This is a genomic window from Oceanobacter sp. 3_MG-2023 (assembly GCF_030688925.1).
In the GTDB taxonomy this organism is placed as follows: Bacteria; Pseudomonadota; Gammaproteobacteria; order Pseudomonadales; family Oceanobacteraceae; genus Oceanobacter.
The window spans coordinates 1-166,298 of sequence record NZ_JAUYVX010000009.1; the positions used below are offsets into that span (position 1 = coordinate 1).

A 166,298-nucleotide genomic window follows, 5' to 3' on the forward strand; every position below is an offset into this window, starting at 1 on the left:
TCACGTAAATGAATTATCGACGAGTTCTTACTTCTTGATAATCTTGACTTCAGATCATCTCAGTAAGCACCCACACGAATTACTTAATGCTTAATTTTTTAAAGAGCTGTCAGACCGTTTCGTCTGAGCGGGCTGTGCATCTTACAGCAACAAACCCAAGAGTCAAGCGATTTTTCATTTAATGTTGAAGTCATCCAGAGGACTCATTCAATTTGATCAAACCGCTTTCACAACCCAGACCAGAGGTCTAAATCGTGTGGCGCATTCTACAGCGCCGAATCTTTTTGTCAAGCGTTTATTTTCAAAAACTTCTTTAAAAACAACTACTTACCATTGAAAGTTGATCGATCTTGCCGACCACTTCCCGAATCAAGGTGGCGAATAATACACTGATAAATCAGTAATTCAACCCTTAAATCCGTTTTTTCTGGTTGGCGGTTCAAATCCAAAGGATGCATTACCAAACCAGAACTGAAGCTGATTCATCCAATATAACGATGAATCTTGCTCCATTCCCTGCTGCATCAGCAGTAGAGAGGCGCGCAGTATAGGGATATCCATATTGCCGTCAACTATTCTTTTCACTTTGATGACAATTAGCGGTCATTTTCAATAATTCAGCATTGTAATACCCGTTACTACGCTACCCGAGTCCGGGCCAACGGCTTTTTCCACTGTTTCCGCCATAAACGCTCAGCCAATAACAACGCCACAAAGACACTGTAGAGAACGGGCTCAAGCCAGTTGGATCGGATTTGCAGTAAATAGTGAATCGCGGCAAGTACAGCAATCGCATAAACCAATGTATGCAGCTGCTTCCAGCGCTGACGAAGGCGTCGCTGCCAATAGCTGTGAGACGTCACGGCCAATGGCAATAGCAGTAACCAGGCCAGCATTCCCAATGTCAGGTAAGGGCGCTTTACCAGCTCGGTCGCTATTTCCTGCCAATGCCATTCCAGCAAGAAGGCGGAGTAAGCCAGCAGATGACAGGTGGCGTAAGTAAATGTGATCAATCCCACCATACGGCGGTGAGTGGCTGGCCACTTTACCCCCATTCTTCGTAAGGGTGAGATGGCAAGACCGATCAATAACAGATTAAAGGTCCAGCTACCGGTAAAAAAGACAATCGCCCGGCCAGGCTCCGGCCCCAATACATCCCATTCGCCCATCTGCAACCGAACCACCAGCCATAACAAGTAAACCAGTGGTAACAAACCGGCAATCAGAACCAGCCAGCCGCGCCAGACTCGTGTTGATAACGCCATACCTCTCCCCCCCCCTCTTTTGGACCTGTGCTTAATACAGCTTCTGTAAATCCATTCCCCGGTACAAATGGGCAACTTCATCGGCATAGCCGTTAAACATCTGTGTTTCGATCCGATTGGCGGATAGCAGACCAGAGGGCAGCCTGCGCTCACGGGCCTGACTCCAGCGCGGGTGATCGACTTCCGGGTTTACGTTGGCATAAAAGCCGTATTCATTAGGGGCCAATGAATTCCAGCTTGTGACTGGCTGCGTTTCAGTGAAGCGTATCGAGACGATTGACTTGATGCTTTTAAAGCCATATTTCCAGGGCACAACCAATCGCAATGGTGCGCCATTCTGGTTTGGCAATACTTCACCATACAATCCAACGGCGAGTATGGTTAATGGGTTCATGGCTTCATCCATGCGCAGGCCTTCCCGATACGGCCAGTCAATGGTTGAAAAACGGCTGCGCTGCTCAGGGAATTGTTTTGGATCTTCCAAGGTCTTGAATTCAACAAACCGGGCGCTGGACAGCGGCTTGCAACGCTTGATCAGATCGGCCAAGGAGAAGCCAATCCAGGGAATCACCATAGACCAGGCCTCAACACAGCGCAGTCGATAGATACGCTCCTCAAGCTCCATATCCTTCATTATTGTTTCCAGCGACAGGACTCCTGGATTTTCGCAGGCACCGCTGATTTCCACAGACCAGGGATCTATCGACAGTTTGCTGGCATACCGTGCCGGGTCGGCTTTGTCGTAGCCAAACTCATAGAAGTTATTGTAGTTGGTAATGGCGCTATAAGGGGCGGGGGCATCTGTCGTACTGAGTGGCGATTCTTTCGCCGCACCAATTTGCTGTTGCAGCCAGCCGGGGCCTGCTGTTTCAGGATTTTTTCGGGTGGTTAATGCCAGAGCTGGCAAACTCATGGTTGCCGCAGAAATCGCGGCAGAAGCACTCAAGGCAGTACCAATCGACGCTCCCATAAAGGCGCGTCGATTAAGATATGTATCTTTGGGGGTGATTTCTGACGGCTTTGGATCGCTACGTCGAGGTTTTAATATCATCATGCTGCGACTCCCTGATAAGAAGGTTGATCTCTTTGATATAGAGTAGTCGCAGAAGGTTGCTAGTTCTTACGATTTATTAGTCGATCCCACACTTCAAAGGCAGGTCCCGACAAGGCATAGCCAACAAAGAACAATAACAGCACCTTGGCCGGGTCGATGGAAACCACCACAAAGACCAGCACCACCGCCAACAAGGCCACAAACGGCACTTTGCCTTTCAAGTCCAGTCCCTTGAAGCTGTGATAACGGACATTACTGACCATCAGCAAGCCCGATACAGGTACCAGTACCGCCATTAACCAGGCGACGGACTCGCCACTAACGCCGGCATCCGAAAACATCCATACGGTTCCGGCAACCACTGCAGCAGCAGAGGGACTGGCCAACCCCGTAAAAAAGTTTTTGTCGGCAACGCCCAGTTGCGTATTGAAACGGGCCAGCCGTAACGCCGCCCCGGCGACATAAACAAAAGCAGCCAGCCAGCCTATTTTACCCAGATCCTGTAACGCCCAACTGAACGCAACCAGAGCCGGGGCCATACCAAATGACACCATATCGGACAGACTGTCGTACTCTGCGCCAAAATCACTTTGGGTGTTGGTCATGCGTGCAACACGGCCATCCAGCCCATCCAGAATCATGGCAATAAAGATCGCTACGGCAGCGGTTTCAAAGTGCCCGTTCATACTCGCGGTGATAGCGTAAAAACCGGAAAACAGGGCAGCTGTAGTAAACAGGTTAGGTAGCAAATAAATGCCCCGACCACCGGCCCAGCCAGAGTGGCGCTGCGAGTCGTCACTCTTGTTATTGCATTCGTTTAACGGATCTTCTTCATTGGGGTGTTGCTGAACTGGTTTCATTCAATGGCCTTATCATGCACTGGCAGTATGATGAAATATTCACTGCCGAAAGGAATCTGCCGTTTGCTGGCACGGGTCTGTTACGGAAACAGCCTGACAAACGCTATTATGCGTTATCCATCAAAGGCTGTCTTCCAGAGTGCCTGAATCAGTGGATCATTCAAGCGGTGAACGTGAGAGCACAATCCAATCAGGAAGGATTCCAGCTCCGGCTGTACAGCCAGCACCCGAACCCGGGACGACATCGGACTATGGCGCAACACCAATTCCGGCACAACGCCAACCCCGACTCCCAGAGCCACCATACTGACGATAGCCTCGCTACCCGACACCTGTGCATAGATATGCGGCTGGATTGATCTGGCAGCAAACCACTGATCCACCCGGGAACGACCCAAGCCACTGGTCGATAGCACCATCGGAACCTTTTGCCAATCCGGCTCCGGCTTGGCCAACTCAGGAATAATAGCGACATTTCTCGGTGCTATAAATAGCAGAGGGCTGGACGTCAGTGCCCGAAATGACAACTCACGATCCAGTGTTTCCGGACGCGCAGCGACTACGATATCAGCTTCCCCTGAGCGCAGCCTGGGAATTGATTCCGCCGCATCACCCGTCAGTATATTCAGATCAATACAAGGGTAGCGCTCCCGAAACCGGGATAACAGATCAGGCAACACCGTAAAACTGGCCGTCACCGAGCAAAACAGCGTCAGTCGCCCGGACAGCTTGCTGACCCCCACATTGACTTCATGCCTCAGGGTTTGCCAGGAGAACAGGGTCTGTTCCGCATGTTGGCCAAATCGTTCTCCGGCACGGGTTAACGACAGCTGCATTCTGTCACGATTCAGCAAAGGTACCCCAACTTCCTGTTCCATTCGTGCCAGCCTGCGACTGAGTGTCGATGGACTCATATGCAGCTGTTCTGCAGCCCGTCCCAAATGCAATACCGACGCCAGACAGATAAAAGACTGCAAGTCTTTGTAATCCATGGAGTTTTACCTATTCATAAAAATCACTGCCCAGACTCGGAACAAAAATACCGCAAGCATTCACGACTCTTTGCATAAAACGCAACACAGCAACGCAAATATAGCATTTTACGCAACGTAAGCATTGGCCTACCATGCCCGCATCGACATTCTGTACACCCCTGCAATGAGGAAGACTGGTATGGGCAACAACTACTTTAACACTCTGAACCTGCGCGAAAAGCTGGACCAACTGGGCCGCTGTCGCTTTATGAACCGTGATGAATTTGAGTCCGAAGCCGATTACCTGAAAGGCAAAAAAATTGTCATCATCGGTTGTGGTGCCCAGGGCTTGAACCAGGGTCTGAACATGCGCGACTCCGGTCTGGACGTGTCTTACACACTGCGTGCCGCGGCGATTGCAGAAAAACGTCAGTCGTGGAAAAACGCCACCGACAACGGTTTCACCGTCGGCACTTATGAAGAGCTGATTCCAACGGCTGACCTGGTCATGAACCTGACTCCAGACAAACAGCATACTGCTGTTGTTTCTGCTGTTATGCCACTGATGAAACAAGGGGCTACCCTGGGCTATTCCCATGGTTTCAACATTGTTGAAGAAGGCATGCAAATCCGTGAAGACCTGACCGTCATCATGGTTGCACCCAAGTGCCCGGGCTCTGAAGTACGTGAAGAATACAAACGTGGCTTTGGCGTCCCAACGCTGATCGCGGTTCACCCAGAGAACGACCCGAATGGCGACGGCCTGGAAATTGCCAAAGCCTGGGCGGCTGGTACTGGCGGTCACCGTGCCGGTTGTCTGGAATCCTCCTTTGTTGCCGAAGTAAAATCCGACCTGATGGGTGAGCAAACCATCCTGTGTGGCATGCTGCAAACCGGCGCCATTCTGGGCTTCGAAAAAATGGTTGAAGACGGCATTGATGAAGGTTACGCCGCCAAGCTGATCCAGTACGGCTGGGAAACCACCACAGAAGCACTGAAATATGGCGGCATCACCAACATGATGGATCGCCTGAGCAACCCGGCCAAAATTGAAGCCTTCGATATGGCCGAAGACCTGAAAGAACTGATGCGTCCCCTGTTCCGCAAACACCAGGACGACATCATTTCTGGCGAGTTCTCCCGCACCATGATGGAAGACTGGGCCAACAACGACAAAAACCTGCTGACCTGGCGTGAAGAAACCGCAGAAACCGGCTTTGAAAAAGCACCGGCGTCTGACGTTGAAATTGATGAGCAAGAATACTTTGACCACGGCATCATGCTGGTTGCCATGATCAAGGCTGGTGTTGAGCTGGCTTTCGAAACCATGGTTGAGTCCGGCATCGTTGAAGAGTCTGCTTACTACGAGTCTCTGCACGAAACACCACTGATCGCCAACACCATCGCCCGTCGCAAACTGTACGAAATGAACGTCGTTATTTCCGACACGGCAGAATACGGTAACTACCTGTTCTCCCACGCAGCGGTACCCCTGCTGCGCGAGAAGTTCATGCCACATATCAGCACCGATGTGATTGGTAAAGGACTGAAGCTGAAAACCAACTCGGTTGATAACGCTCGCCTGATCGAAGTAAACGACGCCATCCGTAACCACCCGGTTGAATGGGTTGGCCAGGAACTGCGTGGCTATATGACCGACATGAAACGCATCGTAGAAGCAGCGCGTTAATCATGCACGACGGCTGCGAATCTGTCTGATGCGCAGCCTTCCGTCATAAAAAAGCCGCTACCGGAACAAACCGGTAGCGGCTTTTTCTTTTTATAGCGGATCAAGCAGAATGGTGCTTACTTAACTACCCGACAGTTGCCCCACTCACAGCGTAACAGCAAGAAACTGGCATCTTCACACCGGGCCTGATAGACCTCATCTGGCCAAGCACTGCTGAGCAAGCTGACTTCCGCTCCAGGACAAGCCAGGTGCTGCGTCAGCTTTTCGACAACATAGTAGGAACGGCCATACACCTTGCCGGTCTGTTTCTCTACTGCCGCTTCTCTCAGCAATAATGCATCACCTTTCATATCCCGATGATGCTGCATCTCCAACAAGGCCTTGTAAGTTACCTCTCGATCAGCCAGATCCAGATCCCCCCGATCAAAGGCATCCAGAACCTCAAGGCATCGGCTTTCCTGATTCTCTTTATCCGCCAGAGCCGCTGCCACTTCCTGCTCTGCTGCTTCAACGATTCCCCAGGTCAGCGCCATCGCCAGTCGAGCACCGGTTGGTTGGCGTGTATCGGTTATCGTAACCAGATCATACGCCAAACCATAATCTGCACTTTTCACCAAACTGCCATTACGGTTCCACCAGTTCTGACGCGCCAGCTGTGCCGCCTTGTCTGCCCGATAGCTGACATGCGTACAGCTATCGGCCCATGTCCGCAAACGTGTATCCAAAGCCAGCGTATCGTAAATCGCTTCACCCTTGGGTGATAATGACGGCCCACCGCTCGTCGTTGCACAGCCAGACAAACCGATAGCCAAAGCCACAGCAATAACCGACGTTCGACCCCACAACACACCGGTTCCTGTGATCATATTCTTTATTCGCATAAATCAGTCTTCCTTTGCTGGAGATTGATGCACTGCCAGCCATGACAGCATATTTTCAAAATCAAATGGCCAACCAAGCTCATCAGATGAGCTATCATGCCGAATCACTGGTATGCGAATACCATAACGCTCCACCAATGTTTCATCATCAGCGATATCGATGTAGTGATACGTTATCGGCAGCACGCTGGCAGCCTGTTGCAACAGCTTGTCTGCGTCTTCGCACAAGTGGCAGCCATCAGTACCGTATATTGTAAAAGCCACGCCTTGATTAATCCTTGATGAAATCTTCACTTTGACAGTCGTTACCAACAACCGGGTTACAGTAGACCAAAAAGTCTGAATGTTTATAGACCAGACTGACTATTTTCCTGCCTATCGATCACATCCAGAAAATTCTGCTGGTAAATTCATGATTGATAATAAAAACTAACTTACTGATAATTAAGTCAATATTTGAAAAACAATCGACTCAATACTCCCAGATGCCCATCGCGGTACTCAAGCAGTAAGGCAGCAGACAAACACTATGACGACGGATCAAGGCTATCTCGCAGCATTGACAGTGATGCCATTACTGCAGATTTTGCCACACCAACACAGAGAACACCTGCCACCACCACTCGGCCATAGCACTCCAGAATTGCCTGTCATACTGGATGCCTGTACCGCCAAGGAATATATCAACCACCTGCATGCCACACACAACAGCAACGACTTTTGTGTTTTGCCACCGTTGCGGTTCGACGCCGGAGCCAGCGGCCCGTTACACCATTTGTTTTTATGCAGTAACACATTACGCGAAGCTCTGTATTACCTGGAAAAGTTTGCCTCGTTGTTATCGGAACACATGGTCGTCAATGTTACCCGAACCCGCCAGGGGCCTCTGCGTATCCGTATCGACCTGAAGGCACCCATAGACACCGGCAGCTGCCGCTGGCGGATGGAATTACTGATCAGCACACTACTCAGCTGGTTTCGCCATTTATGTGGCTCACGCCTGATCATAGAGCGGATTCTGCTGCCATGGCAGGAGCCGGATTACGCTCAGCGCTATAGCCAGCAATGGCAAACCGAACTACTCTTTGATGCCTCGCAATGTACCATTGAGCTGCAGCCGGACAGCCTTGATCTGGGGTTACACCATACCAACCCGAACATCACCCAAATGATGCGTCAGGTAGTTGAAAAACAGTTTCGCAAACTCGTCCGGGCGGGTTCACTCTGCAATCACATCCAACGTGCCCTGATCAATGGCCAGCTCAGTTTCTCGGCCACCCAGCAAACCATTGCCGAGCACTTCAATATCAGCACCCGCACTCTGAATCGCCACCTGCAACAGGAAGCGACTTCATTAAAACAACTGATCACTCAAGTACGGATAAAACAAGCCAAGCATCTGTTAACCAGCAGCAATGACAGTATCGATGCAATTGCCGTAACCCTGGGACTATCTGGCAGACGGGCGCTCGATCGTATATTTCACAAACATGAAAATATCAGTCCGGCACAGTTTCGTCAGGATGCCAGTGTATCGATTGCAGAATCCTGTTAAACACCCACAGCGATCAGCGACCAGCCAGGCCCATCAGGCTGGCACGCTGGATCACCGCAACCGTCAGCAAATCAGTGATACGCCCGTCCAGCGTCATGGCCAGTGCCTCAGCAAAAGGCAGCCGCTGAATATCCAGTTGCTCGGTATCATCAAAACAAGTCTCACCCTCCGTCAGTCCTTGCGCCAGAAAAGCAAAGGCTTCTTCATTGGTAATGCAATTACTGACATGAAAATACCCTAGCGGCTGCCACTCGTCAGCGCTCAGGCCAGTTTCTTCCTTCAATTCACGTCGAGCAGCCAGTTCCGGTGACTCATCCAATGGCCCGCCTCCCATTGGCAATTCCCAACTGTATTGATCCAAAGGAAAGCGGTACTGCCCGATCAACCAGGTATCGCCATTCTCGGCGATAGGCAATATGGCAATCGCACGATTTTTAAACGCCACTGTGCCATAAATACCCGGCTTGCCTGTCGGTGCAATCACCTGGTGATCGTCGACCCGCATCCACGGATTTTCATACACCGTCTGAGCGCTGACAATGCGCCAAGGACCCCGTTGCTGTTCGTCATTCTGAGACATGATCATTATCCCGGCAAAAAATTGGGCTAAAGACTGCCATAGCCAACAACCAGACGCCACCGGCGATCCCTCCCAGCAAATGAGCCTCGGTTGCCACTCGTCCACCAATCATCTCACCCACCGCTCCACCGCTATAATAAGGCGACTGTTCCCATACCACCTTGAGTACCACCAGTCCGGCAAACAGCATCGCCATACGGCGGCTATATCCAAGCGCAACAAATGGAGCCACCATCAACATACCATGCAACACCCCGGACAAACCCACATAGCGCTGCAGATCCCCGGCAAACAGCATCAATCCCAGTCCAACAACACCACTGCACCAGAGCAACAACCCTACGAACACCCTGTTTGGTACCGTTCCAGCGGCGATCACAGCCAGCAACACCAGCCCACCCACATTACCCAGCGCATGAGGCCAGGATAAATGCACCCAGTGGCACGTTAACAAGCGCCACCACTGACCTTGGCCAATGTCACTACGGTCAAACGCCAACCATTGTGAACTGACAGGTTCCAGCACACTGGCCAGTAACACAGCGATAATCGCCCCAAGACAAAAAGCAGATTGCTTTATCACTATATTTTCACCGGGATAACCGCCATTCAGAGTTCATATCAGAGTCCATATTCATAGTATCGAACCGGACTGACAACAGACACGGCATCACGGCCTGGCAAGCACCCACACCATAAATATGGCCGATCTATTATCACAACAGAGAACAGGCAAGACGAGCCAACACCACACAGCCAGCCATATGGCTCACTGGTTTATGGCAAACAGCAGAGGGGCAGTCTCATATCGCAGACCGCGAGGAACAGGCAGATCAGAATAACCAGCCAGCAGAGCATACAGAAAAGCAGCGAGACTCAGTAACGTCGATTCAGATACCCATGAATCGCATCCGGGCTATACAGCCATTCGCTGTTTTGCTCACCATCGATACGCAAGCAAGGAACCCGAGGTATACCACCGCCATTGACCAGCTCATTACGATAAGCATCAACACGCTCAACGTCTTTTTCCACTACCCGCAAACCAAGCCGCAGGCAATGGCGTCGCACCTGGATAGAAGCCGGACAATTACGCGAAAAGTACAAATGCATTCGACGGGATTCACGATCCAGTACTGTTTGCAGATCAGGGGCATGTACAACCGGTTTGACCGGGACGACTCGGTCGACCAGATCAAATGCCATGCCTTTCAGTTGACGAGCTACGTTCATATCATCAAGACTCAACCGCATGAAATCGACGCGCATTGTAGTCTTGTTTTGCCACACGGCAACCCCTGAACAAGGACTTTTTTAAACCACCACCTGACAATCATCTGATCGTCCTGGAAAAACAGTTTCACCGGTCATAAACCTTTCCTTTTTGCTGGCCGCCAGGTGCAATCCGCAAACAAGGATAGTCACCAGCAATCTCAGTATGGCCCCGCTTATTCACAGCTTGCGTTGCTTTCCGGCAGCCGCAGAGGCTTACTGGATCCAGCCATTACGATCAAATGATGGCAGTTCATCCCAGCCTTTCCAGTGCATCCAGACGGCCACGGCTTTACCCACAATATTTTCTTCCGGTACAAAACCCCACACCCGACCATCGCTGCTGTTACCGCGATTGTCACCCATCATGAAATAATGCCCCTCCGGCACATCCCAGACCCCTTCAGGCCCCGCCCAAACCACCAGATCACTAGCGCCTACCGGCCGTCCTACAACCCATTTTACGGTAGCCGTATGATCACCCAGCGATTCTTCCGCCAGATACTTTACCGGGCGGTAAACCGGCTCGCCTCCCAGGTTACGGGTCGGTATTTTTTCACCGTTAATGGTCAGCTGACGGTCACGATACTCGATGTGATCCCCCGGCAAGCCGATAACCCGCTTGATAAAATAACGTGGGTCCTCCGGTGGGAAAAATACCATCACATCCCCCCGCTCCGGCTCGCCAACAGGGATCAGCGTATTGCCGAATACCGGCATTCTCAGTCCATAATGAAATTTGCTGACCAGAATAAAGTCACCCTCTGTCAGACCAGGCTCCATCGATGCCGATGGAATCTGAAATGGCTCTGCAATAAATGAGCGCAGCACAAAGACAATTGCCAGTACCGGGAAAAACGACTTGCTCTGTTCAACCAGAAAAGGCTCTTGTGCCACCTTCCCAGCGGCATCCATATTCCCTGCTGCTGTTGCCGCATCAGCACGGGCAACGCGCCGGGATGCCAGAAACAACTTATCGATCAAGGCCACGATGCCGGTAAACAGCGTGGCAATCATCAAGATGAGCGGAAAATCAATATTCATAAATAGAAATAACCTAAGAGCATTGCATCATCGGGTTCGGCGTACTGGCAAACCAGCAGCTCCACGGCGAAATGACAGCAGTGACGGGGACTTCCCTTCCTTGGGTGCAGACGTGATTACCATCGGTAAGCGCGTCCCGCGACGCGGTTCTGCAAGTACTCAAGTACTTATACGTAACCTTGCAGAACCGCAGGTACTTCATCAGATATCGAAGCTGTGGCGCAGTACGATCGTTTCAAGACGATCAGGGCCAGTAGAAATAATATCAATCGGCGCATTGATGGCTTTTTCTACAAAACGGATATACGCACGGGCATTCTCTGGCAAGTCTTCCAGTGCTTTGGCACCAAAGGTGGACTCAGTCCAGCCTGGCAGCTCTTCATAGACTGGAGTGATTTTGGCAAACTTGTCAGCACTGGCCGGAACATTCATGCGCTGGCCGTTTTCATCTTCATAGCCGACACAGACCTTGATGGTTTCAAGACCATCCAGTACGTCGAGCTTGGTCAGACAAATAGTATTGATAGAGTTCACCCGGATCGCGTGTTTTACCAGCATGGCATCAAACCAGCCACAACGGCGATTACGGCCAGTGGTTGTACCGGTTTCCTTACCCACGGTCGCCAGCTGCGTACCAACCTCATCAAACAGTTCGGTTGGAAACGGGCCAGACCCGACACGGGTGGTATACGCCTTGGTAATCCCCAGAATCTGGTCCAGATACAAGGGACCAACGCCGGAACCTGTCGCCACGCCACCGGCAGTGGTGTTGGACGAAGTAACAAACGGATAAGTACCGTGGTCGATATCCAGCAAGGTGCCCTGGGCGCCTTCAAACATGATATCGCCACCGGATTCGCGCACAGAATGCACCAGGTCGACCGCATCAACCACAATGTCCTTGATCTGTGCAGCCCACTCCAGACAAGACGCCAGAGTTGCTTCGTAGTCGACTTCTTCAACGCCGTAATAGTGCTTCAAGGAGAAGTTATGGTATTCCATTACTTCTTTCAGCTTGTCGGCAAATTCCGGCTGGAACAGATCGTCAACACGCAAACCGCGACGACTGACCTTGTCTTCATAGGCAGGGCCAATACCACGACCGGTGGTGCCGATTTTGGCATTGCCTCGCTTGATCTCACGGGCCTGATCCAGAGCGGCATGATAAGGCAGAATCAGAGGGCAGGCATGGGACAAACGCAAGCGCTCCATAACCGGTACACCACGTTGCTCCAGTGCCCGGATTTCTTTCAACAAGGCATCCGGAGCCACCACCACACCGTTACCCACCACACAGATAACGCCTTCACGCAAAATGCCCGAAGGAATCAGATGCAATGCGGTTTTTTCACCATCAATCACCAGTGTGTGACCGGCATTGTGGCCACCCTGGAAACGCACAACGGCCGCTGCTTTTTCAGTCAGCAGGTCAACAATTTTCCCTTTACCTTCGTCACCCCATTGGGTGCCGAGAACTACAACACTTTTACCCATGTCTGTCTCAATATTAAGCTGGTTGCACTTGGACCAGCTGCCACTGGCCGTTGATGATTTGCAGGGAATAATCTGCCTGCGGTGTATCCTGCTCACGGCAGGAGATAACACGCATCCCCTGCTGCCTTAGTTCATTCACATACTGCCAGAGTGCAGCATCACCGGTAGCCGGTGCCAGTACCAGAGGCTTGCGTTCCGGGGCAAAGTCACCCAGTCGGGCCAGGACCCGCAAGTCTGCGCTGAATCCTCGTGCCGGACGAGCACGGCCAAAGGCCTTGCCGGTTTCATCGTAGCGGCCGCCCTGGGCAATGGCATCACCGTAACCGGGAATATAAGCACCAAACACCAGACCGGTATGATACTGATAGCCACGCAATTCGGTCAGGTCGATATACAGAGGGACACCAGGAAAACGCTCCAGAACCTGGTTGGCAACCGCCTGCAGATGCTCCAGCTCACTGGCTACACCAGGAACCAGTGCAATCAGCTTGTCAAAACCGTTGGCCAGACCACTCAGAGTACCTTGCAAACGTGCCAATAACTGTAATGCCTTACGGCTGTTATTATCGGCAATTTCCCGTTCTGCCCAGGCATCGATATCACTGGCACATTTCAGCTTGAGCAAATCAAACAGCTCGGTCTGCTGGGCATCCGTCACCCCTGCCTGTTCAGCAATGGCACGGTAGACACCGACATTACCGATATCAAGATGAATGTTCTTGACGCCACTGGCGGTCAATAGACTCAGCATCATACTGAGTACTTCCACATCCGCGGCCACTCCCGCTTCACCAAACAGCTCAGCACCGATTTGGGTTGGCGTACGGTTGGCCAGCAGGGAGCGGGCACGGGTATGGAAAATTGTCCGGCAATAACAGAAGCGACTGATCCCGTCTCGTGCCAGGCTATGCGCATCGATGCGAGCGACCTGAGGCGTGGTATCAGCACTCAAGCCCATCATGCGGCCGGAAATCTGATCGGTCACCTTGAAGGTACGCAAGTCCAGATCCTTGCCAGTACCGGTCAGGAGTGCATCCAGATATTCCAGTACCGGAGGCGTCACCAGGTCGTAGCCCCAGCTATCCATCAGGTCGAGCAAGCGTCGACGTAAGTGTTCTATCTGCTGCGCGCCAGGCGGCAGGACTTCTTCAATACCGTCCGGCAGTAGCCAGCGATCTGCTAGAGTCATTGTTCAGCCTATATCAATGGGTAACATCCAGAGGTATCGATTGCAGCATAATGCTGACCAACTCCGCCAGACGTACCGTTCGGTCACTATCGGCAGTTACCCTGTTATCTGGTAGCGCCAATATTGTGGAATCGAGGAAAGCCCCAGGCTTTCCGGGATCAATATCAGGCAAGGGCCCAAGGGTTCCCACAGGGATGTCATGGTTTGATCCTTATGACACGCCAGTGCAGCCTTTATCAGCCTGCTTGCCGGAGGACGAAGTGCCTGATGCTTTGGTTATTTCACAAAAAAACCGGGCCTTTGCCCGGTTTTGATGATTTTAGCAAAGCTGCACGGCGATGACCATGAGTCCGACACCTGCCGCCTTGCTCGCCAACCGGTCAGTTACCGGAAGGATCTTTCAGGTAACGGAAGAACGTGCTGTCAGGCTTGAGCAAAATCACATCGTTCTGATTGAAGGTCTCGGTATAGGCATTCAGGCTGCGGGTAAACGCATAGAATTCCGGGTCCTTGCTGAACGCGGCGTTGTAGATACGCGATGCTTCTGCGTCCCCTTCACCACGTGTGCGCTCGGCATCCCGATAGGCTTCTGCCTCAATCACCGTTTTCTGACGATCGGCATCGGCCTGGATACCTTCTGCCAGCTCACGACCTTGTGAACGATGTTCACGGGCTTCCCGATCACGTTCTGCAGACATCCGTTGATACACAGACTCACTCAGGTCTTCAGGCAAATCGATCGCCTTGACCCGCACGTCCAATACTTCAATCCCCAATTCGGCCTGGGTTTCTGTATTAAGCAGCGCTGTCAGTTTGGTCATCAGCTTGTCACGCTCGCCGGATACCACATCGTGCATGGTGCGGGAAGCGATTTCATCACGCAGCCCTTTGTTCATCAGGTTGGAGAGCAGTTTCGATGCTTCCATCCGATTACCGGAAGTGGCCTGGTAATAAGCCCGTACATCTTCAATGCGCCATTTCGCGAACGCATCCACAATCACGTACTTTTTACCGGCAGTCAGAAAGCGGGCTGAGCTGGAATCCAGCGTCAGTACACGCGCATCAAACAGTTTGACGGTTTCAATAAAAGGCACCTTCCAATGCAATCCGGGCTGAATATCCGCATCGACAATTTCGCGGAATTTCAACTTGATAGCACGTTCAGTTTCGTTAACCACGTACAAACCCTGACTGGCAAGCAGCAGGACAGCACCTGCAATCACGGCGCTGGCAAAGGCTTTCGGAGACATTAACGACCCTCCCGACGAGTAGTGGTAGTAGTTGAGCTTTGGCGTGAGCGTACTTCTTCCAGCACCTGATCGGTGAGGCGGGAAATATCGCTACTGGTCAATTGACCACTACCGGATGCCGCCTGAGATGCTGGCATGGCCTTCATCAACTGATCCAATGGCAGATACATCATGTTGTTACCACCATCAACATCCACCAGTACCTTGCTGGACTGGGTGTAGACATCGGAGATGGCATCGATATACAGACGTTCACGCATGACCTTCGGGGCCTTGCGATATTCCGCTAACAAATCGTTAAAACGGGCGGCCTGACCTTCGGCACGGGCAATCACCTGCTCTTTGTAGGCCGATGCTTCTTCCAGCTGACGCTGGGCACGACCACGGGCTTCTGGTACTACCGAGTTGGCATAGGCTTCGGATTCACTGATAAAGCGATCCTTGTCCTGCTTGGCTTTCTGCACATCATCAAAGGACGCCGCTACCTGGGTCGGTGGACGGGCATCCTTGATGTTGACCGTGTTCAGCACCATCCCGGTTTGATAACGGTCGAGGTAATCCTGCAAGCGAATCTGCACCTGGTCTGCCAACAGATTACGACCAATGGTCAGGATCTGATCCATTTCTGTCGAACCAACCGCATGACGCAAGGCACTTTCTGCCGCCGCCACCAAGGTACGCTCTGGTGATTCCACCCGCAGGGCATAGGCCACTGGGTCAGATACCCGATACTGTACGCTGAGCTCGATTTCGACAATGTTTTCGTCTTCTGTCAGCATCCGTTCTTTCACTTCCACTTCCCGGACACCGGTGGTGTTAACCGGTATCACGTGGTCGACCAGTGGAATTTTGAAACGCAAACCGGGGTTTTCGGTTGAGCTGTATTTACCCAGGCGCAGCACGACACCACGTTCGGTTTCATCCAGTGTGTATACCGAGTTGAACCCCAGCATCACCACCAGAATGGCACCTGCAATCACCAGCATGCCACCGATACCGCCGTTGCCATTGCTGTTATTGTTGTTACCGCCACCAGACCCCTTGCCGCCAAACAGACTGTTCAGCTTGTCGAGCAACTGCTTGAGTGCCTCGTCCAGGTCAGGTGGCTGGCCGCCACCGCCGCGGTTATTATTACCGCGGTTGTTATTACCCCAAGGATCGTTGGGATTGCCCTTACCGCCGGGCTCATTCCAGGCCATAGTTAACTCCAGTCAGGAAGCATCCAATACATAAAAACCGGGCCGTAATCGCCTTTCCCTGCGGGAGTGGCATTCGGGCCCGTTCCATAAAATTCAATCGTCAATGATAACGTTTTTGGCCAGGATTGCGACCAAAGCCGTTCCTGTTACTGCCAGGCTTCACGAACCTCTGGCAAGAACCGCGATTCTGCAATATCTGCCCGTGCCAAGGCACGTTTGAAGTCTTGCAACTGCAAACGTACCGACAACAACATATCACCGTTATCTTCGTAGTGTTCGCGCTGGATAGCACCCAGGTCATACAGTATGGCACGCAGTTTTGCGTCCGCCGGAGTCAACAGGATATCGTCGTCCAGCAGCTCTTCTCCCAGCAGCTCGCCAATTGCCTGGGTCAACAGCTCAAAGCCATTACGATCGACTGCAGATAACCAGATGGCCACCGGCTTGCCGTATTCGTCACGATCAATCCGCGCTTCAGCCCGGTCCAGCAAGTCGATCTTGTTGTAGATCCGCAGCTGCGGCACTTCCATCGCATCGATCTCGGTCAGAACCGATTCAACCTCAGCGATATTGCCATCCCGCTCTGCCGCCGCACTATCAATTACATGCAGCAATAAATCCGCTTCAGCCGCTTCTTGCAATGTCGCCTGAAAGGCTTCTACCAGTTTATGCGGCAGGTGACGGATAAAACCGACGGTATCGGCCAGGACAACTTCGCCGATGTCATCCACCGGCAAACGCCGCAAGGTCGGGTCCAGAGTGGCAAACAGCTGATCGGCGGCATACACCTCTGCACACGTCAACGCATTAAACAGCGTCGATTTGCCGGCGTTGGTATAACCCACAATGGCAACCGTTGGTACCGAGGAACGCTGTCGCGCTCGCCGCCCCTGTTGTCGTTGTGCGCGCACCTTGGCCAAACGGGCGTTGATGTTTTTTACCCGCTCTCGCAGCAAACGCCGGTCGGTTTCAAGCTGGGTTTCACCCGGCCCGCGCATACCAATCCCGCCTTTTTGTCGCTCCAGGTGGGTCCAGCCCCGAATCAACCGGGTTGCCTGATACTGCAACTGGGCCAGCTCAACCTGCAGCTTGCCCTCGTGGGTGCGGGCACGCTGGGCAAAGATATCCAGAATCAGCCCGGTACGATCAAGCACACGGCACTGCAGGGCGCGTTCCAGGTTACGCTCCTGACTGGGGGAAAGAGAGTGATTGAAGATCACCAGCTCGCAGTCGTGCAAATGCACAAGATCGTGAATTTCTTCAACTTTGCCGCTGCCAATAAAGAATTTGGCATCGGGCACATCACGTTTGCTGGTAACCAGTTCGGCCGGATCTGCTCCGGCAGAGATCACGAGTTCCCGAAATTCAGCAAGGTCTTCACGATTGACACCTTCCGGGAAATCGATATGCACCAGAACGGCTGTCTCGCCGCCGTTCTGTGGGCGCTCAAAAAACAATTAGACGCTACTCCCAGTCCTGTCAGTTATCGTCGCCAGACTCGTCACCGGTTTCCATTGGCTGCATCCGTACATTACGGGATGGCACAACGGTTGAGATGGCGTGTTTGTAAACCATTTGGCTGACGGTATTTTTCAACAAAATCACAAATTGGTCGAAAGATTCGATTTGCCCTTGCAGCTTGATGCCGTTAACCAAAAAAATAGATACAGGAATACGCTCTTTCCTGAGCTGATTTAGGTAAGGGTCTTGTAGCGAGTGCCCTTTTGACATTGTAATAGTCTCCTCAAAGAGTGGTGCCCCCAATATACGGCGGCAAAAAATAGAATAAACCCAGTCCGCTGCTTTTTCAGGGCAACTCGCTAAATATGGCGTTCACCTCGAGTATTTTCAAGGCACTTGTCAACAGATCCGCTGAATCTGTCTCAAGCCAGTGCAAATCCGGCCAGCCACGCAGCCAGGTAATCTGCCGTTTGGCCAGCTGGCGCGTGGCAATAATGCCGCGTTCCATCATGCTGTCATAGTCACACAGCCCTTCGAGATAGTCCCATACCTGGCGATACCCCACGGCCCGGACCGATGGCAACCCGGTATGCAAATCGCCGCGCTGGTACAGATGCCGCACCTCTTCCACAAAACCTTCGCGCAGCATTTGCTCAAAACGATACGCAATACGCTGGTGCAATTGCGCCCGGTCGTTGGGGCAAACCGCAAGGTTGACCACCCGATAGGGCAGCGGTTCCGTCTGTTGTTCCTGCCAGTATTGGGTCAGCGTTTTGCCGGATACCCGATACACTTCCAGCGCCCGCTGGATACGCTGCTGATCCATGGGCTGCAAACGCGCCGCGGATTCCGGGTCAACACCAGCCAGTTGGGCATGCATCCACGGCCAGCCATGTGCCTGTGCTTCAGCCAACAGCTGGCTGCGCACCACATCATCCGCACGCGGCAGGTCGGCAGCCCCATCACGCAGGAACTTGAAGTACATCATGGTCCCGCCCACCAGCAACGGAATCCGTCCCTGGGCACTGATATCCGCCATTTCACGCAGCGCATCCTCGCGAAAACGGGCAGCAGAATAAGGCTCGGCCGGATCACACAGATTGATCAGCCGGTGCGGGGCCTGGGCCAGCATCGCCGCATCCGGTTTGGCGGTGCCGATATCCATATCCCTGTACACCAGCGCCGAATCCACACTGATGATATCGCAGGGGTAACGCTTGACCAGCTCCAGCGCCAGGGCCGTCTTGCCAGACGCAGTCGGCCCCATCAGAAAAATGGCGGGTGGTAATCCCGAGTGTGTCACTAGCGTCCCCTCAGAAACAGTTTGTCGAGCTCGGCCATGCTGAGCTGGGTCCAGGTTGGACGGCCATGATTACACTGGCCACTGCGCTCCGTCGCTTCCATATCACGCAACAACGCGTTCATTTCGGCAATCGTCAGTTTACGGTTGGCCCGCACGGAACCATGACAGGCCATTGTCGAGAGTATTTCGTTGCGGTGCGCCTGAATGCGGTCAGAGGTGCCGTGTTCCAACAAATCGCCCAACATATCCGTGACCAACTGTGGCACCACGGCCTGTTGCAGTAACACGGGGATTTGTCGGATCAGCAACGATTCCGGCCCCACTCGTGCCAGCTCCACTCCCAGGCGCCGGAACTCTTCCGCGTGCTGTTCGGCCATATCCGCTTCCCGTTCACTGACCGCCAGCGTTTCGGGCACCAGCAAGGGCTGACTGGCCACTTGCTGTTGATCGACCGATATTTTCAGCCGCTCATAGGTAATGCGTTCATGCGCGGCGTGCATATCAACCAGCACCAGACCAACGCTGTTCTGCGCCAGAATATAAATGCCATGCAGCTGGGCAACAGCCAACCCCAATGGCGGCAGATCACCATCGTCGGCCGCAGGCATCGCCATGGGCTGAGCGCTTAATGGCAACGGCTTGCTCATGCTTTCATAGGCACTGAGCTGATTGGCAATCTGGTTGGTCGATGGCCGCGGATCAAGCGCGGAGGACGAGTTAGCCGACGGATACGGATTGGCAGCCGGTGCTTGCCATGGCAATCGTTCCTGGCTGGTAAATTCGCCGCTGTCCTGCCCTGGTCTCGCCGTCGGCTGGCCATGCGGACGTGTCTCAGCCTCGCCCACGGGGGCCGTACCATCTGTGGATACCACGCCAGTTGATGCCCCCAGGCCAGCACCGTTGGTTGGTGGCAACTGGTCAGAGGGTCGTACATCCGCCAGCACCCGATGCAGGGTGCGGAACAGGAAGTCATGCACCAGACGACCATCCCGAAACCGCACTTCGTGCTTGGTGGGATGCACATTCACATCCACCAGCTTCGGGTCCAGTGTCAGGTACAGCACAAACGCCGGGTGACGACCATGAAACAATACATCGCGATAGGCCTGCTTGATGGCATGCACCACCAGCTTGTCTCGTACCGCCCGGCCGTTGACGTAAAAATATTGCATATCCGCCTGCGAGCGGGAGAACGTCGGCAACGCCACCCAGCCCGACAACAACAATCCCGCCGCTTCGGTATCCACATGCAGGGCGTTATCAATAAACTGTGGCGACAGAATGGCCGCCACCCGGCGTTCCTGTTCGACACCTCGCTCAGCCGCACGCAACTGGTGAATCACCCGATTGTTATGGCGCAGGCAAAACGCCACGTCGTAACGGCTCAGGGCCAGTTTTTTCAGGTGATCTTCCAGGTGTGAGAATTCGGTCTTTTCAGTGCGTAGAAACTTGCGCCGCGCCGGCGTGTTAAAAAACAGATCCCGAACTTCCAGCGTGGTCCCTGGCGGGTGCGCCGCCGGTGCAACATGTGTCACCATATCCCGGCCTTCTGCAGTCACTTGCCAGGCCTCTGCCGCCTCCTGATAACGAGAGGTCAACGTCAGCCGCGACACCGAGCTGATCGAGGCCAGGGCTTCTCCGCGAAACCCCATGGTAATCACAGCTTCCAGGTCATCAAGCGTATTGATCTTGCTGGTCGCGTGGCGACTCAGGGCCAATGACAGATCGTCTTTTTCTATCCCGGCGCCATTGTCACGCACCCGTAACAACTTGACGCCCCCTTGCTCGGCATCCACATCGATACGGGTGGCACCGGCATCCAGGGCATTTTCAACCAGCTCTTTGACGATATTGGCGGGGCGTTCGACCACTTCCCCGGCAGCAATCTGGTTGGTGAGGCGCGGGGAAAGCAAATGGATATTGGGCATGACAGTTCAGAGACCAGGAATTTTGATGGTTTGGCCGATACGGATCTGATCGCTGTTCAGGCCATTAACGCGACGTAGCTCATTCAGGCCAACACCATGTTTAATAGCCAGGTCCGACAGGGTATCGCCGCTGCGAATCACATAAGAGTGGGCTCCGCTGCTCTGACTACGCTGCCGTTGCGCTTCCAGCAAGGTGCCACTCGGTGGATGTTCACTGAAATAGTCCTTGATGCCATTAAAAATAGCGGTCGCCATCTGGCGCTGATACTTGCGGGTGCCCAGTTTACGTTCTTCTTCCGGGTTGGAAATAAAGCCGGTTTCAACCAGCAGAGCCGGAATATCCGGTGCTTTCAGCACCACAAAAGCCGCTTCTTCTACCTGTCGTTTATGCAGATAAGAGATTTTTTTCATATAACCCAGAATATCGGCACCGATCCGCTTGCTGGAATTACGCTGATAGGTCATCGACAGATCCAGCAGCGTCATTTTCAGGTGATCGTCTTTATCTTCCAGGGAAATCCCACCGACCAGGTCAGCGTTGTTTTCCTTGTCTGCCAACCAGCGGGCTGTCTCACTGGTCGCACCACGATCCGACAAGACATATACCGAACTGCCGTTGGCGCTGGCCTGCATAAAGGCATCGGCGTGAATCGATACCAGAAAATCCGAGTTGGCCGACCGGGCTTTTTCGGTACGTTCCCGCAAGCCAATATAATAATCACCGGTACGTACCATAAAGGGGGTAAAACCGGCTTCTTTTTTCAACAGCGCCTGTAATTCCTTGGCGATCGCCAGTACCACATGTTTTTCCTGGGTACCTTTCGACCCGGAAGCCCCCGGATCTTCACCGCCGTGGCCGGCATCGATAGCCACAATAATATCCCGATGGCCAGCCGCGGAAGTCTCCGCCTGTTTGACCGGCTTCACTGGCGATAGTGACTGGGTGGTTTCTGGACGCTTCAGATCAACCACCAACCGGTGATTGGCGTACACATCGTTCGGCGGCAACGGGAAGCTGCTCGGTTTCAGCGTTTCATCAAGGTCGAGCACAATACGCAGTACTTTTTTACTGGGGTGGCCGATACGAATACTGGCCACCGCCGTTCCTTCCAGGTCAATGTCAGCAGTATCCAATAACATCTCGGCATCATTCAGATCGATCACGACGCGACTGGGGGAACTGAGAGGAAAAATCTTGTGTTCGGATGGCTCGGTCAAATCAAACACCAGCCGAGTGCTGTCCGGTGATTGCCAGACCCGGATATCCCGTACATCCGCCTGCACCAATACGCTGCCAGTCAGCGCCAACAGCCAGCAAGCACAACGACACAGGTGGCCAAGCACAGTCGCCCGGTTTGCCTTGAGGGTGATGCCCATCATCCTTCGGCATCCTCTTGCTCCAGCGCCGTTAACCAGGCTACCGCCCGCTCGGTCTGCCCCTGCAAACTCAGACGACGGGAGTCACCCAGGTCTTCAAAGTGAATATCCAGATCCGCCATTGGTAACACGCCCCGACCCTTATCGGGCCACTCCACCAAACACAACACCTGACCAGCGAGATAATCACGGATGCCCATAAATTCCAGCTCTTCCGGATCACCCAGACGATAGAGGTCAAAGTGACAGACCTGGCAACAGGCCAGATCATAGTCTTCGACCAGTGTATAGGTCGGGCTTTTGACCGCTCCAGTATGGCCCAGCGCCTGAATCAGCCCTCGACAAAACGCTGTTTTACCAGCCCCCAGCGTCCCTTGCAAAAAGATCAGCCCGCCATCCGTCAACAGTGGCGCCAGACGCGCTGCCAGCTGTCGTGTGGCGGCCTCACCATGTAATTCACAAGTGAAAGTCTTTCGGGCAGAAGGGGGACAATCGGTCACGGCGATCATTAACTCGTTCGAGAGAAGTATTTCAGATATCGGAAAGCGGGCAAGTGTAGCAGCCCACCCGCCGATTCCCAATGTAAATGGCAACGAACCATCCGGGCATCAAACACTCAACTGTCGTTATTCAATGCACGCAGGTAAGGGAACAAATCACTGGCCAACAAACCACGACTCCCTCCTTCTTCTGCCGCCAGATCAGCAGCGGCACTGTGCAGACAAACGCCCAACCGGGCCGCCTGCCAGGCATCACACCCCTGGGCGATCAGGGCTGCAACCACCCCGGTCAATACATCTCCCATGCCACCAGTGGCCATACCCGGATTCCCATCGGTGCAGACGGCTACCCGGCCATCCGGATGCGCCACCAGAGTGCCACGCCCTTTCAGGACCACAACGGCCTGATATTTCTCCGCCAATGCTCTGGCTGCCGCAAAACGATTCTGCTGCACATGCAGGGTATCCATCCCCAGTAGGCGCGCCGCTTCTCCGGGATGCGGGGTCAGCACAACATTACGCTGGGAAAATTCGTGGAACCAGGCCGGTGTCGCGAGCAAGTTCAAGCCATCCGCATCCAGCACCAGCGGTTTTTCGCTTTTCAATGCCTGTTGCAACATCAACTCAGCCCAGCTGCCTTGCCCCATCCCCGGACCAACGGCCAGTACACTGGCACTGTCGAGCAAGCTTGCCAGTTCCAGACCAGAAACAACCCCGTGCACCATGACTTCCGGGCGACGTGCCAGCACTGCAACGCCATGCTCTGGACGCGTCGCACAGCTGACCAAACCCGCACCGGAACGACCAGCCGCCTCAGAAGCCATTATCACCGCACCGGCCATGCCCAGATTACCGCCGATAACCAGCACATGCCCAAACTGGCCCTTGTGTGTATTACCGGAACGTAACGGCAATAGCTGGCTCAATTGCCGCAAGCGGTGCCAGCTGATGCGTTCACAATCAGGAACCAGACGACCGCTGCTATCGCTTTCCGTCGACAGAGCCGCAAAAGCAATCTCACCACAGAGATCCGGGCCATCGGCCACCAATAAGCCGCGTTTGACACCAATAAACGTGACCGTCATGGCGGCGTAGACCGCCACGCCCATAACGCCACCGGTATCGGCATCCAGGCCCGACGGAATATCCAGCGCCAGTACATCGGCCGGGTGCCCATTGACAGCCCAGATCACATCCGCATACAAACCGGCGACGGTAGTATTCAAACCGATACCCAACAGGGCATCCACAATCAGTTCACCGTCAAAATCCAGTTCCCCTTCAAATGCACGGGGAAGCACGCCAGCATCCAGCGCCATTTGCCGGGCTTCGGTACTGGCCTCCGACAACTGGTCGTGATCACCCAGCGTATACAAATGCACATCCATACCATGCAAGGCCGCCAGAGCCGCCAATACATAACCGTCACCGCCGTTATTACCGGCACCGGCGATGACACATACGGATTCTGTTGAGCCCCAACGTCCCAGCAAGCAGGCAAACGCTGCTTCTCCGGCACGGGCCATTAATTCAAAGGATCGAATACCTTCGGCTGCCATTACAGCCTGATCCAGTTTTCTTACCTGTTCGGCGCTATACAGCGCTCCGGGCAGGTGATCTACAATACTGTTTGGTCGTTTCATCCATGATTCCTGCAAATAGAACAACGCCATTGCTTCTGATCAGCATCAAGGCTACCTCGACAGCACACAACAATCATAAGGCGGCGATTAAACATAATGAGTGACTCCAAGATTAACACCGAGGGCTATTTGTCGCTGTGATAAAATGACCGAATTATAACCAGTCTCTTGCCACTAAGCGAAATCATGTCTGACAATCCTCACGTTATACCATCTTCTACGCTTAATGCGCTGCGCCAACAGTTGACAGACTGGGGAAATGAACTGGGGTTCCAGCAAGTAGGAGTGACAGATATTGACCTGAGTGAGCACAGTCACACACTGCAACAGTGGCTCAGTCAGGGCTATCACGGTGAAATGCACTATATGGCCGACCATGACGACATGCGCTGGCGTCCCGACAAACTGATGCCCGGCACGGTGCGGGTAATCAGTGTCCGCATGGATTATCTGGCTCCGCAGGTCGACCTGATCCCACAGTTACAAAACCCCAACAACGCCTATATTTCCCGTTATGCGCTGGGCAGGGATTACCATAAGCTGATCCGCAAACGGTTAACCCAACTGGGGAAAAAACTGGCAGCAGAAGTCGACAACCTGGGGTTTCGGGCCTTTGTTGACAGCGCCCCGATTATGGAACGAGCGTTAGCCACCAAAGCCGGACTGGGCTGGATTGGCAAAAACACCCTGTTAATCAATCGTAAAGCCGGATCGTATTTTTTTCTTGGCGAACTGTTGACCGACTTGCCCCTGCCCATCGATCCACCTTACCCGCAAGAGCATTGCGGCCGCTGTACGGCTTGTCTGGATATTTGCCCGACCCAGGCCTTTGTTGGCCCCCAGGTACTGGATGCCCGGCGCTGCATTTCCTATCTCACCATTGAACTGGACGGCCCGATTCCAGTAGAGCTGCGCCCAGGCATGGGCAATCGTATTTTTGGTTGTGACGACTGCCAGATTGGCTGCCCCTGGAATCGCTTCAGCAATAGCAGCAAGGAAACCGACTTCACCCCCCGCCACCAGCTCGACAAGGCCACCCTGCTGGAACTGTTCCAGTGGGACGAGGCAACCTTTCTGAAAAAAACCGAAGGCATGCCCATTCGTCGTACCGGCCATGAAAACTGGCTACGCAATATCGCGGTCGCTCTGGGAAACGCCCCCGCCAGCCTCGACGTGGTGGCGGCGCTGGAAAACAAACGCCCACAAGTCAGTGAGCTGGTGCAGCAACATATCGACTGGGCGCTGGCACAGCAGTCGCGATAACACAAACAAGTCATCGACCACTGGCACGGCGATTACAACAACCCTCAGACACGCAGCCCGTCACGATGCTGTCGGCGCTGCCGGTGAACGTTGAGCAAACACCACCCAGACACAAATACCGTACAAGGCTGCCACCAACGCCGCGATCAGATAGAGGAAATGACCCGAAACAAGCTCCACAAAAGAGGTCAGGAACTGGCCCAGAAATATAGCCATGGCAAAATACGATAAATTTTTACCGCGCTGGCCGGGGTCACTTCGTTCAACCGTCATATGATTCAGCAATGGAATCGAAAGCCCGAATCCCATCCCCGCCAGCAATCCACCCAAGACCAGAACCGACACGCTGGCTCCGACATAAAAAGCCAGATGCGCCAGCGCATAAAATACAAACGCCAGACTCAGTGTGCCCTTATCTTTCCAGCGCAGGTTTACCCTTGGCAAAAAGTGGGCAGTAATAACCGCAACAAACGATATAAATGCCAGCAACAGCCCAATGTGATCGGCGCTATAACCTGACCTTTCCATACTGAGAGGTAACACCACGATCACCGTAAAAAATATCATCATTGCCATACAGGCCGACAGATACACCCACAGCAATGACCTGGAGCCTGACCCGCTGGATTCAGGGCTTTCCGCTAACGATATCGGCTGGGCAGACGTATCAGGCACAAACAAAAACAGCATCCCCAGAAACAGCCAGGCAACCAGATAGATAAAGAAGGGGAATTCCCAGGACTGAACCGCCAGCAAGCCACCAATAAACAGGAAAATCACACCTCCTGCCTCCACCGCCATGCCTTGCCGGGCAATCATTTTCAAGCGCTCATGCCCAACGTAAAACTGTGAAATCAGTGTCGTACTGCCAGCCATCACCACCGTGGTCATCGCCCCCAGTGCGATCCGGTTGCTGTATACCGCTATAGGCCCAGACAACCATTGCCCGGAAACGCCCAGTGCACCGTACAAAAACAAAGCAACAAAAGTACATGGATAAGCACCAAACCGATCAATCAAACGCCCGGCAAACGGCGCGAACAACACCGCTCCCAGCGCAGGCAATGTGATCAGGAAACCGGCGTGATCTGCGACCCCCAGAGACATCGAAATACTGGCCAACCCTGGCGCAACCACCGCCCCCACCATAATGGTCAGGCAGGAAATACACAGCAAGGTATAGCTGCCCAAAGAAGAAAGTCGGCTCATTAATCAGAAGCTCCTGCATGAATAAAAATTACCCGGCGTCATGACACAGACAGATTCAACAGCCAATATCTGCCTGAAATCCGCACCGGAACACACAGAGTAAGTCCTTGGCAGTTAGAACAGAAATGATTTAATATCATCACAGTCATACGGATTGAGTATCAATAAATGGAATTGAAGCCGTTAAAAAGTTTTATTGCCGTTGCGACATTAAAAAGTTTTTCCGCTGCGGCGCGGGAGCTGCATACCGTGCAGCCAGCAATCAGTCGCCATATCGCAGCGCTGGAAAAAGAACTGGGCACCCTGTTGTTTATTCGCAACACACGCGATGTGCATATCACCGCGGCTGGCCGACAATTATTCACCGATGCAACGCGCATATTGCAACAAGCAGAAGAAGCCGTCCTGCGTACCCAAAAAGCCGCCAATGGTGAATTGGGCAGCCTGAAAGTAGGCTATTTACCTTCCGCCTGTTTGACCTTTATTCCGGATCTGGTGCAGCGTTTTCATAGCCAGTACCCGGATGTTGAAATCAGTCTGTTTGAAATGACCGCATCCGAGCAATTACTCGCCTTTGAAACCAATCACATTGATATTGGTATCTCTCGGCCACTGCCGCAGGAGCTGCAAACCACTTTTACCAGCCAATTGCTCTATACCGATCAGTTAACCCTTGTACTGCCTTCGCAGCATGCGCTGGCACAGCGGCAGTCAATACGTCTGGATGACCTCAGGCAAGAGCACATTATTTTATTTCAAAGGGAAGAAGCCGTAGGTTTATTCGACAGCATTATCAATCTTTGCCAACGCCATCATTTTTCACCCCATATTTCTGCCCAGCCCAAACACATGCAGACAGTGTTAACCATGGTGGCCGCCGGGCTGGGGGTTGCTATCGCGCCCTTGTGCGTGTCGAAGCTGTTTACACAAGGCTGTCGATTTATGCCGATTGAAGATGACCACACCCAGGTACTGACGCAAATGCATTACCGCTCATCCCGACTGGCACCCACAGCCCAGGCCTTTGTGAACATTGCATCAGAATCCGTGCCATGGATTCAAAACAGCGTTCAGGCATAGACGCCCTACAGACCTCGGATCGACGAGCAACAACCTGCAACCAACATAGTGAGATAGTGAGATAGTGAGATAGTGAGATAGTGAGATAGTGAGATAGTGAGATAGTGAGATAGTGAGATAGCGATATAGTGAGATAGCGATATAGTGAGATAGCGAGCACAGCACTCCCCCACTCTTGCTCCGTCAAGAAGTGCTGAAGCCAGGCGTCAGATCATGACGGGCGCTTGGCAAACTGATAACGGTTCAGTCGCCGCTCCAGCAAGCGGAACACCAGAATCATGACGGCAGCAATGGCCAGGTACACCATGCCTGCCGCAAAAAACATTTCCAGTGGCGTGTAGGTTCTGGCAATAATCGTCCGTGCCATGCCAGTCAAATCCAGCAAGGTAATCGTCGAGGCCAGCGCCGAACTTTTCAGCATCAACAGAACTTCGTTGCTGTAACCCGGCAACACGATACCAGCAGCACGCGGCAGGATAATACGCCGGATCATGGTCAATTTACTCATCCCCAACGCCAGCGAGACTTCGATCTCACCTTTGGGAATCGCCTGAATCGCCGCCCGAATCAACTCGGCGGTATAAGCGGCCGTATTCATCGAGAAAGCAATAATCGCGCACCAGTACGGCTCACGCAGAACAGGCCACAAAAAGGACTCTTTCACAGCATCAAACTGTGACGCGCCGTAATAGATCAGAAAGATTTGCACCAGCAATGGTGTACCGCGAAAGAAAAAGATATAGGCGTACGGAAACGCTCTCACCAGCGGATTAGCCGATGCTCGCGCCAGCGCCAACGGCACCGCCAGAGCCAATCCCAACAAGCCGGAAACAGCCACCAGCTCCAGAGTCAGCCAAGCCCCTCCCAATAACCGCGGTAGATATTCCCAAATAACCCCCCACTCCCAGCTCATGCGCGGTTTCCTCTTAACTCGGGTTTACTGCGACGTTCGAGATAACCGGTAATCAGTGTGGTGGCAACCGTGAGTAACAGATACAACAAGGCAGCAGCAAGATAAAAATCGAATGGTTGTTTGGTATTGGCAGCACCGACCGACGCTTGCCGCATCAGCTCATTCAAACCAACCACAGAGACCAGAGCCGTATCTTTCAGCAAGACCTGAAACAGATTGCCCAAACCAGGAATCGCCAGGCGCCACACTTGCGGCATGATGATACGAACAAAGGTTTTTAATGGCGTCATACCCATGGCCGCGGCGGATTCCCACTGGCCCTTGGGTAAATCCATCATCGCCATTCGGAACACTTCGGTGGAGTACGCACCAAAAGCAATCGCCAGCGCCGCCACTGCCGCCGCAAACTGGCCAACATCGATATATTCGTCGTAGCCAAACATGCTGGCAATCCACATCAATAGCTGTGAACCGCCAAAATACAGAGTCAACACCAGTAACAGCTCTGGAATACCCCGTACAACCGTGGTGTAGGTCGTCGCGATCGCACGGGCAACAGGAGAAGCAGACAGCCGGGCCGAAGCACCACACAAGCCGATGATCAGGCCAAAAAACAGACTGACCAAGGCCAGCTCAATGGTGACCCACAAGCCGCTCAACAGCAGCTGGCCGTACCCTTGTAAATCCATAACAGTTGCGACTCTCGTCCAGAAGCAGAAATAGCACCGGAGCACTCAGAGCGAGTGACTCCGGCAGGCAATATCAGTAAATATCAAACGGGAAATATTTGGCGTTGATCTCAGCGTATTTGCCATTGGCACGGATAGCCTTGATAGCAGCGCTGAATTTGTTCGCCAGCTTGTCGCCTTTACGAACAGCAATGGCAATATGGTCATCGATATCCAGGTCGTCGCCCTTGAATTCAAAGCCTTTGCCATCGTCGGTACGCAACCAGTCGTAGGCCGGGAACTTGTCCGACATGATGCCGTCCAGACGGCCATTCGCCAGATCCAGATAAGCGTTGTCCTGGGTATCGTAGAGCTTCACATCAACAATATCGCCGAAGTTATCTTCCAGATACTGACCAGCAATAGTGGCCCGCTGGGCACCAATCACCTTGCCTTTCAGACCGGCTTTGGTGACATCCAGGGTTTTGCCTTCAGGCCCAACAAAAGCCAGCATGTTGGCGTAGTATTTTTCGCTGAAATCCACGACCCGCAAACGCTCTTCAGTGATCGACATGGAAGCAATAATCGCATCGTACTTGCGAGCACGCAGCCCCGGAATAATACCGTCCCAGTCTTGCGCCACGATTTCACAATCGGCTTTCATTTCGGCACACAAGGCCTTGGCGATATCGACGTCAAAACCAATCAGGTTGCCCTGGTTATCCGTCATATTAAACGGTGCATAGGCACCTTCTGTTGCAATACGGACCTTGTCGCCCGCCAATGCCAGTGGAGCTGTCAGGCAGGATACCAACAAACAGGCTGTCGTGATTACCTTACGCATCGTTCTCTTTCCTCATGGTTGTGAATATCAGAGTTATGAATATCAATCAGGGAATTAGCCGCCGAGACCTATCGTTGGGCCCCATGGCAGCCATCGCAACACCAGCCATCGCAACACCAGAGCCATCATCCGCCCTGGTGACTGGCCATAAAATCTTTGACGCGCGGGGATTTCGGATTATCAAACACCTGTTCGGGTGTGCCGATTTCTTCCACTTGCCCTTGATGCAAAAACACCACCTGGCTGGACACCTCACGGGCAAACCGCATCTCATGGGTGACGATCAGCATGGTACGGCCTTCGTCGGCCAGCTCGCGCATCACCGCCAGCACTTCATTGACCAGTTCCGGGTCCAGTGCCGATGTCGGTTCATCAAACAACAGTACCTTGGGCTCCATCGCCAGGGTTCTGGCAATAGCCACCCGTTGCTGCTGGCCACCGGACAAATGTGCGGGATAAGCACCTTCCTTATCAGCCAGCCCCACTTTTGCTAACAATTTCCGTGCCCGTTCCATGGCTTCAGCCTTGGGAACACCCAGAACATGTATCGGAGCTTCAATCAGGTTTTGCAAAATGGTCATATGTGGCCAGAGATTAAACTGCTGGAACACAAACCCGAGACAGGAGCGCAGCCTTTCGAGTTGCTTGCTGCTGGCGGCTTCCAGCTCGCCATTTTTGCCCGGCTTCAGCATCAGTTGTTCATTACCGATAACAATTTCGCCCTGACTGGGTTTTTCCAGCAAATTAATGCACCGCAGCAAGGTGCTCTTGCCCGAGCCACTGGAACCCAGGATAGAAATCACATCGCCCTTGGCAGCCTTTAACGTGACCCCTTTTAATACGTTCAGGTCGCCGTAGGATTTGTGAATATCGATCAGTTCCAACGCCAGATTCGAAGTACTCATTCCAGACTTCATCCTCGTAAAATGGTCAGTGCCGCGACCGACACTCTTGTTATCCTTCCATTTTCAATGGCTTGCGAATGGATGACAACCACAAATGAAACGATCGTTTAAGTAAAATGCCCATGTGGCCATTGCGCCAATTTCCTACAGCTCCAGGCCGCCATCGAATAACATAATGCTCACGACTACCAACCCAAAGACACCGATTGAAGACAGGCCACCGGCACCTCACACATATCTGCCTGAAAACTCATCCATCGAATTGGTTACTGCAAACTCAACATCTTTACCCAGCGCTCTGAAGTGCGCTTTACCGCAGTCAATCTTGGCTTTTTCCGTTGGACGCAATTCATCAGCAAACAACGTACCTTTGGTTTCCACTACGAAATAAAGCTTCTCTTTACCCTCCACTTCGATCAGCACTGCCCAGTCAGGATTGTATGTTCCCAAGGGAGTATCAATTTTGAACCACCCAGGAAGCTTGGCGTAGAGCCTGATATCGTCACTACGCTCAAATGCTGAGGCAAATTCCAACTCGATATCGGAATCGTACACTACATGATCAAAAACAGACTTGTTGCTTTTGACCATATTCTTCTTCAGATAGCCAAACAGTTCATTGTCGCTAAATAGCTCCTGAGCATAAAACTGGTCTTCGCCGATTTTTTGATACTGAATGCCATCCACTACAAAAAGACGCATCTGATGCTGAATTATATTAGATACCTGCTCAATAAATTTTTGAGGATTATTTTTAAACAACTCCAGCCGTCCACTTGTATTAATAATGGTAACCAATGTACGACGGGTCAGATTGGTTTCATTCTGCAAATAGGTAATAATATCCGGCAAATCGAAAGAACGGGACTCATATACGCTAGGGGTTTCAGCCACTTTCTCCGCATGAACACCACCCCGGTCAATCTCTGTTTTTGCCTTACGGTAGATAAATCGGGCCTTACCTACCTGAAGGTTGGCTTTGATTTCATCAGCACATTGTCTAATCAGCTCATCCACATCAAAGTCGACCCGAAAAGTGGTTTTATATTTGATGCGATCCCACAACGCCTTGAATTCATCTCTCAAGAAAACAGCTTTATTCAACGACACTTTCTTTTTGTCGTCCCGATTTTTGATATTGAGATTACCGGATACTTTTTTCAATACTGCCGCCACCTGCGACGCATGAGGTGTAAATTCTTCTGGTAATTCCAAATCACCACTTTTGAGAGCAACTTTCAGGCTATCCTGCACTTTACCTTTATGGTCGATATAGCCTTGTGACTTCATGTGTTGCCAAAGCGCTTTTGAAGCATCTGCTCCAAGGTATTCATGATGGTGGTCATCCACAGGCACCACGATATTGGCAAACAAATGCTGTTCGACGACCCCGAATTTAATGCCCTCTTCGTTTTCGATTTCTTTTTGCAACTGTTCGGCAAATTGCTCATAGGACTCATTAGCCATTACAGTGAGGGTATTTACCTCAAAGCCATGTACCCGCTCACCATCCTGATTCACGCAGATACGCAGACCACGGCCAATTTCCTGGCGTTTTTTGATCACTGAGTTGGTTTCGTTCAGAGTACAAATCTGGAAGACATTAGGATTATCCCAGCCTTCCTTGAGCGCCGAGTGAGAGAAGATAAACTTCAGTTTGGAATCAAAGCTCAGCAGCTTCTCTTTGTCTTTCATAATCAGGTTATAGGCGCTTTCATCGGCGGCGGTTTTGCCGGATGAGTCTTTCACCATCTCACTGCCTGAGGCATCTTTCTTTTTATCAACAGAGAAATAACCGTTATGCACACCCGCTGCGGCAGTGTCCAGATCGGCACCGTCAAACAACTGGCTGTATTTTGGCTTGCGAATGGCTCGTTCGTATTCTTCTTCAAATATCAGGGCAAATTTACCCTTTTGCGGGTGTCCTTCGTTATCGTACCCACGATAGTTGGCGACCTTGTCAATAAAAAACAGACTCAGTACCTTAATACCCTGTGGCCGCAAGCGCATTTCTTTATCGAGATGTTCTTCAATGGTCTTACGAATTTGTAAGCGTTTGAATTCATCCTGATCTACTTCGCCAATCGCCTGGCCCAGCTTCAAAATATCAGGTTTACTGGTAAAGCTGATATATTCATTACCTTCACCACAGTAGATATCCTCAATTATATATCCATCGTAAATATCGCGGCCACTGCTGTACTTGGCATCCAACAAGTCTGCACCACTGGTAACCGTCACTGTCTTGCGTTTAATGCTGCCATTTTTCAAGCGAGCATCAATTTCGATTTTGGCACTGATCGGGCTTTTTTTGTTGTTCACACTGAGCAACTTGATATAGGCCTTGTTATGGCCGTCCTTCACTTCAATACCCGCCACTTCTATCTGCTTAACCAGTTTTTGCTCATAGGCATCCACAGAATCCAGTTTGTAGAGCATATGGTGCTTTTCAACGTGTGTTGCCGAATAACGCAGTGTACACATAGGATTAAGTGAGGCGATGGCTTCTTTACTCTTGGCCGTGGTATCGACGCTTTGTGGCTCATCGACGATTACGATCGGGTTGGTTTGCTGGATAAACTCAATCGGCCTGGCCCCCGTCATCCGGTCATGGGCTCGGTGAATAATATTGGCTTTATTTTCTTTTTCCGGGTCGTTGAAGCTTTTACGGAAGGCATCGATATTGATCACCATAATCTGAATATCAGGGCTGGTGGCAAAGTTGCGCACATCCGACAGCTTGCTGGAATCGTAGGTAAAATACTCCAAAGCAACGTTGTCGTAGAGTTCTTTAAAGTGAGTAGCCGTCATTTCCAGTGACTTTTGAACACCCTCCTTGATCGCAATGGACGGTACTACAACAATAAACTTGGTAAAGCCATAAAGCCGATTCATCTCGAGCATGGTGCGCAGGTAGACGTAGGTTTTACCCGTGCCTGTTTCCATTTCCACCGTCAGGTGAATGCCGTCTTTTGAGTCAAAGGACTCTGATGGCGCGAGACCGTTTTTTAGCTGTATCTTGCGGATATTGGCATGGATATCGTCATCCAGCAGGCGCAGGTGGTTACCAATACCCAGAGTATCTTCCTGATCTTTATAAAACAGCGTACCTTCCTCCCAGGGCTGCAGAGGCGACACGGTAAAATTGGTCTGACAGATTTCCTGACCGGCGAACACACTGGTTACTGATTCGATCGCATCACGCTGATAAGCCAGATTGGCATCAAATTGAATTTTCATGCGCCAGCCTCGCTTTTGTTACGGTGATCCACCGATCCGTAGCAACATTCATTAAGAAACAGGGGCAGCAAACGGTTGTCGAGACTAACTCTCTCGTTCACGTAGTGTTTGAGGCTCACCGAATCACCACAAAACCTCTTGTGTACAGCAGAACAAAATTTGCAATACACAAAACCACTAATAGCGAGCAGACGATACACAAAATAAGTCATAAGATTTTCCTGCCTTCAGCAATATTCAGTAGTTCCGGAAAGCACAAAACCGCCGCTCGTCGGCCGCTTCCTGGGCGCAGTTCCTGCAAGATATTCGCGCTCTTAAGCTGCCTTAACAGGCTCATGGCCGTTGGTTTATGGATACCCGTTCGGGCTACCAGGTCGGTGGTTTCAAAAATGGGCTTATCAAAAATTGCATCCAGCAAATGCACGGTAAATTGTGAGCGGGTAATGTCATGGATCTGGACTTTCATGGTGTCGTACAGCGCCATAATACGCTTAACCTTGGCATTGTTATTTTTTGCCTGCTCAGTTATTGCCTGCAGAAAAAAAGCAATCCAACTGTTCCAGTCCCCTTCGCGGGAGATATTCTGCAGGCGCACGTAATACTCATCCCTGTGAGCCTCCAGGTACGAACTCAAATAGAACATCGGCTGCGATAGTTTGCGTTTCTGGTACAGAAACAGGGGGATAAGAATACGTCCTATACGGCCATTGCCGTCTTTAAAAGGGTGTAACAACTCAAATTGCGCGTGCACCACCGCTGTCTGTAGCAGCACATCGATATCTTCAGACGCCATATAGCTCTGCCAGGCTTCCAGGTGATCCAGCAATTGCAGTGGGTTGGGCGGCACAAAGGAGGCTTGCTCCAGCGTGCAACCATAGCGGCCTATCCAGTTTTGTTCCTTGCGAAAATCGCCGGGCGTTTTATCCTGCCCTCGAACACTCGTGAGCAGAATTTTATGCAGTTCGCGAACAAAGGAGAGCGTAACCGGGCGCTCATCCAAATAGTAATGAGCCGACTGCAGGGCTTCACGGTAATTGATAATTTCCTGAATATCTTTGGCTTTTTCACCCTCTTTGAGAATACCGGCTTCCTGCTCCAGTACCTCGTCAACCGTGGCCTGGGTGCCTTCAATTTTTGAGGAGAGCACCGCCTCTTCGTTGGTCAATGGCGAAAGCATAATCGATGGGTTCACTATGCCCTGCAATAGCCCATCGTAACGGGCTAGCTCGGCATTGGCATCGCCCACTACCGCAAACAGGCGCTGATAATCCAGCCCCTGCAGGGGCAAGGTATCTGGTTGGTAAGGCTTCATATTTACAAGCTCCTTACGTCTTCAATACTCGCCTGCTTGAGAATCTGTACCGCGTTGGTTTTTACTACATCGTCGGCAAAACCGGCGTCTTTAAACACGACCCGCATGATTTCCGGGTTCAGTTCGTCTTTGAGCTTTGCAATGCCTTCTGCTACTTCCGTTGTGATGTCATCCGACAGGCAGATCATCAGCGCGCCCATACCAATATCAAAGACCTTGTGGCCCGCCACGCTGTGCTCAGTGATCGGTAAGGTCAGATCCAGACCGTACTTCAGCAGCACCTCGTAGAGCACATCGTCTTCTTTTCGATCCGGTTTGATATTGGAAACCTGATCTTCCAGGTCTTGCTCGGTCAGATCAAAGTCCAGCTCCCAGGGTTTGATATTGGTGGAGTCGAGTTTGAATACTTTAAAGCCAAGGTCGCCTTGGTAATCTGGGTTTTCTTCTTTGATTTTGCCAGATACACGCCGGATACGCTCCTTCCCTATTTCAGCTATGGTTCTATACCCAGACTTAAAAGCCTCAGATTTTTCATCAGTAATTTCGGGAAGTTGAATTAATATAAATTTTCTACTTCCACCATCTTCTATATTCAGATCAAAAATAGAATGAGCTGTACTACCAGAACCAGAAAAAAAGTCTAAAACCAAGTCATCATTCTGAGTACAAATATTAGAAATATGTTTAATAGTGACGGAAGGTTTCGGATGACTAAATACCTTTGGAGCAATAATTTTTGCTATTTCCGAAGACCCATCTTCATTCATTCCATGCGAGTCCCACCAAGATTCAGCTTTCTTACGCATCGAAGACCTTTCCTTTAGAAACTTCTTCTGTATGGGACGACCATTACCAGATTTCCCAAAGATAATTCTCCCTTCAGATATTCTCTTCTTAACCTCTTCCTCACTGAACACCCAGTATCTTCCTTGTGGAGGAAGGAAACCCTCTCCTGTTTCTGGATTAATAATTTCAAAATATGGTCCGACGTGATTTGCAGACAAGTCAGAGGTCGTCCAAGGCCCCTTTGGATCGTCATCAGAATTTGAGTACGTTTTTTCGATGAACTCATCAGACAATGGAAAACCTAGTAGACAATTATCAGAGGCTATTCTTGAATAAACTAAAAAATAGTCGTGAACAGGTGGAATATAGCCCATATTATTGCCATTTGTTTTTTTCTTCCAAACAATCGTCCCGAGTCTGTTTTCTTCACCAAAAATCTCATCACAAATATTTATTAAATTCGAAACTTCAACCTCATCAATACTTATAAATATAACCCCATCATCCTTCAGCAGATTCCTTGCCAACTTCAGGCGCGGATACATCATATTTAACCAGTCGGTATGATAGCGCCCACTGGTTTCGGGGTTACTGGATAGGTTGCGCCCTTCACCATCCACCTGACCGGTGATTTCCTTATAGTTTTTGATATTGTCTTTAAAGTTATCTTTGTAAACAAAATCCTTGCCTGTGTTATAGGGAGGATCGATATAGATCATCTTCACTTTTTTGTGATAGCTCTTCTGCAAAAGCTTAAGCACTTCCAGGTTATCGCCTTCAATAAACAGGTTCTGCGTACTGTCCCAGTCAACCGATTCTTCTTTGCAGGGGCGTAAGGTGCCTGCGCTTGGGGTTTGTGCCAGCATGCGGGCTTTGGTTTTGCCATTCCAGGTAAAGCTGTAGCGCTCTTCGTGGTCATCAATATACTCGCCCAGCACGGTTTTTAGGGCATCAAAATCCACTTTGCCTTCGGTAAAGACTTCCGGGAACAGTGCTTTGAGTTTGCTGATGTTGTCGGCGACGATGTCCATGCTCTTGCTGTCCATTTCTGGAATGACCTTTTTCACTGTGTTTCCTCGTATTCTTTTGCTTTTGGCTTCTGCTTGCTGCAATTCGGTTACAGGGTTTCGGCAATCTGCTTGAGCCGCTGTTCCTGCTGTTTAATCTGGGTATTTAAAACCACCTGCTGGCTAAACTCGGCCTGTTTGATCTGGGTGCGCAGTTTTTTTATGTCCTGCTCAATTTGGTGGTACTGCTGCAATTGTTGCCGTTGTTGTTCCGCCGCTTTGCCATTCACCACACTGAAGTGCCCGCTTATGACAGCACACTGAAGCGCCAGAACACGATCCATCAGTGCGCGATAGAATTGCCAGAAGTTGCTGTGGGGCAAGGCGGTAAAGTTCAGGCTGTTTAAAAATGCCTGCCCGTTATCTGAAGTGGCGGTTAACGGTAGCCAGGGCGTTAGCTGTAATTCTTCGATCACCCACTTTTCTTTATCGGCTTTGTTGATGCGTTTATCTGCAACGCAGACAGCCAGTTGTTCGTTGACGTGTTCGTTTACCTGCTCTTTTACCTCAGGTTCGCCATTTGATGCCGGCCCTTCGTTTTCAGAGACCACCCAAAAAATGACGGTAGGGTAAGGGATCGCCCGGTTGATCAGTTGGCCGAGTCGTTCAGCGCTTTTGGTATTGCTTAATTCCACCTGCAGAAAGGCCAATTCGTCATAGTCACGCAGATCGTCTCTGTAGGGCGCGATATTGATGGTGCTGGGCTTTAGGGTGTAGAGCCAGCGGATTTTTTCAACATCGTCTTTTAATGCCTTTTTGTCTTTGGCGTCCAGGTTGGCGTGCTCCTGAAACATCTTTTTGTACAGGGTTTTATTAAGCACACAAGCACTGGGCACATTCAGGCTACGCAGAAACATCTCGAACTGCGCTGGCTCTCTCAGACTTAACCCCTTTTCCAAGTCTGTCTCAGCCATGCTTGTCTCTCGGATCGCTATCCACCAGAACCAGATAAGACACCACCATAAAGTCTTCGATTCCTTGACTGGAGCTGGCTGTTAGTACGGTACCGCCTTTGGTAAACAGGCTTTCAATGCCTTTTTCTTCACTCTTACCGGCAATGCTGTCTACAGCGGTGGCCAGCAAATGCTGGATGTGACTCATATCTTGTCCATTATCTGTAGTGCGGTTGACCTCGGCGATAGCGGGCTGGTCGAGCGTCTTGTGTTTGAAGGCTTCTCGTTTCAGCAGGTCGAGTATTTTTTTGCTTTGCGTGAAGTTCAGGTCAACCGCGGTATTGTTGTCAGTATCACCTGCTACGTACACCAAAAAATAAGGTGCCAGCGGGTAGTTTTCATTCACTTGAACGGCTTCTTTGCCACTGCGTATATTCTTCAGGCAAAAGATCACTCCCGGCTTAATGCCATCGGCGACCAGGTCGGCATCGATACTGACGGCGGCATACAGTCCGAACGGGGCTTGCTCCAGGGCTGCCAAGTGGGCTTTGTCGTTCATCTCGTCGGACAGGTCCATGCGAAAATCATTCAAGGTGAGGTCAGTAATGGATACGCCACCGCTCATGTCTTCGAGGTCGACGACGGTATCTTTCAGTTGCTGTAGCTGGTTACGCCGGTATTCCAAATCGTTCATTTCTTTGGCGTTGTCGTCGATGACGTTTTCCTCACCGGTGGCAGAGATATCCAGCAGTACCATGCGCCCGGATACACGGGCTTCCAGGTTGATGTATTCATCCAGCTCCATATTGGGCCAGAAGTTGATCAGCTGGATTTGCGTGTTTTTACTACCAAGTCGATCGATACGACCAAAACGCTGAATGATACGTACCGGGTTCCAGTGGATGTCGTAATTGATCAGGGTATCGCAATCCTGCAGATTCTGACCCTCACTGATGCAATCGGTGGCAACCAGTAAATCCAGCTCGGTAGTGGCTGTTGGATCTATCTTGTTGCGCTCTTTGGATATGGGGGAAAAGGTGGTCAGCATCGTGTTCAGGTCGGAGCCTAAACCCGGAATCGTGGTTTTATTGGTACTGCCGCCCGTCACCAGTGCGCTGTGTATGCCCAGCTCGGTTTGTGCCCAGTGTGCTAATTGGGCATAGAGGTACTGAGCGGTGTCGGCAAAAGCCGTAAATACGATGATTTTTTTATTACCTGGGTTCAGTGGATTGGTCACTTTACTGGCAATGGTCTGTTTTAACTGTCCCAGTTTGGCATCACGAGCCGCATTGACACTTTGCGCGGTTTCCGCGATGTGTGTCAGGAATACACGGTCGGCTTCCAGTTCCTGCCGGAAGCGGATCAAATCCATATCTTGCAGCAGTACTTTGGTTTTGTTGCCCACCATGTAACTTTCCAGTTCGGTGGATTCCAGTTCAACGTCGTGGATGTCTTCGATATTCAGCTCGGTCAATTCGTCTGATTCGTGGGCATCGATTTTGGCCAAAAGGCGATCCACCTGTTGCGCCAGTTTAGTGGCTGTCAACGTGAACGAATGAATTGAGCTTTCCATGCGTTTGAGCAAATTGACGCGTAGCAGGTGGATCAGACTTTCTTCGCGGTCTACCTGTTTGAAGACCCCTTTGCCTGCACCGACGGCTTTATCGTAACGGCGGGCGTATTCGGCTTTTTTGGCTTCTCGCACAAACTTAAGCGGGGAATATCCTGCCAGGGACAAGCGCCGAATGGTTTTGTTGACTTCTTTTAACGGCGGAAACTCATCCGAGGCATCGATGTCGGCATAGATGTTTTGGGGGGGCAAGCGCGTCGGGAAACGACCAATATCTTCGGTGCCGTAGTACTTTTCTATGTGTTTGCGCGAACGGGCAATGGTCACGATATCGAGCAGTTTGAAATAATCGAAACTCATAATGTCGAGTAACGCCGCGGTGGTGCGCTTTTCGACCGGTTCATTCACCCATTGATTAAACTGTTTTTGAGCAAGCCGTAAAGTGGATTCAATATTTTTGATGCCCTGTTCTATAAAGGCATCATCCCGACCTTCGGTAATAAAGGCGACCTGATTCTTCAGGTCGGTCATGCGACTGTTGACAGGGGTGGCCGATAGCATCAGTACTTTGGTTTTCACCCCGGAGCAAATAATGTCATTCATCAAGCGTTCGTAACGACTTTTACCTTTGGCCTTACTCGGTGTATTGCGGAAGTTATGCGATTCATCAATAACGACCAGGTCATAGTTGGCCCAATTTAATGTCTCCAGGTTGATCTCGCCGGAGTAGCCATTCAGGCGACTCAGGTCGGTGTGATTCAAGACGTCGTAATTAAAACGATCTGCCTCAAGTAGGTTACGTTTGTCGTTAACCGTGTACATCGTCCAGTTGTCGCGGAGCTTTTTCGGACACAAAACCAGTACTCGATCGTTGCGCAGTTCGTAGTACTTAATGACCGCCAAGGCTTCAAAGGTTTTACCCAGGCCCACGCTGTCGGCAATAATGCAGCCGTTGTGTTTTTCGAGTTTGTCTATCGCTCCCAGTACACCATCTTTCTGGAATTTGTAGAGTTTGTTCCAGACCTGAGTGTCTTTAACGCCGGTTTTGCTGCGAATGATATTGTCTTCGTCAATGTCTTCCAGAAAGTCTTTGAATAGATGAAACAGTGTCAGGGTATAAATAAAACCGGCTGGTTGATCGGCAGCGATGGCGTTCAATCTGGCGATGATGTCATCTTTAATATCACGAAGACTCTGTGGATCAGCCCAGACGTTATCAAACCATGTCAGCAGCTGCCTGGTGCTCTCTGGGTCAGACAGCCCCATATTCATCTGTAATGCGTCGGAACGTACCTCACCCAGCCCGGTTGGGCTGAGCGTGGCACTACCGTTAATGGCAAAACTTTGCTCAGATGACCCTAGATGAATAATGTTCTGACCCGGCTGAGACCATACACTGGCTTTCACTTCGACCTTGTTCCCGAGCCATTGCGCAAACTCGCTGGCGATGCGTTTTTGTTGCAGCTGGTTCAGTAAGCGAACGTCTGATTCTGAGCCGACCAGGTTTTGCAGATTGAGTGAATCCCATTCGGTAAAAATAACCCTTGCTGACTCCAGCTGTTTCAGTTCGTGCTTCAGAGAAGCAAAACCGTACAGGGTAAACAAACTCGATAGAACAGAAAGCCTAGAGCCTGCAAAGGGGTGTTTTTTTAATTCGTTACCAACGTGGCCGCTGGTTTTGTTGTCCAGTAACACTCAATAAATTTCCTGTTATTGTCTTTTGTTTTTCTGTCTATCCTTCGATGCCTTGAGCTTGGATATTCAGAGTATAGCCACCTGAAAGAAGCAGCTATCTCTTTGCTGATGCCAGCATACGTTAAACCCTTTACTCATTGAGTTTGCGATACAATGTTCCCTTTCGATAGCCATTATTGACTCACTCGCTGGTGTTTACCGCCGTTATTTCAGGCTGTTGTATTACATATGGGCCAAAACGACAATTGATGAACGATATTATCACTAACTGTCAAGTCGCTTGAATGCAAACACTGGCTCGATGCGGAGTAAATGTAGTGCGAAAATCTTGGGGCTGACTTCCCTTTTTCTGTTAAGACGTTCTGAAAAATCCACCAGCAACCAAAGTCATCCCTAGAGGTAAAATACGGATAACCCGTCCGATATCTCTCAAAAAAACCGACTCTGGCGCCTCGCATTGTGGACAATACTGGCAATATGCCCTGTTTTAGGGCCATTCTAGGTCTTGTTTTCATTTCAGATGGCGGCACATATCCAACGCAACGACCATATTCTCAGTCAATCAGCTCCTTACCTGGGCAAGGGCAATCACCCCGATCCCTGGTGTACACGGGTACATTGCCATAACGAAGGTGGTGTCGGCCAATGGTCAATTCCCTGTGATGCAACCGCTAGATTCCCTGGTCGTTACACGGTCCAATCTGGCAGGCGACAAGTCAGCAAGACAGCCAGGTTTGTTTTCCCTGTTGTTAATCGTCAGCCATGAACGACACCCACATGAAAGGAACAACATTATTATGCTGCCGCTGATTATTCCTATTGGTTCACTGCTCCTTGGGGTATCCCTGCTGCTGTTCGGCAGTGGTCTGCTGAACACCTTGCTGGCCTTGCGGGGTGGCCTCGAGGGCTACAGTGACAGCCTGATCGGTTATATCAGTTCGGGCTATTTTGCCGGTTTTTTTGTCGGTTTTTATATTGGCCTGCCCATTCTGCGCCGCATTGGTCATATTCGGGCATTTGCGCTCTGTGCTGCCATTGCCGCTGCGGTTGTGTTGTTGCACAGCTTGCTGGTCAATCCGATCGCCTGGATTTTGCTACGAGTCGTCACCGGGGCAGTACTGGTGATTCTGTACACCATTATTGAAAGCTGGCTCAACAACCAGACACCACAACAGCAGCGTGGTCAGGTGTTTGCGATTTATATGGCCGTTAACCTGGTCTCCTTGGCGCTGGCGCAGCAACTCTTGCAGCTCGACAGCCCGGCCAACTTTACCCTCTTCGCGCTGGCGGCCATCTTGGTGTGTATCAGTCTGGTGCCGATTACCTGGACGCGTCTGGCCCAGCCATCGGTGTCGGAAGTGAAACGTTTTTCACCCAAAAGGCTGGTCAAGCTGGCACCGGTCGCTGTCGTTGGCGGCGTCTTTTCCGGTCTTGCGATGGGGGCTTTCTGGGGACTGATGCCGGTCTTTGGCCAGCGCATCGGCTTCGACAGCAGCCAGGTGGCCATGCTGATGTCGGCGACTATTATTGGTGGTGCTATCTTCCAGTACCCGCTGGGGCGCTATTCGGATCACCACGATCGCCGCCAGGTGCTGGCAATCACGGCTTCCGCCGGTGTGATAGCAGCCTTGCTGCTGTTTCTGCTACCGGCCTCCTATTGGTTGGTACTGTCGCTAATGGCTCTCTGGGGTGGTGCTGCATTCGCGGTGTATCCGGTATCCGTTGCGCATCTGGTCGACCATCTGGAACCTGGTGATATCCTGCCTGCCGGCAGTGCCTTGCTGCTGATTCATGGCATGGGTGCCGCAGCTGGCCCCGCTGTTGCAGGGACTCTGATGGAATATTACAGCCCGCTGGCACTGCTGCTGTTTTTTGTATTGGCTCATATGATGATTGCTGCTTATGCCTTTTACTCGCTGAAACGGCCACAAACCAAGGCCGATGACATTGAATCCGCCGCGCCGTTTGTACCCATGGTACGGACAACGCCTACCGCACTGGAAATGCTGCCGGAAGATGACATCGACGACAGCGAGCCGACAGCGGATACATCCGCAGTGGATAACACAGAGGAACCGGGCAGTTCCACGAAGCCAGATGAACCACCGTTAACCCAGCCTCCAACCTCGTGAGCAGGGCGGAGGCCACAGAACAACGAACCTTATCCGACAAAACGTAACAAAAGAAACATACAACAGAGATACACAAACGCATTCAGGAACACCGTCACTCGGCCAGTTATTACAGCAAGCGCAGTTTGACCGGTTGTTCCACATGGCCCGAGCCAAGGCTCAGGCATCATGGCTGCAGAAGCCAATTAACCCGATGTCCAAGACGACATCACGACCAGTCAACCAGGGCCGCCCATCGTTCAAGATGAACCCAGCCCCGGAAGGAGAATACGCACGATGTTACTTGCCACAGACCTTGATGGTACTTTTTTGTCCGGCAACCCGGACGATCGCCAACAGCTTTATCACCTGATCAATCACCACCCCGATATCCGCCTGGCTTTTGTCACCGGCCGCGGCATCGAAATGGTTCTGCCACTGCTATCTGATCCGTCCATTCCCCAACCGGATTACATTATCTGTGATGTGGGTGCCACCATAGTGGATGGAGAAACCCTGCAACCCATTACTCATATCCAGGGAGAAGTGGAACAAAACTGGCCGGGGGAGCTGGCAGTACTGAATGCACTGGAACCCTTTACCGAGCTGCAACGTCAGGATGTCCCCCAGGAACGTCGTTGCTCCTTCTATTGCGAGCAAGACACCCTGTCTGATGAATTAAAAGCCGCGGTCAGTCAGCTGGGCTGCGACCTGATGTATTCTTCCGACCAGTATCTGGATATTTTGCCTCGTGGAGTCAACAAGGGCACCACCCTCGACAGCCTGATCGAATGGCTGGAGCTGAGCCAGGATCAAGTGCTGATTGCTGGCGACAGCTTTAATGATCTGGAAATGATTGAGCTCGACTACCCGTCTGTCTGTGTCGGCGGCTCCGAAAGCCGTCTGCTGGAAGCCACCGAGCGCAGCACCATGGTCTACCACGCAGAAAAAGCCGGTTGTGGCGGCATTATTGAAGCCTTCAATCATTTTGGCTTTCTGGGTATGGCCGGTGTCGAAGCAGAATCCCGCGAAGAACAACAAACCGGCAAGTCCGACCTGGTGGTTGTTTACCACCGCCTGCCGTTTGAAGAAAAAGTAGAAGACGGTGTGATGGTCGAACGGCCGCCATCCTCCCCCAACGGTATTATCCCGACGCTGCTGAGCTTTTTTGGTGACGGCAAACCCGGCTCCTGGGTTGCCTGGTCGACGGTCGACCCCGAGACCCCTGGTTACAAAACCCGCAGCCCGGTTGACGCTGTCAAATACCCCAAACTGATGACGGCCCGTGTTGCCCTGACGCCTCATGAAGTGGATATCTTCTACAAGAAGTTCTCCAAGGAAGCCTTCTGGCCAACACTGCATACCTTCTGGGAGCGCGCCACCTTTCTTGAAGAAGACTGGCTGGTGTACCTGGAAGTCAATCGCCTGTTTGCGGAACGAGCCGCCGCCGAAGCCGCCGAAAACGCCGTTGTCTGGATCCACGACTACAACCTCTGGATGGTGCCGGCTTTCCTGCGCGAACTGCGTCCCGACGTCACCATTGCCTTTTTCCACCACACCTACTTCCCGTCTGCCGACGTCTTCAACGTAGTGCCATGGCGTCGTGAGATTATCGGCAGCCTGCTGCAGTGCGATTTTATCGGCTTCCATATTCCACGCCAGTCAGAAAACTTCGTCGATGTTGCCCGTGGGGTTACGCCGATCAAGGTGCTGGAAAAACAGAACTGTGCACCGCGCTTCATGACCTACGGCTGTGCCGTCGGTCTGGAAGAAATGACCTCCGTTATCAAGGTTCATGGCCGCATCATTCATCTGGGTGCGCATCCGGTAGGGCTGGATCTTGGCCGTATTACCCATGCGCTCGACAAGCCGGAAATCCAGACACAAATCCGCCAGCTCAAACAGGAGCTGGAAGGCACCCGGGTCTTGCTGTCTGTCGAACGCCTTGACTACACCAAGGGGATTCTGGAAAAACTGCTCGCTTTCGAACGCTTGCTGGATGAACACCCAGAGCTGATTGGCAACGTCACCCTGGTCACTATCTGTGTTCCTGCCGCTGCCGAGATGACCGTTTACGCCGAACTGCAGGTGGATATCGAACAGGCCGTCGGACGCATCAACGGCCGCTTTGCCCAAATCGGCTGGACACCCTTGCAGTTTTTCTTCCGCAAAGTGCCGTTTGAACAACTGGTTGCCTATTACGCCATGGCCGATGTGATGTGGATTACCCCTCTGCGCGATGGCCTGAATCTGGTAGCCAAGGAATACGTTGCCACCCAAGGAATGGTCGACGGAGCCGGAGTGCTGGTATTGTCAGAATTTGCCGGTGCCGCTGCCGAACTGCGTGGAGCGCTACTTACCAACCCTCACTCACCCCATGAACTGGCCGACAGCGCCTGGCAAGGGCTGGTGATGGATGAAGCCGAAGCACGCTCTCGTATACGGGATGCGTTTGACGCCGTACAACACCATGATATCGAACGCTGGGGGCACGACTTCCTCGACGCTGTAGAAGGCGCACGACTGGCCAACCTTGAACAAGTCAGCGAGGACAATCAGCCCGCCTGATCGCAATACCACCACACAGACCAACGTCACCTTCGTTTCGACCGGCAGGTCAAGTAACCTGGCCTGCCGGTTTGTAATATGCCAATCCGCTCGATACTATAGAGCGCTTATTGACCAGCCCATATGGAAAGTCCTGACCTTGCCTGGATCCCGGATCTCCCCAAAGATAAAGCCCTCTGCCGCCAATAACGGGGTTACAGGTAACAAGTTATTGCACTACGGTGCGGTGAGCTTGTGCATGACCCTGTATTTCTGTTTGCTGGTCGGTATTGCGACGTCTGGCGAGATAACTCTCTGGGCTGTCCCGGTCATTTTTCTGGCGATTTATCTTGCCGACCTGTTGTCTGGCGTCGCCCATTTTATTCTCGATTATCGGCGCACTACGCCAAACTCTGGCCTCAAGGAACTGTACTTTTATCAAGGCAGTAAAGGCTCGGAGGAATATCTCAAACAACGCACTGCGGTGATGAAAAAGATTTCACCACTGGAAACCATTGTCTTTGATTTCAAGGTTCACCACCTTAGCCCCGGCGCACTGGGCCGCCGCAGTTTCCTGCGGCTGATCATGCCCGCGATGTATTTTGTCACCCTGCCAGCCACCGTGTCGTTACTGTTGCTGCACACCCTCGACTGGATCGGCTCCCTGACGGCCTTGTTTGGCTGGACGTTGATCGGTGCCCTGATGCTGACCCAATACGCACACAGTTGTGCCCATCGGCCCAAACTTTCCCTGCTGGTGCGAGTCCTGCAAAAAACCAGACTGTTTATGACAAAAGAGCAGCATCAATCCCACCATCTCGACCTTGGCGTCGACTTCTGCATTCTGAACGGTTGGGCCAATCCGGTTGTTAATCGCATTTTCCGCTTTTGCCGCAAACACGGCTGGGTGTTCGAAGATGGGCTGGAGCCAATTTAAGCCGTTGCCTGGCCACACCACCGAGTACACCTTATGACCACTTATCTTCAGCGTTATCTGCTGCGCCCGCTACTCTGGTTATTGGCTTCAGTGCTGGTGGGTTTGATCCGGATAATGGGCCGGGCCAGAATACAGAAAATCAGCCGCTACGCCGCCACCGGCCCCATCCTTGCCCGACTGACACGCCTGCTGTTGGCCAAAAAAAACCATTACCTCGACAACAACCTGCAACGCCTGTTGCCTGATGCCAGCGTCGCCCAGCGCCAGCATATCCGTCACCGCTATTACGCCAATATGCTGCTCACCGCCACCGAATCCCTCACCATGGATGGCAACGAACGGCAACGAACACAGATAGAAGGGCTGCAACACGTACAGCGCGCCAAAGACCAGGGACAAGGAATATTATGGGTCAGCGGCCATATCAATAACTGGGAAATGAACCGCCGGATTATCGAGCAACTGGGATTTCCAGCCTGGGAGTTGTACCGCGACTTTGCCGATACCCGTTTTGATTACCTGAGTTTTAACCGGCGTTTTCGGGTCGGCCCGAGAATGATTTCGACCAACCGTACCGGTGAACTGATCCAACATCTGAAAAACGGTGACAACGCCCATATTCTGATCGACATCAAGGTCAAGAAAGGCCGTAACGGCCAACAAATCGACTTTGCCGGACAGCCCGCCTGGACCTCAACCTTTGCCGCTGAAATGGCTTTGCGTCATCACATGGCACTGATTCCGACCTACACCCTAAGAACCAACGATGGCCAGTACCGTCAGGTATTTGAGCCATCACTGACCCCGACACAGGCCGTCGCTGACGACCAGCTGCCGGCACAAGCCCGCCAAATCACCGAGCGTATCAACCAGTCCCTGGCCAACCAGCTCAAGCAGGACCCGGCCAGCTGGCTGTTATGGGATACCAACCGCTGGGGGCCATAGTCTAGTCTCTGCTCTGACTGGCTCGGACACCTGACCTTGTGATGCGCCCTTATTCCGGCAAACGGAGAAAATGCTCGCGATAATGCGCCAGCTCCGCAATGGACTCACGAATATCATCCAGCGCCTGATGACTGCCCGCCTTGTCGAACGAAGACACCACCGACGGCGACCAGCGCTTGGCCAACTCTTTCAGCGTACTGACATCCAGGTTGCGATAATGGAAAAACGCTTCCAGCTCCGGCATGTATTTGACCAGAAAACGACGGTCCTGATGGATACTGTTGCCACACAAGGGCGAGGTTCCGGCTTTGACATGCTGTTTGAGAAACGCCAGCGTCCGCTGCTCGGCCTCGCGACAACTGATCGGACTGTTGGTGACTCGCTCCACCAGCCCTGAATTACCATGGGTACGCGTATTCCACTCATCCATGGCATCCAGCAGAATCGCAGGTTGATGAATCGCCATCACCGGACCTTCGGCAATCAGATTCAGCTGACCATCGGTCACAATCGTCGCGATTTCAATAATCACATCCTGCTCTGGCTCCAGACCGGTCATTTCCAGATCCATCCACACCAAATTGTCTTGCTGACTCATGTTGTTTTTCCTGTGTTCATTCAATGACCGGAGTCTAGCAGGTTGTTGAAAAGCGGTGTTTATGGAATCAGGCCGTGCAGGTCATCAATAAAATGATCCAGGGCGCGGCGTTCAATGGTGCGAATGCCTTGTTTCTGCGGCGCCGACAAATACTCATACCGGGAAGCCGCACCAAAATCCCCAAACAGGATATTACCCTCGGCATCAATCAGGGTGTTATGGGCATACAAATCACCATGACACACTTCAGCCTGTTCCAGGTGCGACACAATACTGCGCATTTGCCTAACCATATGCTCGACTTGCCGGGAAGAAAAACGCTGCCCCTGGGTAAAGGTATCCCGGGTACAACTTTGTAAACTGGGTGGCTGGCCAAGATTCTGGTAATGGGCCGGAATCAGTTCCATCACCAATGCGCTCATATTGTTTGCGTTGATACGGGCCATCGCCGTGACAAGATTTTTATGGGCGGGCACCGACAAACAGGCATCCAGTTCATCCTCAGGATAGCCATCACTGGTCACATCGCCGTGAAAAACCTTTACCGCAACCCATTGCTCTGACTGCAATATCTCTTGTTGCTCCAGCGATTGCCAATAAGCCCGGGAAATAATTCCAGAAGCACCTCGTCCCAAGGTCTCGGTCAAGGCCAGCGCTTCAGCGTCCACCAACGGAAAATCGGCATGTGTTTGCCTTGGTGCACAAAAAGGATTACCGGCAAAAGCGAACCAGGCGAGCTTGGGTAACGTTAAGGTAACCGCCGGAAATTCTGCCAGTTGGTTGGCAGAGATACGCAACAAGCCCAACTGGGTTAACTGTTGGAAGCTGTCTGGCAAAAACCCGATTCGGTTACCCGCCAAAGCCAGCTTTTCCAGCTTGCCTAACGACCCGATCGATTCTGGCAGACGTACGATGTCATTATCCGTCAGAATCAACCACCGCAGAGTTCGTGGTAAACAGGTCTCGGAGAGGTGATGGATCTGATTGTGTTTGAAACCAACAATTTCCAGCGCGCTACAGCCACCAATACCCTCAGGAAAATGCTGAAAATTATTATTCGAGGCAAACAATATTTTCAGATGACGCAGGCGCGACAAGTCATCGGGCAAAGCGGTCAGCTGATTATCAGAAAGATCCAGCACTTCCAGACTGTCGGCCAGGGTAAAAATTTCTTCCGGAAAGGTCTCCAGCGCTTGTGTCAGCTTCAGATGACGACAGCCTTTCAACTCACCATTACGTAACTGTTCAAGGGTTTGCACACCAGCTTCCTTTAATGACTGTTGCTGCTCACTCTATCCATTTGATTTACAAGAGCAAGTTTATACGTTGTCGCTCAGGGAACCATTCGTACACAGTCACCGGGAAACAGGATTCTCAGCCCTCGATCCCTCTGGTGGTTTGCCCAAATGCCACAGGAACTCACAACCGGCTCAGATACCCCAGGCTGAGCGCGGCAGCCGAGGTGCGGTTCTCAACCCCCATTTTACGGAAGACCGTTTCAAGGTGCTTGTTGACCGTGCGCGGGCTCATGGTCAGGATGCGGCCGATTTCCTGGTTGGTTTTACCGCGCGACAACCACAGCAAGACTTCGGCCTCGCGTACCGTTAATTGAAAATGGTCACGCAGCGTCTGGCGCAGCGAGATTTCATCATCATCCACCAGCCGCAATAAATATTCGCCCGGTGCTGGTAAACCCAGAAATTTCACCAGAAACTGCCCTGCATTCTGCTCTACCCGGACTTGCTGAAAGCGTTCCGGAGCACTGGCAAACCAGCTCGCCAACGCGGCACTGGTCGCCTCCTGAAACGCCTGTTCGGACAAACCGGATTTGGCCAAGACTTCGATGGTGCGGCTGGAACACCACAACAGCTGGCCGTGCACGTTACAGGCAAAGGTTGGCTGGCCAATTTCATTCAGCGAACCGATTGCCCGGCGCGTCTTGCGGGCATTGCTGATATGAACCTGCACCCGGGCCAGCAATACATCCAGATTCACGGGTTTGGTGACATAATCCACGCCGCCGGATTCCAGCCCTCGGACCACATCCATGCTGTCGCTTAACCCGGTCATAAAGATCACGGGAATACCTTCGAGATCAGGATCTTTTTTTAACGCCTCACAGGCTTCAAAGCCGTCCATATTCGGCATCATGGCATCCATTAGAATCAGGTCGGGCATCATTCTTTCGGCCACGGCGAGGGCTTGCAAACCATCCATGGCCACCAACACCGTATACCCGGCCTGCACGAGCATTTCATTCAGCATGCCCAGTGAACCAATGGTGTCATCAGCAATCAGTACCACTCCCTGGGTACTGCTTCCCGATGCCGTGACGCTGACGCTATGTTTCATCATTGATCACCTTCTTGGTCAGTGTGATTAGCTCATCGAACCGGAAGGCCGAGAGGTAGTGTCGTACTCGTCGCAGCATGGTCGCAGCAGCGCCCCGCTGCTCCATCTGCTCAAGCACGGCTTCCATGCCCACAATGTGCCCCACTTCGGCAGCCGCCAGCATTTCCCTCGCTTCTGATAACGTCATATCGACAGGGTCGGCACCCGACGGCGCACTCAGCTCAGATGCATCGTCGTCGTATTGCCATTGCAACTGCAGCACTCTGGCAACCATGTCCAGCAACTTGCGATCGCGGATCGGCTTGATCAGATAGCCGTTATTGAGTCGCTCCGCCGGATCACTGGCATCCCCCTGAGCCAATGCCGACTGCCGATCTTCGGCATCGGCGGAGACCATCACCACCGGGCTGCTGACGCCGTCGTTCCGCAGTTGGCGCAGCAATTGCCACCCGGTCATTCCCGGCATGGATATATCCATCAACAGCAAATCCACCGGCGTTTGTTGCAATACTCGGATGCAGGCACCGGCATCTTCTGCTTCCAGCACTTCGAAACCGACCGGAGTCAGGATCTCGCTGATCAGGCCCCGATGGGTAGGATCATCATCCACCACCAGCAAGGTTTTTTCTGCGCCCTGGTAACCAACAATCTTGCGCTCTGGTGCAATCCCCGGCTCCGGCAGTGCCACACTGGCGAGCATCATCGACAAACGGAACACACTGCCCTGACCAAATTGGCTGTCGACACTGATATCGCCTCCCATGATATCGGCCAGCAAGCGGGAAATGGTCAACCCTAGCCCGGTCCCTGGCGTTTGGGGGACACCGGGCTTGCGAATCCGCTCAAATGGCAGAAAAATCCGCTGCATATCGTGATTGCTGATGCCGGGGCCGCTGTCCGTCACCATGAATTCGGCCACCTGGCTGCGATAGCTGATACTCAGCGACACCGTCCCGGCCCGTGTAAACTTAACCGCGTTGGAAAGCAGGTTGATCAGGATCTGGCGCAGGTGCTTTTCGTCCGAACGGACAATCTGTGGCAGGTATGGGCACAACTGATAGTCAAAACGGACGCCCTTGTCTTCGGCTTGCAGCCGGAACATATCGACCAGCTCATCCAGTAACCGGTGCAGGTCAAACTCATCGCGGTGAATTTCCAGACGTCCTGCTTCGATACGGGAAATATCCAGCAATCCTTCGATCAAATCCGCCAGGTGGTCACCACTGCGATGAATCAGCTTCACCTTGTCCCGTTGCCGCCCGGAAAGCGTTTCGTCCTTTTCCAGCAGCTGGGCATAACCGATGATGGAATTCAGCGGGCTGCGCAACTCATGGCTGATGCCCCCGAGATAGCGGCTCTTGGCGCGATTGGCAGCCTCGGCCAGCTCCGTCGATTCCTGCAGGGCCCGGTCGGTGGCTTCGTGGGCAATAATTTCTTGTTGCAACAGCTCGGTTTGCCGCTGGGATTCGTTCAGCGCAAACAAACGGCTTTCGTTGGCCAGCACAAACAGCCAGATCAACACGCCGATGATAATCAGTAACAGCAGATAAACCTGCGCCAGCGTCCCGGCCAGCAGTGAATGCCCTTCGGCATAGGAGGGAATCTGCGCATACACCAGCCAGAACAGGCCCCCTACGATCGATCCGATAATCGCCATCAACCCGGAAAACTGCAGCAGCCTCGGGTTCATTCGTTCCACCATCCAAACGGGCAAGACCATTTCCAACAGTTGCTGAATCTGGTCGCTCAGTCGTGCGTTGTCTTTGCAAAGGTCGTGGCAACGGGATTCCAGCGTGCAGCACAAGGAGCAGATAGCGCCCTTGTACAACGGGCAGCTGGCAATGTCTTCGGCGTCAAAACGGTTATTACACACCACACACTCACAGACCGCGGAATCCTGGACAATGACATCCCTGGCCAGGTAATAACGTCCGCGTGTCAGTATCGCAATCAGAGGAGACACCAGCAGCGCGGTCGTTAATGCAACATAGGGTGATAACGCTTGAGCGACCGGGCCCAATACCCCCATAAAACTGATCACGCCAATGATCGAGGCCAGCACCATGGCACCGAAACCCACCGGGTTGATGTCGTACAGATAGGCCCGTTTGAATTCGATATGTTTGGGGCTTAGTCCGAGTGGTTTATTGATCACCAGATCGGCGACCAGCGCCCCGACCCAGGCCACCGCAACGTTGGCATAAATACCCAGAATCCGCTCCAGCGATTCATATACCCCCAGCATCATCAGCAGCAGCGCGATCACAACGTTAAACACCAGCCACACCACCCGCCCCGGGTGGCTGTGAGTCAGGCGGGAAAAGAAATTCGACCAGGCAATCGATCCGGCATAGGCATTGGTGACGTTGATCTTGACCTGACACAGCACCACAAACAGCCCGGTCATGGCCAGAATCGCCATGGGTGAGTCCGTCAGATAACCAAAGGCAATATAATAAATGCGAGTCGGGTCAGACGCCTCGGCAATCGACATGCCTGAACTCACCGCCAGTACCGCGAGGAATGACCCGGCCAGAATTTTCAACATGCCCACCACAATCCAGCCTGGGCCGCCCCCGATCAGTGCCAGCCACCAGCGCAAACGGTTTTTGGGCTGCGGCTCCGGCAGGAAGCGCAAAAAATCAACCTGCTCACCAATTTGCGCAATCAAGGCAAATACCACCGCCGATGCAGCGCCAAAATACATCAGGTCAAAATGCCCATCAGCTCCCTCGACGCCCTGAGCCTGCGACATTTCTCCCGGGTAATTCACCCATTCCAGCGCCACCGACCACTCTTGCCAGAGAATGAACACAAACGGCAGCACCTGCAGCACAATCCACAACGGTTGCGTCCACAGCTGAAACCGGCTGATAACGGTAATCCCGTGGGTTACCAGCGGAATCACCAGCAAGGAGCTGAACAGATACCCCGCCCACAGCGGCATACCAAACAGGATATCCATCGCCGAGGCCATGATGGCGGCTTCGATGGCAAAAAAGATAAAGGTAAACGAGGCATAAATCAGCGAGGTGACGGTCGAGCCGATATAACCGAACCCGGCGCCACGGCTGAGCAAATCGATATCCACCCCATAGCGGGCGGCGTAATAGCTGATCGGAATCGAGGTCAGAAAAATAATCGCCGACACCACCATGATGGCAGCAACAGCGGAATCAAAACCGTACATCAGCGTCACGGTGGCCCCAATGGCCTCCATCGCCAGAAATGAAATGGCGCCCAGTGCGGTATTGGAAACCCGGGCCGCTGACCAGCGGCGGGCATCTTTGGCAGTAAAACGTAAGGCAAAGTCTTCCAGTGTCTGGTTTGCGACCCAGCGGTTGTAACTGCGACGACTGGCATACGGCGACGGTTGCGACATGTCTGGTTTATATCCACGGCGATCGTATCGCCTTCCCGAATGAATCAAGACCATAACGACAAGCCTGGCTTGCGGGTATGCGTCAATGTACGTACATCGATGTCACAAGACGCGAATATCCATTCCCCGGCCGATGATGGATGCTGAATAACGTTCCTTACGCCAACAGCAGACCCCATGAAGAGGCCCAATTATGATTTCAAAATCAAGGAATTACGACTCAACCAGAGGTACACGCCGTACCCTGCTACGTCGCATGCTGGCCATTCCGGCCGCCCTGGCGCTGGCACACGTCAGCCTGCCAGCACTGGCTGACAGCGCCAACTCAACCGGCCTTGCCGTGACCGATAGCACCGTCACCGTCGGTATCCTGCACTCCATTACCGGCACCATGGCCATCAGTGAAACCGGTTCGGTACAGGCTGAAAAACTGGCCATCGACCAGATCAATGCCATGGGTGGCGTATTGGGTCGCCAGATTGTATATACCCAGGAAGACGGTGCCAGCGACTGGCCAACCTTTGCCGAAAAAGCCAAGAAACTGCTGGTCCGCGACAAGGTCGCTGCCGTGTTCGGCTGCTGGACCTCGGCTTCCCGCAAAGCCGTATTGCCCGTGTTTGAGCAATACAACGGCATGCTCTACTACCCGACCTTCTACGAAGGACTGGAGCAATCACCCAACGTAATTTATACCGGTCAGGAAGCCACCCAGCAAATTCTCGAGGGTCTCGACTGGGCGGATGATGCCAAAGACGCGAAAAAATACTTTTTATTGGGGTCTGACTACATCTGGCCACGTACCTCCAACAAGATTGCCCGCAAACACATTGAAAGTGTCCTTGGCGACAAAGTGGTTGGCGAAGAGTACTACCCGCTCGGACACACCCAGTTCAACTCGGTTATCAACAAAATCAAACTGAAAAAACCGGATGTCGTCTTTATCTCGGTGGTTGGTGGCTCCAACGTGGCGTTCTACAAGCAGCTGAAAGCCGCGGGCATCGACATGACCAAAGAGAAGCCGCTGTTCCTGACCATTTCCGTGACCGAAGACGAGATCCTCGGCATTGGTGGCGAGAACATCGATGGCATCTACGCCTCCATGAAGTACTTCCAAAGCCTGCCAAACGCCAACAACGAAGCGTTTGTTAAAGCCTTCAAAGCCAAATACGGCGACGACATTGTGATCGGTGATGTCACCCAGGCCGCTTACCTTGGCCCCTGGTTGTGGAAAGCCGCTGTTGAAAAAGCCGGTTCTTTCGATATCGACAAAGTCCGCGCCGCCTCTCCTGACATCGAGCTGACCACCGCTCCAGAAGGTTATGTCCGCATCCACGACAATCATCACCTCTGGTCCAAAACCCGTATCGGCCACGCCCAGCTGGATGGTCAATACAAGGTGGTTTACGAAAGCTCCGAGCTGATCGAGCCTAACCCGTTCCCTGAAGGTTACTAAGCCAGTGTTACCAGGCAAGTGACTCAGCAAGAACCGCAACAAGCGGCCCGCCAGGGCCGCTTCCCCTTCTGCTTATCTTGCTGCTTGTAGCGCTACAACCCACTGGGAGGAAACACCATGTTTGCCGACTACACCATGACCGAGCTGACCTCGATTTTTGCCATGCAGGGATTTGCCGGTCTCACTCTGTTTTCTGTTTTTGTTCTGATGGCACTGGGGCTGGCGATTATTTTTGGCCAGATGGGCGTCATCAATATGGCCCACGGCGAATTCATGATTCTCGGCGCCTACACCACGTACCTGACGTCCAATGTCTTTTCGTCATACCTGCCGGAATCCCTGTACAGCCTGTATTTTTTTGTCGCCCTGATCCTCGCCTTTCTGGCCGCCGGCGCGCTCGGGGCCTTTATCGAATGGGCCATGATCCGGCACCTCTATAAACGCCCACTCGATACGCTGCTGGCCACCTGGGGCCTGAGCCTGATCATGCAACAACTGTATCGCACCATCTTTGGCCCGCGGGAAGTCGGCGTCACCCTGCCCGACTGGCTGATGGGTTCCATCGCCCTGACCGATATGGTGGAAATTCCCATCAACGGCCTGTTTGTGATGGCCATTACGCTGGTGGTCGCCGTTGGTGTGGGTCTGACAATGCAGAAATCCCGACTCGGCAAACAAACCCGGGCCGTGGTGCAAAACCGGCCGATGGCCTCTGCCGTCGGCATCAACACCGCCCGCGTTGACCGCCTGACCTTTGCGCTCGGCTGTGGGATCGCCGGGATCGCCGGAGCCGCCTTTACCATGATCGGTTCAACCGGCCCGACCTCCGGCCAGCTGTACATCGTCGACACCTTTCTGGTGGTGGTTTTTGGTGGCGCATCCAGTCTGGTGGGCACCATCGCATCGGCTTTCACCATCTCTCAGGCGCAATCGACCATGGAATTTTTCCTCAGTGGCTCGATGGCCAAAGTGCTCACCCTGCTCGTCGTCGTTGGCATTTTGATGCTGCGTCCACAAGGGCTGTTCTCTCTCAAAATACGTAAATAAAGAGGTCGCCCATGAACTTTATTGCCCATTTGTTCGCTCGCTACCAGCTCAGCCATATGCTGATTCTGGCGCTGTTGCTGATCGTGGTTCTACCGTTGAGTATGGATATTTTCCGCCTCAACCTGATCGGCAAATATCTGACCTATGCCTTCGTCGCCATTGGTCTGGTGCTGTGCTGGGGCTACGGCGGCATTCTCAGCCTGGGTCAGGGTGTATTTTTTGGCCTTGGCGGTTACTGCATGGCGATGTTTCTGAAGCTGGAAGCCTCCAGCCCGGAAAACACCGCCATCCAGACAACGCCGGGCATCCCGGACTTTATGGACTGGAACCAGCTCACCGAGCTGCCGTGGTTCTGGGAACCCTTCCACAGCTTCGGCTTTACCTTGCTCGCCATTATTCTGGTACCGGCATTTTTCGCCTTTGTGGTGACGGTTGCCATGTTCAAACGCCGGGTTGGCGGGGTGTATTTTGCCATCATCACCCAGGCGGTGGCCGCCATCCTGACCATCCTGATCATTGGCCAACAAGGCTACACCGGAGGGGTTAACGGCATCACCGACCTGCGCACCCTGCACGGCTGGGATATTCGTACCGACGAAGCCAAGTACATTCTTTATTTCGTCTGCGTGGCCCTGCTGTTTGTCTGTCTGTTTATTGGCAAATACGTCATCAACAGCAAACTGGGACGCCTGTTAGTCGCGATGCGGGAACGGGAAGACCGGGTGCGTTTCTCTGGCTATGACGTCTCGGCATTCAAGATTTTTATCTTCTGTCTGGCTTCGGTGTTCTCCGCCATTGGTGGTGCCATGTTCACCCTGCAGATCGGTTTTATGTCACCCACCTTTGTTGGCATCGTGCCGTCGATCGAAATGGTGATTTTCTGCGCCGTTGGTGGTCGTCTTTCACTGCTGGGGGCGGTGTATGGCGCTCTGCTGGTCAACGCCGCCAAAACCAGCTTCTCGGAATCCTTTCCGGAGCTGTGGCTGTTTGCCATGGGGGCCTTGTTTATCGGTGTGGTCATGGCCTTCCCGAATGGCCTCGCCGGTGTCTGGACAACCTATATCGAACCGCGCCTGCCGGCCCGCTTACGCTCTCCCGTACCGCCCAGCACCATTCCCGCCGTCGCGGTGACGACAACGGCCGAAACCTCGTCTACTCCTTCTGCCAACCCCACCGTGGAGCACCGTCATGCTGGAAACTAACAAGCACATTGAGCAGAAGGACTTCGTCCTCAGCGTGGAGGGCCTGACAGTCTCGTTCGATGGCTTCAAGGCCGTCAGCGACCTCTCGCTCTACGTTGAGGAGCAGGAAATCCGCGTCATTATCGGCCCCAACGGTGCCGGTAAAACCACCGTACTGGATCTGATTTGTGGCCGCACCAAGGCCACTGAAGGCTCGATCAAGTTCAAGGGCAAGGAGCTGACCCGCATGAACGAGCACCAGATCGTCCATGCCGGTATCGGCCGCAAGTTCCAGACGCCGTCGATTTACGAAGACCTGACGGTGTTTGAAAACCTCGAACTCTCCTACCCCAGAGGCCGCAACGTCTGGGGAGCACTGACCTTCCGGCGCGACCAGCAGGTAATCGACAAGGTTATCGAAATTGCCGAGATGATCTTCCTCGCCGACAAGCTCGATATGTCCGCCGACCTGCTCAGCCACGGCCAGAAACAATGGCTGGAAATCGGCATGTTGCTGATCCAGGACCCCGAGCTGCTGATGCTCGACGAACCGGTGGCGGGCATGTCGGTTTCTGAACGCCAGCAAACCGCGGCACTGCTGCAAAAAATCACCAAGGACCGTTCAGTGCTGGTGATTGAACACGACATGCAGTTTGTTGCCGACATCGCCGACCGCGTCACCGTCCTGCATCAGGGCAAGGTGCTGTCGGAAGGCTCGATGGAGCGGGTTCAGAACGATCCCAAAGTCATTGAAGTGTACCTGGGCCATTGATCGCCAAGCCGGTAAACGAGGAGATAAACAATGCTTGAGCTAACCGATTACAACGTTGCCTACGGTCAAAGTGACGTGATTCGCAATATGAACCTGAGTGTCGGAGACGAAGAAATTGTCGCCGTGCTAGGCCGTAACGGCATGGGCAAAACCACGCTGATGAAATCGCTGATCGGCATGATTCCGAGCAAGTCCGGAACGGTTGCCCTCAACGGAGTCGATCTGGTGCCACTCCAGAGTTACGAACGCGTCGGCGCTGGTGTCGGCTTTGTGCCACAGGGGCGGATGATTTTCTCCACCATGACGGTGAAAGAAAATATTGAAACCGGCCTCACCTCCACCGGCAAGAATGACATTCCCGAAGATCTCTACGTCATGTTCCCGGTACTGAAAGAAATGCAGCACCGTCGTGGCGGCAACCTGTCCGGTGGCCAGCAACAACAGCTTGCCATCGCACGGGCGTTAGCCAGCAATCCCAGCGTGCTGCTGCTGGACGAACCCACCGAAGGCATCCAGCCCAGCATCATCAAGGAAATGGCGCGCACCCTGCGCACGATCCGCGACCAGCGCAAATTGTCGATCATCGTTTCTGAGCAGGTGCTCAGTTTCGCCCTGGACGTCGCCGATCGCATCCTGGTGATCGAGAAAGGCAACATCGTCCTCGACGTGCCTGTCGAGGAGGCCGATCAGGCCACCATCACCCGCTACCTGTCCGTCTAAACCGAATCTGAGCCAAAGGAGAACAACCATGCGTCATGGTGATATTTCAAGCAGCAACGATACCGTCGGCGTCGCCGTGGTGAACTACAAGATGCCCCGCCTGCACACCAGGGCCGATGTGCTCGACAACGCGGCCAGCATTGCCGAGATGATCCAGGGCATCAAAAAAGGTCTGCCAGGGATGGATCTGATTGTATTTCCGGAATACAGCACCATGGGCATCATGTACGACCACGACGAAATGATGGCCACCGCAACCACCATTCCAGGGCCGGAAACCGATATGTTTGCCGCTGCCTGTCGTGCGGCCAACACCTGGGGGGTGTTTTCCCTCACCGGCGAGCAGCACGAAGAACACCCCAACAAGGCGCCCTACAACACCCTGGTGCTGATCAACAATCTCGGTGACATCGTCCAGAAATACCGCAAATGCCTGCCCTGGTGCCCGATCGAAGGCTGGTATCCCGGCGATCGTACCTACGTCAGTGATGGCCCCAAAGGCATGAAGCTGAGCCTGATCATTTGTGACGACGGCAACTACCCGGAAATCTGGCGCGACTGCGCCATGAAAGGCGCCGAGCTGATTGTGCGCTGCCAAGGCTATATGTACCCGGCCAAAGAGCAGCAGGTGATGATGTCCAAGTCCATGGCCTGGGCCAACAACTGCTACGTCGCCGTGGCCAACGCCGCCGGTTTCGACGGGGTTTATTCCTACTTTGGCCACTCCGCCATTATTGGTTTTGATGGCCGCACCCTTGGTGAATGTGGCGAAGAAGACATGGGCATCCAATACGCCCAGTTATCGCTGTCACAAATCCGCGATGCCCGCAAAAACGACCAGTCCCAGAATCATCTGTTCAAGCTGCTGCACCGGGGTTACACCGGTATGCACGCCTCCGGTGATGGTGACCGTGGCGTTGCCGATTGCCCGTTCGAGTTTTACCGCACCTGGGTCACCGATGCCGAGAAGGCCCGCGACGACGTCGAGGCCATGACGCGCAGCACCATCGGTACGGAAGAATGCCCGGTAGGTGGTATTCCGACACCGGAAAAAACCATGGAATCCGGTTCCTGAGGCGCGATAACCATGGTGTTTATTAACGATCGTCTGCAATCACAACAGCGCCAGTCCCACACCAGTGACGCCGCGGCATCCGAACGCCCGGCGCTTTACTCCCGCTTTGCTTTCGAACCGGCGCAGCTGCAACAGCAACTGGAGCGTCATCTGGTGGGGCAGCAGCAAATTATTCATAGCTTGTGCCGCCAGCTGGATGTGCTCAAGGCCGGGCTCAGTGACGATCGTCGCCCACTGCTGACGGCATTGTTCCTTGGCGATACCGGAGTGGGCAAAACCGAAATGGTGCGCCGCATTGCCGAAGCCCTGCATGGTGATGCCAACCACTTCTGCCGCATCGACATGAATACCTTGTCGCAGAGCCATTACAGCGCCGCCATTACCGGGGCGCCGCCGGGCTACGTCGGCAGCAAGGACAACCTGACGCTGCTCAACGAGGAACTGATCAAGGGCAGCAACAGCCGCCCCGGCATCGTGCTGTTTGATGAAATAGAAAAAGCCAGCCCGGACGTGGTCCGCAGCCTGATGAATATTCTGGATAACGGCGAGCTGACTCTGGCATCGGGTCAGAAAGCACTGAATTTCCGTAACACTCTGGTGTTCATGACCAGCAACCTGGGTTCACGGGCATGGCAGCGCCACCCGCTGCGCCCATGGCTGCCACCCGCATGGCAGGCCAGACTCAAACACCGGTTGCAGCAGCGCGCCCTCGATAATCACTTTGATGCCGAATTCCTCAACCGGATTCATTGCATCGAACGTTTTGCCAGCCTCGGCAGCGAACAACTGCCACAGGTAGTCACCACCCTGCTGAATGAGCTTAACCAGCGTCTGAAAAGACATCAGCTGACCCTGTTGCTCGACGACGCCTGCCTGTTTTGGCTCAGTCGTGGCGACTTTGACCAGCACTACGGTGCCCGGGCCATTCAGCGCTTGTTTCAACGCCAGGTTGTTGTGCCACTGGCCAGCTACCTGCTCACCCTGCCGTCTTGCGCCCATCCTCGCCAGCTGCGCGCCTTGCTACGCAACGACGCCCTGACGTTCAGCGCAGGCCCCATGCCAAGCGCCGCGGCCGACCCGGCCACACACGCTTCAGCGCCTTCACCTTCCAATACCCGCGAAGACGGCCCGGTCGCCGTCGATCCACACGTTTTTTCCAAAGCCGTACTTGCCCATCAAGGAGCTAACCATGACTGATACCATCATCAAAATTGACCTTAACCAGTCTGCTTACGAGAACGACAGCGTCCACAACCGCTGGCACCCGGATATTCCCATGGTGTCTACCGTCAAGCCCGGCGATGACTTTATTATCGAGTGCTATGACTGGACAGGCGGTCAGATCAAGAACGACGACAACGCCGAAGACATCCGTGATGTCGACCTGACCCAGGTGCATTTTCTCTCCGGCCCGGTCGCGGTGGAAGGCGCTCAGCCCGGAGACTTGCTGGAAGTGGATATTCTCGATATCGGTACCTTTGCCGAGCAACAATGGGGCTTCAACGGCTTTTTTGCCAAGACAAATGGCGGCGGTTTCCTGACCGACCACTTCCCGCAAGCGCAAAAATCCATCTGGGACTTTAACGGCATCTACACCAAATCCCGCCACGTTCCCGGCGTTGAATTTGCGGGCATTCTGCACCCCGGCTTGATTGGCTGTCTGCCTTCACGGGACATGCTGGATACCTGGAATCACCGGGAAAAAGAACTGTTTGATACCGACCCGGACCGGGAACCGGCACTCGCCTGCCTGCCGTACGCCGACACCGCCCATATGGGACGACTGGAAGGGGACGAAAAAGCCGCCGCAGCCGCCGAAGGCGCACGGACCGTACCGCCACGAGAGCACGGGGGTAACTGTGACATCAAAGACTTGACCCGTGGTGCCAAGGTGTATTTCCCGGTCTATGTGGACGGTGCCGGTTTATCGGTTGGCGATCTGCATTTCAGCCAGGGAGATGGTGAAATCACCTTCTGTGGCGCCATTGAAATGGCCGGCTGGATTCATTTGCGCGTCAACCTGATCAAGGATGGCATGGCCAAATACCAGGTCAAAAACCCGATCTTCAAACCCAGCCCTCTGGTTCCCAAATACGATGACTATCTGATTTTTGAAGGTATCTCAGTGGATGATGCCGGCAAACAGCATTACCTCGATACCAGCCTGGCGTACAAGCAAGCCTGTATGAACGCCATCAATTACCTGACCAAATTCGGTTATACCGAAGCCCAGGGTTACGCCATTATTGGCTGTGCACCGATTCAGGGACACATCAGTGGCGTCGTGGATATTCCGAACTCTTGCGCCACCTTGTGGTTACCGACCGATATCTTCGAATTTGATATCAAACCGTCTGCCGATGGCCCCATCAAGCATCTGGATGGCTCCATCGATATTCCCAAAGCAGCCGATCTCGACTGATCCACGCGCCCATTGGCAGTGGCCGGGTAACCGCGCCACTGCTGTTGTTTTCCCATGATGTGCACTGACAGACTGCCGGAGATAGCCACCATGCCCATGTATGACTACAAATGCCCGCACCACGGGGTTTTTCAGGAACTGGCCCCGATGCAAGAGCACGACCAGCCCCAGCCATGCCCTCAATGCCACACCCGTTCGGCCCGGGTCATTGTTTTGCCCCCGGCCATTGCCAAAGTGCTGAAGGAAACCCGCGCCGCCATGGAGCGTAACGAGAAATCCCGCGAAGCACCCGATGTCATGAGCGCCAGCCAGTACCAGGAAAAAGAGCACGAGAAAAAGCAGCAACACCTGTTTGATAACCGTCACAAGCATGACAAGGGCTGCGGCTGTGGCAGCAAACGCAAGAGTAACCTGATGTACACCGCCAATGGCGAAAAGATGTTCCCGGGCATGCGGCCCTGGATGATCAGCCATTGAGGCTGGTTATGGCCCGTGCAGCTCTGCCGTCTGGTGCAAGGCTGCGCGGCAACAAGCCGGCCCGGACCCGATACCATTAATCCAGCAGCGATGGGTCCTGAGCGATCATCAGCTGCTTCATTTCCTCGAAGTGCTGGCGCGAAAAGTCCGGGATACTTTCCCAGTCCCGTGCTGTTTTCTCCGCCACCTCATCCGGCAGGATATTCAGCGGCTGGCCCGTTGACCAGGCGGCCACCAGAATCTGGCAGGCGCGCTCCAGTGTCCAAATATCATCAAACGCCACGCCAATATCAGTACTGGTCACCATCACGCCATGATTACCCATCAACAAGCGGCTGTTGTTTTTCAGCAGGCCAGACAAACGCGCCCCTTCTTCCACGGTATTGGCCATGCCGCCAAACAGGGTGTCGACAGACATCCGGTTAAAATACCGGGCGGTGTTCTGATCAATCGCAGGAATGTGCGGGTTCTTCATCGTCGCGATGGCGGTGGTGTACACCGGGTGCAGATGCATCGCAACACGGACATGGGGCAAACGCTGGTGCAGCTGGCCATGGATCGACCAGGCGGTGGCATCCACTTCAGGCCGTTCGGCGTTGCGGGCATCGTCGGCATCCAGCAACAGCATGTCGCTGGCACAGACGCGGGAAAAATGTTTCCACTTGGGGTTCATCAGAAACTGTTTGCCATCGTCGGAAACGGCGGCACTGAAATGGTTAGCCACAGCCTCATGCATACCCAGGTGGGCAACAATGCGGAGGCTGGCTGCGAGATCGATCCGCAACTGCTCTTCGAGAGAAAGCGACATAGGTTACTCCGGTAAAATGCGTACTTGCGCTATACGTCAATGATGCGTCAGCGTTGATAGGGGCTGCTGTCGATAATGATGTGTTAACTGCCAGCCAATGGGGATTGTTATGGGTAGCCAGGTATCCAGAGCGATTGACGCTGGCTCTTCATACCCGTGGCTCCAACCCTGGATTCTGATACGGCAACAGCAACCAGAACCCAGTATTGAATCCTCAAAAGCAGGCTTATTTTTTCGGCAACAACGACTCAATATCGGCCGCAGTCGGTGCCTGGAAGTTGTATTTTTTCAATAACGCGGCGTATTCCGGCGTTTTACTGAATTTTTCGATCCCTGCAATCAGGGCGTTGCGAACGATGTCGTTGCCTTTTTTCACCCCGAAACCGTTCAGCACTGGATAAATCAGCGTCCTGGAAGAAATCACAACTCGACCACCCAGTTTCTCCACCACACCCCGAGCAACAGCCGCATCGGTAATCTGGGCTTCTACTGCATGCGACAGCATTGCTTGGGTAGTCTGGGGATCGGTTGGGTATTCACTGATCGCGATTGGCTTCAGTCCATTGGCTTCACAATATTCTACCGACAGCGTCTGCAACTGTTTCAGCCAGGCTGTGCCCGCCATGGAACCAATGCGATGACCACAGAAATCTTCTGGCATTTCAGGCTGATAGTCACTGCCTTTGATCGACAGAATGGATTCACCACTTTTCAGGTAAGGAATCATGTCGATCACTTTCATACGATCGGCAGTGATGTACATCGACGAGTTGGTAATGTCGAAACGGCCACCCCGCAAACCGGGAATCAGGTTAGCCCAACGAGTATCAATATTAATGGCTTCCCGGCTCATGACCTTGCCAAGCCCTTCCAGGAATTCAATATCGAACCCCTTCGGTTTGTTGTTTTCCATATATTCATAAGGAAAAAAGGTGATATCTGAACCAGCGATGATTTTACCAGGTTCCTTGAACGCCAGGGTGCTGAGGGATGTCAGCGACAGCGCTGCTCCAACAATACCTACGGCGACAGAACGCACCGTTGAACCTGCAGTACGGGCAAAAAACGTCATGATCATTTCTCTCGTGAGTCTATTGGGAATCAGGAATCAGTAGTTGAGCGGATCATTACCCGCCTGTTGCACAAAGAACGAGGCGCCCTTGGGCTTTTCTGGCAGACGCAGGGTATTGTTGGTGCTGCGTATTTCACCACTTTCTTCACCCCATACCAGTTCGCCAGAATGGATGCTCGGCAGCGGGTTGTCCCCGTATGGCAAGGCATCTTCAGCGGCGTACACATTGATAAAAATGGTGCGAGGCAATTCGGTTTCATTCGGGCTGGAAGCATGCAACACACGAGTATGCATAAAACACACGGAACCAGCAGGGCCGTAACAAGAGGTTGGTTGCTGGCAGTGCTCGGCGATCACGGCGTCATCAACCGTGCCGGTAAAGCGGTCATGCTGCCAGTGGGAGAACAGCGGGCCACGATGGCTGCCCGGCACCACTTGCAAAGGGCCGTTGGCCGGAGTGACTTCGCTGATCATCAGCAGACAGGTCACCAGATCATCATTGCTGTGGGGGGTAAACGGAAAATCCTGATGCCATTTCACTTCCGTCGCAGTGTGTGGCAGTTTGGAGTTCACCTTGCTGTGGTGCAGGCGGGCACCGCGACTGCCGACCAGCTGACCGGCAATTTGTGCAACCCGTGATTGCAGCGCAATACGCTTGAAGACGTCTGAAATCTCGGTCGGCGAGCTGACGCGTCGCAGCGACGGGTGATCCGCTGCGTGGTCACCTTCGATATCAAAACGGGCGCGCCCATCAATCGTTTCACCCCATGGGGTTTCGTGCTTGCGGCTTTCTTCTACCCAACCATCAAATTCGGATTGCAGGGCCGCAACGTCATCCGGGTTCAGTACATTGTTAACAAGCAGAAAACCTTGTCCGTGATATTGGTCTATTTGCCATTGTTCAATCATGAGTCACTCCCAAATATATTAAATCAGGCCAAAGAAACATCTTTCAAAAAGGCATCCACGCGAGGGTTCTGGCCACTGCGTAATACCTCGGGCGTGTCGTCACACACCACGCGCCCTTTTTCCATAAAGACAATGCGATCGGATACCTTGAAGGCAAAGTTCATCTCGTGGGTAACAATCACCATGGTGATGCCTTCTCGTGCCAGGTCTTCAATCACCTGCAACACCTCGTTCACCTTCTCCGGGTCCAGCGCCGACGTCGGCTCATCGAACAACATGATTTGCGGCCGCATCATCAGTGCCCGGGCAATTGCGACCCGCTGTTGCTGACCACCGGACAACTGATGAGGGTATTTCCAGGCGTGTTCGAGCATGCCCACCTTGTTCAATAGCTGGTAAGCCTGCATCTCTAGCTCATGCCGGTCGGCGATGCGGTGATAGCAGGGCGCCAGCATCAGGTTATCGAGCACACTGAGGTGTGGAAACAGGTTGAAACTCTGGAACACCATGCCAATCTTGCGGCGATGCTCTGAGTGCTCAACAAAGCGGGACTTATCTGGCCCATGGTGATGCAGCTGCAGAAACGGCTGGCCATTCAGATCGATTTCGCCATGATCCAGTTGCTCCAGACCATTCATCAGCCGAATCAGGGTGGTTTTGCCGGAGCCGGATGGCCCGATGATGGACACCACTTCTCCGGGATTGATGCTCAGATCGACCGACCCAAGGACTTCAACATTATTGAAGGCCTTGTGTAGCTGCGATACCTGCAACGCCGGGCCATCAAATTCATTGGGTGGTGTCAGAGCGGCTGCTGGCGCCTGATTGACAGCGGCGGTCAGTGCTGCTGATGGGACCTTGCTTTTCTTGTTGGTCACGTCGAGATAGCCTTCAAGACGCTTCAGCAAAAAATCAAACAAGGTAACGATAAAGACATAAAACGCTGCCACCGCTGCCATGGTTTCCAACACCAGAAAGTTCTGGGAATACAGGCGTTGACCTACCATCAGAATTTCCGTCAGCGAAATCACCGAGACCAGCGACGTCAGCTTGACGATGGAAATATACTCATTGGCAAGGGAGGGTAACGCCACTCGTAATGCCTGGGGAATCACCACCAGCCACTGGATACCAAAAAAACGCACCCCGAGAGCACGGGCCGCTTCACCCTGTCCTTTGGGGATCGACAGCAAACCACCCCGGTGGATTTCAGCAACATAGGCACTTTCGCACAGCACCAGGGCAATCAGGCCAGCCCAGAAAGGATCACTCATGATCACGCTACTGATCGGCAATACCTGCGGCATGTTATAAACAAAAATAAGCAGTACCAGTAACGGCACACTTCGGAACAGCCAGATATAAAAGCTCGCCGGTATATTTAACAGCGGTCGACTGGATTGTTTCCCCAAGGCCAGTAAAAAGCCCACGACAACACTCAACCCCCAACTGGCCAAACTGAGTTTGATAACGGTCCAGGTTGCCAACCAGAAATCGGTTAGACTGAATAGACTGAACATGTAGTCCCAATCAAATGCCATAGGGTTACCACCTGATAATAAAATTATAAAACCGTCTATGCTCTCCCAAAGAGCAAGCGGGTTTCAAATAGGTGTAATTACTATGAAGGAATATACAAATCGTAAACAATTATTATTTTTTGAGCTTCTAGCTTTAAAAAAAATAGGTAGTATCCAGATCAATTTTTCACAAACCTTTTACGCCCATTACCAAATTGCACCCGAATACATGGCATTTTATGCACCAACAGGAATCACAACGCTCCAAAACAACGCACGCATATTGATTTATTAGTCCATGTCCAAAGCCAAACCGGCATATTTCAGGGCATTCCGGTCCAAATCACTTCCGCTAGCGAACAGGCCAATTCATTCCGATCATGGCATGCCTATTGCAAATAAAAAATATATAGGAACTAATACACTGACAATATTTTATAGATGGCTCATCCATGAAAAACTTCACGCTGAAGCAGTTGCACTACTTTACCACGGTCGTTGAAACCCAAAGTATCGCCGAGGCCTCCCGTCGGCTGCACATTGCCCAGCCGTCTATATCTATCGCCATCAAGAACCTTGAAGACACCTTCGACCAGCAGCTGTTGATACGGCATCATGCCCAAGGGGTGTCGCTGACACCAGGAGGTCGCCGCTTTTATGAAAAAGCCAAAGAGCTCCTGCGCCTCTCCTATGAATTTGAGCAAAATTCACTGGCCAGCAGTGACCAGACCTCAGGCAAAATCACGGTTGGCAGCTTTGAATCCGTTGCACCGCTGTATATTCCCCGGCTGATTGCCGGATTCAAGAAAGTGTACCCGGGCATCGATGTACAACTGCATGATGGCGAGCAGCACGAACTGATGATCGGTTTGCACCGGGGCCAGTTTGACCTGGCGTTTCTGTACGACCTGGAGCTGGACAACTCCATCCGACGGGAAGCCCTGAATGCACCCCATCGCCCCTATGCCCTGCTGCCCATCGGCCATCCGCTGGCCCAGCAGCCGTCAGTGACCCTGACCGAACTGAGCCGGGAGCCTATGGTGTTGCTGGATGTTATTCCCAGCAGAAACTATTTTTTAAGCCTGTTTACCGAAAAAGGACTCCACCCGGAAGTCGCCTACGCTTCGCCTTCTATTGAAATGGTCCGTTGTATGGTGGGTCAGGGACAAGGGTTTTCAATACTGGTTACCCGGCCACTGACCAATACAACCTACGACGGCCAGGAGCTGGCTCATGTGGAGATTGAAGATGAAATGGAAAGCTCTACCCTGATTATGGCTTATCTTAAAAACAATGAACCCACTCACCCTGCCCGCTTGTTTATGGATTATTGCCGTAATTACAATCTGGGCGAATCCACCATAAAAACAGCTAATAATTATTAGCCTGAATGATCACTGCTGGTGCGAGATATTTTTTCTATCGAGATCGTATATTTATAATAATTTACTGAATTTATTGTCTGCCATAACCTAGCTTTATTCATCCCAAGGTAATAAAGCCTGGCATTTAGAAGGCATGCAGACATGACAGAAAATATGACAAACATCGATACCCTTATCGTTGGGGCTGGTCAGGCAGGCATCGCCATGAGTGAGCATCTGACGCGCCTGGAGGTACCTCATCTGGTTCTGGAAAAGAATCGTATTGCTGAAGCCTGGCGCAGCGTTCGCTGGGATTCTCTGGTCGCCAATGGCCCAGCCTGGCATGACCGTTTCCCGGGCATGACCTTTCCCGGAGCCGATGCTGACAGCTTTGTCCCCAAAGACAAGGTGGCTGATTATTTTGTCTCCTATGCAGAAAAATTCAACGCGCCGATTCGTACCGGCGTCGAAGTCCTGAGCGTCGTGCGCAACGAAGGCGCTGGCGGTTTTACCGTCACGACATCCGACGGCATTATCCAGGCCCAGCGGGTGGTATCGTCCACTGGCCCCTTCCAGATTCCGGTGATTCCTGCCGCGGCCCCGCAAGACCCGGAATTATTGCAGATTCATTCCGCCCACTACCGTAACCCGGAACGGCTGCCAGAAGGTGGGGTACTGGTAATTGGTGCCGGTTCGTCCGGCGTACAGATTGCCGACGAGCTGCAACGGTCAGGCAAAAAAGTATATCTGTCGGTCGGACCTCACGACCGTCCACCCCGCAGCTACCGCGACCGCGACTTTGTGTGGTGGCTGGGTGTGCTGGGTTTGTGGGATGCCGCTGCCAACGAACCCGGCAAGGAACACGTTACCATTGCGGTCAGTGGTGCCCACGGTGGCCAAACCATCGACTTCCGCCAGCTGGCACAACAGGGCCTGAACCTGGTTGGCCGTACTGAGTCTTTCGACAACGGTGTTGCCTGCTTCCGCAACGACCTGGCCGACAATATCAAGGCCGGTGACGCCAATTATCTATCGTTACTCGACCGCGCCGATGCCTACGTCAGCCGTCACGGACTGGATTTGCCCGAAGAACCACAGGCTCGGGAATTCCTTGCCGACCCGGAGTGCATGACCCAACCGACACTGGAGCTGGATCTCAAGCAAGCAGGTATCACCGCCATTATCTGGGCGACCGGTTATGCCACCGATTACAGCTGGCTGCAGGTCGATGCCTTTGATGACAAGGGACAACCCAAACATCATCGCGGCGTATCCAGCGAGCCTGGTGTCTACTTCCTCGGCTTGCCATGGCTCTCCCGCCGCGGCTCAACCTTTATCTGGGGCGTATGGCATGACGCCAAATACATCGCAGACCAGATCGTTATCCAACGTCAATACCAGTACTACCGTCACAGCTGAAACAGGAATCATCATGGTAACGCATACCCGTATCCGCATGTTCAACACCAAAGAAACCTACCCGAACCAGACACTGGATAACGATCTATGCCAGGCGGTACGAGCGGGTAATACCGTCTATGTTCGTGGTCAGGTCGGTACCGATTTCGAAGGTAATCTGGTTGGCCTGGGAGACCCGCAAGCCCAGGCCGAGCAGGCAATGAAAAACGTTAAACAGCTACTGGCAGAAGCCGGTAGCGACCTGAGTCATATCGTCAAAACCACGACCTATATTACCGACCCGCGTTACCGTGAGCCGGTGTACCGGGAAGTGGGTCGTTGGCTCAAAGGGGTTTACCCTATCTCTACCGGACTGGTAGTGGCCGGTCTGGCACAGCCTCAGTGGTTGATGGAAATCGACGTCATCGCCGTGATTCCAGATCAGGCAGCAGACAAGGAGCCAGCATGACCGTCTCCCTGTCCGCCTATTGCCCGGAAACCGGCCAACTGGGCGTAGCAATCAGTTCATCCAGTATTGCCGTTGGTGCCCGCTGCCCCTGGTTGCAAGCAGGCATTGGCGCGGTTTCCAGCCAGAACATCACCTTGCCCGCACTGGGGCCAGCCATTCTCGCCCGACTGGAGCAAAACCAGTCGTCCGAACAGGCCTTGAAAGCTGCTCTGGCCGACGACCGTTTCAGTGCCTATCGCCAGGTGACAGTGATCGACAACAAAGGGGTCAGCGCCTGTTTCAGTGGTACCGAAACCCTCGGCACATCCGCCATGAAACAAGGCCTGCACTGTGTTGCAGCGGGAAACATGCTCGCGAATGACGGTGTTATCAATGCCATGATCAGTGCCTTTGAAGCCTCCTCCGGTGAGCTGACCGGCCGCCTGATCCAGGCGCTGGCAGCCGGGATTGCCCAGGGTGGCGAAGCCGGGCCGGTGCATTCTGCGGCCGTCAAGGTTGTCGATGATTATATCTGGCCGCTGGTCGACTTGCGTGTCGACTGGGCAGACGAGAACCCCATTGGCGTACTCGAACAACTGTGGCAAGACTATGAACCACAAATGCAGGCTTATGTAACTCGGGCACTGGACCCCCGCGACGCCCCCAGCTATGGCGTTCCCGGCGATGAATAACCCGACCACCAGCCAAGCCAGGCCAACACTGAGCGAAGAACTCCGCCATTTGTTGGCCATGCTACTGGCCCACGACACCACCAGCCGCGAGTCCAATCTGGCGCTGATTGAATCAATCCGGGACTACCTCGATCAACTCGGTATCCCATCAGAGTTGATCTTCAACCCAGAGCGCACCAAGGCCAACCTGTATGCCCGGCTTGGCCCGGCTGGGGACGGCGGCGTCATGTTATCCGGCCATACGGATGTGGTGCCGGTGGATGGCCAGTCATGGTCTTACCCACCCTTCCAGCTGACCGAAGACGGGGGCCGCTGTTACGGCCGTGGCAGCGCCGATATGAAAGGCTTTATTGCCTGTGTACTGGAGGCGGCTCCCCGCTTTCAGCAATCCGCCCTGACCATGCCTTTGCATCTGGCTTTCTCATACGACGAGGAAGTCGGCTGCCTTGGCGTACCCGGTTTGATTGACCATATCCAGTCATCACCCGACCATCCTGCCATGTGCATTATTGGCGAGCCAACCAGCATGCAGCCGGTTTATGGTCACAAGGGCAAGGTCGGTATGCGCTGCAAGGTCAAGGGCCATGCCTGCCATTCGGCCTACGCGCCCGAGGGAGTCAATGCCATTGAGTATGCAGCCAGGCTGATCGGCAAGCTGACGGATCTGGCCGAGCCGCTGAAGCAGCAACAGGATCGCCGTTTTGATCCCCCTTACAGCACGCTGCAAACGGGCAAGATCCAGGGTGGCGTGGCGCTCAATATCGTACCGGAAGCCTGCCAGTTTGATTTTGAAATGCGCTATCTGCCCGATACCGATGTCAACGCAACACTGGACAAACTGAAGGACTTTGCCGCTTCAACCCTGCAGCCGGCAATGCAAACCGTGCACCCGGACGCAGGGATTCATTTTGAGATGTTGGCATCCTACCCGCCGTTACTCACTGATCCGCAATCCCGCTTTGCCCAATGGCTCAGCGAATGGAGCGGCAGCCATGACTTCACTACCGTCGCCTTTGGTACCGAAGGTGGGCTGTTCGATCAGGCTGGTGTGGCCACGCTGGTCTGTGGCCCTGGCAGTATGGATCAAGGACACAAGCCGGATGAGTTCGTCACGATCGGGCAGCTTGGGCGCTGTTGCGACATGCTGGAAAACTTGCGTAACTGGATGGTCAGCCACTGAGCCACCCGGATAACGAGGCACCGGCAGCCATTGTACAGCCGGTGCATTGACTCTGGCCAGAATCACCGCTGGCCAACGCTTGCGCTTCCTGCAGCCAGCACGGAGAATGACGGCCGAACCGACACTCTGAGTAATGCATGGCCAAACGAAAACTCACCAAAAAACAATCCTGGCGTATTGCCAAGATTCAGGAAGAAAAAGCCCAGCGCGCCCAGCAAAAAGAGGCGGTGATTTCCGACCAGCTCAACGCCGGTGAACTCGGCGACGAGATGCACGGCCAGGTGATCGCCCACTTTGGTGCCCAGGTAGAAGTGGAAGACAACGACCGCAATACCTACCGCTGTTTTTTGCGGGCCAACCTTGGTTCTCTGGTCACTGGCGACAAAATTGTCTTCCGCCCGGCACCGGCCAATGCCCAGGGAGTCAATCAGGGCGTCGTTGAAATGGTGCAGCCACGTGACTCTGAGCTGTCACGCCCCAACCCGTACAACGAGATCAAGCCGGTAGCCGCCAATATCGACTTTATTGTGCTGGTGATTGCCCCCGAACCACACGCGCACGCCAATCTGATTGACCGTTATCTGGTGGCCGCCGAAAACTGCCACATCGAACCCATTATTCTGCTCAACAAAACCGATCTGCTGGACGACCTCAGTCTGTTCCATCTGGAGCCACTGCTACAGCGTTATGCCGATCTGGGGTATCGCATTCTGCAGGTCTGTGCCAATGAACCGGAGAGCCTTGGGGAATTAAAAGAATTCCTTAACGATCGCGTCAGCGTCTTTGTTGGCCAATCCGGGGTCGGCAAGTCATCCCTGATTGGCACCCTGTTACCCGGTGAAGAACTCAAGGTCGGGCCGCTGTCGGAAAATACCCGCAAAGGCAAACACACCACCACCACCGCCCGGCTGTATCATTTTCCCGCCGGTGGCGACCTGATTGACTCCCCGGGAATCCGTGAGTTTGGTCTCTGGCATATGAGCGAAGACGACGTGCTGTACGGTTTCCGCGAGTTACGGGCACTGGCGGGGCATTGTCGCTTCCGTGATTGCCATCATGAATCCGAACCCGGTTGTGCCTTGCTGCAAGCCGTCGATGAAGAACTGATCAGTCAGGAACGCTTTATCAGCTACAAACGGATTGTCGAGACCCTGTCGGAGCTCTGAACGCCTGACAGCGGTCTCCGGCTTGGATACACTGCTTCTTTGCGACCTGTTTATCCGGAGTATTATTCATGAGTCCACTGCCACTGCTGCTGGAAGCTCAAACGCTTGCTGAGCAATTGCCGCTGAATAACGTGCTGATCATTGATCAGAGCAAACTCGACAGCTATCTCCAGCATCATATTCCTGGAGCCGTACACCTGGACTTCAAGCGCCTGCAGCTGGGCATTGCTCCAACACCCGGCGCCCTGCCCTCGTTACCACAACTGTCTGAAGTCTTCAGCGCCTTGGGGTTAACCCCGGACACCCACGTTATTGCTTATGACGATGAGGGTGGCGGTTGGGCTGGTCGCTTGATCTGGGTACTCGATATGATTGGCCATCGTCATTACAGCTATCTGAATGGTGGTATCAAGGCCTGGTTGCAGGACGGTCTGCCCACAGAAGCCGGTAATGTAGCCCCTGTGCCTTCCAGCTATCAGGTCGAACAGTTGTGCGATGGTTTCTCGCTGAGCAAAGACGATATCCTCGCCCGTATTGGCCAGCCAGACTTCGCCATCTGGGATGCCCGTTCCCAGGCGGAGTACTGCGGCGACAAGGTTATTTCCAGCCGAGGTGGCCATATTCCCGGTGCCGTCAACTACGAATGGACGCGGGGAATGAACCCGGAAAATGGTTTGCGTATCAACCCGTTGGAACCCTTCCGTGTACTGCTGTCAGACATGGGACTGACTGCCGACAAGGAAATTGCCACCCATTGCCAGACTCATCACCGCTCTGGCTATACCTATTTGGTGGGCAAGATTCTGGGGCTGAATATCAAAGCCTACCCTGGTTCCTGGTCTGAGTGGGGCAACGACCCCAACACCCCGGTGACCACTGGCGATCAGCCCTAAGTCGACACACGAGTAATGATCACCCATTCCGGCCAAGGACGTGCCTGGCCTAATAAAAGAGAGTCCCCCTTTGTTAAAAGATGATCTGTTTATTGCCAGCCAATACGTGCTGCCTCACCACTGGCTGTCTCGTCTGGTTGGCAAATTGGCTGCCTGTGAAAGCCGTTGGCTCAAAAACCAGCTGATCACCCGCTTTATCCGTCAGTACGACGTACGCCTGGATGAAGCCCAGCGTCAGCACCCGCAGGACTTTCGCAGTTTTAACGACTTTTTTACCCGTGAACTGCTGCCCGAAGCCCGACCCCAGGATCAAGCCGTTGACAGCCTGTTGTCACCGGTTGACGGCGCGGTTTCCCAATTGGGCCGGATTCAGCATGGGCGTATTTTCCAGGCCAAGGGTCAGGCTTTTTCCCTGACTGAATTACTGGGTGGCTCGCGTCAGCGCGCTGAAGACTTTGCCGGTGGCCAGTTTGCCACCCTGTATCTGTCGCCACGGGATTATCATCGTGTCCATATGCCGATGCCGGGCAAACTGCGAGAAATGATCTACGTCCCCGGAGCACTGTTTTCGGTCAATCAGACCACTGCTGAACGGGTTCCCGGTCTGTTTGCCCGTAACGAACGACTGGTCTGTATTTTTGATACCGAACACGGCCCCATGGCCATGGTGCTGGTGGGTGCCATGATTGTGGCGGCCATTGAAACCGTCTGGGCTGGCCAGATCACCCCGGCCTCGCGCAAGATCAAGGTAACGGATTATCGTGATCCGCAACCGGTGGAACTGGATAAGGGTGAAGAAATGGGCCGCTTCTGCCTTGGCTCCACTGTGGTGCTGTGTTTCCCGGATGGCATGGTCGACTGGAGCAAGGAGCTGGAGGCCGGTAGCCCGATTCGAATGGGTAGCCGACTGGGCTCAATCAGTGCACTGCGCCCTGATGAACCGGAAACAGCAGAGCCAGAAACAGAACAAGCTGAAGCAGAAACAGACACTCACAGCAGCCCAAGCAGCACTTCAGCAACACCGGAAACCCTGACACCGGCAACAGAGCAGCCGGTAACGGATACGGTTGAAGCCGTTGAAGCTATTGAAGCAGAAGAGCTCAAAAAAGAAGAAACACAAGCTCCCGACGGTACCGACCAACCGTCACCTGTTGATGAACACACCCCGGAGTCAGACACCGACAAACCCCGTACCTGATAACGTCAGCGTCTCTTTATCGGTTTATCGGTATCTCTTTATCAGTGCCGACTGGCCACAAGGCAACCACCGGGCATATCCGGCAAGCTGCCTTGTGGCCGGATACGCAAGACCAGCCACTGCTGACTACCATCCAGATGCATATCAGCAAAACGCCATTGCTCGCTCTGTTGCTCATGACCCGGCCAGATAACCCGGCTGAGTGACGTCATCAAATGGGCAATCTGTTCGGCGTCAGCCGACTTCAGGTGTTGCAGGGTTTGCTGATCCTCAGCCACCATACGGGTTAATGGCACCCGGACTTGCAAACCACCGCCAACGCCCACCCGGGCAATCATCAGTTCACAATCAATTCCTGCAGCTGCCACCAGCGGTGAATGCATGGCCATCACCGCGCCCGTCACAATCCCCACCATCAACAGCAACCGGCTTAACGCCTGCTTTCCAGTCATCCTATCTACCCTCACTACGTGAGGGGAAATCTGACCATAACCTTCTGTCAATCAGGTCTGGCAAGCGGTAAGTTACTGAAAATGTTTGCGCGAAAATGTCAGGCCTGCAGCCAATCGAAGCTTAATACCTCAGCAATTGTGGAGACCTGTAACCGCTGCATCAATAACCGATCCAGTCCCATGGCTACCCCGGCACATGGCGGCAAGCCGGAACCCAGTGCCGCCAGTAGCCGCTTATCGATTGGACGACCGTTAGCTTCCTGCTCAAAACGGCGCGTCTGTTCAGCAACATCCGTCAATTCATGATAACCATTGGCCAACTCTGCACCGTTCCAGAACAGCTCAAAACGCTCAGCCACATCATGACCATCGACCGTCCGGCGGGTTTTAGCCAGTGCCGCCTGGGATGCCGGAAAGTCGTAAACAAATACCAGGGTATCCCGTGGCAAGGCAGGCTCAACCGCATGACTCACGATAACGTCGAGCCAGCCATCCCGATCCAGCGACAGATCTTGCCCAGCCAGCTGCTGGCCACACTCAGCAATCGTCACATCACGGCACTGCAACGGGTCCAGACCGGCGTACTGCAACAATGCCTGCTGATAAGTCAGCATCACCCGGGGCGGTGTTGATGGCAGTCCCAGCATCAGGACGGCAATATCCGCTACTTCATCCATCAACTGATGCTCGTTCCAGTCCAACCGGTACCATTCCAGCATGGAGAATTCCGGGTTATGGCGGCGACCGGCTTCACCCCGGCGGAAAACTTTACAGATCTGGTAGATATCACCACTACCGGCACATAACAGCCGTTTCATCGCATACTCCGGCGAGGTATGCAGATAACGGCCATCGGCGGTGGCCATGGGTTCAATATTCGGATCACTCACCGGAGCCTGGGCCAACAGCGGAGTTTCTACTTCCAGCACCTGCCGCTCGGCGAAAAACTGACGGATCTGTTGATACATCAAGGCTCTGGCTTGAAGCGCGGCAAGGGAAGCCGTCGGGGTCCAGCATTTGGTCATAAGATTCTCTACGCATGTATCCAGTCATGAAATGATAAAGTCAGGTCAGACTATCGGCCAGCCGCACCAGACGCCGACAAAAAAAAAGGAGCCGTCAGGCTCCCTTTGGATCAGTCTCGGTTATCGATCAGGCACGGCTGACGTATTCACCTGAGCGGGTATCAATCCGCAAGATGTCGCCGATATTGATAAACAGTGGGACTTTCACGACCGCACCGGTCACCAGCGTCGCCGGCTTGCTGCCACCCTGTGCCGTATCCCCTTTCATGCCCGGGTCGGTTTCTGCCACTTCCAGTTCAACAAAGTTGGCTGGCGCAACGGTCAGGATGGCACCGTTAAACAGAGTGACGACATACTGGTCTTGCTCTTTCAGCCATTTGACGGTATCGCCAACCGCTTCAGCAGAGGCACCGTGTTGTTCAAAAGAACCGTCGGTGGCCATGAAGTGCCAGAATTCGCCATCGTTGTAGAGGTATTCCATGTCGACTTCCATCACGTCGGCACCTTCGAGTGATTCGCCGGACTTGAAGGTTTTTTCAATCACCCGGCCAATACGCAAGTTGCGCAGTTTGACGCGGTTAAATGCCTGACCTTTGCCGGGTTTTACATATTCGTTCTCAATAATGGAGCACGGCTCTCCATCCATCATGACTTTAAGACCGGGTTTAAATTCGTTGGTAGAATAGTTCGCCATTTCGCAATCCAATTAGAGTAGGACATTGTTATAAAGTGCACATCATAACGCGATCTGCTGCCATTGAGCAGCAAGACTGGCAACAGATTCTGGCCAGCGCCATTCGTAGCCCCGAACAATTGTTCTCGGCACTGCATCTTGCTCCGACTCATTTGAGCGACCGACAACTGGCTGCCAGTACGTTTCCGGTGCTCGTTCCTGCGCCGTATCTGCAAAAAATGGAACCTGGCAACCCCCACGATCCCTTGCTGCGCCAGGTACTGCCAGACGCTGAAGAGCTTATCGCCATGCCGGGTTATGTCAGTGATCCACTGGATGAGCAACACGCCAATATCACCCCCGGTATCGTTCACAAATATCAGGGCCGGCTCTTGTTACTGGCGGCGACGGGCTGTGCAGTTAACTGTCGCTACTGCTTTCGCCGTCATTTTGACTATGCCGACAATCGTCTCAGCCGCCGGCAATGGCAAAGTGCGCTGGATTATGTTCGTGATGACCCATCCATCAGTGAGGTGATTTTGAGTGGTGGCGACCCATTAATGCTGAAAGACGAGGCGCTGGCAGAGTTGGTTGATACCATCGGGCAGATACCTCACGTGCGACGCTTGCGTATTCATACCCGTCTGCCGGTGGTGATTCCCCAGCGCCTGACCCCGGCCCTGGCGCAGTTGCTCGGCCACAGCCGCCTGTCGATCAGTGTGGTATTACATATTAACCATGCCAATGAGATCGACGAGCTGTTTCGTCAACACCTCCAGACACTGCGCCAGGCGGGCATCACCTTGCTGAACCAGTCGGTACTGCTGCAAGGCGTCAACAACCAGGCCGCTACCCTGATCGAACTGAGCCAGTCGTTATTTGATGCCGGCATCCTGCCTTACTACCTGCATCTGCTCGACCCGGTCACAGGCACACACCAGTTTGATACTCCGACTGCCGAGGCGCTGGCTATTTACCAGCAACTGCATCAACAATTACCCGGCTACCTGCTTCCCAGGCTGGTACGGGAGGAAGCTGGCAAAGCTGGCAAGTCTCTAATTATGACTAATGACAAATTTTGACAGACATTTCCCTCTTTAATGGTCATATACCGCTACAATCATGATTGTGACAATATCTGTCTGTTATTATTGTTTATTGTCACAAAATGCGCACAAACAGCTATTTGTACTGCCTTCGCCGGTTTTTGATCAAAACCGGCTTTGATAACCCATTTGGGCAAAACTGACAGGAAGGTCGGACCCGAACAATAAGACTGAGTGACCCGAGTCATGGCGACCAACCAAGAGACACTACACCTGCTGATTCATACCCAATCCCAGAATGATGCAGAGGGTATTGTCAGCCTGCTACGAAATTCAGGCAATGCCACTCGCGCGCACCAGATCAGCTCGCTGGAAGACCTTGACGAACAGCTGGAACAAAAATCCTGGGATCTGCTGATTGCCGAGGATGGCGCCAACGGCGTTCATTACCCATCCCTGCAAGAGCGCATTCGCCGCCTTAACAAAGACTTGCCCATTATTCTGATCAGTAAAGAGATTGATCTGATTGCCATGGAAAACGCGCTCAGACACGGTGTCTGCAGTGTTGTCCCCCGGGATGAAAGCAATCTGATGGTACTGGCCATTCAGCGTGAACTGCGTCATCTGAAACATCGCCGGGAATTACGATCCATCGAAGTGCGCCTGCGTGACGCCGAAAAACGCGCCCAGGCCCTGCTGGAAAGCTCTCGCGATGCCGTTGCCTATGTCCATGACGGCATGCATATTTTTGCCAATCCGTCTTATCTGTCCATGTTTGGCTATTCATCCGTCGATGAGCTGGAAGGCATGCCCTTGATGGATATGGTCGATAGCTCTGGTCAGGGTGACTTCAAACGCTTCTTCAAAAAATACCTCAACGCCCCTCATAAAGAATCCGAGCTCAGCACGCTTGGGGTCGACGGCGATGGGCAGCTGTTTCCGATGCAAATGAATTTTTCACCTGCGAGCTATGCCGAAGAACGTTGCACCATGGTCACGATTCACTCCCACGCCAAGAATACAGCTCTCGAAGACAAGCTGCGCAAAGTCAGCAATATCGACATGATGACGGGCCTGTACAACAAGCCCTACTTTATCGCCCAGCTGGAAATTGCCGTCGATAATGCCGTACTTGGAGGCAGCAACGGCGCCATTATTTATATGAACATCGATGGTTTTGGCAAAATCAAAAGTGAGGTTGGCATCAGTCGTGCCGATACCGTACTGTCCGAACTGTCCCAATCACTCAAGAAAACCATTGGCTCCGATCACAGTCTGGCCCGCATCAGCGAAGATATTTTTGCCACCATCCTCACTGGCTACAGCTCTGACCAGGCGATGAAACTGGCAGAACAACTGCGCAGCCATGTAGAAGGCCTGCTTATCGATCTTGGCGATCGTACCATCACCGTCACCACCAGTATCGGTGTCGCCTTGATCAACGACACCTGTTCACGCCCGGAAGATGTGCTGCAAAATGCCCACACCGCCAGTGAACAAGTACATCAACAGCCAGATCATCACAATGGCAATGGTGTCATGTTATTTGTACCGGACATCCCTGAAGATGTCGTCGTCGCGGATGTCAGTATCGAAGAAGCCGTGACCGACGCTCTGCGCCAGAACAGCTTCCAGCTCTTGTTTCAGCCCAAAATCAGCCTGCGTGGTGAGGACGTTGAACATTACGAAGCGCTGATGCAACTGCCTCTGGCCGATGGTCGCTGTATCAGCTCTGATGAGCTGATGAACAACCCGGATATCAATGAGGGCCTGAAACGCAAGGTCGATCGCTGGGTCTTGCTCAATACCCTCAAGCAGCTGGGAGAACATCGACAACAGGGTCACAACTCCCGTGTTTTTGTTAATCTGGCGACCCCGTCCATCCAGGATGACAGCCTGCCCAACTGGATCAGTGTTGCAATGCGAGCAGCCCGCCTGCCAAAAGGTTCACTGGTCATACAGCTGGCCGAAGACAGTGCTACCCGCGTACTGAAGCAGGCCCAACACTTTGTTTCCGAACTGAATGCCAGCGGTATTACCACTGCGCTCAATCACTTTGGTTGCTCTCTGAACCCCTTACGTACATTGCAACATCTGGCGGTTGAGTACGTTAAGCTCGATGGCTCTTATACCAATGAGCTGGGCCAAAGCCCGGAAAATCAGCAACAGCTGCAAACCCTGTTAACCGCTTTGCACGAAGCAGAAAAGAAAACCGTTATCCCGATGGTCGACAGCGCCTCAACCTTGGCCAGTCTATGGCAAATGGGGGTTCATTTTGTGCAAGGGGATTATGTACAAGCGCCACAAAGCAGCATGAATTACAACTTCGAAGAAGAAAGCAGCTTCTGATCAGAAGCTGCCTGGCAAGCTCGCCAACCCAACGATGGGGTCAGCCACATAAGCAGTAACGGCGGTGTTTATACCTGTTCAGTCGTACCGGGTTCAGCAATATCCCGATCCCGATAACCCAGCAGATACAGAATGCCATCCAGCCCCAGCGTCGAGATCGAATTGCGGGCGTTTTTCCGCACCAGAGGTTTGGCGCGAAACGCAATGCCCAGACCAGCGATACTCAGCATCGGCAGGTCATTGGCACCATCCCCTACTGCGATTGTCTGCTCCAGGCGAATACCTTCTTTTTTGGCCAGCTCCCGTAACAGATCGGCTTTACGCTGACCATCCACCACCGGCTCGATCACACGTCCGGTAACCAGGCCATCTTCTATTTCCAGCTCATTGGCAAAGACATAATCAATGCCCAGACGCTGTTGCAGATAGCGACCAAAATAATTGAATCCACCCGACAAAATAGCGGTCTTGTAACCCAGCGCCCGCAGATTGTAGATCAACCGCTCGGCCCCTTCGGTGATAGGCAAGCGCTCAGCGATACCATCCAGTACACGGGTATCCAGGCCTTTCAGTAGCGCCATGCGTTCGGCAAAACTTTGTTTGAAGTCCAGCTCCCCTTGCATTGCCCGCTCGGTGATGGCGGCAACCTGATCACCCACACCGGCAGCACGGGCCAGCTCGTCGATAACTTCGGTTTCAATCAGGGTGGAATCCATATCAAAAGCCACTAACCGGCGCGTACGGCGATACACGTCGTCAGCCTGAAACGCCACGTCGACCCCCAGCTCATTCGCGATATCCAAAAAGCGGGCGCGTAATTCACTCTGGTCAGCCTCGCCCCGAACCGAAAATTCGACACAGGCACGGGTGTTGTCGTGGCAACTTTCTGCCTGATCCAGCGGTACCCGGCCAGACAGTCGGCTGATCTGATCGATATTCAGGCCATGCTCAGCCACAATCGCGGTCACACTGGCAATGGCATCGGCCTCAATGGTACGGGCCAACAGCGTAATGATATGACGGGATTTACCCTGACCAGCCACCCAGTGTTCGTAACTTTCGGCGGTGACCGGCGTAAAGCGGATAGAAAGCCCCAGCGCGTGTGCTTTGAACAACACATCTTTTAATACCGGAGCGGATTCTGCACTGTCAGGAATCGCCGCGAGAATACCCAAAGACAAGGTATCGTGAATTTCAGCCTGGCCGATATCCAGTATGGTGACACCATACTGGGCCAGAATCGCGGAGATACTGGCGGTCAGGCCGGGTTTGTCAGCACCGGTTACCCGGATAAGAACCAATTCAGTCACAATGCGTTCCTGTTGCCCTCAGGCGGTTGTCGGTTTACAGCTTGCCCAAATCGGTCTTGGCCGCAGCCAGCACGATACGCAGCTCTTCAATCAGATCGGTAGTTTCATGAGTAGACAATGCACGGTGGCGGTCAACACTCATCAGAAACAGGCCTTTTTCCAGCTGTTCCAGTTTTTCTTGCAGAGATTGCTTGGTGTCGCTCATGGCGGTTCCTCTTGGGTTCTGTATGGGTCGTCCGAAGCCCGACGGGATTGGCATCACGGCCGCTCGGTTCTGGCCATCTATCGGGCGGCGCCTATAATACCACCTCAGACACCTCTGACTATCACTGCGATGGTACTGATTGTGGCCGATGAAATATTTCCAACGTTACCCGCGTTGGTAACGACCGGTACGACCTCCCGGTTGTAACCTCATCACCCTTATCGTCAGTGATCTCCGGTCAGAGCCAATTCCAAGACCGTAATGGCGGACCCGATGCAGCTCAAGTTGCCCTGTAGTTTTCATTTCAGCCTGCTCTGCGGTTGCGCCGCAGCCACACAAGTACTGATATTCGGACTACTGCTCGCATTTCTGACCTATAGCAATCTCAGCAATCAGCTGGAACAGCGACTGGAACAGGATGCCACCCAGCAAACCCAACGCCTCGCCATGACGCTGGCCCACAGCCTGATTCAACGTGACCGGATCAGCCTCAATCTGGCGCTGACAGAATGGCATCGTGGAGAAGAAATCAGTGCCTTGCGAGTGCTCGATACCGACGGCGTGGTTATTGCCGAAATAGGTAAAACCCTGGACGACCGTATCAATATCAGCCGCTCCATCACTCAGGATAATCAGGTGGTCGGGATTATCCAGGCGGATATCAACCTGGCACCTGCTCGCCGAGACAGCGGCCATTATTTGTCCCTGGCACTGATAGCAACCGGCCTTGGTGCCATGCTGGCCGGGCTGGCGGGCTATTTTCTGGCAGAACAGATCGCCCATTATTTACAGCAGTTGTCCCGAGCCCTGAAAAACAGCCGTCACAACCAACCGCTGCAGCTACCTCCACCACCGGCAGCGATAGAGGAGTTTGAGCAGTTACACGGCGGCCTGTCAGTCTTGCGCGACGACCAGCGTCACCGTCAGGCCATGGCCCAAGCCCTCGGCCAGTTTCGTTATCAGGGTACTCCCCCATCAGGCCAAACCCTGTGCTATCAGCACTGCGCTTTGATCTATATCGAAATGACCGAACTGGCGACCCTGCAGGCCCAGCTCGATACGGATGAGCTGGTGCAGCTTCTGAATGAATATCATCGTTTGTTAAATCAGGCCGCCAAACTCTATAACGGCAAGCTGGATCATTATCAGGACGACGGTGTTGTGATGATTTTTGGTCTCAACGATGAAAGCGAACGTGACACGCTGCACTGCGTCTACGCGGCCCAGCTGTGTCTGGGGCTGATGCGTAACGCTAGCCAGAAAAACCCACAACTGGCCGATATCCGTTTTCGGGTAGCGGCGCACTGGGGGCCGGTCTTACTCACGCCGACCGATTCTGCTGACGACAGCCATGGCCACCGGCTGGTCGGTGATAGCCTGTATTGGGCATCCACCCTGGCCCGCCGCAGCGAAGCATTCCGGCTGCTGGCCAGTCAGGCTCTGATCAGTGAATTACCGCCCGAATACGGGCTGGAATGGGAAGCCGGCGCCGCAGTACCGGATTTGAATGGTGATAACCAACCGGGCTATTGGCTCACAACGTTACCTGAAAAAAGTCAGGCTCTGATTGATCGCCAGATCTTACGAATTGCCAATATGGCAGGGCAAGCCTGACGTGCCACTGAACTCGGATTAGCCCGCACTTACTGGCCCGGTGTTTTCCGGGCCGCTAACTGCAACTCCACCAACCGGTCGAGTACCCCTACCACGTCATCAAGCCCAGATGTCCCCTGCAGGCGATTCAGTCCTGCCACCGCAGCCTCCAGCGTTGACAGGCCATCCGGCCGGGGGGATTTACGAATGGGGTGATAACGGCTGAGCTCTGCCGGAGTGAGCTGCAAATGTGGCAGACGGGTCAGCCAGGGGTTTAACAACAGCAAGCGCCTGACCTTGCGCCAGGTACCATCCAGTATCAATAGTTGCCGGCACTGCCGAGCCTGGTCTAACGGGCATTCAGGCTTGCCCTCCAGTGGAAACAACAGCACCGTATTCTGATGCCAGTCTTGCCCGAGCAAAGCGACCGGATCACACCGGTCCGCCACCACCAGCCGACTGTTGATAATGCTTTTATGCAGCAGTGGCGCCGTCGACAAACGATGCCGCGCTTCATTCGGATCTTGCCAGATCACCAGATCCAGTGGCGCTTCCCGCCGCACCAGCACCTCACACAAACAGACGCTGACGGGGCGTTCACAAGCGCGACAAATCAACCGCCCGGCCATCAGCTCTGGCGTTGCCGGGCCACGTCCAGCAATGGTTCAAGGAAACGGCCAGTGTAGGATTGTTCACTCGCGGCGATCATTTCCGGCGTACCTTCCGCAATGATATACCCCCCTTTGGAACCGCCTTCCGGGCCAAGATCGACCACCCAGTCCGCGGTCTTGATCACATCCAGATTATGCTCAATCACCACCACGGTATTACCGTCATTACGCAAGCGATGCAGCACCGCCAACAGCTGCTCAATATCGTGGAAGTGCAACCCGGTGGTTGGTTCATCAAGGATATACAGGGTTTTGCCGGTATCTCTCTTCGACAGCTCTTTCGCCAGTTTGACCCGTTGCGCTTCGCCCCCTGATAAGGTCGTCGCAGCCTGCCCTAATCGAATATAGCTCAGGCCAACATCCATCAGGGTTTGTAATTTACGCGCCACCGCCGGGATGGCATCAAAAAAGTCGCGGGCATCTTCTACCGTCATATCCAGCACTTCGTGGATGTTTTTGCCCTTGTAGCGCACATCCAGTGTTTCACGGTTATAACGTTTGCCGTGGCAGACATCACATGGCACATACACATCGGCCAGAAAGTGCATTTCCACCTTGATGACCCCGTCACCCTGACAGGCTTCGCAGCGGCCACCCTTGACGTTAAAGGAAAAACGACCAGCCTTGTAACCACGGGAGCGGGCTTCCTGGGTACCGGCAAACAGCTCACGTACCGGGGTAAAAATACCGGTATAAGTGGCCGGGTTGGAACGCGGGGTACGACCGATCGGACTTTGGTCAATATCGACCACCTTGTCGAGCAGGCCCAGCCCCTGAATGCTGTCGTGTTCAGACGCCTTGAGTGTTGTGGCGCCATTCAGGGCCGTGGCTGCCAGTGGATACAGAGTCCGGTTAATCAGCGTCGATTTGCCTGAGCCGGATACTCCGGTGATACAGGTCATCAGCCCCAGCGGAATGGTCAGGTCAACATCGTTCAGGTTGTTGCCACGAGCACCCTTGAGTTTCAGTTCCTTACTCAGTGGGTACGGCGTCCGTGTTTCCGGCACTTGGATAGCCCGTGCCCCCGACAGGTATTCCCCCGTCACCGAGTTCGGATCCGCTGCCACTTGTGCCGGCGTCCCCTGGGCAATCACCTGACCGCCATGCACACCGGCACCGGGGCCAATATCGATCAGATAGTCCGCGCTGCGCATGGCATCTTCATCGTGCTCTACCACCAACACGGTGTTGCCGAGATCCCGCAAATGAAACAGCGTCTGCAGCAGACGGTCGTTGTCACGCTGATGCAAACCAATGGAAGGTTCATCCAGAATATACAAGACTCCCACCAGCCCGGCACCGATCTGGGAAGCCAGACGAATCCGCTGGGATTCTCCCCCAGACAAGGTATCGGAACTGCGGTTCAGGCTCAGATATTCCAGCCCGACATTCACCAGAAAGCGTAATCGCTCGCGGATTTCCTTGAGGATTTTCTCGGCGATATCGCCCTTGTTACCCGCCAACACCAGCTGGCTAAAATAGGCGTGGGCATCTTCAATCGACATGCTGGTACAGGCATGGATGTTCTTGTCTTCAATAAAGACATTGCGGGCTTCCTGGCGCAAGCGCGAGCCACCACAATCCGGGCAGGGCTGTACACTCAGGTACTTGGATAACTCTTCCCGGACGGTTTGTGATTCGGTCTCGTGATAACGCCGCTCAAGGTTGGGCAACACCCCTTCGAAAGGATGCTGTTTGCGAATCTGGTCGCCGCGTGAATTGACATACACAAAACCGATTTCTTCATCACCACTGCCGTACAGCAGTTGTTCCTGGGCCTGCACGCTCAATTCGGCAAAGGGGACATCCAGCTGAAAGCCATAATGCTCGGCGACGGCGCTCAGCAGCTGAAAATAATAGACGCTGCGGCGATCCCAGCCACGAATCGCCCCTTCGCCAATCGACAGGCTCGGGTCGGTAATCACCCGGTCCGGATCAAAAAACTGTTTGACCCCCAAACCATCACAGGTGGTGCAGGCACCAGCCGGGTTGTTAAACGAAAACAACCGGGGTTCCAGTTCCGACAGGCTGTAACCACAATGAGGGCAGGAAAATTGTGATGAGAACAATAACGGCTCGGCATCGTCGTCATCCATCGGTGTCACCAGCGCCAGGCCACCACTGAGTTCCAGACAGGTTTCGATGGATTCCGACAACCGTTGCTCAAGACCGGGTTTGACCTTGAAGCGATCGACGACCACTTCAATGCTGTGTTTGCGCCGCTTGTCGAGATCCGGGGTATCGTCCAGATCATAGATACGGCCATCGATACGTACACGTACATACCCTTGCGCCCGCAGGCTATCGAAGATATTGGCATGCTCACCTTTGCGGTCACGTACCACCGGAGCCAGAATCATCTGCTTGCTGTCTTCCGCCAGCGTCAGGATGCCATCAACCATCTGGCTGACGGTTTGGGCTTCCAGGGCAACCCCGTGATCCGGGCAACGCGGCGTGCCGACACGAGCAAACAGCAAGCGCAAATAATCGTAGATTTCGGTGACGGTACCCACCGTGGAACGAGGATTGTGCGAGGTGGACTTTTGCTCGATGGAAATCGCCGGGGACAACCCTTCGATCAGATCGACATCGGGCTTCTCCATCACACTCAGAAACTGGCGGGCGTAGGTTGATAGCGACTCAACATAACGGCGCTGCCCCTCGGCATACAGCGTATCAAATGCCAACGAGGACTTACCCGACCCGCTCAGGCCAGTAATCACCACCAGTTTGTCGCGTGGAATATCCAGATCAACGTTTTTGAGGTTGTGAGTGCGCGCACCCCTGACCAGAATCTTGTCCATGCAGCTCTTTACACCAAGGCAAAAGCGCTATTGTAATAGAACCTGTGCCCAGATACAGGATTGATCTGTTTATTCGGCCAACAGAGCCGCCATCCAACGCTGCCATGCCTTCCGTATCAAGCATTGATGCGCCATTGATACACGATTGCTGCACCATTGATGCAGCGGAAGTCGCCAGCAATCCCCAGCAATACGGTAGCCATCCAGCTTAACCTGCCAATCAGACAGTGATACTGCTGAGGTGCTCCTTGGCCCAGTTAATGGCCTGCACCCGGTTCTTGACGCCTATTTTTTTAAACAGATTGTATAGATGCGTTTTTATCGTATGGGTACTGACTTCCAGGGCATCGGCGATATCCTGGTTGGTGGCACCCGTTTCTACCAGATGCAGAATTTCAGCTTCCCGCCCCGTCAGTGACACAGGAGGCGGCTCAAGCGCCCGTGGCCGCTGCCGCGTCCGCTCAAGGTGATCATTCACCAACTTGCGAGGCAGCCATAATTCGCCATTAAACACGGCCTTGATACCCTCAAGCAGCAGACTCTGGCTTGTATGACGATAAAACAGGGCACTGACTCGCGGCCAGCAAATAAACTCTTCCAGTGCATGATGCTCCGGCACATTAAATAACCCGATCAGCGACACGGCATCGGCCTCATAAATCTCATCCAGGATTCTGGCCAGCCGCTCTGGCCGGACACCATCGGTGTCAAACATCAGCAAAGTCTGTCCATCAGCAGGAAAATGCGCGGGAGGCCAGGCCAGTTTATGCACCAGCTGGGCATGCAGCCCAAGGTGGGTCTGAATATAATCCAGCAATATCGCGTTCTGCAGATTCTGGCGTCCGAATAACAGGATGTAGCGCCTGTCGGTACTGTATTGCCGATCCATAACGTCTCTCCTTGACCTGACTTGCCACCGGCATACCCTGCCCATGACGGTTGAGAATAATTCTACCCAATCAAACGCTCAAAAAAAGAGCATGAAACAGACACAATTCCTAGTTTTCAAAAAATTCCAACGGAACCACGAACTCCCCTACGTCATTACTGAAAACTGGCTGTTATTCCTGTTAAACTGGCGCACTTTTTAAACTCGACTGCCGTTACCGACCCCGGAAGCCAGGGCTGGCTCCTCTCACTGGACATCGCATGACCGCCATACCTGAATCTGCACAACAGCGCGCCATCGCCTCACTCGCTGCCCTTTACGCCCTGCGTATGCTGGGCCTGTTTATGGTACTGCCCGTCCTGATGCTGGACGGCCTGACGCTGAAAGATGCCACCCCCGAGCTGCTTGGTCTGGCCATGGGGGTCTATGGCTTGACCCAGGCACTGCTGCAAATTCCTGCGGGCGCCTTGTCTGACCGTATTGGCCGTAAACCCGTGATTATCGCCGGGTTGCTGATTTTTGCCGCTGGCAGCCTGATTGCCGCCAATGCCGAGAGTGTCTATGGCCTGATTATTGGTCGCGCCCTGCAAGGAGGCGGCGCGATTGCCAGTGCCATCATGGCACTGGTCACCGATCTCACCAATGAACAGAGCCGCATGAAAGCCATGGCCTTTATTGGTGCCAGTATTGGCTTGTCGTTCTCGGTCGCGCTGGTCGTTGGCCCCTGGCTGGCCGGTATCGGCGGACTGTCACTGATTTTTACGCTAACCGGTGTTTTGGCGCTGGGCGGTATTGCTGTCACCCTGCTGCTGATTCCTTCGCCACCACGAACCCGCCACCGTGACTCCGTCGCCGTGCTCAGTGAAGTGCGGCTGCAGCTCGCCAACAAGTCTCTCTGGCCATTAAATATCGGCATCTTTGTGTTACACGCCCTGATGGTGGCTATTTTTGTCGCCATCCCGTTGCAACTCAGCAATCTTGATCTGCCACCAGAGCACCATAGTTACTTGTATTTGCCGGTACTGATACTGGCCTTTGGCCTGATGATTCCACTGATTATTATTGCGGAAAAACGCCGTCAGATGAAAAATGTGGTACTGATCGCTGCCGCTCTGATTCTGCTTGCTCTACTGTTGATGACACAAGCAGTTTCGTTATGGCACTGGGCCGTATTGATGCTGTTGTACTTCCTCGGCTTTAATCTGATGGAAGCCAGCCTGCCATCCTGGCTCAGTAAAATTGCCCCGGCTGGTTCCAAAGGCAGTGCCATGGGGATTTATTCCAGCATGCAATTCCTGGGTGCCTTCGCCGGTGGCACTATCGGTGGCTGGGTGCTGTCTCATTGGGGGGCAAGCAGTGTATTTGCCATTTTTGCTGCCGCCGTGTTGTTATGGGGATTATTGATGCTGATGACACCTGCTCCGCGTCACCTCAGCAGTGTGCGAATCACTCTGCCGAGCCCATTATCCCAGTATCAGCACCGGGCTTTGCTGGCGCTCAACGGCGTCGCCGAACTCACCGAATTACCAGAAGAGCAGGCTGTTTATCTAAAAGTGACTGCCAGCGAGTTTGATCAGGAACTGGCACGCGCCATTACACATACCACAGGAGAATCTCATGGGTCGCAGCGTTAACAAAGTGACACTGATTGGTACTCTGGGCCGAGACCCGGAAGTACGCTACATGCCGAATGGCAATGCCGTTGCCAACATGACGATGGCGACCGATGAAAGCTACAACGACAAACAAACCGGCCAAAAGGTAGAACAAACCGAATGGCACCGTTTGACCGTGTACGGCAAATTGGCAGAAATTTGCCAGCAGTATCTGAAAAAAGGTTCCAGAGCCTACTTTGAAGGTCGTTTGAGAACCCGCGAATGGGAAAAAGACGGCGTCAAACGCTACACCACGGAAATCATCTGTAACGACATGATGATGCTCGACAGCCGCAACAGCAATGGTGGCGACATGAGCAACGGTATGGGCGCTGGTGCTGGCTACCCGCCACAAGGGGCTGCAAGCATGATGAACCCGACTCCACCAGCCCAGGGTGGTATGGGAGGTCAGGGTTATGGCCAGCAACCACAGCAAGCGCCGCAACAGCCTGCACAGCGACCAGCACCACAAGCCCCCATGCATAACAACCCTCAGGGTGGGTATCAGCAGCCGTATCAACAACCGGCTCCCCAACCTCAACCACCAATGCAACAGCCGCCACAACAAGCACCACAGCAGGCACCGCAACAGCCCCAACAACGGGCTCCACAGCAGCCAGCCCCCGGTGGTTATCAACAAGCCCCTGCACCTCAAGCAGCACCGGCACCACAACAGGGCAACAGCTTTGATGATTTTGACGATGATATTCCGTTCTAGTCATTCTTGTTTATAACGCTGAATAACTCTAACAAAGCCCTGTAACCACAGGGCTTTGTTATTTCCACAGGAGCCAGGATAAACATTGGGTATTATCTGGTGTACGGTCTGATAAATAAATTCAGCCGCCCCTGATTGACAAACGGCCATAAATACGAAAACCGATAACCAGACATATCAATATCCATCGCACGCCGAGTCATGAATTTATCATGCAGTAACATCCGTTGTTTGATAGCAGCAGCGCGACTTATCGTTGTTATGGGCTGGCTGCCCGCATGGATCTGTACCTCATATATAATAGCCTGTAACGGCGATAATTATTAAATAATGATATTAATCTGAAAGCATATCCTGGCTACATTGGCCACAACACAACCCTTGTCAATGAAGCAGCTCCGCTGTTCTGAATCCCGCTATATTCAGGGGAGCAGCCTTCTCTTTTATCAAGCTTCCACCTTGTCTGGGAACTGTAATACAGCCTGAGATCCGTTGGCTGATTGCTTAATCAACAACATTGGTCATGGGTTTTAATATCCTCCGGTTTTGTTTTAATTATGCACACAAATGGCGCAACGAGCACATTAATGGCGCATATCTGAATACTATTTTCAAATGTTATAAGAACATTTTTAATATTTTATTTATCAGTTCCAGTCGGACACTATTCATTTCAAGCCTTCCCTCCAGACACATAAGCCACACCGGTGTTGTACGTGTTGGAGGTACACGTTGCCTATTTCAACTTCTAAATCAAGGAGCCTCTAATGACGCAGTTGAACAGTCCAAAGCCAGTCGGTGAGCTTGTTGCTGCTCTCCGTGAGAATTGCGATTTGGATTTTACGAATGCCCGAGCCATGCCGCCAGAGGTGTACACATCTGCGCAATTTACCGATCTGGAACAGAACAATATTTTCCGTAAGCAATGGTTGTGCGTTGGCCACGTATCGCGCTTGCCGAATGTCGGGGATTACCTGACGAGTACTATTGGCGATCAACCAGTCGTGGTGCTGCGTGACAATAACGAGCACATACGTGCGCTCTCCAATGTGTGTCTGCACCGTATGTCCGAGCTGTTGCAAGGCACAGGCAACGTCAGCTCAATTGTATGCCCCTACCACGCTTGGGGTTACAACCTTGAAGGGCAACTACGGGGAGCCCCGCAGATGAACCAGCAAAATGGTTTCTGCAAAAGTCACTATCAGTTGCCCGCTGTGCGTTGCGAAGAATGGCAAGGCTGGATCTACATCACCCTGAATGAAGCACTGCCACCGGTCAAGGAGCAGCTCGCAGCGCTGGCCGATTTGGTTGGACACTACCATATGGAAAGTTATGTCGAGGCGTTCCACGAAGAGCACGTCTGGGACTGCAACTGGAAAATTCTGGCTGAAAACTTCATGGAAAGTTACCACTTGCCCATTGTGCACAAGGCGACCGTGGGACCACATACACGCCTGAGTGAAGTGGAATGCCCTCCTGGACACCCAACGTTCAATTATCACTGGTTTACCAAGGAAGCGACCCTGGCAATCGGTAATGCCCATCCCGACAACCACCACCTCGAAGGCCATTGGCGCAAGACATCGGCGTTAATCTCTATCTATCCAAGCCATCTGATTACCCTGACGCCGGGATATTTCTGGTATCTGGTGTTGCAACCCCGCGGCGCCGATCAGGTAAGCATAAGCTTTGGCGGCGGCATGGCACCGGAATACATCAATGATCCCAAAGCCGCCGAGTATCTGAGCGCTCTGAAAGACATGCTGGATGTGGTCAATGCCGAAGATCGCACAGGGGTTGAAGCGGTAATGCGTGGGGTTCGCGCACCGCTGGCCAAGGCCGGACAACTGAGTCATCTGGAGCGTCCGCTCTATGATTTCGCTCGCTATATTAGCGAGCAGGTGGGCAGCGCATGAGTGTAGCAATGAACCATGCCGACCAGCCTCAGGATTCACAAGCCTTTATCAATCTGAGCGATGTCTGCAAGTCATACGACGGCAGAGACTATGTGGTGTATGACCTGAATCTGACCATCAACAAGGGCGAGTTTGTCTCACTGTTGGGGCCATCAGGCTCCGGCAAGACCACCACCCTGATGATGCTGGCCGGGTTCGAAACGCCGAGCCAGGGCGAGATACGTATGGGTGGCAAACGTCTGGATGATCTGCCGCCTTATAACCGCGATATCGGTATGGTTTTCCAGAACTACGCCTTGTTCCCTCATATGACGATTGCGGAAAACGTAGGTTTTGCCCTGTCGGTACGCAAGGTCGGACGCGAGCAGATCAAAACCCGGGTCAAACAGGCACTCGATATGGTGGAGCTGTCCCATGTGGCGAACCGCCGCCCGTCGCAGCTCTCCGGTGGCCAGCAGCAGCGGGTTGCACTGGCCAGGGCACTGGTGTTCGAGCCCAGTCTGGTCTTGATGGATGAACCCCTGGGAGCGCTGGACAAGCGCCTGCGCGAACAAATGCAGTACGAAATAATGCGTTTGCACCGTGAGTTGGGGCTCACCACCGTCTATGTGACACACGATCAATCCGAAGCATTAACCATGTCCGATCGTGTTGCCGTGTTCTTCGATGGTCGTATCCAGCAAATTGCGCCGGCCCATGAATTATATGAGTCTCCACACAATGCCTTCGTTGCCAACTTCGTTGGTGAAAATAACGGGCTCGATGGCCGGATTACTGAGATCGATCACGCCACAGCCACTTTGACGTTATCAAACGGCACAAAAATTCGTGGTGGCGTCAGCCAGAACCTGCGACAGGACACACCGGGAATGCTGTTTCTTCGCCCGGAGCAAGTTCGCATCGCGGATGGTGATCTCAATCTCGGCAACCGCGTGCAAGGACTGGTGGAAGATATCGTCTACTGCGGTGATCACCATCGTGTTCATCTGCGTCTGAGTGAGTCGGATCGACTACTGTGTAAGCTCCCCAATAGTCGGGAACATTGCCTGCCAATTGCCGGAAGTACAGTGAACGTCACCTGGCGAATCGATGATTGCAAGGTTTTATCCCCATTGCTTGCGTCTCATCAAAGCACCTCCTCTCCCTGTTAACTCTAACTGATAGAAGGACTGATATGAAAACCATGCCCAAAACCAATTTCCTGGCAGGCGCTTCAATGCTAGCCACTTTACTCGCTGCCGGGCCTCTCCATGCAGAGACAACGTTATCGGTGGTCACGTACGGTGGTGCCTTTGAGAACGCTGTGCAAGAAGCCTATTTAAAGCCTTATGCGAAAGCGACAGGAACTGAATTCAGTCTTGAAGCCTATGACGGCGGCTTGGCCAAGCTGGCTGCAATGGTTCAGGCCAATAATACCAGCTGGGATCTTATTGATCTGGAGTCCAACGACGCCGTTGCCGGCTGCGATGAAGGACTGCTGATGCCACTGGATGAATCCATTCTGGGAGACACCAGTGATTTTATTCCCGGCTCCATTGGCGACTGTGCCGTTGCCAGCATGATCTGGTCGACCGTATTTGCCTATGACAAAGAGGCGCTGGCCACTGGCCCCACCCTGATCAGCGACTTCTTTGACACGGACAAATTCCCTGGCAAACGTGGCTTGCGCAAAAGCCCCAAAGGCACGCTGGAATGGGCTCTGCTGGCCGATGGCGTCAGTAAAGACAAGGTCTACGACGTCCTGGCAACCAAAAAAGGGCTGGACCGTGCATTCCGTCAACTCGATGCCATCAAGCAGGATATCATCTGGTGGGAATCCGGTGCACAAGCTCCTCAACTGCTTGCCGATGGCGCGGTTGTGATGACGCAAGCCTATAACGGCCGTATTCATGATTCCGTGAAAAACGATGGCAGTGCCTTTGTTACGGTCTGGGACGGACAGATCTACGATTATGAATGGTGGGGTGTACCGGCTGGTGCCCCGAATGCTGAAGAGGCATTTGAGTTCATCGCCTATGCATCTCGCGCGGATGTCACCTCCCAGCTCTCCCGTTACATCTCTTACGCGCCGCCGCGCAAAAATGCTTTGCCATTGATTGAGAAGGACATTCTCGAAGACCTGCCAACGGCTGATGCCAACTTCAAGAATGCAGTCCAGATTGATGTGGATTTCTGGGTCGATAACTTTGACGTCATCAACAAGCGCTTCCAGGTGTGGCTAGCTCGCTGACAGACCTCGGCTGGCCACCAATCGGTGGCCAGCACCGATGCTTGCATTATCCCGGAGTTCCGTATGAATGAGACTATACCCACGCCAGAGGGTGGCCTGGCTGCACCCGACGCATTGAATGATGCCGAACGGCTTCAGGCGTATCGCCGAGTAAAACGGCAGGAATCACGCAAAGCCTTATTGCTGGCCACCCCTCTGCTGCTGTTTTTATTGATTACCTTTATTGCTCCTATCGGCACTCTGCTTCTGCGCAGCGTACAAAATCCAGAAGTGCCGCTGGCGCTGCCAGAGGCCACCAAGCTGTTACAGCATTGGGATGAGGCCGCAATGCCTGGTGCTGATATTTATGCCGCGATGGCACAGGACCTGGTGCAGGCCAGCAAACAGGGGAAGCTGGGGCGGGTTGCCCGACGCATGAATTTTTACAACCCGGCCATGCGCAGCTTGCTGTTGAAAACAGCACGAAAACTGAAACGGGATTCACGCGATGATCTTCAGGCAGCGTTACTGGCCAGCGATTCCCGCTGGGGTGACAAGGAAATCTGGCGCGTACTCAAGCGTGCCGGACAATCCCCGACCCCTGATTACCTGCTCAATGCGGTAGACAGCTATGTCGACAAGACCGGGAGTGTGGCCAGTTTACCGCCAGAAGAGTCGGTCTACCTCGCCGCCTTCTCCCGGACCATCTGGATCAGTACCAGCGTGACCCTGCTGTGCCTGCTGCTGGCATATCCAGTGGCCTGGTTATTGGCGAATTTGCCCGCACGTCAAGGCCGCAAGCTGATGCTGCTGGTCATCATCCCTTTCTGGACATCGCTACTGGTACGCACCACCGCCTGGTATGTATTGCTGCAACCCAATGGCGTAATCAATAGCCTGCTCAGTGGTCTCGGACTGGTAAGCCAGCCCATACCGCTGGTCTTCAACCGTACCGGCGTGTTGATTGGCATGACGCATATTATGTTGCCGTTCATGATATTGGCCATTTATTCGGTCATGAAAGGCATATCACCCGTCTATTTACGGGCTGCCCAGTCGTTGGGTGCCAAGCCACTGACCGCCTTTATCCGGGTCTACGTACCACAAACCCTTGCCGGTGTCGGTGCCGGCTGCTTTCTGGTGTTTGTTCTATCGTTGGGCTACTACATCACGCCAGCGCTACTCGGTGGCGCAGGTGATGAAATGATCAGCCAGCTGATTTCGATACAGACGAACCAGCAGCTGAACTGGGGCCTGGCTGGAGCATTATCGGCTTACCTGGTGATTTTCACCGCCATCTTTTACTTCATTTTTAATCGCCTGGTCGGTATTGACCGCCTGCGCTTCGGCTAACCGGAGAAGTTTATGAAATCTCATTACTGGTCGCGCCTTGAGCGCTGGAGTGCACGCTGGGTTCGAGTACACACAGCAGTGGTGCTGTTTTTCCTGATCGCACCGATCCTGATCATCATCCCTTTGTCGTTCAATACCAGCACCTACTTTTCCTATCCGATGGATGGTGTATCGCTGCGCTGGTACCAAGCTGCCCTGTTTGACGATCAATGGCAGCGGGCCTTGCTGAACAGCCTGGGGATTGGCTTTGCCTCCACACTGCTGGCCACCATACTGGGGACACTGGCAGCACTGGGGCTGACCCGGCCCGGATTCCCCTTGCGCGGGTTAATCATGCCGCTGCTGATCTCGCCGATGATTATTCCCATTGTGGTGGTGGCCGCTGGCTTCTACTACATTTTTGCGCCGTTCGGCCTGGTGGACTCATATCTGGGTGTAATTCTCGCTCACACCGTACTGGGCACGCCGTTTGTGGTGATTACCGTGTGTGCCGGCTTGCAGTCGTTCGACCACAGCCTGACCCGCGCCGCCAGTGGCCTTGGTGCCACACCCTGGGTCTGTTTTCGCCGCGTCACCCTGCCATTGATTACCCCCTCCGTTGCCACCGGAGCCATCTTTGCATTTGCCACCTCATTTGATGAGGTGATCGTCGTGCTGTTTATCGGCGGTGCCGAACAACGCACCGTGCCACGCCAGATGTGGAGCGGCATCCGCGACCAGATTGACCCGTCAATCCTCGCGGTTGCCACATTGCTCATCCTCTTTGTTCTGGCGCTGTACGGCTGTGCCAGCTGGCTGAGCAATCGTCACCGGAACGAGATGCCGTAAGAAAACCTGAAACCATGATCAGAACCAAGGAGCAAACTGTGAACAAGACATTACGTGAGGATTTTGCCCGTGATGGCGCCGTGGTCATTCGCGGGCTATTCAAAGACTGGATTGAACCGCTGCGGGAAGCGGTCGATTACAATCTGGCGCACCCAGGGCCTTTCTTCAAGAACTACACGCCAGATCAGAGCAAAGGGCGCTTCATCGCAGACTACTGTAATTGGGCAAATAACCCGGGCTATCGCCAATTTGTACAGGAAGGACCAGCAGCAAGTGTGGCCCAGCAGGTCATGGGATCGAAGCAGGTACGGATTTTCCATGAACACGTGCTTATCAAGGAGGCGGGCAATACCAAACTGACCCCTTGGCACCACGACGAGCCGTATTACTGTACCAAAGCCGATCAAACCGTCAGCATCTGGTTGCCTCTTGACCCGGTACCACGCAGCTCCAGTGTTGAATTTGTTGCTGGCTCCCATCGCTGGGGCAAGCTGTTTCGTCCGCGCAAGTTTACCGGGGTGGATTATGACCATAAGGCAACCAACCTCGAAGTCATGCCCGATATTGAAGCCAACAAGGACGACTACACGATTCTGGGCTGGGATCTGGAGCCTGGTGACGCAATCGCGTTTGACTACCTGACGGTACACGGTGCGCCGGGTAACGCATCCAGAGACACATCACGACGCGTTATTTCTACCCGCTGGCTCGGCGATAACGCCTGTTATGTCGACCGCGGAGGTGAAACCTCACCCCCCTTTCCAGAGCTGATCGGCCGTCTGAAAAACGGTGATCCTCTGCCAGAGGACGAGTTCCCTTTTATCCTCTAAAACCCTGGCTGGTATCGCAGGAGACACGGTAGCCACAACCACCGGGGATACCGTCTCCTGCAAGGGAGGAACTGACACCCCGGGCCAGAGACTGGCCCACTTCAATCTTTAAATGAGAAAACCGATGGCTGATAAAAATATAGTCGCACTGGTGCATGGGATTCGTTATGAAGCACAAGGGATAATCAGTATTGAATTGCGCCCTTTGGCTGATGCTGTCTTCCCTTCATTTGAGCCGGGAGCGCATATTGATCTGCACTTGCCTTGCGGTATCAACCGCAGCTATTCCTTGCTGGGTTCACCGCACACCCTGGATCGTTATGTGGTCGCGGTATTGAGAGACCAGAACAGTCGCGGTGGTTCAGCGTGGATCCATGACAAGTTGCGGGTCGGTACTGAGCTGGTGATATCAGCGCCACGTAATCACTTTCCGGTGGATGCATCAGCGCAGAAAAATGTACTGCTTGCAGGCGGCATTGGTATAACGCCTATCTTTTGTATGTACCGGGAGCTGCTTCTGAAGGGGAGTTCCCCAGTGCTGATATATTGCGTACGGTCGCGGGCAGAGGCAGCCATGCTGGACGAAATCACGGCTCTGGGTGGCAAGGTTTATTATCATTTCGACGATGAGTCCGGCTCCACTCCAGACCTTCAGGCGCTCTTGCGCGGATATGATAAAGACAGCCATTTTTACGGTTGCGGCCCGGTGGCCATGCTGGATGCCTTTCACGCTGCCTGTGAGCAACTGGGCTATGAGTTTGTTCATATCGAACGCTTCACAGCAGCAGAGATAGCAGCGTCAGCGGATGCTCGGACAAGTTATGAGGTTGAACTGGCCCAATCCGGCCAAACGTTGCAGATCCAGGCTGGAGAAAATTTGCTGAATCGCCTTCTGGATGCTGGCGTTGATGTTGGTTTTGCCTGTCAGGAAGGGCTCTGTGGTTCCTGTGAAGTGACCGTTATCGACGGCGAAGTGGATCATCGTGACAGTGTTTTGTCACCCAGCGAACAGGCAACAAATACCACCATGATGGTCTGTGTCTCGGGCTGCAAGAGTGCCAAATTAACGCTCGATCTCTAAAAATATCAGGCGGACATCTTTTTTGTGTTTGTCCGCCAGATCATTGCAGTACCCAACATCATGACGATCCCCAACAGAGCATCGACAGCCAATCTCTGGAAGTGCTGTTCAACCAGCTTACCTTTCCTTGTAAAACACCTTGCCTGCCCTGCTCACTCTGCTGTTTGTACTTGCGCCGATCAGGAATCAGCACAGTGCCAACCCCTACAATAACGCTCCCTACAATAACAGCCCATCAAACAGCTCAATACGGACAGGTTGGCCTTTCTCCAGACTGGAGCTATCGCCATCCAGCAAAATATACGCGTTGGCAGCCGACATGGTACTTAGCAGTGCAGATCCCTGACGTGCCAATGGTGTGACTTGCAGCACTCCGTCTTCGGTCGTTGAAACCACGGCACGCTGAAACTCCAACCGCCCCGGACGACGGTGTAACCCACAGGTCAGACGAGCGCGCAGGGCAAGCCGTGGTGGAGTATTGTCTCCTGCCAATGTTGTTAATATCGGCACCACCAGCTGATCAAACGTCACCATGGTCGATACCGGATTGCCCGGCAAACCGGCAAACCAGCTGTTTGGCAAACGACCGAAGGCAAACGGTTTGCCCGGTTTGATGGCCAGTTTCCATAATCCCACCTGGCCCAGTTCGTCCAGCACCTGCTTGCTGAAATCCGCTTCCCCCACTGAGACGCCGCCAGAAGCAATGACCAGATCCGCCTGACTGTCGGCATTCTGATAGGCTTGCCGTAATGCCTGCGGGTCATCCGCGATAATGCCGAAATGAATGACGGTGCAGCCCAACCGTACCAGCAAGGCGGCCAGTACCTGGCTGTTGGACTCATAAATCTGCCCGGTTTGTAACGGCTGCCCCGGTGTCACCAGTTCATTACCGGTGGCCATAATGGCAACTCGTACCCGACGGCGTACCACTACCTGGTCAATACCAAGACTGGCCAGCAATCCGATGTCAGCCGCCCGTAAACGCCGACCCGCGGCCAGAACGATATCACCAACAGCCACTTCTTCTCCGCGCCGCCGAATATTGGCTGATGGTTTGACCGCCGCCAGAAAGCGCACCTTGCCGTCGTCATCCAGTTCGGCATCTTCTTGCATGATGACGGTATTGGCGCCTTCCGGCAGCATCGCGCCGGTCATGATACGCGCGCATTCTCCGGGTAATATCGGTTGGGTTGTGGCATCTCCCGCCAGAATACGCTGGTTAACGTCCAGCCAATCAAATTCGGTCAGATCCTCTACCCGCACGGCATAACCGTCCATGGCGGAGTTATCGGTCGGTGGCAAGTCCAGACAGCTTTGCACATCGGCAGCCAATATGCGGCCGTCAGCCTGGGACAGTGGCACCCACTCTTCTTCGGTCAGAGGCGTCAGCGACGACAGGATTTGTTCCAGAGCCTCATCCAGGCTTTGCAGGCCCGGGGCATCACAAGAAGCCATTATTGACCTCCTTGTGTGGCACTGGACGGTCGAGCCACTACCTGACATGAGACCGACAACCAGTCCTGCAAGGTCGCAGTCAACTGATCCCCTGCTTCCAGCGGCCCAACTCCGGCCGGGGTGCCGGTCAGCACCAGATCCCCGGGGTTAAGCGTAAATTGCTGGCTGATCGCGACCAGCAGATCCGCCACTGGAAACAACATCGCCTTGCTGTTGCCCTGCTGCTGCAAGGTACCGTTTCGCGTCAAGGACAGCTCCAGATCCCCCCAGTCACTCACCTGTTCTGCAGCAATAAAACGGGATACCGGGCAAGCACCATCAAATGCCTTGGCCCGTTCCCAGGGGTGGCCTTTCTTTTTGAGCCCGCTTTGTACATCGCGCAAGGTCAAATCCAGAGCCAGGCCCACCCCGGCAATGGCAGCCAGAGCCTCATCGGCACTGGCCTGGGACAGTGTCTCTCCAATCAGCAAGGCAATTTCCAGTTCATGATGCACGGCCCCCATACCGTCGGGGATCGAGATGTCCCCCTCCATGGCGACCACCGCATCGGCGGGCTTGATAAACAGCAGCGGCTGTTCCGGAATGGGGTTATTTAATTCAGCGGCATGAGCAGCATAGTTGCGACCCACACAGACAGCCTTGCCTGTCGCAAACGCAAAGGGTGCATCATTCAGAAATGGGTAGTACACGGCAAACCTCGACTGACAGCAAAATCAAGCTGCTACTATAACGCGAAATCGCCTAAAACCGACCATGAGCACCGATACCGAACCCGCTCCAGCCACCCGTGTTCCATTCAGTGGTTGCAACAGCGCTCTTTGTCCTGGTTGCCGCCATGACTCCTGACTATTTCGGCGGTTTGTTTCAGCGGCCTGTTCCGACTGATGCCCCCGACCTTGGCAGCTGACTATCGAACGTTTTTTAAACAATAGTCAGCAAATGGCTGGCCCCAAATTGCCTGTTGCCTCGGCAGGCTGCAGTATTCACCTTTATATTCCTGTATCAGCAAATGGAGACCGCCATGGGCAGTGCCGTAGCAGCCAACTTTCCGTCCTCTTCGCAGCCAAACAACGCGGCCATCCGCAATGACTGGACTCTGGACGAGGTACAGGCATTGCTGAATCTGCCGTTTAATGACCTGCTGTTCCAGGCTCAAACCGTACACCGCCAGTTTTTTGATCCCAACGCCGTACAGGTCAGCACCCTGCTGTCGATCAAAACCGGCGCCTGCCCGGAAGACTGTGCCTACTGTCCGCAAAGTGCCCGTTACGATACCGGCCTCGAAAAAGAACGCCTGATGGAAGTGGAAGCGGTACTGGAAAAAGCCAAGGCCGCCAAAGCCGCCGGTTCCGACCGCTTTTGCATGGGAGCCGCCTGGCGCTCGCCGCGTGAAAAAGACATGCCTTACGTATTGGCCATGGTAAAAGGCGTCAAGGAGCTTGGTCTGGAAACCTGCATGACCCTCGGCATGCTTGATGCCGACAAGGCCAACCGTCTGGGCGAAGCCGGTCTGGATTATTACAATCACAACCTGGATACCTCACCCGACTATTACGGTGAAATCATCACCACCCGCAGCTATGGCGACCGCCTGGAAACTCTCGATAACGTCCGTAAAGCCGGTATGAAAGTCTGCTCTGGCGGGATTCTGGGAATGGGTGAAAGCCAGCGGGACCGTGCCGGTCTGTTACGCCAGCTGGCCAATCTGCCACAACACCCGGACTCCGTGCCCATTAACCAGTTGGTGAAAGTCGCCGGTACGCCACTGGAACATGAAGCCGACGTTGATCCACTCGACTTTATCCGCACCATTGCCGTGGCCCGTATCCTGATGCCCAGATCCCATGTGCGGTTAAGTGCCGGGCGTGAAGAAATGAGCGAAGAAATGCAGGCCATGTGTTTCTTTGCCGGTGCCAATTCCATTTTCTACGGTGAATGCCTGCTGACCACACCCAACCCTGCTGCCAACAAAGACCAGCAGCTGTTTCGCAAACTGGGTATCAACTCGGAACACAAGGTCACCCAGGCACCACAGCAACTGGATGACCTGATTCCAGAACCTCGGGATGAATCGGAATTATACGAACGTTTGGGCGCCTGATCAGCGCCCACTGAGACCGATAGTGCTGGCAGAATCTGCCAGCATATAGGCCATCACCGCCCGGAACATGGTTCTGCTTTCCTTTATATGCTGCTTGGCAGTACCATGGGAATCAGGTTCCAGTCACAAGTGATCGCCATGATTCCTGACTCTGCCAGTCCCCGCTCCTCCACAACTGCCCGACTGAGTCCACAACGTCTGCAGTTACTGCAGAATCGTCCAATTTTTGGCGCTCTCAGTGCGGATGCCATCAATTTTATCGAACAACGCTGTATCCCGAGACAACTCAAGGCACAACAAGTCTTTTTTTACGAAGACGATCCGGCCAGCTCTATTTTCATCCTGGAAACCGGCCGTGCTGAAGTAATGAAACAATGCGGTGACGAGATGCGCCAGCTGCGGCAACTTGGGCCGGGTGACAGTTTTGGTGAAATGGCTGTTGTCGACATGAACCCTCGTGGTGCAACCGTGCGGGCAATTACCGACTGTATCGCCCTTGAGTTACCCACAGCAGCACTCTATGAGCTGTATCAATACGATCTCGAACAGTTCACCCTGATTCAAATGAATATGCTGCGGGAAATCAGCCGCCGCCTGCGCTTCCTTAATGCCAAGTTAGCCGCCACTCACCCGGATATCCTCGAAACCGCTTCAAAATTCTAGCGGTCCGGTTCCCGACCGCGCTTCTTTCTTGCCATCCCCCGCCTGGAATGATCCGGAGATTACCCAAGACAACTTTTGCCGGGCGCCATACGGTCTGTCGGTTTTTGCGATCCCTGTTAACCAATCTCGCCAGCACCCGGCAAAAACTTGCCGTTCTCTGATAGCCCAATGCCGGATTAAGGTCACAATAGCCGTTTCAATATTCGCCAGGAGCAGATCATGATTACAGGTTATGCGGTATTTGAAGCCGGTGGAACATTACGCCCCTATCAGTACGACCCCGGCCCATTAGGCAGCCATCAGGTTGAGATTGCCGTGGAATATTGCGGCCTGTGCCATAGTGATCTGAGCATGATCAATAACGACTGGGGTGTCAGCCAATACCCTTTTATTCCTGGCCATGAAGCGGTTGGCCGCATTGCTGCGGTTGGTGAACTGGTCACACAGTTTACGGTGGGGGATGCCGTTGGCTTGGGCTGGCAATCCGGCTTTTGCCATACCTGCGATTGCTGCATGAACGGTGACCACAACCTGTGTTATTCCGTTGAAGAAACCATTGTTGGCCGCCACGGAGGTTTTGCCGACCGTGTTCGGGCAGCAGCCAGTAGTGTGGTTGCGATCCCGCCCGGTATTCCGCTGCAACAGGCCGGGCCATTGTTTTGTGCCGGTGTAACAACCTTTAACCCCTTGATGCAGCAGCAGTTATCTCCTACTGCCCGAGTTGCTGTGATTGGTATTGGTGGCTTGGGGCATTTGGCGCTGCAGTTTCTTAAAGCCTGGGGCTGTGAGGTCACTGCCTTTACCTCATCACCAGACAAAGCGGAAGAAGCGCGTCGTTTTGGCGCTCATGAAATTATTAACAGCCGCGACAGCAGCGCTCTGAAGGCCGCCCGCAACCACTTCGATCTGATTATTTCGACCGTCAATGTCAAACTCGAATGGCAACGTTATATCGCCACGCTCAAGCCTAAAGGAAAGCTGGTTTTGTTGGGGGTGTTGCTGGAGCCACTGGATATCAGCCTGATTGGCCAACGGGCGGTGATGGCATCGGAAGTGGGCAGTCCGGGCACCATCAAGACCATGCTTGATTTTGCCGCCCGCCACGGCATCGTACCGCAAACAGAAGTGATGCCAATGAGTGCCATCAATCAGGCACTCAGCCATCTGGAGGCTGGTAAACCACGTTACCGTATTGTGTTGCAACAGGACGTTGTCCAACCCGATGTGATATCCAGGCTGGATTCAGCTTCCGCATAATGCCGGGCCAATCCTGGCGGCGAATATTGAGAGGCTCTGCCGTTCATCTGGCAGGGCTTTTGACAGGGCTTTTATTGTCGCTGGCCGTTGGCCAGGATAACAGGCGAGATCAGGGCTCAGAAAAAGCGCCCCAGAAAACCTTGTTTATGCTGCAAGCGTAACTTCAACTTGCCTTCCGCATGCTGGACCAGGGTCTCAAATTGATTGGCTATAAATTCACTTTTACCGGAGCTGTGAATAACACGGTCTTCCAGTTTGGCGAAGGTGGTGCTCCACAAATGCTTGGGACTCCAGTCCTCAGGGACATTACCAACCGGTATGACCATACCAGCGTCACGCAGGAAAAATTCCACGGACAGACTGATTCTGGGTTTAAAAGAAGCTACATGAGTACTGACACTGCTAACGGATTTCCATTCCCCGGTAGGGAACACAGTCAGCTGGGTGTTTTTGTGCGTCGCACCACGAATACTGAATTTTTCAAACTGAAACGTGTGGCTTCCTTGTCTGGCCTGAGCCGGTGAGCGGACTGTCGATTCTTCCATTACGCATCCTTACAGCTTACGGGGCTTACAATACGGAGTGCCTATAAAGCGGCGAGGTAGCCAGTAAGTGTTACCGGTCCTGAGAGGGGAAACGCGGCAACACTTACTGACAGATTACATATTACATTGTAGAAATTTCGGAATAAAGTCTGATGCTTATAACACCATTGATGCAAATCAGCAGCCAAGTACCCATCATTTAACGCCAAGCCTGATGGTCAGGGACCTGCTCCTGCAAGTATCCCGCAGATCCCGCCGTTTTTCAGCCAACCGTCGCGATGGAATTAACCACTTTGTCTACGGTAAAGCCAAAGTGAGCCATCAAATCAGCGGCCGGAGCGGATTCGCCAAACGTATCCATCCCGACAATAGCACCCTGCAACCCAACAAATTTGTACCAGTAATCCTTGTGCAACGCCTCAACAGCTACTCGTGCTGTTACTGCAGCAGGCAATACGGACTCTATATAACCAGCTTCTTGTTTACAGAATATTTCAGCGCACGGCATGGAAACCACACGAACGGCTTTATCGGTCACTTGCTCTGCTGCCGCCATCGCCAAACCAACTTCTGAACCGGTGGCAATTACAATCACATCCGGAGTGCCATCACAGTCTTTCAGAATGTAACCACCCCGTGCCACATTGGCGAGTTGGTCTTCAGTACGTGCTTGATGAGGCAACCCCTGACGTGAAAAGATCAGCGCCGATGGGCCGTCAACCCGCTCTACTGCCGACTTCCAGGCAACCGCGCTTTCCACGGTATCGCATGGACGCCATGTTTCCAGGTTTGGCGTATTACGCAGGCTGGCAACCTGCTCGACCGGTTGGTGAGTCGGGCCATCTTCACCCAGACCAATGGAGTCATGGGTATACACAAAAATAGCACGCTGCTTCATCAGTGATGCCATGCGCACCGCATTACGGGCGTATTCCATAAACATCAAAAAGGTCGCACCGTAAGGGATAAAGCCCTTGTGTAATGCCACGCCATTCATCATGGCACTCATGCCGAATTCACGGACACCGTAAAACAGGTAGTTACCGCTGGCATCCTCAGCACTGATACCAGTGGCGCCCGACCACAGGGTCAGGTTGGAACCCGCCAGATCCGCCGAACCACCCAGGAATTCTGGCAGCAAGGGGCCAAAGGTATTCAACGTATTCTGGGAAGCCTTACGGGATGCGATCGTTGCACCATTGGCCTGACATTCGGCGATGTAGGCTGTGGCCTGCTCGCTGAAATCCGCAGGCAAGTCGCCTTTCATACGGCGTTCAAACTCAGCTGCCAATTCCGGATAGGCAGCCGCATAGGCAGCAAATGTTTCCTTCCAGGATTGTTCGACCGCGGCACCTTTTTCTTTGGCATCCCAGCCGGTATAGATATGAGCCGGAATATCAAATGGGCCATGTTCCCAGCCCAGGCGAGCACGGGTTAACGCGATTTCGTCATCGCCCAATGGAGCGCCGTGGCAATCTTCCTTGCCTTCCTTGTTGGGTGAGCCAAAACCGATAATGGTCTTGCAGCAAATCAGCGTCGGTTGCTCAGTGTTGGCACGAGCTGTCTCGATAGCCATACGAATTTCTTCCGCATCGTGACCATCCACATGACGTATCACTTGCCAGCCATAGGCTTCAAAACGAGCGGCGGTATCATCGGTAAACCAGCCTTCGACTTCCCCATCAATGGAAATGCCGTTGTCATCGTAGAAGGCAACCAGCTTGCCCAACCCCAGAGTGCCGGCCAGTGAACACACTTCGTGAGAGATGCCTTCCATCATGCAGCCGTCACCCATAAAGACATAGGTGTTATGGTCAACAATCTCATGCCCTGGACGGTTGAACTGGGCAGCCAGCACTTTTTCGGCTACGGCCATACCGACACCGTTGGCAATCCCCTGACCTAAAGGTCCGGTGGTGGTTTCAATGCCAGGGGCATAACCATATTCCGGATGACCCGGTGTTTTGCTGTGCAGCTGACGGAAATTTTTCAGGTCGTCGATCGACAGGTCGTACCCGGTCAGATGCAGCAAGGAATAAATCAACATGGAGCCGTGACCATTGGAAAGGATAAAACGGTCGCGGTCAGCCCATTCGGGGTTGCCCGGGTTATGTTTCAGGTAGTCGTTCCATAACACCTCAGCGATATCAGCCATGCCCATTGGCGCACCGGGGTGGCCACTTTTGGCCTTTTGGACTGCGTCCATACTTAATGCGCGGATGGCGTTAGCCAGTTCTGTACGAGAGGTCATGTTACGACTCCTGGTTTGTGTCAAGGTTAGCCAGCACAGGATAGCAGACGGGTCGTCGGGCGATAGGAATCACTCTCCTGACAATTGCTCTGGCGTGTAAAGGCGCGCATTGTCGCGCAGAGCTACAGCAAGGGCAATGCTGATCCTTCTATCCCGTGTGCGCTGACCTTTATTTACAGAATAAAAAGCCGTGGCACCGCTCGGATGTCCCGTTTGATTCAAGTATTTCATTCGTGTGTTTTCCTGACAGCAACAGGTACAATCACGGCCTTCACTTTTTTTGCGGATGGTTCATGAGCGACGATATCAATTACAAGAACAACCCATTACATGGCGTGGGATTAAAACAGATGCTGGTTGAGCTGGTCGGCCATTATGGTTTTGATATTCTGTTTGCGTACTTGAACATCAACTGTTTCAAAACCAACCCCAGCATCGACGCCAGTGTGAAGTTTTTGAAAAAAACCACCTGGGCTCGTGAGAAGGTGGAAGTCTTTTACTTGTATCAGTTCAAGAATCTGCCCAAAGCGTCGTCCACCCAGTTTGCCCTGCCCCCCCGAGACCGGATTATTCCAGCCCACCAGCAACCTGGTGAACCGGCGATTCTGAGTCTGGAAGATGCGGAACGGTTACGGGAAAAACGAGCAAAACAGGCGGCGGAACACGGTAAAAAACCACGTTCGGACAACAAACGTACCAGCAACCACGCCCGTTCAAGCAGCTATCGACACAGCACGTCGACATCGGCTGAACCGCCGGCTTCTTCAGCTCAACCTTCCAGTGGTTCTGACAGTAACAGCAAGCCGGATCCTTGGGCCAAGGCACGCAACAAGTTCGAATAGGCCTGATGTCTGTACCTTCTGTTTCGAGCTGTTCTGGTTCCTGCGCAATCAACCGATCAGATCAACAAAGGTCTGCGGTTAGCTGGTGCGGTAGCAGGCGATAGAGCTTGGTATCGGTGGTTACAATATCCGCCAACGCCGCGACCTGACACCGCTCGGCATCGATAACTTCTATATCGAAGGTTGCCTGATACAACCCCAGCAATTCCTGGTCGATATCAAACAGCTGTTCGTGCTCATCCGGGTCTTCTACCGTCAGTAAATACACCGGACATTGCCCGGCTGGCAGAATGTCGTGCATGTGCTGTACATAAAGTGGACGAATCGCCGGATTTAATGCTGTCAGCGAAGCCCGGTCAAGCACCAGATCAATCACTCCTAACTGCGCCATGGTCAGCTGGAAAAAATCGCCACTGAGTATGGTGATATGTTCACTGCGCCAAACAATAAAATCGCCCTCACGACTGCGGTGATAATCGATCCGGTTCTCGACAAAAAAAGCCTTGGCAGCAATCTGGCTGAGTTCAACTCCGATCACCTCATATCCCTGCTGTGCCAGCCAGAGCAGATCCAGACTTTTGCCACACAAGGGCACAAAAACCCGGCATCTCCCCGCCGTTGTCTGCTCAGGAAAGTGCCGCACCAACAAATTGCTGGTTATTTTCTGATGAAACTCGATCTGGTCGTTACGCCACATCGCCAGCCAGGCCTGGTTATCCTGCCCGGTACTGGCGGTTTTACGTTTACTCATAAGTGATCCGGTGAGACAGATGGCACACGCGAATCAAAACCGGCACAGAGTGTGGCAGTTCAGGCTTGTGGTGCCTCACCCTAGCACATCAATGATTACTGTTTTGCCCAACTCCAATATCCACACAAAAATAATGGTTTTAACCAGCGCAATCCGAACATTGTGCAGTCATTCTGTTTTATGCCTCTCATACCGCACAATCGACCAACGATCATTACATCGTCATCGTGTCTGGCTTTTACCCACAAATCTTGTATTTTGTGGTCAACCCTTGGGGACATCTATTTAATCCGGTGCTCACTCTGGGCTACCGGATGGTTGCGAATCACGAAGCCGACTTGCAGGCCTGACGGGTCAAGTCAAACGTCGGCGACACCGAGTCGAGATCATCCTGCAGCCCCCGAAGGGCGAATGTTGCCGCCGTGCAGGATTAAATAGATGCCCCCCTTGTCTTGTAACGACCACCACAGCCCGCACAGGATATTCCAATGAGTAACGATCCAATCGATCCACAGGTTTACGATTTATACGATGAGTATTGCCACTCCGACATGAGTCGCCGCAGCTTCCTTTCCCGTGCTGCCGCCCTCACACTGGCCGCTGGCTCCGGACTGATAATGGCGCAGTCGTTGCTCCCCCGCTACGCCGAAGCCGAAACCATTTCCTTTACCGACGACCGTATCAAGGCCAACTATGTGCACTACGATTCCCCTGGTGGTACGTCGGGCAAAATGCGGGGGTATCTGGTGCAGCCCAGCGGCGACGGCCCATTCCCCGCGGTAGTGGTTATTCATGAAAACCGGGGGCTGAACCCTTATATCGAAGACGTGGCCCGACGTCTGGCGGTAGCCGGTTTCCTCGCCCTGGCTCCGGATGGTCTATCACCGGTTGGCGGTTATCCCGGAAATGATGACGACGGCAAGCAGCTACAAGCCAGCCTGGATCAGGGCAAACTGTTTACCGATATGCTTAACAGTGCGTATTTTGTCAAACGTCACGCTCTCTCCACTGGCAAGCTGGGAACCACCGGTTTCTGTTATGGCGGCGGCGTGGTGAATCAGCTGGCGGTGACCATGGGGGGTGACCTGAACGCAGCCGCGCCTTTTTACGGCCGCCCGGCCAATAGCCAGGATGTCCCGGCCATTCAAGCGCCGCTGGTGATTCATTTTGCCGAAGATGACCCGCGTATCAATGCCATGAGCGCGGACTATAAAGCCGCATTAACGGCCAATAACAAAGACTTTGCCATGTACCAATATCAAGGTACCCGACATGGTTTCCATAACGACTCCACCCCACGTTTTAATCAGCAACAGGCCGATCTCGCCTGGGAACGCACTCTGGATTTATTCCAGCAACAGCTGACCTGAGGCATATTCCACAGCTCAGCCAGGTTGATTCCACTGGCTCCGGGATAACGCTCTGCGCTACAGTCGCGAGCGTTATCGATTATTGGCAGATCAGGAGCCTGAATGACGTATGCGTTTTCTTTCTGTACCTTGTTACTGAGCCTGCTGTTCAGCCATACGGTACTGGCGGCTCCCGCTCCCCTGACACCCACACCGCCGCAGGCCTCTCCTCTGGACTGGCTGGCCAGCTTGCCGACACTGCATTACCACCGGCTCGAATATGGCTTTCAGGATGAGTTGATTCCGACCACCGAGCCACTCTTGTTGGGCCAGCATCAGGTACTCGCCACCGGGCTGGAGCTGCCACACTACGATCACCCGATCCGTATCGACCTGCACTCATTAATCGACGAATACACTGTCTTTTATCCCTCTGTTCTGGTGCTCGATGCGCAGTTTAACGCCGTAAGTATCTACAACAGTCCAGTGCTGGCCAATCCGACCCGGACTCGCACAGAGGCGGTGTATCTCCCTTTGGAAATCGCCCCGGGCGACCGTTATCTGGTGGTATTTACCGAGGCTGACTGGTTGGGACGGCTACTATTGATCCAAGAAGACAGCCGGCTGCTGGCGGTGGGTGAGCCCTACCGGCCACAATATCACCACCTTTACCGGGATCGTTATTTCACCACCGACAGTCCACTGTTGGATCTGGCGATTCCAGCCCGTACCGATACCGCCCCCAACTACTTGCATCACGGCTGGGAAGCCGGTCTGGGAATGGATTCAAACCACCAGGGCAACAGCCCCGGCCTGCTGCTCTATGGTGGCTACGCCATGCCTGTCAACCCGCGTATTGAAACCAGAGCCAGGCTTGGTATGCGTTATGCCAGTGGTCATAACCGTCATCGGGGGCTGATGATGCAATTTGATAGCAGTTACCAGCTACCCGACTGGTCAGCCGGTGTCGGCCTGCAGCTCGACATTGCCCATCACCACCAGAGCAGGGATGATAGCCGCCCGATACGCAGCAACACACTCAGCCCACGACTGTTTATTGAATACAAGGCCAGTCGGGCCATACGGTTCGAGTTGGCGTATCGATCCATCGCGGCTCAAACCGGCTGGGAAGTTCAGAACCGCGACGCCATCGGGGTAGCAATGACATACCATTATTATTAAATGCGTGTGTTTGAACCCGATGGATCACTATATTTTGTATTGGAGTGCCAACCATGACCACGTTTCTACGTACCACCCTGCTGGGCCTGATTCCCTTGATGTCTGCCATGACCCAGGCCGAAGTTGTCGGAGAAGTTGATACCGTCTTCAAATTGATCGGCAAGAACCACAAGATTGTGATCGAAGCCTTTGATGACCCCAAAGTCTCCGGCGTCACTTGCCATTTGAGCCGCGCCCAGACCGGTGGCATCAGCGGCACATTGGGACTGGCAGAAGATACCTCCGACGCCTCTATCGCTTGCCGCCAGATTGGTCCAATCCGTTTTCTCGATGATCTGGAAGACGGCGACAAGGTGTTCACCAAGCGTACCTCGCTGTTGTTCAAGAGCATGCAGGTGGTACGGTTTTTTGACCAGAAACGCAGCACACTGATCTACCTGGTCTACTCCGACAAAATGGTCGATGGCTCACCCAAAAACAGTATTTCGACGGTGCCGATCCAGGAATGGCACGCTCCGGCCACCACCGGTTATAAAGACTGATAGCACAACGAGTCAGGACGCCTCGGTGCAGGCGTCATAAACCCGACACCGGGGTTATACCGGGGCTATGTATCAAGATGGATCCTGTAAACGCTGGCGCAAGCGCGGCACCATCCAGTCAAGACATTGCCGTACCCGGGGCGACACCAGACGATTGTGCGGGTAGACAAACTGCACCGGAAAAGGAGCCGGAGCATATGGCTCCAGCAGCGACAATAGCTGCCCATTCTGGATCGCCCCCTGTGCCTGATACGACATTACCCGAGCCACACCCAGACCATCCACCGCAGCAGCCAGCACCACATCCACCTGATTGCTGGTCAGGACCGGGGTAACAGCCTGGATAACCAGCTTCTCATGATCAATAAAACGCCATTGATTGCCCTGCGGCGCAAACAGAATCCCGGGCCAATTGGCCAGGTCAGTCGGGTGCTGTGGTTGGCCCAGCCGCTGAATCAATGTCGGGCTGGCGCAAATGCGTGTGTGAGTAATACCCAGCGGCAATGCAATCAGCGAGGAGTCCGCCAGATGGCCGATGCGCAAGGCCAGATCAAACCCTTCTTCAATCACATCCACCATCCGGTCCAGCAGGACCAGCTCTGCCGCCATACCCGGATGTTCCACCAGCCACTGGTTCAGCAATGGCGCCAGATGCAAACGCCCGAACATCACCGGAGCCGTAATCTGGATTGAGCCGGTGAGCGTGGTTTTACGTACATCCAAACGAAACTCGGCGGCTTCAACATCTGCCAGAATCCGGCGGCAATATTGCAAATATTCACGCCCTTCATCGGTCAGGGCAATGCGGCGGGTGCTGCGATTTAACAACCGTACTCCCAGATATTTTTCCAGCTCCGCCAGCGCCCGGACAATCGCCGCAGGAGAGCGGTTCATGGTATTGGCAGCGGCGGTCAGGCTGCCGTTATCCACAATCGCCACAAAAGTCGCCATCGCTCTGAATTTATCCATGCTTGTCCCACTTGTGCAAAAAACGTAATAAACCTATCAGGATAATCCTATTTATTGCGATTATCGAAGAGTGTTTACTGAACAGCATCCACGTCATAAGACAGGTCGACACCTTGATAAATGCCCGCAACCCGCAACCCGTTCTGCAATACGACCACGTCGGCATACGAGTGAGTGACAAGCAGCGTTCCGTGCATTTTTATGAACGACTGGGGTTTCGGCAAACCGCCCTGTTCGACCACCATGAAGCCAATGAGATGGAGTCCCCCAGCGGCGTCAGAATCAACCTGATTTTTAACGCCACCCGACTGCATCATGGTCGCAATCCACTGCTGGATGAACCGGTGAAATTACCCGGCATCACCCACCCAGCGTTTGTGATCGAAGATATTTATGCCCTGCAAGACTGGCTCAAGGCGGAAGGCATCGCCATTACCGAAGGCATCCATCGCATTGGCCCACGGCGAATTACGCTGTTTATCCGGGACCCGGATGGCAATGTGCTTGAATTTAACCAATTGCTGCCGGCAGTGCCTGACAGCGACTCCGATGCCGTACTGTAACGGCATCACAGCCCCAAGACCCCAACAACAAATACAATAAGGAATACCTCATGCAACTTTATGATCTGGAACCATCCGGTAACTGCTACAAGGTGCGGCTGTTTGCGGCACTGATCGATCTGCCACTGGAATTGATCGCCGTTGATTTTCTCGATGGAGCCCACAAGCGTGCCCCTGTAACGGATCTGAACCCTTGGGGAGAACTGCCGGTATTAGTCGATGGTGATGTCACGCTGCGTGATTCCCAGGCCATTCTGGTGTACCTGGCCCGGGAATATGGCGGTCATCAATGGTGGCCAGACGGTGCGGCCCAACAAGGTGAGGTAATGCAATGGCTGTCTACGGCAGCCAACGAAATCCAGCATGGCCCCAACTCCGCGCGACTGGTCGACAAGTTTGGTTATGCTTTGAACAAGCAACAGACTCTGGACACCAGCAACCGTATTCTGGCTTTGCTGGAGCAGCACCTGACAACCCATGACTGGCTGGCATTACAACGTCCAACCATTGCTGAATGTGCGGTTTTCCCATACGTTGCCATTGCCTGGGAAGGCGGCATTGATCTGTCGGGCTACCCGCACATCAACCAATGGATGGCCCGTATCAAGGCGTTGCCCAAATTTATTCCGATGCCGGGTATCTAAATCCAGACCCTGCCCATGGCGGGCAAGGGTTTGATGGTGTATTCAACAACGGTGATGAGGGCCACAGCACTGATCACCGTAATAGTTGTCACTGTAGTTACACCCCTGGCGCGACGGGCGGTCAACCTTAGGGGAAGTGGTGGTTGGCGATGTTGCCGTTACAGCTGTCAGATTGGCTTCGGGCTGGGCCACCACGGAGATATAACGCAAGATACTGTTCATAACGAATCCTCTGTTTGTCTATCAACACAGTCAGATTAATCGCTATTTTCTATCACTAACAATGGCATATATCTCTTGCTTTAATAGCCTTCGACAATCAATAAATTACTATCAATTTCCACCAACTATTAACACATCACCAACTATCGCCATCACCAACTATCAATCTTCATTGGCTATCCATCCCCACTGGCGATTCATTTCACTTCAGCTGGTGACCGCATCAGCCAGCGCCGCGCCGACCGGCACAGCCCGTCGACGTAATCGCCAGTCCAGCAGCAGAATCAACCCTGTACTCAGCAATGCCACCAGATCCACAGCCAGGCTTGCCCCGGTCACTGCCGCAATATCCAGATCCCCCGACAACACCAGTAACATGCTGCAAGCCGGAATCAGCAAAACACTCACCGCCGTGGCCTGCAGCAACTCGCTACCGGCCCGTTCACTGCCCCGTACACAGGCCCATAACAACCAGACCAGCCAGGTCAGGTAATACCCCCATAACAGCAGGATATTCGAAGGATTGCCTTCACTGTTTTCAACCAGCATCCCCTCCGACAGCTTGCTCACCGCCATGGCTACCGCAACCCCGGCGATACTGCCAAGACAAACGCCGGTCGTGGCATTGGCCATCCAGCGTACCGAGCGTGGCTGCTCTGCCATGGCTAATGCCGCCTTGCCGGATTTTTTGCGCCGACTCTGAATCCACAGCACATTGCCGCTGTAGAAAATAAACGCACCACTGAGACCAAGCGCAAAATACAGCCACTTCACTCCGGTGCCTCCAAAGCTGCCAAAATGCATACCAAAGAAGCTGCTCACCAGCATACTCCAGTCATCCTGTTGCCCAGGCAAAACACTGGTGTTGATCACCTCCAGGGTATAAGGATCAAGAATGACATAGCCTTCCCGTGCGCCACGGGTCAGGTAGCTGTCATGAGTAACCGCAACCCGGGCAATCGCTCGCGACGAATCCAGATTCATCAGCTCGACTGCCTTGACTTCAAACCCCGGAGCTTGCTGCTGCACTTGCTCCAGTAGCTGACTGATCGCTGGCAGCTCGGTGACCGACTGCTCCGTCGCCTCCACCCGTACACCAAACATGGATTTGTCACCGTACACTACCTCTTGCAAGGCATCGTAAAGCTCGTCATGGAAGGCAAACACCACCACCGTCACCGCAATCATCAGATGAAAGGGCAGGCTGGTAATACCAATCAGGTTATGGCTGTCCAGCCAGAAACGCTTGCGGCTCTTTTCCGGCCGCACAATCAAAAAATCCCGTATCAGTGTGGGCAATACCAATACGATGCCCGACACCAGCGCCAGGCAGTACAGCAACGATGCCACGCCCATCAGATACAGGCCAATCCAGCCATGGCCCCACTGTCCCGGTATCCCGGCAGTACGATGTAACAGATCAATCAATTCCCCCAGCTGACCAGGGGTCTGCTGCTGGACCTGCAATTGCCCGTCGTTATCCAGACTCGCTTGCCAGCGTGCCGCCGACAGATTCAAATCGCGGCTCCGCCCCCCTCCTTGCCAGAACAGCGGTGCATTGCCTTGTGGGTGCTCCCCCAGCTGCAGCGTCATCCCCCGGTGGGCTGCCGGATACTGCGCCAGCACCTGATCCACCAGCGAGTCCAGCTCAACCGGAGAGAGCTGTGATGTCGGCTGCAGCTTGTCACTGGCCGCCTCCGACCACTGCTGGATTGGCTCTTCGAACATGGTAAGTGCACCGGCAAAAAAGCAGATAAACAGCAAGATGCCAGAGCTGATACCAACCCAGGTATGCAGGGTCTTGTACATTTTCAGAATGTCGCCCCGCACCTTGAATCCGTTTTTCATGCCATACCTCCGGTGCGAACAAAATACAGTGCCGTATGACTGATCAGCGCCAGGCTCCCCAATACCAGCCAGGCCCGGACACCATTACGAAACAAATACACGGTTGCCAGCAAGGGTACCCAGACCAGCACGATCAACCACATGTTGAATTGCACCTTGTTAGTGGCATCAATCCCTCCCGGCCCCCACCAGGCAAACAGACCACTGATGCCCAGTGCCAACAAAAATCCGGCGATGATGCCGCTGAGGCTTTTTGACCACCAGTCATAACGAAAATCCCGTGCTGCCATCAGTCGGCCCTCCACCACAGTAAAAACAGCGCCGGGAGTAACCCCAGCGCAAGCATGACCACCACCAGCCAGGCCAGGACTGCAGTCAGTGGCGGCACGGACAGCAGCCACCCCAGTAACGGCACTCCTTGTGCTGCCAGCACCAACGGCCGATATCTGGCCGGTAGCGGCCGTGCCAGCCAGCGCTGGTTAGGCAAACTCAGGTACAACAAAGCCACCGCCAGCGTCGTCAGGCCAATAAGCAAGGTGATTGTGGTCATAAGAACATCCATCAGAAGTAGTAAGTGCCGCCAAAGTAATAGTTACGGCCCAGCTCGACAGTGGAAATATTGTCATCCATATCCGTCAGATTGATATCACCGATATTGTTGACGCCAAATTTGAGCTGTACCGCTTCACTCATATCCATCAGGAAACCCAGATCCGTGCGGTAATACGACAGCTTACGCACATTGGTCTGGGAGTCGGCCCAGTAGGAATAGGTCATACCCCCTACATAATTGACATTAAGACTGGCGCTGAGGGCATCCGTCGCCTGCATTTTGATACCGAGATTCGATTGATGCTCAGGACGATACTCAATCACGGCGTCGTCTTCGTCCTTGACGATCAGTCGGGTGTAATTACCGGTAACCACCAAACTATCGGTCAGGTCCAGATCACCGCTTACTTCATAACCTTTCGACGTGACCTTGCTCAGGTTGACCCAGACCGGGGAGTACACACCATCCTCATCGGCTTCGCCCAGTTCCCGTTCGATCTTGTCTTTGACCTCGGTATCAAACACATCCGCACTCAGACTCCAATAAGGCTGGCGTACTTCCACCCCCAGCTCTTTGGTGATACTGGTCTCTGGTTCCAGATCCGGATTGCCGGGAATGTAGCAGCTGCCACCACAACTGATTTCGTTGTATTCCGGGCTTAACTTACGGCCATCCGGGGCTTTGAACGCCTTGCCAACGCCCCCTTTTAATGTCACGGCATCATTCAGTTGGTAAACCAGATAGCTTTTCGGAGAAAAGTGACCACCAAAGATTTCGTGATGATCCCAGCGGCCGCCCAGCGTCAGGGTCAGCTGATCCGTCAGCGCCAGTTCATCCTGCACAAACACACCAGCCTGATCGATGCTGTATTTGCCGGTTTCCACATAGTTGACCGGGTCTTCCAGTTCCTGATGGCGGAAATCGAACCCGGCTACCAGGTCGTTCATTCCCAGAGAGGTATGGCCATAGGCCTTGGCGTACAGGTTGGTTTCCTTGGTGTGATGCTGGGGAATGTCATAACTGGTGTTGTAGTCGTCAACATCGCTGTGCTCATATTTGATATAAGCGGTGGTTGAAGCATTGCTCCATTGACCCGTATGAGTCAGTGCCAGGTCATAACGATTGATGGTCTGATCGCGGTACGAGCTGGTGCCGTACAGCTGATAGGGACGATCATCATGGTTATAACCAAGGTCAATATCGATGCTTTGCTGTTCATCCAGATCCACGGTCAGCGTTGACGTCAGATTGCTGGCCGTTTTTTCTTCCTGCTCCGGTACGTCATCAGCATCATTGGCGTACCAGGCATCGCGGCTGTACTGGTCCGCCGATACGGACAGGCTGACCTTGTCATTCAGAGACCCCATAACCGTCCCGCCCAAACGGTAACGGCCGCCATCTTCACCAGAGTCGACCACGGTGTATTCACCACTGACACTGCCGCGCCACTCGCCAGCGGACTTTTTGGTGATGATATTAATCACCCCACCAATGGCATCAGAACCATACAAGGCCGCCATCGGCCCACGGATCACTTCAATGCGTTCAATCGAGGACACAGGAATTGAGTTGAAATCAACATCACTGCCTTTGGCAAATGCACCGCCGGATGACACCCGCTTGCCATTGATCAGGATCATGGTGTAATCGCTGTCCAAACCACGGATCTGGATATCATCCCGACCATTACTGTCCGTCAGATTATTCAACCCTGCATTGGCTCGCAGCAAGTCACCCAAACTATCAACCGGAGCCGATTCAATTTCTTCAGCACTCAAAACGGTTGTAAAAGCCGGTGCGGTTTCGATTGGCCGTGCACTCATCGTGGCCGTAACCACCATGGACTCGAGTTCGATGTTCGATGAATCATCAGCCATCGCAGTAGCAGACAAGCAAGAACCAAGGGTCAGACAAGCAGGCGTTAGCCAACTGTGGGCTCCTTGAGAAAAGACAGAACGAGAACGGAACTTGGGCATATATTTCTACTCTTAGTGGGTGGTTAGACGTCGACGTCCTTATCAAACACAAATGATATTACCTATCATTTGTATTGTCTTCTGGTAAATACACCCACTGACAGCACCTTACAATTCTCTGCACTAGCGTTCACCCAGTGCTTCCTCCCGGCACAACCTCTCCGTGGCTGCTCCGGCCTGTCTGATATTTCCGACCTCTGAAGCCGGCCAATTCTGTTACAGTGGCGGCCGCTCTGACAAAGATGACATTCACAGAGGTTATTATGAAGTTCTTCTGGTCCCTGTTTGCGACAGCCTTTCTATTAATGGCCCTGATGCAATCCGCCGAGGCAGCCCCCAAAATAGACAGTGACAGCTTTACCCATCACACCTTCACAGCCGCGGTTCCAGCCAAGTCGGCACTCCTGGCCAGCCAGACAGATGCCGCTACAGGACCGTGGACCCAAACAAGTACAAGCAGCTTGATAAAAGACCTGTTGAATGGCTTGTTCAGTGGCAGCCTGTTTGCTTTTCTGTTTGCCAACGGCGCTTTTGATGGCATCCAATGGATCGATATCCTGTGGCTGGTATTAACCGGACTGGTCTTGTTGAAACTGTTTCGCAGACAACCTGCACACCCTCCTGGTGCAGACCAACACCACGGCACCTTCCTGTCCTCGGTCGCCGATACCATTGGCTCTCAGCATCACCCGCGCCAGGATCTCAGCGTGATAATGAACCAAACCATCAACAACGAACCTCCGATCAACCTGCCTCAGGACTTTGACCGCACAGCCTTTGTCCAGCGGGCGCTGGATCACTATCGACTGGTACAACAGGCCTGGAATGATGGTGACATGCGCACCCTCAGGGAATACGTCGTTGCCGAGCTGTACACCTTGCTGGCCCGTCAACGGGCTACCATGGCGGCAGCGCCACCCCAGACGGAAGTCCTCGATCTTGCCGCTGATATAGTACTGGCACGCCAGGTTGGTTCCGTACGCAAGATCAGCTTGCTGTTTCGTGGCCATAGCCGGGATCATGGCGACCACAGCGAAGACCGTATTCGCGATACCTGGCACCTGGAACGGGATATGTCGATTGACGATGCCCCCTGGCTGATCACCGGGATTGAAGCCAGCGAATAATCGCCATACCGCAGCCACCGCCATACTTTTGTCATAATGACCTGCTCTTTCCGATGTCAGCAGGTATAATCACCAGCACTTTTTCACGGCAGCTGTGGCTGCCTGTCGTTGTCTTTGTTGGTGTCACATGAATCCAGACCTGAGCAAACTCCAGCCCTACCCATTCGAAAAACTGGCGAAACTGAAAGCTGCTGTCAGCCCCAATATGGCTCTGGAGCACATATCCCTGTCGATCGGCGAACCCAAACACCCTTCGCCCGTCTTTGTCCAACAGGCCATGATCGACAGCATCCGGTCACTGGAAAACTACCCCACCACCAAGGGTCTGCCAGAGCTCAGCAGTGTTTGTGCCGATTGGCTCGGCCGCCGTTTCAAGCTGAACGCCATCGACCCGGTAACCCAGGTTATTCCGGTTAACGGCACCCGCGAGGCCATTTTTGCCTTCGCCCAGGCCGCTGTGGATCGCAGCCAGCCACAGCCGCTGGTCCTGAGCCCAAATCCCTTCTATCAGATTTACGAAGGGGCAGCGTATCTGGCCGGTGCCGAGCCTTATTTTCTGCCATGTCTCGAAGCCACGGGATTTAATGCCGATTATGCATCTGTTCCGGCTGACGTTTGGCAACGTTGCCAACTGCTGTTTGTCTGCTCTCCAGGCAACCCGACCGGCTCGACCCTGAGCCTTGCCCAATACAAGGAACTGATTGCCCTGGCCGATCAGTACAACTTTATTATCGCCTCTGATGAGTGTTACTCCGAGCTCTGGGTCGATGGCAAAGAAGCTCCCGCCGGGCTGCTGCAAGCCTGCGCGGAACTGGGCCGCGACGATTACGACAAGTGTGTGGTCTTCCACTCCCTCTCCAAGCGCTCCAACCTGCCCGGCCTGCGCTCCGGTTTTATTGCCGGTGATGCCAAACTGCTGAAGCCCTTTCTGCTGTACCGCACCTACCATGGTTGCGCGCAACCCGTACAAACCCAGATGGCCGCTATTGCCGCCTGGAAAGACGAAGCTCATGTGGAAGAAAACCGCCGCCAGTACACCGAGAAATTCAAAACCTTTATCGAGATTCTCGAGCCGGTGATCGATATTCAACAAACCGATGCCAGCTTCTACTTGTGGTTAAAAACCCCGATTGCCGACGACCTGTTCGCCCAGCGCCTGTTTGCCGAGCAACACATCACGGTATTACCCGGCTCCTATATTTCCCGCACCGTCGAAGGCATTAACCCCGGCGCCGGTCGTGTTCGTATGGCTCTGGTCGCCAGCGTCGAAGAATGCCGTGAAGCCGCCCAACGTATCCGCAGCTTTATCGAAACACTGAACGCCGAGCTGGCTGAATCAGCCTGAGGAGAGCACCGTGAGCCTGACCCCGAATCCCTTCGGCAGTGAGATTACTACCGACGATATTCTTGACACCCTTGGCTTTTTTGACGATTGGGAAGAGCGCTACAAATACATCATCGAGCTTGGCAAACAATTACCGCCAATGCCCGATGACAAGAAAACCGAACAGCATCTGATTCGTGGCTGCCAGAGCCAGGTCTGGATTGACTCCGATATCATTGACGGCAAGCTGGTACTGGAAGCTGACTCCGACGCCCATATCGTCAAAGGCCTGCTTGGCGTGGTACTCAGTGCCTACAATGGCAAAACCCCGGCAGCGGCCAGCGCCTTTGATATCGACGGCTACTTTGGCGCCATTGATCTGATCAAACACTTGAGCCCCACCCGAGGTAACGGTATCCGCGCCATGGTGCAACGGATTCAAGAGATTGCGGCAGACGCCTGAGCCAGTACACATCCACAAAATCATATCGACTCGACAGACACCCTTTGCCACAAGGGGTGTCTGTCTTCTTCATGCCAACACTGGCGGCGGTGATTGCGGTGATTGCGACGGTATGGCGTATGGCATGCCTGATTATCCGCAGTAACGCCAAAACAACACCAAAACAACACCAAAACTGACTGGCCACCAGCCATTAAAAAGGGCGCCGAAGCGCCCTTTACCAATAGTCATGCTCTGCTGCGAGTATCAGTCAAGCTGATAGTCGTAGGTCATATCGTAGTCGGAGAGAACATCCACAGAAGAGCCGCCAACATCGACGGTTGTTGTCAGCGTAAAGCTCAGCGTAAAGGTCTTGCGTGTATCGGTATCGGTTAGCGTGGTGACTTCCAGATTGCTGATTTCAGAACCAGATGTCTCAAAGCTATCACTGACCCGATCTTCAATTTCAGACAGGGAATCCGGTGCCTCCAGCCCATCGATAGTAACCTCAGGAATAACCGTCGTCGTTACCCCTGACCTGAATGTACCACTGAAGGTCAGCGTCCACTCGCCATCCAGGTCACTGTCATCACCGCCAATAACGATGCCGCCGTTATCCGTACCTGCATCAATATCCATGTCGTAGTCATACACCACACCATCCACCGCCACGGTGAAAGAACCGGTGCTGAAGTTGATATCAATACTGATCAGATCCAGTACTGCATCGAAGCCATTGCCGTTGGCGCTGAACTCCGCAGTAAAAAAGTCGTAGCTGTCGGCATTCAGGCCATTGTCAGAAAACTGTTCGCTGAAATTGGCATTAACCTGCGCCTGGGCATCCTCAAGATCATCGCTGGAGAAACTGGCAGCGGCATCAGACCAGCGTTGCTGCAGCACTTCCAGGCTGATTTCACCATTGGCCAGGAACATCGCCAGTGTCGTCAACTGTGTAATGTTGGCAACGCTGTTGGCGCTTGCGGCAAACGAATACTGTACGTCCGAGCCATCATCAGGAATAGCACGCAGCAAGAAAGGGGCTGTCATGCCGGTAACGGTAATGGTGTAGCTGCCATCATCCTCGGTCGCGACATTGACCTCGGTACCACTGGCATCGGTGACATATACAAAACCGTCAATCGCCGCACCGGTGGCCGCCGTACCTTCCAGTGTTGCATCTGATGTGTTGTCGTCACTGCTGCTGCCACTACTATCGCTACCACCGCAACCAGTGATGGCCAACGTACTACTGAGCAGAGCGACAGACATCCAGCTCGTCAATGAATGTGTCCAGTTCATGATTTGATTCCTTTTTGCTAATCACAGGGTGCTTTATTTGGGCCTGGGCACCGGTAAATGGGGATATATTCCAATGTTTATGGTGGCCAAATAATAACCAGCAATTACATATCAATACAATTCATTACCAAATAAATACATTTTTATGCGTAGAGGATCACACCTTCCCCGAATTGCGGCAGGAAGAAAGCTGGCTACGGTCGTGATTGGCAGTTGCTATCGAGAGTTGTGACTGGCAGTTGTGAGGGGTAATCGACAGGAGCAATACGGGCAGTGATACAAAGCGGGAAAGATAAATATTCAGAGGACAATCATGCAAACGCCGCTGACAGTCAAGGCGCTCAAACACCCCCCTGACTGCCAGCATGGCTGCTGATATTGGCGCGCCGCAAGGATACGGCCCACCATCAGCTCATCATAAACCCAGCCAGGGCTGGGCTTCAGATCAAACGATCTTTGGATCCAGCTCACCGGTCAAATAACGCTCATACATCACATCAAGGCAATCCACCTTGATTTTGCTGGCGTTACCCGCGGTACCAAAGGCTTCGTAACGGGCGATACAAATGTCAGACATCGCAGTAACGGTTTCTTTCAGGTATTTACGTGGATCAAACTCACTCGGGTTGGCCGCCATAAAACGACGAATCGCACCCGTAGAAGCCAGACGCAGGTCGGTATCGATATTCACCTTGCGCACGCCATACTTGATACCTTCAACGATTTGCTCAACCGGCACACCGTAGGTTTCTGGAATATCACCACCAAATTCGTTGATGATGGCCAGCCATTCTTGCGGCACAGACGATGAACCGTGCATCACCAGGTGAGTGCCCGGGATACGCTGGTGAATCGCCTTGATGCGGTCGATAGCCAGAATGTCATCTGTTGGTGGACGCGTAAATTTGTAGGCACCGTGTGAAGTACCACAGGCGATAGCCAGAGCATCCACGCCAGTTTGCTTGACAAAATCGGCAGCTTCTTCCGGATCGGTCAGCATCTGGTCGTGGCTCAGAATACCTTCTGCGCCAATACCGTCTTCTTCACCGGCCTGACCGGTTTCGAGAGAACCCAGACAACCCAGCTCACCTTCTACAGAAACACCACACGCATGCGCCATTTCAACGGTACGACGGGTAACGTCAACGTTGTATTCATAGCTGGTGGGGGTTTTGCCGTCTGTACCCAGCGAGCCGTCCATCATCACGGAGCTGAAGCCCAGTTGAATGGAGCGCTGACATACGTCTGGCGAGGTGCCGTGATCCTGGTGCATACACACCGGAATGTGTGGAAATTCTTCCACCGCGGCCAGAATCAGGTGGCGCAAGAAAGGAGCACCTGCGTATTTACGTGCACCGGCCGATGCCTGCACGATCACTGGCGAATCGGTTTTGTCGGCGGCCATCATGATGGCGCGCATTTGTTCCAGGTTGTTGACGTTGAACGCAGGTACGCCGTAGCCGAATTCGGCGGCGTGATCCAGCATCTGACGCATACTGATAAGTGCCATAAATTACTATCCTTCTAACTGATTATGCTGACTGACCTGCACATCAGGTCAGTCCGTTTATATGTTGTGATTCTTATTTGGCGCGTTGTTCCAGTACCGCAACCGCAGGCAGTACTTTTCCTTCAACAAATTCCAGGAAAGCGCCGCCACCAGTGGAGATATAAGACACCTTATCGGCAATGCCGTATTTATCAACAGCTGCCAGGGTATCGCCACCACCGGCAATCGAGAAAGCATCGGATTCTGCAATGGCCAATGACAGGGCTTTGGTACCTTCACCAAACTGGTCGAATTCGAAAACGCCCACCGGACCATTCCAGATAATAGTACCGGCCTGTTTCAGTTGTTCGGCCAAAGCGGCGGCAGAATCCGGGCCAATATCAAAAATCATATCGTCTTCGGTGACATCCGCCGCCGGTTTTAATGTAGCAGCGGCGGTTTCAGAGAATTCTTTACCACATACCACGTCGCTAGGTACCGGGATGGAAACTTTTTCCATCAGAGCCTTGGCGGCTGGAATCAGTTCGTCTTCACACAGTGATTTACCCACCGGCTGACCAGCAGCGGCGAGGAAGGTATTGGCGATGCCACCACCCACAATAATTTGATCGCAAATATCTGACAGGCTCTCCAGCACTTGCAGCTTGGTTGACACCTTGGAGCCACCGACAATGGCCACTAACGGGCGTGCGGGTGTTGCCAATGCCTTGCCCAGTGCATCCAGTTCTGCCGCCAGCAATGGCCCTGCGCAAGCAACCGGAGCAAATTTTGCCACGCCATGGGTCGAGGCCTGGGCACGGTGAGCAGTACCAAACGCATCCATTACAAACACATCACACAACGCCGCATAGGCTTGTGCCAGCGTATCGACATCTTTCTTTTCGCCCGGATTAAAACGGACGTTTTCCAACAGCACCAGCTCACCTTCCGCAACATCAACCCCGTTGGCAAAATCCTTCACCACCGTGACATCGCGTTCCAACAGACCCGACAAGTGGTCTGCCACTGGCTGCATGGAAAATTCTTCTTCGTAAACGCCTTCCGTCGGGCGACCCAGGTGGGACATCACAATGACGCGAGCACCAGCGGCCAGGGCAAGCTGAATGGTGGGCAAAGAGGCACGGATACGCGCATCGGAGGTCACTTTGCCTGCTTTAACAGGCACATTCAGATCTTCACGAATCAGAACGCGCTTTCCCTTCAAATCCAGATCGGTCATTTTGATCACAGACATTGTGGCTTTCCTCATATGTGTTGCAGGCGTCGCAAGCGCCCTGACTGTTTTTGTTAGTAATTACTTGTGTATTGACCCAACGCGGTGACCTCGCGGATTCACATGGAACCCGCTACGGTATCACCTGCTCCGGATATTGTTGCCAAGCCTGGCGCCTGTTTCATATACAGCGCCGTATCCAGCATGCGGTTGGCGAATCCCCATTCATTATCAAACCACAGCAGCAACTTCAGCATTGAACCGGCGCTGACCCGAGTCTGGGTCGCATCAACAATGCAGGAACGTGGGTCATGGTTAAAATCAATCGAAGCATGCGGCTCGTACGTCACACCCAGCAGGCCACGAAATACACCATTGGCAGCGGATTGTATCAGTTCGTTAACGGCCTGTGCGCTGGTGTCGCACTTGAGCTGCAAGCTGACGTCCAGAGCGGACACATTGATGGTTGGGACGCGCAAATGCAGACTTTCCAGTTTGCCTGTCAACGCTGGCATCAGCCGGGCCACCCCTCTTGGCAAGCCGGTATCAACCGGAATAATGCTTTGTCCCGCAGACCGGGTACGGCGCAGATCCGAGGAGTAAGCATCGATCACCGGCTGATCGTTCATGGCCGAGTGGATGGTGGTCGTCACCCCCCGTTCGATGCCGAAGGCTTCTTCCAACAAGGTCAGTATCGGCACCAGACAGTTGGTAGAACACGAGCTGTTGGAAATAATACGCTGCTCTGGGCGAATATCCGTGTGGTTGATGCCGTACACAATGGTGTTGTCGACGGCGCTGTCAGCCGGATTGGAAATCAGTACCTTGCCTGCACCACTGAGCAGATGCGCTTCGGCGTCGGCCCGGGTGCGAATCTGGCCACTGCATTCCAGCACAATATCCACCTGGCACTCGGACCAGTCCAGCCGTGATGGACTGGATTCGTGGTACAGATGTACCAGATCGCCATTGATCCGCAGACAATTATCCGCCTCGACCACCACCTCGCCCGGAAAGCGGCCGTGGGTGCTGTCGTAACGCAGCATATAACTGACAGAGTCGATATCCGCCAATTCATTAATGGCCACAATCTGCAGTTGGGGGTGGTAACGATTTTCATAAAGCGCCCGGAGAACCGAGCGGCCGATACGGCCGAAACCGTTAATGGCGATGCGGGTAGTCATAGAATCCGACAGAGTCAGTCAATATCAGGGAGCGCTATTCTCCGGTAATTGCCATTCAGTAGCAAATCCACCAAGGCGCATGTCAGGCCGTTCTATTCAGTATGGCTTACCACTCAGGCCACCTCTCGTCGCGCCACTATTCACCCACTCTCAGAATCTTGCCTGCATGCGCCAGGATGGCATCCCAGAGAACTAGTACCAAGGTAGTGCCTTTTTAAACAGGGATGGTCAATGACGGCATGCCAGAGCTTCCAGCAAACTGACAGCGTTCCGATTGATTCAGGTCAGCGTGTACTGCCCCTTGAACAATAAACTCTGTTTGCGATAACAATAATTCCCCGGAGAACTAACATGATCTACGCAAATCCCGGCCAAGACGGCTCAGTAGTTACCTTCAAAGAACGTTACGGCAACTTCATCGGCGGCCAATGGGTCGAGCCTGTTAACGGCCGTTACCTGGACAACATCAGCCCAATCAACGGTCAGGTATTCTGTCAGGTTCCCCGCTCCGACGAAGACGATATCAACCTGGCTCTGGATGCTGCTCACGCTGCCAAAGAAGCCTGGGGCAAAACATCCGTTACTGCACGCTCCAACGTGTTGTTGAAAATCGCCGATCGCATTGAAGCCAACCTCGAAAAGCTGGCCGTTGCAGAAACCTGGGACAACGGTAAGGCAGTACGTGAAACACTGGCAGCAGACGTGCCATTGGCCGCTGACCACTTCCGCTACTTCGCCGGCTGTCTCCGCGCCCAGGAAGGCACCATCGGTGATATCGACGAACACACCGTGGCTTATCATTTCCACGAGCCACTGGGTGTCGTTGGTCAGATCATCCCATGGAACTTCCCGCTGCTGATGGCTGCCTGGAAAATGGCTCCCGCATTGGCCGCTGGTAACTGTATCGTCCTGAAGCCAGCCGAACAAACCCCGGCTTCCATCCTGGTTCTGATGGAATGTATTGGCGACTTGCTGCCACCAGGTACCCTGAACATCGTTAACGGTATCGGTGCCGAAGCAGGCCAGGCTCTGGCCACCTCAACCCGTATCGCCAAAATCGCGTTCACCGGTTCTACCCCAGTCGGTTCCCACATTCTGAAATGTGCGGCTGAAAACATCATTCCGTCAACGGTTGAACTGGGTGGTAAATCACCTAACGTTTACTTCGCCGACGTGATGGATCACGAAGACAGCTTCGTCAGCAAATGTGTTGAAGGTGCGGTACTGGCATTCTTCAACCAGGGTGAAATCTGTACTTGCCCAAGCCGTCTGCTGATCCAGGAAAGCATTTACGAACAATTTATTGGCAAAGTCATCGAGCGTATTGCCCAGATCAAACGTGGCAACCCGCTGGATACCGATACCATGGTTGGTGCACAGGCATCACAACAGCAGTATGAAAAAATCATGAGCTACCTGGATATCGGCCGTGATGAAGGTGCAGAAGTACTGGTGGGTGGTTCTGCAGAAACCTTGGCTGACGATCTTGGCACTGGCTACTACATTCAGCCAACGCTGATGAAAGGCAACAACAAGATGCGTATTTTCCAGGAAGAAATCTTTGGACCAGTGGTTGCAGTAACCACCTTTAAAGACGAAGCCGAAGCACTGGAAATTGCCAACGATACCGAGTTTGGTCTGGGTGCCGGTGTCTGGTCCCGCGACATGAACGTAGCGTACCGTATGGGTCGTGGCATTCAGGCTGGTCGGGTCTGGACCAACTGCTACCACGCTTACCCTGCTCACGCTGCCTTCGGTGGTTACAAAAAATCTGGTGTTGGCCGTGAAACCCACAAAATGATGCTGGATCACTACCAACAAACCAAAAACCTGCTGGTCAGCTACAGCACTGATCCACTGGGTTTCTTCTAAGCCCGGAACCGATCAGCCGGCAACCAGTACGGGCAGATTGACAGATCTGCCCGTACTGTTCGACAACGATCAGACTGCACATCGTTTAGCGTATTGTTCAGACCTCAACCTCTCGTTCAGAGAGGCCTGTTGGCGTTTTATACGCCTTTCCGCTGCCCTCCGTGGCAGCGGTTTTTTCTCTCCTCTTGTATGATCAGCGCCACAAACTGCCTCGATACAAGCCAGCCTGACTGGTCGACCTGAGTTGACCACACCTCATTCAACCAGCACGCACCTGAACCGGTTAACCTATCGACGGATATCTGCCGGTGATGATGCCGGTGACCTTTTCACCCCTCTGCCTCCCAGATTTGCCGCCCCTCCGGTGATATTCAGTTTCAGTTCAGCCTCCCCTTGTAATCTCTTGTGATCAATCAAGGAGATTCCGCCATGATCAGGCAACCCCAACCAGAGCAAGCAGCTGGCCGCTCAGCCTGCCCAAAGGCCGTACAACAGCTGCTGTACCTGCTGCTACTAACAGCCACCAGCCAAGCTGACGCCACCCCTTCATTTACCGCCGCACTGGAAGCCAGCTGGCAAGCCACTCCAGAGCAACAAGCCCTGCGCGCCACGCAAACACTGTATCAACAACGTCGCCCAGACTGGTTAACCAGTGCGCCAGAGCTGGCTGTCGATTACACCCAGGGAGATCCGGCCGCCGCTATCGGTTCCGAATGGCAGTTAAGCCTGAGTGCAACACTCAGCAAACCCAACCAATATCACACCCGCAGCCAACTCAACCAGACCTCAGCCCGATTGATCCACACGGAACGGGACTATCAACGCTGGCTTTGGTCGGGGCGATTACAAAACTGGTGGTGGCAATGGCAACAGCTATCGCTACAGCAACAGCGAAATGCCAAGCGTCTGAGCGCAATGACCCAGCAACTCGACTGGTTGCAATTGCTGATTCGTCAAGGTGAACGCCCGGCCGCGGATCGCCTGCCCTTGCAGCAAACCTTGCAGCAATTAAAAGCCAGCCAGCTAACCTTGCAAAGCCAGCAACACGACTTATCCATCCAGTTTCGCCAGTGGACAGGCCAGGAAGATCTGCCGGACGATTGGCAGTTTTCCGCCGCTGCGGCACAACCACTGGAGCAACACCCGCTGCTGCGTTTCCAGATAGAGCAACGCCAATACGCACTGCTTAACCAGTCTCTCAGCCGTCAACAGGCACTGACACCCAGTGTCTCTGTAGGCGTCAAGCATCTTGCCGCGACCTCGGATACCCCCACCAGTGATTTGCTTGTGCTGGGACTCAGCCTGCCTCTGGGCAGCGATGGTTACCAGAGCCAACGGGCGCAATGGCGTGAGGTGGCACAACAACAGCGGGCCGAACGGGATGTTCGCCAACAACTACAACGCCAGCAACAGGTGCTGGCCAGCCAGTTACCCGCTCTGGCTCAACGGGTAGCCGAGCTGCAGCAATTGAGCGCCGACGCCAGCCAGCAGTACAACGCCCAGTACCGGGCCTGGCAGCAAGGGCAACTGTCAGGGCTGGCCTGGCTACAGGTGCAAAACAGTATCTGGCAACTGCAGCAACAGGCTGACAAAGCCCGCCTTACTTACCAACAAGCCATCAGTGACTGGAACCAACTTCAGGGGGTGATACCACAATGACGTTTTTGAATATGTTGTCTGGCCATTCGAGCCAAGATCAATCCGCACACTGCCGAGTGGACAACACACCACAACAGCAGGTTAATCTGGCATCCGCCACACTGATCGTTACCCTGACCAGTATCCTCGCCCTGCCGCTGCTAACGTATCGGGCCGAGGCATTACCTCTCGATAGCACCGAACAGCAACGACTCGGGGTCGAATTCAGCACCCTGACAACCCAGGCCCAACTGCCACTGGCGGTGTTGCCTGGCAGTACCGCTGTCAGTGACCACCAGCGCCTGCAACTGATAATGCCATTCGAAACCCGGATCGAGCAGTGGCTACAACCCTCCGGCCAGCATCTCAATGCCGGTCAGCCGCTATTACAACTGCACAGCCACGAAATACAGGCGTTTATCCAGAATCATCAACGCCAGCAACAAACCGCCCGGCTGTGCCAACAGCGACTGACCTATCTGCAAGATCGCCAGCGCAGCGGCCTGAGCACCCGCCTTGATATCGAAGAAAAATCCCTCGAATGCCAGCAACTGAGCGACAGCGTCAGCAGCAACCAACAGGTGCTGACCCATTTGCCATCCGCATGGCTGAACACTCACGACGCCGAGTTTACCCTTAACAGCCGCAGCTCAGGCTGGTTGATCCGGCTGAATCAACAGACAGGGCAAATCGCCAGCCCAGGCACAAGTCTGGCGGAATTCTGGCCAGACAGCGCCCTGGCGATCCTGGTTGAGGTACCGATCCGGCTGGCCCAACAGCTCCAGCCTGGACAGTCGTTAGCGGTACGTCCTGTCGGCTCCGACGACCCCAGCGTGACCGACACCCACACCGCAACAGTGCAGCGTATTGAGCAAGGCATCAGCATCACGGGTCAGCAACAGGTCTGGCTGCAACTACAAACAGGACAACCGGTTCCCGGACAACGCTGGCAAGTCACCATTCCGTCGGCGCAGTCCGGCTGGGCGATTCCTGCCTCTGCCCGAGTCCGGGCTCAGGGCCAATCCTGGGTATTCCTACAACAGCATCATGAGATCAAACCGCTGGCGGTCAAGCCCATCGCCGAAGGCGGCGGCTACTTGCTAATCCCGGCCGCGACCTTGCCCCGGCAGCCAACACTGGCTACCCGCGGCACGGCGGCCCTGATGTCTTATTGGCAAGCCAGTAGTGAGGAGGACAAATAATGCTGTCGCACTGGATTCAAACGGTTCTGATGCAGCGGATACTGATTCTGGTGATCAGTTTCGGCATCTTGGCCGCAGGGGTAGTCAGCTATCAGAACCTGAGGATTGACGCCTTTCCGGAAATATCTCCAACCCAGGTCAAGATCATCCTCAAGGCTCCGGGATTACCACCAGAAGAGCTGGAAACCCGCGTAACCCGCAAGATCGAAGTTGAATTACTCGGTATTCCAAACCAGTCGATCCTGCGTTCCGTCGTAAAATACGGCCTGACCGATATTACCGTCGACTTTGCCGATGGCACCGATATTTACTGGGCACGCCAGCAGGTATCCGAACGCCTGGCCGCTGTCTGGCCTGAGCTGCCAGCCGACATCAGTGGCGGAATTGCCCCCATGAGCACCCCATTGGGCGAACTGTATATGTTTACCCTCGACGGGCCACAGTCGCTGGCCGAAAAACGCCGTATTCTCGACTGGCAAATCCGGCCCCTGTTACGCACGGTACCCGGTGTCGCCGATATCAATGCCCTGGGTGGCAAGGTTGAAGCCTGGGCTGTGATTCCCGATATGGCAGCCCTGGCACAGGCCGATCTGACTCTGGCCGACTTGCAACACTTTCTGCAACAGAACAACCGCAATGACGGCGCCGGACGGCTGGAAGACGGCGAAGAAGCCATTCTGGTCAGTAGCACCGGCCGCATCACCACGCGGAATGACCTCGCGAATCGCGTCCTGGTCTATCGTAACGGCAGCCCGGTACGCCTCAGTGACGTTGCCACTGTCCAGCTCGATAGCCTGACCCGCTATGGCGGTGTTACCGACAGTGGTCAGGGCGAAACCGTCGAAGCTCTGGTCGTGGCTTTAAAAAATGCCAATGCCCGCCAAGTAATCCAGGGAGTCCAACAAGCTCTCGACACCCTCAACCTGCCAGCCGGAATGGAGATTGGGGTCTTTTACGACCGCAGCAACCTGACCCAGCGGGCCGTTGGTACCGTCACCGAAGCGTTATGGATCGCCGTAGTACTGGTGATTGTTTTGCTCGGGCTGTTTATTGGTAATGTCCGTACGGCACTGGTAGTGGCTGTGAACCTGCCAATGTCAGCGCTGATGACGTTTATCATCATGGACAAACTCGGCATGAGCGCCAACCTGATGAGTCTCGGCGGACTGGCGATTGCCATTGGTATGCTGGTCGATGGCTCCGTTGTGGTGGTTGAAAACACCGTAACCCGCTTGCAAACCAGTCATGCCGGTTTGCCCCGCCTGAATGTGATCTTCCGGGCGATTCACGAAGTGGCTGTCCCCATTGTGTCCGGCACCCTGATTATCCTGCTGGTGTTTTCACCACTGGTGACCTTGCAAGGTCTGGAAGGCAAGCTGTTTGCTCCGGTGGCGCTGACCATTATGTTCGCCCTGGCAAGCAGTTTACTGGTATCCCTGACCCTGATTCCGGTACTGACCAGCTGGCTGATCCAGGCCGACAAGGTAACCACCCCGCGATGGGTATCTGGCTTGCAGTCGGCCTATCGCCACTCACTCGAACGGACGTTAGCCAACCCATGGCCAATGCTCACAGGGCTGGCTCTGGCCGTGGTGGCCAGTCTGGTGGCTTTCACTCAGACCGGTAAAGCATTTATGCCTGAGATGGATGAAGGAGACCTGATCGTACAGCTGGAAAAAATTCCGACCATCAATCTGGAGGCTTCGCTGGCCATTGATACCCAGGTCGAAAAAGCCTTGCTGGCAGCGGTGCCGGATATCCAGCGCATTGTTGCCCGCGCCGGCTCTGACGATCTTGGCATGGACCCGATGGGACTCAACGAGACCGATATGTTTTTGCAGCTCAAGCCCGTCGAACAATGGCAAGCCAATAGCAAGGCAGAGCTGAGAGAACAGATTCGTACCATTCTGGAACAGTTTCCCGGTTTGAACTACGGCTTTACCCAACCGATTGATATGCGAGTGTCCGAGATGATTTCCGGTTCTCGCGGCGACCTGGCCATCAAGTTGTTTGGTGCAGACTTGTCACAACTGCAAGCGGTCTCCGAACGCATTGCCAGCCTGATGAAATCCCTGCCAGGTACAGCAGAAGTCATGCTGAACCAGGCGGATGGCATGCACTATCTGACCATTACCCCGGATGCGACCCGTATCCAGCAGCTGGCATTGACCGTTAATGAAGTCCAACAATCTCTGCGGGCCGCTCTGGAAGGTATCAGGGCTGGAGAAGTGATTTACCCGGACAGGCAAGTACCCTTGCTGCTCCGCCATCCGCGCCCGGCACAAATCAGTGCCCTGCTGAACGAACACTGGCTGGTCACTCCCGCGGGGGATGCCGTACCGCTGGCGGAACTGGTCAACGCCACCGAAACACCCGGCCCGGTGTTGGTGAAACGGGAAAATGGTCAGCGTTTTGCTGTCGTCACCGTCAATGTCGAAGGCATCGCCCTCAGCGACTATGTCGCCGCCGCACAACTGGCTGTCAGCCAACACATCGACCTGCCCGGCGGCTACTACCTCAACTGGGGAGGTGAATTTGAAAACCAGCAACGGGCCAATACTCGTCTGGCAGTCATGGTTCCGGTAGCCATTGCACTGGTTTTACTGGTGCTGTTTACCACCTTTGGCCGCATCAACGAGGCTCTCCTGATCCTGTGTAATATCCCGTTTGCCCTGATCGGTGGAGTGCTGGCGCTCTGGCTCAGTGGCGAGTACTTATCGGTACCGGCATCTGTCGGCTTTATTGCCTTGTTAGGTATTGCCGTTATGAATGGTGTCGTGCTGGTTGATCAGTTCCAGCATTTACAGGCACTGGGCCAGCGCGGACTGGCGATGATTCTGGAGGCGGCAGCCGGACGGCTGCGGCCGGTATTGATGACCGCCAGCACCGGTGCGGTTGGTTTGCTGCCGTTGTTATTTGCTACTGGGCCGGGCAGTGAAATCCAGAAGCCATTGGCCATTGTAGTTATCGGCGGTCTGGTCACATCGACGCTACTGACCCTGTATGTTCTGCCACTGCTTTATCGCCGTTTTATTCTGGAGGCCACCCAATGAGTGCAACCGAGACCAACACACAACCACACACCTTGCTGACCCTGTCACTGCCACCCCGACAGGCCGATGTAGTGACCGACTGGTTACTGCAACAGGGATTACCCGGCTTCAGCTCCTGGACCGGTTGGGGCCATAGCAACCGCCTTGACCAGCTTTCCATCAGTGAGCAGATTCAGGGAAAACAAAACCGTACGTTCATCAGCCTGCATCTGAGCGAGCCACAATACCAGGCAGTCCTGGAGAATTTGCGCCAGAGGTTCAGTAGTTTTGATATTCACTATTGGGTACAAGCACTGCTGGCCAGTGGTCGTCTGACTCAGCGGTAATCCGGATTAAGAGGCAAGGACAGACGGACAATCAATCCAGCTTCAGCGCCGTTTTCAAACCGGATCCGGCCCTGATACTGCTCAACAATATCCGCCACAATAGCCAGCCCCAAGCCGAAACCCGGGCCACTTTCATCCCCCCGAACCCCAGGCTGATGCAATACCGTCAATTGCTCCGGTGCAACGCCGGGGCCATTGTCGGTAATCGTCAGCTGCAATTGCCCATCAATTTCGGCGGCCTGTACGTCAACAGTGGTGGAGGTCCATTTACAGGCGTTATCCACCAGATTCCCCAACAGTTCAAACATATCTTCCCGATCACCGGGAAAAGGCAACGCCGCTGGTAATTGCTGGCGAATAATCACCTCGGGATACAACTTGGCCATGCTTTGACAAAGCTGCTGCAGCAGCTCCGTCAGATCAATTTGCGGTGCCCGACTCATCAACCCGGCGATTCTGGCCCGTTTCATTTCATTATCGATCATATGGTTCATCTGTTCGATTTGCTGCAGAGAAATATGCCAGTCCCCTTCCGGCTGACCGCGGGCGACATCGTTGAGGCGATTGTTTAACACCGCCAACGGCGTTTTTAACGAATGCGACAGATTACCGCTGGCCATACGAGCACGTAACAAACGTTCGCGGGTCCGTTCACCCAGCCGGTTGATTTCATCCACCAGAGGTTCCAGCTCCTGCATTTCGGGTGCTTCCAGGTGATCCCGTTCCTGCCGTGCCAACTGGCGCAATTGCTGCTGGATCTGTTCAAAGGGCAATAACGCCTCGTTGAGTTGACGGCGCTGCCAGACAAAAATAGCCGCCATCAGTACACTCAGCAACAGCAGCAAGGTTACAAACGCCTGTACAAATACGTCCATAATAGGGAGGAAATCTTCTGCGATCTGCAGCTCTACCTGCCGCTGCCCCACCGTCAGCGACTGGCTCATCACGTACAGGTTTTGCTCCGGTATGACCTGCTGCCAGCTCCACAAGGTCTCTCCCGCCAGGCGTTGCATTTCCAGCGCCCGATCACCCAACGAAGGCGACTTCAGTTGCTGGCCATTCCAGTTCACCTGGTAATAATGGCCGGATTCCAGGGCAACAAAGATAGGCGGTAAAATATGTTCATCAATATCCATGCGGTCGTCGTGCCAGTGAATCTCCTGCAACAACAGGTCTCGATCATGCTCCAGCCGGGTTTTGAAATAATCGGTAGCGGATACAAACAGCGCGATAGCAGTGGCAGTGGCAATCAGTACGATGATCACCAACTGCCCCACCAGCAAAGAGCGGAACAACCGGGCCGACAAGGACCACATTAGCGTTTCCCCATCAAGTAACCCTGACCCCGATAGGTGTGGATACGTTGCTGGCCGATTTTCTTGCGCAAGCGGCGGATATAGACCTCCACCAGATTTTCATTCTTTTCTTCTTGCCAGTCGTAGGTTGTATCCAGCAGCTGCTGCTTGGAGACAATTTGCCCGGCTTTTTGCATCAACAAACGCAACATGGCGAACTCGGTGGCGGTCAGGCTTGCACACATGCCAGCACCATCAGAGACCTGCTGTTTGGTTTCATCCAGAATCAGACCATCCACCACCAGCTGAATTTGCCCCTGTTGCTCAACCCGACGCCGTAATGCTTCGAGCCGCGCCAGTAGCTCTTCACTCTGGAACGGCTTGCCAAGGTAATCGTCAGCCCCGGCATTCAAACCATCAACCCGCTCCTGCCAACTGTTACGCGCAGTCAGAATCAGTACCGGTGTGCTGATCCCTTGACGACGCCAGCCAGCCAGTACTTCCAGGCCCGACAGATAGGGCAAACCCAGGTCGAGTACCACACACCCGATAACATCCTGATGCTCCGGTAAATACCGGGCAGCCCAGTCCCCCCGCTCCAGATACTCAACACCATAACCAGCCTTACTGAGATAACGTCCAACATCCCGACTGAGCTGGGGATCATCTTCAACCAACAGAATATTCAACAACAACCTCCAACCCCGCTGACGCCAGACCACCTGCAGCCAGAGTCAGTAAACAACCACTAATCCAGAAACCAAGACTAACATATGTCAGAGGGGCGGTTGGCTCCGGGTACGCTTCAACCACTCCTGCACCCAGGCTGGCCACTGCTCCGACAACTGATCATCCTGAATATCGAACCGCTGGCCATAAGCATTCAATTCAATCTGCCAGGCGTGTAACAAATGATGGGATGCACCCAAATCAGCAATCTCTGCCGGGGTTAGCGCCTGCTGCAGGCGCTGTAGATAATAGCGGCCGCCGTGGGCGTAAATCTTGTCGGCCACGATCGGATGTCCCAATGCTGCCAGCTGCGCCCGCAACTGGTGTTTACGGCCGCTTTTTAATTCGCATTGCACCAGCGTCATCCCGGCCTGACTGGCCAGACACTGAAACAGGGTGCGACTGAGTTTGGCCGCACCAACGCAGGCATTCTGATCCTGCTCAGGGTCCACCACGTGCATCTGACAACGAATGGGACTGTCACGTCGTTCCGCCAGATAACATTCAAAATCCAGCTGCTGCCAATCCGGCTGGCCATACACCAGCGCCAGATAACACTTGCGTTGCAGCAGACGGTCAAAGCGTTTTTTCCAACGTTTGTTGGCGGCGGAATGCTTGGCCAGGACCAGAATGCCCGATGTCTCCGCATCCAGCCGGTGCAGCAAGTGTGCTTCGGTCGCCGGACTTTGACGGCGCACCAGATTGATCAAGGTATCGTAGGTATTGCGGGTGGTACGAGACACCGCCAAGCCGGGAGGCTTGTGCACCGCCATCAACTCATGGCTTTGCCACAGCAATTGCCAGCCCGTATCGGCCGGGCCTTCCTGATGCCCGGGCAACCAGAAGGCAAATCCTTGCCCTGCCCTCAATACCAACGAGGCATCGTGGCAGCGCTGCCCGTCAACCAAGATCTCGCCCCGGTCGAGCGATGCAGCCAACGACAGTCCATCGCGACGCTCACACCAGTGAGGCCACAGGGTGGCCAAGGGCTGATCATCGAAGCACTGCCCTGTCAGCCAGAAACCATCTGCGTCAAACCCTGTGTTGTCGGATGCCGTGCTGTTGATCGTTGTACTGCCAGGCCCGGTGTCAGACGCTGCCGCTCTGGACAGGCTCAAGCATCCTGCTCCAATGCCTCAACCCACAACACCCCGACATCCACCCGTATCACCTTGACGGTGGTTCCGGCCGCCAGCGGCTGTTGGCTTTTGAGTTTCCAGTCAATGCCGGAATAACGATGGCTGCTGTTGCCGCTGAGATCCACATCCTGCTCCAGCACAAACGCATCACGAGCAAAGTCGCTGTTGACCGGGGTGATTTGCTGTTCGTTTTGTAATCGCTTCAAGGGCCGCCACAATGCCAGAGCAAAGCCGCAAGTCAGCGCAGCATTGCTCCATAACGCCGAAGTCGGCGTTTCCGGCAGCAGACCAACCAGCATCAGCAAGCCCGATACCACCAGCGACAAGCCCAGAAAAAACAGCACCAGCGAGGCAAAACCCAGGATGGCGACTTCAACGATCAAAGCCAGAATCCCCGCCACCAGCAAAGCCTGGGGAAGGTGTGACAACAGGTAGCTCATGATGAGTTTCCTTGTAGTAGGGTGATTAAGGCGAGCAAGGTGGTCACGCCAGCTGCTGCAACAAACGTTCAAATGCCGTCAGGTCGGTATAACGTGTCGCCTCGCTGGCGGCGTGACTGATAAACGTCCCGGCTGACTGACGGATGCCACCTTCGATCATCAGGTTATCGTGCAGACCAAATTCTTCTATTTTTAATCCGTCCCGATCACGAATATCGCCCTCCGGGCCTGGGACTGGCTGTCCGGCAGGGCCAAATTGCGACCAGCTGCGAGCCAGAAAAGAGGCAGGATCATTGCTGTAGCCTGACAGCCGTTTTCCCAGCCCGCGCGCCAGACCCAGCTCGTATACCGTGCCCACATCGGCACTGGGGCCACGGAAAGGCGTCAGGTTGGCAATCAGGATATCCGCTTGCCGGATCAGCGCTTCGTTGCCTCGGCTGATCGCCCAGGGTAATTCATCGGGGTCCGGACTCTGGACTTCCGCATCCAGAGGAAACAGGCCGATAAAACCGTAACGCTGGCACAAGGCTTTCTTGGCCATTCCCAGTTCGACAGCATCGGCTAAAAATACTTCTGGCCCGGCAAGGTAAATTACAGCAGTGGTCATGGCAGCATCTGATTGGTGATATTAGTGGTATTGGTGATAAGTGGGGATGGTGGCGGCAAAAGCCGTCCGGCACAAGATGCCTGACGCCGACGCGGTATTTGCTAGCCCTTGTTCAGGCTGTTGATAATCGTAGTGGCCGTTGCCACCATGCTGCTGGCATCGGTGCCGCTATCGGGCAGCAAGACAACAGACGATTCCTTGGCAATGGCGTGCTTGGCCTCAATGGCCTTGGAAGCCAGCTCCAGCTGGATCGCTTTTTGGCCATCCTCGGTATTGGCAATATCACCAACCATTTTTAATGCCATGGCACGGGCGCGCGCCACAGCCACTATAGCCTGGGCTTCACCTTCGGCCTGCAGCATCTGTTCTGCCTTGTCGGCTTCTGCCGCCAGTACCCGCGCCTGCTTCTCACCCTCGGCCACGTTAATGGCTGACTGGCGATCCCCTTCGGATTCCAGAATCTGGGCACGCTTGACCCGCTCGGCTTTCATCTGCGCTTCCATCGACTGCATCACCGATTGCGGCGGCACAATATCCTTGATTTCGTAACGCAGTACCTGGATACCCCAAGGCTCGGCAGCTTCGTTAATGGAGGTCACAATATTGATGTTCAGCAAGCTGCGCTCTTCAAAGGTACGGTCGAGCTCCATCTTGCCCAACTCGGAACGCATGGTGGTTTGCGCCAGCTGAGTCACGGCAAACACATAGTTATCGACGCCGTAAGTCGCCTTGTACGGATCCAGTACCCGGAAATACAACACGCCATCAACGCTCAGGGTAATGTTGTCGCGGGTAATCGCCGACTGGCTGGGGACATCCTGCGCTTGTTCCTTGAGGCTGCGGTCGGCGGCTACCCGATCGATAAAGGGCACAATAAAGTTAAGGCCAGCCTCTTTGGTGGAGTGGTATTTGCCAAATCGCTCAATCAGCCAGGCCCGGTTTTGCGGTACAAATTTAATGCTGCTGCGCACCAGTACCAGCACAAACACCAAGACAATAGCTTCGACCGAAAAAACCAGCGAGAAAAGTGAATCCATGATGGACATCCTGTGTGAAGAAGACCTGTATTCTGAGGCGGCTCTTACACTCGGCGCAAGCGCTCAACAAGCATTTGTGCCAGTGAGTGCCAACAAGGTGATACCGTTCTGGATCAGAGTGCCCCACGCTCGGTATGGTTCGCCAGCACACCATCCAGGTGGTTGTAGCGCTGTTTCCAGTGGCGCAAAAAGGCCAGATCATCGGCAAAGGCCGGTGCCAGAGGCTGCGCAGCCTTGGCCTGGGTAATCCCCTGCGCCGGTTGTAACTGGTTACTGCCTTGTGGCACTTGCAATGCCCGCAGGCAATCGCTGCTGTAGCGATGGCTATCGATATTATCGACCACCCACCATTCCGCTTGCAGACGGTCGTGGGTAATGTCCAGCAACACATAACCGCGGAAGTAAAAATTCACAAACGCCAGATGCGGCAGCAGGGCTTCCAGCGAGGCAGCGGCCATCTGCGCCTGGGCATAACTCTCGATACCCGGCGAAGTGACTGCCGGTGTCACAAACTCCACCCCCAGTGGTTTGCCCGTCTCCGCCGCAAACGGATTCTGATACAACTCAAACGCCCAGGATGAATGAATATCCCCGGTGAGCACCACCCAGTTATCGACATTGGCCTGACTGACGGCATCAAACAGGCGTTGACGGGCAGCAGGATAACCATCCCACTGGTCGTAATTGAAGGGCATATCATTGGTGCCCAGCTGGGCCACCATGACTTGCTGACCACTCAGCTTCCAGGTCACTCCCTGTTGCTGGGCGTTGGCGAGATTGGTGTAGAGCCACTCTTCCTGGGAGTAACCCAACAACGTACGACCGGGCAAGTTGCGCTCTTCCATCGACTCGGCTTGGGCATCACGCCCGGCCAGCCGGGTGTCCAGCATGCTCAGGTCGACCAGATCCCCAAACCGGAAGCTGCGATAGATCCCCATCTCCGGTTGCGACGGTTCACGGATTGGCATCCACTCCAGATACGCCTGCACCGCACCACTCAGACGTGAACGCCAGTCGCCCTCGCTCTCGATATCGTGGTTGTCGGCCCCACCCGTCCAGGCATTATTGGCCACTTCATGGTCATCCCAAATCACCAGAAACGGATGCTGGCGATGCACTTCCTGCAAGTCCTTGTCCTGCTTGTAGCAAGCGTGGCGCTGGCGATAATCCTGCAACGAACGAGTCTCATGCAAAGGCACGTTAATACGGCCACTGTGCAGACAATCGTCAAGATCAGCGTATTCATAGATATAATCGCCCAGGTGCAAAATGGCATCGAGATCGGCCCGCTGCGCCAGCTCCCGATACACATTGAAATAACCTTTGGCAAAGTTGGAGCACGAGGTGTAGGCAATACGCAAATGCGCCACCGACCCTTCCGGCAAGGTTCGGGTGCGGCCGACATCGGAGTAATGGCCGTCGGCCTCGAAGGCGTAATAATAAGTAGTGGCCGGTTGCAAACCGCCAACATCCACCTTGACGGTAAAATCACGGCTGGCATCGGTAAACCCGGTTCCTTCCTGCACGACCTGCTGCAGCTGCGGATCCGTGGTTATCAGCCAGCGATAGGAAATACCAAACGCACTCCCGGTCGTCGTGATACGCGTCCACAGCAAGACCTGATCGGTCAGCGGATCGCCACTGGCGATGCCATGCTGGAACGGGTAAGGCGTACGTTTCCCACCCGGCTTGACTACCGGGGCAAACAGGCTGGTACTGGCGCTGTCCAACAGGAACTCCCGACGAGTCAGGGCCATGGTCTCTCCGCAACAAATCTCATCAGCCGGATTAAGCCGTTGACCGATGACAACCCGATGGCCAGCCCTTGACGTTCATGTTGCGATTTAGAGTCAGATAGATGACAGCGGTAGTCGACTGAGATTGATAGGGTAATACCCTTGGCCTGCAAACCGCATGATTTTCAGAAAAATAACCCGGCTGGCAATCACATGATGCAGAGCATATTCGCAGGTATCCGGCTTTCTTTTGGGGCAGCAGCTGCACAGAGTTTTTCAACGTCGATCACACTCATAAAAATCTGGCTGTCATCGTCATTTTTGGCCCTGTTTTTATGAATATGGATCATCTCGCTGACAAGGATTTCACCGCAAGCGGACTGTGTGGTGGCAGAATAAACCGAAAAGCACGTAATGGAAAAACCGTCAGACTGATTTGCCTTGCGAGAGCCTCCCTTGTAAAGTTGTACGGAATTCCCGTACATAATAGTGACTATATGGATACCATAAGCGTAAACAAATTTCGAGATAACCTGAAAAGCGTTGTAGAACAGGTGGTTAGCAGGCATGAACCCTTGAAAGTTACCCGTAGAGCTGGCGAGGACTTTGTCGTTTTGAGCGCTGAAGACTGGGAGCGTGAGCAAGAAACTCTGTCCGTTCTGCAAAATCGTGATCTGATGCAGCAAATTGCAGCCTCTCTTGAAACCCACAAACATAGCCAAGGCTATAAACCGACCAAAGAGCAGATGGATGAGATCACTGGTATTTGAGGGGAACACCTGGGAGGCATATGAGCAAATGCGGGAAAAAGACAAGAAACTGCATAAAGCCCTATGTAAAACTCTGAAAGAAATGCTTCGCTCTGACAACCCATCTTCTGGCTTGGGGAAACCAGAGCCTTTAAAACATAATCTTTCCGGGTTTTGGTCGAAGCGAATATCCCAGAAGGATCGATTGATATATAGATTTGATGATCATTCTATTTATATATTCGCCATTGGCGGGCACTATGATCAGCCCTAATGAAGCTGTGATGGTGACACAGAACTATGAACACCCTCATCATCCTTGGCATGTCAGTTCTCCTAATCTTTCGGCCGCAATCAATTTTGCTCCAGTTGTGTATTCCATTCTTATAAACGCAGCAAATCTATCTTGACTCGCCATGGATAATAGCTTTAGTGCATATACAAAATTTGGGTTTGCATCTTTTAGACAGTCTAACGCTCTTCGGTAGTTAACTGTGGCAGTGAAAAACCTTTCTTCGTTGTCCGGGTTTTCGATCATTTGCATAACCGAATTTGCCAGCCTATAGGCTCCGGTTTTTATTTCGTAATCATCTATATTTGAATAAATAAAGTATTCAAGGTCATCATAAACTCCATCGACATCTTGATCTTTATCTGATATTGAATCTTTGCTTTCATATGGCTCTGGAGTGCTGTCTATATGTATGGTAACTAGCTTGGGGTACCATATTGTCACTCCTCCCCAGAAAATCTTCTTTTTTTCCCACGTTATTGATCGCTTGGTATATGAGTTTTCTATCTTATAAATATCTATGTTTCGATTATCTAGAGTCTCAACGTAAACATTATCAAAGTCGATACTTGTTTTGATGAGTGCGAAGTTGTTATTGGAGTCCTCTTCTTCATCGTTATGAATGCCTAATTCAGGCCGTCTGTCATCCAGCCAACTTCCAAATTGCACTGCTGCATCTTCTGCGTCAGCTAGTTCATCCCGGACAGTGTCTTCAGCATCTGCCAATTCATCTCGGACGGTATCTTCAGCGTCTGCCAAATCATCTCGAACAGTATCTTCAGCGTCTGCCAAATCATCTCGAACAGTATCTTCAGCGTCAGCAGCTTCTTCTCTCACAGAACCTTCTAAATCGGCGAGAGGATCTGTTATCGGAGAAAATTCAATACCAAATCCAAATGATTGGCCGGATATTAGTAGCAATATTGCCAAGTAGAATATTATGTTTTTTTCATGCATCACTTTCCTTTGTTGAGTTTATAATCTTATAATTAATTTTATTCCGAATTCGTCATCCCTTGTTGGACAAGCTATTTCAATGTTGAATATTATTTTTGGTTCAGCTTGCCTTTTATGTATTAAATTTTGTAAACACTAGTGCGCTGGATTTGTTGGTAAAACTTATGATTTTGATACGTTTTTGCTTGTGAGAATGGGTGGCTACTTTAAATGACATTAAAAATAATTCGACAATCTTAATCTGAAGTGACTTTTTTGCAGAAAAGGATGAGTACCTATTATTATTTATAAAACAATAGGTCGAATTGATACTAACACAACACAGGATATACATCAGACAGAGTTTTGCCTGAAGTAATAGTCCATTCCATAAGATATTTTTCTGTGATTTGTTAATTATTGTATGAGTAGTGGTTATGTGCATTCCTTGCGCTTCAATTCCTGTCAGATAATTCCTTGCAGCCCTAAGATATTATGACTGAATGGTATTGATCAATTGATTTACATCAAGTTGGTTATGAAAATGCCGCTTATTAGCTCAATAAACGACATTTAATTCGTCGTCCCTGCAAAACCTTCGACGCCAGCATTCAACAGCCTTACACGCCTGTTGCGCCCGGAGCTGCTTGACCCCAGGCATGAACTCGTTCAGCTCAGTCAACGTATCGACTTGTCGAAACTTGAGCGTCACTGCCAGAGTTCTTACTGCTCAAACAACGGACGCCCTGGATCATCGTCCCGATTAATCATTGGCCTGACACTCCTGAAACACATCTACGCGCTATCGGATGAACACTGCATCGCCCGCTGGGTAGAACCCCCCTACTGGCAGCACTTCTGTGGCGAGCAGTATTTCCAACATCGACCGCCGATTGATCCCAACGTTCGGGCGTTCGACCGAGGGTACCGGGGAGCGCAGCACGACAGTTGTATAACCGGTCTGCATCAATCATTAAAAGAAAGGCGCAGATGGCTTATCCAAAGGCTGCTGACGAGGCTGTAAAAAAGTATTTTCGAAAGGCATTTCCTCGCCATATCCAAAATGACTACCACAATGCTCCAACCAACATCGCAGCCCTCGAATTCCCGTTCGATACTGGTTAATCTGGTGAGCAGGTTTACTGTTTCTACTCTTGTTTCTACAGGTTGTTGCCATGTCGATTGTTGCTTCTCTCTCCTCCCTTGCCTCTGGGCACGCCACCACGCCACTGACCTTGCTGGCCAAATCCGAATTCGAACCCTGGTTGCAGCAGCAACCTGCGGCCAAAGACTGGCTTGAAGCCAGCCATTATTCCGGAACGGGCACCGCTTTGATCCCGCAACCCCAGGGCGGTTGTCTGGCGCTGTATGTGTGTGAATCTCTGGATGACCCTTTTGCCTGTGGCGAGTTGTCTGCCAGTTTGCCAGCAACGGATTACGTACTGACGGAAGATGCCAGCGCAGAACGCTTGCTGAATATCGCTTTTGGCTGGGGAGTGGGCGCTTACCGCTTTACTCGCTACAAGGAGAACAGCAAGCCCCAAGCCCGGCTGCTGCTCGACGATGCCAGTCTGGTCGATAAGGCCAACCAACAGATCGACGCTATCAATCTGGTGCGAGATCTGGTGAATACTCCGGCTCAGGATATGATGCCGGCACAGCTGTCGGAGGTTACCCGGTCTTTGGCAGAAGAGTTTGGTGGCCGGTTTGAGGAAATTGTTGGCGACGACCTGTTAACACAGAACTACCCCATGATTCATGCCGTTGGCCGCGCCAGTGTGCACTCACCCCGGTTGCTCGATGTGCGTTGGGGTAATCCTGATTCCCCTGCCGTTACTCTGGTTGGCAAAGGCGTCTGTTTTGACAGCGGTGGCCTGAACCTCAAGCCGGGTAACTATATGCGGCAGATGAAAAAAGACATGGGGGGTGCCGCTCATGTATTGGGGCTGGCCCGGATGATTATGTCATCAGGTCTCGATATCCATTTGCGTGTGCTGATTCCTGCAGTCGAGAATGCCGTCAGCGGCAATGCGTTCCGCCCCGGCGATATTCTGCCGACTCGTAAAGGCCTGACGGTCGAAATCGATAATACCGATGCCGAAGGTCGTCTGGTCTTGTGTGATGCCCTGGCGGAAGCCGAGTCAGAACACCCGGAGCTGATGATCGACTTCGCCACTCTGACGGGAGCCTGTCGAGTTGCGCTGGGCACTGAGCTGCCAGGGTTTTTCTGTAACGACCGTTCGGTCGCGCGAGCCTTGTCCGATGCCGGGGAAGCCGCAGCAGAGCCGGTATGGCAACTGCCGTTACACAAACCTTATTTTGAATTTATGAAAAGTGAGATTGCTGATCTGGTGAACGGCGCTTCCAGCCCTTATGGCGGCGCGATTACTGCCGCGCTGTATCTGCAAGCGTTTGTTGAGAACACTCCCTGGGTGCATTTTGACATTATGGCCTGGAATCTGCGCAAACTGCCCGGTCGCCCGGTCGGTGGTGAGGCCATGGGCGTACGCGCCGTTTTCCAGTATCTGAACGAACGTTATTCCTAAACGGCTCCGATACACCGATACCCGGTGCGTGCATTCTGTCCGGGGTTATTCGGGTTATTACCGCCCTGTAAAAGAGCAACCCGCTCTGCCCTGTGCCATTTGTTATGGCACAGGGCACGACTTTCTGGCATTACCGGGCGGTATCTTGCCTTGCCAGCCCTGATGCGCTGGTCAGATTGACCTCGCGCCGATGGCAGAATCCAACCGCCAACCTGACCCAAGCCTTTGATATTCAAGCCGTTCTCCCATGTCTGCCACACTGGCTGAGGTGTTTTGTATCCTCTACGACCTTTTTTCGGCTCCAACGTCATTTTTCGTCAACTTGGCGTGAGAATTGAATATTCCTTTGAGGAATTTTTATTTCAAGAAGATCCAGATATCACAGCAATCAGGACATTTATGACGCCTACCCGACCGGACGCTGTTCGCCTGCTTGGGCTCGATTTCGGCTCCACCACATCCAGTATGATGGTGGCGGAAGTCAGCCTTGGAAAACACAGCGTCAACGGCCGGATGACCTATACCAACCCTGTCCTGATCTATCGCTCGCCAGCCTGCTTTACGCCGTTCAAGAACCAGCAAATCGATACCGATGCCCTGCTACAGCAATTATCACACTGGATGCAGCAGGCTCAGCTGGAACAGTATCCGGCGCACACGGGAGCCGCACTGATCACAGGGCTGGCAGCCCGCAGTGACAATGCCCGGGTGCTCAGTCAGCTGATTGGTGAACGGATTGGTGACGCCTTGATTGCAACTGCCGATGATCCCGGTCTGGAATCCTGGATGGCGTTTATGGGCAGCTGCCAGTTACTGAGCCGTTATCACCATAACCAGCCGGTGCTGAATCTTGATATTGGCGGTGGCACCACCAATCCGGCTTTGGGCCTGTCGGGCGACGTTCAATGCTGCGGTTGTTATTACATTGGCGCTCGCCATTTCCGCTTTGAGCCTGGCAGCTATCGATTAACCGGTCTTTCCCCTTACGGCCGTGAGTTATTGCGGCAGTTGGGTGTCCGCGAGATACCGGCGGTGTTCGAGACTCATCTGTGCCAGCGTATTGTGCAGTGGATGGTGCAGAGCCTTGAGCAGATTGTGCTCGGCAACGAAGCCACCATTGATGATGGTTTCCGCCAGCTGGCACTGCTGAATCCAGATGGGCCACAGCATCATGCCAGCCCGCTGGTGACGTTTTCCGGCGGTGTCGGGGAATTGATTTATCACTTTCTCGATCACGGCAGCTGGCCAGCCACTACCGCTTATGGGGATTTGGGGATTGATCTGGCCCGGGCAATAGTTGCTTCCCCGATTCTTTCACGCTCTTTGTCGGTCCGCCCGGACAGCGCCGGTCGGGCAACGGTATTGGGGCTGACCTTGCACAGCTCGGATATTTCCGGCACCAGTCTTTATATCAGTAACGCGGCGCAACTTCCTCTCACCGATTTGCCGCTGTTATCCCATCTGTCGCTGGATGCCAGTCAGGAGACGATCAATCAGGTCATACGACTGGCTCAAGGCTGCCAACGCGGTGCCGCCATCCGGGTTCGTTGTCTCTCGAGCGAAACGGATTTGCCGCTGATCAAACGGTTTGCCCAGCGGCTGAACCACGCCAGGGATAGCACCTGCTTACTAACACAAACCCCATTGGTACTGTTGCTGGAAAACAACATCGGCAAGACCCTGGGAAATTACCTGAGCAACTGGGGCCAGCGCCCGGAACCACTGCTGGTGATTGATGAAATTCCCGACCGACAGGCACAGTTTATTCATGTCGGTCGACCACTGAAACAAGTCATACCAATATCCTTTTTCGGTATGAGTCAGGAGGCTAGCTGATCATGTCTGTTTTTTGTCCAACCCCGACCCAACATATTCATGTCCCTGCGGTGGCAGAGCCCCAAACCTACGATATTTTGTTGATGCAAAAGCGCTATCGCTTTCGCAATCTGGCGCATCTGCTCGGAGCCGCTGACGTCAGCAAGGCCGGAGATCGTATTGCCGGACTGGCCGCCGCGGATGAAATTGAGCGCGAAGCGGCCCGCACCCTGTTGTCTCAACAGACATTGCAGCATCTTTACGATACTCCGCTGACCGATGCCGAAGGCCGCATCGACAGCGTGATGCGGATCAACTACGACATCGATATGGCTATCTTCGCCACCTTGCGCCATATGACGTTAGGGCAGCTGAAGGATTTGATGCTGGCCAGCAAGGGGCCGCGTATCCGGGAACTGGGCACCGCCCTGACTGGCGTAATGGTCGCGGCTGTCACCAAACTGCTCGATGTCCATGAGCTGATCCTTCTGGCCAAGCGCTTGAAGCACGGCGCTTCGGCCCAGGCTCGTACCCGTGTTGGTTTGGCTGGTACCTTGTCTTCACGCCTGCAGCCGAATCACCCGACCGACAACCTCGCCGGGATCAGCTTGCTGACCTACGCCGGGCTTTCCATGGGTGCCGGAGACGCTTTGCTTGGCCTGAATCCGGCGATTGATACTGTTGATAATATCAGCGCCGTTTTACACCACCTCGACAAATTGCGTCGCGAAACCGGAGCGCCAACACAAATTTGTGTGTTGTCTCATATCAAGACCCAAATGGCCTGCCTGCAAGAAGGTGCACCGGTAGAGATCATCTTCCAGAGTCTGGCAGGTACTGAGCGAACACTGACCGATGAATTTGACGTCACTGTCGAGCTGCTGGATCAGGCTTGTGCCTTGATGCAAACCCACGGGCCGCTGCGTGACACCGGGGCCGAGAATGTTATGTACTTCGAAACCGGCCAGGGCAGTGAGCTGACTTACAACAAGCACAATGGTCTCGATATGGCCACCTGTGAAGCCTTGTGTTATGGCCTGGCCCGTCGTTACCGTCCTTTTATGGTGAACAATGTCACTGGCTTTATTGGCCCGGAAACCCATCTCGATAACTTTGAGATGACCTACAGCTGCTTGCAGGATCACCTGATGGGCAAGCTGATGGGCTTGCCGATGGGCATGGCCCCCTGCTTTACCCTGCACTCCCAGGTGACTGCCGAAGGTCAGCAAATGGCAACCGAGTTGCTGGCTGCCGCCGGTGCCAATTTTTTTATGGACGTCTATTTGGGCAACGATCGTATGCTCGCCTACTTTGATACCAGTGGCCATGACGATCAGACCCTGCGCGAGATTCATGAACTCGAGCCTGCACCGGAGTATCTCAGCTGGGCGATGGATAAAGGTATTTTTGTCCGCGATGAAGACGGTGGATTGGAACGTGGCCCCAACTGGGGTAAACCAGAACAGTTCTGTGCATCAGAAAGTGACTACCAACGTTTGCTGGAATCGGTTCCGGCAGCTTATGGCTTTGATAATGCCGGGCCACGACCGAGCAATCAGGTGGCGCGCACGCTGAGAAGTAACCAGGCGGTGGCGCGAGAAGCGATCTATGCCGACCTCAACGTCAAACAACTGACGGATACGCTGGGGTTTCGGCAACTGGTTACCCGTGCCGACTCCCGGGAAATGCATTTGTCCAACCCGGAAACCGGCTCTTATCTCGATACTCATTGTCGCCTGAGCCTGTCGCCGGAATTTACCGATGTCCAGATTCTGGTTACCGATGGACTCAGCGCCGAAGCCGTACACCACAATATCGAACAGCTGCTACCGGTGTTGCAGGACGGCTTGCAAAGCCGGGGATATCACTGTGGCCAAACCATCGTATGCCAATACGGCCGCGTCAAGTTGGCTGAAGATATTGGCCGCTCACTGCAGTCGCAACTGGTGATCAACCTGATCGGGGAACGCCCTGGAGGCGATGCCATGGCGTCCAGAAGCCTGTCGGCTTATCTGGCTTATCGGGTGGCTGATGACCAGCGTCCACAAGCTGCCGCGTTCAGTGGTAATCCGGATATTGAGTGGGAATACAGTGTGATTTCCAATATTTATCAGAAAGGATTACCGGCAACGGAAGCCGGTTCGGTAATCGCCGAAAAAGCAATCCAGATTCTGACTCACGGCGCTGCCGGAAATCGTCTTGAATCGCTGTTAAAGCCGCATGCTGCTGCCTGATCCAGTCTGCGCTAACTCACTGCGCTGACCCGGTCTGAGCCAGCGCTAGCTGCGCCAGAAAAGGATGTCTGGCTTCAGCAAGTGGCCACTGCCTTGTATAAACAGCAGGCATAAAAAAACCCGCTCGAAAGCGGGTTTTCAGGAAGAACAGCCGATATTACTCAGCTGCATCATCCTTTACTTCTTCAATCTCTTCTGCTTCAACAACTGGACGATCGACCAGCTCTACATACGCCATAGGCGCAGCATCACCAGAACGGAAACCGCATTTCAAAATACGGATATAACCGCCTGGACGAGCTTGGTAACGAGGACCGAGTTCGTTGAACAGTTTACCAACAGCTTCTTTGCTGCGGGTACGAGAGAACGCCAGACGACGATTTGCAACTGAATCTTCTTTAGCCAGAGTGATCAGTGGCTCAGCAACGCGGCGCAGTTCTTTCGCTTTTGGCAGAGTCGTTTTAATGACTTCATGTTCGAACAGGCTCACCGCCATGTTTTTCAACATGGCTTGGCGGTGTGCGCTGGTACGATTGAAGTGACGACCACTTTTACGATGACGCATGGTTTAATTCCTTACTAACTGAACGCTCAGCTTACGCAAGCACTTTGTCGTCGTTACGGAGGCTGGCAGGTGGCCAGTTCTCCAGATGCATACCCAACGACAAGCCACGGGAAGCAAGAACGTCTTTGATTTCAGTCAGAGACTTTTTACCCAGGTTAGGAGTCTTCAACAGCTCAACTTCTGTACGCTGGATCAGATCGCCGATGTAGTAAATATTTTCTGCTTTCAAACAGTTGGCGGAGCGGACGGTCAACTCCAAATCGTCGACAGGACGCAGCAGAATCGGATCAATTTCTTCCTCTTCACGTACCTGTTCAACAACTTCATCATTCTCAAGATTGACAAAGATAGCCAGCTGTTGCTGCAAGATGGTCGCGGAACGACGGATCGCTTCTTCCGGATCAATGGTGCCATTGGTTTCCAGATCGATAACCAACTTGTCCAGGTCAGTACGTTGTTCCACACGAGCGCTATCGACGCTGTATGAAACCCGCTTGACCGGGCTGTAAGTGGCATCCAGCTGAAGTTTACCAATTGCCTTGGTTTCCTCATCATTCTGGTAACGAGATTCGACGGTTTCATAACCGCGACCTGAAGCGACTTTGATCGTCATCTTCAGCTCGGCACCTTCACCCAAATGGGCAATGACGTGGTCCGGGTTGACAATGTCAACACCATGATCCAGTTGAATATCGGCAGCTGTAACCGTAGCCGGGCCGGTTTTGGCCAGGGTCAGGTTCGCTTCGTCACGCTCATGCAATTTGACTGCAACGCCTTTCAGGTTCAGCAGGATTTCAATAACATCCTGTTGAACACCTTCAATTGCGCTGTACTCGTGCAATACGCCGTCGATTTCACACTCGACAATGGCTGCACCCGGCATTGATGACAGCAAGATACGACGCAGGGCTGCGCCCAGAGTGTGACCAAATCCGCGTTCCAGAGGCTCAAGAGTGACCTTGGCATGGGTACCGCTAACTTCGTCTACCTGGATGTTACGAGGTGTCAAAAATTCATTAACTGCACGCTGCATAGCTGCCCTTAAGCTCCTCTATTATTTAGAGTAAAGTTCCACGATCAGGTTTTCGTTGATTTCCGCAGGGAGATCAGCGCGTTCCGGAACATTGGTAAAAGTACCTTCCATCTTGCCAGAATCAACAGAGATCCACGCGCAATCGCTACGTTGACCAGCTAATTCCAGAGCAGTCTTGATACGATCTTGCTTGCGTGATTTCTCACGAATAGCAATAACATCGCCAGTTTGCACCTGGTAAGACGGAATATTAACAGTACGTCCGTTAACGGTGACTGCTTTGTGAGAAACCAGCTGACGCGATTCTGCGCGAGTAGAACCAAAACCCATGCGATAAACAACGTTATCCAGACGGGATTCCAGCAATTGCAGCAGGTTTTCACCAGTCGCACCTTTACGGCGCGCTGCTTCTTTGTAGTAGCTACGGAATTGCTTTTCAAGAATGCCGTACAAACGACGAACTTTTTGCTTTTCACGCAGCTGCAAACCATAGTCAGACAGACGACCACGACCTGCGCCATGAACACCTGGCTTGGTTTCAAGCTTACATTTTGTATCGAGTGCGCGAATGCCGCTTTTCAGGAACAGGTCAGTTCCTTCACGACGAGACAGCTTACACTTTGGACCAATATAACGTGCCATAATTCTGCCTCCTTATACGCGACGCTTCTTAGGTGGACGACAGCCGTTATGAGGAATCGGCGTCACGTCTGTGATGTTGGATATTTTGTATCCACATGCATTCAGCGCGCGAACGGCAGATTCACGGCCTGGACCTGGACCTTTAACTTCAACGTCCAGATTCTTCAGGCCATACTCTTTGGCAGCTTCACCAGCACGTTCTGCTGCCACCTGAGCGGCAAAAGGAGTGCTCTTACGAGAACCACGGAAACCAGAGCCCCCGGCCGTTGCCCAGGACAATGCGTTGCCCTGACGGTCGGTGATGGTCACAATGGTGTTGTTAAAAGAGGCGTGGATATGGGCAATGCCATCCACTACCTGCTTTTTAACCTTTTTCTTGGTTGATCTTTGTGGCTTAGCCATTTTTACAATCCTGCTTTTAATATCAACACTGCAACAAGTGAATGCAGCTACACTAAAAGTCCAATCCGGTAATCAGTGATTACTTACGGATTGGCTTGCGCGGACCCTTACGGGTACGAGCATTCGTTTTAGTACGCTGACCGCGAAGAGGCAGGCTACGACGGTGACGAATACCGCGGAAGCAACCCATGTCCATCAATCGCTTGATGTTCATTTGTACTTCACGACGCAGATCGCCTTCGACCGAAAACTTAGCAACTTCATTACGGATAATGTCCAGCTGGTCTTCGCTCAGAGAACCAATTTTGGTGCTCTCAGCAATGCCTGATGCGGCACAGATTTGCTGGGCAGTGGTCTTACCAATGCCAAAAACATAGGTCAGAGAAATCACTGCATGCTTGTTGTCAGGAATATTGACACCGGCAATACGGGCCATGTCTAACTCCGTTACACTTACTTGATGAAAGGGCGCGAGATACTACAAGTAGCTTGCCGTAAATGCAAGCTACTTGTTAACCACACCCGCCATGCCAGGAGAATTAACCCTGACGTTGTTTGTGCTTGGGATCTGAACAGATCACGCGCACACTGCCGTTTCGACGAATGATTTTACATTCACGGCACATTTTTTTAACAGACGCACGTACTTTCATGACAGTCTCCTAAAATGGTCTCAGCGATTAGCTGAGCCCATATTTTTCAAGTTCGCTTTCTTCATCAGGGATTCATACTGATGCGACATCAGATGAGATTGCACCTGCGCCATGAAATCCATAACCACCACCACTACGATCAGCAGTGATGTACCGCCAAAGTAGAAAGGTACATCGGCTGCTACCACCAGAAACTGGGGCAACAGACAGACGGACGCAATATAGAGGGAACCAAACAGAGTCAGACGACCCAGCACGGTATCAATATACTTGGCAGTTTGAATTCCGGGACGAATCCCTGGAATGAAAGCACCGGACTTTTTCAGGTTCTCGGCCACATCTTTCGGGTTAAACATCAACGCCGTATAGAAGTAACAGAAGAAAATAATACCGGCAGCAAACAATACGATATACAGCGGCTGGCTAGGAGCCAGGGCCAGGCTAATGTCCTGTAGCCATTCCATACCTTCGCCTTGACCAAACCATTGCCCCAGAGATGCCGGGAACAACAGCAGGCTTGAAGCGAAAATCGCAGGAATAACACCCGCCATATTCAGCTTGAGTGGCAGATGGCTGCTTTGAGCACCCATCATTTGACGGTTGCCCATCTGGCGCTTGGCATAATTGATGGTGATGCGGCGCTGTCCCCGTTCAACGAAGACAACAAACGCGATAACCGCGACTGACAAAGCAGCGATAACCAACAACAACAGGATATTCAAATCGCCCTGACGAGCAGATTCAAACGCCTGACCAACCGCACTTGGCAATCCAGCAACGATACCGGCAAAAATCAGAATGGAAATACCATTACCAATACCACGTTCCGTTACCTGTTCGCCCAGCCACATCATAAAGACGGCACCTGCCACGAAGGAAGGTACTGCTGCGATATAAAAATCGATACCAGAAGAGAAGGTGACACCCTGCCCCGCCAGCCCTGCTGACACACCGAACGATTGGACGGTGGCCAGCAAGACTGTGCCGTAGCGGGTGTACTGGGTAATCTTGCGACGTCCCGATTCACCTTCCTTCTTGAGCTGCTCAAGCTGAGGGCTCACCGCCGTCAGCAATTGCATGATAATGGACGCGGAAATGTACGGCATGATACCGAGCGCAAGAATACTCATACGCTCCAGGGCGCCGCCGGAAAACATGTTGAACATTTCCAGGATGGTGCCCTGATTCTGTTCAAACAACCGAGCTAACGCGTCCGGGTTAATCCCTGGTACCGGAATATGGGTACCAATCCGATATACAACAATTGCCAAGAGTACAAACCGGATCCGAGAGAATAATTCTCCCAGACCCTTGTTCATTCCTTGTGGTTGTGAGCCTTGAGTAGCCATTAGTCTTCGACCTTACCGCCTGCTGCTTCAATGGCAGCGCGAGCGCCTTTAGTGACTTTCAGACCTTTAACAGTCACAGCCTTGCTGATTTCGCCAGACAGGATAACGCGACCTTCTTTGAACTTGTCGCCTATCACGTCTGCTGCTTTCAGTGCTGCCAAATCGACAACATCGCCTTCAACCAAAGTCAGTTCGTTGAGACGAATCTCGGCAACGTACTGGGCTTTGCGTGAAGCAAAACCAAACTTTGGCAAACGACGGTGGATCGGCATCTGACCACCTTCGAAACCGGGTGCAACGCTGCCACCTGAGCGAGACTTCATGCCCTTGTGACCACGACCACCGGTTTTGCCCAAACCAGAACCGATACCTCGGCCAACGCGCTTGCGCGTCGGCTTGGAACCAGGAGCTGGACTCAATTCATTGAGGCGCATATTACTCCCCTTCAACCTTAACCATGTATTGAACTTGGTTGATCATGCCGCGAATGGATGGTGTATCTTCCAGTTCAACGGTATGACCAATGCGACGCAGGCCCAGACCTTTCATGGTTTCGCGGTGCTTTGGCAATTTGCCAATAGTGCTGCGAGTCTGGGTAACCTTTACAGTTTTCTTTTCCATATCGAATTACCCCAGAATTTCTTCAACAGTCTTGCCGCGTTTTGCAGCCACCTCTTCAGGTGACTTCATTTGCGCAAGACCATTAAAGGTTGCACGAACCACGTTATTCGGATTGGTAGAACCGTAGCACTTGGCCAGTACGTTCTTGACGCCAACCATCTCCAGTACTGCACGCATCGCACCACCGGCAATAATACCGGTACCTTCAGATGCTGGCTGCATATAAACCTGTGCACCGGAGTGACGGGCTTTGATTGGGTACTGAAGTGTGCTGCCATCCAGCTGCACTGTGATCATGTTGCGCTTGGCTTGTTCCATGGCTTTTTGAATTGCCATTGGAACTTCACGGGACTTACCGCGACCGAAGCCAACACGACCATTACCATCGCCAACCACTGTTAGAGCAGTAAAGGCGAAAATACGACCACCTTTTACTACTTTGGCTACACGGTTAACCTGAACCAGTTTTTCCTGGAATTCACTTTCTGAGCGATCGTTGTTGCGATCGTTATTACGTTCGTTATTTGCCATGATCTTTACCCTTAGAATTCGAGGCCGTTTTCACGAGCCGCGTCAGCCAGAGCCTTGATGCGACCATGGTATCTAAAACCGGAACGATCGAAAGCGACCTTGGTAATACCGGCGGCTTTTGCACGCTCAGCAATCAACTGACCCACTTTCGTGGCAGCACTGACGTTACCAGTTAAATCGTTACGCAGATCTGCTTCTACTGTAGAAGCCGTTGCAAGGACGCTAGCGCCATTGGCAGCGATGATCTGAGCATAAATGTGTCGAGGTGTACGGTGTACACACAGGCGAACCGCGCTTTTTTCACGGATATTTATCCGGGTTTTCTGGGCACGGCGCAGACGAGCTTTTTTCTTCTCATTCATGGCCTAGACCTTACTTTTTCTTGGCTTCTTTACGACGAACAATCTCGTCAGCGTAACGAACACCTTTACCTTTATAAGGTTCAGGAGGACGGTAACCGCGAATTTCAGCGGCGATCTGTCCGACAACTTGTTTGTCGACACCTTTGATTACAACTTCCGTCTGGCTTGGTGTTTCACAAGTCACGCCTTCAGGCAGTTCATAATCAACCGGGTGGGAGAAGCCCAGGGACAGGTTCAGAGTTTTGCCAGAAGACTTGGCACGATAACCAACACCTTGCAAAACCAGTTTCTTTTCAAAGCCAACACTTACACCGGTAACCATATTGTTTACCAGAGCGCGGAACGTTCCCGCCAGAGCATTGGATTGCTTGTCATTCTTTTTCGGAGCGAACTTCAGTTCATTCTCTTCTTGCTGAATATCCACAGCAGTGTGGATAGCCAGTTCCAAGGAACCTTGTTTGCCCTTAACAGAGATCTTGTCAGCGGCCAGTGTAATTTCAACACCAGTCGGGATCTGTACAGGAGCCTTAGCGACGCGTGACATGGTATCCCCTTAAAATACAGTGGCGATAACTTCACCACCGACACCCGCAGCACGGGCGGCGCGGTCAGTCATGACGCCTTTCGAGGTGGATACAATGGCTACGCCCAAACCTGCCTCAACTTTCGGCAGTTGTGCGGAGCCCTTGTACTGACGCAGACCAGGGCGTGATACACGCTGGATGCGTTCAATAACTGGCTTGCCTTCGTAGTATTTCAGATCGATAGTCATAACCGGTTTGGTTGACTCTTCTACTGAAAAACCACTGATATAGCCTTCTGCTTCCAGAACCTGGGCAACAGACGCCTTCATTTTTGAAGACGGCATGCTCACATTCGTATGACCAGCTTGCTGGGCATTACGAATGCGGGTGAACATGTCCGCCAACGTATCTTGCATACTCATTTATATTACCTCTGTTGTGCAGCGGCCTTCAGGCAAAGCCGGGAGCTTATTGCTCCGGCCTTGCATAAAGGGTGTGCTTACCAACTCGCCTTTTTCAGACCTGGCACGTTACCTTTCATTCCCTCTTCACGCAGTTTGATACGTGAGAGTTTGAATTTGCGGTAAACACCGTGCGGGCGGCCCGTTATTTGACAACGACGCTGCTGACGGCTCGCTGATGAATCGCGAGGCAGTTTTTGCAGTGCCTGTTGTGCATTCCAGCGTTCTTCGTCAGAAGAATCCTGGTTACTAATGATTGCCTTGAGTTCAGCACGCTTGGCAGAATATTTCTCTACCAGCTTTTCACGCTTTAACTCACGCTGCTTCATGCTGATTTTAGCCATGATTAACTCCTCAGTTACGGAACGGGAACTGCAGCGCTTTAAGCAAAGCACGGCCTTCTTCGTTGGTTTTGGCTGTGGTGGTGATGGTCACATCCATACCGCGAATCTTGTCTACTTTATCGTAGTCAATTTCCGGGAAAATGATCTGTTCTTTCACACCCATGCTGTAGTTGCCGCGACCATCAAAGGACTTACCGTTAATACCACGGAAGTCACGTACACGAGGCAGTGAGATATCGATCAGACGATCCATAAATTCCCACATACGGTCGCGACGCAAGGTCACTTTACAACCAATCGGCCAGCCTTCACGAACCTTGAAGCCCGCGACAGATTTACGTGCCTTGGTAACAACCACTTTCTGGCCAGCAATCAGTTGCATATCTGCAACTGCGCTGTCCATCAGTTTCTTGTCGCCCAGTGCTTCACCAACACCCATGTTCAGGGTGATTTTGGTGATTTTAGGCACTTCCATAATGTTCTTGTAACCAAACTCTTCTTGCAGCTTGGCTACTACTTCTTGTTTATACAGTTCTTCTAAACGTGACATAGCAGTATCCAGCTCCAATTAGGCGTCGATTACATCGCCTGAGGATTTGAAGATACGTACCTTTTTCTCACCGTCAACCTTGAAGCCAACACGATCGGCTTTTTCAGTTTTAGGGTTCCAGATGGCCACGTTGGAAGCCTGAATACCGGCTTCGCGCTCGATGATGCCACCTGGCTGTTGCAGGTACGGGTTAGGCTTCTGGTGTTTTTTCACCATGTTAACGCCGGTAACGATCAGACGGCCATCTTGCTGTACCTTTTGAACGGTACCGCGTTTGCCCTTGTCTTTACCTGCGATAACAACCACTTCGTCTTTACTACGGATTTTCAACATTTGCATTCCCTCCCTTAGAGCACTTCAGGTGCTAGGGAAATGATCTTCATAAACTTCTCTGAACGAAGTTCACGAGTCACCGGGCCAAAGATACGCGTACCGATTGGCGACAAGGATGCGTTCAGAAGAACCGCAGAGTTGACGTCAAAGCGGATAATTGAACCATCTGCGCGGCGAATACCTTTGCGGGTACGCACTACAACAGCGTTCATTACCTGGCCTTTTTTAACTTTACCGCGAGGAATTGCTTCCTTAACGGACACTTTAATCAAATCACCGATGCCGGCATAACGACGATGCGAACCGCCCAGTACTTTGATGCACTGGACACGCTTTGCGCCGCTGTTATCGGCAACGTCTAGCATGGTTTGAGTTTGGATCATGCCTCTCGCTCCTTAACTGACTCTACCTGGCGATTAAACCTTGGCAGCGCGCTCGTCGATAGTTACCAACGCCCATGTCTTGTTTTTAGACAGTGGGCGTGACTCTTGTACTGTAACGGAATCGCCAATCTGGCATTCGTTATTGGCGTCGTGCGCCATAATCTTGGTAGAACGTTTCACGAACTTTTTATAGATCGGATGCTTTACAAAACGCTCAACCCGGACAGTGATGGACTTGTCCATCTTGTTGCTCACGACACGACCACTCAGGGTACGAACGGATGTTGTGTTCTCAGTCATGATCATTCACCTGCCTTGCTTGCCAGCACAGTTTTAACGCGAGCAATGTCGCGGCGGGTTTGACTCACCAGGTGAGTCTGGCCCAACTGGCCGGTCGCTTTTTGCATACGCAACTTAAATTGTTCGCCTAACAGTTCTAACAGCTGAGATTTCAGCTCAGCCACTGATTGTTCTTTCAGTTCACTTGCTTTCATCACAGCACCGTCCGTTTAACGAATACAGTATCGAAAGGCAGCTTGGCCGCAGCCAGAGCGAACGCTTCACGCGCCAACTCTTCAGGCACACCTTCCATCTCGTAAAGAACACGACCTGGCTGAATCTGGCATACCCAGTATTCAACGTTACCCTTACCTTTACCCATACGAACCTCGAGAGGTTTTTCTGTAATAGGCTTGTCCGGGAACACGCGGATCCAGATCTTGCCGCCACGTTTCACCTTACGGGTCATCGCACGACGTGCTGCTTCAATTTGACGCGAAGTCAGACGACCACGGCCGGTAGCTTTCAGCGCATATTCGCCAAAGCTGACCTTGGAGCCACGAATGGCCAAGCCACGGTTACGGCCGGTCTGGACTTTGCGGAATTTGGTACGTTTTGGTAACAACATAACTCAATCCCCTTATGAACGACCGGATTTCTTCTTACCCTGGCTTTTGGCGCGCTCTCGTACCTCTTGGATACCGCCCAGAATCTCCCCTTTGAAGATCCAGACTTTAACGCCAATAACACCGTAGGTAGTGTGTGCTTCGTAAGTTGCGTAGTCGATGTCGGCACGCAGTGTGTGCAGAGGCACACGTCCTTCACGATACCACTCGGCACGAGCAATCTCAGCTCCACCCAATCGGCCGCTCACCTGGATCTTGATACCTTCAGCACCACCACGCATGGCGTTCTGAACGGCGCGTTTCATCGCACGGCGGAACATAACTCGACGTTCCAGCTGGCTAGCAACGCTCTGGGCAACCAGTTTGGCATCCAGATCAGGTTTGCGAACTTCTTCAATATTGATGTGTACCGGAATACCCATCACTTCGCTCAGGTCCTTACGCAGAACCTCAACGTCTTCACCTTTTTTGCCAATCACAATACCTGGGCGGGCAGTGTGGATGGTGACTTTGGCGTTTTGTGCAGGACGCTCAATGACGACCTTGCTGACTGATGCCTTTTCCAGGCGCTTTTCGATCATGGATCGAACAGCAATGTCAGTCAGCAGATTGTCGGCGTACTTATCCTTACCGGCATACCAGATCGAATTATGATCTTTGACGATGCCCAAACGGATACCGGTTGGATGAACTTTCTGACCCATCTGACCAACTCCTATTTTTCTGAAACTTTCACAGTGATGTGACAAGTGCGCTTGAAGATACGATCCGCGCGGCCTTTCGCTCGAGGGCGAATACGCTTCATGGTCATACCTTCATCAACGAAGATCGTGCTGACATTCAGCTCATCTACGTCAGCGCCATCATTGTGCTCAGCGTTGGCGATGGCAGATTCCAGAACTTTCTTGACCAGTTCAGCACCCTTTTTGGTACTGAAAGTCAGAATTTCCAGAGCTTCATCCACTTTCTTACCGCGGATCTGGTCTGCGACCAGGCGCGCTTTTTGAGCGGACAAGCGAGCACCACGTAAAACAGCGGCTACTTCAGACATACTTCACCCCTTCTTAGCGTTTGGCTTTCTTATCCGCTACGTGACCCTTGTAAGTCCGAGTCAGCGCGAATTCGCCCAGTTTATGTCCAACCATGTCTTCAGTGACGAAAACAGGCACGTGTTGTTTGCCGTTATGTACAGCGATGGTCAGCCCCACGAAATCCGGGAAGATAGTGGAGCGGCGAGACCAGGTCTTGATCGGACGCTTGTCGTTCTTCTCAAGAGCGGCCTCTACCTTCTTCATCAAGTGATGGTCAATAAATGGACCTTTTTTCAATGAACGTGGCACAGTTCAATCCTCTCTAGTTATTTCGCAGAACGACGGCGTACGATCAGATGGTCGGTACGCTTATTCTTACGAGTCTTGTAGCCTTTGGTTGGTACACCCCAAGGAGAAACAGGATGGCGACCACCAGAGGTACGACCTTCACCACCACCATGTGGGTGGTCCACTGGGTTCATTACCACACCGCGAACGGTAGGACGAACACCACGCCAGCGCGTTGCACCAGCTTTACCCAGTTCACGCAAACCGTGCTCGGCATTGCCAACTTCGCCCAGAGTGGCGCGACAGTCAGACAGAACCTTGCGCATCTCGCCGGAGCGCAGACGCAAGGTGCAGTAAGTGCCTTCACGGGCAACCAGCTGTGCAGATGTACCCGCGGAGCGAGCGATCTGACCACCTTTACCAGGCTTCAGCTCGATGTTGTGAATAACGCTACCAACCGGTACGTTACGCAGTGGCATTGCAGAACCTACTTTAATAGGTGCGTGCTCGCCAGAGACGATTTCATCACCGGCACTCAGACCTTTAGCGGCCAGAATGTAGCGACGTTCACCGTCTGCGTATTTCAGCAGGGCAATGTTCGCGCTGCGGTTCGGATCGTATTCCAGACGCTCAACAACAGCAGGAATGCCATCTTTGTTGCGTTTGAAGTCAACGATACGATAGTGATGCTTATGACCACCGCCAATGTGACGAGTGGTAATCCGGCCATTGTTGTTACGACCACCGGACTTGCTGTTCTTTTCAAGCAGAGGAGCAAAAGGTTTACCCTTGTGCAGCTCTTTATTCACGACTTTAACGAGATGGCGACGGCCAGCTGAAGTCGGTTTAGTTTTCACCAATGCCATGACTTGAGCTCCTTATTCCGCGTCAGCGAAGTCGATGTCCTGACCGGCGACCAGGCGAACATATGCTTTACGCACATCGTTACGCTTGCCCATACCGCGTGCAGTACGCTTGGTTTTGCCTTTAATGTTGACAACCTGTACTGACTGAACTTTTACTTCAAACAGGGCTTCAACGGCTTGTTTGATTTCTGGCTTGGTAGCATCAGGAGCCACACGGAAAACATACTGCCCGTGTTTTTCGGCAACCCAGGTTGCTTTTTCAGAAATCTGAGGTGCAATCAGCACCTTGTAAAGGCGTTCACGGATCATGCGTAAGCCTCCTCAAGTTGTTTCAAGGCTTGCACTGTCACCAGGACTTTCTCGAATGCAATCAGGCTCACTGGATCGATCGCTGATGCTTCGGTCACGCCTACATGCGGAACGTTACGAGCGGCAAGATACAGCTTCTCGTCAAGATCCTCAGAGATGATCAATACGTTGCTCAGGTCCAGATCATTCAGCTTGGCAACAAACTCTTTGGTCTTATGGCTTTCAACGCCAAAGGAGTCTGCAACCACCAAACGGTCTTGACGAACCAGCTCGGACAAGATGACCTGCATGGCTGCGCGGTACATTTTCTTGTTCAGCTTTTGATCAAAATCGCGTGGTTTGGCAGCAAATGTAACACCACCAGAACGCCAGATTGGGCTGCTTGAAGTACCCGCACGAGCACGGCCAGTTCCTTTTTGACGCCAAGGCTTGATACCGCCACCGGCGACTTCAGAACGAGTCTTTTGTGCTTTGGTACCCTGACGGCCACCTGCCATATAAGCAGTGACCACCTGGTGAACCAGGGCTTCGTTAAATTCGCGGCCGAAGGTAGTGTCAGAAACAGCTACCGCATTGCCTGCGTTAGTTTTCAGTTCCATCGCTTACCCCTTCGCCTTAACAGCTGGTTTCACAATCACGTCAGAACCTGGAGCACCAGGAACCGCGCCTTTAACCAGCAGCAGGTTGTTTTCCACGTCAACGCGTACGACTTCCAGGCTTTGGGTGGTCTGTTGTTCAGAACCCATATGACCAGCCATTTTCTTGCCTTTCCAGACACGACCAGGAGTCTGACACTGGCCGATAGAGCCAGGTGCGCGGTGTGACAAGGAGTTACCGTGGGTAGCATCCTGAGTACGGAAGTTCCAACGCTTTACGCCGCCTTGGAAACCTTTACCTTTCGTGGTACCAGTAATATCAACTTTCTGACCCGCTTCAAACTGGGTCACCAGAAGTTCGTCACCGGTACTGAAAGATTCTTCAGTACGGAACTCAATAGCGCCTCGACCAGCTTCGACATTTGCTTTCGCAAAATGACCGGATGCCGGTTTGGAAACGCGTGACGCTTTCTTAGCGCCAAAAGTAACCTGAATTGCACTGTAGCCGTCAGTATCGACGGTTTTTACCTGAGAGACGCGGTTTGGCGTTACTTCCAGGACAGTAACAGCAACAGATTGACCTTCTTCGGTAAAGATACGAGTCATGCCCGCTTTTTTACCGACAATACCAATTGCCATTTTAATTACCTCTCGTGTACGGGGCTTGGACCCACTATGGCCGCCTGACATTAGGCGTTACACAGAGCACTGTGTAAGGTTAAGCCTTTTATCTCTTAACCAAGACTGATCTGAACTTCCACTCCGGCAGCCAGATCCAGTTTCATCAGCGCATCAACGGTTTTTTCTGTTGGCTCAACAATGTCGAGCATGCGCTTGTGCGTACGGATTTCGTACTGATCGCGCGCGTCTTTGTTGACGTGCGGAGAGACCAGAACGGTAAAACGCTCTTTACGGGTAGGCAGTGGAATAGGTCCACGCACCTGAGCGCCCGTACGTTTGGCGGTATCGACAATTTCCTGAGTCGAAGTATCGATCAGGCGATGGTCGAAAGCCTTTAAACGGATACGGATTCGTTGGTTCATTACCAAACTCCAAGATTATGTGCAGAGCTCGCTTTCACCCCCAATTCAAGGGGACGCGAATTGTATGCGGCTGTACAAAAAGTGTCAACCGACAAAAATAAAAATGCCACAAAGCTGTGGTGAGACAGGAATACTTTTCGGCAGGATAAAAGCCCCGACAGAGGGGGCTTCTATTCAAGGTCGACATGATGTCGACCTTGAACGTCTGATCTTACTCGACGATTTTGGCTACAACACCAGCACCAACGGTACGACCACCTTCACGAATCGCAAAACGCAGACCTTCGTCCATGGCGATTGGCGCGATCAGGGTAACGGTCAGTTGCACGTTGTCACCTGGCATAACCATTTCAACGCCTTCTGGCAGTTCACATGCACCGGTTACGTCCGTAGTACGGAAGTAGAACTGTGGGCGGTAACCTTTGAAGAATGGCGTGTGACGACCACCTTCATCTTTGCCCAGCACGTATACTTCTGACTGGAACGTGGTGTGAGGCGTGATAGAACCTGGTTTGGCCAGTACTTGTCCACGCTCAACTTCGTCACGCTTGGTACCACGCAGCAGAACACCAACGTTCTCACCAGCACGGCCTTCGTCCAGAATCTTGCGGAACATCTCAACGCCAGTACAGGTCGTTTTGGTAGTTTCCTTGATACCGATGATCGCAACTTCTTCACCAGTACGTACGATACCGCGCTCAACACGACCGGTAACAACCGTACCACGCCCCTGGATAGAGAATACGTCTTCGATTGGCATGATGAAGTCACCATCGATCGCACGCTCTGGCTCTGGGATGTAGGAATCCAG

161 protein-coding genes are annotated in these 166,298 nt (G+C 53.2%); 60 read left to right on the forward strand and 101 right to left on the reverse strand.

Annotation, left to right across the window (positions count from 1 at the left end; genetic code table 11):
* Window positions 1–638: 638 nt before the first annotated feature.
* The 4 genes from Q8W32_RS09475 to ilvY form a co-directional block, all read right to left on the reverse strand.
* Window positions 639–1,265, reverse strand: a complete 627-nt coding sequence (locus Q8W32_RS09475; RefSeq protein ID WP_303433227.1) for a sulfite oxidase heme-binding subunit YedZ — start codon at window positions 1,263–1,265, stop codon at window positions 639–641.
* A gap of 31 nt (window positions 1,266–1,296) precedes the next feature.
* Window positions 1,297–2,319 carry a protein-methionine-sulfoxide reductase catalytic subunit MsrP gene (gene msrP / locus Q8W32_RS09480; protein ID WP_305414693.1) on the reverse strand — a complete coding sequence of 341 codons (1,023 nt, stop codon included), beginning with the start codon at window positions 2,317–2,319 and terminating at the stop codon, window positions 1,297–1,299.
* A gap of 59 nt (window positions 2,320–2,378) precedes the next feature.
* Window positions 2,379–3,179 (reverse strand): CDP-diacylglycerol--serine O-phosphatidyltransferase, encoded by an 801-nt coding sequence (gene pssA / locus Q8W32_RS09485; protein WP_303433225.1) that lies wholly within the window; start codon window positions 3,177–3,179, stop codon window positions 2,379–2,381.
* A 113-nt stretch (window positions 3,180–3,292) separates the two neighbouring features.
* Window positions 3,293–4,171, reverse strand: a complete 879-nt coding sequence (gene ilvY / locus Q8W32_RS09490; protein WP_303433224.1) for an HTH-type transcriptional activator IlvY — start codon at window positions 4,169–4,171, stop codon at window positions 3,293–3,295.
* Between the two features lie 181 nt (window positions 4,172–4,352).
* Here ilvY and ilvC point away from each other — a divergent pair, with 181 nt between their 5' ends.
* Window positions 4,353–5,843 (forward strand): ketol-acid reductoisomerase, encoded by a 1,491-nt coding sequence (gene ilvC, locus Q8W32_RS09495; RefSeq protein WP_303433223.1) that lies wholly within the window; start codon window positions 4,353–4,355, stop codon window positions 5,841–5,843.
* Window positions 5,844–5,959: 116 nt separating this feature from the next.
* Here ilvC and Q8W32_RS09500 read toward each other — a convergent pair whose 3' ends face one another.
* Both Q8W32_RS09500 and Q8W32_RS09505 read right to left on the reverse strand, forming a co-directional pair.
* A complete protein-coding gene (locus tag Q8W32_RS09500) occupies window positions 5,960–6,724 on the reverse strand; it encodes a hypothetical protein (protein ID WP_303433222.1) in 765 nt (254 codons plus the stop codon).
* Window positions 6,725–6,727: 3 nt separating this feature from the next.
* Complete coding sequence (locus Q8W32_RS09505) at window positions 6,728–6,988, reverse strand: glutaredoxin family protein (protein WP_303433221.1); 261 nt, start codon at window positions 6,986–6,988, stop codon at window positions 6,728–6,730.
* Between the two features lie 265 nt (window positions 6,989–7,253).
* Here Q8W32_RS09505 and Q8W32_RS09510 point away from each other — a divergent pair, with 265 nt between their 5' ends.
* Window positions 7,254–8,279 (forward strand): AraC family transcriptional regulator, encoded by a 1,026-nt coding sequence (locus Q8W32_RS09510; RefSeq protein WP_303433220.1) that lies wholly within the window; start codon window positions 7,254–7,256, stop codon window positions 8,277–8,279.
* 13 nt (window positions 8,280–8,292) lie between these two features.
* Here the strand turns inward: Q8W32_RS09510 and Q8W32_RS09515 are convergent, their stop codons facing one another.
* The 15 genes from Q8W32_RS09515 to Q8W32_RS09585 form a co-directional block, all read right to left on the reverse strand.
* Window positions 8,293–8,859 (reverse strand): NUDIX hydrolase, encoded by a 567-nt coding sequence (locus Q8W32_RS09515; RefSeq protein WP_303433219.1) that lies wholly within the window; start codon window positions 8,857–8,859, stop codon window positions 8,293–8,295.
* Window positions 8,846–9,442 carry a rhombosortase gene (gene rrtA / locus Q8W32_RS09520; RefSeq protein ID WP_305414695.1) on the reverse strand — a complete coding sequence of 199 codons (597 nt, stop codon included), beginning with the start codon at window positions 9,440–9,442 and terminating at the stop codon, window positions 8,846–8,848. The genes Q8W32_RS09515 and rrtA overlap by 14 nt, the downstream gene beginning before the upstream one ends.
* 293 nt (window positions 9,443–9,735) lie before the next feature.
* Window positions 9,736–10,092: a glutaredoxin domain-containing protein gene (locus Q8W32_RS09525; protein ID WP_303433217.1), complete on the reverse strand. Its 357-nt coding sequence runs from the start codon at window positions 10,090–10,092 to the stop codon at window positions 9,736–9,738.
* A 255-nt stretch (window positions 10,093–10,347) separates the two neighbouring features.
* Window positions 10,348–11,175: a signal peptidase I gene (gene lepB, locus Q8W32_RS09530; protein WP_305414697.1), complete on the reverse strand. Its 828-nt coding sequence runs from the start codon at window positions 11,173–11,175 to the stop codon at window positions 10,348–10,350.
* 201 nt (window positions 11,176–11,376) lie between these two features.
* A complete protein-coding gene (locus Q8W32_RS09535) occupies window positions 11,377–12,669 on the reverse strand; it encodes an adenylosuccinate synthase (protein ID WP_303433215.1) in 1,293 nt (430 codons plus the stop codon).
* Between the two features lie 13 nt (window positions 12,670–12,682).
* Entirely contained in the window at window positions 12,683–13,858 is a 1,176-nt protein-coding gene (locus Q8W32_RS09540; RefSeq protein ID WP_305414699.1) for an ATP phosphoribosyltransferase regulatory subunit, read from the reverse strand.
* A 380-nt stretch (window positions 13,859–14,238) separates the two neighbouring features.
* Window positions 14,239–15,108: a protease modulator HflC gene (gene hflC, locus Q8W32_RS09545; protein ID WP_303433213.1), complete on the reverse strand. Its 870-nt coding sequence runs from the start codon at window positions 15,106–15,108 to the stop codon at window positions 14,239–14,241.
* On the reverse strand, window positions 15,108–16,307 hold the full coding sequence (hflK, locus tag Q8W32_RS09550; protein WP_303433212.1) for an FtsH protease activity modulator HflK: 1,200 nt from the start codon (window positions 16,305–16,307) through the stop codon (window positions 15,108–15,110). Before hflK ends, hflC begins: the two co-directional genes overlap by 1 nt.
* A 146-nt stretch (window positions 16,308–16,453) precedes the next feature.
* Window positions 16,454–17,764 (reverse strand): ribosome rescue GTPase HflX, encoded by a 1,311-nt coding sequence (gene hflX / locus Q8W32_RS09555; protein ID WP_305414701.1) that lies wholly within the window; start codon window positions 17,762–17,764, stop codon window positions 16,454–16,456.
* A 22-nt stretch (window positions 17,765–17,786) separates the two neighbouring features.
* Complete coding sequence (hfq, locus tag Q8W32_RS09560; RefSeq protein WP_303433210.1) at window positions 17,787–18,038, reverse strand: RNA chaperone Hfq; 252 nt, start codon at window positions 18,036–18,038, stop codon at window positions 17,787–17,789.
* A gap of 76 nt (window positions 18,039–18,114) precedes the next feature.
* Window positions 18,115–19,035 (reverse strand): tRNA (adenosine(37)-N6)-dimethylallyltransferase MiaA, encoded by a 921-nt coding sequence (gene miaA, locus Q8W32_RS09565; RefSeq protein ID WP_305414810.1) that lies wholly within the window; start codon window positions 19,033–19,035, stop codon window positions 18,115–18,117.
* Between the two features lie 35 nt (window positions 19,036–19,070).
* Window positions 19,071–20,999, reverse strand: a complete 1,929-nt coding sequence (mutL, locus tag Q8W32_RS09570) for a DNA mismatch repair endonuclease MutL (protein ID WP_305414703.1) — start codon at window positions 20,997–20,999, stop codon at window positions 19,071–19,073.
* A gap of 6 nt (window positions 21,000–21,005) precedes the next feature.
* A complete protein-coding gene (locus Q8W32_RS09575; protein ID WP_305414705.1) occupies window positions 21,006–22,379 on the reverse strand; it encodes an N-acetylmuramoyl-L-alanine amidase in 1,374 nt (457 codons plus the stop codon).
* The gene (gene tsaE, locus Q8W32_RS09580) at window positions 22,376–22,885 is read right to left on the reverse strand and encodes a tRNA (adenosine(37)-N6)-threonylcarbamoyltransferase complex ATPase subunit type 1 TsaE (RefSeq protein WP_305414706.1); all 510 of its coding nucleotides are present in this window, start codon (window positions 22,883–22,885) and stop codon (window positions 22,376–22,378) included. The genes Q8W32_RS09575 and tsaE overlap by 4 nt, the downstream gene beginning before the upstream one ends.
* Window positions 22,886–22,992: 107 nt before the next feature.
* Entirely contained in the window at window positions 22,993–24,519 is a 1,527-nt protein-coding gene (locus tag Q8W32_RS09585; RefSeq protein ID WP_303433206.1) for an NAD(P)H-hydrate dehydratase, read from the reverse strand.
* Between the two features lie 186 nt (window positions 24,520–24,705).
* Between Q8W32_RS09585 and queG the strand changes: the two genes are divergently transcribed.
* Entirely contained in the window at window positions 24,706–25,782 is a 1,077-nt protein-coding gene (gene queG, locus Q8W32_RS09590) for a tRNA epoxyqueuosine(34) reductase QueG (protein ID WP_303433205.1), read from the forward strand.
* 60 nt (window positions 25,783–25,842) lie between these two features.
* Here the strand turns inward: queG and Q8W32_RS09595 are convergent, their stop codons facing one another.
* Window positions 25,843–26,991, reverse strand: a complete 1,149-nt coding sequence (locus Q8W32_RS09595; RefSeq protein WP_305414707.1) for an MFS transporter — start codon at window positions 26,989–26,991, stop codon at window positions 25,843–25,845.
* Window positions 26,992–27,159: 168 nt separating this feature from the next.
* Here Q8W32_RS09595 and Q8W32_RS09600 point away from each other — a divergent pair, with 168 nt between their 5' ends.
* Window positions 27,160–28,071 (forward strand): LysR family transcriptional regulator, encoded by a 912-nt coding sequence (locus Q8W32_RS09600; RefSeq protein ID WP_303433203.1) that lies wholly within the window; start codon window positions 27,160–27,162, stop codon window positions 28,069–28,071.
* Between the two features lie 211 nt (window positions 28,072–28,282).
* Here the strand turns inward: Q8W32_RS09600 and Q8W32_RS09605 are convergent, their stop codons facing one another.
* From Q8W32_RS09605 to Q8W32_RS09650, 9 genes are all read right to left on the reverse strand, one after another.
* Window positions 28,283–28,984, reverse strand: coding sequence for an ABC transporter permease (locus Q8W32_RS09605; RefSeq protein ID WP_303433202.1), 702 nt, complete (start codon window positions 28,982–28,984; stop codon window positions 28,283–28,285).
* On the reverse strand, window positions 28,981–29,673 hold the full coding sequence (locus tag Q8W32_RS09610; protein ID WP_303433201.1) for an ABC transporter permease: 693 nt from the start codon (window positions 29,671–29,673) through the stop codon (window positions 28,981–28,983). The genes Q8W32_RS09605 and Q8W32_RS09610 overlap by 4 nt, the downstream gene beginning before the upstream one ends.
* A 73-nt stretch (window positions 29,674–29,746) precedes the next feature.
* Window positions 29,747–30,496, reverse strand: a complete 750-nt coding sequence (locus Q8W32_RS09615; RefSeq protein ID WP_303433199.1) for an ABC transporter substrate-binding protein — start codon at window positions 30,494–30,496, stop codon at window positions 29,747–29,749.
* A 125-nt stretch (window positions 30,497–30,621) separates the two neighbouring features.
* The gene (locus tag Q8W32_RS09620; protein WP_305414708.1) at window positions 30,622–31,401 is read right to left on the reverse strand and encodes an ABC transporter ATP-binding protein; all 780 of its coding nucleotides are present in this window, start codon (window positions 31,399–31,401) and stop codon (window positions 30,622–30,624) included.
* Between the two features lie 228 nt (window positions 31,402–31,629).
* Window positions 31,630–34,641 (reverse strand): type III restriction-modification system endonuclease, encoded by a 3,012-nt coding sequence (locus Q8W32_RS09625; RefSeq protein ID WP_370693677.1) that lies wholly within the window; start codon window positions 34,639–34,641, stop codon window positions 31,630–31,632.
* A 208-nt stretch (window positions 34,642–34,849) separates the two neighbouring features.
* The gene (locus Q8W32_RS09635) at window positions 34,850–35,887 is read right to left on the reverse strand and encodes a Fic family protein (RefSeq protein ID WP_305414709.1); all 1,038 of its coding nucleotides are present in this window, start codon (window positions 35,885–35,887) and stop codon (window positions 34,850–34,852) included.
* Between the two features lie 68 nt (window positions 35,888–35,955).
* Window positions 35,956–37,806: a site-specific DNA-methyltransferase gene (locus Q8W32_RS09640; RefSeq protein WP_305414711.1), complete on the reverse strand. Its 1,851-nt coding sequence runs from the start codon at window positions 37,804–37,806 to the stop codon at window positions 35,956–35,958.
* Between the two features lie 50 nt (window positions 37,807–37,856).
* The gene (locus Q8W32_RS09645; RefSeq protein ID WP_305414713.1) at window positions 37,857–38,720 is read right to left on the reverse strand and encodes a DUF4391 domain-containing protein; all 864 of its coding nucleotides are present in this window, start codon (window positions 38,718–38,720) and stop codon (window positions 37,857–37,859) included.
* Complete coding sequence (locus Q8W32_RS09650) at window positions 38,713–41,964, reverse strand: helicase-related protein (RefSeq protein WP_305414714.1); 3,252 nt, start codon at window positions 41,962–41,964, stop codon at window positions 38,713–38,715. The genes Q8W32_RS09645 and Q8W32_RS09650 overlap by 8 nt, the downstream gene beginning before the upstream one ends.
* A 797-nt stretch (window positions 41,965–42,761) precedes the next feature.
* Between Q8W32_RS09650 and Q8W32_RS09655 the strand changes: the two genes are divergently transcribed.
* The 4 genes from Q8W32_RS09655 (at window position 42,762) to Q8W32_RS09670 (ending at window position 48,504) form a co-directional block, all read left to right on the forward strand.
* Window positions 42,762–44,096: an MFS transporter gene (locus Q8W32_RS09655; RefSeq protein WP_305414715.1), complete on the forward strand. Its 1,335-nt coding sequence runs from the start codon at window positions 42,762–42,764 to the stop codon at window positions 44,094–44,096.
* Between the two features lie 276 nt (window positions 44,097–44,372).
* Window positions 44,373–46,643, forward strand: a complete 2,271-nt coding sequence (gene ggpS / locus Q8W32_RS09660; RefSeq protein ID WP_303433194.1) for a glucosylglycerol-phosphate synthase — start codon at window positions 44,373–44,375, stop codon at window positions 46,641–46,643.
* Between the two features lie 238 nt (window positions 46,644–46,881).
* On the forward strand, window positions 46,882–47,559 hold the full coding sequence (locus Q8W32_RS09665; RefSeq protein ID WP_303433192.1) for a fatty acid desaturase CarF family protein: 678 nt from the start codon (window positions 46,882–46,884) through the stop codon (window positions 47,557–47,559).
* Between the two features lie 33 nt (window positions 47,560–47,592).
* Window positions 47,593–48,504 (forward strand): lysophospholipid acyltransferase family protein, encoded by a 912-nt coding sequence (locus Q8W32_RS09670; RefSeq protein WP_305414717.1) that lies wholly within the window; start codon window positions 47,593–47,595, stop codon window positions 48,502–48,504.
* A gap of 49 nt (window positions 48,505–48,553) precedes the next feature.
* Here the strand turns inward: Q8W32_RS09670 and orn are convergent, their stop codons facing one another.
* The 4 genes from orn to Q8W32_RS09690 all read right to left on the reverse strand — a co-directional run bounded on the left by orn (window position 48,554) and on the right by Q8W32_RS09690 (window position 54,836).
* Entirely contained in the window at window positions 48,554–49,102 is a 549-nt protein-coding gene (orn, locus tag Q8W32_RS09675) for an oligoribonuclease (protein WP_303433189.1), read from the reverse strand.
* Between the two features lie 59 nt (window positions 49,103–49,161).
* The gene (locus Q8W32_RS09680) at window positions 49,162–50,361 is read right to left on the reverse strand and encodes a leucine-rich repeat-containing protein kinase family protein (protein WP_305414718.1); all 1,200 of its coding nucleotides are present in this window, start codon (window positions 50,359–50,361) and stop codon (window positions 49,162–49,164) included.
* 160 nt (window positions 50,362–50,521) lie between these two features.
* Window positions 50,522–51,457 carry a response regulator transcription factor gene (locus Q8W32_RS09685; protein WP_303433187.1) on the reverse strand — a complete coding sequence of 312 codons (936 nt, stop codon included), beginning with the start codon at window positions 51,455–51,457 and terminating at the stop codon, window positions 50,522–50,524.
* Complete coding sequence (locus Q8W32_RS09690) at window positions 51,444–54,836, reverse strand: ATP-binding protein (RefSeq protein ID WP_305414719.1); 3,393 nt, start codon at window positions 54,834–54,836, stop codon at window positions 51,444–51,446. Before Q8W32_RS09690 ends, Q8W32_RS09685 begins: the two co-directional genes overlap by 14 nt.
* Window positions 54,837–55,029: 193 nt before the next feature.
* Here Q8W32_RS09690 and urtA point away from each other — a divergent pair, with 193 nt between their 5' ends.
* The 9 genes from urtA (at window position 55,030) to Q8W32_RS09735 (ending at window position 63,983) form a co-directional block, all read left to right on the forward strand.
* On the forward strand, window positions 55,030–56,289 hold the full coding sequence (urtA, locus tag Q8W32_RS09695) for an urea ABC transporter substrate-binding protein (RefSeq protein WP_303433185.1): 1,260 nt from the start codon (window positions 55,030–55,032) through the stop codon (window positions 56,287–56,289).
* A gap of 117 nt (window positions 56,290–56,406) precedes the next feature.
* Complete coding sequence (urtB, locus tag Q8W32_RS09700) at window positions 56,407–57,336, forward strand: urea ABC transporter permease subunit UrtB (protein ID WP_303433184.1); 930 nt, start codon at window positions 56,407–56,409, stop codon at window positions 57,334–57,336.
* Window positions 57,337–57,347: 11 nt separating this feature from the next.
* Complete coding sequence (gene urtC / locus Q8W32_RS09705; protein WP_303433182.1) at window positions 57,348–58,538, forward strand: urea ABC transporter permease subunit UrtC; 1,191 nt, start codon at window positions 57,348–57,350, stop codon at window positions 58,536–58,538.
* Window positions 58,525–59,289, forward strand: coding sequence for an urea ABC transporter ATP-binding protein UrtD (gene urtD / locus Q8W32_RS09710; protein WP_303433181.1), 765 nt, complete (start codon window positions 58,525–58,527; stop codon window positions 59,287–59,289). Before urtC ends, urtD begins: the two co-directional genes overlap by 14 nt.
* A gap of 30 nt (window positions 59,290–59,319) precedes the next feature.
* Window positions 59,320–60,009 (forward strand): urea ABC transporter ATP-binding subunit UrtE, encoded by a 690-nt coding sequence (gene urtE / locus Q8W32_RS09715; RefSeq protein ID WP_303433179.1) that lies wholly within the window; start codon window positions 59,320–59,322, stop codon window positions 60,007–60,009.
* 28 nt (window positions 60,010–60,037) lie between these two features.
* Window positions 60,038–61,084 carry an aliphatic amidase gene (locus tag Q8W32_RS09720; protein ID WP_305414720.1) on the forward strand — a complete coding sequence of 349 codons (1,047 nt, stop codon included), beginning with the start codon at window positions 60,038–60,040 and terminating at the stop codon, window positions 61,082–61,084.
* A gap of 12 nt (window positions 61,085–61,096) precedes the next feature.
* Entirely contained in the window at window positions 61,097–62,281 is a 1,185-nt protein-coding gene (locus Q8W32_RS09725; RefSeq protein ID WP_303433177.1) for an AAA family ATPase, read from the forward strand.
* Complete coding sequence (fmdA, locus tag Q8W32_RS09730) at window positions 62,274–63,506, forward strand: formamidase (protein ID WP_303433176.1); 1,233 nt, start codon at window positions 62,274–62,276, stop codon at window positions 63,504–63,506. Before Q8W32_RS09725 ends, fmdA begins: the two co-directional genes overlap by 8 nt.
* Window positions 63,507–63,596: 90 nt before the next feature.
* Complete coding sequence (locus tag Q8W32_RS09735) at window positions 63,597–63,983, forward strand: zinc ribbon domain-containing protein (protein WP_303433175.1); 387 nt, start codon at window positions 63,597–63,599, stop codon at window positions 63,981–63,983.
* A gap of 76 nt (window positions 63,984–64,059) precedes the next feature.
* On the opposite strand, the gene Q8W32_RS09740 is transcribed toward Q8W32_RS09735, so the two are convergent.
* The 4 genes from Q8W32_RS09740 to Q8W32_RS09755 form a co-directional block, all read right to left on the reverse strand.
* Window positions 64,060–64,791 carry a class II aldolase and adducin N-terminal domain-containing protein gene (locus tag Q8W32_RS09740; protein ID WP_305414721.1) on the reverse strand — a complete coding sequence of 244 codons (732 nt, stop codon included), beginning with the start codon at window positions 64,789–64,791 and terminating at the stop codon, window positions 64,060–64,062.
* A 226-nt stretch (window positions 64,792–65,017) separates the two neighbouring features.
* Window positions 65,018–65,863 (reverse strand): transporter substrate-binding domain-containing protein, encoded by an 846-nt coding sequence (locus tag Q8W32_RS09745; protein WP_305414722.1) that lies wholly within the window; start codon window positions 65,861–65,863, stop codon window positions 65,018–65,020.
* A 36-nt stretch (window positions 65,864–65,899) separates the two neighbouring features.
* Window positions 65,900–66,772: a phytanoyl-CoA dioxygenase family protein gene (locus Q8W32_RS09750; RefSeq protein ID WP_305414723.1), complete on the reverse strand. Its 873-nt coding sequence runs from the start codon at window positions 66,770–66,772 to the stop codon at window positions 65,900–65,902.
* A 23-nt stretch (window positions 66,773–66,795) separates the two neighbouring features.
* Window positions 66,796–68,313 carry an amino acid ABC transporter permease/ATP-binding protein gene (locus tag Q8W32_RS09755; protein WP_305414725.1) on the reverse strand — a complete coding sequence of 506 codons (1,518 nt, stop codon included), beginning with the start codon at window positions 68,311–68,313 and terminating at the stop codon, window positions 66,796–66,798.
* 431 nt (window positions 68,314–68,744) lie between these two features.
* Here Q8W32_RS09755 and Q8W32_RS09760 point away from each other — a divergent pair, with 431 nt between their 5' ends.
* The 8 genes from Q8W32_RS09760 (at window position 68,745) to asd (ending at window position 76,631) form a co-directional block, all read left to right on the forward strand.
* Window positions 68,745–69,677, forward strand: a complete 933-nt coding sequence (locus tag Q8W32_RS09760) for a LysR substrate-binding domain-containing protein (RefSeq protein ID WP_303433169.1) — start codon at window positions 68,745–68,747, stop codon at window positions 69,675–69,677.
* 141 nt (window positions 69,678–69,818) lie between these two features.
* Window positions 69,819–71,075: an NAD(P)/FAD-dependent oxidoreductase gene (locus tag Q8W32_RS09765; RefSeq protein ID WP_305414727.1), complete on the forward strand. Its 1,257-nt coding sequence runs from the start codon at window positions 69,819–69,821 to the stop codon at window positions 71,073–71,075.
* A gap of 13 nt (window positions 71,076–71,088) precedes the next feature.
* On the forward strand, window positions 71,089–71,523 hold the full coding sequence (locus Q8W32_RS09770; protein WP_303433167.1) for a RidA family protein: 435 nt from the start codon (window positions 71,089–71,091) through the stop codon (window positions 71,521–71,523).
* Window positions 71,520–72,194: a DUF1028 domain-containing protein gene (locus Q8W32_RS09775; RefSeq protein WP_305414728.1), complete on the forward strand. Its 675-nt coding sequence runs from the start codon at window positions 71,520–71,522 to the stop codon at window positions 72,192–72,194. Before Q8W32_RS09770 ends, Q8W32_RS09775 begins: the two co-directional genes overlap by 4 nt.
* A complete protein-coding gene (gene argE / locus Q8W32_RS09780) occupies window positions 72,187–73,374 on the forward strand; it encodes an acetylornithine deacetylase (protein WP_305414729.1) in 1,188 nt (395 codons plus the stop codon). The genes Q8W32_RS09775 and argE overlap by 8 nt, the downstream gene beginning before the upstream one ends.
* A 137-nt stretch (window positions 73,375–73,511) precedes the next feature.
* Entirely contained in the window at window positions 73,512–74,540 is a 1,029-nt protein-coding gene (gene rsgA / locus Q8W32_RS09785; RefSeq protein ID WP_305414730.1) for a small ribosomal subunit biogenesis GTPase RsgA, read from the forward strand.
* Between the two features lie 68 nt (window positions 74,541–74,608).
* On the forward strand, window positions 74,609–75,433 hold the full coding sequence (locus Q8W32_RS09790; RefSeq protein WP_305414732.1) for a sulfurtransferase: 825 nt from the start codon (window positions 74,609–74,611) through the stop codon (window positions 75,431–75,433).
* A gap of 70 nt (window positions 75,434–75,503) precedes the next feature.
* Window positions 75,504–76,631, forward strand: a complete 1,128-nt coding sequence (gene asd / locus Q8W32_RS09795) for an archaetidylserine decarboxylase (protein WP_370693678.1) — start codon at window positions 75,504–75,506, stop codon at window positions 76,629–76,631.
* A 41-nt stretch (window positions 76,632–76,672) separates the two neighbouring features.
* Here asd and Q8W32_RS09800 read toward each other — a convergent pair whose 3' ends face one another.
* From Q8W32_RS09800 to efp, 3 genes are all read right to left on the reverse strand, one after another.
* On the reverse strand, window positions 76,673–77,083 hold the full coding sequence (locus Q8W32_RS09800) for a hypothetical protein (RefSeq protein WP_303433161.1): 411 nt from the start codon (window positions 77,081–77,083) through the stop codon (window positions 76,673–76,675).
* Between the two features lie 98 nt (window positions 77,084–77,181).
* Window positions 77,182–78,108 carry an EF-P lysine aminoacylase EpmA gene (gene epmA / locus Q8W32_RS09805; protein WP_305414734.1) on the reverse strand — a complete coding sequence of 309 codons (927 nt, stop codon included), beginning with the start codon at window positions 78,106–78,108 and terminating at the stop codon, window positions 77,182–77,184.
* Window positions 78,109–78,235: 127 nt separating this feature from the next.
* Entirely contained in the window at window positions 78,236–78,802 is a 567-nt protein-coding gene (efp, locus tag Q8W32_RS09810) for an elongation factor P (RefSeq protein WP_303433158.1), read from the reverse strand.
* Window positions 78,803–78,837: 35 nt separating this feature from the next.
* On the opposite strand from efp, the gene epmB reads away from it, so the two are divergent.
* On the forward strand, window positions 78,838–79,863 hold the full coding sequence (gene epmB, locus Q8W32_RS09815; RefSeq protein ID WP_305414735.1) for an EF-P beta-lysylation protein EpmB: 1,026 nt from the start codon (window positions 78,838–78,840) through the stop codon (window positions 79,861–79,863).
* 210 nt (window positions 79,864–80,073) lie between these two features.
* Entirely contained in the window at window positions 80,074–82,176 is a 2,103-nt protein-coding gene (locus Q8W32_RS09820; protein WP_305414737.1) for an EAL domain-containing protein, read from the forward strand.
* 68 nt (window positions 82,177–82,244) lie between these two features.
* Here the strand turns inward: Q8W32_RS09820 and serB are convergent, their stop codons facing one another.
* Window positions 82,245–83,486, reverse strand: coding sequence for a phosphoserine phosphatase SerB (gene serB, locus Q8W32_RS09825; RefSeq protein ID WP_303433153.1), 1,242 nt, complete (start codon window positions 83,484–83,486; stop codon window positions 82,245–82,247).
* Between the two features lie 34 nt (window positions 83,487–83,520).
* Window positions 83,521–83,691 carry a hypothetical protein gene (locus Q8W32_RS09830; RefSeq protein ID WP_303433152.1) on the reverse strand — a complete coding sequence of 57 codons (171 nt, stop codon included), beginning with the start codon at window positions 83,689–83,691 and terminating at the stop codon, window positions 83,521–83,523.
* Window positions 83,692–83,964: 273 nt separating this feature from the next.
* Between Q8W32_RS09830 and Q8W32_RS09835 the strand changes: the two genes are divergently transcribed.
* The gene (locus tag Q8W32_RS09835) at window positions 83,965–85,305 is read left to right on the forward strand and encodes an adenylate/guanylate cyclase domain-containing protein (RefSeq protein WP_305414739.1); all 1,341 of its coding nucleotides are present in this window, start codon (window positions 83,965–83,967) and stop codon (window positions 85,303–85,305) included.
* 29 nt (window positions 85,306–85,334) lie between these two features.
* Here Q8W32_RS09835 and Q8W32_RS09840 read toward each other — a convergent pair whose 3' ends face one another.
* From Q8W32_RS09840 to Q8W32_RS09850, 3 genes are all read right to left on the reverse strand, one after another.
* Complete coding sequence (locus tag Q8W32_RS09840; RefSeq protein WP_305414740.1) at window positions 85,335–85,913, reverse strand: tRNA-uridine aminocarboxypropyltransferase; 579 nt, start codon at window positions 85,911–85,913, stop codon at window positions 85,335–85,337.
* Window positions 85,913–88,759 carry an excinuclease ABC subunit UvrA gene (gene uvrA / locus Q8W32_RS09845; protein WP_303433146.1) on the reverse strand — a complete coding sequence of 949 codons (2,847 nt, stop codon included), beginning with the start codon at window positions 88,757–88,759 and terminating at the stop codon, window positions 85,913–85,915. The genes Q8W32_RS09840 and uvrA overlap by 1 nt, the downstream gene beginning before the upstream one ends.
* A gap of 220 nt (window positions 88,760–88,979) precedes the next feature.
* Window positions 88,980–89,648 carry a LuxR C-terminal-related transcriptional regulator gene (locus Q8W32_RS09850; protein ID WP_305414741.1) on the reverse strand — a complete coding sequence of 223 codons (669 nt, stop codon included), beginning with the start codon at window positions 89,646–89,648 and terminating at the stop codon, window positions 88,980–88,982.
* A 260-nt stretch (window positions 89,649–89,908) separates the two neighbouring features.
* On the opposite strand from Q8W32_RS09850, the gene Q8W32_RS09855 reads away from it, so the two are divergent.
* The 9 genes from Q8W32_RS09855 (at window position 89,909) to Q8W32_RS09895 (ending at window position 100,238) form a co-directional block, all read left to right on the forward strand.
* Window positions 89,909–91,282 carry an MFS transporter gene (locus tag Q8W32_RS09855; protein ID WP_303433143.1) on the forward strand — a complete coding sequence of 458 codons (1,374 nt, stop codon included), beginning with the start codon at window positions 89,909–89,911 and terminating at the stop codon, window positions 91,280–91,282.
* Window positions 91,266–92,021, forward strand: a complete 756-nt coding sequence (gene ssb / locus Q8W32_RS09860) for a single-stranded DNA-binding protein (protein WP_305414742.1) — start codon at window positions 91,266–91,268, stop codon at window positions 92,019–92,021. Before Q8W32_RS09855 ends, ssb begins: the two co-directional genes overlap by 17 nt.
* Before the next feature lie 767 nt (window positions 92,022–92,788).
* Window positions 92,789–93,937, forward strand: coding sequence for an aromatic ring-hydroxylating dioxygenase subunit alpha (locus Q8W32_RS09865; protein WP_305414744.1), 1,149 nt, complete (start codon window positions 92,789–92,791; stop codon window positions 93,935–93,937).
* Window positions 93,934–95,088 carry an ABC transporter ATP-binding protein gene (locus Q8W32_RS09870; protein WP_305414745.1) on the forward strand — a complete coding sequence of 385 codons (1,155 nt, stop codon included), beginning with the start codon at window positions 93,934–93,936 and terminating at the stop codon, window positions 95,086–95,088. Before Q8W32_RS09865 ends, Q8W32_RS09870 begins: the two co-directional genes overlap by 4 nt.
* 65 nt (window positions 95,089–95,153) lie before the next feature.
* A complete protein-coding gene (locus Q8W32_RS09875) occupies window positions 95,154–96,167 on the forward strand; it encodes a polyamine ABC transporter substrate-binding protein (RefSeq protein ID WP_305414747.1) in 1,014 nt (337 codons plus the stop codon).
* A gap of 63 nt (window positions 96,168–96,230) precedes the next feature.
* Entirely contained in the window at window positions 96,231–97,499 is a 1,269-nt protein-coding gene (locus tag Q8W32_RS09880; protein ID WP_305414748.1) for an ABC transporter permease, read from the forward strand.
* A 12-nt stretch (window positions 97,500–97,511) separates the two neighbouring features.
* A complete protein-coding gene (locus tag Q8W32_RS09885; RefSeq protein ID WP_303433137.1) occupies window positions 97,512–98,327 on the forward strand; it encodes an ABC transporter permease in 816 nt (271 codons plus the stop codon).
* 38 nt (window positions 98,328–98,365) lie between these two features.
* Window positions 98,366–99,157, forward strand: coding sequence for a phytanoyl-CoA dioxygenase family protein (locus tag Q8W32_RS09890; protein WP_303433136.1), 792 nt, complete (start codon window positions 98,366–98,368; stop codon window positions 99,155–99,157).
* Between the two features lie 124 nt (window positions 99,158–99,281).
* Entirely contained in the window at window positions 99,282–100,238 is a 957-nt protein-coding gene (locus Q8W32_RS09895; protein WP_305414750.1) for a PDR/VanB family oxidoreductase, read from the forward strand.
* Between the two features lie 219 nt (window positions 100,239–100,457).
* On the opposite strand, the gene glp is transcribed toward Q8W32_RS09895, so the two are convergent.
* Together glp and Q8W32_RS09905 are read right to left on the reverse strand one after the other, a co-directional pair.
* Window positions 100,458–101,693 (reverse strand): gephyrin-like molybdotransferase Glp, encoded by a 1,236-nt coding sequence (gene glp / locus Q8W32_RS09900; RefSeq protein ID WP_305414751.1) that lies wholly within the window; start codon window positions 101,691–101,693, stop codon window positions 100,458–100,460.
* Complete coding sequence (locus tag Q8W32_RS09905; RefSeq protein WP_305414753.1) at window positions 101,693–102,382, reverse strand: fumarylacetoacetate hydrolase family protein; 690 nt, start codon at window positions 102,380–102,382, stop codon at window positions 101,693–101,695. Before Q8W32_RS09905 ends, glp begins: the two co-directional genes overlap by 1 nt.
* Window positions 102,383–102,714: 332 nt before the next feature.
* On the opposite strand from Q8W32_RS09905, the gene bioB reads away from it, so the two are divergent.
* The 3 genes from bioB (at window position 102,715) to Q8W32_RS09920 (ending at window position 105,714) form a co-directional block, all read left to right on the forward strand.
* Window positions 102,715–103,794 (forward strand): biotin synthase BioB, encoded by a 1,080-nt coding sequence (gene bioB, locus Q8W32_RS09910; protein WP_303433132.1) that lies wholly within the window; start codon window positions 102,715–102,717, stop codon window positions 103,792–103,794.
* A gap of 138 nt (window positions 103,795–103,932) precedes the next feature.
* The gene (locus Q8W32_RS09915) at window positions 103,933–104,457 is read left to right on the forward strand and encodes a Crp/Fnr family transcriptional regulator (RefSeq protein WP_303433131.1); all 525 of its coding nucleotides are present in this window, start codon (window positions 103,933–103,935) and stop codon (window positions 104,455–104,457) included.
* Window positions 104,458–104,676: 219 nt separating this feature from the next.
* On the forward strand, window positions 104,677–105,714 hold the full coding sequence (locus Q8W32_RS09920; protein WP_305414756.1) for an NAD(P)-dependent alcohol dehydrogenase: 1,038 nt from the start codon (window positions 104,677–104,679) through the stop codon (window positions 105,712–105,714).
* A 116-nt stretch (window positions 105,715–105,830) separates the two neighbouring features.
* Here the strand turns inward: Q8W32_RS09920 and Q8W32_RS09925 are convergent, their stop codons facing one another.
* From Q8W32_RS09925 to Q8W32_RS09935, 3 genes are all read right to left on the reverse strand, one after another.
* A complete protein-coding gene (locus tag Q8W32_RS09925) occupies window positions 105,831–106,259 on the reverse strand; it encodes a hypothetical protein (RefSeq protein ID WP_305414757.1) in 429 nt (142 codons plus the stop codon).
* A 262-nt stretch (window positions 106,260–106,521) separates the two neighbouring features.
* Window positions 106,522–108,510: a transketolase gene (gene tkt, locus Q8W32_RS09930; RefSeq protein WP_305414759.1), complete on the reverse strand. Its 1,989-nt coding sequence runs from the start codon at window positions 108,508–108,510 to the stop codon at window positions 106,522–106,524.
* 69 nt (window positions 108,511–108,579) lie between these two features.
* Window positions 108,580–108,741 (reverse strand): hypothetical protein, encoded by a 162-nt coding sequence (locus Q8W32_RS09935; RefSeq protein WP_305414760.1) that lies wholly within the window; start codon window positions 108,739–108,741, stop codon window positions 108,580–108,582.
* A 62-nt stretch (window positions 108,742–108,803) separates the two neighbouring features.
* On the opposite strand from Q8W32_RS09935, the gene Q8W32_RS09940 reads away from it, so the two are divergent.
* Window positions 108,804–109,352, forward strand: a complete 549-nt coding sequence (locus Q8W32_RS09940) for a VF530 family protein (RefSeq protein WP_303433126.1) — start codon at window positions 108,804–108,806, stop codon at window positions 109,350–109,352.
* A 61-nt stretch (window positions 109,353–109,413) separates the two neighbouring features.
* Here Q8W32_RS09940 and Q8W32_RS09945 read toward each other — a convergent pair whose 3' ends face one another.
* Window positions 109,414–110,103: a hypothetical protein gene (locus tag Q8W32_RS09945; RefSeq protein ID WP_305414761.1), complete on the reverse strand. Its 690-nt coding sequence runs from the start codon at window positions 110,101–110,103 to the stop codon at window positions 109,414–109,416.
* Between the two features lie 488 nt (window positions 110,104–110,591).
* Between Q8W32_RS09945 and Q8W32_RS09950 the strand changes: the two genes are divergently transcribed.
* The 3 genes from Q8W32_RS09950 (at window position 110,592) to Q8W32_RS09960 (ending at window position 113,176) form a co-directional block, all read left to right on the forward strand.
* A complete protein-coding gene (locus tag Q8W32_RS09950) occupies window positions 110,592–111,473 on the forward strand; it encodes a dienelactone hydrolase family protein (protein ID WP_305414762.1) in 882 nt (293 codons plus the stop codon).
* Window positions 111,474–111,575: 102 nt separating this feature from the next.
* Window positions 111,576–112,634: a MalM family protein gene (locus Q8W32_RS09955; protein WP_305414764.1), complete on the forward strand. Its 1,059-nt coding sequence runs from the start codon at window positions 111,576–111,578 to the stop codon at window positions 112,632–112,634.
* 98 nt (window positions 112,635–112,732) lie between these two features.
* Entirely contained in the window at window positions 112,733–113,176 is a 444-nt protein-coding gene (locus tag Q8W32_RS09960) for a CreA family protein (protein ID WP_370693313.1), read from the forward strand.
* A 72-nt stretch (window positions 113,177–113,248) separates the two neighbouring features.
* Here Q8W32_RS09960 and Q8W32_RS09965 read toward each other — a convergent pair whose 3' ends face one another.
* Window positions 113,249–114,145, reverse strand: a complete 897-nt coding sequence (locus Q8W32_RS09965; protein WP_303433121.1) for a LysR family transcriptional regulator — start codon at window positions 114,143–114,145, stop codon at window positions 113,249–113,251.
* 113 nt (window positions 114,146–114,258) lie between these two features.
* Between Q8W32_RS09965 and Q8W32_RS09970 the strand changes: the two genes are divergently transcribed.
* Both Q8W32_RS09970 and Q8W32_RS09975 read left to right on the forward strand, forming a co-directional pair.
* Window positions 114,259–114,708 (forward strand): VOC family protein, encoded by a 450-nt coding sequence (locus Q8W32_RS09970; RefSeq protein WP_303433120.1) that lies wholly within the window; start codon window positions 114,259–114,261, stop codon window positions 114,706–114,708.
* 50 nt (window positions 114,709–114,758) lie between these two features.
* Window positions 114,759–115,352, forward strand: a complete 594-nt coding sequence (locus Q8W32_RS09975) for a glutathione S-transferase family protein (RefSeq protein WP_303433119.1) — start codon at window positions 114,759–114,761, stop codon at window positions 115,350–115,352.
* Window positions 115,353–115,394: 42 nt separating this feature from the next.
* Here the strand turns inward: Q8W32_RS09975 and Q8W32_RS09980 are convergent, their stop codons facing one another.
* From Q8W32_RS09980 to Q8W32_RS10000, 5 genes are all read right to left on the reverse strand, one after another.
* Window positions 115,395–115,574 carry a hypothetical protein gene (locus Q8W32_RS09980; protein ID WP_303433118.1) on the reverse strand — a complete coding sequence of 60 codons (180 nt, stop codon included), beginning with the start codon at window positions 115,572–115,574 and terminating at the stop codon, window positions 115,395–115,397.
* 207 nt (window positions 115,575–115,781) lie between these two features.
* Complete coding sequence (locus Q8W32_RS09985) at window positions 115,782–117,422, reverse strand: PepSY domain-containing protein (RefSeq protein WP_305414769.1); 1,641 nt, start codon at window positions 117,420–117,422, stop codon at window positions 115,782–115,784.
* Complete coding sequence (locus tag Q8W32_RS09990) at window positions 117,419–117,712, reverse strand: hypothetical protein (protein WP_303433116.1); 294 nt, start codon at window positions 117,710–117,712, stop codon at window positions 117,419–117,421. The genes Q8W32_RS09985 and Q8W32_RS09990 overlap by 4 nt, the downstream gene beginning before the upstream one ends.
* A complete protein-coding gene (locus tag Q8W32_RS09995) occupies window positions 117,712–117,972 on the reverse strand; it encodes a hypothetical protein (protein WP_303433115.1) in 261 nt (86 codons plus the stop codon). Before Q8W32_RS09995 ends, Q8W32_RS09990 begins: the two co-directional genes overlap by 1 nt.
* An 11-nt stretch (window positions 117,973–117,983) precedes the next feature.
* Complete coding sequence (locus Q8W32_RS10000; protein ID WP_305414771.1) at window positions 117,984–119,867, reverse strand: TonB-dependent siderophore receptor; 1,884 nt, start codon at window positions 119,865–119,867, stop codon at window positions 117,984–117,986.
* Between the two features lie 347 nt (window positions 119,868–120,214).
* Between Q8W32_RS10000 and Q8W32_RS10005 the strand changes: the two genes are divergently transcribed.
* The 3 genes from Q8W32_RS10005 (at window position 120,215) to Q8W32_RS10015 (ending at window position 122,865) form a co-directional block, all read left to right on the forward strand.
* Window positions 120,215–121,078: a Tim44 domain-containing protein gene (locus Q8W32_RS10005; RefSeq protein ID WP_305414772.1), complete on the forward strand. Its 864-nt coding sequence runs from the start codon at window positions 120,215–120,217 to the stop codon at window positions 121,076–121,078.
* A gap of 127 nt (window positions 121,079–121,205) precedes the next feature.
* Window positions 121,206–122,423: a succinyldiaminopimelate transaminase gene (gene dapC / locus Q8W32_RS10010; RefSeq protein WP_305414773.1), complete on the forward strand. Its 1,218-nt coding sequence runs from the start codon at window positions 121,206–121,208 to the stop codon at window positions 122,421–122,423.
* 10 nt (window positions 122,424–122,433) lie between these two features.
* On the forward strand, window positions 122,434–122,865 hold the full coding sequence (locus tag Q8W32_RS10015) for a SufE family protein (RefSeq protein ID WP_305414774.1): 432 nt from the start codon (window positions 122,434–122,436) through the stop codon (window positions 122,863–122,865).
* Between the two features lie 246 nt (window positions 122,866–123,111).
* Here Q8W32_RS10015 and Q8W32_RS10020 read toward each other — a convergent pair whose 3' ends face one another.
* From Q8W32_RS10020 to Q8W32_RS10035, 4 genes are all read right to left on the reverse strand, one after another.
* On the reverse strand, window positions 123,112–124,143 hold the full coding sequence (locus Q8W32_RS10020; RefSeq protein WP_305414775.1) for a hypothetical protein: 1,032 nt from the start codon (window positions 124,141–124,143) through the stop codon (window positions 123,112–123,114).
* Between the two features lie 445 nt (window positions 124,144–124,588).
* Window positions 124,589–125,653, reverse strand: coding sequence for a class II fructose-bisphosphate aldolase (gene fba, locus Q8W32_RS10025; protein ID WP_303433108.1), 1,065 nt, complete (start codon window positions 125,651–125,653; stop codon window positions 124,589–124,591).
* Between the two features lie 73 nt (window positions 125,654–125,726).
* A complete protein-coding gene (locus Q8W32_RS10030) occupies window positions 125,727–126,887 on the reverse strand; it encodes a phosphoglycerate kinase (protein WP_303433107.1) in 1,161 nt (386 codons plus the stop codon).
* Window positions 126,888–126,985: 98 nt separating this feature from the next.
* Window positions 126,986–128,050, reverse strand: a complete 1,065-nt coding sequence (locus Q8W32_RS10035) for a type I glyceraldehyde-3-phosphate dehydrogenase (protein ID WP_303433106.1) — start codon at window positions 128,048–128,050, stop codon at window positions 126,986–126,988.
* Window positions 128,051–128,401: 351 nt separating this feature from the next.
* Here Q8W32_RS10035 and Q8W32_RS10040 point away from each other — a divergent pair, with 351 nt between their 5' ends.
* The 5 genes from Q8W32_RS10040 (at window position 128,402) to Q8W32_RS10060 (ending at window position 136,141) form a co-directional block, all read left to right on the forward strand.
* Window positions 128,402–129,922, forward strand: coding sequence for an aldehyde dehydrogenase family protein (locus Q8W32_RS10040; protein ID WP_303433105.1), 1,521 nt, complete (start codon window positions 128,402–128,404; stop codon window positions 129,920–129,922).
* Between the two features lie 429 nt (window positions 129,923–130,351).
* A complete protein-coding gene (locus Q8W32_RS10045; protein ID WP_305414777.1) occupies window positions 130,352–131,581 on the forward strand; it encodes a hypothetical protein in 1,230 nt (409 codons plus the stop codon).
* On the forward strand, window positions 131,578–132,762 hold the full coding sequence (locus tag Q8W32_RS10050; protein ID WP_305414778.1) for an efflux RND transporter periplasmic adaptor subunit: 1,185 nt from the start codon (window positions 131,578–131,580) through the stop codon (window positions 132,760–132,762). Before Q8W32_RS10045 ends, Q8W32_RS10050 begins: the two co-directional genes overlap by 4 nt.
* On the forward strand, window positions 132,762–135,815 hold the full coding sequence (locus tag Q8W32_RS10055; protein WP_305414779.1) for an efflux RND transporter permease subunit: 3,054 nt from the start codon (window positions 132,762–132,764) through the stop codon (window positions 135,813–135,815). Before Q8W32_RS10050 ends, Q8W32_RS10055 begins: the two co-directional genes overlap by 1 nt.
* Window positions 135,812–136,141 carry a DUF3240 family protein gene (locus Q8W32_RS10060; RefSeq protein ID WP_303433101.1) on the forward strand — a complete coding sequence of 110 codons (330 nt, stop codon included), beginning with the start codon at window positions 135,812–135,814 and terminating at the stop codon, window positions 136,139–136,141. Before Q8W32_RS10055 ends, Q8W32_RS10060 begins: the two co-directional genes overlap by 4 nt.
* Here Q8W32_RS10060 and Q8W32_RS10065 read toward each other — a convergent pair.
* From Q8W32_RS10065 to Q8W32_RS10100, 8 genes are all read right to left on the reverse strand, one after another.
* The gene (locus Q8W32_RS10065) at window positions 136,132–137,457 is read right to left on the reverse strand and encodes a sensor histidine kinase (protein ID WP_305414780.1); all 1,326 of its coding nucleotides are present in this window, start codon (window positions 137,455–137,457) and stop codon (window positions 136,132–136,134) included. The two genes, Q8W32_RS10060 and Q8W32_RS10065, sit on opposite strands and share 10 nt — an antisense overlap.
* Window positions 137,457–138,125 (reverse strand): response regulator transcription factor, encoded by a 669-nt coding sequence (locus Q8W32_RS10070; RefSeq protein ID WP_303433099.1) that lies wholly within the window; start codon window positions 138,123–138,125, stop codon window positions 137,457–137,459. Before Q8W32_RS10070 ends, Q8W32_RS10065 begins: the two co-directional genes overlap by 1 nt.
* Window positions 138,126–138,212: 87 nt before the next feature.
* Window positions 138,213–139,283 (reverse strand): RluA family pseudouridine synthase, encoded by a 1,071-nt coding sequence (locus Q8W32_RS10075; protein WP_305414781.1) that lies wholly within the window; start codon window positions 139,281–139,283, stop codon window positions 138,213–138,215.
* On the reverse strand, window positions 139,280–139,744 hold the full coding sequence (locus Q8W32_RS10080; RefSeq protein WP_303433095.1) for an NfeD family protein: 465 nt from the start codon (window positions 139,742–139,744) through the stop codon (window positions 139,280–139,282). Before Q8W32_RS10080 ends, Q8W32_RS10075 begins: the two co-directional genes overlap by 4 nt.
* 43 nt (window positions 139,745–139,787) lie before the next feature.
* Window positions 139,788–140,351: a nucleoside 2-deoxyribosyltransferase gene (locus Q8W32_RS10085; RefSeq protein ID WP_305414782.1), complete on the reverse strand. Its 564-nt coding sequence runs from the start codon at window positions 140,349–140,351 to the stop codon at window positions 139,788–139,790.
* A gap of 101 nt (window positions 140,352–140,452) precedes the next feature.
* Window positions 140,453–141,388 (reverse strand): stomatin-like protein, encoded by a 936-nt coding sequence (locus tag Q8W32_RS10090; protein ID WP_303433093.1) that lies wholly within the window; start codon window positions 141,386–141,388, stop codon window positions 140,453–140,455.
* A 113-nt stretch (window positions 141,389–141,501) separates the two neighbouring features.
* Window positions 141,502–143,145 (reverse strand): alkaline phosphatase, encoded by a 1,644-nt coding sequence (locus tag Q8W32_RS10095; protein ID WP_305414783.1) that lies wholly within the window; start codon window positions 143,143–143,145, stop codon window positions 141,502–141,504.
* Window positions 143,146–143,333: 188 nt separating this feature from the next.
* Window positions 143,334–143,693, reverse strand: coding sequence for a hypothetical protein (locus tag Q8W32_RS10100; RefSeq protein WP_305414816.1), 360 nt, complete (start codon window positions 143,691–143,693; stop codon window positions 143,334–143,336).
* Here Q8W32_RS10100 and Q8W32_RS10105 point away from each other — a divergent pair.
* Window positions 143,622–143,894, forward strand: coding sequence for a type II toxin-antitoxin system Phd/YefM family antitoxin (locus tag Q8W32_RS10105; RefSeq protein ID WP_303434931.1), 273 nt, complete (start codon window positions 143,622–143,624; stop codon window positions 143,892–143,894). The genes Q8W32_RS10100 and Q8W32_RS10105 overlap by 72 nt on opposite strands.
* 28 nt (window positions 143,895–143,922) lie before the next feature.
* Window positions 143,923–144,147, forward strand: coding sequence for a Txe/YoeB family addiction module toxin (locus Q8W32_RS10110; protein ID WP_305414813.1), 225 nt, complete (start codon window positions 143,923–143,925; stop codon window positions 144,145–144,147).
* 39 nt (window positions 144,148–144,186) lie between these two features.
* Here Q8W32_RS10110 and Q8W32_RS10115 read toward each other — a convergent pair whose 3' ends face one another.
* Entirely contained in the window at window positions 144,187–145,122 is a 936-nt protein-coding gene (locus tag Q8W32_RS10115; RefSeq protein WP_305414784.1) for a hypothetical protein, read from the reverse strand.
* 670 nt (window positions 145,123–145,792) lie between these two features.
* On the opposite strand from Q8W32_RS10115, the gene Q8W32_RS16610 reads away from it, so the two are divergent.
* From Q8W32_RS16610 to eutB, 4 genes are all read left to right on the forward strand, one after another.
* Window positions 145,793–146,125 carry a transposase gene (locus Q8W32_RS16610; protein WP_370693679.1) on the forward strand — a complete coding sequence of 111 codons (333 nt, stop codon included), beginning with the start codon at window positions 145,793–145,795 and terminating at the stop codon, window positions 146,123–146,125.
* A gap of 151 nt (window positions 146,126–146,276) precedes the next feature.
* The gene (locus Q8W32_RS10120) at window positions 146,277–147,647 is read left to right on the forward strand and encodes a M17 family metallopeptidase (RefSeq protein WP_305414785.1); all 1,371 of its coding nucleotides are present in this window, start codon (window positions 146,277–146,279) and stop codon (window positions 147,645–147,647) included.
* Between the two features lie 399 nt (window positions 147,648–148,046).
* Window positions 148,047–149,483 carry an ethanolamine ammonia-lyase reactivating factor EutA gene (locus Q8W32_RS10125; RefSeq protein ID WP_303434742.1) on the forward strand — a complete coding sequence of 479 codons (1,437 nt, stop codon included), beginning with the start codon at window positions 148,047–148,049 and terminating at the stop codon, window positions 149,481–149,483.
* A gap of 2 nt (window positions 149,484–149,485) precedes the next feature.
* On the forward strand, window positions 149,486–151,696 hold the full coding sequence (gene eutB / locus Q8W32_RS10130; RefSeq protein WP_305414786.1) for an ethanolamine ammonia-lyase subunit EutB: 2,211 nt from the start codon (window positions 149,486–149,488) through the stop codon (window positions 151,694–151,696).
* 157 nt (window positions 151,697–151,853) lie between these two features.
* Here the strand turns inward: eutB and rplQ are convergent, their stop codons facing one another.
* The 29 genes from rplQ to Q8W32_RS10275 form a co-directional block, all read right to left on the reverse strand.
* The gene (rplQ, locus tag Q8W32_RS10135; protein WP_303434740.1) at window positions 151,854–152,261 is read right to left on the reverse strand and encodes a 50S ribosomal protein L17; all 408 of its coding nucleotides are present in this window, start codon (window positions 152,259–152,261) and stop codon (window positions 151,854–151,856) included.
* A gap of 31 nt (window positions 152,262–152,292) precedes the next feature.
* Window positions 152,293–153,294, reverse strand: coding sequence for a DNA-directed RNA polymerase subunit alpha (gene rpoA, locus Q8W32_RS10140; RefSeq protein WP_303434739.1), 1,002 nt, complete (start codon window positions 153,292–153,294; stop codon window positions 152,293–152,295).
* 21 nt (window positions 153,295–153,315) lie between these two features.
* The gene (rpsD, locus tag Q8W32_RS10145; protein WP_303434738.1) at window positions 153,316–153,936 is read right to left on the reverse strand and encodes a 30S ribosomal protein S4; all 621 of its coding nucleotides are present in this window, start codon (window positions 153,934–153,936) and stop codon (window positions 153,316–153,318) included.
* 12 nt (window positions 153,937–153,948) lie between these two features.
* A complete protein-coding gene (gene rpsK, locus Q8W32_RS10150; protein ID WP_094059483.1) occupies window positions 153,949–154,338 on the reverse strand; it encodes a 30S ribosomal protein S11 in 390 nt (129 codons plus the stop codon).
* A gap of 79 nt (window positions 154,339–154,417) precedes the next feature.
* Window positions 154,418–154,774, reverse strand: coding sequence for a 30S ribosomal protein S13 (gene rpsM / locus Q8W32_RS10155; RefSeq protein WP_303434737.1), 357 nt, complete (start codon window positions 154,772–154,774; stop codon window positions 154,418–154,420).
* A gap of 103 nt (window positions 154,775–154,877) precedes the next feature.
* On the reverse strand, window positions 154,878–154,991 hold the full coding sequence (gene rpmJ / locus Q8W32_RS10160; RefSeq protein ID WP_303434736.1) for a 50S ribosomal protein L36: 114 nt from the start codon (window positions 154,989–154,991) through the stop codon (window positions 154,878–154,880).
* Between the two features lie 20 nt (window positions 154,992–155,011).
* On the reverse strand, window positions 155,012–156,340 hold the full coding sequence (secY, locus tag Q8W32_RS10165; protein ID WP_303434735.1) for a preprotein translocase subunit SecY: 1,329 nt from the start codon (window positions 156,338–156,340) through the stop codon (window positions 155,012–155,014).
* Window positions 156,340–156,774 (reverse strand): 50S ribosomal protein L15, encoded by a 435-nt coding sequence (gene rplO / locus Q8W32_RS10170; RefSeq protein WP_303434734.1) that lies wholly within the window; start codon window positions 156,772–156,774, stop codon window positions 156,340–156,342. Before rplO ends, secY begins: the two co-directional genes overlap by 1 nt.
* Window position 156,775: 1 nt before the next feature.
* Window positions 156,776–156,961, reverse strand: coding sequence for a 50S ribosomal protein L30 (gene rpmD, locus Q8W32_RS10175; protein WP_303434733.1), 186 nt, complete (start codon window positions 156,959–156,961; stop codon window positions 156,776–156,778).
* 6 nt (window positions 156,962–156,967) lie between these two features.
* Window positions 156,968–157,492 (reverse strand): 30S ribosomal protein S5, encoded by a 525-nt coding sequence (gene rpsE / locus Q8W32_RS10180; protein WP_303434732.1) that lies wholly within the window; start codon window positions 157,490–157,492, stop codon window positions 156,968–156,970.
* A gap of 11 nt (window positions 157,493–157,503) precedes the next feature.
* Entirely contained in the window at window positions 157,504–157,854 is a 351-nt protein-coding gene (rplR, locus tag Q8W32_RS10185) for a 50S ribosomal protein L18 (RefSeq protein ID WP_303434731.1), read from the reverse strand.
* Window positions 157,855–157,864: 10 nt separating this feature from the next.
* Window positions 157,865–158,398 (reverse strand): 50S ribosomal protein L6, encoded by a 534-nt coding sequence (gene rplF / locus Q8W32_RS10190; RefSeq protein WP_303434730.1) that lies wholly within the window; start codon window positions 158,396–158,398, stop codon window positions 157,865–157,867.
* A gap of 9 nt (window positions 158,399–158,407) precedes the next feature.
* Window positions 158,408–158,800 carry a 30S ribosomal protein S8 gene (gene rpsH / locus Q8W32_RS10195; RefSeq protein ID WP_303434729.1) on the reverse strand — a complete coding sequence of 131 codons (393 nt, stop codon included), beginning with the start codon at window positions 158,798–158,800 and terminating at the stop codon, window positions 158,408–158,410.
* A 77-nt stretch (window positions 158,801–158,877) separates the two neighbouring features.
* Entirely contained in the window at window positions 158,878–159,183 is a 306-nt protein-coding gene (rpsN, locus tag Q8W32_RS10200) for a 30S ribosomal protein S14 (RefSeq protein WP_303434728.1), read from the reverse strand.
* Between the two features lie 10 nt (window positions 159,184–159,193).
* Complete coding sequence (gene rplE, locus Q8W32_RS10205; protein WP_303434727.1) at window positions 159,194–159,733, reverse strand: 50S ribosomal protein L5; 540 nt, start codon at window positions 159,731–159,733, stop codon at window positions 159,194–159,196.
* 18 nt (window positions 159,734–159,751) lie between these two features.
* Window positions 159,752–160,066 (reverse strand): 50S ribosomal protein L24, encoded by a 315-nt coding sequence (gene rplX, locus Q8W32_RS10210; protein ID WP_303434726.1) that lies wholly within the window; start codon window positions 160,064–160,066, stop codon window positions 159,752–159,754.
* Window positions 160,067–160,080: 14 nt separating this feature from the next.
* Window positions 160,081–160,449: a 50S ribosomal protein L14 gene (rplN, locus tag Q8W32_RS10215; RefSeq protein ID WP_303434725.1), complete on the reverse strand. Its 369-nt coding sequence runs from the start codon at window positions 160,447–160,449 to the stop codon at window positions 160,081–160,083.
* Between the two features lie 33 nt (window positions 160,450–160,482).
* Entirely contained in the window at window positions 160,483–160,749 is a 267-nt protein-coding gene (rpsQ, locus tag Q8W32_RS10220) for a 30S ribosomal protein S17 (RefSeq protein ID WP_303434724.1), read from the reverse strand.
* A 2-nt stretch (window positions 160,750–160,751) separates the two neighbouring features.
* Window positions 160,752–160,943, reverse strand: a complete 192-nt coding sequence (rpmC, locus tag Q8W32_RS10225; protein WP_303434723.1) for a 50S ribosomal protein L29 — start codon at window positions 160,941–160,943, stop codon at window positions 160,752–160,754.
* Window positions 160,943–161,356 carry a 50S ribosomal protein L16 gene (gene rplP / locus Q8W32_RS10230; protein ID WP_303434722.1) on the reverse strand — a complete coding sequence of 138 codons (414 nt, stop codon included), beginning with the start codon at window positions 161,354–161,356 and terminating at the stop codon, window positions 160,943–160,945. Before rplP ends, rpmC begins: the two co-directional genes overlap by 1 nt.
* Before the next feature lie 12 nt (window positions 161,357–161,368).
* Entirely contained in the window at window positions 161,369–162,058 is a 690-nt protein-coding gene (gene rpsC / locus Q8W32_RS10235; protein WP_303434721.1) for a 30S ribosomal protein S3, read from the reverse strand.
* Window positions 162,059–162,069: 11 nt separating this feature from the next.
* Complete coding sequence (gene rplV / locus Q8W32_RS10240; RefSeq protein WP_303434720.1) at window positions 162,070–162,405, reverse strand: 50S ribosomal protein L22; 336 nt, start codon at window positions 162,403–162,405, stop codon at window positions 162,070–162,072.
* A 13-nt stretch (window positions 162,406–162,418) separates the two neighbouring features.
* Window positions 162,419–162,694, reverse strand: a complete 276-nt coding sequence (gene rpsS, locus Q8W32_RS10245; protein WP_221797397.1) for a 30S ribosomal protein S19 — start codon at window positions 162,692–162,694, stop codon at window positions 162,419–162,421.
* A gap of 17 nt (window positions 162,695–162,711) precedes the next feature.
* On the reverse strand, window positions 162,712–163,539 hold the full coding sequence (rplB, locus tag Q8W32_RS10250; protein WP_303434719.1) for a 50S ribosomal protein L2: 828 nt from the start codon (window positions 163,537–163,539) through the stop codon (window positions 162,712–162,714).
* 12 nt (window positions 163,540–163,551) lie between these two features.
* Complete coding sequence (rplW, locus tag Q8W32_RS10255; protein ID WP_303434718.1) at window positions 163,552–163,848, reverse strand: 50S ribosomal protein L23; 297 nt, start codon at window positions 163,846–163,848, stop codon at window positions 163,552–163,554.
* Window positions 163,845–164,447 carry a 50S ribosomal protein L4 gene (rplD, locus tag Q8W32_RS10260; RefSeq protein WP_303434717.1) on the reverse strand — a complete coding sequence of 201 codons (603 nt, stop codon included), beginning with the start codon at window positions 164,445–164,447 and terminating at the stop codon, window positions 163,845–163,847. The genes rplW and rplD overlap by 4 nt, the downstream gene beginning before the upstream one ends.
* Window positions 164,448–164,450: 3 nt before the next feature.
* On the reverse strand, window positions 164,451–165,083 hold the full coding sequence (gene rplC, locus Q8W32_RS10265) for a 50S ribosomal protein L3 (protein ID WP_303434716.1): 633 nt from the start codon (window positions 165,081–165,083) through the stop codon (window positions 164,451–164,453).
* Between the two features lie 95 nt (window positions 165,084–165,178).
* Window positions 165,179–165,487 carry a 30S ribosomal protein S10 gene (gene rpsJ, locus Q8W32_RS10270; protein WP_036535225.1) on the reverse strand — a complete coding sequence of 103 codons (309 nt, stop codon included), beginning with the start codon at window positions 165,485–165,487 and terminating at the stop codon, window positions 165,179–165,181.
* Between the two features lie 211 nt (window positions 165,488–165,698).
* Window positions 165,699–166,298 (reverse strand): EF-Tu/IF-2/RF-3 family GTPase (locus tag Q8W32_RS10275; protein ID WP_305414808.1); only part of this gene is annotated, 600 nt, incomplete at its 5' end.

Bases quoted from the DNA above. Each gene is read 5' to 3' on its own strand.
- Q8W32_RS09620 (WP_305414708.1), bottom strand. From the start codon at position 31,401: ATGAGTACTTCGAATCTGGCGTTGGAACTGATCGATATTCACAAATCC.
- Q8W32_RS09690 (WP_305414719.1), bottom strand. From the start codon at position 54,836: ATGTCGCAACCGTCGCCGTATGCCAGTCGTCGCAGTTACAACCGCTGG.
- rplO (WP_303434734.1), bottom strand. From the start codon at position 156,774: ATGCGCCTCAATGAATTGAGTCCAGCTCCTGGTTCCAAGCCGACGCGC.
- Q8W32_RS09940 (WP_303433126.1), top strand. From the start codon at position 108,804: ATGAGCGACGATATCAATTACAAGAACAACCCATTACATGGCGTGGGA.
- Q8W32_RS10100 (WP_305414816.1), bottom strand. From the start codon at position 143,693: ATGCCTGCTAACCACCTGTTCTACAACGCTTTTCAGGTTATCTCGAAA.
- Q8W32_RS09965 (WP_303433121.1), bottom strand. From the start codon at position 114,145: ATGGATAAATTCAGAGCGATGGCGACTTTTGTGGCGATTGTGGATAAC.
- Q8W32_RS09975 (WP_303433119.1), top strand. From the start codon at position 114,759: ATGCAACTTTATGATCTGGAACCATCCGGTAACTGCTACAAGGTGCGG.
- Q8W32_RS09875 (WP_305414747.1), top strand. From the start codon at position 95,154: ATGCTAGCCACTTTACTCGCTGCCGGGCCTCTCCATGCAGAGACAACG.
- Q8W32_RS09770 (WP_303433167.1), top strand. From the start codon at position 71,089: ATGGTAACGCATACCCGTATCCGCATGTTCAACACCAAAGAAACCTAC.
- fmdA (WP_303433176.1), top strand. From the start codon at position 62,274: ATGACTGATACCATCATCAAAATTGACCTTAACCAGTCTGCTTACGAG.
- Q8W32_RS10095 (WP_305414783.1), bottom strand. From the start codon at position 143,145: ATGGCCCTGACTCGTCGGGAGTTCCTGTTGGACAGCGCCAGTACCAGC.
- rplC (WP_303434716.1), bottom strand. From the start codon at position 165,083: ATGGCAATTGGTATTGTCGGTAAAAAAGCGGGCATGACTCGTATCTTT.
- eutB (WP_305414786.1), top strand. From the start codon at position 149,486: ATGTCTGTTTTTTGTCCAACCCCGACCCAACATATTCATGTCCCTGCG.
- Q8W32_RS09605 (WP_303433202.1), bottom strand. From the start codon at position 28,984: ATGAGCTGGGAGTGGGGGGTTATTTGGGAATATCTACCGCGGTTATTG.
- rpmD (WP_303434733.1), bottom strand. From the start codon at position 156,961: ATGGAAAAGAAAACTGTAAAGGTTACCCAGACTCGCAGCACTATTGGC.
- Q8W32_RS09870 (WP_305414745.1), top strand. From the start codon at position 93,934: ATGAGTGTAGCAATGAACCATGCCGACCAGCCTCAGGATTCACAAGCC.
- Q8W32_RS09645 (WP_305414713.1), bottom strand. From the start codon at position 38,720: ATGGCTGAGACAGACTTGGAAAAGGGGTTAAGTCTGAGAGAGCCAGCG.
- rplX (WP_303434726.1), bottom strand. From the start codon at position 160,066: ATGTTGAAAATCCGTAGTAAAGACGAAGTGGTTGTTATCGCAGGTAAA.
- Q8W32_RS10085 (WP_305414782.1), bottom strand. From the start codon at position 140,351: ATGACCACTGCTGTAATTTACCTTGCCGGGCCAGAAGTATTTTTAGCC.
- hfq (WP_303433210.1), bottom strand. From the start codon at position 18,038: ATGTCAAAAGGGCACTCGCTACAAGACCCTTACCTAAATCAGCTCAGG.
- ilvC (WP_303433223.1), top strand. From the start codon at position 4,353: ATGGGCAACAACTACTTTAACACTCTGAACCTGCGCGAAAAGCTGGAC.
- miaA (WP_305414810.1), bottom strand. From the start codon at position 19,035: ATGGGGCCGACTGCGTCTGGCAAGACGGCCCTGGCGCTGGAGCTGGTC.
- hflC (WP_303433213.1), bottom strand. From the start codon at position 15,108: ATGTCTCCGAAAGCCTTTGCCAGCGCCGTGATTGCAGGTGCTGTCCTG.
- Q8W32_RS09915 (WP_303433131.1), top strand. From the start codon at position 103,933: ATGATTCCTGACTCTGCCAGTCCCCGCTCCTCCACAACTGCCCGACTG.
- Q8W32_RS09525 (WP_303433217.1), bottom strand. From the start codon at position 10,092: ATGAACGTAGCTCGTCAACTGAAAGGCATGGCATTTGATCTGGTCGAC.
- Q8W32_RS09960 (WP_370693313.1), top strand. From the start codon at position 112,733: ATGTCTGCCATGACCCAGGCCGAAGTTGTCGGAGAAGTTGATACCGTC.
- rplQ (WP_303434740.1), bottom strand. From the start codon at position 152,261: ATGCGTCATCGTAAAAGTGGTCGTCACTTCAATCGTACCAGCGCACAC.
- Q8W32_RS09515 (WP_303433219.1), bottom strand. From the start codon at position 8,859: ATGTCTCAGAATGACGAACAGCAACGGGGTCCTTGGCGCATTGTCAGC.
- ggpS (WP_303433194.1), top strand. From the start codon at position 44,373: ATGTTACTTGCCACAGACCTTGATGGTACTTTTTTGTCCGGCAACCCG.
- Q8W32_RS09985 (WP_305414769.1), bottom strand. From the start codon at position 117,422: ATGAAAAACGGATTCAAGGTGCGGGGCGACATTCTGAAAATGTACAAG.
- Q8W32_RS09775 (WP_305414728.1), top strand. From the start codon at position 71,520: ATGACCGTCTCCCTGTCCGCCTATTGCCCGGAAACCGGCCAACTGGGC.
- rplE (WP_303434727.1), bottom strand. From the start codon at position 159,733: ATGTCACGTTTAGAAGAACTGTATAAACAAGAAGTAGTAGCCAAGCTG.
- Q8W32_RS10055 (WP_305414779.1), top strand. From the start codon at position 132,762: ATGCTGTCGCACTGGATTCAAACGGTTCTGATGCAGCGGATACTGATT.
- Q8W32_RS09800 (WP_303433161.1), bottom strand. From the start codon at position 77,083: ATGACTGGAAAGCAGGCGTTAAGCCGGTTGCTGTTGATGGTGGGGATT.
- Q8W32_RS09610 (WP_303433201.1), bottom strand. From the start codon at position 29,673: ATGGATTTACAAGGGTACGGCCAGCTGCTGTTGAGCGGCTTGTGGGTC.
- Q8W32_RS09740 (WP_305414721.1), bottom strand. From the start codon at position 64,791: ATGTCGCTTTCTCTCGAAGAGCAGTTGCGGATCGATCTCGCAGCCAGC.
- bioB (WP_303433132.1), top strand. From the start codon at position 102,715: ATGGGCAGTGCCGTAGCAGCCAACTTTCCGTCCTCTTCGCAGCCAAAC.
- Q8W32_RS09755 (WP_305414725.1), bottom strand. From the start codon at position 68,313: ATGGCATTTGATTGGGACTACATGTTCAGTCTATTCAGTCTAACCGAT.
- Q8W32_RS10045 (WP_305414777.1), top strand. From the start codon at position 130,352: ATGATCAGGCAACCCCAACCAGAGCAAGCAGCTGGCCGCTCAGCCTGC.
- rpsC (WP_303434721.1), bottom strand. From the start codon at position 162,058: ATGGGTCAGAAAGTTCATCCAACCGGTATCCGTTTGGGCATCGTCAAA.
- urtA (WP_303433185.1), top strand. From the start codon at position 55,030: ATGATTTCAAAATCAAGGAATTACGACTCAACCAGAGGTACACGCCGT.
- Q8W32_RS09475 (WP_303433227.1), bottom strand. From the start codon at position 1,265: ATGGCGTTATCAACACGAGTCTGGCGCGGCTGGCTGGTTCTGATTGCC.
- Q8W32_RS09720 (WP_305414720.1), top strand. From the start codon at position 60,038: ATGCGTCATGGTGATATTTCAAGCAGCAACGATACCGTCGGCGTCGCC.
- Q8W32_RS09575 (WP_305414705.1), bottom strand. From the start codon at position 22,379: ATGATGGGCATCACCCTCAAGGCAAACCGGGCGACTGTGCTTGGCCAC.
- Q8W32_RS09595 (WP_305414707.1), bottom strand. From the start codon at position 26,991: ATGAGCCGACTTTCTTCTTTGGGCAGCTATACCTTGCTGTGTATTTCC.
- rplB (WP_303434719.1), bottom strand. From the start codon at position 163,539: ATGGCATTGGTGAAAACTAAACCGACTTCAGCTGGCCGTCGCCATCTC.
- Q8W32_RS09855 (WP_303433143.1), top strand. From the start codon at position 89,909: ATGACCGCCATACCTGAATCTGCACAACAGCGCGCCATCGCCTCACTC.
- Q8W32_RS09510 (WP_303433220.1), top strand. From the start codon at position 7,254: ATGACGACGGATCAAGGCTATCTCGCAGCATTGACAGTGATGCCATTA.
- rplP (WP_303434722.1), bottom strand. From the start codon at position 161,356: ATGTTGTTACCAAAACGTACCAAATTCCGCAAAGTCCAGACCGGCCGT.
- tsaE (WP_305414706.1), bottom strand. From the start codon at position 22,885: ATGATCGCCGTGACCGATTGTCCCCCTTCTGCCCGAAAGACTTTCACT.
- Q8W32_RS09950 (WP_305414762.1), top strand. From the start codon at position 110,592: ATGAGTAACGATCCAATCGATCCACAGGTTTACGATTTATACGATGAG.
- Q8W32_RS09655 (WP_305414715.1), top strand. From the start codon at position 42,762: ATGCTGCCGCTGATTATTCCTATTGGTTCACTGCTCCTTGGGGTATCC.
- urtC (WP_303433182.1), top strand. From the start codon at position 57,348: ATGAACTTTATTGCCCATTTGTTCGCTCGCTACCAGCTCAGCCATATG.
- rpsK (WP_094059483.1), bottom strand. From the start codon at position 154,338: ATGGCTAAGCCACAAAGATCAACCAAGAAAAAGGTTAAAAAGCAGGTA.
- Q8W32_RS09895 (WP_305414750.1), top strand. From the start codon at position 99,282: ATGGCTGATAAAAATATAGTCGCACTGGTGCATGGGATTCGTTATGAA.
- fba (WP_303433108.1), bottom strand. From the start codon at position 125,653: ATGGCACTTATCAGTATGCGTCAGATGCTGGATCACGCCGCCGAATTC.
- Q8W32_RS09995 (WP_303433115.1), bottom strand. From the start codon at position 117,972: ATGACCACAATCACCTTGCTTATTGGCCTGACGACGCTGGCGGTGGCT.
- Q8W32_RS09725 (WP_303433177.1), top strand. From the start codon at position 61,097: ATGGTGTTTATTAACGATCGTCTGCAATCACAACAGCGCCAGTCCCAC.
- rplN (WP_303434725.1), bottom strand. From the start codon at position 160,449: ATGATCCAAACTCAAACCATGCTAGACGTTGCCGATAACAGCGGCGCA.
- Q8W32_RS09535 (WP_303433215.1), bottom strand. From the start codon at position 12,669: ATGGGTAAAAGTGTTGTAGTTCTCGGCACCCAATGGGGTGACGAAGGT.
- Q8W32_RS09750 (WP_305414723.1), bottom strand. From the start codon at position 66,772: ATGATTGAACAATGGCAAATAGACCAATATCACGGACAAGGTTTTCTG.
- Q8W32_RS09955 (WP_305414764.1), top strand. From the start codon at position 111,576: ATGACGTATGCGTTTTCTTTCTGTACCTTGTTACTGAGCCTGCTGTTC.
- rpmJ (WP_303434736.1), bottom strand. From the start codon at position 154,991: ATGAAAGTACGTGCGTCTGTTAAAAAAATGTGCCGTGAATGTAAAATC.
- rplW (WP_303434718.1), bottom strand. From the start codon at position 163,848: ATGATCCGTGAACGCCTTTACAAGGTGCTGATTGCACCTCAGATTTCT.
- rplR (WP_303434731.1), bottom strand. From the start codon at position 157,854: ATGAATGAGAAGAAAAAAGCTCGTCTGCGCCGTGCCCAGAAAACCCGG.
- rsgA (WP_305414730.1), top strand. From the start codon at position 73,512: ATGGCCAAACGAAAACTCACCAAAAAACAATCCTGGCGTATTGCCAAG.
- rpsH (WP_303434729.1), bottom strand. From the start codon at position 158,800: ATGAGTATGCAAGATACGTTGGCGGACATGTTCACCCGCATTCGTAAT.
- Q8W32_RS09685 (WP_303433187.1), bottom strand. From the start codon at position 51,457: ATGATGAAACATAGCGTCAGCGTCACGGCATCGGGAAGCAGTACCCAG.
- orn (WP_303433189.1), bottom strand. From the start codon at position 49,102: ATGAGTCAGCAAGACAATTTGGTGTGGATGGATCTGGAAATGACCGGT.
- pssA (WP_303433225.1), bottom strand. From the start codon at position 3,179: ATGAAACCAGTTCAGCAACACCCCAATGAAGAAGATCCGTTAAACGAA.
- Q8W32_RS09500 (WP_303433222.1), bottom strand. From the start codon at position 6,724: ATGCGAATAAAGAATATGATCACAGGAACCGGTGTGTTGTGGGGTCGA.
- Q8W32_RS09885 (WP_303433137.1), top strand. From the start codon at position 97,512: ATGAAATCTCATTACTGGTCGCGCCTTGAGCGCTGGAGTGCACGCTGG.
- Q8W32_RS09540 (WP_305414699.1), bottom strand. From the start codon at position 13,858: ATGACTCTAGCAGATCGCTGGCTACTGCCGGACGGTATTGAAGAAGTC.
- Q8W32_RS10020 (WP_305414775.1), bottom strand. From the start codon at position 124,143: ATGAACTGGACACATTCATTGACGAGCTGGATGTCTGTCGCTCTGCTC.
- Q8W32_RS09920 (WP_305414756.1), top strand. From the start codon at position 104,677: ATGATTACAGGTTATGCGGTATTTGAAGCCGGTGGAACATTACGCCCC.
- rplD (WP_303434717.1), bottom strand. From the start codon at position 164,447: ATGGAACTGAAAACTAACGCAGGCAATGCGGTAGCTGTTTCTGACACT.
- Q8W32_RS10030 (WP_303433107.1), bottom strand. From the start codon at position 126,887: ATGTCTGTGATCAAAATGACCGATCTGGATTTGAAGGGAAAGCGCGTT.
- epmA (WP_305414734.1), bottom strand. From the start codon at position 78,108: ATGACCAAATGCTGGACCCCGACGGCTTCCCTTGCCGCGCTTCAAGCC.
- Q8W32_RS09835 (WP_305414739.1), top strand. From the start codon at position 83,965: ATGCAGCTCAAGTTGCCCTGTAGTTTTCATTTCAGCCTGCTCTGCGGT.
- mutL (WP_305414703.1), bottom strand. From the start codon at position 20,999: ATGCCCAATATCCATTTGCTTTCCCCGCGCCTCACCAACCAGATTGCT.
- Q8W32_RS10105 (WP_303434931.1), top strand. From the start codon at position 143,622: ATGGATACCATAAGCGTAAACAAATTTCGAGATAACCTGAAAAGCGTT.
- Q8W32_RS09790 (WP_305414732.1), top strand. From the start codon at position 74,609: ATGAGTCCACTGCCACTGCTGCTGGAAGCTCAAACGCTTGCTGAGCAA.
- Q8W32_RS09585 (WP_303433206.1), bottom strand. From the start codon at position 24,519: ATGAAACGACCAAACAGTATTGTAGATCACCTGCCCGGAGCGCTGTAT.
- Q8W32_RS09820 (WP_305414737.1), top strand. From the start codon at position 80,074: ATGGCGACCAACCAAGAGACACTACACCTGCTGATTCATACCCAATCC.
- Q8W32_RS09600 (WP_303433203.1), top strand. From the start codon at position 27,160: ATGGAATTGAAGCCGTTAAAAAGTTTTATTGCCGTTGCGACATTAAAA.
- Q8W32_RS09880 (WP_305414748.1), top strand. From the start codon at position 96,231: ATGAATGAGACTATACCCACGCCAGAGGGTGGCCTGGCTGCACCCGAC.
- rpoA (WP_303434739.1), bottom strand. From the start codon at position 153,294: ATGCAGCGTGCAGTTAATGAATTTTTGACACCTCGTAACATCCAGGTA.
- queG (WP_303433205.1), top strand. From the start codon at position 24,706: ATGTCTGACAATCCTCACGTTATACCATCTTCTACGCTTAATGCGCTG.
- Q8W32_RS10080 (WP_303433095.1), bottom strand. From the start codon at position 139,744: ATGAGCTACCTGTTGTCACACCTTCCCCAGGCTTTGCTGGTGGCGGGG.
- argE (WP_305414729.1), top strand. From the start codon at position 72,187: ATGAATAACCCGACCACCAGCCAAGCCAGGCCAACACTGAGCGAAGAA.
- Q8W32_RS10050 (WP_305414778.1), top strand. From the start codon at position 131,578: ATGACGTTTTTGAATATGTTGTCTGGCCATTCGAGCCAAGATCAATCC.
- rplF (WP_303434730.1), bottom strand. From the start codon at position 158,398: ATGTCACGCGTCGCTAAGGCTCCTGTACAGATCCCGACTGGTGTTGAA.
- Q8W32_RS09760 (WP_303433169.1), top strand. From the start codon at position 68,745: ATGAAAAACTTCACGCTGAAGCAGTTGCACTACTTTACCACGGTCGTT.
- rplV (WP_303434720.1), bottom strand. From the start codon at position 162,405: ATGTCTGAAGTAGCCGCTGTTTTACGTGGTGCTCGCTTGTCCGCTCAA.
- rpsJ (WP_036535225.1), bottom strand. From the start codon at position 165,487: ATGAACCAACGAATCCGTATCCGTTTAAAGGCTTTCGACCATCGCCTG.
- Q8W32_RS10040 (WP_303433105.1), top strand. From the start codon at position 128,402: ATGATCTACGCAAATCCCGGCCAAGACGGCTCAGTAGTTACCTTCAAA.
- ssb (WP_305414742.1), top strand. From the start codon at position 91,266: ATGGGTCGCAGCGTTAACAAAGTGACACTGATTGGTACTCTGGGCCGA.
- dapC (WP_305414773.1), top strand. From the start codon at position 121,206: ATGAATCCAGACCTGAGCAAACTCCAGCCCTACCCATTCGAAAAACTG.
- Q8W32_RS09745 (WP_305414722.1), bottom strand. From the start codon at position 65,863: ATGACGTTTTTTGCCCGTACTGCAGGTTCAACGGTGCGTTCTGTCGCC.
- Q8W32_RS10090 (WP_303433093.1), bottom strand. From the start codon at position 141,388: ATGGATTCACTTTTCTCGCTGGTTTTTTCGGTCGAAGCTATTGTCTTG.
- Q8W32_RS09735 (WP_303433175.1), top strand. From the start codon at position 63,597: ATGCCCATGTATGACTACAAATGCCCGCACCACGGGGTTTTTCAGGAA.
- Q8W32_RS09670 (WP_305414717.1), top strand. From the start codon at position 47,593: ATGACCACTTATCTTCAGCGTTATCTGCTGCGCCCGCTACTCTGGTTA.
- Q8W32_RS09850 (WP_305414741.1), bottom strand. From the start codon at position 89,648: ATGGATCGGCAATACAGTACCGACAGGCGCTACATCCTGTTATTCGGA.
- hflK (WP_303433212.1), bottom strand. From the start codon at position 16,307: ATGGCCTGGAATGAGCCCGGCGGTAAGGGCAATCCCAACGATCCTTGG.
- Q8W32_RS09935 (WP_305414760.1), bottom strand. From the start codon at position 108,741: ATGAAATACTTGAATCAAACGGGACATCCGAGCGGTGCCACGGCTTTT.
- Q8W32_RS09840 (WP_305414740.1), bottom strand. From the start codon at position 85,913: ATGGCCGGGCGGTTGATTTGTCGCGCTTGTGAACGCCCCGTCAGCGTC.
- Q8W32_RS10115 (WP_305414784.1), bottom strand. From the start codon at position 145,122: ATGCATGAAAAAAACATAATATTCTACTTGGCAATATTGCTACTAATA.
- efp (WP_303433158.1), bottom strand. From the start codon at position 78,802: ATGGCGAACTATTCTACCAACGAATTTAAACCCGGTCTTAAAGTCATG.
- lepB (WP_305414697.1), bottom strand. From the start codon at position 11,175: ATGAATATTGATTTTCCGCTCATCTTGATGATTGCCACGCTGTTTACC.
- Q8W32_RS09665 (WP_303433192.1), top strand. From the start codon at position 46,882: ATGACCCTGTATTTCTGTTTGCTGGTCGGTATTGCGACGTCTGGCGAG.
- Q8W32_RS09925 (WP_305414757.1), bottom strand. From the start codon at position 106,259: ATGGAAGAATCGACAGTCCGCTCACCGGCTCAGGCCAGACAAGGAAGC.
- rpsD (WP_303434738.1), bottom strand. From the start codon at position 153,936: ATGGCACGTTATATTGGTCCAAAGTGTAAGCTGTCTCGTCGTGAAGGA.
- urtB (WP_303433184.1), top strand. From the start codon at position 56,407: ATGTTTGCCGACTACACCATGACCGAGCTGACCTCGATTTTTGCCATG.
- tkt (WP_305414759.1), bottom strand. From the start codon at position 108,510: ATGACCTCTCGTACAGAACTGGCTAACGCCATCCGCGCATTAAGTATG.
- glp (WP_305414751.1), bottom strand. From the start codon at position 101,693: ATGGCTTCTTGTGATGCCCCGGGCCTGCAAAGCCTGGATGAGGCTCTG.
- Q8W32_RS10125 (WP_303434742.1), top strand. From the start codon at position 148,047: ATGACGCCTACCCGACCGGACGCTGTTCGCCTGCTTGGGCTCGATTTC.
- Q8W32_RS10035 (WP_303433106.1), bottom strand. From the start codon at position 128,050: ATGACTACCCGCATCGCCATTAACGGTTTCGGCCGTATCGGCCGCTCG.
- uvrA (WP_303433146.1), bottom strand. From the start codon at position 88,759: ATGGACAAGATTCTGGTCAGGGGTGCGCGCACTCACAACCTCAAAAAC.
- Q8W32_RS10065 (WP_305414780.1), bottom strand. From the start codon at position 137,457: ATGTGGTCCTTGTCGGCCCGGTTGTTCCGCTCTTTGCTGGTGGGGCAG.
- rpsN (WP_303434728.1), bottom strand. From the start codon at position 159,183: ATGGCTAAAATCAGCATGAAGCAGCGTGAGTTAAAGCGTGAAAAGCTG.
- Q8W32_RS10060 (WP_303433101.1), top strand. From the start codon at position 135,812: ATGAGTGCAACCGAGACCAACACACAACCACACACCTTGCTGACCCTG.
- rpsQ (WP_303434724.1), bottom strand. From the start codon at position 160,749: ATGACTGAGAACACAACATCCGTTCGTACCCTGAGTGGTCGTGTCGTG.
- secY (WP_303434735.1), bottom strand. From the start codon at position 156,340: ATGGCTACTCAAGGCTCACAACCACAAGGAATGAACAAGGGTCTGGGA.
- rpsM (WP_303434737.1), bottom strand. From the start codon at position 154,774: ATGGCCCGTATTGCCGGTGTCAATATTCCTGACAACAAGCATGCAGTG.
- Q8W32_RS09615 (WP_303433199.1), bottom strand. From the start codon at position 30,496: ATGCGTAAGGTAATCACGACAGCCTGTTTGTTGGTATCCTGCCTGACA.
- Q8W32_RS09625 (WP_370693677.1), bottom strand. From the start codon at position 34,641: ATGAAAATTCAATTTGATGCCAATCTGGCTTATCAGCGTGATGCGATC.
- msrP (WP_305414693.1), bottom strand. From the start codon at position 2,319: ATGATGATATTAAAACCTCGACGTAGCGATCCAAAGCCGTCAGAAATC.
- Q8W32_RS09830 (WP_303433152.1), bottom strand. From the start codon at position 83,691: ATGAGCGACACCAAGCAATCTCTGCAAGAAAAACTGGAACAGCTGGAA.
- Q8W32_RS09980 (WP_303433118.1), bottom strand. From the start codon at position 115,574: ATGAACAGTATCTTGCGTTATATCTCCGTGGTGGCCCAGCCCGAAGCC.
- rpmC (WP_303434723.1), bottom strand. From the start codon at position 160,943: ATGAAAGCAAGTGAACTGAAAGAACAATCAGTGGCTGAGCTGAAATCT.
- Q8W32_RS10005 (WP_305414772.1), top strand. From the start codon at position 120,215: ATGAAGTTCTTCTGGTCCCTGTTTGCGACAGCCTTTCTATTAATGGCC.
- Q8W32_RS09990 (WP_303433116.1), bottom strand. From the start codon at position 117,712: ATGGCAGCACGGGATTTTCGTTATGACTGGTGGTCAAAAAGCCTCAGC.
- Q8W32_RS10110 (WP_305414813.1), top strand. From the start codon at position 143,923: ATGCGGGAAAAAGACAAGAAACTGCATAAAGCCCTATGTAAAACTCTG.
- Q8W32_RS09945 (WP_305414761.1), bottom strand. From the start codon at position 110,103: ATGAGTAAACGTAAAACCGCCAGTACCGGGCAGGATAACCAGGCCTGG.
- urtD (WP_303433181.1), top strand. From the start codon at position 58,525: ATGCTGGAAACTAACAAGCACATTGAGCAGAAGGACTTCGTCCTCAGC.
- ilvY (WP_303433224.1), bottom strand. From the start codon at position 4,171: ATGGATTACAAAGACTTGCAGTCTTTTATCTGTCTGGCGTCGGTATTG.
- Q8W32_RS09865 (WP_305414744.1), top strand. From the start codon at position 92,789: ATGACGCAGTTGAACAGTCCAAAGCCAGTCGGTGAGCTTGTTGCTGCT.
- Q8W32_RS10120 (WP_305414785.1), top strand. From the start codon at position 146,277: ATGTCGATTGTTGCTTCTCTCTCCTCCCTTGCCTCTGGGCACGCCACC.
- rpsE (WP_303434732.1), bottom strand. From the start codon at position 157,492: ATGGCAAATAACGAACGTAATAACGATCGCAACAACGATCGCTCAGAA.
- Q8W32_RS09765 (WP_305414727.1), top strand. From the start codon at position 69,819: ATGACAGAAAATATGACAAACATCGATACCCTTATCGTTGGGGCTGGT.
- urtE (WP_303433179.1), top strand. From the start codon at position 59,320: ATGCTTGAGCTAACCGATTACAACGTTGCCTACGGTCAAAGTGACGTG.